The following is a 230,010-nucleotide window of genomic DNA, read 5'->3' as shown; positions in this document are numbered from 1 at the left end:
GGTGCGCTGCGTGTTCGCCCAGGCCCAGGCGATGCTCGCCTCCGCCGCCTCGCGTGCGATCCCCTGCCCCCAATGCGCCTCGCCGATCCGCCAGCCGATTTCGAGCACATCGGGCACCGGCGTTCCCGGATAGCCGCTGCACCGCACCCCGCACACGCCGGCCACCTCGCCGCCCTGCGTCTCGACCGCCCACATGCAATGGCCGTCGCGCGCCTGGTTTGCGATTTCGCGGTCGATGATCGCATCGATCTTCGCGCGCGGCTGGACGCCGCCGAAATGCGCCATCATCGCCGGGGTGTTGATGATCGCGGCAAAGCCCGGCTTGTCGGCCTCGCGCCAGGGCCGCAGGCGCAGCCGTTCGGTCTCGATCACGCGCCCAGCAGGCGCGCCGCCAGCGGCGCGTGATAGCTCAGCACCCCCGAACACCCTGCGCGCTTGAACGCCATCAGCGTCTCGAGCACCAAAGTGTCGCGATCCCCCGCGCCGGCTGCGGCCGCGGCCTCGATCATCGCGTATTCGCCCGATACTTGATAAGCGAATACCGGCACTTCGAAGTGTTCCTTCACCCGGCGCACGATGTCGAGATACGGCAGGCCGGGCTTGACCATCACGCTGTCGGCGCCTTCGTCGAGATCGGCGGCGACCTCGCGCAGCGCTTCCTCGGCATTGGCGGGGTCCATCTGGTACGTCTTCTTGTCGCCCTTCAGCCGCCCGCGCGATCCCACCGCGTCGCGGAACGGGCCGTAGAAGCCGCTCGCATATTTGGCGGCATAGGCCATGATCTGGACATTATGGTGCCCGCCTTGCTCGAGCGCCATGCGGATCAGCCCGACGCGCCCGTCCATCATGTCGCTCGGCGCAACGATGTCGGCGCCGGCATCGGCCTGCGCCACCGCCTGGCGCGCCAGCACCTCGGCGGTCGCGTCGTTGAGGACGTAGCCGGTGTCGTCGGTCAGCCCGTCATGCCCGTGGCTGGTATAGGGATCGAGCGCGACATCGGTCAGCACCCCGATCTCGGGCACCGCATCCTTGATCGCGCGGATCGCGCTGCACATCAAATTGCCCGGATTGAACGCCTCGGCGCCGTCGTCGGTGCGCAGATGCTCGGGCGTATTGGGGAACAACGCGATCGCCGGAATGCCGAGATTGCGGGCCTCCCGCGCACGCTCGACAATCTGCGTGATCGACCATCGCGAAACGCCAGGCAGGCTGCCGATCCGCTCCTCGGCATCGCCCGCGGTGACGAACAACGGCCAGATAAGGTCGGCGGGGGTGAGCACCGTCTCGGCATGCAGCGCGCGGCTCCACGCGGCGATGCGGGGACGACGAAGGCGAAGCGCTGGGTAGGACGACATGGGGCAGGTGTAGGGCGAAGGCAGCGGCACATGCAATCCTTGCCCGGCAGAGCGAGCCCTCGATCCTCCCCCGGCGGGGGGGGGCGCCGCGTGGCGGTGATGGAGGGGGCGGGCACGGCCGGCTTGTTGGTGATCCTCCCCCTCCGTCAGCCCTTCGGGCTGCCACCGCCCCCTGGCGGGGGAGGATTGACGCTGCTCTGATCGCGCCAGTGCCCCAGCCGCTCAGCCCTGGCGGTATTCTTGGTATGATCGGTCCGCGCCAAGGTCTGCGCGAGGCTCCGACAAGCTGGCGATCCTCCCCCCAGGGGGAGGGGACCGCCGCGTAGCGGTGGTGGAGGGGGCGGGCACGAACGGCCCGTGGGTAATCCTCCCCCTCCGTCAGCCCTGCGGGCTGCCACCTCCCCCTGGCGGGGGAGGATATTCTCGGGTTACCTCAGGCGCGCCAGCGCCGCGCCCAGGCGCTCGGCTTCGGCGGCCTTTTCGGCATGATCCGCCCGCGCCTTTTCGACCGCTTCGGGCTTGGCGCGCTCGACGAAGCTGGCATTCGACAGCCGCCCGGCCAGCGCATCGCGCTCCTTGCCCGCCGCCGCGATCGCCTTGGTCAAGCGCGCGCGCTCGGCGTCGAGGTCGATCACGCCTTCGAGCGGCAGCACATAGGTCGCGGTATCGACCACCACCTGCAGCGCGCCGCCCGCGGCCTCACCCTCGCCCAGGTCGACCCGCGCCAGCCGCGCGATCACCCCGCGCTGCCGATCGAGCCGCGCTATCGTCGCCGCATCGGCATCGCGCACGTACAGCGGCAACCGCGCGCCCGGCGGCACGTTCAGCTCGGTCCGTGCACCGCGCACTTCGCTCACCAGCCGGATCAGCCAGTCGATCTCGGCCCGCGCCGCCGGATCGAGCGCGCGCGCGTCGGGCATCGGCCATTTTGCGACGATCAGGTCATAGTCGCGCTCGCCCAGCGCATGCCACAGTTCCTCGGTCAGGAACGGCATGAACGGGTGGAGCATCACCAATATCTGGTCGAGCACCCAACCCGCGACCGCCTTCGATTCGTCATCGACCACGCCGCGCTCGTCGCCCACCATCGCGGGCTTGATCAGCTCGAGATACCAGTCGCAGAACCGACTCCACGCGAACTGGTACACGGTGTTGGCGGCGGCATCGAAGCGCAATTCGGCCAGCGCCAGATCGAGCGCCTGCACCGTCTCGACCGTCTCGGCGATGATCCAGCGATTGACCGCGAGATCGGCGGCGGGCGGCTCGATCGTCTTCGGCGCGCCGATGCCGTTCGCCATCGCGAAGCGCGTCGCGTTCCAAAGCTTGGTCGCGAAGTTGCGATAGCCCTCGACGCGCTTCTCATCCATCTTGATGTCGCGGCCCTGGCTTTCCATCGCCGCCATGAAGAAACGCAGCGCATCGGCGCCATATTTGTCGATCAGCCCCAGCGGATCGACGGTATTGCCCTTGGACTTCGACATCTTCGCGCCATCGGCCGCGCGGACAAGACCGTGCAGATACAAGGTCTTGAACGGCACTTCTTTCATGAAGTGCAAGCCCTGCATCATCATCCGAGCATCCCAGAAGAACAGGATATCGAAGCCCGAGATGAGAACGTCGTTAGGGTAGCGGCCTGCGAGTTGCGAACGGGGTTTGTCCGATCCGTCGGTCACGGATGCAACCGCCCCCTCGCCGTTCGTTTCGAGCGAAGTCGAAACGAGGCCAAGCACCGGCTTCTCGACTTCGCTCGAAGCGAACGGTTCAGTTTCCGGCCACCCCAAGGTAGCAAACGGCCACAAGGCACTGGAAAACCACGTATCCAGTACATCCTCGTCGCGGCGGAGCGTCACCCCCTCGCCGGCCTGCGCCTGCGCATCGGCTTCGGTCTCTGCGACGAACACCTGCCCGTCATCGGCATACCAAGCCGGAATCCGGTGCCCCCACCACAACTGCCGCGACACGCACCACGGCTGGATATTCTCCATCCAGTTGAAGTAGGTCTTCTCCCAGGTCTTGGGCACGATCCGAACCGCGCCCGATCGCACCGCCTCGATCGCCGGCTTGGCGAGCGTCGCGGCGTCGACATACCATTGGTCGGTCAGCCACGGCTCGATCACCGCGCCCGAACGATCGCCCAGCGGCGTCTGGATCGTCCGCGGTTCGGCATCGTGCTCGACCCCTTCCTTGTCGACATGCGGGATCAGGAAGCCTTCGTCCTTCAGCCGCGCGACCACGGCCTTGCGTGCCTCGGCGGTCGTCAGCCCCAGCAGCTCCTCAGGGATCAGCCCATCGGCGACCTGCACCACCCGCGCCTTGGCATCGAGCATGTTCAGCATCGCGCCCGCTGCGATCCCGGCACGCTTGCCGACCTCGAAATCGTTGAAGTCATGCCCCGGCGTGATCTTCACCGCGCCCGACCCAAGCGCCGGATCGGCATGGTCGTCGGTGATGATCGGTATCAGCCGCCCGGTGATCGGCAGCCGCACCTGCCTGCCCACCAGCGCGGTATAGCGTTCGTCGGCGGCGTTCACCGCCACCGCCATGTCGGCGAGCATCGTCTCGGGCCGCGTCGTCGCGACCTCGATAAAGCCCGATCCGTCGGCGAGCGGATAGCGCAGATGCCAGAAGCTGCCCTTGATCTCGCGCGTCTCGACCTCGAGATCGCTGATCGCCGTGCCAAGGCCCGGATCCCAGTTCACCAGCCTCTTGTCGCGATAGATCAGCCCTTCGCGGTGCAGATCGACGAACACCTTCAGGACGGCCTTCGAAAAGCCTTCGTCCATCGTGAAGCGTTCGTTTTCCCAGTCCATCGAACAGCCGAGCCGGCGGAGCTGCTGCGTGATCTCGCCGCCGCTTTCCTCCTTCCACGCCCACACCTTCGCGACGAAATCCTCGCGGCTGAAATCGGTGCGCTTCTGCTGCTTGAGCCCCATCTGGCGCTCGACCACCATCTGCGTCGCGATGCCGGCATGGTCGGTGCCCACCACCCAGCGCGCGTCCTTGCCCTGCAATCGCGCATGGCGGACGAGGATGTCCTGCAAGGTGTTGTCGAGCGCATGGCCGATGTGCAGCGATCCCGTCACGTTGGGCGGCGGGTTCACGATCGTCCAGGGCTCGGCGCCGGGCCGCTCGGGGCGAAACTGGCCCTTGGCTTCCCAATGGGCATACCAGCGCGCTTCGATGGCGGCGGGGTCGAAGGTCTTGGGCAATTCGGTCATGCCCTCGGCATTACCGACCGAAACAATTGGTGCAACCCGTCAGGTGACGCCGCTCGGCCCTTCGAGCAATTGATGGACGCGCTGCGACAGCTCCGCACGGCGATAGGGCTTGCGCACCAGATCGAAGGTGCGGCTCTCGGCATCGAGCGTGCGATCCGAATAGCCGGTGGTCAGCAGGATCGGCAGCGAGGGGAATTCGCGCCGTACCGCTTGCGCCAGCGCGACCCCGCTCATGCCGGGCATGACGATATCGGTGAACAGCAGATCGAAATGGCCATCGCTCTCGCGCAGCTGCTCGAGCGCCTGCTGCGCATTGTCGACATGGACGACTTCATAGCCCAGATCCTCGAGGATCGCCTTGCCGAGTTCGGCGACCTGCGGCTGGTCTTCGACCATCAGCACATGCTGGCCCTCCCCGCGCGAATGTGCCACCGGTTCGCGGGTGCGCTCGACCATGCCCTTCGATCGCGGGAAGAACAGCGCGAAGCGCGCGCCGCCGCCGTCGCGATTGCTCGCCGCGACGCCGCCGCCCGACTGGCGCATGAAGCCATAGACCATCGACAGCCCCAGCCCGGTGCCCTTGCCGACGCCCTTGGTCGAGAAGAACGGGTCGAAAATCTTGGGCAGGCTCGGCGGATCGATCCCCTCGCCGCTGTCGGTCACCGACAGGCTGACATATTCGCCCGCGGGCAGCGCCAGCGCCAGCGGCGCCTCGTCGGTCGACACGACATTCTCGGTAGCGATCGTCACCACCCCACTGCCGCCCATCGCGTCGCGCGCGTTCGATAGGAGGTTGAGCAACGCCATTTCGGCCTGCACCGGATCGATCCGCGCATTCCACAGATCGTCGGCCAGGTTGCGCCGGATCGTCACCTTGTCGCCGACATTCTTGTCGATGATCGGTTCGAAATCGGTGATCAGCGAGTTGAGGTTCAGCAGCCGGTCGCGCAGTTCCTGCTTGCGCGCAAAGGCGAGCAATTGCTGGGTCAGGGTCGCGCCGCGGTTCGCCGCCATGCCGATCGCGTCGATCGCGCGCCGCGCCGAACGATCGGCCGGATCGACCCGCGCTTCGAGCAGGTCGACATATCCGAGCACCACCTGGAGCAGATTGTTAAAGTCGTGCGCAATGCCGCCGGTCAACTGGCCGACCGCCTCCATCTTCTGCGCCTGGTGCAACGCCTCCTCGGCCTCGCGGCGCCGCGAAATGTCGAGCTGGCTGGCGAAGAAATATTTTAGCGCGCCCGAATCGTCATAGACCGGCGACACAAACAGCGCGTTCCAGAAGGTCGATCCGTTCTTGCGATAGTTCAAGATTTCGAGCGCCACCTCTTCGCGATTGCGGATCGCCTGGCGGATCTGGTCGATCGCCGCAGGGTCGGTTTCGTCGCCTTGCAGAAACCGGCAGTTCCTGCCCACGATCTCCTCACGCGAATATCCGGTCATCCGGATGAAGGCGGCGTTGCAGAAGATGATCGGATTGTCAGGCTCCGCTGGATCGGTGACGACCATCGGCATCCGCGTGGTTTCGACCGCAGCGAAGAAGATGTCGTGCTGTGCGTTGCTCGGGCTAGAACCGTCACGGATCGGGGGAGCGGGCGGAATATGCCCGCCCTGACCGTCGTCGAAATTCCTGCGCGGATTGTCGAAATTGTGCGTCATCGTAACGAAAACCGAAGACGCACCAAAAGGTTGCCGCCCGTTGCGGTCAGCAGTTACGCCCGGTGATCCGCGCGATTTCGCGTGCGACGATCGTCTCGACGATGCGCGGCAGGTTGGCATCGAGCCACGCGCTCATCATCGGCTTGAGCATTTCGCGCACCAGCCCCTCGAGCGAATCATTGCCCGCCGGGCCGGGTTTGACGATCAGCCGCGACAGCGCGTCGATCTGTCCGCGCGTCGCCTCGGCAGTCCGCGCCGAGAGGATCGCGTCGATCGCGGGGGCCTTTTCCTCGGGTGCGAGCTCGGGTGCCGATGCGCGTGGCGCCGGCGCTTCGATCCGCGGCGACGGCACCGGATGATCGAGTTCGAGGACGGTGTCGTCATCGTCATCGAGCGATGCGTCGTACACCGGCTCGGGCGGCGGCGGTGCCGGGCGGCCGATGCGGCGGCCTCGTGCCGGGGCGGTGCCGTCGCCTTCCTCGGCGATGATCCGTTTGATCGAGGACAGAATGTCCTCCATCGACGGCTCGTTGCTCAAATCCCCCATCGCCCGCTTCCCCATCTGCCGCCCCCTGCACTCGCTTCGTCAGCGAGGCGTATTGACGCCACCTGAGGGATTTGCCGGGTCGGTGTCAACGGGGCGCTGCAGATCGGGCTCGAGCGCCTTGTTCACAATCGGGGTTTGCGCCGGGACATCGACGGTCCGCGTGCCCACCGGCTGCGGCTTCGGATCCGAATCCCAATCGATCCAGCGCTTGTCGACCCGTTCGTAATTGGTGATCGGATCGTACAGCGCGCCGCCGTCGAGCCCCAGGTCGTTCGCCTCGGCGCGCCCCATCGACGCCAGCAGCGCGAAGCCCGCGACATAGGCATCGCGCCGCGCGGTGACGAGCTGCACCTGGCTGTTGAGCAATTCCTGTTCGGCGTTCAGGATTTCGATGATCGTGCGATTGCCGACGCTGTTCTCGGCGCGCACGCCTTCGAGCGACAGCCGGTTCGCGTCGACCGCGGCTTCGGAAGCCTCGATCACGCGCAAGGCCGATTGCCATGCGGCGAACGCGGTCCTTGCCTGCGCCACTACATTGCGTTCGGTCGCGGTTACCTGTTCGATCGCCACGCCTTGCCGCGCTTGCGCCTGCCGTACCTGCGCTGCCGGCCGACCGCCCTGATATAGCGGCACGGTGAAGCCCAAGCCCGCCTGTGCCGCGGTACCGGTCTGCGGCACCGAAGTGCCAATCTGCGATGAAGTCAAAGTGTTGAGATAATTAAAATAATTGCCCCCCGCGACCAGGTCGAGCTGCGGCAGCCGTGCGGCGCGCGCGGTGCTGACGTCGATTCGGGCCGCATCGCGGTTGCGTTCGGCGGCCTGCAGCGCCGGATTGTTGTTGAGCGCGGTGACGACCGCAACCTGCGGATCGCCCGGCAGATTGGGCAAAGGCGGCGGCGGCGCCAGCGTCGCCGGCGCGCTGCCGACGACCGCGATGTAATTTTCGCGGCTGCCGATCAACGTCGCCTCGGCCTGGCGCAGCTGTCCGCGCGCGACCGCCAGCCGCGCTTCGGACTGCGCGACGTCGGTGCGGGTCAGGTCGCCGACCTCGAACCGGTCGCTGGTGGCGTCTAGATTGACCTCGAGCCCGCGGACATTCTGCTGGTTCAGCTGGACGATCGCCTCGTCGCGGATGACGTCGTTATACACCGCGACGACATCGCTGAAGAGATTGGCCTCGGCACTCCGCAGATTGGCGCGCCCCGCGAGCACCCGCGTCTTGGCCGCCGCCACCGAGTTGCGCACCCGACCGCCCTGATAGATCGGGTAGCTGGCGTTGAGGTTCGCGGTCAGCGCGCGGTCGGGCTGCAGGAAGGCGTTCTGCCCCTGCACCACATTCTCGATGAAATTGCCCTGCACGCCCAAATTGGGCAGCGCATCGGCGCGCGCCAGCGGCACCCCCTCGTCGATCGCGCGCAGATTGGCGCGTTCGCCGGCGAGGTTCGGGTTCTCGTTATACGCCTCGACCATTGCCTCGCGCAGCGTCTGCCCGTGCGCCGCGCTCGCGAGCGCCATGCTGCCGACGCTCAACGCCAGCCCGATTTTCCACCCCCCGGCCATCGGTTAGAACCGAAAGCTTGTGGGCCGGGCGAAGCCCGGCAGCACCACGCAATCGATATCGGCGAAATCGAACAGCCCGAAGCCGCCCTGCGTCCGCTCGCCCGCCGCCAGCCGGGTCACGCCGCGATCGACCACCCCCGACACGATGCGCCCCCCCGGGCGCACCTGCTCGGCGATGGCCGCGGGCAGCTCCTCGACTGCGCCGTCGACGACGATCACGTCATAGGGCGCGCCTTCGGCCCAGCCGGCGTTGAGCGGCCCTTCGACCAGTTCGACATTGGCGATGCCGGCCAGTGCCGTGCGCGCGTCGGCGGCAAGCGCCGCATCGCTTTCCAGCGCGACCACCTGCCCCGCCAGTTTCGCCAGCACGGCCGCGGTATAGCCCCCGGTCGCGCCGATCAGCAGCACCCGGTCGCCGGCCATGATCCGCGCTTCGTTGAGCAAGCGGCCGGTCGCCAGCGGCAGGTTCTGGAAGCGATCGGTGCCGAGCGCGATCATCGTGTCGCGATAGGCGAGGCTACGCACCTCGGCGGGCAGGAACGCCTCGCGCGGCACCTCGGCCATCGCCGCGACGATCCGCGCGTCGCTGACCCCGCTGGTGCGCAACTGGCTCGCCACCATCGCCTCGCGTGCGATCTCGCTCGGCGCGGCAGCTATGTCGTCGGTCGCGCCCGGCGCGGTTCGGCTCATCAGGTTCGTCATCATACCCACTCTGTTCGCACAACTGTTTTAGTCACGCAATACACTTAATTGCCCGTCATCGCTTCTTATAACGCGCATCGATCCGCGCCAAGCGCTCGCTGGCAGGTGAACCAACCGCTTCGAAAGCGTCCGCCATTGACAAGCGGTTCGCATCGCCGCATTTGCGCCCGCTCCGGCCCGATGGCGGAGTGGTTACGTAGAGGACTGCAAATCCTCGCACGCCGGTTCGATTCCGGCTCGGGCCTCCATCACAATCTTTGTTCGAAACGGCGAGCAGCGCGCGCGAAACGCCAGCCGTTACCGGCTGCCCGCGTATGTGGCGGGTCGGTCGTGATTATTGTGGTCCGTAGGCTTGCGGTGCCGCAAGCGGCGGCTGGTTCAGCGCATCGCGATCTGCGATTTGCCCGCCCAGGCCGCCATCCGGTCGCCTGCTTGGGCACGAACGAAGCAATTGCCCCCCTCGGCGCGAACCGATCGGCAGACGCGATCGGCATCGGCGCGCGCGAAGCCGCCCACCGACAGCCGATAGAAATTCCGCGCGTGAACGTTGATGCTGGCGCCCTGCGGCGTCATCGCCCCTAGCGTATCGACCCGGCGCGCCATTCGGCTCCACGCTGCCTGCGCCACCTGCGCATCCGCGTACGCCCCCAGCTGGACAAAGAAATCACCGCGCAGGGGACCAGCCGCGGCGAGGCGCGCAGGAACTTGCGCCCGTGCGGCGGCGCGTGGCTGCGGCCGTACCGCCGCCATGCGTACCCGCGACGCATAGGCGGTGGGTATTGCCTGGACGATCTCCCGACGCTCGGCGAACACGATCCGTGCCGCGCTCGTCATGCGCCCGTCGCCGGGTGGCGTCGCGGGCACGGGCACATCGATGAATGCCACGGCCGACGGTTCGATCACGCTCGCGTCGGCTGGCTCGGTCACCACGGGCGGTTGCGGCACCGTCGCGAGGTGCTCGGCCGGGGCATTGAGCGCCAACCCGACAGGACGCCCTTGATCGGCGACGGGCACGATGCCCATCAACGCCGCGACCTGGTCCGACGCCGTCGTCGGCCGCGCGAACGCCGCCCATTGCATGATCCGCTCCTGCACCTGGCCCGCGGGCAGATCGATCTCGGCGATCGTCTTGGCCTCCATCCAGCGGCCCGACAGCGCGAGGCTGAGCGCCAGGTTCTGGCGGACCTTCGCGTCGGCATCGGGCAGCCGAGCCGCCTCGCCCAGCAGCTGTACCGCCCCGACCGGATCGCCCGCCAGCGCCAGCGCCAGCCCGCGATCGGCCGCGCCGATATAGGCGGCATGCGACGCCAGCGTCGCGCGCGCGCCTTCCCACTGCCCCATCGCGGTCTGCGCCAGCGCCAGGTTCAGCGCGGCGCGGCCATTCGTCGGGTCGAGGCTCAGCGCCTCTTCGAGCGCCTGCGCCGCCGAGAGGAACCGGCCGCCGCTGAGATAGCTCTGGCCGAGCAACGCACGATAACCCGCATCCTGCGGCACCATCGCCACCGCCTGCTCGGCATGGCCGATCGCCCGGGCAAAGGCGCGGCTGCCGAGCGCCTTTTGCGCCGCCCGCGCGTCCTTCTCGGCCTGCCGGGCCGCCGCGCTCGAATCGGTCTTGCCGGCAAAGGCTGCCGACAGATGCATCGAGGTGCCGCCGATCGCCGACACCGTCATCACGGTGGCGACGGCGCCCAGGCCGATCTTGGTTACGGTCTTCATCGCGCTTTCCTCAGCTTCATCGTTTGGCCGGCGGCAGCTGGCTTGCCAGCGCTTCGGCCTCGGGCACGGTCTTCAAAAAGGCGTCGAGCGCCTGCGTCATCAAAATCTGCGCCGACTGGTTGCGCACTGCCGAGGCTAGGCGCAGCCGCAGATGCCGGTCGGCATCGAGCCGCAGCGTGAACGCCGCCTTGGTCTTCTTGGCCTTGGTCTCGCGCGCCATCCGCGCGACGGTGTTGGCCGAAACGGGCCGCGAGACCGGCGCGGCATCCTGCACCCCGGCTTCGCGTGCGCGCAGTACCGGCGGCACCGGGGCGTCGACATCGGGCTCGGGCGCCGGCGCAGCCGGCTCGACCGGCGCGGGCGAGCCCATGTCGTTCCAGCCGAGATCCTCGGCCAGCGAATTAAACCCTACCAGCCCCTGCGGGCGCATCGCGGGCTTGGCCTGCCCCTTGCGGGCGAGCAGCCCCGACGACAGCGAGGCGATAGGCTTGGCATTGCCGAACATCGCCATGTCAGCCCACCACCCGGCGACCGAAACCGCCCGCCGGCCGCGCCGCGGCGAAGCCGTTGGTCATGGCGGGGGCGGCAAACACGGTGCGGCGGAAATTCTTCTCGAGCCGGTCGGAGACATAGCTCCACAGCGCAGTGACCTCGGCGGCCGACTTGCCCTTGGGATCGACCTCCATCACCGTGCGGCCATCGATCATCGATGCCGCGAAATCGGTGCGGTGATGCAGCGTGACCGGCGCGACGGTGCCGTGCTGCGACAGCGCGACCGCGGCTTCGGCGGTGATCCGCGCCTTGGGCGTCGCGGCGTTGACGACGAAGATCAGCGGCTTGGCGGCACGATCGCACAGATCGACCGTCGCGCCCACCGCGCGCAAGTCATGCGGGCTCGGCCGCGTCGGGATGACGATCAGCTCGGCAACCGCGATCACGCTCTGGATCGCCATCGTGATCGCCGGCGGGGTATCGATCACCGCGAGGCGGAAGCCCTGCTGCCGCAGCACTTCGAGATCGGCGGCGAGCCGGGCGACGGTGGTTTGCGCGAAGGCGGGCATCTCGGTCTGGCGCTCGTTCCACCAGTCCGACAGCGAACCCTGGGGATCGATATCGATCAGCACGACCGGGCCGGCACCGGCCAGCTGCGCCTGTACCGCCAGATGCCCCGACAAGGTCGTCTTGCCCGAACCGCCCTTCTGCGATGCCATCGCGAGTACGCGCATGTGATCCCCTGAAATGCCGCTATTCCAGCCTCGGGTTATCCACGACATCCCATAAGAAGCCGTTAATGTAGGTGCTGCCCGCGCCGTCGATGCGGTGCTATGGTTTAGGAAAGCTTTGCCAATCATCGATAATCCGCATTATCCTTGGGCCAGTTTATCGGGTGGGGTCGTCGTGATGAAGAATCGTCTATTGCTGGCAGCGGTCGCGGGACTGTCGCTGCTGGCGGCAGCGCCGATGCAGGCGGGCAATGTGAAGGCCGGGGTCGATGCCTGGGCGCGCGGCGATTACAAGAAGGCGGTCGACCAGTGGCGCGGCCCCGCGGTGAGCGGCGATGCCGATGCGCAGTTCAACCTGGGCCAGGCCTATAAGCTGGGACGCGGCGTGCCGGTCGATCTGGCGATGGCCGAGGAATGGTATCGCAAAGCGGCGCTGCAGAACCACCCGCAGGCCGAGGATAATTACGGCCTGGCGCTGTTCCAGAACGGCAAGCGCGCCGACGCGATCCGCTGGCTCGAGAAGTCGGCAGCGCGCGGCGAGGCGCGATCGCAATTCGTGCTGGGGACGATGCTGTTCAACGGCGATGCGATTCCCAAGGATTGGGTGCGCGCCTATGCGCTGATGGTGCGCGCCAACGCCGCGGGCCTGCCGCAAGGGTCGCAGACGCTGGCGCAGATGGACAAATATATCGGCCTGGCCGACCGGCAAAAGGGGCTGGTGCTCGCGCGGCAATATGAGAGCCAGATGACGCGCGCGCCGTCCTTGGCGGTGGCCGATGCGCCGACCGCGCCCGCCGCGATGGCCCGCGCCGACGTGCCGGCGTCGCGCCCGGCCCCGCCGCCTGCCGCGCCAAAGCCTGCACCCGTACCGGCACGCCCGACGGTCGCCAGCGCGCCAGCCGCACCCAAACCCGCCGCACCCGCTCCCGCCGCGCCCCGCACCAGCGGCGACTGGCGGATTCAGCTCGGCGCCTTCCGCGACGAGGGCAATGCGCGATCCTTGTGGGGCAAGGTATCGGGCATCAGCGGCCTGGCGGGCACCAAGCCCTATTACGTCAAGTCAGGCTCCGTAACGCGCGTGCTGGTCGGCCCGTTCGGCAGCAGCGCCGAAGCGACGCGCGCCTGCGCCGCGGTAAAGCGGACGGGCCAGGCCTGCCTGCCGACCAAGGGCTAACCCGTCGTTCGTCCTGAGCTTGTCGAAGGACCGTCCTTCTTTTGCCCCGCACGCGAAGAAAAGAACGGTGCTTCGACAGGCTCAGCACGAACCGAATTGAGGGTGCCCTACCCCGTCACCCAGTCCGACCGGCCGATCCCTTGCGCGTACAACAACGCGGTGAGATCGCCATGCTCCACCCGCGCTGCGGCAGCCGCTGCGACGATCGGCTTGGCGCGATAGGCGACGCCCAGCCCCGCCGCGCGGATCATCGGCAGGTCGTTGGCGCCGTCGCCTACCGCCATCGTCGCTTCTGCCGCTAGTCCCAGATCGGCGATCGCCGAGCGCAACGTCGCTAGCTTGGTGCCCGAATCGACGATCGGCTGCTCGACCGCGCCGGTCAGCGCACCGTCGGCGATCACCAGCCGGTTGGCGATCACCCGGTCGAAGCCGATCTCGGCCCCCACTGGATCGGCGAAGCGCGTGAAGCCGCCCGAGACCAGGATCGTCGCCGCCCCGCGCGCGCGCATCGTCCGCACCAGCGTCTTGGCGCCCGGCATCAGCGTCACGCGTTCGGCTAGGCAGCGGTCGATCGCCGATTCCTCGAGCCCGCGCAGCAACGCCACCCGCGCGTCGAGCGCCGCGGCGAAATCGAGCTCGCCGCGCATCGCCCGCTCGGTGATCTCGGCGATCTGCGGCTTCACCCCGGCATAGTCGGCGAGTTCGTCGATGCATTCGACGGTGATCATCGTCGAATCCATGTCGGCGATCAGCAGCGCCTTCGCCCTGCCCTCGCTCGGCTGGACGATGACGTCGATCCCTGCGATCACCCCCTCGAGCGCGTCGCGCGCGAGGGTCGGTTCGCCGTCAAACTGCAGGTCGGCGGCGATCCCTTCGTCGATCCATTCCCAGTCGCCGGGCAACGCCAGTGCATCACGTGCCGCGGAAATATCCCCCGCGCTAAGGGATTCGGATGCTATCAGCGTCGCTGTGAACAAGGCGTCTTCCTCTGGCCGGCCAATCGTGGCGCTCATTGCAGGGCCGACCGCCAGCGGCAAGTCCGCGCTCGCGTTGACGCTGGCCGAGCGCCATCGCGGCACGATCATCAACGCCGATTCGGCGCAGGTGTATCGCGAGCTGCGGGTGCTGTCGGCGCGCCCCTCGATCGAGGAAGAAGCGTGGGCACCGCATCGGCTCTTCGGCCATGTCGACGGCACCCAAGGCTATTCGGCGGCGCGCTGGGCCGCCGAAGCCAGTGCCGCGATCGGCGACGCGCACGCCGCGGGCCGCCTGCCGATCCTGGTCGGCGGCACCGGCATGTATATCCGCACCCTGCTCGACGGCATCGCCCCGGTGCCCGAGATCGACCCCGCGGTCCGCGAAGCAGTCCGCGCGCTGCCGGTCGCGCAGGCGCACGAAGCGCTCGCCGCGCTCGACCCGCCCGCCGCCGCCCGCCTTGCCGCCGCCGACACCACCCGCGTCGCGCGTGCGCTCGAAGTCGTCCGCTCGACCGGCAAGCCGCTTGCGGCATGGCAGGCCGAACGTAGCGGCGGCATCGCCGACGCGATCGATCTGCGCCCGCTGATCCTGCTGCCCGACCGCGCCTGGCTGCTCGATCGCTGCGACCGCAGGCTCGACACGATGTTCGAAGAAGGCGCGGTCGACGAGGTCGAAGCCCTGGTCGCGTGCCGCGACATCCCCGCATTGGCGCCGGTCCGCCAGGCGATCGGCGTGCGCGAGATCGCGGCGTGGCTGGCGGGCGACACCGACCGCGAAACCGCGCTCACCCTCGCCAAAGCGGCGACGCGCCAGTATGCCAAGCGCCAGTTCACCTGGTTCCGCAACCAGCCCCCGCCAGAATGGCCGAGGGCAGCCGAGATAGAAAAGAACGATATCGATCGTCTTTTCGGCATTTAATTACGCGATTACGGGTTGACCTGTAGTTTTCATGCCGGTAGCAGCGCCCCTCGCGGCCCTGTTGCGGCGCAATGAGGAGACGATCTGTGACGCAGAAAAGTGGAGCCGATATCCTGGTCGAGGCGCTGTGCGATCTCGGCGTGGAAATCGTGTTCGGCTATCCCGGCGGCGCGGTGCTTCCGATTTACGACGCGCTGTTCCGCTCGAAGCGGATCCGCCACATCCTCGTGCGCCACGAACAGGCGGCGACGCATGCCGCCGAAGGCTATGCCCGATCGACTGGCAAGCCCGGCGTCGTCCTCGTCACCTCGGGCCCCGGCGCGACCAATGCGGTGACCGGGATCACCGACGCGCTGCTCGATTCGATCCCGATGGTGGTCATCACCGGCCAGGTGCCAACCAGCCTGATCGGCACCGATGCGTTTCAGGAAGCCGATACCGTCGGCATCACCCGCCACTGCACCAAGCATAATTATCTGGTGAAAGACCCGGCCAAGCTGGGCGCGGTGATTCACGAGGCATTCCATATCGCCACCTCGGGACGCCCGGGGCCGGTGGTGATCGACATCCCCAAGGACGTCCAGGTCGCGACCGCGCGCTACACCAAGCCCGGCCCGATCCAGCACAAGACCTATCGCCCGCAGGTGAAGGCCGATCGCGGATCGATCGAAGCTGCGGTCGACATGCTCGCGGCGGCCGAGCGCCCGATCCTCTACACCGGCGGCGGCGTGATCAACGCCGGCCCCGGCGCCTCGCAGCTGCTGCGCGAACTGGCGCGGATCACCGGCGCGCCGGTGACGTCGACGCTGATGGGGCTCGGCGCCCTCCCCGCCTCGAGCCCGCAATGGCTCGGCATGCTGGGGATGCACGGCACCTACGAAGCCAATATGGCGATGAACAAGGCCGATTTGATCGTGTCGGTCGGCGCGCGCTTCGACGATCGGGTGACCGGCCGGCTCGACGCCTTCAGCCCGCTCAGCCGCAAGATCCACATCGATATCGACCGGTCGAGCGTGAACAAGAATGTCCGCGTCGACCTGCCGGTGATCGGCGATGCCGGGCGCGTGCTCGAAGACATGATCCATGTCTGGAAGAGCCGGCATTATCCCAAGCCCGATCTCGCCGAATGGTGGAACCCCATCAACGGCTGGCGCGCCGCCAAATGCCTCGACTTCACCGACACCGACGATGCGATCATGCCGCAGCGTGCGATCCGGCAGCTGTACGAAGCGACCAAGCACCGCGCGCCGATCGTTTCGACCGAAGTCGGCCAGCATCAGATGTGGGCGGCGCAGCATTTCGGCTTCGAAGCGCCGAACAAATGGCTGACCTCGGGTGGGCTCGGCACGATGGGCTATGGCCTGCCCGCCGCGATCGGCGCGCAGCTCGGCAATCCGGGTGCGCTGTGCATCGACATCGCTGGCGAAGCATCGATCCAGATGAACATTCAGGAGCTGGCGACGGCGACGCAATATCGGCTGCCGGTGAAGGTCTTCATCCTCAACAACGAATATATGGGGATGGTCCGCCAGTGGCAGGAGCTGACCTATTCGAGCCGCTATTCGGAAAGCTATTCGGACTCGCTGCCCGATTTCGTGAAGCTCGCCGAAGCCTATGGCTGGAAGGGAATCCGCATCGAAACCCGCGACCAGCTCGACAGCGGAATCGCCGACATGCTCGCGCATGACGGGCCGGTGATGGTCGATTGCATGGTGTCGAAGCTCGCCAACTGCTTCCCGATGATCCCCTCGGGCGCGGCGCATACCGAGATGATGCTCCAGGCCAATGAAGTCACCGGCGAAATGGACGACGAGGCCAAGGCGCTGGTGTAGTCCCCCTCCCGCTTGCGGGAGGGGTCAGGGGAGGGCCTGTCCTCACCCGCCCCGCAACGCCCGCCGGCTGACATCCCCTCCCCCGACCCCTCCCGCCAAGCGGGAGGGGGGAGATTTAAAATGAAGATCCACCAGGAAATACAGGAACGCCACACCCTTGCGGTGCTGGTCGACAACGAACCGGGCATCCTCGCGCGCATCGCCGGACTGTTCTCGGGTCGCGGCTATAATATTGAAAGCCTGACCGTCACCGACGTGTCGGAGGACGAGAGCGTCAGCCGGATCACCATCGTCACCAGCGCATCGGCGCATGTGATGGAACAGATTATCGCCCAGCTCGACCGCTTGGTGCCCGTCCACAAGGTGACCGACCTCACCGCACTCGGCCCGCATGTCGAACGCGAGCTCGCGCTGCTCAAGGTCGTCGGCGTGGGCGATCACCGGATCGAGGCGCTGCGCCTGGCCGATGTCTATCGCGCGCGCGTCGTCGATGCGACCACCAGCAGCTTCGTGTTCGAAGTGACCGGCGGCAGCGAGAAGATCGACAAGTTCGTCGAATTGATGCGCGAAGTCGGCCTGATCGAGGTCGCGCGCACCGGGGTTGTGGCGATCTCACGCGGGAAAGAAGCCGCCTGAACCAGATTACAACCAAACCGTCACCCCAGCGAACGCTGGGGTCTCCCTCCGCAAGCGCGCGCTTGGGGGACAAGATCCCAGCTTTCGCTGGGATGACGACAATGAAAAAGGGACTGAACAACATGCGTGTCTATTATGATTCCGACGCCGACCTGAACCTGCTGACCGGCAAGAAGATCGCCATCCTCGGCTATGGTTCGCAGGGCCATGCGCATGCCCAGAACCTGCGCGATTCGGGCGTTACCGACGTCGCGATAGCGCTGCGCGAAGGCTCGGCGACCCGCGCCAAGGCCGAGGCCGTCGGCTTCAAGGTGCTGTCGAACCGCGAGGCCGCCGAATGGGCCGACCTCATCATGATGGTCGCCCCCGACGAGCATCAGGCGGCGATCTGGGACGCTGACCTCAAGGGCCATATGAAGCCCGGCGCGGCGATCGCCTTTGCGCATGGCCTCAACGTCCATTTCGGCCTGATCGAGCCGCCCAAGGACATCGACGTCATCATGATCGCGCCCAAGGGACCCGGCCACACCGTGCGCAGCGAATATGTCCGTGGCGGCGGCGTGCCCTGCCTGATCGCGGTCCACCAGGACGCGACCGGCAACGCGCACGACATCGCGCTTGCCTATGCCAGCGGCGTCGGCGGCGGGCGTTCGGGGATCATCGAGACCAATTTCCGCGAAGAATGCGAGACCGACCTGTTCGGCGAGCAGGCAGTGTTGTGCGGCGGCATCACCCATTTGATCCAGGCGGGGTTCGAAACGCTCACCGAAGCGGGCTATGCCCCCGAAATGGCCTATTTCGAGTGCCTGCATGAGACCAAGCTGATCGTCGACCTGCTGTATGAGGGCGGCATCGCCAATATGCGCTATTCGATCAGCAACACCGCCGAATATGGCGACATCACCACCGGCCCGCGGATCATCACCGACGAAACCAAGAAGGAGATGAAGCGCGTGCTCGACGACATCCAGTCGGGCCGCTTCGTCAAGAACTTCGTCCTCGACAACCGCGCCGGCCAGCCCGAGCTGAAGGCCGCACGCAAGCGTGCCGAGGCGCACCCGATCGAAAAGGTCGGCAGCGAATTGCGCGCGATGATGCCGTGGATCGGTGCGAACAAGCTGGTGGACAAGGAAAAGAACTGACCGGGTAAATACAGGCCCTCACCCTATCGGCGCTGCGCGCCTCTTCCCTCTCCCGCCTGCGGGAGAGGGAGGGAGCGGCGTAGCCGCGGAAGGGTGAGGGCCTGTCCGCACTTGAGCACCAACCCGGAAACGCTGCGTTCGCAACCCGGCGTTTGACTCCGCCGCGCGCAAACCCGACCTTCCCGTTCGCCATCAACGAACAGGGAACCCCTATCATGCGCACCAGCCTGACCGTCCTCGCCTTGCTTGCCGCGACCCCGCTGCTCGCCCAGTCGACCCCCGGCCTGCCCGGCCAGCAGGACGCCAGCCGCGTCACCGCGGGCACCTACACCGCCGATGCCGGCCATTCGCTGATCGGCTGGGAAGTCGACCATTTCGGCTTCAATCCGTATTTCGGGATCTTCGGTGACGTCGCGGGCACGCTGACGATCGACCCCAAGAACCTTTCGGCCGCCAAGGTCGACGTCACCATCCCGGTGTCGAAGGTCGTGACCGCCAGCGCCGGCCTGACCGCGCATCTGACGCGTGCGGGCAAGGACGGCGGCAAGCCCGACTTCTTCGGCCCCGGCGCAACCGACGCGCGCTTCGTCTCGACCTCGGTGATGGCCAAGGGCAACGAGGCGCAGATCATGGGCAATCTGACGCTCAACGGCATCACCAAGCCGGTGACGATCGACGCCGAATTCGTCGGTGCGGGCGCGAACCCGATGAACAAGAAGCTGACCGTCGGTTTCGAGGGCGACACCACGATCAAGCGCAGCGACTTCGGCATCATGGGCGCGCTGCCCGTCGTATCCGACGAAGTCGAACTCGACATCACGATCGCGTTCGAAAAGAACTGATGCCGTCGCCGCGTCGCCGCTCAGGCGACGCGGCGAAGCTCGACGAAGCTTTCGAAGGTCGCGCGGACATTGGGCGAAGCGTGCTGCGTCAGCAGCTGCACCCGCCGGACGAAGCTGTTCGCATCGGCGCCGGTCGATCGGTGCGCCATCTCCCAATCACCGAACTCGCGCGCCTCGATCTCGCGCCGCGATAGGACCACAATCGCCCAATGCCGGGGATCGGCCTTGATGCGCTCGAACGCCGCCTCGACGCAATCGGCCGGCCCCTCGATCGCCTGCAGGAACCGAAGCCCGTCCGAATAGAGCAGCCCGGTAATGCCGTCGCGCGCGTTGTTGCGCTGCGACGCCAGCAGGATGTCACGGAGCGCCGCCGCCGGATCGGTGCCGCGCGCGCTGCTGATATAGACAAGCTGTAGCATTTGAATTCGCCCCGGCGGGTTGACGGCAAAGGGTTAGCTTAGAATGGGTTAACGAAAAGCCTCAGCGATCGTTCGCAAACCCGCTGGACGCAGCCGCGCCGGCGGGGCATAGCGGTCGTCATGACCCGGGCACCGATCGCATCGCTTCGACTTACGCGCCCTTAAGGCGCGACGCGACGATCCTGCGCGCCCCTTAAGGGTGACTTTCGAACCATCGACCTTCCCGCCGGGCGCTCGCGAAGCCCCGAGCATGAGCGTTCAGAAAGGCCAGCGATGCTGCGCGATCCATCGACCAAATACCGCCCCTTCCCCGCCATCGACCTGCCCGACCGGCAATGGCCGTCGCGCAGCATCACCCAGCCGCCGCGCTGGCTGTCGACCGACATGCGCGACGGCAACCAGGCGCTCATCGATCCGATGGATGCCGAAAAGAAGAACCGCTTCTTCGACCTGCTGGTGTCGGTAGGCCTGAAGGAGATCGAGGTCGGCTTCCCGAGCGCCGGCGCGACCGAGTTCGACTTCATCTCGGGACTGGTGCGCTCGGGCCGCGTGCCCGACGACGTGACGGTGCAGGTGCTGACGCAATCGCGCCGCGACCTGATCGAGAAGAGCTTCGAAAGCCTCGAGGGCGCGCACCGCGCCATCGTCCATCTCTACAACGCGGTGTCACCGGCATGGCGGCGGATCGTGTTCGGTATGGGCCGCGACGAAGTGCGCGACATTGCGGTGACCGGCGCCAAGATCCTGCGCGACGAGGCCGCCAAGCGCCCCGCCACCGACTGGCATTTCGAATATAGCCCCGAGACCTTCTCGACCGCCGAGCTCGATTTCTCGCTCGAGGTATGCACCGCGGTGATGGAGGTGCTGCGCCCCACCCCCGATCACCCGCTGATCCTCAACCTGCCCGCGACGGTCGAGGCGTCGAGCCCCAATATCTATGCCGACCAGATCGAATATTTCTGCCGCAACGTGCCCAACCGCGACAGCGTGGTCATCAGCCTGCACCCGCATAACGACCGCGGCACCGGCGTCGCCGCGGCCGAGCTCGGGCTGATGGCGGGCGCCGACCGGATCGAGGGCTGCCTGTTCGGCAATGGCGAGCGCACCGGCAATGTCGACCTCGTCACGCTGGCACTAAATATGTACACGCAAGGGATCGACCCCAGGCTCGACTTTTCGGATATCGACCGGGTGATCGGCACCGTCGAATATTGCAACGCGCTGCCGGTGCATCCGCGCCACCCTTATGCCGGCGAACTGGTGTTCACCGCCTTTTCGGGCAGCCACCAGGACGCGATCAAGAAGGGCTTCGCCGCGCAGGAAGCGCGCAACGACGAGATCTGGGAGGTCCCCTATCTGCCGATCGACCCCGCCGATCTGGGCCGCAGCTACGAAGCCGTCATCCGGGTGAATTCGCAGAGCGGCAAGGGCGGCGTCGCCTGGGTGCTCGAACAGGACAAGGGGCTCAAGCTGCCCAAGCGGCTCCAGGCCGATTTCAGCCGCCACGTCCAGGCGATGGCCGACGAAACCAGCCGCGAGCTCAACGCCGGCGACATCTGGCACACCTTCAACCGGGTATATCGCCTCGACCCCGCGCAATATTTCACGCTCGAAGCCTATGAGGAAACCCGCGCCCCCAATGGCGACCGGATCTTCGCGGGCCATGTCGGGATCGGCGGCGTGACCCGATCGGTGAGCGGGCGCGGCAATGGCTTGATCTCGAGCGTGCTGGCGGCGCTGCGCGACGGCTGCGGGATCACGCTCGACGTCGCCGACTATAGCGAACACGCGATCGGCCACGGATCCGACGCGCGCGCGGCGGCCTATGTCGAATGCGTCGACGCCGATGGGCGGACCTTGTGGGGGGTAGGCATCGACGAGGACGTCGCCACCGCGAGCGTGCGCGCGGTGCTGTCGGCAGCGAACGCGGCCCGCGGCAAGGCGTAACCCATCTTCTTCTCTGAAGCCCTCTCCCGCCTGCGGGAGAGGGTTGGGTGAGGGCCTTCTACTTCTTCAACCGATCGCGAGGAAGAACAACCCTCACCGACTACGACCAGGCCGCGCAAGTGCGCGACCAAGTCTGCGTTGCCCCTCCGCAAGCGGGAGAGGGCAAAACCATCACATTCCCATCAGCGACAACACTTCCTTGCGGCTGCGTTCGTCGTCGCGGAACACCCCCATCATCCGGCTGGTGACCATCGACACCCCCGGCGTCCGCACCCCGCGCGCGGTCATGCACGCGTGGCTCGCCTCGATCACCACCGCGACGCCGCGCGGCTTGAGGTGCGTCCAGATGCAATCGGCCACCTCGGCGGTCAGCCGCTCCTGCACCTGCAGCCGCCGCGCAAAGGCGTGGAGCACGCGCGCGAGCTTGGAAATGCCCACGACATGGTTTTGCGGCAGATAGGCGATGTGCGCCTTGCCGATGATCGGCGCCATGTGATGCTCGCAATGCGACTGGAACGGCACGTCGCGCAGCAGCACGATCTCGTCATAGCCGCCGACTTCCTCAAAAATCCGCGACAGATGATGCCCCGGATCATCGCCATAGCCGCTGCAATATTCCTTCCACGCGCGCGCGACGCGCTTGGGGGTGTCGCGCAGCCCTTCGCGCGTGGGATCGTCGCCGGTCCAGCGGATCAGCGTGCGGATCGCCTCGGCCACGTCCTCGGGCACATCCAGCTTGGGCGGGGAAGCAACCAGGTCGCCATTGCCCTTGGTGGCTTCGTCTTCGATAGTCATCATCCCTCCCCATAAGCCCGGCCGCACCGCACCAGCAACCCGGCGACCCGGCGACCCGGCAACATTGCCTGCGCCCGTCGCGCCGGCCATTACGCTTCCGTCTGGCGCGAGAAGTGGCATCGTCGATCGGCGATACAAGCACATATGGCGTGACCTAGCCCAAAGCCCATTGGTGCCCGCCCCCCACCCCGCGGCGCGCCGGACACGGTTCGACGCAAGATTTGCGCTGTGGCTGTTTCGTCACACGCCATGTTCTTGCAACCACGCGCGATCGCGCTACGCTATTTGTTGCTTGATCTTCGGCCGTAAGGCTAGGAGACACTGAATGTTGAAGCATGGCGCGCTGTTGCGTGATGCCGGTACTGGGGGGCGTATGGCCAAGGAAACGACTGCAAAGACTGCTGCCAAGGGCGGCCTCGCCAAGCCGGTGACGCCGTCGCCCGAACTCGCCGAGATCGTCGGCAAGGCGGATCTGCCGCGCAGCGAAGTCGTCAGCAAGATGTGGGAATACATCAAGAAGCACGACTTGCAGAATCCCAACGACAAGCGCGAAATCCTCGCCGATGAAAAGATCGAGAAGATCTTCGGCAAGAAGCAGGCGAGCATGTTCGAGATGAACAAGCTGCTGAGCGCGCATCTGAAGTAAGCATATCCGGCGGCCGGGGCACCATGTTCCGGCCGCTGGCATAGCTGGTTTTTCCAGACCCTCGTTCCCAGGCGGCAGCGGGAAGCGTATCGCGAGCGCCATGACCCGCCTGACCGTCAACAACCAGCCCGTGCAATATCGGCTCGACCCGGCAACGCCGTTGCTGTTCGCCTTGCGCGACGCGTCGAACCTGACCGGCACCAAATTCGGCTGTGGCACCGGCGAATGCGGCGCCTGCACCGTCGATATCGATGGCCAGGCGGTGCGATCCTGCCGCATCACCCTCGCCGCGGTCGAGGGCACCTTCGTCACCACGATCGAGGGGCTGTCGCGCGATCGCGGGCATCCGGTGCAACAGGCGTTCCTCGCCTCGAACCTCTCGCAATGCGGCTTTTGCATCCCCGGCATGGTGATGACCGCCGCCGCGCTGATCCGCGCCAATCGCGACCCGTCCGACGACGATATCCGCGCCGCGATGACCAATTTATGCCGCTGCGGGGTGTACCCCAGGCTGCTCGAGGCGGTGCGCCGCGCCGCGCGGATCGCGCGCGGCGACGAAAATGTGGTGCCCCCGGCCTCGCCCGACATCGATGCCGTCGACGCCGCGCGCGCGGTGCCGGCGCTCGCGCCCCCCGCCCCGCCCCAAAGCTGACAGACTCCTTTCATCTCAATTCAGCCACCGCTCATCCGCCGAATGGCAGAAGCAACTTGTCGAGCCAGCCGGTTGGGCGCGCGCCGACGGAGGATTGCGTGATGATGAACAAGTGGATGGGTGCATTGCTCGCAGCGACCGCGCTGATCCCGGCAACCGCGATGGCGCAGGACGGCACTCGCCGCGAAGCACGCCAGCAGCAGCGCGCCGAGCGGCAGGCGATGCGCGCGCAGCCGCAGCGCGAGGCAGCGGCCGCACCGGCGCGCGCGCAGCGCCAGGGCGGCGGCGATCGCCAGGCGGTTCGCGCAGAACGCCAGGCGCAGCGGCTGGCGAACCCCCAGCAGCGCGAGCAATTCGTTCGCCAGCGGCAGGCGATCCAGGAACAGCGCCAGGTCGTGCGCCCCAATCGCACCGTCAACGGCCAGCCGATGCGCCCAGAACTGCGCCCCCAGGGCCAGGTCGCACCGCGCCAGGCGTTCCGCGCCGAACGCCGCGATGATCGCGGCGATTTCCGCAACGAACGCCGCCAGGATCGCAACGCGCTGCAATCGGGCGCGGTGAACCAGCGCCAGTTTCGCGCCGACCGCCGCGACGACCGGCAGGATTTCCGCCGCGATCGTGCCGATGACCGGCGCGACTTCCGGCAGGATCAGGGTCGGTTCGACAATCGGCTGAACCAGCAGCGCCAGTTCCTCGGCAACAACCGCGGCAATGGCTGGGCCGGCGACAATTGGCGCGGCAATAACTGGAACGGCAACCGCAGCTTCCTGGGCAACAACGGCGGCTGGAACCGCGGCTGGCGCAACGACAATCGCTATGACTGGCGCGGTTATCGCCAGATCAACCGCAACGCCTTCCGCCTGCCTCGCTATTACGCGCCGCAAGGCTATGGCTTCGGCTATCAGCGGTTCGGCATCGGCGCGACGATCGGCTCGATCCTGTTCGCGCAGGATTATTGGATCAACGATCCCTGGTCGTACCGCCTGCCGCCGATCGACGGACCGTTTCGCTGGGTGCGCTATTACAACGACGCGCTGCTGGTCGATCTCGAGACCGGCCAAGTGGTCGATATGGAATATGACATCTTCTGGTGAACCTTCACCGAGGAATGCGAGCGGGGGGCTCGGTGCATCGGCACCGGGTCCCCTTGCTTTTCGAGCGCCGCGCGGCGACTTGGGAGCCATGGCAACGCAAGTGAAGAAGCCCGGCACGCCCTCGGCGGTCCGGCAGGCGATCGGATCCGCCACCGCGGCGACGCTCGAGGCGAACCCCGCAATCAAGCGGCTCGCGACCGACGCGGCGCAGGTCTATTTCCACCGCGATTTCCTCACCAACGCCGAATGCGCGACGCTGATCGCGATGATCGACGAAGGCCGCCGCCCCTCGACCTTGCTATCGCGCACCGAGGACCGCAATTTCCGCACCAGCGACAGCTGCGACATGGATCGCTATTCGCCGATCATCCAACCGATCGACGAGCGCGTCGCCGCCTTGCTCGGCATCCAGCCCGAACATGGCGAGACGATGCAGGGCCAGCGCTACGCCCCCGGCCAGCAATTCCGCGCGCACCATGACTATTTCCACGAGGGCGAGCATTATTGGCCCAAGATGCAGCAGGCGGGCGGCCAGCGCACCTGGACCGCGATGTGCTATCTCAACGAGGTCGAGGAAGGCGGCGCGACCTGGTTCCCGCAGGCCGGCATCCGCGTGCCGCCGCGCAAGCGCATGCTGCTGATCTGGAACAACATGAACCCCGACGGCAGCCCCAATGAACATACGCTCCACGAGGGCATGGCGGTGGTGCGCGGCACCAAGTACATCTTCACCAAATGGTTTCGCGAGCAGCCCTGGCTGCAGGGCTGACCGGGCGATGCAGCCACAGCCGTTCGTTCTGAGTAGGGACTGAGCGAAGGCGAAGGCCCGTATCGAAGGAGCTCGCCGCAACGAGACCTTCCCAGCCCGCCGCCAAGCCCGCTTTCCGCTGGCCCCCTCCCCCGCCGCTTGGTACCCCGCGCTCCATGTCACCGGTCTGTAACGTCACCGCCTCGATCCTCGGCCAACCCTGGCGCTGGCGGGGGCTGGCCAGCGATACTTTGGGCGGCGGCTTCGTGCCCGACGATCTGGTGACCGGGCTGTTGCTGTCGCGCGGCTGCCCGCGCGAGGCGCTCGAACTGCACCGCAACCCGTCGATCCGCGGCTTCATGCCCGATCCCTCGATCTTCCGCGACATGGACCGCGCCGCCGATCGCCTTGCCGATGCGGTGCAGGCGGGCGAGCAGGTCGCGATCTTCGGCGATTACGATGTCGATGGCGCCACTTCGGCGGCGCTGATGGTGCTGGTGCTGCGCGAGCTGGGCATCGAGGCGCGGCCCTATATCCCCGATCGGCTGATGGAGGGCTATGGCCCCTCGGGCGCGGCGTTGGTGCGGCTGGCGCGCGAGGGCGCGTCGCTGATCGTCACCGTCGATTGCGGCGCGCAGGCGTTCGAGGCGCTCGACATGGCGCGCGACGCCGGGGTCGAGGTGATCGTGGTCGATCATCACAAATGCTCGACCGCCTTGCCCTTCGCACACGCGCTGGTGAACCCCAACCGGATGGACGAGGACGAAGGCGCGGCGCACGGCCATCTGGCGGCGGTGGGGGTCGCATTCCTGCTCGGCGCGGCGCTGATCCGCACCTTGCGCGCGCGCGGCTTCTTCGCCGGGCGCGACGAGCCCAAATTGCTTGAGCTGCTCGACATCGTCGCGCTCGGCACCGTCGCCGACGTCGCGGCGCTGCGCGGCCTCAACCGCGCCTTCGTCGCGCAAGGGCTCAAGGTGATGGCCAAGCGCCGCAACATCGGCCTTGCCGCGCTGATCGAAGCGTCGCGGCTCACGCGCGACCCGACCTGCACCGATCTCGGCTTCGCGCTCGGGCCGCGGATCAACGCCGGCGGGCGCGTCGGCCGTGCCGATCTGGGCGTCCGCCTGCTCACCACCCGCGACCCCGCCGAAGCGCGCGCGATCGCCGAGGAACTCGACCGGCTGAACGAAGAACGCCGGATGATCGAGGCGGCGGTCCAGGAAGGCGCCGAACTGCTCGCCGAACGCCAGGCCAATCGCGCGGTGATCGTCGTCGCCGCCCCCGGCTGGCACGCCGGGGTGATCGGCATCGTTGCCGGACGGCTCAAGGAATCGCTCGGCCGCCCCGCGATCGTCATCGCGCTCGACGAACACGGCGTCGGCAAGGGTTCGGGCCGCTCGATCCCAGGCGTCGACCTCGGCGGTGCGGTGCTCGCAGCCAAGGAAGCCGGGCTGCTCGCGGCGGGCGGTGGCCATGCGATGGCGGCCGGGCTGACGGTGGCCGAGGGCGATATCGACGCCTTCTCCGCCTTCCTCGACGAACGGCTGTCGGCCGCGGTCACCCGCTCGATCGCCGATCGCGCTTTGCTGGTCGATGCCGTGCTCGCGCCCGGCGGCATCCATCCCGGTCTGGTCGACGCGCTCGAAGCCGGCGGCCCCTATGGCATGGGCTGGCCGAGCCCGCGAATCGCCGCCGGCCCGGTGCGCGTGATCAAGGCCGATCGGGTCGGCAACGGCCATGTTCGCGCAATCGTCGCGGGCGACGACGGTCGCAGCCTCAAGGCGGTCGCCTTCCGCCAGGCCGACACCGCGCTCGGCGCCGCGTTGCTCGGCTGCCCGCCGCATCGCCGGCTGTGGCTGGCCGGCCGCGCCAAGCGCGACGACTGGGGCGCAAGGCCCGCCGCCGAGCTGCATATCGACGACGCCGCCTGGGTAGAATGAAATACCGCCAAACAGCCCCTTGACCACCACCCCCACCATCGCCTAGTCCGCCCCCTCGCTGACGGCCCCTTCGTCTAGCGGTTAGGACGCGGCCCTTTCACGGCTGAAGCACGGGTTCGATTCCCGTAGGGGTCACCAAAACACTATCCCAGAACTACCGACAACGTTCCATAATCGGCTGTTTTCTGCGGTTTTTTGTGGTATAACCATCCCAGTCGGATCGGCGGAATACCACTCCATACCAGTAATCTGATGGTATCCTTGATGGCACTGAGCCGGTCGCTTGGGTGGAGATACCATCATGGCGTTGTCGGTTGTGGCAATCAAAGCAGCCAAGGGTCGCCAGAAGGCGTACAAGCTTAGCGATAGCGACGGACTTTACCTGCTCGTAGCACCGTCCGGCGCTCGCTGCTGGCGGATGAATTATCGGCATTCAGGCAAGCAGAAGACCCTGGCCTTCGGCGTGTGGCCAGATACCGGGCTAGCCGAGGCTCGCGCAGCGCGCGACGCGGCGCGCAAGGTGTTAGCTCAAGGCGATGATCCATCTGAACGAATCAAGCTCGATCGGATCGCCGCCACCGTAGCGGCGTCCAGCAGCTTCAAAGCCGTGGCCGACGAATGGCTGCTCAAAGTCGAGAAAGAGGGCCGCTCGCCGGTCACGATGAAAAAGCTGCGCTGGCTGCTGAGTTTCATCATCGCAACCATTGGGCAGCGCCCTGTCGCCTCGATCTCGGCGCACGCGTTGCTCATCATGCTGCGCAAGATGGAGGCAAAAGGCCGGTACGAAACGGCAAAGCGCCTCCGCAGCACCTGTTCGCAAATTTTCCGCTATGCCATCGCTACGGCGCGGGCCGAGCGCGATGTCGCGGCCGACCTTCGGGGCGCGTTGATCGTACCCAAACACGTCCATCGCCCCGCGATCGCCGTCCGAAGCAGGCGCGTTGCTCCGTGCCATTGAAGCGCTGGAAGACCATCCGACGACCGGCGTCGCGCTTCGCTTCCTGCCGCACGTGTTTGTTCGGCTTGGAGAGCTTCGTTCTGCCGAATGGGCGGATCTCGATTTTGACAAGGCGGTTTGGACGATCCCGTCACACAAAACCAAGATGCGGCGAGCACACTCAGTCCCGCTCTCTCGTCAGGCACTTCAAATCCTCGAATCGATCAAGCACGACGCCGAGCACAGCTCGTATCTTTTCCCGTCGCTACGATCGGTGGAACGGCCGATGTCAGAGAACACCATCAACGCGGCGCTTCGTAGAATGGGCTATGCGCAGGACCAAATGACCGGCCATGGTTTCCGCGCCCTGGCAGCGACGCTGCCGAATGAGATGGGGCTGTGGCATGCGGACGCGATCGAGCGCCAACTTGCCCATCGCGACAACAATGCCATGCGCCGAGCCCATAGCCGCGGAGAATATTGGGAAGAGCGTGTGCGCATGATGCAGCATTGGTCAGATCATCTCGAATTTCTGCGCGACGGAGCCAAGGTCCTCGATGGAAAGTTCGGGAAGGCGAAGAGCCGATAGCACCGGCCAAAAATGGCCGCTTGCTGCGGGATCGCTTTCCCGCCCAGCAACGGCCAGTCAGCTTTCAAGAGCGTCGCGACGATTACCCGCGCCCGAACGGCGGTAGGTGGTGGGAAGATGACTGTCCGCTATTGAACCGCTACACCACATAAATGGACATGCCATCAGCCTCCGACGCGTCGACGTTAGAGTTCTATCAGACGAACGCGCCTTCATATATTGGTGCCCGCCCCGACGAGGTTTCGCCTGACCTTCTGGCCTTCCTCCCTCACGTTCCTGCGGGCGCTAGGATTTTGGAGCTTGGTTGCGGGGGCGGTAGCGATGCTTTGGCAATGGAACGGCTTGGCTATCGTGTTGACGCGACCGATGGTGTTGCGGCCATGGCGGCCATTGCCAACGAACGTTTGTCACACGGGGCGCGAACGATGCGTTTCGATCAACTCAATGCCACGGCCGAGTACGACGCGGTCGTCGCGTGTGCATCACTGCTGCATGTCCCGGCGAAGGAATTGCCAGTTGTCCTTCGCCGAATTCACGAGGCGCTTACGGCTGAAGGCTGGCATTTTGCTAGCTTCAAAACCGGTGGTTCGCCTGGATGGGATCAGCATGGGCGCTACTATAATTATCCGGACGAAGACGATATGGAAGCGGCGTATCGATCCGCGGGACATTGGGCCAGGCTGGCTTTCGAAACCTATGACGGGGTCGGATACTTCAGTGAGCCGGCTCGATGGCTGACCGTGACCGCACAAAAGTCGGGGTAACGAACGACAACTTCCGTCGTTTGTTACGGTCCTGTGGGACGACCGCAACTGGGCGAAAACCGCTTGGCCGCTTCCAGGCCGAAAGGACCCATTTGCGGTCACTAAAGCTCGGTTGGCCACGCCCCGAAACCGGTCATTCGTTCATATGCTTTCCAGCTGGAATTGGGCCGCCAGCTGACCTGCAGCTTTTGGCTGAAGTTTGCTCGACGCTGCCGCCTTGACGCCCCCCGGGGCTCCAGCCCACGCCTCCGACTGATCGAAGAGCCGAATGATGTAAAGGAAACTTGTGTAAAGCCTCCTTGTCATCAACGGCGACTTGGTCTATGGAAAAGAGGCTTTCCATAAGCGGGATACTGAAATGCACGCTGAGCTTCGTCGCGAAATCGTCCGCGCATTGCTGATCCAGCTCGGCTGGACGACGGCCTTCGTCATCACGCTGAGCCTCTCGATCGGTATCGTTTTCAACATGCCGCGACTCGGCGGGTGGCGCACCGCGATCATCCTGCTGCCGTTGTTCCCCGCGCTGGGAATCCTTCGCTTCGCGCTCCGCCAGTTTCGCAAGAGCGACGAGATGCAGCGCCGCAGCCAGATGGAAGCGGTGGTCTGGGCGTTCGGTGCGTCGCTGGTCCTGATGATCGGCTATACATTGCTCGAAGTCATCGGCTGGCCGCGGCTGCCGATGTGGGTGCCGCTGGTGGTCACGCAGTCGGCTTGGATCGCTGCGATCTGGGTACAACTGCTGAGGTTTCGGTGAGGAATCTGCTCAAGGAATTGCGCGCCGAGCGCGGCTGGTCGCAGGTTGACCTCGCCGAGCGTCTCAAAGTCTCGCGCCAGACGGTGAACGCGATCGAAAACGGCCGGTACGACCCCAGCCTACCGCTCGCTTTCGACATCGCCGAACTCTTCGGAAGGCCGATCGAGGCATTGTTCTTCAAGGATTGAGCAACTCTCAAGGGGACGAATGATGGCATATGCAAAGCGCCACCTGGCGCTGACGGTGACGCTCGCTCTGGTGACCCCGGGCTTCGCTGCACCCCAGTCCGCCGATCCCGAGCGGCTGGCGATCGAAGCGCGCGAAGCAGCGGTGTTCCCCACCGCGACGCGAACAATAGGAGGCGGTAAAGGGGTGGTCTCCGGCAGCGCATCGCCGATCGCGGTTGAGGCAGGCGCGAACGTTCTGCGCGAGGGCGGGACCGCCGCCGATGCTGCGGTCACCACGGCATTCGCGCAGGTCACGGCGATGCTCGGCGCCAATGTCTCGTTCGCGGGGGTCGCCCAGCTAGTCTATTACGAAGCGCGCAACGGGCGGGTCTATGCGATGGACGCGGGCTGGGGCAGCTGGCGCGGCGAGACGTCGCGGGCGACCATCCCGGATGCCGATTTGAGCCTGGTGACCGGCATGGCGCCGCCCGCCAACGCCTCCGGGGCGCTCGGACGAAAGATGCTGGTGCCGGGCTTCATGGGCGGCATGGAGGCGATGCACCGCCGCTTCGGCAAGCTGCGGTTCGCGCGGCTGCTAGCACCTTCGATCTGGTATGCCGAGAATGGCGTGCCGGTCACGCCGCTGCTTGCTGGCTATTTCAGCATCGCCACCGCGCCGCTCCGGAAGACCGAGTCCGGCCGAGCCTTCGCGCTACCCGGCGGCGCCAGCCCCATAGTCGGCAGTCGCTTCGTCCAGCCCGAGCTTGCGGCCCTGCTGAAGTCGCTCGCGAAGGACGGTGCCCGTTACATGTACAGCGGCGCCTGGGCGCAGCGTTATGTCGAGACGGTGCGCGGCGCAGGCGGCGCGGCGACCCTGGCCGAGATGCGCGCCTACGCTCCAAGCTGGGGCGAGCCCCTCCTTTACAGTTCGGCGGGCGCCACCCTCGCCGGACCAGCGGCGACCAACACCAGCGGCTGCGCCGTGCTGGAAGCGCTCAACCTGATCGACCATTCCGGAAGCGCGAGGGAGGGCGGCGAGGCGTTCCGCACGACTGCGCTGGCGCTGCGCACTGCGATCTACGGACATCATGGCCCCGCCGCCGCGGCGTTCGAAAAGCGTGTAGGCGTAGGCGGGACCTGCGCCGCCCGCGTGACCCCGGAATATGGCGCCGCTGCCGCGCTCGCGATGGAGGAGATGCTCGGTGCCGACGTGCCGACCGACCCCGGCCACCACAGCGCATCGGTAGTCGCGGTCGATCGCTGGGGCAATGTCGCGGCGCTGGTCCATTCGAGCAACACCGCCGTCTGGGGTGATTCGGGGCTGGTGCTCGGCGGCGTGCCGCTGCCGGTCCCCGCGAGCATCTATCGCCACCTGCTCACCGCCATCGCGCCCGGCGCGCGCCTGCCAAGCGACATGACACCGATGATCCTTCTCGAACGCGGGAAGCCGGTCGCCGCAGTTGCTGCTATCGGATCTTCGGTTGTGCCCGAGACGCTGCGGCTCGTGAGCGGTCTGCGCCGCGCGGATGCCGACCTGCCTGCGCTCGCCGCTGCTCCGCCGCTGCTCCTCAACTACGAACAGCTCGGCGTGCCGCTGCTCGCCCGCGACGAGCTGGTCCCGGCTGGGCGTTACCCCGTCGACATGCTCGAGGCGCTGCGCAAGCGCGGGTTACCGATTCGCGAGGTTGATGCCCAGCGCGTGCTGTACGTCCGCGGAACCGCCGCCTTCGTGGCCCTTCGCGGTAGCACAGCCAGCGCCGAAGTGCCGGGCGTTCTCGTTTTCGCCGCCGCAGAATGAATCAATGGTTTCGTCGGCCTTCGGGCCGCTTATCGCCGTCATTCTGACCGGATTGGTGGCAGGCCACAACAGGTCGCGCAGCTTAAGTATGCGGCAGCATGAAGCTAAGGGAGCGTCTGCTGTGGGGTATGCCCTAGGGGCGCCAATATGGCTGGATATTGGGGCGCAAATCCGAACGGCGGCTACTCGGCATCATGACCCAGTTCCCGACATTGGCACAGCCAAGCGGTATGCCCGACACCGGACGCTTGTTCAGGTGCTGCAATCGGGATTGTCCGTGGGATCACTTCCAGCTCCGCCAAGGTGAGCGACGACCGGTACGCTCATGAAGTCCCATGCGCTTACCGGTCGTCGCCGTCCGCGCGTGCCTCAGGCGACCGCGGCCGCCTTAGGTGCCACCGCCGCCTCATGCTCAGCCGCGAGTGTTGCATCGAGCGCGTCGATTTTCCGCACCGCGGCTCGTGCGCCAATTCGATCCGCATAGGCGGCGAACACTGGCCGCGGCGGCACGATCCCGAACATCATCGTCCAGCGCAGCGACCCGCCCCACAGAATGTCGGCGGCGGTGAACGCGTCCCCGAGCAGGTATGGGCCCTCAGCGAGCTGCGCCTCCAAAATGTCCAGCATCGTGTCGAAGTCGCGGTAGATCGACTGGCCGGCAGGTGGCGTGTGCTGCAGAAATCTATCCACCACCGCAGGCTCGAAGCACCCGGCGTAGAAGGCGAGCCAACGAAGATAGGCACCCCGCCGTGGATCGCCGAGCGCGGGTGCGAGCCCGGCCTCGGGAAAGCGGTCGGCGAGGTGGATGACAATGGCGACCTGCTCGGTCACCAGTACCCCGCAGTCGAGAATTGCGGGCACTTTGCCCATAGGATTGATAGCAAGATAGTCAGGCCGACGCTGGTCGCCCGCCTTCATGTTGAGGACCTTTAGCTCGTAGGGTGCCCCCAGCTCCTCTAGCAACGCGAGCGTCGCGGACGAGCGAGTCTGCGGGGAATGAAATAAGGTGATGGTGCGGTCTTCGGTCATGAACAGCTCTCCTGATCGATCTTCCCGCAGCGTGAGTCGCAACGGGTGAAGCCGCTATGCGCGCCCTTACCTGTCATCTTGTGTCAGGTTGCCTTATGCTAATGCGATGCGAGCAAGCCGACTCCTCTCGATCCTGACCACCCTGCAGGCGAAGGGCCGCGTCACGGCGCAGGCGCTGGCCGACGAGTGTGAGGTGTCGCTGCGCACCATTTACCGCGACGTCGACGCGCTGAGTGCGGCGGGCATTCCGGTCTATAGCGAACGCGGGAACACCGGCGGCTACCGCCTGCTCGACGGTTATCGCACGCGGCTGAACGGCCTGTCGTCGGCCGAGGCCGAGGCTTTGTTCCTCGCCGGCCTGACGCGGCAGACCGCCGATCTCGGGCTGAGCGGTGTGGCAGCGACAGCGCGGACCAAATTGCTGGCGGCGATGCCCGCCGAGGTGCGCGCCGGCGCGGATCGGATGCGCTCGCGCTTCCACCTCGACGCCCCGGCCTGGTTTGGCGAGGGCGAGAGCCTCGACCACCTGCCCACCGTCGCCGATGCGGTCTGGCGCGAACGCCCGCTGCGCATCCGCTACCGTAGCTGGACGGGGGAGCGGGACCGCCGCGTCGAACCACTCGGCATCGTGCTCAAGGGCGGGGCTTGGTATCTCGTCGGCCAAGTCGAGGCGAGCGTGCGCACCTACCGCATCTCGCGCATTCTCAGCCTTGAGGTACTCGACGAGCGGTTTGCGCGGCCCGACCCGTTCGACCTTGAAGTCCACTGGACCGAGAGCGTCCAACGGCTCGATGCCGAACTGCACCCGCACAAGGCCACGGTCCGCCTCTCCCCGCGCGGCATTCGGATGATGGACTCGATCCTGCCCGCCTATGTGAGAGCCAGGGCGGTGATAGATGCGCCCGACGCGGACGGCTGGCGGACCGCGACGATGCCCGCCGCGACGCCAGAGCACGCCGTTGTCGAGCTTCTGCGCTTCGGCACCGAGATCGAGATCCTCGGGCCACTGGAGTTGCGCGTCCACATGGTCGCGACGGTCGGTCGGCTCGCGGAGACATATCGCGAGCTGGAAGGTCGGCCCGTCTCAACCCCGCTGACCTCGTGAACGCACCGGCTGCCCACGAACGTCATCGAAGAACGTGACCACGCCTTAGATTACTTTTTCAACCCTTAGCGAGATGCTAGGCGGCGTGGACAAATTTGAGCCAGTATCTGGCGGCGGCGATGTGGACCATGCTGAGGAAGCTTTCGGAGAGTTGGTCATATCGGGTTGCGATGGCGCGGTTGGTTTTCAGGCGACCGAAGAAGCGCTCGATGTGGTTTCGCTCTCTGTAGAGCCCCCGGTCATGGTCGATCTTGATACGGCGGTTCGAACGGCCCGGGATGACCGCCTGGATGTTGCGGCGTGCAAGGTCAGCGCGGATGGCGTCGGCGTCATACCCTTTGTCGGCTAGCAGCGCCTTGGGCACCTGCTCGGGCAGGGCGATCAGCGTATCATAGGCCTTGCAATCGGCCGCTTCGCCAACCGTCAGGTGGAAGGCGAGCGGTCTTCCTCGGGCATCTGCCAGACAGTGAAGTTTACTGGTAAACCCGCCCCGCGAGCGGCCAAGAGCGCGTCGATGAGCCCCCCTTTTCCGCCCGCTGCCGAGACGTGAGCGCGAACAGTGGTGCTGTCGATGCTATAGTGGCCGCTGTCGGCCATCATCTCCGCCAGCGTGACCGATACGGCCTCCCACACCCCGGCCTCGCTCCAGCGCCGAAACCGCCGGTAAATCGTGTTCCAGTTGCCATATTTGGGCGGCACATCGCGCCAAGGCGTGCCGCACCGTAGCCGCCAGAGGATGCCGTTAATGATCGAACGGTTCTCTTCGGGCGGCCGCCCAGGCCCCCGGTTTGCCGCATCAATCGGCAGCAAACCCTTCAAAACACGCCACTCAGCTTCGCTCAGATCGCCCCGGCTCAACCCCGCCTCCAAAAGGAAGCCTTGAATCAACCACCAAGTTTCGCGTCAAACAATTTGTCCACGCCGCCTAGCCGATCGAGCTCGGCGTCGAGGCCTGCGCGATCGAGCGCGAGCGCGTGCCGCAGGATATGTTCGCGAGCCATCGCGGGTCGGCATCGATCGCGCTTTCGGCGGGAACGAAGGGCCGCAACACGCCGCGCGCGGGCGCCGGGCATAGTTCGAGGTCGCGCTGCACGCGATCGAGATCTGGGCCTATGCGGTGCTACGCCGCGGCGGGCGCTGTGGGGCCGGTCGAGGGGGCAATGTAGTTCGGATACGGCGGCGGCTGGCGGCGGGAGCAGGCGGCAGGGTCGATACCCCAGCCCTGGTCACGCATCATTTCCGGCTCGACGATATCAAGACCGCCGACGACCTGTTTGCGCACCAGCGCGAGGGGTGCGCAAGGTGGCGATCCGCCCCTGACGTGCTTAGCGCCGCGTCGCGGGCAATGTCACTTTCACCCCGTCGGCCACCTTGTCGCCGGGGTGAAGGACCACCCGATCCCCCGGCGCGAGCCCGCCCAACACCTGCGCTACCTCGGCATTCATCCGCCCGATCGTGACCGGCACCGCGCGCGCGACTCCCTGGCTGATCCGAAACACCTGCCATGCGTCGCCGCTGCGGAACAGCGCGCCGATCGGCAGCAGCACCGCGTCGCGCGCTTGCCAGGTCGCGATCCGCACCGTTGCCCGAAAGCCATGGCCAAGGCTTGCCCATGCGGTCCGCGGCTCGACGAAGTCGATGACCACGTTGACCCGCTGCTCCTCGACGCCGAGCGCCGAAATCTTGAGGAAGCCATAGGGTTCGACCAGCCGGACGCGCCCCTTCAACCGCCGCTCACCGCCCCAATCCTCGATCGACACTGCCGCACCGGGTTTGACCTGCACCGCGTCGGCCGACAGCAGATCGGTCACCATTTCGAGCCGCGCCGGGTCGCCCACCGCGACCAGCGGAGTCCCCGCGAGCACCACCCGCACGCTTTCCTGCGGGACCGTCAGCACCGTGCCCGATACCGGCGAGCGGATATCAACGACGCCGCGCGCGATCGCCCCGGTGCCCGGCGCGATCAGCCCCGCACGCGCCGCATTGACGCTCTCGCGTGCCGCGGTCGCTGCCCGCCGCGCCGCCTGCACCGCCGCACCGGCACGGTCGCGCGCCGCGCGCGCGGCATCGAGCGCAGCGGGAGCGGCGAACCCGCGCGCACGTAAAATGGTGGTGCGCGCAAGCTGGCGCTCCGCAAGGTCCTGCGCCGCCGATGCGTCCTCGACCTGCGCGCGCGCCGCCGCGGCCTGCGCCTCAAGCGCGCGGACATTGGCAGCGATCTGCGCCAGTGCCCGCGCGTCGAGTGCGCCGGGCTCGGCGGGGCGGAGTTGTGCGAGCACCGTTTGGCCCGCGATCACCTGCGCGCCGGGCTTGAGCGGCACGCGCAGCAGCTCGCCCCCGATCGGCGCCGAGACGGTGTAGAGATCACGCACGCGGGTCTCGGCCAGATCGTCGATCGTGACGGTGATCGGGCCGCGCGTGATGCGTGCCGCCTCGATCTCGACCGCGGGGGTGCGCGTCGCGACGAACAGCGCGGCGCCGAGCACCAGCGCGATCAGCACGATGACGATCCTCGGGCCAGTCACGATCTTGCGGTGCATGGTCATTCCCTGGTCTTGAGCGCGCGGATCAGGTCGAGCCGATCGACGCGGTAGCGGATGAGGAACGCGGTGCCCGTCGCCGCTGCGGCGACCACCAGCACGCCGCGCGCGGGAATGCGCGGATCGATGAAGAAGGGGATGGTGAACAGCTCGGTACTGAATTCGCCGATCAGATAGTGCCAGAGCTCGATCCCGGCCCAAATACCTAGCGGCAGCGCGAGCATCACCAGCAGCGCCTGTTCGCCCAGCAGGATGAACGCGACCTCGCGCCGGCGGAAGCCGAGCACGCGCAGCGACGCGAGATCGCGCGCGCGTTCGGACAGGCTGATCCGCGCGCTGTTATAGACCACCCCGACCACCACCAGCATCGCCAGCCCAACATAGAAATAGGTCTGGATCGCAAAATTCTGCTCGACCGTTTCGGTCATCGTGCGCAGCAAGGCGCTACGGGTAGTGACCCCGGCGACCATCGGACTGGCATTGAGGCGCGCATAGACCCCCGCCAGCGCCGCGGTATCGATCCTGAGATACGCCCCCGACAGCGTGTCGCCTTCGCGCATCAGCCGGTTGAGCTGCGCGCGATCGAGGCTGGCGGCGCTGCCGAACGGGCTGTCGAGCACCGCGGCGACCGACAGCCGCAGCGCGGGACGCTCACCCTCGGTCACCGCGGCCTCGATCGTGTCGCCCACCCCGACCCCCAGCTGGCGCGCGATCCGCCCCTCGAGCAGCGCGCCGGCGGGCGGCGGCGCCGAGGCCTGCCCCTCGATATCGATCACCCGCGACAGGTCGCCCGCAGGCTCGATCCCCGACAGCGCCTCCCGCACCTCATGGTGCCCCGAGCGAAGCCGCGCGCCCACGGTGCGGAACGGCTGCACCTGGAGGACGCCGGGTATCCGCTCGAGCTCGTACAGCGCGCGCGAATCGCGCGGCTCGGCAAAGGTGACGACCAGATCCGAGCGATCGGCAGCACCGAACCCCAGATCGATCATCCGCCCGATGCTGGCGGTCGGGCTGGCAGTGGCGACATAGAGCATCGTCGCTGCGGCCAGCCCCAGCACGGTGAGTATCGAGCGCAGCGGTCGGCGCAGCAGGCCGCGCGCGACGATTCGGCTGGGCTCATCGGGGCCGAGCGCGCCGGCCAGCCAGCTCACCAAGCGGCTCGAATAATCGGGCGGTGCCTCGGGACGCATCGCATCGGCGGGCGAGAGCCGCGCCGAGCGCCACACCGCGGTCGTCGCCCCCAGCATCACCGGGATTAACGTCGCAGCGACCGCCAGCAGATAGGCTTCGGGGCCGATGCGGAATTCGAGGAACGGGAAGGTGAAAAAGCGCTGGTAGATCCCCGCCATCCCGCGCCCCAGCCATGCCCCCAGCCCGATCCCCAGCGCCAGCCCGCCAAGCGACAACAGGATCGCCAGCTGGACATAATGCAGCATGATCGCGCGTACTGGGAAGCCGAAGGCCTTGAGCAGGCCGATCACTTCGCGTTCGGTGTCGACCAGCCGCGCGAGCACGATGTTAAGGAGGAAGGCCGCGACGAGCAGGAAGATAGGCGGCAGCAAGGCCGCCATCGTCGTCAGCTGGTCGATCTCGCTGGCGACGAACCGGTCGGACACCTGCTGCTCGCGCGAATAGGCGCCGCTGCCGCCATAAGGGGCGAGCAACAGATCGAGCCGGCGCTCGACCTCGGCCACCCCCTCGCCCGGCGCGAGGCGAACGAGGACGTCGTTGAAGGCCTGATTGAGGTCGAGCGTGGCGGCGAGCGGCTCGCGCCCGAGCCACAAGATCGCCGAGCGGCGATTGTCAGGGAATATCTGGCCCGGGGTCAACGCATAGACATATTCGGGCGAAAGCACCGAACCGACCAGCCGGAGCTCGACCTGCTTGCCGTGGAGCACCGCGATGATCGGGTCGCCGAGTACCAGCCCCGCGGCCTGCACGAAGGCTTCGTTGGCGACGACCTCCTGCGATCGGCGCGGATCGGGCAACCGCCCGTCGCGCAGCACCAGCCGATTGAGCGCCGAGGCGCGCGCTGGCGGCAGCGAATGCACGCGCGCCGTCACCGGTTCGACCACCTGCGCAACCTTGAGCGTCGCGCGGGTACTGATCCGGCTGTCGGCGGCAGCGACGCCGGGGAGCAGGCGAACCCTGGCCATCAGCGTTTCGGGCCCGCGCACCAGCGGCGCGAAGACATTGGCGAAACGATAGCGATCATAATAGGCATCGCGCGTCGCCTCGAGCGAGCCGATCAGTCCGACCGCCATCACCATCGTGCCGACCCCCGCCGCGATCACCAGCGCGATCGCCACCGCCTGCCCGCGCAGCCGCCAAAGATCGCGCAGCAGCTTGACGTTCAGCGTCGATCCAGCGCCGGTCACCAGATCAGCCCCATCGGTGAGGCGCGCACCGCATTGTGCCGGCGGCCGGTGATCCGGCCATCGCCGAACAACAGCACCTCGTCGGCGATATCGGCGATCACCGCATTATGGGTGATGACAAAAACGGTGGTTCCGAGCTCACGATTGACCTGGTCGAGCGCGGCGAGGACGCGGGTGCCGGTCTGGCTGTCGAGCGCGCCGGTGGGTTCGTCGCACAACAATACTTCGGGGCGCTTGGCGATCGCGCGCGCGATCGCGACTCGCTGTTGCTCGCCGCCCGACAATTGCGCGGGAAAATGATCGAGCCGCGCCTCGAGCCCGACCATCGCGAGCGCCGCGGCCGGGTCCATCGGATTGTCCGATATTTCGGTGATCAGCGACACATTTTCGCGCGCGGTGAGCGACGCCACCAGATTATAGAATTGGAAAACGAAGCCGACGCTGCGCCGGCGATATTCGGTCAGCGCGTCGTCATCGAACTGGGTGACGTCGCGGCCGTGGAACCAGGCATGGCCCGCGCTCGCATGATCGAGTCCACCCAGGATATTGAGCAGGGTCGACTTGCCCGATCCAGAGGGCCCAAGCAGCACGATCATCGCGCCTGCGGCGGCATCGAGATCGACGCCGCGCAGCGCATAGACCGCATTCGAACCCTCGCCATAGGTCTTGGTCAGCGCTTCGACGCGATACACCAGCGGGCGCTCGGGAGCTGGATCGTCTGGCGGCGCTTTCGGTGCCACGCTTGCTTCCCTTGTTCGCCCTTGCCCCGGTGGCATCAACTTAGCGGGGTCGTAGCGGGCGCGGGATTGGTAGCTTTCCCTATGCGCGCAGGGGGTCGCGGCGACCTGGGTGAAATCGGTAAAGCCCGTCACGATCCGCGCCGGTAGCATTGGCCATGTCGATCAGACCGCCCCGCCCGGCCCACCGGTTCGCGCTGGCGAGCGAGGTGATCGCGATCGAGTTCGGCACGCTCGAATATGCGGTGCGCGGGGAAGGGCCGCCGATCTTGATGGTGCATGGCACCGGCGGCGGGTTCGACCAGGGGCTGAGCTTCGGCGCTGGCTTGCGGCGGCACGGGTACCAAATCATCGCGCCTTCGCGCTTCGGCTATCTGCGCAGCGATTATCCCGCCGCGCCGTCTTCGGCGAACCAGGCCGATGCATTCGTCGCCTTGCTCGACCATCTCGGGATCGATCGGCTGCCGGTGGTGGGAGGATCGGCGGGGGCATTGTCGGCGGTGGCGTTCGCGCTGCGCCATCCCGAGCGCTGTTCGCTGCTGATCCTGCTGGTGCCCGCCGCCAATGTCAGCGGCCGCGATCCGGTCGAGATGACCGCGCTGCAAAAGCTACTGGTCGAGCGCGTGCTCGGCTCGGACTTTGCCTATTGGAGCGCGCGCACGGTCGCCCCCAAGCGGCTGATCGGCACGCTGCTGGCGACCGATCCCGCGTTGCTCGACCGCGTCGAACCCGGCGAACGCGCCTGCGCGTATCGAATCCTCGACGAAATGCTGCCGGTCAGCGCGCGCGTGCGCGGGGTCCGCAACGATGCGCGGCTTGCGAGCGCGCCGGGCGCGCTCGCCTATCGCGATATCGCGGTGCCGACCTTGATCGTGTCGGTCGAGGACGACCGGTTCGGCACCGCCGCAACCGCACGATACCTGGCAGCGACGATCCGCGATGCCAGGCTGGTGATACTCCCCCGCGGCGGGCACATCTGGCTGGGTGCCGACGACGCGGTGGCCGAGCATATCGCGCGCTTCATCAGCGAGCCGGGCGCGGACGCTCCCCCGCGTTCACCGCAGCGAGCGCGGCAGCGATAACGGTTTGCGCCGGACCGCCGGCAGCGATTCGCCGCCAAGTCCCGAGCGATCCGATCGCGCGGCGCGACTGGATCCGCGCCACCCGCGCATCGGCATCGGAGGCATCGCCGCGGCGCGCGGTGACCCGCTCGACGCGGACCGCCTCGCCCGCCTCGAGCCATAGCCCGACGAATGCCGCCCCGGCGTGCGTTGCGACCGCCCCGATCGCCTGCCGCTCGGCGGGCTGCAGGAACGCGGCGTCGGCGATCACGCTCGCTCCTTCGGCGAGCAGCGCCTGCGCCTGGATGCCGAGCGCGCGATAGACCGCGGCGGCGCTGTCGGAGGTGTAGTGATCGGCGGGCAGCGGGGTTTCGGGCGCGACCCCGGCGATCCGCTTGCGCAGCACGTCCGAGCGCAGAATCCGCGCGCCGGGCGGCGCGCCGATGCTGCCGCCGAGCCCGCGCGCGACGGTCGACTTTCCGGTGCCCGATCGCCCGCCGATCGCCACCAGCCGCGGTGCCGCAGGCTCGAGAAAGCTGGCCGCGAGCCGCAGATACGCGCACGCCAGCGCGCGATCGTCTTGGCTCGCCGATCGCTCGCTGCGCGCTGCGGCGACGTGCGCGCGGATCGTCGCGCGAAGCGACAGGAACAGCGGCATCGCGGCAATCCCGTCCGCGTCATCACCCGACAGGTCGCAATAGCGGTTGTAGAAGGCGTTGGCCGCATCGGCCTGGCCGCGATGCCACAGGTCCATCAGCAGGAACGCCAGATCGTACAGCGTGTCGATCGTCGCCAGTTCGGGATCGAATTCGAGACAGTCGAAGGGCGTCGGCTCGCCATCGATCATCGCGACATTGGCGAGATGCAGGTCGCCATGCCCGTGGCGCACCCGGCCGCGGCGCGCGCGCGCATCAAGCCGGTCGGTAACCGCCAACAAGGCGCTGCGCTGGGTCGACAGCAGGGTGGCGACCTCGGCTCGATCGAACGCGCTGGGATAGCGTTCGAGCGCCGCTGCATTGCCCGCAATCACGCGTTCGATCCGCGCCGCGCCGGCGGTGTCGGTACTGATCGCGGCGGCAGCGTGGAAGGCGTCGATGTGCTCGGCCAGTCGCGCCATCAGCCCGAGGTCGATCGGCCCCAGGCGTGCGCGGTCATCGAGCAACGAATCATCGTCGAACCGGCGCATTTCGAGCAGCCAATCGACCGCCTCGCCCGCGCCGTCGATCGCGAGCCCACCGTCCCCCTCACGCGTGATCGGATGCACCGCGAGGTACAGATCGGGGGCGAGCCGGCGATTGAGGCGAAGTTCGGCCTCGAGCGCCGCTTTGCGCAACGGCGCGGTCGAGAAATCGAGATAGTCGAACCGCACCGGCTGCTTCAGCTTCCAAGCGCGGTCGGGGGTCAGGAAGACGCTGGCGGCATGGGTATCGATCCGGCGAACGGCGGTGCCTTTACCGAACGCACGGGTTTCCAGGAACGTGGCAATCTCTGCGATATGCGCTGGCGATGTCGGCGGCTGACCGTGGCGCACCCGTGACAAGCTCAGGCGAACAAGGCGCGTTCGGCGTCGCGCTCAAGGGGATCGGGGACGCGAAGCTGGTGGTCGAGCCCATCAGGCCAGCGATAGGGGAAGGCAAGCAGGCCGGGTGCCATCGCCATCGTCCACCAATGCGTCGCCAGCATGAACTGCAGGCGCTGCACCGTCGCGGCCGCCTGGAGCATCTGGCCGGGCCAATTTTCGAGGCGCAATGGATCGGAGTCGTCGGGCATCGAAGCCTCGCTGGATGGCGGTGGAGACATGGCGCGGCTCATGCGGCACCCGCCGACGCGGGACCCGTCGAACGCTGCATCAGCCGCTGCGCGTAATGCTGGTGCCGCGCCTGGAGCAGCAGCGCGCACATCGCGCGCGTCTTTTCGCGGACCACCGCGAGCGCTTCATTGGCCGCGCGCGGATCGAGCCCGTCGACGATCGAATCGAAATGGACGTGATCGCTTCGCACCATGCCGAAGATCGTCGCGAGATAGGTATCGAACGCGCGGCGCAGCGCGAGCCACTGGCCCTGCTCCTCGAGCCAGCAGCGGGTCGAGGCCGAAGTGCTGAACATCATCAGCCTTTTGCCGTGGAGCGCCGAATTAACCGTGCCCTCCTTGATGCTGCGCGCGACGAAGCCGGCGCCGAAGACACGATCGACATAGCCCTTGATGATCGCCGGCGGCATGCCGAACCAGATCGGGTAGATCAACGTGACGATCACGCTGTCGGTGAGATAGCCGAGCTCCTGCTTGACGTCACCCGGAAGCCGGGTGCGCCCCGCACCCCGCCGTTCGGGCAGGTTCAGCAGCGGATCGAAGCCGATCGCGTACAGGTCGCGAAGCTCGGCCTGCTGGCCGCATTGCCGCACCGTCTCGCAATAGGCCTGCGCGACCGCATGGTTGAAGCTTCCCGCGGTCGGGTGGCCGAGCACCACCAGATGCCGGATCGGCGCCGACACGCCAGAATCGGGGGGCGGCTGGATCACCACAGTTCCCCTGCCAGCGCTGCCAAAACTGCAATCATTGTATATCGCATGAGTCGCTCCTTCCGCGTCTCGGAAGGCCAGCGTATCGCGTGGGTGCCGCGAGGCTATCCGGTTCAATACTAATGGCGGCGACGCGGCATAAGGCGTCGAGTGGGACCAAGCGCTTGGCAACCATGCCGGTGACGCAGGAACCGCCAAGATGACCATTCGCAACCTTGGACCGCTCTTCCAGCCGCGCAGCGTGGCGGTCATCGGCGGGTCGAGCCGCGCCGGATCGCTGGGCGAGCGGATCCTGACCAACATCCTCGACGGCGGCTATGGCGACACCGTCTATGCGGTGAACCCCAACCGCGTCGATCGCGACGATGCGCGCTGGGTGCGCTCGGTCGATGCGCTGCCCGAGACGGTGGACCTGGCGGTGATCGTCACCCCCGCGGCGACGGTGCCGGGTATTATCGCCGAGCTGGGCGCGCAGGGCACCAAGGCGGCGGTGGTCGTGTCGGCGGGGCTCGCCGACGCTGAATCGCGGGCGGCGTTGCTCGATGCCGCGCGGCCGCATCTGATGCGGATCGTCGGGCCGAACTGCCTGGGCGTGCTGCTGCCCTATGCCAAGCTCAACGCATCGTTCGCGCCGCGCTTCGCCGCGCCGGGGCGGCTGGGCTTTCTCTCGCAAAGCGGCGCGCTGATCACCGCAATGCTCGATTGGGCCGCCGATCGGCATATCGGCTTTTCGAGCGTCGTGTCGGTCGGCGACATGGCCGATGTCGATTTCGGCGACCTGATCGACATGCTCGCCGCCGATCCGCACACCGATGCGATCCTGCTGTATGTCGAGGGCATCACCAACCCCGCCAAGTTCATGTCCGCCGCGCGCGCCGCGTCGCGGATCAAGCCGGTGATCGCGATCAAGGCGGGGCGAACCCAGGCCGCAAGCGCCGCGGCGCGATCGCACACCGGGGCGCTGGTCGGGTCGTACGACGTCCACGCCGCGGCGTTCGAGCGCGCCGGGATCGTGCTGGTCGACAACCTGACCGAGCTGTTCGATGCCGCGCAGATGCTGTGCTGCTATCCCACGGCCAAGGGCGGCCGGCTGGGGATCGTCACCAATGGCGGCGGCGCGGGCGTGCTCGCCGCCGACGCGCTGACGACGGTCGGCGGCGCGCTCGCGGTGCTGGCGCCCGACACCGTCGCTGCGCTCGACCCCGCGATGCCCGATCAATGGTCGCGCGCCAATCCGATCGACATCATTGGCGATGCGTCGCCCGCGCGCTTTGCCGACGCGACGCGCGCGGCGCTGGCCGATCCGGGGATCGATGTGCTGCTGGTGATCCACTGCCCGACCGCGGCGGCGACCGGGGCAGAGGTCGCGCAGGCGGTGCTCTCGGTGCTCGCCGAGGCACCCAAGGGACGCAAGAAGCCCGTCATCGCCTGCTGGATGGGCCCCGCCAACAGCGCGTCGGTGCGCTTTGCCTTTGCAGCGGCAGGGGTGCCGTTGTTCGACACGATCGACGATGCGGTGAGCGGCTTCGGCTATTTGCTGCAGGCGGGGGTCGCACGCAGCGCGCTGCTGCAGGCACCGGCACGGGTGATGCGCCCCGAAGGCGATCGCGCCTGTGCGCGCGCGCTGATCGTCGGCGCGCAGGCCGAAGCGCGCACGATCCTCACCGCGACCGAGACCAAGACGCTGCTTGCGGCCTATGGCGTCCGAACGATCGCGTCGCGGCTCGCGCGCACTCCCGAAGCGGTCGCCGCGGCGTGCGCGGCGACGACCGGCCCCTGGGCGCTGAAGCTGGTGTCGCCCGACATCAGCCATAAATCCGAGGCAGGCTGCGTCGTGCTCGGGCTGGCGACCGCGACCGCAGCGACCGCGGCGGCGATCCAGATGGCGGCGTCGGTGGCACGATCGAACCCGCACGCCAAGGTGATCGGCTTCGAGATCGAACCGATGCTCGACCTGCGGGGCGCGCAGGAATTGCTGGTGGGGATCGCCGAGGATCCGACCTTCGGCCCGGTGCTGGCGTTCGGTGCGGGGGGAAAGGCGGTCGAGCTGCTGCGCGATCGCGCGCTGGGGCTGCCGCCGCTCGACGACCGGCTGGCGCGCGACATGATCGCGCGGACGCGGATTGCGCGGCTGCTGGCGGGCTATCGCGATGTCGCCGCGGTCGATATCGACGCGATAGTCCGCACGCTCGATGCGCTGTCGGCAATCGCGGTCGATTTTCCCGACATCGTCGAGCTCGATATCAACCCGCTGGTGGCGACCGCTGGCGGCGTCGTCGCGCTCGATGCGCGCGCGCGCATCACGCCCGCGCCGCGCGCATCGCGGCTGGTGATCCGCCCGGTGCCGGTCGAATGGTCGGCCGACCTGGTGACGCGCGGCGGGCTCAAGCTGCATGTCCGCCCGGTGCGACCCGACGACGAAGCGCGGCTGACGACCCTGTTCGACAATGTCGCGCCCGACGACCTGCGCTTCCGCTTCCTCACCGGCATCCGCCATGCCGGGCACGACCGGATCGTCGCGATGACGCAGATCGACTATGCACGCACGATGCATTTCCTGGCGTTCGCGGGCGACGTGCTGGTCGCCAGCGCGATGCTGGCGAGCGATCCCGATCGCGTGCGCGGCGAGCTCGCGATCGCCACCCATGCCGGATACAAGAATCGCGGCGTCAGCTGGACATTGGTCGAGCATGTCATGGCCTATGCCGCCGCCGAGGGATTGCATGTCATCGAATCGGTCGAGAGCCGCGAAAACCAGGCGGCGCTGGCGCTCGAACGCGAGGCGGGGTTCGCGATCGTCCCCGGATCGGAAAGCGCGGGCGAAGTGACGGTGCGCAGGTCGATCGGCGGCTAACCCGCGCGCGCGTTCAGCCGTGGGTCTTCCCAAGGCCAGCGGCGAAGGCGATCCGCAGCGCGTCGGACAGGCTGCGCGCGCCGAGCTTGGCCATGACGTTGGCGCGGTGCACCTCGACGGTGCGCGCCGATATGCCAAGGTCATAGGCGATCGTCTTGTTGGGATAGCCCTGCGCCAGGCCGTCGAGCACCTCGCGCTCGCGCGCGGTGAGCGCGCCCAGCGCGACATCGGCTTCGGCGGCGCGCACCAGCACATTCGCTGCGGTGTCGATGCGGTCGAAGGCGCGCGCGATCGCGCCGAGCAGCACGTCGCTGTCGAAGGGCTTTTCGATGAAATCGACGGCGCCCGCCTTCATCGCGCGCACCGCGATCGTGACGTCGCCATGGCCGGTCAGCACGATCACCGGCATCGCGATACCGCGATCCTTGAGCGCCTGCTGGACTTCGAGCCCGTCCATCTCGGGCATCCGGATGTCGAGCAGGATGCAACCCGGCTCGGCGTGGCGTGCTTCCTTGAGGAACGCGACCCCCGATTCCCAGGTGCGCGTGGCGAATCCCGACGTCTTGAGCATGAAGCTCGCCGACCGCCGAACGCCATCCTCGTCATCAATCACATGCACCAGCCGCCGATCGCTCATTCCACCGCTTCCTTTTCGAACTGCACCACCGTGAAGTGGAACGCGGTGCCGCCGCCTTCGCGCTGCTCCATCCAGATCCGGCCGCCATTTGCCTCGACGATCGTCCGGCAGATCGAAAGGCCGAGCCCCATCCCCCCCGCCTTGGTGCTGTTGAACGCGCGGAACAAGCTTTCTGCAACCGCGGGCGCGATGCCGGAGCCGGTATCGGCCACCGTCAGGCGGACGAACCCCGGCGCATCGACATGCGTCGAAACCGCCAATTGGCGGACCGGCGCGTCGGACATCGCCTCGATCGCGTTGCGCATCAGGTTGATGAGTACCTGCTGGATCTGCACCTTGTCGACCAGCACGCAAGTCGCGCGCGGGTCATGCGCGAACGTCGCGGTCACACCCCTTTCGCGCGCGCCGATCAGCGCCAGGTTCGAAGCCTCCTCGATCAGCCGCGGCAATTCCTCGACGCTCTTTTCGACCTCACCGCGCGCGACGAATTCGCGCAGCCGACGGACGATGTCGCCCGCGCGCAGCGCCTCGCGCGAGGCGTCCTCGATCGCATCCTCGATCATCTGGCGGTCATCGGGATCGCCCTCGCGCGTCAGGTTGCGGATGCCGCGCATGTAATTGACCACCGCGGTGATCGGCTGGTTGAGCTCGTGCGCCAGCGTCGAGGCCATCGTGCCCATCGCGCTGACGCGCGCGGCATGGACCAGGCTCGATCGCAATTCCTCGACACGTTCCTCCATCTGCTGCTTTTCGGTCAGGTCGCGGATGAAGCCGGTAAAGACGCGCTCGCCATCGGTCACCGCCTCGCCCACCGCCAATTCCATCGGGAAGGTGGTGCCGTCGCGCCGCAGCCCGATCACCGTGCGCCCGGTGCCGATGATCCGACGCTCGCCGGTGCGCATATAGCGTTCGAGATAGCCGTCATGGCGCTCGCGATCGGGGGTGGGCATCAGCAGCTTGATATTCGTGCCCGCCACCTCGCTTTCGGCATAACCGAACAGCCGCTCGGCGGCGGCGCTGAACGACAGGATATCGCCCGCTCGATTGATGACGATCATCGCATCGGGCACGGTCGACAGGATCGAGCGCAGATGGTTGGCGCTGGCGCTCGCCTGGTGCTCGCCCGCGCGCTGTTCGGTCACGTCGCGGATCACGGTGCCATAGCCGCGCAGTCGATTGGCCTTGTCGTACAGCGGGGTGAGGAGCACGTGCGCCAGGAATTCTGAGCCGTCCTGACGGACCCGCCAATCCTCCTCGTCGACCTTGCCCATCGTCCGCGCGCGTTCGAGGTCGGCCTGCGGCTTGCCCGCCGCCGCGGCCTGCGCCGAATAGAAAATCGAACAATGCCGTCCAACGACCTCGCTCGCCTGCCAGCCCTTGAGCCTGCGCGCGCCTTCGTTCCAGATCGACACCCGCCCAGCCGGATCGAGCATATACATCGCATAGCCGCTCGCACCCTCGATCATCAGATTGAGTTCGTCGGCAAGTTCGTCGGCCTGGATCGTCCGGCGCGCGATTCGCTGCGAAATCCAGATGACCCCCGCAGCGGCGAGCAGGAAGGGGATGACCCCCGCCACGCCCGCGCCACCCGGATCCCAGCCGACCGCCATCGCCACCACCACGCTGAGCGCGGTCGCCAGCAATGCGGGCGCGACGCCGCTGAATACGCCGGTGAACAGCACCGCGACGATACACGGCAGATAGGGGGAGGCGCCCGGCACCCAACGGATCGCGACAAAATGCACCAGCACCGCCACGCCGATCGCCCCGACGGCGACGGCATAGCCCGACAGGCGCGGTTGCAGGGCAGCTATACGAATGCGCTCCATCCCGCTTTAGAGGACTTGTGTCGGCTCACGCCCCGAGCGCCGGATTGCCACGGTGACGGTAGCGCAGCTATGTTATTATCAGAAAGCGATCTTTTAAGCGAGATCGGCGCCTGGCCATTCGACCCGACCGTGGCTGCTTCGCCCTGGGGGACCGGTCGTCGAAGCCTGCGAGCTAGAATCGCTTCGCCAGCGCGCTGAGGAGGTCGAGGCGGCCGACCGGCTTGGCGAGCACCGCGGCGAACCCTGCGCTGTCCGCCGACTCGGCAAGCGCGGTGCGTGGCGATCCGGCGACCAATATCGCCCTGCCCTGCCATTGCGACTCGCGCAGCACCGACAATAGCGCGCGGCCGCCGATGTCGAAGACGCCCTCGGCAAGCAGCAGGACGTGCGCGTCGCGCGCATAGGCGTTGGCAAGCGCGACGCCGCCGAACGAACGCACCGCAAAGCGCAGTCCCTGCAGCATGAGCTGCAGGCTGCGCCGAACGCTGTCTTCGGGCTCGACGATCACCGCGCGGGGGGCGCCGGTCGCCGTCGCGCTCCAGCCGGCGGGATTTGCCGATACCGGGGGTTTCAATGCGCCAGGAAGATCGGCACCGGCGATTCCTTGAGCATCCGCCGGGTCACCCCGCCAAAGGTCGCCTCGATAAAGCGGCTATGCCCGAAGCCGCCCATGACGACATAGGCGACGCCGAGCTCGGCCGCGGTGGCCAGGATCAGCGTGCTCGGCAGATCGATCAGCGACGAATGGCGGCGGATCATCGATTTGATGTCGTGCCGCGACAAATAGGTCGCCGCCTCCATCGCCGGCAGCTTGAGCGAGCCGTCGTCGATCTCGAGGATCGTCACCATGCGGCTATGCTGGAGCAGCGGGATCGCCGCACGCAGCGCCGCCTCCGATTGCGGCGAACCGTCCCAGGCGAGCAGGGCGCTGCCGAACGCATCGAAGCGCTTGGCGGTCGCGGGCACCGCCAGGATCGGCTTGCCGGTCTTGATCAGCACCTCGCCCACCAGTTCGAGCATGTCGGGGTAGAGGATATCGTCGAGTTCGCGGTTGAGCACGATCAGGTCGGTCATCACCGCGGCGTCGCGCACGCACTGGCCGAGGAACCCGCGCGCATCGCGCCAGGTATAGGGGACGTCCTCGACGCGCAGCCGCGCCTCCATCCGCGTCCGGTTGGCGCTTTCGCGCTGCTGTTCGTCGGCCATCAGCAACGCGGTGCCGCCCATATCGGCATAGTCGCCGACGAAGATCGGGGCGACCGCGACATCGATGCAGGTCAGATGCCCGTCCAACGCGCGGGCGACGTCGAGCGCGGTCTGGAACCGCGCCTCCTGGCCGGGATCGTCATGCAAGAGCACCAGCACGTTCTTCATGGTCGCCTCCTCAATCGAATGATCGCGAGGCTATCGGCAGGCGGACGGCTTCGACATTGTGGATGTTACGGAGGCGCACGGGCGATTGAACACCGGGTCGGGCGTCGGCAACTCGCGGCTTTGGCCCTTGGGACAGCTACGTATTTTGGCGGCCGCCTGGGGCTGGCACAATCGTGCGATGAGCAAGAACATCCTGATCATCGATGGCCATCCCGATGCCGATCGCGGCCGCTATGTCCATGCGCTGGCCGATGCCTATGCCGCGGGCGCAAGCGACAGCGGGCACAAGATAGAGCGGCTCGAACTCGCGACCATCGACATCCCGTTCCTGCGCTCGCGCGCCGAGTGGACCGACGGCACCCCGCCCCCCGACATCGCCGCGGCGCAGGAAGCGATCCGCCGCGCCGAGCACCTCGTCATCCTCTATCCGCTGTGGCTGGGCGATGTGCCCGCCCTGCTCAAGGCATTTCTGGAGCAGGTGGCCCGCCCGGGATTTGCGCTGGCGGAAGGGACGATACCGCGCCCGCTGCTGACGGGACGATCGGCGCGGCTGGTGGTGACGATGGGGATGCCGGCGTTCTTCTATCGCTTCTACTATGCCGCGCACAGCGTGAAGAGCTTCGAGCGCAACATCCTCAAGCTGGTGGGGATCGACCCGGTCGAGCACACGCTGATCGGCAATGTCGAAGGCGAAGCCGAAACCCGCAGGGAATGGCTCGACCGGCTGTTCAACCTGGGCACCGCGGGCGCCTGAACCGCCCCGCGAACGAAGCAGCACGGACCGCCGACGGCGCTGGGGTTCCTGCCCAACACGATCGACGGCGATCATCGCTCGCTGCTGCTGATCGGCGAAACCGCCGCGGCATCGATCGTCCCCGGACACAAAAAACCGCGCCACGGGGCGCGGTTCCTTGCGATCGGCGGACGTCGACTGGCGGCCGATCACCCGATCGACCGGCTTACATCTTGAAGCGCATCCCCAGGCGGAAGGTGCGGCCAAGCATGTCATACAGCGCAGGGTTCGAGAAGAACGGCGACAGCGCCGGATCGCGGTTGAGCAGATTGTCGACCTTGAAATAGGCGGTGACGTCCTCGGTCACGTTCAGCGTGCCGCCGATGTCGAGATAGAAGGCGCCGGGGACGAAATTTTGATCGATCGTCGGGGCGTTCGAGGTCGATACCGGGCACGAGCCCGCTTCGCACACGACATAGTTCGCACCGATCTTGCCGTCGCTGAACCAGCGTTCCTGCACCAGCAGCGAGAAATTGTCGTTCTCGTAGCTTTGCGTCGCCAACCACTTCCAATCGGGGGTGTTGCCCAGGTTCACGCCTGCGCTGTCGGCAGGCACGGTGTTGGGCAGACCGGTATCGGTGATGAACTCGCGCACATGGGTTGCCAGCGCGCGAACCGAGAAGCTGCCCGGCAAGCCGAGCGGCTGCACCCAGCGGTAGCCGGCCTCGATATCGAAGCCGCTGGTTTCGATCGACGCCAGGTTGAACGCCTGGACGTTGATGAAGTTCGGGCCGTTGGTGTTATTCAGGTTGAATGCGCTGCACGTCTCGGGAACCAGCCCCTGGAAGCACAGATCGACGATCTGGCCGGCGCCGATGCTCGAAATGACGTCGTCGATCTTGATCGAATAATAATCGACCGAGACGCTGAACCCCGGCAGCCAGGAGGCGCCCGACAGCGCGATGCCCAAATTGGTATTGCGTGCGATTTCGGGCCGCAGCTCGGTGTTCCCGATCGAGTTCTGCAGCGCCAGGATATTGCGGTTCTGGAACGGATCGAAGAAATTGGGCAGCGTCGTCGTGACCGGCGCCGCGAACAGCTCGGACAGATTGGGCGCGCGCACGTCGCGCGAGGTCACGCCGCGGATGCGCAGCCCGTCGATCGGCAGATCCCAGGTGCCGCCGATCTTCCACGTCCACACCGTACCCGAGGTCGAGTAATCGGTAATGCGCGCCGCGCCGTTGATGTTCGCACGCCCCATCGCTTCCGAATTGATGACGGGAAGGTCGAGCTCGAGATAGGCTTCCTTGACGCCATAGGCGCCGTTGCCGTTCTTGTAGTTGCCCGCATACCAGTTGTTACCGTCGGCGATCAGCACCGGATCGAAGGGATAGTCGGCATTGTTGGGCGTATTGGTGATGCCCGCGCCATAGGGATCGGCTTCGACGCGGTAGAATTCGTGGCGGAACTCGGCACCGAACGCGACCGACAACGGCCCTGCCCAAAGATCGACCGGCGAGCCCGAGAAGTTCACCCCGATCACGTCCTGCGACAGTCGCGTCCGCTGATAGGGCCCCTGTTCGGGCTGGACATAGCGCAGCGCCGCTTCGGACGGATTGCCGCCGATGATGTTGAGCGGCTGGCACCCGCTCGCGCGCGCTGCGGCGCTGCGGCACACGATCGCGCCGTTCAGCATCACCGCGTCGATCGCCTGGTTGAAGCGGTTCGACAGCAGGATGTTGTCGACATCGATATCGGCATAGGTCGTGCCGTGCTGGTAATAGATGTCGTAATTCCAGTCGCTGCCGCCCACCGGCAGCGCACCCTTGATACCGACCACGCCGCGATACTGGCGGCGGTCGGTCGATACCTGGGTGTTGCCGAGTGCCGCGTTGCTGGTGCCATAGCGGAAGCTGGTGATTCCCGCGGTCGCGCATTGTGCGCTGACCGACGCGGGCACGAACGGGTTCGCGCACTGGATTGTAAGGTTGGGGCGGTTCTGGCCGTTGATCGGCTGGTTGTTGGTCTTCACCTGGCTGACGCTGAGCGACAGATAGACCTCGTTGTTGGGCAGGAAATCGAAGCCCAGCCGGCCATAGCTGTTCATCCGCTCGATGCCCGACTTGAGCGAACGCCCAGCATCGACGTTGCCCGAAAGATCGCCGCCTTCGCAGAAGCCGGCGAAGCATCCGATGACGGTGCCCGCGGCGTTGCCCGAGGGCACGCCGTTCGATCCGTAATCGAACTCGAACGGGCTGCCCGATTGATCGAAGGCGATGCCTTGCAGCGGGCCGGCGGTGATCAAACCATATTTGGTGAAGCCGATCGACTGCGCAAAATCGCGGATCACATATTGCGGCGAGCCGTCGTTGAGCACGCCGCGATTGACCAACGTGCGCTGGGTGTACCAGTCGCGACCATTGGCGAGGTCGATCCCGAACTCGCCCGGCCCGACGCCTGCCTCGTCGGCATATTCGGTGCTGACGACCAAATGGAGGCGATCCTCCATGAAGCTGGTGCCCGCCGCGAGCTGGACCAGGACCGATTCGTCATCGCCATAATCGGTGATGCTGCCCTGGACGTTGCCCTTGACGCCCTTGAAGCGGGTATCGGTGATGAAGTTGACCACCCCGCCGACCGCATCGGATCCGTAGGAAGCCGACGCACCGCCGTTGACGATGTCGACGCGCTTGATCAGCAGCTGCGGGAACAGGCTGACGTCGGGCGAACCGGTGACGTTGGCACCGACGACGCGCTGGCCGTCTAGCAGCGTCAGCGTACGGATCGCGCCGACGCCGCGAAGCGAGAACGAACTGAGCCCCTGCGCGCCGCTCGAAGTGCTGAAGGTGTTGACCTGCGTACCGCTCGATCCCTGAAGCGAGGGAAGCTGCGACACGGTGGTGAAGATGTTGGGCTGGGCGTTGGCCTCGATCTGTGCGTCGCCGATCACTGTCGTAGGAGTTGGGGCGTTGAACCCGCTCGAGACGATGCGCGAACCGGTGACGACGACATCCTGCACCGGTGCGGCGCTGTCGGCTTCGGCCTGCGCGGGAAGTGCCGGCTCGTCCGGAACGGCGGGCGCGGCCTCTTGCGCCAACGCCGGTGTCGCGAGGCAGCACGCGATCGCCAGAACGCTCGCGAACCGAATTCGCGCGGTCGCGCAGCCGGACCCATTAACGCCATTTCGCATCACATCATCTCCCGGATTGATATCGACTTTTATCGTGCTCGCGACGGGCATGCCCCTCTTCGAGGTGGGCAGACCGCCGCTTGCCGTAAGCGAATTTCTATCCGCATTGGATTAGATGGCTCAGAAAAGATTTCAAGCTCTTTTCAACAAATCGTATCTGATCTGATTTGTTTATGATTACATACTATAGCATATGGTTTTTATTTGGACTTTTGAGTAGAATTGCCAATAGAGCTTCGTTGCAAGCGCCATCGTGATATGACTCTGACTATCGGCGGACTATCGACCGCGGTATTTTAACGAACGTTTCACGCATATGATTTGCCGCTCGCACAGAAACCCTCGCAGAGGTTTGGGCGCTGTGCCCCGCATCTGCCATTCTCCCTCCGCATATTGTCCGACAACATACGGGTCCTCCTCGCTAATCACCTGCCAAGCGACCACCTGTCCGGATCACGCCTGGCCGCGACCGACGATTCGATGGATTTTGCAAGATGGTCAAAAGAGCGTGCCCTAACGGGGCACAGCGCAGCCCACGCCCCTTTCGCACTGCAATAATATCCTATAGGTAACGTATAGATAGTTGATACGAAGCGAAACGATGATGCGGCAGACCTATAACGACCCCAACGCGCTGGTTGACGGCGCCGCGCCGCGCCCGCGGGGCGCCCGGCCCTCGGCGGGCCCGACGATGGTCATGCAGGCCTATGACCATCTGCTCACCGCGCTGATGACGCTGCAGATCGCGCCCGGCGAGCGGATCGCGATCGATCAGGTGGCGCGCCGGCTGAATATCTCGCAGACCCCGATCCGCGAAGCGCTCAGCCAGCTCGAAGCCGAGAAGATGGTCTGCAAGGTGCCCAATATCGGCTATCGCGCCAGCCCGCAGATGACCCGCGACGAGGTCCGCGACCTCTATACGCTGCGCCAGCTGATCGAGCCCTATGCCGCCGCCCGCGCCGCCGAAGCGATCACCGAAGAGGCGATCGACGTGCTGCGAACGATCGACCGCGACATGTCGAGCGTCGTCGACGGCGATTCGAGTGCCTATCCGCGCTTCGCCGAGGCCGACGACCGGCTGCACCGGCTGATCGCGACGCTCAGCGGCAACCGGCTGATCGCCGAGACCGTCGAGCGGCTTCACGCGCATCTCAATATCTTCCGCGTGCTGTATCGCACCAACGCCCCCACCGAGGCGGCGGCCGAGCATCGAATCATCATCGACGCGCTGGTCGCCGGCGACTCGGGCGCCGCCGAACGCGCGGTGCTCGAGCATCTCGAACGCTCGCAGCAGCGGATGGACAGCGTGCTTGCCGAGAACGAGGAAGCCGAACCGGCGTAACCGCCGATGATCGCTTGACACACCCCGCCTACCCCCATAGTTCAAATCGTATAGGATACGAAAACAGGGAGAGGGCGATGCGGCGACCACAGCTGCGGCCTGTTGGCATGATAGCCGTCGCGGTCACGCTTTGCATGGCGCAAGCCGCTGCGCGTGCCGAAACGGTCGTTCTCGAACATTTCACCTTGATCGACGGTAAAGGCTCGGCGCCGCAGCGCGACCGATCGCTGGTCATGGTCGACGGGCGGATCACGCAAGTCGGCCCCGCCAGCCGGATCCGTGCCCCGCGCGGCGCCAAGCGCGAAAATCTGCGTGGCGCCTTCTTGATGCCCGGGCTGATCGACGCGCATGTTCATCTCGGGCTGGTCGACGGGATCGACCAGAACTTCACCAAATATTACGACCGCGACAATATCGAGCAGCAATTGAAGCTGTACGCTGCCTATGGCGTGACCTCGGTCTACACGCTCGGCACCGATGGCGACGACATCCACCGCGTCATCGCCGATCAGCGCCGCATCGGCCGGATCGACAGCGCGCGCGCCTTCACCTCTGGCCGCGGCGTCGTGTTCAAGGGAAGCTATGGCGGCGTCCCCGGGCTCGAACAGTCGGTGGCCACCCCTGCCGAGGCGCAGGCGATGGTGCAGCGCGAAGTCGCCAAGGGCGATGATTTCGTCAAATTATGGGTCGATGACGAGTTCGGCGACTTGGCCGACCGGATGCCCAATTCGATCAGCAAGCCGACGATCGATACCGCGCACCAGCTCGGCAAGAAGGCGGTGGCGCACATCTTCTACCACGACAACGCTACCGCGCTGGTCGGCCAGGATGTCGATGGCTTCATGCATCAGGTTCGCGATCGCGCGGTCGACCCTGCGCTTCCCGCCGCGATGAAGGCGAAGGATGCGTGGCAGGTCGCCTCGACGCTCAGCCGCGAGGCGTCGTTCACCTACAAGCTGCTGCCCTTTGTCGACGAGCCCTTCTTCTCGCGCGGCGTCGCCCCCGCGACGATCGCCGCGCTCAAAAGCCCCGAGCGCCAGCAGCGGCTGGCAACGGGCAAGCATTTCGCCAAATACCCCGCAGCACTGCGCAACGCCTCGGCCAATTTCGGGGCGATGGCCAAGGCCGGCGTTACCTATGGCATGGGTACCGATAGCGGTCCGACGGCACGCTTTCCCGGCTATTTCGCGCATTGGGAATTGGAGCTGATGGTCAAGGCCGGGGTGACCCCGCTGCAGGCGCTGACCGCCGCGACGGGCACCAATGCACGCTTCCTGGACGCACGCGACATCGGCACCGTCGAAAAGGGCAAATGGGCCGACCTGCTGGTACTCGACCGCGACCCGACCGCCGATATCCGCAACACCCGCGCGATCCGCACCGTCTATGTCGCGGGGCGCAAATTGCCGACGATCTGGCAGACCTGCGTCGGCCGCCCCGCCAATGCCTGCGGCGAGGCGCCCAAATGAGCGCCCCCCTCACCGCCGACGAAACGCTCGCCACCGAACCCACCCAGCGCCCGACGCGCACACGGCATGTCGTCCTGTGGATGACGGTGCTCGCCTATCTGATCACCTATATGGACCGGGTCGTCATCTCGACCGCGGCGCCCTCGATCCAGGAGGAGTTCGGCTTTTCGCTGGTCACGATGGGGTGGATCTTCGCCTCGTTCCAGATCGCCTATGCGCTGTTCCAGATCCCCGGCGGTTGGCTTGGCGATCGCTTCGGTCCGCGCCGCGCGCTGACCGGGGTCGTGCTGTGGTGGTCGATGTTCACCGCGGCGACCGCGCTGACCTGGTCGGCGGGATCGATGATGGTTTCGCGATTCCTGTTCGGCATGGGTGAGGCTGGCGCCTTCCCGATCGCCACGCGTTCGCTGTCGCGCTGGACCCTGCCCGGCGAGCGCGGCTGGGCGCAGGGGCTGACGCATGCCGGCGCGCGACTGGGCGGCGCGATCACCCCGGTGTTCGTCGCGCTGCTGATCGTCAGCTTCGGCTGGCGGATGCCCTTCGTGGCGTTTGCGTTGATCGGCGTCGCCTGGGCGGGGCTGTGGTTCTGGTTCTATCGCGACACCCCGCGCGAGCATCGCTCGGTCAACGCCGCCGAACTCGCGCTGATCGAGGGCGAACTCGGCCAGGGCAAGCCGCGCAGCAGCGTTCCCTGGCGCAAGCTGCTTGCGCAGCCGCAGCTGTGGACGCTGTCGGCGATGTATTTCTGCTACGCCTATTGCATCAACATCTTCCTCACCTGGTTCCCCAAATATCTCCACGACGCGCGCGGCTATGACCTGGCGATGATGGGGCTGTTCGCCAGCATGCCGCTGATGGCGGGGGTGGTCGGCGACTTGGCCGGCGGCTGGAGCTCGGACCGGTTGGTCAAGCGCGGCGCGGGGCTCAAGATGGCGCGGCGCGTCGTCGCGATTGTCGGCTTCCTGATCGCCGCGGCGATGATCCCGCTCGCTGCTTCGATCGAGGCACCGATCGCGAGCATCCTGTGCTTCTGCGTCGCGCTGTTCGGGCTCGAGCTGACCGTCGGCGTCTCGTGGGCGGTCACGCTCGACATCGGCGGCGAATATGCCGGCTCGGTCTCGGCGGTGATGAACACGCTCGGCAATATCGGTGCGGCGATCGCGGCGGCGGTTACCGGCTATATCGTCAGCGCCAGCGGGTGGTTCGCGGCGTTCGCGGTGCTCGCGGTGCTGTGCCTGATCGCCGCTGCGCTGTTCCTGCGGATCGACGCATCGCGCCCGCTCTATGTCGAAGGACACCCTGCGCCATGACCGACCACAAGCTCACCGACCGTCGGACGCTGCTGAAGTTCGCAGGGCTGGGCATGGGCGCCGCAGCGGTGCCGGGTACGCTCGGCGCCCAGCAGACCGACCCCGTCGCGCAGACCGGTGCCAATCCGGCCCCGCCACCCGGCGGCCATGCCGGCCACGCCATGGCGGGGCACACCCCTGCCCCGGCCACCGATTCGGCACCCGCAGGCTATATGTTCTTCGACACCGAAGAGGCGGCGTTCGTCGAAGCCTTTGTCGACACGCTGATCCCCGCCGACGAACTGTCCGCCAAGGGCAGCGAACTCGGCGTCGCGACCTTCATCGATCGCCAATTATATTCGGCCTGGGGCCAGGGCCGGACGATGTACCTGCAAGGACCCTTCGTCGAGGGCACCCCCGAGCAGGGGTACCAGTCGGCGCTGACGCCTGCCGATATCGTGCGGCTCGGCATCGCCGAGGCGAATGCGGTGGTGCGCAAGACCTATGCCGACAACAGCTTCGATACCGTCACCGATGCCGAGCGCGTGGCGATCGTCACCGCGCTCGAGGCCGACAAGATCGCGCTCGAGGTGGTGCCGACCCCGGTATTCTTCCGGATGCTCTTCCAGCTCGCGATGGACGGCTTCTTCGCCGACCCGCTGTATGGCGGGAACAAGGGCAAGGCGTCGTGGAAGCTGCTTGGCTATCCGGGTGTCGGCGAAATGTATTCGGACAAGATCGCCGAATGGCGCAACAAGCCGTTCCGCGTCGAGGAACCCATGTCGATCCAGGATTTCGGTTGATGGCAGTCAAGCTTCCCCCCGTCGATGTGGTGATCGTAGGATCGGGCTGGACCGGCGGCATCGTCGCCAAGGAACTGGCGCCGACCGGCCTGAAGGTCGTGATGCTCGAGCGCGGTCGGTTCCAGGACACCAGCCCCGATTTCGCGGCGCCGCAATCGCACGACGCGCTCAAATATTCGCGCCGGCTCGAACTCGCGCAGGATCTGTCGAAGGAAACGGTGACCTTCCGCAACGACGCCAGCCAGACCGCGCTGCCGATGCGGCAATATGGCTTCTTCATCCCCGGCACCAATGTCGGCGGATCGGGCGCGCATTGGTCGGGGCTCACCTGGCGCTGGTCCGAATGGGAACATCGGATGCTGTCGGGCACGGTCGAGAAATATGGCCGGTCGATCATCCCGTCGGACATGCACCTGCAGGACTGGCCGATCGCCTATAAGGACATCGAACCCTATTACGACCGGTTCGAGAAGGTCTGCGGCATCTCGGGCAAGGCAGGCAATTTGCGCGGCAAGATCCAGCCCGGCGGCAACCCGTTCGAGGCGCCGCGCCGCAACGAATATCCGCTGCCGCCGATGACCGCGGCGCAGAGCATGGTGATGTTCGAGGCGGCGACCAAGAATTTGGGCTACAACCCCTTCCCCATCCCCACCGCCAATTGTTCGGGCGATTATGTGAACCCCGATGGCGTGGCGCTGGGCCAGTGCCATTATTGCGGCCACTGCACCAATTACGGGTGCGAGGCGAACGCCAAGGCGAGCCCGCATTTCACGATGATCCCGCTGGCGCGCAAGAACCGCAATTTCGAGCTGCGCACCAATTCGATGGTGATGAAGGTCAACCTCGACAGCGAGGGCAAGCGCGCGACCGGCGTCACCTATGTCGACGCGCGCGGGCGCGAATATGAACAGCCCGCCGACCTGGTGGTGCTCGGCGCCTTCGTCACCGGCAACGTCCAGCTGATGCTGCATTCGGGGATCGGCAAACCCTATGACGCGCAGAGCAATACCGGTGTCGTCGGCCGCAACTACGCCTTCCAGAGCCTGGGCGGCGCGCGCGTCGAGGTCCCGCGCGACACCTTCATCAATCCGTTCATGGGATCGGGCGCGCTCGGCACCTGGATCGACGATTGGAACGGCGACAATTTCGACTTCGGCAAGGCGGGCTATATCGCCGGCGGCGGCATCAGCGCGGGGCAGAACAGCGGCGATCCGCTGAACTATCACCCGACGGGTCCTGGCCAACCGCGCTGGGGCGCGGGATGGAAGAAGGCGATGGCCGATGGCTATCAGCATTCGACCGGGGTGGGTTTCCAGGGGGCGGTGATGTCGTACCGGCAGAACTTCCTCGATCTCGATCCCACCTATCGCGATGCCTGGGGCCGCCCGCTGCTGCGCGTCACCTTCGACTGGCAGGCCAACGAACAGAAGATCATCGCCGCCAATACCGCGATCTGCCAGCAGATCGCCGCCGAGATGAGCGGCAAAAAGGCTTCGGCCACGCCGGCGCCCGGACGGCTGATCCCCGGTCGGCGATTCTCGTCGGTGCCGTACCAGACGTCGCACAATACCGGCGGCGCGGTGTTCGGCGACGATCCGCGCACTAGTGCGGTGAACAAATATTGCCAGTCGTGGGACGTGCCCAACGTGTTCGTGCTGGGCGCGAGCGCGCTGCCGCAGAATGCCGGGCGCAACCCGACCGGCCCGGTCGGCGCGCTCGCCTTCTGGGCGGCCGATGCCATCGCCAACCGATATCTGAAGCGCCCCGGGCGCCTAGTATAGCGAGTACAGAATATGATGATCCGTATATCGATTGCCGGTGCCGCGATGGCCGTCGCGACGCTGGGCGCTGCCGCGGCGACCGCGCTGCCGCTGGCGCCGCCGGGCGATGCCGCCAAGGGCAAGACCGTCTTCGCGCGCTGCGCCGCGTGCCATTCGGTGGTGCCGGGCAAGAAGGGGATCGGCCCCAGCCTGGCGGGGGTCGTCGGGCGTCCTGCCGCGGCGATGCCGGGCTATAGTTATTCGGCCGCGTTCAAGAATTCGAAACTGGTGTGGAACGATGCGACGATCGCGCGCTTTGTCGCGGGGCCATCGAAGCTGGTGCCGGGCACCAAGATGATGGCGCCGCCCGTGACCAAACCCGAAGATCAGGCGAACCTCGTCGCCTATCTCAAAACCGTGGGAAGCAAGTGACCCAGCCCCTATCGCTTTTCGGTGCGGCACGGCTGCCGCGGACGATCCTGTTCGGGCGCGGCCAGCGCGGGGCGCTCGGCTCGACCAGCGCGCGGCTGGGGCGGCGCGCCCTCGTGGTCACCGACGCCCGCCAGGCGGCGCAACCGGTGTTCGCCGAAATCCTAGCCGATCTGGCGGCGCACGGCGTCACCACCCAGGTGTTCGACGGCGTCATTCCTGACCTGCCGGTCGAATCGATCGAGACCTGCATCGATGCGGCACGCGATTTCGCACCCGACCTGGTGATCGCGATCGGTGGCGGCAGCGCGATGGACCATGCCAAGATCGTCGCGGTGCTGCTGGCGCATGGCGGCAAGGTGAGCGACTATTATGGCGAGTTCGCGGTGCCCGGCCCCGTCCTGCCGCTGATCGCGGTGCCGACCACGGCGGGGACCGGTTCGGAGGCGACGCCGGTCGCGGTGGTCGCCGATACCGGGCGCGGCACCAAGGTCGGGGTGGCGAGCCCGTATCTGATCCCCGAGGTTGCGATCTGCGATCCCGACCTGACCGTGTCGTGCCCGCCGTCGCTCACCGCGATCTCGGGCGCCGATGCGCTGACGCATGCGATCGAATCCTTCACCACCGCGCCGCGCACCGGCGATGCGATGCTGACAGAGCAGCATGTGTTCGTCGGCAAGAATGCGCTGTCGGACCATTTCGCCAAGCTGGCGATCGCCAACCTGTTCAAGTTCCTCGAGCGCGCGTGGCGCGACGGCAACGACATCGAAGCGCGCGAGGGTGTGATGCTCGCCTCGCTCACCGCGGGCTGCGCGTTCGGCACCGCGGGGACTGCGGCGGCGCATGCGCTGCAATATCCGATCGGCAACTTGACCCACACCGCGCACGGCGCGGGGGTCGCGGCGCTGATGCCCTTCGTGATGCAATATAACCGCCCCGCCTGCGCCGAAGCCTTCGCCGAGCTCGCCACGCTGGTCGGGCTGCCCGACGGCAGTGTCGAACAACGATCGCAGGCGTTCATCGAAGCCGTCGCGGCGTTGCTCGCGTCGATCGGCATTCCCAGATCGCTCGCCGAGCTGGGCTTGCGCGAGGACCAGCAGGAATTCGTCGCCGAACATTCGCTCGACGCCGCACGGCTCATCAAGAACAACCCGCGCCCGCTCGACCTGACCGCGATGCGCACGATCACCCAGGCAGCCTATGCCGGCGAGCGCCACCGCCTTGTCGCCATCTGACGGAACCCGATCATGACCGCTAACAGCTTCGCCCCCACCGGACAGACCGGCCCCTTCGCGATCCCCACCGACCTGTTGATCGGCGAGCATTGGGCGCCCGCCGCCTCGGGCAAGCGGATCGATGTCGTCAATCCGTCGAGCGGCGAGGTGCTGACCTCGATCGCCGATGGCGGGGTCGACGAGGCGATCGCCACCGTCGATGCCGCCGATGCGGCGGCCGCGGGCTGGGCCGCGACGCCGCCGCGCAAGCGCGCCGAGATCCTGCTTGCCTGCTTCCACGCGATGATGGCGCAGCAGGAATGGCTGGCGCAGATCATCTCGCTCGAGAACGGCAAGGCGCTGACCGACGCGCGCGGCGAGGTCGCCTATGCCGCCGAATTCTTCCGCTGGTATGCCGAGGAGGCGGTGCGCATCAACGGCGAGCTGACGATGGCGCCGTCGGGCGCCAACCGGATCATGGTGCAATATCAGCCGATCGGCATCGCGCTGCTGATCACGCCGTGGAATTTCCCCGCGGCGATGGCGACGCGCAAGATCGCGCCCGCGCTGGCGGCGGGCTGCACCTGCATCCTCAAGCCCGCCGAGGAAACCCCGCTGACCGCGCTCGCGGTGGCCGAGATCATGCGCCGCGCCGGCGTTCCCGCGGGCGTGGTCAACGTCTTCAACACCAGCGATCCCGGCCCCGCGTGCAGCGCGATGCTGCACGATCCGCGGGTGCGCAAATTGTCGTTCACCGGATCGACCGAGGTCGGCCGCATCCTGCTGCGCGAGGCCGCCGACCAGGTCATCAGCTCGTCGATGGAGCTGGGCGGCAACGCGCCGTTCCTGGTGCTCGACGACGCCGATCTCGATGAAGCGATCGAGGGCGCGATGGTCGCCAAGATGCGCAACGCGGGCGAAGCCTGCACCGCGGCGAACCGCTTCTACGTCCAGCGCGGTATCCACGACGCGTTCGTGGCCAAGCTGTGCGAACGGATGGGGGCGCTGACGGTCGGCGCGGGGACCGATGCCGCCACCCAGTGCGGCGCGATGATCAACCAGGAATCGATCGACAAGATCGAGCGGCTGGTCGCCGACGCAGTCGATCGCGGCGCCGAGATACGGCTGGGCGGCAAGACGCTCGACCGCCCGGGCTTCTTCTACCCGCCATCGGTGATCGCCAATGTCCAGCCGGGCTCGGAGATTCTGGGCACCGAGGTGTTCGGCCCGGTCGCGGCGGTGATCGCGTTCGACGATGTCGACGAAGCCGTCGCGCTCGCCAACGCCACCGAATATGGCCTGGCGGCCTATGTCTATACCGGCGATCTCAAGCGCGGGCTGCAGCTGGCCGAGCGGATCGAATGCGGGATGGTCGCGGTCAATCGCGGGCTGGTGTCCGATGCCGCCGCGCCGTTCGGCGGGATGAAGCAGAGCGGCCTCGGCCGCGAAGGCGCGCACCACGGCATGCTCGAATATTGCGAGGCGAAGTATATCGCGGTGAGTTGGTAACGGGGGTCGTCGGGCAATAGTCGTCACCCCGGACTTGGTCCGGGGTCCACCGCCCAACAACCACTGCCGCCGCGAGGGGCAAGCTGGACCCCGGATCAAGTCCGGGGTGACGATGGAGGTGGTTAGCGCCCTTCCCAATCGGGCACGCGCTTGGTCTTCGCCAGGAAATCCGCCACCCCGCGGCGGAAATCGGCGCTGCCATAGACTTCGCCGATCAGCGCTTCGATCGCGGGCAGGTCGCCGAAGGTCATCCGGCGGATCGTTTCCTTGGTCGTCCGCGTCGTCAGCGGTGCGTTCTCCGCCGCGCGCGCGCATAATGCCGTCAATTCGCCGTCGATCGCGTCGCGCTCGACCAGCTTGAGCAGGAAGCCGCTCGCGAGCAGTTGCTCGGCGGTCAGCATCTCGCCCAGCAGCACCATCCTTTTGGCGAACTGCACCCCGACCGCGCCGCCGACCCGCGCGACGCTCGCCGCCGACAGGCAATTGCCGATCGTCCGCCCGATCGGCGAGCCGAACTTGGCGTCGGGGGTGGCGATGCGGAAGTCGCAGGCGCTGGCGATGTTGATGCCGCCGCCGACCGCCCAGCCCTCGACCGCGGCGATCGTCGTGCAGGGGATCGCGTCGATCGCGCCCATGCACTCGTCGATGCCGCGTTCATAGGCGATGCCTTGTTCGCCGGTGGTGAAGTCCGCGAATTTGGAGATGTCGGTGCCCGAGATGAACGCCTTGCCGCCGACGCCGCGGAAGGTGACGACACGGACCGATGGATCGGCTGCGACCCCGAGCGCGACGTCGCGCAAATCGAGCCACATCTCCCCGGTCAGCGCGTTGTGCGCCGCGGGGTTGTCGAAGCGGACGTGCAGCACGGCCCCATCGCGGGCGGTGGTGATTTGACCCGCGATCATTCGGCTGCCTCGCTCGGTGCGGCGAGCAGCCCGCGATCGACCAGTTCCTGGCGGATCGCGGCCGAATGTTCGTTGAGCAAGGGCGGCGGCAGCCGCACTTCCTGCGGGGTGCCGCGCATCTTCACCGGGAAGCCCAGCGCCTTGAACTCGCCCTCGACCGGATGCGGGATCATCTGCACCATGCCGCGCGCGACCGCCTGCTCGCTTTCAACCGCCTCGCCATAATCGAGGATCGGCGCGGCGGGGACGCCCGCCGCCAGCATCGCATCGATCCATTGCTGCTTGGTGCGCGTCAGGAAGGTGGGCGCAAGATCGTCGATGAGGATTTGGCGGTTCTGCACCCGCGCGGCATTGGTCGAATAGCGCGGGTCCTCCTGCAGTTCGGGGCGACCGATCACCCCCAGGAAGGTCAGCCACAGCCCCTGGTTCGCCGCGCCGATGACGAACCAGCCGTCGGATGCTTGCACCGCCTGATACGGCGCCGACATGCGGTTGGCCGAACCGATCGGGGTCGGCGCCTTGCCGGTGCCCCAGAGTTCGGTCGTCTCCCAGATCGACAGCCCCATCGCCGCTTCGAGCAGCGACGCGTCGATATATTGCCCCTTGCCGCTTGCCTGCCGGCCGATGATCGCGCTCAGGATCGCGTAGGCGCTGAACAGCCCGGCGCCGAGATCGGCGACCGCGATGGAGTTCTTCGCAGGCTCCATGTCGGGGAAGCCATTCGAGCTGAGGATGCCCGACATCGCCTGCGCGATCAGGTCGAAGCCCGGGCGCTGCGCCCAGGGGCCGGTCTGGCCGAAGCCCGAGATGCTGGCATAGACCAGCCGCGGGTTGATCGCCGCCAGCGTATCGTAATCGATCCCCAGCCGCGCCGCGACGCCAGGGCGCGCATTCTCGACCAGAATGTCGGCGGTCTTGACCAGCGCGTAGAGTACTTCGCGGTCGGCATCGTCCTTCAGGTTCAGCGTGATGCTGCGCTTGTTGCGGTTGAGCGCCAGGAAGCCCGGGCTATCCTCGCCCTTCAGTCGGAACCCCATCGAATGCCGCGTCGAATCGCCGGTCTTGGGCGGTTCGATCTTGATGACGTCGGCGCCCATGTCGCCCAACATCATGCAGCAGAACGGCCCCGCCATCACCTGCGATATGTCGAGCACGCGCAGGCCCGAAAGTGGCAAAGTGGACATCGACAAACCTCTCCTCATCGCAGCTTAAAACTGCCGTAGATCATATTGTATATGATTTATAGCCGGTCTATCGATGGGCGCAACGCGATTTGCCGCCCGGCCTTGAACCGGAAAAGCAGACGAAGTGGAGAGATGCCTTGCCCCAGCCAATGCCCATGCTGCGACCTTCCCGCGCCCTGTTGACCGGTGCGTCCCTTGCCCTGGCCTTGGCCGCACTTCCCGCGCTAGCACAACAGAAAGGCGACTGGACCAGCTATGGCCGCGACGAGGGTCATGCCCGCCACTCGCCGCTGACCGCGATCAAGCCCGCCAATGTCAGCAAGCTCAAGAAGCTGTGGTCGTATCACATGCGCCCCGCCGGGGTGACCGCCGATTCGATTCCGATGCCCGACGGTGTGCCCGAGCGTTTCAAGACCGGCTTCTCGGCGTCCGAAGCGACCCCTTTGGTGGTCGACGGCACCATGTATCTGTCGACCCCCTATCGCCGCGTCGTCGCGCTCGATGCCGCGACGGGCAAGGAACGCTGGGTGTTCAATTTCCCCGGCAACGACCAAGCATCGACGCGCGGCGTCGCCTACTGGCCGGGCGACGGCAAGACCGGGCCGCGGATCGTCTTCGGGACGCGGACGGGCAAGCTCTATGCGCTCGACGCCAAGACCGGCCAGCCGGCCGCCGGCTTCGGCGAGGCGGGCGCGGTCAACATGAAGACCCCCGAGGTCATGAACGGCACGCGCGCCCCGCTGGGGATGAGCAGCCCGCCGGCGATCTACAAGAACCTGATCATCACCGGATCGCGCGTCCAGGAAATGCCGGCCAAGGGCGCGGCGGGCGACGTCCGCGCCTGGGACGCGGTGACGGGCAAGCTCGCCTGGACCTTCCACACGATTCCGCAGCCGGGCGAGGCCAATTTCGGCACCTGGGAGGGCGATAGCTGGAAGGGGCGATCGGGCAACAATGTGTGGACCTTTGTCGTCGTCGACGACCAGCGCGGCATCGCCTATCTGCCGGTGGGCGCGCCGACCTTCGATCGCTGGGGTGGCGATCGCAAAGGCATGAACCTGTATGGCAATTCGATCGTCGCGGTCGAAGCAGCGACCGGCAAATATCTCTGGCATTTCCAGACGATGCACCACGACATCTGGGACGTCGATCTGCCCGCAGCAACGCTGATCGACGTCAAGCGCGACGGCAGGACGATCCCCGCGATCGCGGTGATGAACAAGACCGCGATCATGTTCATCCTCGATCGCGTGACCGGCAAGCCGCTGTACGACGTCAAGGAAGTACCCGTCCCAACCGACACCGACGTGCCCGGCGAGCAGCCGTGGCCGACCCAGCCGATGCCCGCCAAGCCCGCGCCGCTCAGTCGCCTCACGTTCAGCATGGACGAGATGGTGCAGGCGCCCGCATCGCTTCGCGCGACCTGCGACAAGATCGTCGCCGACATGGGTGTGGTCGCGAGTAAGGCATTCCAGCCGCTGCGCGCCGATTCGGCGGTGGCGTTCTTCCCAGGCAGCTTCGGCGGAATCGATTGGGGCGGCGGGTCGTTCGATCCCGCGACCGGGCTGTACGTGGTCAACATCAACAACCTCGCCAGTCCGCAGCAGATGATACAGCAGCCCGATGGGAGCTGGGGACTGAAGGGTGGCTATGCCTATTTCCTCGATCCCGAGACGGGCAATCCGTGCAGCAAGCCGCCTTGGGGCGAGCTCGTCGCGGTCAACGTCAACAGCGGCGACATTGTGTGGCGCAGCGTACTCGGCGCGAACGAGGACCCCGCGCTCAAGGATGCGGGCGGGATCAGCGCGGGCGGGCCGATCACCACCGCGAGCGGGCTGACCTTCATCGGCGCGACGCGTGATTCGATGATCCGCGCGTTCGAGACGCGGACGGGCAAGTTGCTGTGGTCCGACAAGCTGCCCGCGTCGAACTACGGCACGCCGATGACCTTCGCGATGAAGGACGGCCGGCAGGCGGTCGGCGTGGTCGCAACCGGCGGCTTCGCGTTCCAGCCGGCGACTGCCGACGAAGTCGTCGTCTATACCCTGCCATGAGGTATCCCATGCTTATCCCCAAGATTGCCTTGCCGCTGCTCGCGCTCGCCATCGGCGGCCTCGGCACCGCGCTGGCCGGGCAGCAAAGCACCCCCGCCCCGCCCCCGCCCGGCCCCGGGCTCGAGCTGATCAACGAGCGTTGCGGCTATTGCCATTCGACCGCACAGGTTACCGATGTCCGCAAGACGCCCGCGGCCTGGGCAGCGACGGTGCAATCGATGATAGACCGCGGCGCCGAACTCGAGCCCGAGGAGCAGAAGATCATGGTCGACTATCTCGCCGCGCATCGCGCCGCGCCGGTGGACGCCGCGGCGGCAGCGCGCTGATGCCGCGCTACGCGATCGACGGGACCGCGCCGCAAGTGCCCGACGACAGCTGGGTCGCGCCATCGGCCGACGTGATCGGCGATGTCCGGCTGGGGCATGAAGTGGGAATCTGGTTCGGCGCGGTGATCCGCGCCGACAACACCCCGATCGTGCTGGGCGACCGTACCAATGTGCAGGAGGGGTGCATGCTCCACTCCGATCCTGGGGTGCCGCTCAGCGTCGGCGAGGATTGCACGATCGGCCATCACGCGATCCTGCACGGCTGCACGATCGGGAACCGCGTACTGGTCGGCATGGGCGCGACGGTGCTCAACAACGCGGTGATCGGCGATGACTGCCTGATCGGCGCGGGCGCGCTGGTGACCGAGGGGAAAAGCTTCCCCCCCGGCAGCCTGATCATCGGATCGCCCGCCAAGGTGGCGCGCGAACTGTCACCCGAGGCGATCGCCGCGCTGCGGCTGTCGGCAGCGGGCTATGCCGCGCGCCAGGCGCATTTCAAACGCAACCTGACGCGCGTCGACTGAGCCGGTCGAGGGCGGCATCGCTGCCGCCCTCGCGGCTTAGCGCCTAATGACTTTACCTCGATCCGTTCACCCTGCGCTTGTCCAAGGGTTGTCCTTCTTCGTGCCGCAGTCGCTATGGCGCGAAGAAGAACGGTGCTTCGACAAGCTCAGCACGAACGGGGAGAGGGCAGGTCCAGCGGCCATCATCCCGCTCTAGCGCGCGAACATCGGCAGCGCGCCGACGCCCTTGATCGGTACACGATAGATGCTCGTCGACGCGGTGATCCACAGCGCGTCGCCCTGCTCGCCGAACGCAAGGTTCGCCGCGGTTTCGGGCATGTGGATCCGTCCGAGCGTCTTGCCCGCGGGCGAGAAGATCCAGATCCCTCCCGGCCCCGTCGCCCAGACATTGCCGCGCAGGTCAACCTTGAGCCCGTCCGCCCCGCCGCCCGGCCCCTTGGGAAAGGTGAAAAAGCTGCGCCGGTCGGAAACCGCGCCGTCGCGTGCGACCTTGTAGGCGAAAATCGTCGCCTGCCCGTAATCGGCGATGTAGAGCGTGTCACCCTTGGGCGAGAGGCCGATGCCGTTGGGCAGCTTCAGATCGGTGATGACCGCGTCGAGCTTGCCACCGGCGTAGCGGAACACCGGATTATTCGGCAGTTCCTTCTTGGGATCCTTGTCCATGCCGTTGAACAGCCCGAAGGGCGGATCGGTGAACCAGAGGGCGCCGTCGGGGGCGTAGACGAGGTCGTTGGGGCTGTTGAGCCGCTTGCCCTGATAGGCCGACAGGAAGGGCGTGACCTTGCCCGCGGCATCGACGCGGACGATTTGCCGCGCGCCCATCTGCGCCATCAGCACGCTGCCGTCGCGATCGGGGATGAGCCCGTTCGAGCCGATGCTCGCGCCCGCGGGCGGGTTGGCCAGCCCGCCCGAATTGGCGAGCAATTCGGTCACCTTGCCCGCGCGATCGACGGTGCGCAACTTGTCGCCGACCACGTCGGAGAACCATAATTTCCCGTCATGCCACAGCGGGCCTTCGGTGAAGCCGAAGCCGGTGGCGACGCGCTCGATCGGCGCGTCGGCGGCGATCAGCGTGTCGAGCGCGGGATCGATCCGCTCGATCCGCGCGGTGCGGGCGGGCTCCTGCGCAGCGGCTGGGGCGAACACTGCGAAGGCTGCAACGACGGCGGTGGCGATGGGATGCATCAGCAGGCTCCTCAAACAGCGTCGGTGAGCAGGACCAGATAGTCCCGGTTGAGCACGGTATTCTCGATCAGCGGCCAGACCTGCTGGTGGAGATCGGACCCCGCCCACACCTGGCGCTGCTCCTCGCTCTCATAGGTCAGCTGGAAGCGATAATTGATGCCCGGCGCGGGCGCGGGGCCGCCCTGGATGACGTTGCGCAGCTTGAGCATCTTGAGGTCGAGGAAGCCGCGCCCGCGATAGCTTTCGGCGGCGGGGCGGAAGCGCCGGTGGAAATGATCGAGCATCTCGGCTTCGCGCGCCGGGTCGATCGCGAGGTCGCAATAGAGCACGATCGGTTTGCGCGCGGCGGGCTTCGCCGCGCCCTGGGGCATCGCGGCGGTGGCGGCTCCGGTGCCGGCGCCGATGCCGGCAAGCGCGAGCAGTTTCAGTAGATTTCGTCGTTGCATGGCATTCCTTTCCTCAGCGCGGCCGTTGCTGGCGCGCGACATAGTCGGCCTTGGTGGCCAGATCCTGCGCGATGCCGATCACCATCAGCTCGAGCGGCGCGGCGCCGGTGGCGCGGATCGCGCGCGCCTCGCCGATGTCGATCGGCACCGCGTCGCCTGCCGCGATCGGCGCGGTCTCGCCCGCCACCGTCACTTCGCCCGCGCCCGATACGACGTAGAGGACTTCGCTCATTCCCGGGGTCGACGCGCTGCCGACGCTGGCGCCGGGCGGCACGAGCAGGTGATCGACGAAGCTCCAGGCGGTCGAAAAGACCGCCGGCCCCAGCGCGCGGCGATAGCGCACCGTGCCGGCGCCGCCGTCCATCGCCGCGACGGGCTTGAGCAGCGCGCGGTCGAGCCGCAGCGAGACGAACTGCGGGATCCGATCGAGCGTAGCGTTGTCGAGCGGGTCGTTCAGGTCGAACTTGTCGTACGCCTTGGCCAGGCCGACATTGATGTTGAGCCATTGCAGCGGCTTGTCGGTGGCGTTGTAGATGCCGTGCGCATGCCCCAACAGGTCGGGCACCGCAGCCGGCCCGGCGAGCGTCGCGGTACGCCCGTCGATCGTGAACTGCGCCTCGCCATCGAGGATGACGAACATCTCCTCGCCCTGATGGTGATAATGCTGGCCAATGCCGCTCTTGGGCAGGATGACGCCGCGATGGACGAAAACCAGATTGCTGCGCACCGCGTCGGTGCCGAGCAAGGGCTGGAACTGCATCTTCCCAGCGCCGCCATGGACCGCGGGAAGCTCGCGCATCTCGGCGGGGTCGGTGCGGCCGATCCGCTGCGCCAGTGTCTGTGCGGCGGCGGGGGCCGCAGCCTGCGCGATCGCAAGCGTCGCCAGTGCGAGTGTCGAACCCAGAGTCGAACGCCGCATCCACCCCTCCCCTATTTGTGCCTGTCCGGCCTTTACGCGCCAGTATAACCAGCATAGAAACGAATCATATAGGATATTTCGCGGATCAACGCGGGGACTGGGGAGGTAGATCATGGTGGCGGGCAAACGCTCCCGGGTACGCGTGCAGCTGGTATTCCTGCTGTTCCTGATCAGCGCGGTCGCCTTCCTCGATCGCACCAACATCTCGGTCGCGGGCGTCCAGATGCGCCAGGAATATGGCATCGACCAGACCCGGCTAGGCTGGGTCTTCAGCGCGTTCCTGCTGGGCTATGCCGCGTTCCAGGTCCCCGCCGGATGGCTCGCCGCGCGCTACGGCCCGCGCAAGCTGCTGACCTGGGCACTGGTATGGTGGGGGCTGTTCAGCGTCGCCACCGCGCTGGTGCCACCCGACGGCCAGAACGCGATCCTGATGCTGGTGATCGTCCGCTTCGCGCTCGGCATCGGCGAGGCGGCGGTCTATCCCTCGAGCAGCCAATTCATCTCGCGCTGGGTGCCCGTCCAGGAGCGCGGCAAGGCCAATGGGCTGATCTTCGCCGGCGTCGGCGCCGGATCGGGGCTGACCCCGCCGCTGATCACCGCGGTGATCCTGTTCGCCGGCTGGCGCGCGTCCTTCTATGTCTGCGCTGCGATCGGCCTGATCGCCGCCGCGATCTGGTACGCGATGGCACGCGACCGGCCCGAGGAACATGACCGCGTCGATGCCGCCGAGCTGGCGCATATCCAGGCGGGCCTGCCCGCGGCCTCACTGGGCGCGCAGGTGGCGATCCCGTGGAAGGCGATCCTGTCGAGCCGCAACGTCTGGGGGCTGTTCCTCAGCTACTTCGCCTTCGGCTATGTCATCTGGATCTTCTTCAGCTGGTTCTTCATCTACCTCGCCGAAGCGCGCGGGCTCGACCTCAAGTCGAGCGCGATCTTCGGCATGGCGCCCTTCCTGGCGATGACCGCGGGGTGCCTGCTCGGCGGCGTGCTCAACGATGCTATCTCGAAGCGGCGCGGGCTATATGCCGGGCGATCGGGGCTGGCGATGGTGGCGTTCGTGCTGACCGGCATCTTCCTGCTGATCGGCTCGCGCGTCGACAATGCGCCGCTGGCGGTGCTGGTGCTCGCGATGGGCGGCGGCGCGATCTACCTGTCGCAGAGCAGCTTCTGGTCGGCGGCGGCGGACATTGCCGGGCAGCATACCGGGGTGGTGTCGGGGCTGATGAACGTCGGCTGCCAATTGGGCGGGGCGATCACCTCTTCGCTCACGCCGTGGATCGCGGCGCAATATGGCTGGGTCGCGGCGTTCGGCACCGGCGCGGGAATCGTGCTGGTCGGCACGATCGCCTGGGCCATCGTCGATCCGCGCCGCGCGATCGAGCCCGCATCGGCTGCGCCCGATCCCGAAATCACCCTGGCCCCGGCTTGACCGTGGCTTCCCCCCAGAGACCATGAAATGGTCCGCCGTTTAGGAGAAACTTGTGCCGTTCAATAAAATCCATCTGATCGTCGGCGCGATGCTGCTGCCGACCGCCGTCGCGGTGTCAGCGCAGACCACCCCCGCACAGCCGCAGGCCGCGCGCCCCGCCCCGCCGCCGCCGCCGCCGCTCGCCGCCTGGGTACCGAAGAAGACGCCGTACACCCCCTGGCAAGCCCCCAATCGCCCACGCTGGCAGCTCGCCGACGCCAAGGCGATGCACCGCGGCAAGGCCAGCTGGACCCAGCCGATCATCCGCAACAAGGACCTGGTCGCCGACTGGCACCAGCTCGCGCCCGGCCAGAAGACGCCGTCGCTCGCTTATTCGGACAACCGTACCGCGATCATCGTCTGGGAAGGCGAAGTGCGCGTCAGCCTCGACGGCCAGCCGCCCTTCACCGCGCGCAAGGGGTTCGAGATCGACATCCCCTTCCGCGTCCCCTTCACGATCGAGACGCTCGGCAGCCAGCCCGCGCTGTATTTCCAGATCAACGCCGCGAGCGACATGCCGCTCTATCCGCTCGACACGACGAACGCAGCGCCCAAGGCGGCGGGCTGGGCCTATGACCGCCGCATCGTCACCGGCGGCCCCGGCCCGATCGGCGAGCGCGGGAAACCCTTCCTCGATTATTATGGCGACGTCGTCGAAGGCGGCGCGCGCGCCAGCGCCTTCATCGCCGACCAGCATCTGTTCGTGAACAACATCCGCGGTCGCGCCACCCCCACTCCGCCCGCGTCGAACCTGGGACATTTCCATGTCGGCTATGACGAATTCTGGTTCGTGATGGAGGGCAATGTGACGCTGCAGGTCGAAGGCCAGCCGGTGTTCACCGCGGCAGCCGGCGACGTCATCTCGGCACCGCAGGGCCATTGGCATCGCGCGAGCTTCGGCGGGCCCGAAGGGCAGATGGGCACGCGCGTCGCGGTCAATCCCTACCCCTCGGGCGGCCATGCCTACACGATGGAATCGCAGGGCCGGCAGTAGGCGCTGCGCCGGATTTCCTTGCTTAACTCGGACAATTTGGCTTTCTTGCGCGCGACGGTGCCCCGGCGGGAGCGCATCGCGACCGAATTGGGGAGGGCAATTTGCCGAAGCTGAACTCGAAGGCCAACCGCACGTGACGCGCGCCGGCGACCAGCCGACGCGGCGTGCGCTGCTCAAAGGATCGGTCGGCGCGTCGGCGGTGCTCGCGCTGCCCGAGGCGCTTGCCCAGTCGGCGCAACCGACACCGCGCACCGATCGGCTCTGGTACGAAGCCGCCGCGACCGAATGGACGCAGGCGCTTCCGATCGGCAACGGCCGGTTGGGGGCGATGGTGTTCGGCGGAGTCGCGAACGAGCGGCTGCAGCTCAACGAGGATACCCTGTGGGCGGGTGGGCCCTATGACCCGGTCAATCCCGATGCCAAGGCGGCGCTGCCCGAGGTGCGCGCGCTGATCGCGGCGGGGCGCCATGCCGAGGCGCAGGCGCTGGCCAACCAGCGGGTGATGGCCAAGCCGCTCAAGCAGATGCCCTACCAGACGGTGGGCGACCTCGAGCTGCGGATGCCGCTGGGCGAAGCCTCGGCCTATCACCGCGAGCTCGACCTCGATGCGGCTATGGCGACGACCAGCTTCACCGCGGGTGGGGTCGGTTATGTCCGCCGGGTGATCGCCTCGCCGACGAGGCAGGTGATCGCGGTGCAGCTAACGGCGGATCGGCGCGGCGCGATCGACCTCGAAATCGCGCTGACCACGCCGCACGCCGCCACCGTGGCGGCGCAGGGCGATCGACTGGTGCTGACGGGCGTTAACGGCACCGCCGAGGGGATACCCGGAGCGCTGCGCTTCGCGGCGCAGGTTCGCGTCGTGCCGGGTGGCGGCGAGTTGACGCGCGAGGGCGCCACGCTGCGCGTGCGCGGCGCCGATACCGTCACCATCCTGGTCGCGATCGCCACCAGCTTTCGCCGCTTCGACGATGTCGGCGGCGATCCGCAGGCGATCGTCGCCGCGCAGATCGCCGATGCTTCGACTCGCCCCTTCGAGCGTCTAGCCGACGAGACCGCGGTCGAACACCGCAGGCTCTATCGCCGGGTCGCGCTCGATCTGGGGGACAGCCCCGGCGCCGCCTTGCCCACCGACAAGCGCATCGTCGCCGCGCAGCAGCGCGACGATCCCGCGCTGGCGGCGCTCTACTTCGCCTATGCCCGCTATCTGCTGATCTGTTCGTCGCGACCGGGCACCCAGCCCGCGAACTTGCAGGGCATCTGGAACGACAGCAACAAGCCCGCCTGGGAATCCAAATACACGATCAACATCAATACCGAGATGAACTATTGGCCCGCCGAGCCGCTGGCGCTGCCCGAATGCGTCGAGCCGCTGGTGGCGATGGTGCGCGATCTCGCGGTGACTGGCGCGAAAACCGCGCGCGACATGTACGGCGCGCGCGGCTGGGTGACGCATCACAATACCGATCTGTGGCGCGCGACCGCGCCCATCGACGGCGCGCAATGGGGGCTGTGGCCGACCGGCGGCGCGTGGCTGTGCACGCATCTGTGGGACCATTACGACTATAACCGCGACCCGGCGTTCCTCGCCTCGATCTATCCGCTGCTGCAGGGCGCCTGCATGTTCTTCCTCGACACGCTGGTGACCGATCCGGCGAGCGGGCGACTGATGACCAGCCCCTCGATCTCGCCCGAGAACGAGCATCACAAGGGCGTCGCGGTCTGCGCCGGGCCGGCGATGGACCAGCAGATCCTGCGCGACCTGTTCGACCAGACCGCGCGCGCCGCCGCGATCCTGGGCCGTGACGCCGATTTCGCGCGTGAGCTCGCGGCGGCACGCACGCGGCTCGCCCCCGACCGGATCGGCGCGCAGGGCCAGTTGCAGGAGTGGCAGGAAGATTGGGACGCGGGGGCGCCCGAACCGCTGCATCGCCACGTCTCGCATTTGTACGGCCTGTTCCCCAGCGCGCAGATCGACCTCGATCGAACGCCTGCGCTCGCCGCGGCAGCGCGTCGCACGCTCGAACAGCGCGGCGACGAGGCTACCGGATGGGCGACCGCGTGGCGGATCAATCTGTGGGCGCGGCTGCGCGACGGCGAGCATGCGCACAGCATCCTTCGCTTCCTGCTCGGCCCCGAGCGCACCTATCCCAACATGTTCGACGCGCACCCGCCCTTCCAGATCGACGGCAATTTCGGCGGCGCGCGCGCGATCGCCGAGATGCTGATGCAGAGCGAGGGCGAGGTGATCCATGTGCTTCCCGCGCTCCCTGCCGCGTGGCCGCAGGGCAGCGTTACCGGGCTTCGCGCGCGCGGCCGCTGCCGCGTCGATCTGGCGTGGCGGGCGGGCAAGCTCGATCGGCTGACGCTGGTCGCCGACCGGCCGGGGACACGGACCGTGCGGCTGGGAAGCGAGCGGCGCGTCATCGAACTGGCGGTGAAGGAGCGGGTCACGCTGACCGGCGCGCGGCTGATACGGCAATGAAGCAACGAGGGGGACGGACGATGCGATCGACGACGAGGACCGGATTGGCGATGAGCGCGGCGCTGCTCGGGCTGTGCCTGACGGCACCGGCACAGGCGCAGGTGGATACCAAGAAGCTCGCCGCGGTGCCCGGCGCCCGCGCGGTGACGGTCGATCGGATCAAGGTCCGCTCGGCGGCGATCGCGGGCAATCTCGCGGGCGAAAGCGTCGATCGCGACGTCCTGGTGGTGCTGCCCCCCGGCTATGCCGCCAATCCCGCGCGCCGCTACCGTGTGCTCTACGCGCTGCACGGCTATTCGATCGGCGCCGAGCAATGGACCAAGGAAATCCAGGTGCCGCAGGCGATCGAGGGCGCCTTCGCCAAGGGCGCGGGCGAGATGATCGTCGTCTTCCCCGACAGCAAGACCGTCCACAACGGATCGATGTATTCGAGCTCGCTCACGACGGGCGATTTCGAGGCGTTCATCGCGCGCGACCTGGTCGCCTATGTCGACGCCAACTATCGCACGATCGCCGACCGCCGCAGCCGCGGGTTGGCGGGGCATTCGATGGGCGGATACGGCACCACGCGGATCGGCTTCAAGCATCCCGACGTCTTCGGCGCGCTCTACATGATGAGCCCGTGCTGCCTGTCGCCGCGCAATGCCGCGACGATCGACCCGGCGGCGATGGCGGCGCTCGAGAACGTCAAGACGCCCGCGGACTCGGCGAAGCTGCCCTTCATGTTGCGGGCGCAACTGGCGAGCGCGGCGGCGTGGTCGCCCAATCCGACGCGCGCGCCGCTCTATCTCGACCTGCCGGTCAAGGACGGCAAGGTGCAGCCCGACGTGCTCGCGCGCTGGGCCGCCAACGCGCCGCTGGCGATGCTCGACCAATATGTCGGCAATCTGCGCCGCTATGCCGCGATCGCGATCGATGTCGGCGATCGCGACGGGCTGAAGGACGATGCCGCCAAGCTCCACGCCGCGCTCGATCGCTATGGCATCGCCAACAGCTTCCAGATCTATTCGGGCGACCATGTCAGCCATGTCGCCGAACGCTTCCAGGATCATGTGATGCCCTTCTTTTCGAAGCATCTGACGGAGACCCAGCCGTGACCATCAAGACCAACCGCCTGTGGCTTATCGCGGTATTGCCGGTGATGCTGGCGGCGGCGCCCGATGCGCCGCGCGCACCGGTTGCCCCTACCCCCGCAGCCGCCGCCGATCCGCTGGCCCCCAGCGGTCGCTGGTCGGCGAATACCGACGGGCAGGCACCGGTGCCGCCGATGGGGTGGAACAGCTGGAACGCCTTCAACAGCGACATCGACGAAGAGAAGATCCTCGCATCGGCGCGCGTGCTGGTCGATACCGGGCTGTCGCGGCTTGGCTATCGCTACGTCAACATCGACGATGGCTGGTGGCTCAAGCGGCGGCAGACCGATGGCCGGCTGGTGATCCGCTCGGACAAATTCCCCTCGGCGGGCAAGCCCGGCAGCACCGACACCAGCTTTCGCCCCTTTACCGACAAGATCCATGCGATGGGGCTGAAGGCGGGAATCTATTCGGATATCGGCCGCAACAGCTGCGGCCAGATCTACACCCCCGATTTCAAAAACCAGCCCGAAGGCAGCGTGCAGGAGCGCGAAGTGGGGCTGTACGGCCATGTCGACCAGGACATCGGCCTGTTCTTCCGCGAATGGGGGTTCGATTTCATCAAGGTCGACGGCTGCGGGGTGCGAGGGCTGCCCGCCGATGCCGAACGCGTGCGCAGCGGGATGTACCGCGCGCTGCCGCCGATCATCGACATGCAATCGCTCGGCCGCACCGATGTCGGCGCGGTCAAGGCGCTGTACCAGTCGGTCGGCACCGCGCTCCAGCGCCACCGGCCCGGCGGCGACTATGTCTTTTCGCTGTGCCTGTGGGGATCGGCCGACGTCCGCGCTTGGGGCAAGGATCTGGGCAACAGCTCGCGCACCAGCGACGACATCTCGCCGCATTGGGGGCGGATGCTCACCAACCTCGATACCGCGATCACCCGCCCGCTCTACGCGCAACCGGGATCGTGGAACGACGCCGACATGCTCTATGTCGGCACCGGCGATTTCGATGCCGACCATCTGACCGAGGCGCGGTCGCATTTCTCGCTTTGGGCGATGATCAATTCGCCGCTCATCATCGGCTATGACCTGCGCAAGCTGACCGCGGCGCAGCGCACGATCTTCGGCAACGCGCAGATCGTCGCGCTCAACCAGGATCCGGCGGGCAACCAGGCGGTGATCGCCTACCAGTCCGAGGATGTGCAGTTCCTGGTCAAGACGCTCGCCGATGGCGGCAAGGCGGTGGCGTTGTTCAACCGCAGCGCCGAGCCGGCAGAAGTGCATCTGACCGCCGCACAGCTCAAATATCGCGAGGACGCCCCGGTCGCGCTGACCGACCTGTGGAGCGGCAAGCGCAGCAGCTTCACCGGCGAACAGGGCTTCAAGCTGGCGCCGCACGAAACCCTGGTGTTCCGCACCAGCGGCACCCGGCGGCTGCCGAACGGGCTGTTCCTTTCGGAGCAGCCGGGCAACGTCAATCCGGCGGTCGACGGCGTCGTCGCACCGCGCGTCGATCCGACGATCCATCAGTCCGTCACGCATTGGCGCGGCACGCGCGGGCCCGGCGAGCATGCGCAATATTCGGGCTGGGGCGGCGCGCAGGCCGATCGCGCGGTCTATGGCCAGGTGCTCCGCGTCGCGGCGCGCAACTACGATACCGGGCTCGGCGTGCTGACGGGATCACGGATGGAGGTGCGCAACAACGGCTTCGCGCGCTTCACCGCGTCGGTAGGCGTCGACGATTCGAGCGATGCCGCGACGGCGGGCGTCCGCTTCGAAGTCTATGGCGACGGCAAGCTGCTCGCACGGTCGCGACCGATGCGCTTCGGCGAGGCGGCGCAGCCGCTCAGCGCCGATGTGAAGGGCGTGCGGATCGTCGAACTGGTCGCGCGCGGCGCCGGCGGCGATACGCGCAACCCCGCCGCGGTCGTGTGGGCCGATGCGGCGATGGTGCGCTGATGCGCCGCACACTCAAGGCCGCGTCCGCCGCGCTCGCGCTGGTCGCCGCCACCGCCGGCCCTGCGCAGGAACGACGCACCCCGCCCCCTGCCCCGGCGCAAGCAGCGGCGATCCCGGTATCGATCGCGGTCGACGCTGGTAGCCCCGGCGCGCCGGTCGATCCGGTGTGGCGCTTCTTCGGCGCCGACGAGCCCAATTACGCGACGATGAAGGACGGGCGAACGACGCTGGCGACGCTCGGCGGGCTGGCGCCCGACCGCGTCTATTTTCGCACGCACAATCTGCTGACGACGGGCGACGGCACTGCGGCGCTCAAATGGGGGTCGACCAACGCCTATACCGAGGATGCGCAGGGACGTCCGCGTTACGACTGGACGATCGTCGACCGCATCTTCGACACCTATCGCGAACGCGGGGTGAAGCCCTATGTCGAGATCGGCTTCATGCCCGAGGCGCTGTCGTCGAAGCCCAAGCCCTATCAGCATGACTGGCGCCCGGGCAGCGGCAGCCTGCGCACCGGCTGGGCCTATCCGCCGACCGACTATGCCAAATGGGAAGAACTGATCTTCCAATGGGTGTTGCATTGCGTCGAGCGCTATGGCCGCGCCGAAGTCGCGAGCTGGTATTTCCAGACCTGGAACGAGCCCAATCTGCCGCAATATTATTGGGGCGGCACCCAGGCCGAATTCTTCCGGCTGCACGATTCGGCGATCCGCGGTGTGCGCCGCGCGCTGCCCGAAGCGCGCGTCGGCGGGCCCGACATCGCCGGCACGGGCGACCAATATCTCACCGCCTTCATGCAGCATGTGCAGCAGGCGGGTACCCCGACCGACTTCGTGTCGTTCCACGCAAAGGGCAATCCCGAACTGGTGGGCGAAGGCGCAGGGCAATATGTCCGCATGGGGCTGTCGACCCAGCTCAAGGCCGCCGAGAACGAATATGCGCAGATCGCCGCCGACCCAGTGTTCCGGAAGAAGCCGATCATCATCGGCGAGGCCGACCCCGAGGGCTGCGCGGCGTGCCAGGGGCCAGCGAATGCCTATCGCAACGGCACGATGTATTCGAGCTACACCGTCGCCTCGTTCGTGCGGCTGCAGCAATTGGCGCAGCGGCGCGGGCTGAACCTTGAGGGCATCCTCACCTGGGCGTTCGAGTTCGAGGACCAGGCGCCGTTCGCGGGGTTCCGCCAGCTTACCTCGGGCGGCATAGACCTGCCGGTGATGAACGTCTTCAAGATGTTCGCGATGCTGAAAGGGCGCGTGGTGCCCGCGGTCTCGGATCAGCAACGCGCGCTCGACGACGTGCTCGCCAATGGCGTCCGCGGCGCGCCCGATATCGGCAGCATCGCCGCGATCGACGGCAATCGGCTGGCGATGCTGGTCTGGCATTATCATGACGACGATCGCCCCGGCCCCGACGCCGCGGTCCGCCTCGCGGTCGCCAACCTGCCCGTAGCGCTGCGCCGCAACCCGCGCGTGACGCAATATCGCGTCGATCGCACGCATTCGAACAGCTATGCCGCGTGGCTAAAGATGGGGTCGCCGCTGGCGCCGACCAATCCGCAGCGCGCCGAATTGCTCAAGGCGGGCGAGCTGGCGAGCATCGCCGGCCCGTCGATCACGATGCAGCGAAACGGCGCGACGCTCGACCTTACGCTGCCGCGTACCGGCGTGTCGCTGGTCGTGCTGGAACCGGGAAAATAATCGCAAGCACCGGGGCGCGTCGATCGCGCCCCGGAAGCCTGTCGCAGCTCAGTCGCCGGTCAGGATGCGATCGACCAGCTGCTTGACGCTGGGAACGAAGCCGTTCGAATAGAACGGGTCCTTCTTGAAGTTATAAGCGTTGTGGCCGGCGAACATCAGGTTCTGCTCGACGGGGCCGTCATGCGCGATGTCCTGCAGCGTCTTCTGGATGCAGAAGCTGCGCGGGTCGGCGAGCCGGCCGGTCGAATTCGTCTCGGTGTCCTTCCACGACGAGAAGGCGCAGTGGCTGAGGCAGCCCATGCAATCGGCCTGGTCCTTGCGGATCACGCCCTTTTCCTCGGGCGTCACGAACACCAGGGTATTGTCGGGCGTCTTGAGCGCATCGGTGAAGCCGAGGCCGAACCATTCGCGCGCGCGTAGCAGGTCGTTGCGGGTGACCCAGAAATTCTTGCCCTTCACGCCGACGTCGAGCTGGAACACATGGTCGCCGGCTTCCTGCGTCGAAAAGGCGATCTGCCGCTCCGAGCGCATCTCCAGGTTGCGCAGGAACGGATTGCGCACCGCCGAGGAATAAAAGCCGGTGGGCGAGAAGCGGTGGAGCAGCACGTCGCCGGGCTCGAGCCCCATCAGCCGCGCCTTCCACCCCTCGGGGATCGGGCTTTCCTGCGTCAGCAGCGGGCGGGTGCCGTATTGGAAGGCGATCGCGCCGAGTTCGTCATTGTCGATCCAGTCGCTCCAGTCGCGCAGATACCAGACGCCGCCCGCCATCACGATCGGCGTGCTGTCGGGAATACCACCTTCGCGCATGACGTCGCGCAGCGCCTTCACGCGCGGATAGGGGTCCTGTGGCTTCAGCGGGTCTTCGGCGTTCGACAGGCCGTTATGCCCGCCGGCGAGCCAGGGATCCTCGTACACCACCGCGGCCAGCCATTCGGCTGCCTTCGAATAAGCACGCTTCCATAGCGCGTTGAACGCGCGGCCCGAGCTGACGATCGGCAGATAATGGACGTTGTACGACGCCGCGATCTCGCTGAGCTTGTAGGGCATCCCCGCGCCGCAGGTGACGCCCGCCACCTTGCCGCGGGTACGATCGAGCACGCCGTGCAGGATGCGCTGCGCGCCGCCCATTTCCCACAACACGTTGATGTTGATCGCGCCCTTGCCATCGGCGATCTCATAGGCACGCTCGACCTGCTGGACCGCGCCTTCGATCGCATATTCGATCAGCTCTTCGTGGCGCTCGCGGCGCGTTAGTGCGCGATAGACCTGTGGAATGATCTTGCCGTCGGGGTCGTAGCTGTCGGCATTGACCGCGCTCACGGTGCCGATGCCACCGGCAGCGGCCCAGGCGCCCGCCGATGCATGGTTGGTAGCAGCTACCCCTTTTCCACCCTCGACCAGAGGCCAAACCTCGCGGCCATTATACACGATCGGCGACAGGCCTTTGAACAAAACTTCCTCCAGGCGATATATCTGCGCGCAAAATACCGGGCGCGCGTTAGCGGGACCAGCCGAGGCTGGCGAGTTAAAGTTACGGTCCTAACACACCCGGGCGACGCATCGCCGCGCTATATAATTCGCGATACGCGGCGATCATCGCCTGTTCGTCGAACAATTGCGCGGCCTTGATCCGGTTGGCGTTGCCGATCCGCGCGCGAAGCTCGGGGTTCTGCACCAGGATCGCCAGCCGATCGCGCAGATGCACCTCGTGCCTATCGGGACTGATATAGGGCAGGTTCTCCTCCGAGACCATGTGGCGGATGTCGCCGACATCGGGCGCGACCACCGGCAAGCCGGTCGCCATCGCCTCGATCACCGAGATCGGCTGCTGCTCGCTTTGCGACGACAGCGCGAAGACGTCGAACAGCCCCATATATTTGTGCGGATCGCGCAGGAAGCCGGGCAGGTGGACACGGTCTTCCATGAACATCGCCTCGGCCGCATCGACGATCGTCTGGCGCTCGGGGCCTTCGCCGACGATCACCAATTCGGTGTCGAGCGGGATGCCGCCGACCGCGCGGACCAGCAGCGGCAGGTCCTTGACCGGGCGAAGCCCCGCGAGCGTGCCGACCACCGGGCGACGGCCCTTGGGGCGGAAGCCGGGAATCGCATTGCGCTTGGGCTCGGCGTAATAATTGGCGAGCGCGATGCCGTTGGGGATGCGGTGCACCCGATCGCGCGGCTGTTTCCAAATCTTAAGCGCGATGTCCTCGAGCCGGTGCGAGGGCACCACCATCGCATGCGCCACCCCCATCGCCATCCGGCGATAGGCGTTGCGCATCCGGTTGAGACCCTTGGCCTCGTCGCTGTTGAAGCCGTCTTCGTGATGGACGACCGGCGGCGCGCCCTTGGGAAAGACCCGCTTGGCCATCACCCCGTCGATCGCGCCCCAATTATAGGTCAGCACCAGATCGAAGCGGCGCATGAAGCCGGCGATCGCCTCGTAGCGCGCGACCGAGGGCTTGCCGGTGAGCGGCGGCGGGTCTTGCGCGATCTCGTACGCGATGCCCGGTGCGATGGCTGCACGCGCGCCGAATTCGCCCGGCATGCCCGACACGATCGTGTGCCGCGCGGCGGGGCCGAACGCGTTCATCAACCGCACCGCGCGTGCCTCCTTGCCGCCGAGCGCGAACGACGAATGGAGGTGGAGGATATGGACGGGGGCGGTCAAAGCAGGAGGTCGGGGCGTTCTTCCCCCCTCCCGCTTGCGGGAGGGGTCGGGGGAGGGACTGTCTCCGAAGCGGCTGGTTCGACAGGCCCTCCCCTAGCCCCTCCCGCAACCGGGAGGGGGATTCTCGCCAGCAGCCGGTCGATCGCCGCCACCGCCTCGGGCTCGTCCAGCGTCGGCGCATGCCCCGTCGCCGGTACCGTCACCAGCTCGCCCTGCGGCAATTCGGCGAGCATCCGCTCGGCCACCCCCGCCGCCAATATGTCCGACGCCTCGCCGCGCACCAGCAGCGTCGGCACCTGCTTCAGCTGGCGGAAGGCGCCCCACATGTCGGGGCCCGCCTCGTTGCCCGGCAGGCGGAAGGGCTCGGCGATCTTCATGTCGTAATCGGGGACGATCCGCCCGCCCGAGGTGAGCTTGTACAGCCGCTTGGCCATCACCAGCCATTGTTCGATGCCATATTCGGGATAGACGTCGGCATTATGCTCGGCGATCGTCCGCGCGGCGTGCATCCAGGTCGGATATTGCGACGATTTGCCGACATAGCCGCGGATCCGCGCCAGCCCGCGCGGGTCGAGCTCCGGCCCGACATCGTTGAGCAGCGCGCCCGCCAGCTTCGGCCGCCCCGCCGCCGCAAGCAGCATCGTCAGGATGCCGCCGAGCGAGGTGCCGAACGCGATCACGCTGTCGAGCGCGAGTTCGTCGACCAGCCGGCCGATGTCCTGCAGATAGGTCAGCGGCACATAGGTCATCGGATCGCGCGCATAGGCGCTTTCGCCGCGCCCGCGCAGATCGACCGCGATCACCCGCCAGTCGCCCGCGAGCCGTTCGGCGACGCCCTCGAAATCACGCGCGTTGCGCGTGAGGCCGGGGATGCACAGGATCGCGGGCCGGTCGGCGGGACCGGCATAGTCGCGATAATGCAGGCGGAGCCCGTCATTCGACCACCAATAGGCATCGGTGTAGCGGGCAAGGTTGCGCGAAGCGGCCATCGCCACCCATATCGCCGGATGGCCGATGACACGCAAGCACGACCCGAACGCGCGATCCTCGAACTGGGCGACGCGTTCTACGATCCGGTGCAGGGCGCCGACTTTCCGCAGACGATATTGCGCTTCCGCAACGATCGTGCTGCCGTCGGCATAGGGCTGGATCATTGGAGCGATGCCGACTGGATCGCGCATCTAGGACGGTTCGCACCGTTGCCGGGCAGCCTCGATACCCCGCTGGCGCTGCGCTATCACGGGCACCAGTTCCGGCAGTATAATCCCGATATCGGCGACGGGCGCGGGTTCCTCTACGCGCAGCTGCGCGACGATGCCGGGCGGCTGATGGACCTCGGCACCAAGGGATCGGGGCAGACCCCTTGGAGCCGCTTTGGCGACGGGCGGCTGACGCTGAAGGGCGCGGTGCGCGAAATCCTCGCGACCGAGATGCTCGAGGCGCTCGGCGTCGAAACCTCGCGCACCTTGTCGGTGATCGAGACCGGCGAGGCGCTCGAACGCGGCGACGAGCCCTCGCCCACCCGCTCGGCGGTGCTCGTGCGCCTCAGCCACGGGCATATCCGCATCGGCACCTTCCAACGGCTCGCCTATCTGCGCGACGCCGAACATATGGAAGCGCTGGTCGCTTATGTGCTGCGTCATTATTATCGCGAGGATACGGGCAAGGACGCCGCGGCACGGCTGCTCGGTCATGTCGTCGATCGCACCGCGCGGCTGGCGGCGAGCTACCTGGCGGCAGGGTTCGTCCATGGCGTGCTCAACACCGACAACATCAACGTCACCGGCGAGAGCTTCGATTACGGGCCGTGGCGTTTCGCGCAAAGCTGGGACCCGAGCTTCACCGCCGCCTATTTCGACCATGCCGGGCTCTACGCCTTCGGGCGTCAGCCCGAGGCGATTCACTGGAACTGCATGCAGCTCGCGGTCGCGCTGCGCACCGTCAGCGAAGCGCCGCCGCTGATTGCCGAGCTCGACCGCTTCGCCGAGCGCTACCGGATCGAGATCGTGGGCGCGATGCTGTGGCGGCTGGGCGTGGCGCCGCTCGACGATGCCAGCGATGCGGCACTGGTTGAAGCGCTCGAACAGGCGCTGGTCGCGTGCGGCACCGCGATCGATCCGTTCTTCCACGACAGCTTCGGCGGAACGGTGCCCGACCAGTATGGCGAAGGCTTTGCCGGGGTCCGCGAATTGCTGGCGCGCTACACCCCGCGCAAGCCGCGCGATCATGCGCATTGGGCCGGCCCCGCCTGCGGAATGCCGATCGAGGAGGTCGAGGCGTTGTGGGCGGCGATCGACGAGCGCGACGATTGGGCGCCGCTCCACGCCAAGGTCGCCGCGATCCGGGCGATGGGCGAAGCGCTGGCGTAAGCCGCGAACCACTGCGCTGGAAACGCGCCGCGATTTGCGGCACAAGCCGCTCAGAAGCAGCGATTGCCAGATAAAGAAGGCGTGCGAGTGGCCGGACAGGACCTTTTTTCGACCGAGCCGGCGACCGGCGCAGTGCTGTGGCAGGGGGTGGCGGGCGATGCCGATGCCGAGGTTGCAGCCGCGCGCGCGGGCTGGTCCGAATGGGCCGCGCGCCCGCTCGCCTTCCGCATCGAGACGCTGCGCCGCTTCGCCAATGTCGTGCGCAGCAAGCACGAGACCTTTGCCGATCTGATCGCGCGCGAGACCGGCAAGCCGCTGTGGGAAGCGCGCACCGAGGTCGATACCGTCGTCGCCAAGGTCGATATTTCGGTTACCGCCTTTTCCGAGCGTACCGGGCAGCGGCGGCTCGAAGCGCAGATGGGAGCGCGGCTCGCGCTGCGGCACAAGCCGCACGGCGTGCTCGCGGTGCTTGGCCCGTATAATTTCCCCGCGCACCTGCCCAACGGCCACATCGTCCCCGCGCTGCTCGCGGGCAATGCGGTGGTGTTCAAGCCGTCGGAAAAGACTCCCGCGGTCGGCGCGTTCCTGATCGATTGCTATCGCGCCGCGGGCGTGCCCGAAAACACCGTGCGGCTGCTGCTCGGCGGCCCCGAGGAGGGCAAGGCGCTGGCGGGCCATCCCGATATCGACGGGCTTTTGTTCACCGGATCGGCGCGCACCGGCCTCGCGCTCAACCGCGCCTTTGCCGACAAGCCCGAGAAGATTCTCGCGCTCGAAATGGGCGGCAACAACCCGATCGTGGTGTGGTCGACCCCCGATCTCTACGCCGCCGCGGTGGTGGTGGTGCAATCGGCCTTCACCAGCGCGGGGCAGCGCTGCACCGCCGCGCGGCGGCTGATCGTCGATGCCAAATTATACGATCCGCTGGTCGAGGAAGTGAACAAGCTGGTCGGGCGGCTGATCATCGGCGAACCGCATGCCGATCCGCAGCCGTTCATGGGCCCGGTGATCGACAACGACACCGCCGATCTGCTCACCGAAAGCTTCCTGGCGCTGTCGACCAGCGGCGGCCGGCCGATCCGCTATCTTCAGCGCTCGATCGAGGGCCGCCCGTTCCTCACCCCCGGCCTCATCGACATGACCGGCGCGAGCGAACGGCCCGATATCGAGCTGTTCGGGCCGATCCTGCAGGTGATCCGCACCGATACGTTCGAGGCGGCAATCGCCGAGGCGAACAACACCCGCTACGGGCTGTCGGCGAGCCTGGTGAGCCAGGACCCCAAATTATACGACCAGTTCTGGGCGAATATCCGCGCCGGCATCGTCAACTGGAACCGCCCGACCAACGGCGCGTCGTCGGCGGCACCCTTTGGCGGGGTCGGCTGGTCGGGCAACCACCGCCCCAGCGCTTATTATGCGGCGGATTATTGCGCCTTTCCGGTGGTGTCTAGCGAGGCCGAACAGGCGCGCGGCAGCATCGGCATCGGCATGCGCGACAGCTAAAGGACCATGATGACCGACGAGGAATATGCGCTCGATTCGATCCGCAAATGGGCGTGGTCGGGCTTCTACACGATCGACGAGGCGCGCGAGTTGCTCGAGGAAATCGTCGAGCCAGACGACGATGTCGAGGCGCTGCGTGCCGCGATCGATGCGAGTTTCGCCGAGAAGCTGGCGGCCGAAGCGAGTTGGCCCGCGCAAACCGATTGCGACCGGCTCGATGCGGTGTTCGAAGCGCTGCACGACGACGGCATCTGCGCGTTGCAGCACGCCGGCTACACGATCGCCGACGGGCATGACGATGTGCGCGAAGTCGTCGCCGAGGAGCCCGAGGGCACCTATCACGGCTATTGCTTCTTCCACGGCCAGGACGTCGAAGGCGCGATCGACGGCGACGGGCTGGCGATTGCCTTCGGTGCGCTGGGCGACGATCCGGCCGAGGGTCTGGCGGTCGGCCAGGCGGTGAGCGCCGCTTTGCGCACGGCGGGGTTCGCGGTCGAATGGGACGGCAGCGCGGGGCAACGCATCGCCCTGCCCGCGATCGTCTGGCAGCGCCGCATCCCGACCGAGGAAGACGACGCGGAATAAGCGAGGGAAAGAATCCCTTCCCCCGCCCCAAAGCAACATCGGTTGCCCGTATCCCGCCGAGCGACCATTTACCCTTCATGGCAAGTCTCCTCGATCCTACCGCGCGCGGACGCGTCATCCTGGTCGGCGCCGGCCCCGGCGATCCCGGGCTGCTCACCGTTCGCGCGGTCGAAGCGTTGCGAATGGCCGATATCGTCATTCATGACGGCCTGGTCGATCCGCGCGTGCTCGATCTCGCGCCCGCCGGGGCACAGCGCATCTCGGTCGCCAAGAAGCGCGCGCGCCACACCGTGCCGCAGGACGGCATCAACGCGCTGATCGTCGCGCACGTGAAGACTGGCGCGATCGTCGTACGGCTCAAGGGCGGCGACCCCTTCATCTTCGGCCGGGGCGGCGAAGAGGTCGAGGCGGTGCGCGCCGAGGGGCTTCGCGTCGAGGTCATCCCCGGGGTTTCGGCGGCGCTGGGCTGCGCGGCGGAAGCGATGCTGCCGCTGACTCACCGCGATCATTCGAGCGCGGTCAGCTTCGTCGCGGGCCAGTGCAAGGGGCTCGCCGATCAGGACTGGTCGGGGCTCGCGGGCCAGGGCCGCACGCTGGTGATCTACATGGGCGTCGCCACCGCGAGCGACATTGCGGAAAAGCTGATGGGCGAAGGCGTCGCGCCCGACATGCCGGTGGCGGTGCTCGAACGCGGCACCTGCGAAGGCAGCCGCGCGCTCAAGACCTTGCTTGCCGATCTCGGCGCGATGGTCGATCGCGAGCAGGTGGCCAGCCCCGCGATCATCGTGGTGGGCGAAGTGGTCGAACTGTCGGACGCGCAGGACAAATTGGCGCGCTGGGCCAAAGTGGCGGAGAATATTGCGTGAAGATACTGACCGGCAATGATCTGAAGACCGGCGACGTGGTGTGGTGGACCGGCTCGGGCTGGTCGCGGCACGTGGAAGACTCGGCCGATGTCGGCGAGGCGGGCGAAGCACTGGCGCGCCAGGAAGAGGCCGCGCGGCGCGTCAACGTGCCCTATGTGATCGACGCGACCGCTACCCCCGAGGGCCCCCGCCCCGCGCATATCAAGGACCGCGTCCGCGCGCTCGGCCCAACGATACGCCCCGATCTGACGTTGAAACCCGCCGATCCGTCGGCGGGCAACTGGGTAATCTGAAATGTACCAATATGACCAATACGACCAGAATTTGGTCGACACCCGCGTCGCCGAGTTTCGCGACCAGGTCGAACGCCGCCTGTCGGGCGAGCTGAGCGAGGACCAGTTCAAGCCGCTGCGGCTGATGAACGGCCTGTATCTGCAGCTCCACGCCTATATGCTGCGCGTCGCGATCCCCTATGGCACGCTCGACAGCCGCCAGATGCGGATGCTGGGGCATATCGCGCGCAAATACGACCGCGGCTATGGCCATTTCACCACGCGGCAAAACCTGCAGTTCAACTGGATCAAGCTTGAAGATACGCCCGACATCCTCGCCGAGCTGGCGACGGTCGAGATGCATGCGATCCAGACCTCGGGCAATTGCATCCGCAATATCTCGTCCGACCAGTTCGCCGGCGCCGCCGCCGACGAGATTACCGATCCGCGCCCCTGGGCCGAGTTGCTGCGCCAGTGGAGCAGCTTCCACCCCGAATTCAGCTATCTGCCGCGCAAGTTCAAGATTGCGGTGATCGCCGCCAAGGAAGACCGCGCCGCGATGCGGCTGCACGATATCGGCATCGAGATTGTCGAGCGCGATGGCGCGCATGGCGCGCGCGTGTTCGTCGGCGGCGGCATGGGCCGCACCCCGATGATCGCGACCGAAATCGCCGAGTTCGTGCCGCTGTCGGGCCTGCTGAGCTATCTCGAAGCGTGCCTGCGCGTCTACAATCGCTACGGCCGCCGCGACAATATGTACAAGGCCCGGATCAAGATCCTGGTCCACGAGATCGGCGCTGACGAATATCGCCGCCAGGTCGAGGAAGAGTTCGTCGCGGTCAAGGCGCTGGGGATCGACCCGCCCGTCGCCGAGTTCGAGCGGATCAAGGCGTTCTTCGCGCCGCCGGCATTCGCCGCCGACGCACCCGACACGCTCGATCGCAGCGATCCCGATTTCGCGGTGTGGCTCGACCAGAACGTGAAGCAGCACAAGCAGCCGGGCTATGCGATCGCGACGATCAGCCTGAAGCCCGCGGGCGGTATTCCGGGCGATGCCAGCGCCGACCAGATCGACCTGATGGCCGACCTTGCGCAGCGCTACAGCTTCGACGAGCTGCGCGTCACCCACGCGCAGAACATCGTGCTGCCGCATGTCCGCAAGGCCGATCTCTATGCGGTATGGCAGGCGTTGCACGAGGCGGGACTGGCCGAGGCCAATCTCGACCTGATCAGCGACATCATCGCCTGCCCCGGCCTCGATTATTGCAGCCTCGCCAATGCGCGCTCGATCCCGGTCGCGCAGAAGATCGCCGAGCGCTTCGCCGATCTCGATCGCCAGCGCGAGCTTGGCGAACTGAAGCTCAAGATTTCGGGCTGCATCAACGCCTGCGGCCACCATCATGCCGGGCATATCGGCATCCTGGGCGTCGACAAGAAAGGCCTCGAAAACTACCAGCTGTCGTTCGGCGGTTCGGGGGCCGAGGACGTCAGCCTCGCCAAGATCACCGGCCCGGGCTTTTCGGAGGACGGCGTCGTCGACGCGGTCGAAAAGGCCACCGACGTCTATCTCGCGCACCGCGAACAGGGCGAGCGCTTCGTCGACACCTATCGCCGCATCGGCATGGAACCCTTCAAGGAGGCGATTTATGGCCCTGCATGACATCGCCAACGAGGCGGGCACCGACGAGACGCTGCTGCGCTTCCGCGACGACGAGCCGCATGACGAGCCTGCGGTGACGCTGGAATCGTTCCTCGGCCAATCGAACGCCACCGCGGTGCGGATCGAAGCCGGCGAGGATGCGCGCGCGTTGCTCGTCCATCTCGACCGGATCGCGCTGATCGAGATCGGCTTTCCGACCTTCCGCGACGGGCGCGGCTATTCGGCGGCGCGGGTGCTGCGCGAGGCGGGCTATACCGGCGAACTGCGTGCCGAGGGCGACGTGCTGGTCGATCAGCTGCCGTTGATGCGCCGCTGCGGCTTCGACAGCTTCGCGCCAGCTGCCGCGATCGATGCCGCGGTGCTCGACCGCGCGCTGACGCGCTACCAGAATGTCTACCAATCGGCGGCCGATGGGCGGGCGCCGGTGTGGAAGCTACGGCATGGCTAATGCCCTGCTCCGCCCGGTCGATCGGATCGATACCGGTCCGCGCTTTACCGCGGCCGACGCGCACCGGCTGAACGAGCTGTTCCGCGGGCGCGATACCGTGGAAATGCTGCGCGCGGTGCTGGGCGAGGCGATGCTCGGCGATGCCGCGATCGTTTCGTCGTTCGGCGCCGATTCGGCGGCGTTGCTGCATCTGGTGGCGAGCGTCGATCGCAGCGTGCCCGTGCTGTTCCTCGACACCGAGAAGCATTTTCCCGAGACGCTGCTGTACCGCGACCAATTGGTCGAGCGGCTGGGGCTTACCGACCTTCGCATCCTCCGCCCCGACCCCGAGACGCTGGCCAAGCGCGACGAGACCGGGCTGCGCTGGTCATACGATCCTGATGGCTGCTGCGAGATCCGCAAGGTCGTGCGGCTGGCGCGTGCGCTGGCGGGATTCGACGCGACGGTGACCGGGCGCAAGGCATTCCAGGCTTCGACGCGAAGCGCCTTGCCGCGCTTCGAGCTCGACGCGTCGGACGATTTCGGGCGGCTCAAGCTCAACCCGCTGGCGACCTGGACCCAGGCCGACCTGACCGACTATTTCGTCGCGCATGATCTGCCGGTGCATCCGCTGGTCGCGAAGGGCTTCCCCTCGATCGGCTGCGCACCGTGCACCAGCAAGGTCGCCCCCGGCGAAGACCCGCGCTCGGGCCGCTGGAAAGGGTGGGACAAGGTGGAATGTGGCATCCACGCGCCGGTTGGCGACGGCGACCCCGACCAGCCCTCCTTTTAGGCCGACGCGCGCGATCGACCGCGCTATAGCAGGGCCGAACGCGCATCGGCGCAAGCTCGTGCCAAAGCCCTTTTATCGTCGTGGTTCGACCGGCCGGGGGCGCCAGCGCAACCCCGCGGCGATCGATTAGGAGATTGACCCTGCAGAACATCCTCGCCTGTATCGATGCCTCGAGCTACGCCAATGCGGTCTGCGACCTCGCCGCCTGGGCCGCCAAGCGGCTCGAAATGCCGGTCGAACTGCTCCACGTCGTCCAGCGCAAGGATGCCGCAAGCAACGCGCTGGCGGGTGCGATCGGACCGGGTGCCAAGACCGATCTGGTCGCCGAGCTGGCGCAACTCGATGCCGCCGATGCGCGCTTCCAGGGCGAACGGAGCGAGATTTTGCTCCAGGCGGGCGAGGCCCGGCTGCGCGAGAGCGGCGTCGCCGACGTGCGGACGCTCCACCGCCAGGGCGGCATCGTCGAGACGATCCTCGAGCAGGAAGCCGATGCGCGGATCGTCGTGATCGGCAAGCGCGGCGCCAGCCACGAATTCGCGATCGACCATGTCGGATCGAAGATCGAACGCGTCGTGCGCGCGAGCAACAAGCCGATCCTGATCGCCAGCCGCACCGCCGGACCGCCCGAGCGGATCGTGTTCGCCTATGACGCCAGCCCCGCCGCCGATCGCGCGCTCGAACGGCTGGTCAATTCACCGCTGCTGGCCGGGCTGCCGGTGCATATCGTGATGGCCGACAGCGAGCATGACGGGCATCGCCTCGCGCTCAAGGCCGCCACCGCGCAGCTCAGCGTCGGGCACGAGATGACCACGACGCTGCGAAAAGGAAAACCCGAACAGGTCATCTCCGATATCGTCGCGGCGACGCCCGGCGCGATGCTGATGATGGGCGCCTATGGCCATTCGCGGCTGCGCTCGCTGATCGTCGGCAGCACGACGACGACGATGATCCGCACCGTCCGCACCCCGGTGTTGCTGATCCGCTAGGAAGCGGGGTTCCAAAGCCGCGCGCATTCGGAGCGCATGTGCAGATAGCTGCCGTCGAAATCGCCGCGCCGGACCAGCCCCGCCCAATCGACGATCCGGACCGCGCGCTGCTTGCGTTCGATCAGCGCCTCGTCGGACAATATCCGCAACATCCGATTCACGTGCACCGGTGTCAGCCCCAGGCAGTCGCCAAGCTCTTCCTGCGTCATCGGCAATTCATATTCATGGTGGCTGCCCAGCCCGGCGACTTCGAGCCGAAGACCGAACTCGCACAGCAGGTGCGCGATGCGGGTGGCGCCGTCGCGGCGGCCAATGCCGACGATCCGTTCGCGGAACAGCGACCCGTCGACCAGCGTGTCGAACCACAAGGCCTCGCCGATCGTGCGATGCTTGAACGCCAGGTCGAGCACCGCCTCGCGCGGAATGAAGGCGACCTCAGCAGGGGTGAGCGCCAGCACCCCGTGATCGGCGATCCGCAGCAGCGAGTTCTGCAGATCGACCATGTCGCCCGCCATGTGCACCGCCAGGATCTGCCGCGCCCCGGTACGGACGATCTTCTGCCGATAGGCAAAGCCCGATCGCAGCAGGCACGAATGCGTCGCGCGATCGCCTTCGTTGATGATCGCCTGGTTAGGGGCAAGCGACTGCAGCACATAGGGCAAGGCCAACAACGCCTCGCGCTCGACGTCGGTGAAATTGGCCCATAGTTCGAGCTTGCGCACCATCGGCGCGAGCGGACTTTGATTCATCAGCATGGACGTCTTTCGCTCGGGTCGTACAGATCGCGTTAAACTGGGTGGCATATCGGCCGGACGGCAGCAACCAACCCCGTCCTAACCGATTAAGTATCGAAGTTACGACATTTTTTGCGCCGCAATGAACAGGGGTTTCACGCGATGGCCGATCGGTTCAACCTCGAGCGCTTCGTGCTGGCGCAGCAGGACACCTATGCCGCGGCGCTGGCCGAGATCGGCGCGGGGCGAAAGCGTAGCCACTGGATGTGGTTCATCTTCCCGCAGATCGCCGGCCTCGGCCGCAGCGAGATCGCGCAGCATTTTGCGATCGCATCGCGCGACGAAGCCATCGCCTATCTGGCGCACCCACTGCTCGGACCGCGACTGATTGCGTGCACTTCGGCGCTGCAGGCCCTTCCGGACACCGCCGACGCTGCGGCCGTGTTCGGGCCTGTCGACGCGCTCAAGCTTCGCTCGTCGCTGACACTGTTCGCCGCGACGGGCGGCCCGCCGATCTTCGGCGAGGCGATCGGGCGATGGTTCGCGGGGCAAGCCGATGTCGCCACGCTCGAACGGCTTGCTGCGGCAAAGTAGCGAAGCAGTCCATTTATCGGCTTGGGACAGACAGCTCCAGAAGCTGCTACCATACTGTTAATACGGCCAAAACACAGTGGTACCGATGGCGGTGGAAAGCTAATCGTCATGATCGAAATCAAGAATTGATGTCGTCGGCGAAACGATAGGAACATCGCCGTTGGCGACCCGTTCTGCCGGAACCTCCTGACAGAACTGGAACCTGCCGATGTTCATGCACAACAAACGGCTGCAATATACTGTTCGCGTTGCCGAACCTAACCCAGTGTTGGCGTCGCTGATGCTCGAGCAGTTTGGCGGCGCCGATGGCGAGCTTGCTGCAGCGATGCGTTACTTCACCCAGGGGCTAGGCGAACTCGATCCGGGCCGTAAGGATCTGCTGATCGACATCGCGACCGAGGAACTCAGCCATCTCGAAGTGATCGGTTCGATCGTCGCGATGCTCAATAAGGGTGCCAAGGCGCAGCTCGCCGAAGCGTCGATGGAAGAGGCAGAGCTGTATCTGTCGATGACCAAGGGCGGCAACAGCCACACCCAGTCGCTGCTATACGGTGGTGGCCCCTCGCTGACCAACTCGTCGGGCGTGCCATGGACCGCCGCCTATATCGACAGCCGCGGCGATCCGACGTGCGACCTGCGCTCGAACATCGCCGCCGAGAGCCGAGCCAAGATCGTTTACGAGCGGTTGATCAACATCACCGACGATCCCGGCATCAAGGACGCGCTGGGCTTCCTGATGACGCGCGAGATCGCGCATCAGAAGTCGTTCGAGAAGGCGCTCTACGCGATCGAGGACAATTTCCCGTCGGGCAAGCTGCCGGGAATCGAGAAATACGCCAATGTCTACGTCAACACGTCGCAGGGCGAAGGCGACATGGACGGCCCGTGGAATTCGGGCGAGCAGTGGGAGCGGATCGACGACCTCGAACAGACGATGCCGTTCGATGACGGCGACGGCTCGGCCTCGGTCGTGCTCGACAAGACCGACGCCAAGACCGCCGAAAAGCTCGCCGTGCGCACCGCATCGGTGCCGACCGGCGATCCGACCACCGGCGTCGATCTCGGCGCGGGCGCAGGCGCAGGCCGGATCACCGGCGACGACAAGGGCGCTGCCGCCGATGTCGACGACGCGGTGAAGATGGCCGACGCGATGTAATGCCCTGGCCCGCCGATCGCGTATCGGCGGGCCATTTTTTCGTGTCGCTGCTGGATCGGTTCGCCGACACGCACTGGTAATATTCCGCACCATGCCGTCTATCGCCTGGCTCGCCGCATGATTGCGGTCAGTCTAGGAAGATACCGATGTCGCTCCCAACGATCGCCCCGCTGGCCGACAGCGTCACGCCGCCGGCGCGCAAGCCCTGGTACCGCCACCTCTATGCCCAGGTGCTGCTGGCGATCGTCGCGGGCGTCGCGGTCGGGCATTTCTACCCGGCGACGGGCGAGGCGCTCAAGCCGCTGGGCGATGCCTTCATCAAGCTGGTCAAGATGATCATCGCACCGGTCATCTTCCTGACGATCGTCACCGGCATCGCCGGGATGCGCGATCTCGCCTCGGTCGGGCGGGTGGCGGGCAAGGCGTTCACCTATTTCCTTTTCTTCTCCACCTTCGCGCTGGTGATCGGGATGGTCGTCGGCAATCTCGTCCAGCCGGGCGCGGGGCTGAGCATCGATCCCGCGACGCTCGATGCCGGCGCGGTCGCCGACTATGCCTCGAAGGCGCAGCAATCGACGCTGACCGGCTTCCTGCTCGACATCATTCCCGCCACCTTCACCGGCGCGCTGACGCAGAGCAACATCCTGCAGGTGCTGTTCGTCGCGATCCTGTTCGGCGTCGCGCTGGCGCTGGTCGGCGACAAGGGCGAGCGCGTGCTCGGCCTGCTCGAGGATGTCTCGACGGTCTTCTTCAAGCTCGTCTCGATCGTGATGCGTGCGGCGCCGGTGGGGGCGTTCGGCGCGATTGCGTTCACGATCGGCGCTTATGGGCTGGGGACGCTCGCCAACCTCGCCGCGCTGGTTGCTACCTTCTACCTCACCGCCTTGCTGTTCGTGATCGTCGTGCTGGGCAGCGTCGCCCGCCTTTGCGGCTTTTCGATCTTCAAGCTGATCGGCTATCTCAAGGCCGAATTGCTGCTGGTGCTCGGCACCTCGTCGTCCGAGAGCGCGCTGCCGTCGCTGATCGAGAAGATGGAGCGCGCGGGCTGCCCCAAATCGATCGTCGGCCTGGTGGTCCCCACCGGCTACAGCTTCAACCTTGACGGCACCAACATCTACATGACGATGGCGGCGTTGTTTATCGCCCAGGCAACCAATGTCGACCTGACGATCGGCGAGCAATTGCTGCTGCTGAGCGTCGCGATGCTGTCATCAAAGGGCGCGGCGGGGGTCACCGGGGCGGGGTTCATCACGCTGGCGGCGACGCTGTCGATCGTGCCGTCGGTGCCGGTCGCGGGGATGGCGCTGATCCTGGGGGTGGATCGCTTCATGTCCGAATGCCGCAGCCTGACGAACTTCATCGGCAACGCCGTGGCAACGGTGGTGGTGTCGCGCTGGGAGAATGCGCTCGACAAGCCGCAGTTCGACGCGGCGATGCGCGGCGAGCTGCCCCCGGTCGAGGAACTGCCGCGCGGCATGGTCGAGCCTTGAGCGCTACAGCTCGCGCAGCGCGCGCGCCGGGCGGGCGTTAAGGACGGGCAACGCCCCCAGCACGCCGATGACGGTGGTGACCACTACCCCCGCCGCCAGCGTCGCGCCGACCGCGCCATAATCGGGTAGCCATTCGAAGCTGAACAACTGCGTCACGACATACCATGCGCCGCCCAGGCCGAGCGCGAGCGCGAGCGCCGCGAGGATCGCGCTAAGCAGCAGATATTCGATCGCCTGCACCCACAACACCTGCCCGCGCGTCGCGCCCAGCGTCTTGAGGATCACGCTGTCGTAAGTCCGCGCCTCGCGCGTCGCGGCGATCGCGCCGACCAGCACCGCGAGCCCCGCCAGGATCGCGACCGACGCCGCCGCTGCGATCGCGGTCGCCATCGCGCCGACGATGTCACGCACCTGCGCAAGCACCCCGCCGACCTCGATCACCGAGATCGAGGGGAAGCGCGGGACCAGCGCGTTCAGCACCGCGCGCTCGCGCCCCTTGGGCAGCTCGATCGTCGCCGCCAGATTATGCGGCGCGTCGGCGATGGCATTGGGACTGAACACCAGCACATAGTTGAAGCCCAATGTGTCCCAATTGATCTTGCGGAAGGACGCCACGCGAGCGGTACGCTCGACGCCCAGCAGGCTGACGCTGATCGGATCGCCGAGCTTCAGGTCGATCGCTTCGGCGAGGCGTTCATCGACCGACACCAAGGGCGGGCCGGCATAGTCGCGCGGCCACCAGCGCCCGGCGACGAGTTCGCTGCCTTCGGGCAGCGTCGCGGCATAGGTCAGCCCGCGTTCGCCGCGCAGCGCCCAGGCGCCTTCGGGTAGTTCCTCGAGATCGACGACGCGGACGTCGCGATAGCCGGTGACGGTGCCGCGCATCGCGGGCACGGTCGCCACCACCGCGCGCGGCTCGATCGCTGCGATCGTCGCGCGGAAATCGCCCTCGCGCGGCGGCGGGACGTCGAGCGCGAACAAGGCGGGCGCGCGCTGCGGCACCGAGCTTGCGATATTGCCATCGATGCTGGTGCGGATCGCCGCCAGCAGGACGAAGAGCGTGAGGCCGAGGCCGAGCGCGACGACCAGCGCGCCGGTGCGCGATCCGGGGCGGTGCAGCGCGGCGATGCCGAGGCGCAGCAGCGGGCGGCGCGACCTTGGCAGCCGCGCGGCGGTGCGCCGCACCAGCACGCCGACGCCAGCCAGCAGCAGCAGGACAGCAGTGACGGCGGCGAGGAAGCCCGCGCTTAGCAGCGGCTGCTCGGCAGTCACCAGCGCCAGCACAAGGATCGCCGCACCGGCACCGCCCACCCAGGGCAACGAATGCCGCCAGGGCACCGGACGCTCACCGATCACCCCGCGCAGAAGGCCCGCAGCGGGGACACGCCCAGCGGCGATCAGCGGGCGCGCAGTGAACGCCAGCGCGATCAGCAGCCCATAGGCAGCCGCCAGCACCAACGGCAGCAACTGCACCTGGAATTCGGGCGCGACCGGCAGCACGTCGCCCGCCGCCCACACGATCAGCGGCACCGCGACCACGCCCGCAATCAGCCCGGCGGCGATCCCTGCCACGGCGACCACACCGATCTGCAACAGATACACCCGCGCGATCACGCCCGACGTCGCGCCGAGCACCTTGAGCGCCGCGATGCTGCCGCGCCGCGCCGCAAGATACGAGGTCACCCCGTTGCCCACGCCAATCCCCGCGATCACCAGCGCCGACAGCCCGACCAGCAACAGGAACTGCCCCATCCGGTCGATAAAACGCGCGGCGCTGGGCGATGCACGTTCGCGCGTCTTGGTTTCCCAGCCGGCGACCGGGAACGCCTTGTTCCACGCTTCCTCGACGGTCTTGGGATCGCGCGAGGCTGGCATCTGGATACGATAGCGCGTGGCGTACAGGCTGCCCGGCTGGACCAGCGCAGTGCGGGCGATGCCGCCCAGCGATACCATCGCGACCGGCCCCAGGGTGAAGCCCTCTCCCAATCGGTCGGGCTCCTCGGCGATGATCCCGCCGACGGTGAAGCTCGCCGATCCGATGCGGAAGCGATCGCCCTGCCCCACGCGCAGCCGATCGGCGAGCGCGGGTGCGATCCACACCGTTCCGGCATCGGGCGCGCCGACGCTGCGACCGTCGCGCAGCGTCAGCCGGCCATAGAGCGGATATTCGCCATCGACGCCCTTCAGGTCGATCGGCACGATGCGCGGGCTGCCCGGATCGCCGCCGACCGCCGTCGCCTGCATCCGAACGCTTTGCGAAACGGTGCCCAGCCGCGCCATCGCCGCGCGTTCGGCATCATTGGCCTCGCGCTGCGAAATCTCGAACTCGACATCGCCGCCCAGGATCGTCTGGCCGCGTGCGGCCAGCTCGCCGCCGATCGCCTGCGTAAGGCTGCCGATCGCCGCCAGCGCGCCGACGCCCAGGAACAGGCAGGCGAGCAACAGCCGAAGCCCGCGAAACCGCAGGCTCAATTCGCGCCGCGCCAGCCGCCAGGCGATTGCCCAATCGCTCACGCCGCGCGATCCTCGACGATCAGGCCGTCGCCCAGCGTCACCACCCGGTCGCAGCGCACCGCAAGCGCCGGATCATGCGTGATGATGACGAGCGTCGCCCCCGCCGCCGCCTGCCGCTCGAACAGCAAATCCATGATCGCAGCCCCCGTGGCGGTGTCCAGATTGCCGGTGGGTTCGTCGGCGAACACCAGATCGGGACGCGGCCCCAGCGCGCGCGCAATCGCAACCCGCTGCTGCTCGCCGCCCGACAATTGGCTCGGATAATGGCCGATGCGGTGGCCCAAGCCCACCGCCGCCAGCTCGGCATCGGCGCGCTCGAAGGCGTCGGCCACCCCCGCCAACTCCATCGGCACCGCGACGTTCTCGCGCGCGGTCATCGTCGGGAGCAAGTGGAAGGCCTGAAGCACGATGCCGATCCGCCCGCGCCTTGCGCGCGCCAGCGAATCTTCGTCGAGCGTGCCGAAATCGAGCCCCGCCACCGCGACGCTGCCGCCGGTCGCGCGCTCGAGCCCCGATAATATCGCCATCAGCGACGACTTGCCCGACCCCGACGGCCCCAACAGCGCGATACTCTGACCGCGCGGCACCGCCAGGTCGATGCCGCGCAAAATCTGCGTCGCCGCATCGCCGCTGCCGAGCGTCAGCGTGACATCGCGCGCATCGATGACCATATCGCGCAGCTGTGGGGAATGCATGGAGTGGGCTGGACCTTGGTTAGTTTGAACAAGCGATATGTGACGGCGGCGGCCATTCTCCAAGCGGCATGCCTTGCCGGGTGCGGCGATGACGCACTGCCGGTGGCCGGAAACACCGCGACTACGGTCGAAAAGACCGCCACGGCGGCGCGCCCGGCGGGCGAGGAACGGCTGGTGCTGGCGTTCGGCGACAGCCTGTACGCGGGCTATCAGCTGGGGCGCGGGCAGAGCCTGCCTGATGCGGTGCAGAACCGGCTTCGCGCCGCCGGCATCAACGCGACGCTCGTCAATGCGGGCGTATCGGGCGACACCAGCGCGGCAGGCCGTCAGCGCCTGGCCTTCGCGCTCGATAATCTGCCGCGCAAGCCCGACCTCGTCCTGCTGGGGCTCGGCGGCAACGACGTGCTGCGCCAGATCCCCGCCGCCGAGACGCGCGCCAACCTAGTGGCCATGCTCGACGAATTGCGCCGGCACGAAGTGCCGGTGGTGCTGACCGGCATGGTCGCCCCGCCCAATCTCGGCCCCGAATATGTCGCCGCGTTCAACGCGATCTATACCGATCTCGCCAGGGAATATGGCGTCGCGCTGTACCCGTTCATCCTCGACGGCGTGATCGGCGATCCCGCGCTGATGCTCCCCGATCGGATCCATCCCAACGCCAAGGGCGTCGAGCGCGTCGCCGATCGGGTAACCCCGCTGGTGGCGCAGCGGCTAGCCGACTGACGGCAGCGCCGCGACGAAGGCGCGCGCGCGCTCGCCGACTTCGGCCGCGGTCATGCCAGGCGCGTAGAGCGCCGACCCCAGCCCGAACCCGGCCGCGCCTGCCTCGCGCCAAGGCCCCATCGCCTCGGGCGTGATGCCGCCCACCGGCAGCATCCGAACATCCTTGGGAAGCACCGCGCGCATTGCCTTCAATACCTTGGGGCTCGCGGCTTCGGCGGGGAACAGCTTGAGCGCCGCCGCCCCCGCCGCCAGCGCGGCAAAGGCTTCGGTGGGGGTCGCGATCCCCGGCATCGCCACCAGCCCGCGCTCGGCCGCCGCCGAGATCACCGCAGGATTGGCGTTGGGCGCGATGATCAGCGTGCCGCCGGTCGCCTCGACGCGCAGTACGTCCTCGACCGTCAGCACCGTCCCCGCGCCGACCACCGCGCGATCGCCGAAGCGGCGGGCGAGCAATTCGATGCTGGCGAACGGATCGGGCGAATTGAGCGGCACTTCGATCAGCGTGAACCCCGCCTCGACCAGTGCGTCGCCGATCGCCTCGATCTCGTCGGGCCGAACCCCGCGCAGGATCGCCACCAATGGGCAGGCGGCAAAGGCGGCGTCGAAACGGTGGAGATTAGTCATCGGGCAAGCTCCCAGAGATGTGTGACGCCGGCAAGAAACGCGGCTTCGCTGTCGATCGCGACCGATTGGCCGCCCAGCGTCGAAATGGCGGCGGCATACAGCGCGCCCAGATTGGCATCGGCGAGCAGATACACCGTCGCACCCGCCCCAATCCGCGCGGCGACATCGGCGCCGATCAGCAGCCCGCTGGCATAGCTCGCGGCATCGGCATCGTCGCGCAGTCCCAGCACGCTGGCGGCGCGAACACCGAACAGGCCGGCGGCAAGGTCGCGCTTGGCCCCTTCGCGGACGCCCTCGACAAAGGCATCGCCGGGCGTGACGTCGCCCATGAGCTGCCCCTTCAACACGCTATGCGTCCGCAGCAGCCCGAAAAGCTCGCCGGTCATCGCGGTCGTGAAGCTCGCAATCCGCCCCGCCGCCACCGTCGCCCATTTGCAATGCGTACCCGGCTGACACACCAGCGCATCGCCCGGTACGATGCCCGCCGCCACCGCGCCGAGGATCTGCAATTCCTCGCCGCGCATGACGTCGCCCTGCCCGCCGTCCACGATCGAAACCCCGGGCACGATCCCAGTGCGATCGTCGATCCACTCGACCGCCGCGACCAGATCAGCGAGGCCCGCCGGCGCGCTGGCATAAGCAACGCTGCGCCATCCGATCGTCGATCCGACCATGCCGCCCAGCAACATCGGCAGATCGCCCAGCCGCTCGCGCAAGCCCGTCACTTCGCCAGGATACGCCTCGGCGGGCGTCGCCGCAGCCCCCGGCCCGCCGCGCTCGCTCGCCGCGACGATGCCGCCCTCGATCCGATAGGCGCGGCGATTGGTGGTGCCCCAATCGACCGCGATGAATGCGTCGGTCATCGGCTCACCACATCGATGCATAGAGTGCGATCACGACACCGACGATCGCGAACGCCGCGACGTTGAAGCTCGGCGTGGTGCGGAAGCTCACCCCCTCGGCGGTGATCCGGTCGCTGCCCGCAGCCCCCGGCTTCACCAGCGACAGGACGATGGCGAGCACCAGCGCGATCACGAACACCAGCCCCATGCGGTTGATGAAGGGTATGTCGGGCATCCCCACCTTGAACAAATAGGACAGCACCACCGATGCGACTGCGGCGGCGATCGCGCCCCATTCGCTCGCGCGCTTCCAAAACAGCCCCAGCAGGAAGATCACCGTGATCCCCGGCGTGAAGAAGCCCGAAAACTCCTGGATGAACTGGAACGCCTGGTCCGATCCGCCGAGCAACGGCCGCGCGGTGAACAACGCGATCACCGTCGCCACCGCTGCCGACGAACGACCGATCAGCACCAGATGCTTTTCGCGGCCCGTCCGCGCAGCGCCGTCTTCGGCGACGGTCGGGATGTCACGGAACTTCGCGTACAGATCGAGCGTGAAGATCGTCGCGATCGAATTGATCTTCGACGCGGTCGAGGCGACCACCGCCGCCATCAGCGCGGCGAAAACCAGCCCCAGCAGCCCCGAGGGCAGATAGCGCATCATCGTCGGATAGGCTTCATCGGCAGGGTTGAGCCCCGGCGCGAGGATCACCGCCGCCAGCCCCGGCACCACCACAACCAGCGGCATCAGCAGCTTGAGGCCCGCGGCAAACACGATGCCCTTCTGCGCCTCGGCCAGATTCTTGGCCGCCAGCGCGCGCTGGATGATATATTGGTTGAACCCCCAATAGCTCAGATTGGCGATCCACATGCCACCCACCAGCACTGCGATGCCGGGCAGTTCCTGATAGCCGACTTCGCCGGGCTCTAGGATCATGTTGAACTTTTCGGGCGCGCGATCGAGCAGCACCCCGAAACCGGCCAGCACCCCCTGCCCGCCGCCGACTTCGTTGAGCGTCAACGCCGAGATCGTCAGGCCACCGAACACCAGCAACGTCACCTGAACGATGTCGGTCAACGCCACCGCCTTCAGCCCGCCGTAAAGCTGGTACAGCAACGCGAACAGCCCGAGCCCGAACAGCGCGACCATCTGGTCGACGCCCGCCACCTTGTTCACCGCGATCGAGCCGAGCCACAGGATCGCCGTCAGGTTAACGAACACGTACAGCGCCAGCCAAAAGATCGCCATCAGCGTCCGGATCGAGCTGCCGTACCGCTGTTCGAGAAACTGCGGCATCGTGTAGATTTCGTTTTTCAGGAAGATCGGCAGGAAGAATTTGCCGACGATCAGGAGCGTGATCGCCGCCATCCATTCATAGGAGGCGATCGCCAGCCCCATGACATAGCCCGATCCCGACATGCCGACGATCTGTTCGGCCGAGATATTGGCCGCGATCAGCGATGCGCCGATCGCCCACCAGGGCAGCGACTTCGACGCCAGGAAATAATCGCTGGTGTCCTTCTCCTTGCCGCCCTTTTCGCGCGACACGAACTGCGCCAGGCCGAAGATGAAGATCGCATATACGATCACCACGACCAGATCGATCGTCGAAAGCCCCATAGCCGCGTCCTCGTCCTGCGTTGTCGACCGTCCAGCGCATTTATACGATAAAATGCTAGTGTCGAGCGCCGAAGCGGGTGACAAAGCCACGCAGCTGTATCAAACAGCCCGTCGATGGGGATAGGGATGATCGAAGAGGATAGCGTTTTCGTGCGGCCCGAGCTTGGCCGCAACCTGACGCACGGCATGCTCGAAGTGCTCGGCCGCGCGATCGTGACCGGGGTCTATGCCGACCGCCCCTTCCCCACCGAAGCCGAAATCGCCAAGGTCCACGGCGTCAGCCGATCGGTGACGCGCGAGGCGGTGAAGATGCTGACCGCCAAGGGGCTGGTGAGCGCGCGCCCGCGGCAGGGCACGATCGTCCAGCCCGCGCAGGCGTGGAATCTGTTCGACCCCGACGTGCTGCGCTGGCTGCTCGAGCGCAAATTCTCGGTCGAATTGCTCCGCCAGTTCAACCAGCTGCGGATCGGCATCGAGCCCGCGGCGGCATCGCTCGCCGCGCGCTTCCACGATGCCGCCGACCTGCGCGCGATCCGCGGCGGATTGGACGCGATGACCGCCGCCGAACGCGGCGACGGCGATGCGCTCGACGCCGACATCGCCTTCCATCTGGCGATCCTGCGCGCGTCGAAGAACCCGTTCTACGAACAATTCCAAATGCTGGTCTCGACCGCACTGCGTACCTCGATCCGCTTCACCAACAAGATCAAGGGGCGCTCGGCGAACATCGTCGACCATGCCGCGGTGGCCGACGCGATCGAGCGCCGCGACGTCGAAGGCGCGCATCGCGCGATGACGGTGATCATCGGCGACGTGCTCGATCTGATCGCCGAACGGGATTGATAACGCTGGCTCTCTCTCCCCGTTCGTCCTGAGCTTGTCGAAGGACCGTTCTTCTTTCTACGTGCCGGTCGCAAAGAAAAGGACGGTGCTTCGACAAGCTCAGCACGAACGGGGCGCGGTTGGAGCGCTGAAACGGTGGCGGAGCTAAAGCGCCACGCTGCGTCCCTCGCTCGCCGACCGCCGCGCCGCCTCGAGCACGCGCATGACGTCAATCGCCTGCGCAACCGGCACCGGGTTCGCCCCCTCCCCGCCGATCGCCGCCGCGACACCCGCATAGAAGGCGCGGTAGTCGCCTGCGTCGCAGGCAACGCGGCAGGTCTCGACCGCGCCATCGGCGCCGACCAGCGAAAGCTCCGCCGCGACCGGATCGATCCCCCAGCCAGCCGCCCCCGGCAACGCCCCCGCCCGAAGCGCCGCCTCCTGCGGGTCGAGCCCATGCTTCACCCAGCTCCCGCGCATACCATGCACCGCGAAGCGCAGCCCCGCCGCGGGCATCGTCATGCTCGCATGCAGGACCACGCGAAGCGCCGGATAAGCGAGCGTCACATGCGCATAATCGGGCGCCTTGCCCCCCGCGCGCTGGATCGCGAGATCGGCGGTCACGCGCTCGGGCACGCCGAACAGCACCAAAGCCTGGTCGATCAGATGTGGCCCCAGGTCGTTCCACACCCCGGCGCCGGCATGTTCGCGCCAGCGATCGGCGACCTGCGGGCGGAAGCGGTCGAAATGGCTTTCGACCTGCATCACCTCGCCCAGCACGCCTTCGCCGATCAGCCGGCGGAGCGTGACGAAATCGGCGTCCCAGCGGCGATTGTGGAACACCGAAACCATCCGCCCGGCACGATCGGCGGCGTCGGCGACCGCCTGCGCATCGGCCAATGTCAGCGCGAACGGCTTGTCGACCACGACATGCCGCCCCGCCCCGAGCGCAGCGATCGCCTGCTCGGCGTGCAGCGCGTCCGGGGTCGCGATCACCACCAGGTCGATCGAAGGGTCGCGCAGCATCGCCGCCAGATCGGGCACCACGCGCATCCCCGGCAGGTCCGCATGGACCTTGCCGGCATTGCTCGACACCACCGATCGCAGCGCCAGCCCGGGTACCGAGCCGATCAGCGGCGCGTGGAAAACCTTGGCGGCAAGGCCGTAGCCAACCAGCCCGACTCCAATTGTCATATCCACCCCCTACACGCCAGATTTGCTGCCCCATGCCATCCCGGCTTCGGCGGGCAATGCAACCACGGATGTTGATCCGCCACGGAAATCCGAGCTTTTGAACGCCAGTGTTCAATTATTCTCGTTCAGGCTATTGCAATGTTGCGGTTGCGAACGCACTTCCCGTTCGCCGACGAAAAAGCGTTGAATGCAAGGGGTGAACGGCAATGCAGCAGGTAACGACGAACCATAAGAACCCGCTGCGGATTGCCGCCGCGCTGCCGCTGATGTCGGCATTGATGCTGGCGGCGTGCTCGGGCGACGCTGCGCCCCCGGCCCCGCCCCCCATGCAGGTTTCGGTCGCCAACCCGATCGAGCGCCAGATTCGCGACTGGGACGAATATGTCGGCCGCTTCGAAGCGGTGCAGGATGCCGAAATCCGTCCGCGCGCGACCGGCACGATCACCAGCGTGTTGTTCACCGATGGCCAGCAGGTGCAGAAGGGCCAGCCGCTGTTCGTGATCGATCCGCGTCCCTATCGCGCCGCGCTGGCGCAGGCACAGGCGCAGGGCCAGCGCGCCCAGGCGACGCTCGCCAACGCGCGCAGCGAATTGCAGCGCGCCGAGAAGCTGCTCGCCGCGCAGGCGGTCAGCCGCGAGGAATTCGAAACCAACCAGGCAACGCTCCGCACCGCGCAGGCCGATGTCGCCGCTGCGCGCGCGCAGACCGAAACCGCCGAGCTGAACCTTTCCTTCACCACCGTCCGCGCGCCGATTTCGGGGCGCATCTCGAACCGGCGCGTAAGCACCGGCAATTTCGTGAGCGACGGCGAGACGGTGCTGACGCGGATCGTCTCGACCAACCCGATCTGGTTCGTCTTCGACGGCGCCGAGGCCTTCTACCTCAAATATCGCCGCCAGGATCAAAGCGGCGAGCGCGGCTCGTCGCGCGACACCGGCAACCCGATCGAGGTGCAGCTCGCCGATGAGAGCGGCTGGAACTGGCGCGGGCGGATGGATTTCGTCGACAACGCGATCGATCCGAATTCGGGCACGATCCGCGCGCACGCGGTGATCCAGAACCCCGATGGCTTCCTGACCCCGGGCATGTTCGGCCGCGCGCGGCTGCTCGGCTCGGGCACGTATCGCGCGATGCTGATCCCCGACGAGGCGATCGTCACCGACCAGACCCGTCGCTTCGTCTATGTCGTCGGCGCCGACGGCAAGACCGCGCAGCGCCCGGTCGTCACCGGGCCGCCCGCCGATGGGTTGCGGGTGGTGCGCGAGGGGCTGAAGCTGAACGATCGCGTCGTCGTCGCCGGCCTCACCGCGCTCCAGCCGGGGATGCCGGTACAGGCCAAGCTGACCAGGATCCAGTTGAAGCAGGGCAGCGGTTCGCCGGCGTCGATGCCGGTGACGACGCCGCCAGCGTCCGACGCAACCGCGGCGAACTGACATGAAATTCCCCCATTTCTTCATCGATCGCCCGATCTTCGCGGCGGTCCTGTCGATCCTCATCCTGGTGTTCGGCCTGGTGGCGCTACCCGCGCTGCCGGTGACGCAATATCCCGAGATCGCCCCGCCGACGGTGGTCATCACCGCGCAATTCCCCGGCGCGAGCGCCGAAACGCTCGCCGAAACGGTCGCCGCCCCGATCGAGGAAGCGGTCAACGGGGTCGAGAACATGATCTACATGTCCTCGTCGAACACCGGCGATGGCCAGACGCAGATCACCGTCACCTTCGCCCAAGGCACCGACGCCGATCAGGCGCAGGTGCTGGTGCAGAACCGGGTGGCCTCGGCCGAGCCGCGGCTGCCCGAACAGACTCGCCAGATCGGCGTGACGGTGCTCAAGAACTCGCCCGACTTCCTGATGGTGGCGATGTTCTCGTCGCCCGACGGTTCGCTCAGCCAGGAATATGTCTCGAACTATGTCGGGACGCAGGTGATCGACCGGATCTCACGCGTGCCCGGCGTCGGCAATGCGCAGAGCTTCGGCAGCCGCGACTATAACATGCGCGTCTGGATCGATCCCGACCAGGCCGCCGCGCGCAACCTGACGGTCGACGAAATCACCGCGGCGGTTCGCGCGCAAAACGCGCAGGCAGCGGTCGGCTCGGTCGGCTCGCCGCCGTTCAACACCGGCAAGAATGCCTTCCAGCTCGGCATCCAGGCCGAAGGTCGCCTCACCACCCCCGAGCAGTTCGGCGAGATCATCGTCAAGCGCGGCGACGGCGGTGCGCTGACGCGGCTGCGCGACGTCGCGCGCATCGAACTCGGTGCCGAAACCTATTCGATCAACGCCTTCCTGAACGGCAAGCCGGTCACCGCGGTCGCGGTGTCGCAGCTGCCCGGATCGAACGCGCTGACCACCGCCGATGCGGTGATCGCCGAGCTCGAAGCGGTGTCGACGGGCTTCCCGCCGGGAATGAAGTACGAAATCCCGTACAACCCCACCGAATATATCTCGGCATCGATCGACGCGGTCTATTCGACGCTGATCGAGGCGATCATCCTGGTCAGCCTGGTCGTGCTGATCTTCCTGCAGAGCTGGCGCGCGGCGCTGATCCCGATCATCGCGATCCCGGTATCGCTCATCGGCAGCCTCGCGGTACTGCTCGCCTTCGGCTTCTCGCTCAACAATCTGTCGCTGTTCGGGCTGGTGCTCGCGATCGGCATCGTCGTCGACGACGCGATCGTCGTGGTCGAGAATGTCGAGCGGCTGATGGAGGAAAAGGGGCTTACCCCGCTCCAGGCGGCGCACGAGACGATGGACGAAGTGTCGGGCGCGCTGATCGCGATCGCGCTGGTGCTGTGCGGGGTGTTCATCCCGACCAGCTTCATCCCGGGCATTTCGGGCACCTTCTACCAGCAGTTCGCGCTGACGATCGTGTCGGCCACCGCGATCTCGGCCTTCGTGTCGCTGACGCTGTCGCCCGCGCTCGCCGCGCTGATCCTCAAGCCCAAGCAGCATCACGACGTCGAACCGCGTCGCGGTGTCCGCGGCTGGCCGACGCGGTTCGCACGCGGCTTCAACCGCGGGTTCGATTGGCTGGCCGATCGCTATGGCCGGCTCACCGCGCGCGCGATCCGCATGCTCGGCATCGTCGCGGTCGCCTATGTGCTGTTGATCGCGGCCGCGGGCTGGCAATTCTACGCCACCCCGACGGGCTTCATCCCGCCGCAGGACCAGGGCTATGTCATCGTCGCGGCGCAATTGCCGCCGGGCGCGTCGCTCGAGCGCACGACCGAGATGATGCTGCGTGCGCAGAAGCTGGCGGCGCAGAATGATTATGTGAAGGACACCGTCGCGTTCGTCGGCCTCGACGGCGCGAGCTTCTCGGCGGCGCCCAATACCGCGGCGATGTTCGTGACGATGAAGGGGCACAAGGAACGCCCCTCGGCCGACGAAGTCGCCAACATGCTGCGCGGCGCCTTCAGCCAGCTCACCCAGGGCATGCTGCTCGTCATCCCGCCGCCCCCCGTTCAGGGGATCGGCACCGGCGGCGGCTGGAAGATGATGATCGAGGATCGCCAGAACCGCGGCTATGGTGCGCTCGAAGCGGCGGCGTTCCAGATGATGATGAAGGCGAACACCGCCCCCGGGATCGCCGGCGGCTTCACGCTCTTCAACACCAAGACGCCGCGGCTGTTCGCCGACATCGATCGCGAACGCGCCGAACAGCTCGGCGTGCCGGTGGCGAGCATCTTCTCGACGCTCGGCACGTATCTAGGGTCGTCGTACATCAACGACTTCAACTTCCTCGGCCGGACGTTCCGAGTCACCGCGCAGGCCGATGCGCCCTATCGCGACGAGACCTCGGACGTGGGCCGTTTGCGCACGCGCTCGACCTCGGGGCAGATGGTACCGCTCGATGCGGTGATGACGCTGCGCAACGACAGCGGGCCGTATCGCGTGGTGCGCTACAACCTCTACCCCTCGGCCGAATTACAGGGCGATACCGTGCCCGGCTTCTCGACCGGCCAGAGCCTGGCGACGATGGAACGCATCGCCGCCGAGACGCTGCCCGAGGGGATGAGCTACGAATGGACCGAGCTTGCCTTCCAGCAGAAGCAGGCAGGCAACACCGCGATCGTCGCCTTCGGCCTGGCGGTGCTGTTCGTCTTCCTGCTGCTGGCAGCGAATTACGAGAGCCTCACGCTGCCGTTCGCGGTGATCCTGATCGTGCCGATGTGCCTGTTGGCGGCGTTGCTCGGGGTCAATTTCATGGGGCTCGACAACAACATCCTCACCCAGATCGGGCTGGTGGTGCTGATCGGCCTGGCGGCGAAGAACGCGATCCTGATCGTCGAATTCGCCAAGGCCAATGAGGATCGCGGCGATGAAATGTACGAAGCCGCGCGGCATGCCGCCGCGCAGCGCCTGCGGCCGATCCTGATGACCTCGATCGCCTTCATCCTCGGCGTGCTGCCGCTGGTGATCGGATCGGGTCCGGGTGCCGAGCTTCGCGCAGCCTTGGGCGTTGCGGTGTTCTTCGGGATGATCGGCGTGACGCTGTTCGGCCTGATGTTCACCCCGGCTTTTTACATCATCAGCCGCCGCATGGGCGACCGCGCCGCGCGCTGGCGCGACCGTCGCAAGCCGCGTCAACCGGTCCAGCCGGTCCAACCTACCCCAAGCGTCGGAGAGCCCGCATGAAGAAGCTGGCAGCGATCACCGCCGCGCTGATGGTTTCGGCCTGCGCGGTCGGCCCCAATTACGAAAAGCCCGCGACGCCGGGCGGCATCACCAGCGAAGCCGCCTTCGTCGAGGGCCAGCGGCTGAGCGCGGTGTCGGCGCAGGCGCTGCCCGAAAAATGGTGGCAGCTATACGACGATCCGAACATCGATCGGCTGGTCACCGAGGCGCTGGCGCATAACACCGACATCCGCCAGGCTGCGGCGAACCTGCGGCGCGCGCGCGCGGTGCTGGGCGAAGCGCGTGGCCGGCGGCTGCCGACCACCGATCTCGGCGCGCAATATACCCGCCAGCGGACCGGTGCGAACAGCTTCGGTGCGCAGTTCGGCGAGGGGCAGCAGATTCCGTCGTTCGAAACCGACCTGTACACCGCCGGGCTCGACATGGGCTATGAGATCGACCTGTTCGGCGGCGTGAGCCGTGCGATCGAGGCGGCGCGCGGCGATGTCGAGGCGGCGGCGGCGCAGGTCGATGCGTCGCGGGTGTCGGTGGCAGCCGAAACCGCGCGCGCCTATGCGACGGCATGCAGCAACGCACGCCAGATCGCGGTCGCGCGCGAGACGGTGAAGCTCCAGCAGCAGACGCTCGATCTGACGCAGCGGCTGTTCGACGCGGGGCGCGGCCAGCGCCGCGATCTCGAACGCGCCGATACGCTGCTCGCGCAGACGCAGGCGCAGGTCCCCGGGCTCGAGGCCGAACGCCGCGCGTCGCTCTATGCGCTCGCAACGCTCACCGGGCGCCCACCCGCCGAGATCGATGCCGCGGCGAGCGCCTGCACCACGCCGCCGCGTACCGCGCAGATCATCCCGATCGGCGACGGCGCCTCGCTGCTCAGCCGGCGGCCCGACGTGCGCCAGGCCGAGCGCGTGCTCGCCGCCGACACCGCGCGGGTCGGGGTGGCGACCGCGTCGCTCTATCCCTCGATCCAGTTGCTCGGATCGGTCAGCCTCGCCTCGACCGCGATCGACACGCTGGTCGACGACGACAGCTTCAACTTCTCGCTGGGGCCGCTCATTTCGTGGAGCTTCCCCAACCAGACCGCGGCGCGCAGCCGGCTGCGCCAGGCCGAAGCGACCGCCGATGGCAGCCTCGCGGCGTTCGACGGTGTCGTGCTGACCGCGCTTCGCGAGGTCGAGCAGGCGCTGGCACGCTATGCCGGCGAACTCGATCGCAACCGCGCATTGCAGCGCGCGACGCGCTCGGCGGGCGAGGCGGCGCGGCTGTCGCGGCTGCGCTTCGATTACGGTGCCGAGAGCTTCCTGCAGCTGATCGAATCCGAACGCGAACGCGCCGATGCGCGCGCGGCGCTGGCGAACTCGGACGCGGCCTTGGCCGATGCGCAGGTCAATCTGTTCAAGGCGCTGGGCGGTGGTTGGGAGAATGCACCTGAGGTAACCCGGCGGGTGGCGGTAGCGGCGCAGTAGGCCGACAGGACGGCCCTCGCACACCCGTCGCCCCGGCCTTGTGCCGGGGCCCACCGCTCCCCAAACACCATCCGCAGTCGAGGATCGTTGGACCCCGGCACAGGGCCGGGGTGACGGGTTAGGTCCCCCCCGCCCCCTCGCTTCAGGGGGCGGCTCAGCCACGCTCACTCGCCGACCTTGGCATCCCCCATCAGCGCCTGCGTGAAGCGCTTGCGCCACCACACCACATCCTGGTTCACGACATTGTCCATCATCGTGCGCCAGCGGGTGATCCGCTCCTCGCGCGGCATCTTCAATGCCTGGACGATCGCGTCGCTGATCTCCTCGGCGCTGTAGGGATTGATCAGGATCGCCCCCCCCTTCAGCTGCTCGGCGGCGCCGGCGAAGCGCGACAGGATCAGCACGCCGGGATCCTCGGGGTCCTGCGCGGCGACATATTCCTTGGCGACCAGGTTCATCCCGTCGCGCAGCGGCGTCACCAGCCCGATCCGCGCGGCGCGATAGATTCCCGCCAGCTGGTCGCGGGGATAACCCTGGTTCACATAGCGGATCGGCACCCAATCGACGTCGGCAAAGGCGCCGTTGATCCGTCCCGACATTCCCTCGAGCGCGGCACGGATCTTCTGATAGCTCTCGACCGCGCCGCGCGAGGGGGGCGCGATCTGGAGCAGGAACACTTCCTTGCGCTCCTCGGGATAGGTTTTGAGGAAGCGTTCATAACCGAGAAAGCGCTCCTCGAGCCCCTTCGAATAATCGAGCCGGTCGACCCCGACGATCATGTCGCGCCCCACTGCGCTGTCGCGCATCCGCCGGAACGCGAGGCGCGCAGTGGGGCTGTGCGACGCTTCGATGAACTCGGTCGCATCGATGCCGATCGGATCGGCCATCACGTGCAACACGCGATCGCCTAGCGTCAGCATATGCCCGTCGAGCGTCGCGCCGAGCTCGACGATTGCATAGTCGCAGAAGCTTTCGAGCCATTCCTCGGTGTGGAAACCGATGACGTCATAGTCGAACAAATGCCGCACCAGCTCGGCCGCCTCGGGCAATACGCCGAGCAAGCGCCGCGGTGGCCAGGGGATGTGGAGGAAGAAGCCGATCCGGTTCTTGCACCCGCGCGCGCGCAGCGAACTGCCCAGCGGAAACATGTGATAATCCTGGATCCAGACGACGTCGTCGGCCTCGATCAGCGGCCGGACGGTATCGGCGAAGCGATCGTTGACGCGCTGATAGCCGCCGGCGAAGTCGCGCTCATATTCGGCCAGGTCGATCCGATAGTGGAACAACGGCCACAGGGTCCGGTTGGCATAGCCGTTATAATATTCCTCGATATCCTGCTCTTCGAGGTCGACGGTGGCGGTGGTAACCCCCTGCGCGCGCTGGAAGTTGATATGGCCGGTAAAGTGATCGGTGGTCTCGCCCGACCAGCCGAACCACATCCCCTTATATTCTCGCAACGCCGCCGCCAACGCCACCGCCAACCCACCTTGCGCCCCCGAATTCGAGTCAGTCGGCGCGGATACGCGATTGGAGATGATGATGAGGCGGCTCAACGAATGGCACTCCATGGTTTGCTCAGCAGGACGGCACAATTGATCATGCCGACCAGCGAATAGGTCTGGGGATAGTTGCCCCATAATTCCCCGGTGGCGGGGTCGATATCCTCCGACAACAGGCCGGCGGCGGTGCGCCGCGACAGCATCTCGTCGAACAGCGCGCGCGCATCGGCGTCACGCCCCGTGAAATGCAACGCCTCGATCAGCCAAAAGGTGCACACATTGAACGCAGTTTCGGGCAGGCCGAAATCGTCTTCGGTGTCGTAGCGCAGCATATGGCTGCCGCGCCGCAGCCCTTCCTCGACCGCCTTGAGCGTCCCGCGGAAGCGCGGGTCGTCGGGCGAAAGGAAGCGCAGATCGAGCAACTGGATCAAGCTGGCGTCGAGATCGTCGCCCGAAAAGGTCGCCGACAAGCGCTGGGTATCCTCGCGCCATGCCGATTGCTCGATCGTCGCGCGCATCGTGTTGGCGCGCTCGTTCCAGAACTTCTCGCGATCGGGCAGGCCGATCCGCCCCGCCGCATTGGCGAGGCGATCGCACGCCGCCCAGCACATCGCCGCCGAATAGGTATGCACCGATTGGCGGGTACGCAGCTCCCACAGCCCGGCATCGGGCTTGTCGTACAGCTCCCATGCGCGCTCACCCACCCGTTCGAGCGCTTCGAAATCCTCGATCCCCGCCATGCGGAACAATCGCTGATCGAAGAACGCCTGAACGTTCGACAGCACGATCTGGCCATAGGCGTCATGCTGGATCTGCTCATAGGCCTGGTTGCCGACGCGCACCGGCCCCATCCCGCGATAGCCTGACAATCGCTCGGCCTCGCGCTCGGTCAGCTCGGCTTCGCCCAGCAGACCGTACAGCGGCTGGATATCGCCGCCCTTTGCGCCATCGACGATGTTGCGCAGATAGCCGAGATATCCCTCGAGCACGTCGAGCGCGCCGACCCGGTTGAGCGCCTGGACGGTGTAATAGGCGTCGCGGATCCAGCAATAGCGATAATCCCAGTTGCGCTGCGACCCGGCATGCTCGGGGATCGAGGTGGTCAGCGCCGCGACGATTGCGCCGGTTTCCTCATATTGGCACAGCTTGAGCGTGATCGCCGATCGGATCACCACGTCTTGCCATTCGAACGGCGTCGCCAGCCCGCGCACCCAATGCTGCCAATGCTGGGTGGTATAGGTCAGCATCTCCTCGACCGTGGTCGAAAGATCGCCCGCGAAGCTTTCATCGGGGCCGAGGAAGAAGTGGAGCGGCCGCTCGACGCGGAAGACGCGCTCCTCTTCGAGCATTCCCACCGGCGCGTTGGTCGACAGCCGAAGCTGGATACCGTCGAGCAGGAAGCGGATATGGTTCGACCCGCTGGTCCGCCCGACCGAGGAATCACCCCAATTGCGCGTCGGGCGAAGCCGCACGCGGATGCGCGGGCTGCCCGCGATCGGCTTGACGCAGCGCACGAAGGCGACCGGGCGATAGGTGCGCCCCAGCCGTTCGAAGCGCGGGCAGAAATCGGTCACCTCGATCACCCCGCCCTGCGAATCGGTCATCCGGCTGACCAGGATCGGGGTGTTCTGGCGATAATATTGGTCGATCGAGACGCAGTCCTCGAGGTCGATCGCCCATAGCCCCACCGCATCGTCCGATTCGGGATCGCGCCCGTCGATCAGCGAGGAGAAGGTCGGATCGCCGTCGACGCGGGGGACACAGCCCCACACGAAACGCGCGCCGCGATCGACCAGCGCGCTGACCTGGCAATTGCCGATCGGCCAGAGATCGAGCGTCGGGGTCATGCGGTCACCTGCGCGGCGTCCTGCAGCCAGGCGCGAACCTGCGCCACGTCGGCGAGGCGATAGCCCGCCGCGGTCGGGCGCGCATCGCCCACCAATATCCCCACCCCGCCGAGCGCCGCCACCGCGTGGAAGCCATCCTCGTCGGTCACGTCGTCGCCCAGGAACACCGGACGCGTACCCGCGAAGGGCGCATCCTCCATCAGCCGCGTGATCGCAGTCCCCTTGTCGCCAGTGGCGCCGCGCAATTCGATCATCATCTTCCCCGGTTGCAGATGCAGCGCATGTTCGTCGGCCAGCCGCTCGGCGAGCACGCGCGCGTCGTCCTCATGCTGCGGCGCCATGCGGTAATGCAGCCCGACGCCAAACGGCTTGGTCTCGACCAGCACATGCTCGCGCGAGGCGGCAAAGGCGTGGACCTCGGCGCGCGCCGCGTCGAGCGTCGGCGGCAGGCTCGGCTGCAGGTCGCGCCCGTCGGGCCAGCGGAACTCGACGCCGTGGCTGCCCGCCACCGCGAAGGGCAGTCCATCGAACATCACCTCGATATGCTCGATCGCACGCCCGGTAACGATGGCCAACCGGCCATCGAGCACCGCGCCGAGCCGCGCAATCAAGTCGCGCAAGCTGATGTCGGCGGTGACCGCATCGGGGCGGTCCTGCAGCTCGACCAGCGTGCCGTCGAAATCGAGGAACAGGCTGGCGTCGCGCAGCAGCCCCCCCGGCGGCGGCAACAGCGCCTGGGGATCGTCATTCATGTCAGTCTGCAAATCGGCCTCCCGGCACATGAAAATTCCGCCTGCGAACCGGTTTCGCACCGCGGCAAAAGCTTCGAAGGATCACGCAGCGCGCTTCTGCCGCAGCGGGTTCGAAAACACCATGTCGTCGTCGATCGAGCCGAAGCGCAGCGCCACCAGGTCACGCGCATAGCTCTGGTGCAATTTCCACGGCGCGCGTGCGCCCTGTTTGGGAAATCGATCGAGCGCGCGCTGGACATAGCCCGAGGAGAAGTCGAGGAACGGATGCGCCGCGGCGTCGGTGTCGCCGGGTACCGGCGTCGCCTGGCGAAGCCCGCGCTTGGTCATCGCGTTGAGCAGCCGGCAGACATAGGCCGCGGTCAGGTCGGCCTTCAGCGTCCACGACGCGTTGGTATAGCCGAACGAATAAGCGAGGTTGGGCACGCCGCTGAACATCATCCCCTTGTAGTTCAGCGTCTGGCTGAAATCGATCGCGGTGCCGTCGACGGTCACCGGCATGTCGGCCATCAGCTGCAATTCGAGCCCGGTCGCGGTGACGATGATGTCGGCGGGCACTTCCTCGCCATTGGTCAGCCGGATGCCGGTCGGCGTGAAGCGATCGATATGCCCGGTGACGACGCTCGCCTCGCCGCGCTTGATCGTCTCGAACAGATCGGCATCGGGCACCAGGCAGAGTCGCTGGTCCCAGGGATTATAGCTCGGGGTGAAATGGGTATCGACGTCATAGTCGGGGCCGAGATGCCCGCGCACCCAGCCGAGCAGCCGCTTCTTGGTCCGTTCGGGATATTTGCGCGTCTGCCCGTAGAAGAACTGCCCCAGCAGCACGTTGCGCCAGCGGACCATCCCATAGGCCAGTTTAGACGGCGCCACCGTCCGCAGCCAGTTGGCGAAGCGATCGTGCGACGGGCGCGCGACGACATAGCTCGGCGAGCGCTGGAGCATCGTGACATGCGCGGCGGTCCTTGCGAGTTCGGGCACCAGGGTCACCGCGGTCGCGCCACTGCCGATCACCACCACGCGCTTGCCCGCATAATCGAGGTCGGCGGGCCAGAATTGCGGATGGACTATCGTGCCGGCGAAATCGTCACGACCGGCAAAATCGGGGGTGTAGCCCTTGGCATAATCGTAATAGCCGGTGCACATGTGCAGGAAGTTGCAGCTGTAGGTCCGCCGCCCTGCCCCCTGTGCCTCCACCGTCAGCGTCCAGCACGCATCGGCGCTCGACCAGTCGGCCGCCACCACGCGCTGGCGATAGCGAATCCGCGAATCGAGATCGTCCTCGTGCGCGGTTTCCTCGATATAGCGCAGGATCGACGGGCCATCGGCGATCGCCTTGGCCTCAGTCCACGGCTTGAACGCGTAGCCGAGCGTATGCATGTCCGAATCCGATCGGATCCCCGGATAGCGGAACAGGTCCCAGGTGCCCCCCATCCGCGCGCGACCTTCGAGGATGACGAAGCTGCGATCGGGGCAGCGCTCGCGCAGATAATGCCCCGCGCCGATTCCCGACAGGCCGGCGCCCACCACCACCACGTCGAAATGCTCAACGGTCATCGCGTTTCTCCCGCGGCCTTCGCTAGGCGATCTTGCGCAGCGACGGAAGGCGGGACATCGCCCGCCTTCCGTTCTTCAGGCATCAATAGTCGCGCGAGTAGCGGAAATTGACGCTCGACCCGCCGAACGATCCGGTCTGCGACAATACGCTCAGCGTCTTGGTCAGCGCGACCTCGAGCTGGGTCGCGGTGAAGCCGCGCGCGTCGGTGATGATCTCGACATAGATGTCATCGGTCAGATACTGCCCCGCCGACAATGCCGTCCCGCGCCCGGTCGCCTCGTCGCCGCCGACGATCCGCAGCCGGTCGATCCCACCCGCCTGGCGAAGCTCGCCCAGCGGATTGAGCCCGCCGCCCGATCCGCGCAGCGAATTGAGCGCCGAGGCGAGCTGGATCGCCTGGATCGCCGACAGGTTCGTCACCGAGCTGCCGAACAACACTCGCGAGAGCACTTCGTCCTGCGCCAGTGCGGGGGTCGAGGTGAACGCCACCTGCGGCCGCTGCGCGGTGCCGGTAACGTTGATGATCGCCGTCACCCCCTCGGTCGTCGTGCTCGCCGATATCGCGATATTAGGGTTGGTGAGATTGTTGCCCTCATAGCTGATCACGCCGCGCGTCAGGTCGAAGCGCTTGCCCGAGAAGGAATAGGTACCGCGCACGACTTCGATCGTCCCGGTGATCCGCGGCGCGGCCGACGTGCCGCCGACGCGAAGATCGGCCTCCCATTCGGATTCTAGCCCCATGCCCGAGACATACAGCCGGTTGTCCGCGCGCACGTTGATCGCCAGCCGGAACAGCCCCGGTGGCCCCGATGGCGTGTCGTCGCCATCGTCGGCCGCCCGCACGACCTCGCCGCGGCGGCGGACGCCGGTGAGCACCGCAACCTCGGCGGCACCCTGGCGGATCACCTGATAGCGCGCCTCGGGGATCAGGATATCACCCTCGATCAACCCGCCATTGGCGCCGTTGGTCAGGTGGATATTTCCCGTCGCAGTCGCGCCCAGCGCATCGCTACGCGCCAGCCGCGCATTGTCGAGCTTGGCCCGGATATCGATCGGGAAGCCGCTATTGGCGGCAAGCCCGACATAGCCCTGCGCGGTGACACTGCCCTCGCCCGCCGTCGCGCGGACTTCGGTCAGTTCGAAGCGATCATTGTTGAACCGACCGTTGACCCGCATCGCGGTCAGCCGCGTGCCATAGGTTTCGTTTTCATACGTCAGGTTGTTCGCGCGAACGACGCCGGCGATCCGCGGCGCGCCGACAGTGCCCGAGAAGTCGGCAGCGATCCCCACCGGTCCCGACACTTGCTGATCGGCGATGCCCGACAGCGAGAACAGCACGTCCGACGGGCCGTTATAGCGGATGCCACCGGTCAACGGCGCCTGCGCATAGCCGCCGCTGCCCGGGGTGAAGCCTGCCACGACGCGGCCGATCGTCGCGCCGCCGCGCTGGACGATCGCGCGCAGGTCGCTGCGCCCCGATCCGAGCGTGCCGATCGCCTGGATATCGACCGGGGCCGAAACCGTGGCGAGACTCGATCGCGTGAAATTGTCGATCTCGATGCGCGCAGTGCCGGTCGGGAACGCCGCACCCGCCGCCTGGTTCGCCTCGAAACTGCCGGTAGCCGATCCGCCGAGCCCGAGCCCTGGCACGAACGCATTGGCGACCGCCAGGTCGAGCTTGTCGAGCCGTGCCTGCACCGACATGCCGTTGCCATAGGTGCCCGCCACTCGCGCCGAGCCATTGTCGAAATCGAGCCGTGTCGGGAACAGGCGATAGCCGCCATTGACGGGGACGATCCGCGCGGGCTGCGCGGTGCGAAAATCGATGCCGTTGCCGGTGCCCTTGAGCGCCACAAGATACTGGTTCGGGCTCAATCGCGCATTGGCCGCGATCTCGAACGGCACGCCCGACGAGCCCCGCGCGAGCGCGGTCACGGTGCCGTTGCCGCCGCGATAATTGCCGCGTGCGCGCGCCTGGGTCACGACGAACTCGCCCTGGCGGAAATTGGCGACCTGCGCGTCGAACACCACCGCGGGCGCATCGTCGTACAGCACCACCGAACCATCGATGATCGCGCGCCCGATCGTCAGCCCGGCATCGCCTGGAATCCGCGCGTTATAGGCGCGCGCGCTGACATTGGCGCTCTGGTACCGCCCGACCGCACCCAAGCGTGCGATGCCGTTGACGCCCGAGCCCGAGAAGTTCAGCGCACCGGTGAACGGACCCGCATCGGTTGCCGCGACGCGACCATTGATGTTGATGCCAGCGAACACGGTATCGCGGATATCGGCGGTGAGGCGCGGCGCGGTCCGCAGCAGGACATTGGCGTTGAACGGGCCATAATCGGTGCCGCCCGTCGCCTTGATCGCATAGCCTTCGCCCTGCCCGCGAATGTTCGCGACCAGATTGGTCAGGCCGACGCCGACCCCCGGGCGCGGCGCGCGAACGAGCACCACCGGCGCGGCGACGCTGCCGCTCACCCGCGCCGAAATCGGACCATATTGCGTCGACACCGCATCGGCATTGACCAGCAGCGGTCCGGCAAAGTCATATTGCCCCGATCCGCGCGTAATGCGGAATTGCGGCGCATTCAGTCGCAGATTGTCGAAGCGGACGATCCCGTCGGGCCCCATGGACACGTTCGCCGCGGTGGTGGCGTTGCCGCCCAGGAAATTGCGGATGCCATCGTTGAACAGCCGCTTGGTCTGCGCCACGACGCGGCCGCGAATGCCATAGCCGTCGGCGGTCGCGACGACATCGGCGTCGGTGCTGAGGTCGAGGATGCCGATCGAGGCGAGCTCGTAATCGTTGACCCGGCCCTTTAGCGCGCCGGTATAGCGCCCGCTGCCCAAGTCGGCGACGATGATCGCGGTGGCGTCGATCCGGTCCGATCGGATGCGCAGATTGTCCGACAGGATCTGGTCGCCCGAATAGGCGAGGTCGCCGTTGATCGTGACATTGGTGACGAGGCCGCCCACCGCGGCGTTGAGCCCCGAGACGCGCGCCGCGCGCGCGCTGACCGGTACCAGGATGCGATCGGCATTCACCGTCGCGCGGCCTTCGGCGTAAAGTTGTTCGACCACGGTTTCGCCGAAGCCGATCGCCGCCGCCTGCAGCTTATAGTCGACCGTCGGCGTCGCGAACGCGCCGTCGAGCGCAACCTGCGCGCGCACCGCGTTGCCGTTGAGGTTTTCGAGGATCGCGCCGGGGGTCAGCAGCAACGCTTCGGCGCGGAAGCCTTCGAACCGGCTACGCCCCAGATCGAGCAACCCTTGCGTCGATACCGCCAGCGCGTCCGACCGCAGCCGAAGCTGGGTGTCGAGGCGGCGGTTCTCGAGCAACCGCGCATCGAGCGCGACCTGCAACGCGGGCGACGTCAGCCGCTCGACCGGACCTTCGAGATAGACGCCGGGCTGCGCGCGGCCGCGTACCTGGAAGAAGCCGTCGCGCGCGGTGATGCCGATATTGGCAAGGCTCTGGCCGCCGAGCGTTCCCGCCAGCCGGCCCGTCCAGCGCGCCCATGTCCCTTGCCCGTCGATCGTGACGAACAACGGCGCCTTGAGCGACGCCATGCTGCCGATCATCCCGCCAGCCGGGGCATTGAGCTTCAGATCGACGTCGAAGCGATCGTCATCGGGCACCGCGTCGAGCGCCAAAGTCAGCCGGTCGCCGCCGGCAACCCCTGCCGCGGCGATCGTCGCTGCGTTGGCGGTGAGCTGCGCGCGACGATCGGCGATATGCACCTCGCTGTCGATCCGCGCGATATAGCGCTGGCCGGCCACCGCGGGCGCGAGCTCGATCCGCTCGATCGCCAGGCGATTCACGTCGATGTCGAGATCGGGCAGCAACGGCGCGTCGGGATCGCTCGGCGTCTCCTTCAATTCGGGCAGCCGCGCGACGCGCACCAGCGGGCTGGTCAGCGACCGGATGTCGACATGGTTCGATGCAAAGGCGAACGGCCGCCAATCGACCGCAAGGCTGGGCGAGGTCGCGAACACCCCGCGCTGGTCGCGAATGCGCACATCGCGCAGCACCATCGACCCGTACAACGACCCTTCGATCCGCCCGACCTGGATATTGAGGCCCGAGGCGAGCGTATAGCCGTTGATCTGGTCGGCGACGAAGCGCCGGCCCGGCGCGGTGTTCATCACCGCGACGATGACCAGCAGCAACAACGCGATGACGCCGATCGCGATCCCGACCCATTTCAGGATACGCTGCCACAGCGGCGCACGAACGACGATATGCTCGTCGTGCGGCGCGTCGGGCTGGTCGTGCACCATAGTGTCGGTCATCAAAACGCCTGCCCGATCGAGATATAGACCGCGATCAGCGATTCGCCCTCGCGGCGCGCGATCGGGGTTGCGACATCGAGCCGCATCGGGCCGAAATTGGTATAGAAACGCCCGCCGATCCCCGCGCCGAAGCGCAGGTCCGATCCCTTGGGCAGCGTGCTGTCATACACCTGGCCGGCATCGATGAAGGGGACGATGCCGAAATTGCCGAAGCGATAGCGCGCCTCGATCGCGAACTCGTTCAGGCTGCGGCCGCCGATCGGGCGAAACACCGTGGGCGAGCTGTCTTCATCCTCGGGATCGAAATCGGGATTGGGCTCGGTCGTGCGCGGACCGAGTTCCTGGAATCCGAAGCCGCGCACCGATCCGCCGCCGCCCGAATAATAACGCCGCGAGGGCGCCAGATCGTCGCGCGAAATTCCCGCGATTGCGCCGGCGCGTGCGCGGCCGGCCAGCACGATGCTGTCGCCGATCGGGTAGTACGCCGTACCCTCGACCATGAACCGGCCATAGGGGCGCGCACTGCCCTGCACCGCTGCTTCTGGGCTGACGTTGAGCTTGAGCCGGAAGCCCTTGGTCGGATTGAGCAAATCATCCGAGGTATCGAAGCCGATGAACAGCGGCGCCGCGGCGATGCCATAGGTTCGGCGGACGCGATCGTTCAGGTCGAAGTCGAACACGTCCTCGTTGGTGCCGATCAGCTCGAGCCCGTAATAATAGGTGATCCGCTTCTGCCAGATCGGCGTCGAATCATAGCTGATCCGTCCCGACAAGGTGCCGGTGAACGCCTCGAACGCTTCGTAGTTGGAGCGGTTGGCGCTGGCCGTCAGCGACACGGTGCGATCGCGCCTTCCGGCGTTCGAACGCCGGAAGGTGACCCCCAGCCCCTGTTCCTGCGTGCCCGCGACGACGTTGGCGATCAGCGCGCCTTCGGGGGGAAACAGGTTGCGATGCGTCCAGGCGCCCTCGACGCGAAGGCCTTGGCCGGTGCCATAGCCCGCCTCGGCGGTCAGCGAGCGCGCTGGCCCCTTGTTCTGGCGGACCAGCAGGTTCACCTGTTCCGTGCCGTCAGGGCCTGGGGTGCCGGTGCGCTGCGGCTCGACCGACACCGTCGAAAACAGGCTGGTGGCGATCAGCGCATCGCGCAGATCATCGACCTTGCGGCTGTCATAGAGTTCACCCGCGTCGAAGCGGGTCAGCACCTGCAGATGATCGACCTCGAACACCGGATCGCCCTCGGTGGTGATTGTCCCGAACGACGATCGCGGTCCGGTCGTCACCGGCAGCGTGTAGGCGCCGGTAAAGACGCGTTCGTCGAGCAGGATGTCGCGCTGCCCGACTTCGGCGAAGGGATAGCCTTGTTGCGGCAGCTTGAGCGAGACATTCGCCTCGGCGCCCTGGACGCGCGCAGCATCGATATTCTCGCCAACCTTCAGCGGCAGCTCGCGCAGGATCATGCCGGCAGGAACGGTCTCGTCGGCCTTCACTTCGATCGAACCGAAGCGGTACATCGGGCCCGGCGTCGCGGTGAGCACTGCGCGCAAATTGCCCGAATTGGCGGGGTTCTGCTCGACCGCCGACACCACGGTCGCGTCGTAATGGCCGATCGAACGCAGCAGCCGCAGCGCCAACTCCTCGTCCTCGCGCGCGCGCGCCGCGACCTGGGTCGCGTTGGCGGCTTCGCCATCGCCTTCCTCGAGCGCCGAGAGCGCTTCGAACTCGTCGTCGAGGCCTGCCTGTTCGAGCCCTTCGACCACGGTGGTATAGCGGATCTCGACCGGCTTGGTGTCGGTGCCCGCCGCCACCTCGCTCGGCGGATTGACCTCGAAGGTCGCAAGCGGCGGCAGCGGCTCGGCAAGGGTCGCCTCGGCCGATAGCGGTTGCGGCGCGATGGCGTTGGGATCGGTCACCCCGGGGGCGACCACCTGAGCCGCGGGCGCGGTATCGGCGGTCGTCGGCGGGGCGGCCGGGGTCTCGAAATCCTGCATCGGTTCGAGCGGCGCGTTGATGTCGCCCGAAAGCGAGGGCAGCGCGGCTTCGAACTCGGCCTCGGGGATGATCGGACCTTCGACCTGCGGCGCGGGAGCCGACTGCTCCGGGGCGGGCTCGGGCGCAATTTGCGCAACCGCGGCGTGGGGGACCAACACCAGCGTGGACACCAGCGCCAGCGTCGAGACACCCAGGCCCGCGCGACGGCCCGATAAAAGATTGCTCAGAACTCTACCCGTTCCCACTGATGGCCCCGCTGTGCGTGCGGGGTGCTGGCGAACGCGGCGCGTTCTTCCCCTCAAACCCCGCAAACGACCGGCGAGGCTTTATGCTCCCCGCCCCCATGCAGTTTTTTGGCTGCAATGTCAGGTGCAAAGCGTGTCCGCTGCCGGGCGCCATGCATCCTCACGGCGTTGTCGGCGTTAGGGAGGCAGTCAGATGGGGGAATAGATGACCGACGCGGCGACCAGTACCGACCAGCCCGACGCCGCGAATGCCAGCATTCCGGGGTTCGATTCGCGGCGCCCCTGGCACCATCCCTGGCCCGCGTGGCGATCGATCCTGTTCCGCGTCTACACGATGATGGGGTATCACAACCTGTCGCTGATGGCGGCGGGGGTCGCCTTCTACGCGTTCCTGTCGTTCGTCCCGCTGCTCGGCGCGGTGGTGATGACCTATGGCCTCGTCGCCGATCCGGTGACGGTGACCGGGCATATGCAGACCTTGTTCGAACTGATGCCCGCCGAGGCCGCCAAGCTTATCTCGGACCAGCTGATCTCGGTCGTCACTACCGCCGCCGACACCGCGGGGCTCGCGCTGGCGGTGGCGCTGACGCTGTCGATCTATGGCGCGATGCGCGCGTCGAGCGCGATCATCCAAGCGCTCAACGTGGTGTATGAAGAGGAAGAGGGGCGCAATTTCTTCAAGACGACCTTGCTGTCGGCGTTGCTGACGATCGGGGCGGTCATCGCCGCGATCGTCGGGCTGCTGTCGGCGGGCGCGCTCGGCTATCTGCGCGTCTTCACCGACCTGCTCGGCCCCGCCGGCGTCGTCCTCATCCAGGCGCTGACCTGGCTGGTCGCGACGCTGATCGCCACCACCGCCTTTGCCTGCGTCTATCGCTACGGCCCCGATCGCGCGCGCGCGCGCTGGCAGTGGCTGTCGGTCGGGTCGCTCGCCGCCACCGTGCTGTGGCTGGCGGCGACCTTCGGCTTCGGGATCTATGCCGCCAATTTCGCCAACTACAACGCCACCTATGGCGCGCTCGGTGCGGTGGTGGTGCTGCTCATGTGGCTGTTCGTGTCGAGCTATGCGGTGCTGATCGGTGCCGAGATCAATGCCGAGGCCGAGCGCCAGACCGGGGTCGATTCGACCACCGGCCATGCGCGGCCGCAGGGCGAGCGCGGTGCGCGGATGGCCGACACGCTGCCTAGCAAGCGCCAGGTAAAGCCGCGCCGCGACAAATATTGATCAGCGCGCCTTCGCCTGCTGGCGGAAGCGATGGAGCAGCGGCTCGGTATAGCCATTGGGCTGCGCCGCGCCCTCGAACACCAGCGCGCATGCCGCCCGATAGGCGAGCGACTCGTCCTCGCGTCCGGCCATCGGCTGGTAGTGCGGATCATCGGCGTTCTGCGCATCGACTTTCGCCGCCATCCGCTTCAGCGCGGCATCGACCTCGGTCTCAGACGCGATGCCGTGCGCCAGCCAGTTGGCGAGCAATTGCGAACTGATCCGCAGCGTCGCGCGGTCCTCCATCAGCCCGACATCGTCGATATCGGGCACCTTCGAACACCCGACCCCCTGGTCGACCCAGCGCACGACATAGCCAAGGATGCCCTGCGCATTGTTGTCGAGCTCGCGCGCGACTTCCTGCGGCGTCCAGTTGCGGCCCAGCGCCAGCGGGATCGTCAACAAATCGGCAAGCGCCGGGATCGGCTCGGCGGCGCGCGCGGCGCGCCGAGCCGCCACGTCGACCTGGTGGTAATGCAGCGCGTGGAGCGTCGCGGCGGTGGGCGACGGCACCCAGGCGGTGTTCGCGCCGGTCATCGGGTGCGCGATCTTCTGTTCGAGCATGTCGGCCATCCGATCGGGCGCCGCCCACATCCCCTTGCCGATCTGCGCGCGCCCCGCGAACCCGGCCGCCAACCCGATCAGCACGTTGCGATCCTCATACGCCTTGATCCAGCCGCTGCCCTTCATCTCGCCCTTGGGCACCATCGGCCCGGCGCGCATCGCGGTGTGGATCTCGTCGCCGGTGCGATCGAGAAAGCCGGTGTTGATGAACACGATCCGGTCGCGCACCGCTTCGATGCAGGCGGCGAGATTGGCCGAGGTGCGGCGCTCCTCGTCCATCACCCCCACCTTGATCGTGTGGCGATTGAGCTCGAGCAAATCCTCGACCGCGTCGAACAGATCGTTGGTGAAGGCGCATTCGGCGGGGCCATGCATCTTGGGTTTGACGATATAGACCGATCCGGTGCGGCTGTTGCGATAGCGGCCGAGCCCGCGCAGGTCGTACAGCGCGATCGTAGCGGTCAGGATCGCGTCGAGAATCCCCTCAGGCGCTTCGTCGCCGCCGGGTAGCAGCACCGCGGGCGTCGTCATCAGGTGACCGACATTGCGCACGAACAGCACCGCCCTGCCCGGCAGCACCAGCTCGCGGCCATCGGCGATCGCGTAGCTGCGGTCGGGGTTAAGCGTCCGTGTCAGCGTCTCGCCCTGCTTGGCGAAGGTCTCGGCCAGGTCGCCGCGCATCAGCCCCAGCCAATTGGCATAGGCCGCAACCTTGTCGTCGGCATCGACCGCGGCGATCGAATCCTCCAGATCGACGATCGTCGTCAGCGCAGACTCCATCAGGACATCGGCGATCCCCGCCGGGTCGGTAGCGCCGATCGGGTGATCGCGGTCGAACACGACTTCGATATGCAGGCCGTGATGCACGAACAGCAGGTTCGCACCGTTGTGCCCGACGAACTGGCTCGGGTCGGCAAGATCGAGCAATCCGGTGGTGAAATCAGCCCAGCTACCGCTGGCGAGCCGCACCGCCTGATCGAGGAACGCGCGCGCGCGGGCGATCACCTGCGCGCCGCGCTCGGCGTCATAGCCTGCCGCACTCGGGCTGCCCGGCAGCGCATCGGTGCCGTAGAGCGCATCGTACAGGCTGCCCCAGCGTGCATTGGCGGCGTTGAGGACGAAGCGGGCATTGAGCACCGGCACCACCAATTGCGGCCCGGCGAGCAAAGCGATCTCGGGATCGACCTTGGTCGTGCCGATCGTGAAGGGCGCAGGCTCGTCGACCAGATAGCCGATCTCGCGCAGGAACGCCTGATAGGCGGCAGGGTCGATCGGGCCGCCGCGATTCGCGTCGTGCCAGGCGTCGATCTTCGCCTGCAATGCGTCGCGCACCGCCAGCAGCGCGTGGTTGCGCGGGGCGAAGCGCGCGAAGATCGCCGCGACGCCCTGCCAATAGCCCTGCGCATCGATGCCGAGCCCGGGCAACACCGATTGCTCGACGAACGCCGCAAGCTGGGGGGCGACGGTCAATCCGGCGCGATCGGTGGGGAACATGGCAGACTCCTCGTTGTGGCAATGCTCGGCAAATACCCGGGGAGGTGCACCCCGTTCAGCACGCCCCGCGCCCACGATCAACCCCGTTCGGTCTCCAGTGCCGCCGCCGCCGCTTCGAGCCGTTCGAGCATCGCGCGCAGCTGCCGGCGCTCGGCGGCGTCGAAGCCCTCGAACAACCGCGCTTCCATCTCGATCGCCTTGGGCGCCACCTGTTCGTACAGCGCGCGCCCCGCCGCCGACAGCGACAGGATATGCGATCGCTGGTCGCCCGGATTGGGCAGCCGATCGACCAGCCCCCGTTCGGCCAAAGCGATTGCCGCGCGGCTGACGGTGACCTTGTCCATCCGCGTCGCCACCCCCAGCGCCTGTTGCGTCGCGCCTTCGCCCTCGGCGAGCACCGCGACCAGCCGCCATTCGGGGATGCGGAGCCCGAACATCGCCTGGTAGGTGATCGCGACCACGCCCGACACGCGGTTCGACGCGATCGAAAGGCGATAGGGAAGGAAACTGTCGAGGTGGAGGCTGCTCATACCGGCACGCTAGCGCGGGCTTGCGGCGACGTCACGCCGCGCTGCGAAACGCCCTGCCCTCGGCCAATCGGGAACAGCGGGCCGCGTCATTCGTACTGTTGGTCCCATTCGTTACAGGCGCGGCGCGAAGCTAATTTATGTTCTATTGGAAGCACGAAGCGCAGGACGCGCTAGAGAAAATGCTCTTCGCGCATGTCGAGGATCGTGCCTTCCCGTGCGTCGGCGCCAAGGCGGCGATGGCGAAGGGAACGCTCGAGGTGCTCGCCTGCAACACGATCGACAGCGCCTGGGACGATGTCCGCATCCATGACGGGCTGCTACGCTTCGCCGCTGCCTATCGCGGCAATCCGGGGCTGTATCGCAGCTTCGCGGTGGTCTTCGACGGCCCCGGCGACCTCGACGAACCTGCGTTCGAGGCTGCCCTGTGGCGCCGGGTCCAGTCGCTGTCGGACAAGGACGTCTGGCGCGGGCAGGAATATGATCAGCGCGTCAGCCACGACCCCTCGAACCCGCATTTCTCGCTGAGCTTCGGCGGCGAGGCGTTCTTCATCGTCGGGCTCCACCCGCAGGCCAGTCGCCCGGCGCGGCGCTTCGGGCGGCCGACGATGGTGTTCAACCTGCACGACCAGTTCGAGAAGCTGCGCGCCGACGGGCAATATGAGAATATGCGCGAAAAGATCATGGTGCGCGATGAGGCGTTGGCGGGCAGCCGCAACCCGATGCTGTCGCGCCATGGCGAGGTGAGCGAGGCGCGGCAATATTCGGGCCGGATCGTCGATGACGAATGGGCACCGCCATTCGAATATCGCGGGGATGCCGCCAAGTGAGCGACACGATCGAAATCCCCGAACGCAGCGGCACCGCGTTCAAACTCGCCAAGGGCGATGTGCTGGTGGTAATCGACCCAAAAGGGCAGCAAGTGTCCGACCTGCTGGCGTTCAACGCCCACGATCTGGGCGAAGTCATCTCGTCGGGGCGCACCTTCGACTATGCCGAGCGCATCTATCTGACCACCGGCGATCGGCTGTTTTCAAATCGATCGAACGTGATGCTGACGATCGTCGACGACAGCGTCGGGCGGCACGATTTCCTGCTGACCCCGTGCTCCTTCGATACCTTCCGGCTATGCTATGAGAACGAGCCGCCGCACCGCGGCTGCTTCGGCAACCTGGCCGCCGCGCTCGAACCTTACGGCATCGAACCCGACCAGATTCCCAGCGCGTTCAACTGCTTCATGAACGTTCCCGTCGATGGCGAAACGGGCAAGCTGCAGGTGCTCCCGCCGCTCAGCAAGGCAGGCGACCGCATCGCGTTTCGCGCCGAGATCGACCTCATCGTCGGACTGACGGCCTGCTCGGCCAAGGATTCGAACGGCGGCAGCTTCAAGCCGATCCATTATCGGATCGATCGTCCGTAACGCAGGTCGTCGCGGTTGCCGCGCGGCGCGATCACCAGGCGATTGCGACCTGCCCGCTTGCCGGCATAGAGCGCGGCGTCGGCAGCCACGAACAGCGCTTCGCCGCTTTGCGGCGCGTCGATCGTCGGCGACGCCAACCCGGCCGATCCGGTCAGCGACAATATTTCGCCGCCGCAAAGGATCGGCAAAGCCAGCTCGCCCAGCGCTTGTCTGGCGCGAAGCGCTACGGCTTCGGGGGTACCGCGGGCGACCACCGCGAACTCGTCGCCGCCGATCCGCGCCACCATCGCGGCACCCGCGAATACCGCACGCAGCCGCTGCGCGACCGCGATCAGGCAGGCATCGCCCGCGGCATGCCCGAAGCGGTCGTTGATCGGCTTGAAGCCATCGATGTCGAACAACACCAGCGTACCGGGGACCGCCGAGACATCGAGAAAGTCGCGCTGGAAAGTCCCGCGGCTGGCAAGGCCGGTGAGCGAATCATAATCGGCGCGCTGCCGCAAGGCTTCCCAGCGCGCACGATCTGCAGTGATATCCTGCTTCAAGCCATAAAGTTCGCCGGCCTTGCCGGCGATAGCCCCATATTTCGCGCTGATCCGGATCCAGCGGATCTCGGCATCGGGGCGCACGATCTTCGCTTCAATCGTGAAACCGTCACGGCGGGCAATTGCGTCGGTGCGGACGCGCTCCAATTGGTCGCGCGACGCCTCTTCATACAGCGTGATGATGTCGCGCCGGTCGATCGGTGCATCGCGATCGACGCCGAACAGGCCATAGACGCCCTCGGTCCACGCGATCCGGTCCTCGTCCAGGTCGCAGCGCCATGCACCGATGCCCGCCATACGCGTCGCACGCGCCAGCAGCTCCGTTTCGTCGGGGGCCAGGTCGACGGTCATCCCCGGTTCGATCAGCATCGCGCTAATTGCCTGTTTGCCTTCGATGCGCGGCTGGTTTCATATTGCATACGGCGTCCTTAAGATCGCAAACGTTACGACTGCGTTGCGATTTTGCAAAGACTGCGGCGGTATTAAAGACCGTATTGCGCCTTATCTCTGCAACTTAAGCGAACCAAGAACCCGCAGAAACCCTACGATTCTGTCCCCCCTCCGTCAATCGGGGAAACCGGGGGTTCCCTATTCGGGGGTTGGGTCGGGGGTTAGAAGGCTTCCCAAGGTTGGCCACGGGGTTAAGCTCAAAAATCGACATTTCGCCGCTCAAGCTCCCGAGCGAGCGCTTCCACCCACTGAAGCGCGTCCGAGTCTTGATCCTCGATCGGGTCGCCGCCGATGCCATCGGTCTTCAGATATTCCTCGACCAACTGCTTGTCGGTCATGGCCGCGATGCGGTCTTGGACATCGGTCATCTTGCTAAATACCACATGAAAAATATCCTTCGCCTGCTGACTAACACAGCCACACGCCGCGTCGTATCGTTCGCGATTACCGGCCTACTCGCCGCCACGATCGGCATTACGCTCGATGCCGAATCCGTTGCAGCCGGACTCCTAATCATATCATCCTTGGGCTTAATCGCTGCGGGCGATAACGCCGGGGCGACGGACGCGCTGGATCAGTTCGAGGGCAAGTAATGCCCGCCTCAACCACCTCCATGCATCTGCCACAAGATATGCGCGATTTGCTCGTTCGCCTTGATACCAAAGTGGACAATATCACGACGCAACTTGAGCGGCTCAACCAGCGCGCCGATGGCCATGAGGCACGGATCGCAACGCTGGAAATTACAAGCGCCGCCCGCGAAACGCTTGTGCAGGCGCATCATGATACCATCAAGCGGGTAGTCGATCTGGAGCGATGGAAGACCGAAACGGTCTCCGAACTCAGAGGCGCGAAGACCGTGGGAAGCATGGTCAAAGGTATCGCCTTCGCAATCGTGGCGTTTTTGACCTATGTTGGGTATGAGATCGCGGTCGCTCCGGCTGAAGTCCGAGCCCCCGCCGTGACCGTGCACCAGACACGCTAAGTGGTTCTTTGGACCGTCTTTATCCTTACTTTGATATCAATGATTGATACCCGCGTAATTCTTGGACGATGACGAATGTCGGTTCCACACGCCGCACAAGCCGCGCTAAAACCAGTTTGACGATCCGCGCCGGGATGATAGCCTAAAAATCAGCGATCGGGTCGGTAGCTTGGCGAGCGACAACTCCTTGTGAAAGGGAGCGTCGATGGACCTAGCAAAAGCTACCAACCCGATCGTGCATCGCCTCTTTTGGTGAGAGGGCAATGGTAGCAACATCAATCGCCCATCGGTTGGGCCGTATCCCCGTTGCTACCACTATAGATTGTGCCCAAAATTCCGGAGCCACAAGCCGGTAAATCGGCAGACAAGGCAGAATCGCGCCTCTTAGTCCCCCATCGATGCAATGAGTTGTGGCGCAAAGCGAGGACCAAGCTGGGTCACGGCGAAGTCAATAGGGCGGCGTGCGCGGGGCATTTTATTTCACGGATTTGCAGGTCCACTTGGGCGCACCCCTGTATCGCATCCGCGATTCGCAAAGCTAGCTCATGCGCGGCACTGGCCCGCACCCGCTCATGATCCATGGTAATGCCGATCTGCGCCCATGCTGGCGCATCCAATATGGCGGCTTCGATTCGCTGAGTGTCCATGCCGTCATAGTAGGACAAAACGAGAACAGATCAATAGAGGGGTTGTTCGCCCAAACCCTCATCGACCATCTGCTGTGCGGTAGCTCCGGCATAATCCGGCCCCATCGGGGCCACCTCTTCAACGGGATCGGGAGCGACTCCACCGAACGGGTTTGGAGCCGCTGGATCGACCGTCAGATCATCGTCATCAAAGATGCTGCCACCCTGCGGAACGGCTTCCCCATCGGTAGCCGGAGCGTTCGATTGCGGGGGTTGGACGATGACCCTTGGGTCACCGTTATGCCCAACGATCGCATCGCGAACCGTCGTTAGCTCTTGCTGCCATGCCGGGTTATCGCGGGTCCGCTGCAAAAGCGTATTGATGGTGCGCTCAAGCGGGGCGGTTTTGCCCGTGCGACCCCAATTGACCAAGCCGCGAACGATGCCGCGATTGCCCAACAGTAGGCCGGTGCCGAACACGCCTAGCGCCCCGGCGACCCCGTAGCCGTTGAGGCCACCATCGCCGGTTGCCAACTGATATCCCGCATACCCTGCCCCCAACGCCTGCGCGGACCAAGCCGCACCCGCCGCACCGGTAAAGCTATTGGAGCTATTGCCGGGGATCGATTTAGAGGCGGTCGCGAGGGTGGCGAGATCGTCGAGATCGCGCACCGTCTGCTGATCGAACAAGGCCGATTTCGCGCGGGGCGTCATTTTTGCCCAGCTAGTGCCGAACGACTGGATCGAGAAGGTCGGAACATCGCCTTGCTTCGATGGGTTGGCCATCCCAAGCTGACGAATCAGATTGCCGCGAACATCTTCCGCTTCCTGTCGCGGCAACTGGCGCAACACCTTTTGCAGATCGTCCGACCCGATGCGCCCCATCTGCTCAAGATTGCGGGCAACGACTTCAGCCGAGTTGAATGGTGCGCCGCGCGACCCGCCGATGATGCGATCGACGATGCGGTTGGTTTCCGTGCGACGGGCATAATAGCGATCGGCCTGACGGTAGGCGCGAGCGGCATCGGCCTTCCCCGCCTGCTGGAGACCGTCCGTGATATCGCGCGAAAGCTGCGACCACATTGCGGACGAATCCAAGCGGGTTACGCCATCGGTCGAGTTCAGGCGGCGACCGTATGCAGTGCGAAGATCGCGAAGACCCTGCACCGTCCACTGCTGCGACGCCAGTTCATCACGAAGCGCCTGAAGGGTGGTGCGAGATTCTTGCGTGCCCGCCGTGCGCGATAGTCGCGTGATTGTGTCATCCAATGCCGCAACGGTTCGTGTCGGTGCGACCATCGTCCCGCCGCCAAGCGAATCGGCCTGCGCATACATCCCGTTGGAGATTTTGCGGCTAACATCGCGATAGCCCGCGATCGTCCCCGGACGCGCCTCAAGCTGGCGTGCGCCGGTGTATGCCATGTCTTCAGATAGAGCGCCGGTGCGCTGTGCAAGCCGCTCAACGCCGGTTTCAATATCATCGCCGAACTTCGTTAGCGTGCGATCGAGCGGCAAGCCCAAAGGCGTCGCGCGAACACCTAGCGCCAAACGCCCCCGAAGCGATTCGCCCGCACCGTTTCCAGCGCGTCCTAGATGCGCCAACGAAGGGGCGATCTGAGTCTGAAGGCTCTCATTGACCCGTCGTGCAGCATCGACAACGCGGCCTGCACGGTCTGATCTGAACGATCGCTCGATACCCGCGCCAACTCCACCAACCAATCCGCCAGTCAGAGCGCCGAAGGTGCCGCCAATGAGCGCGCCTTCGCCATGGTCGCGGAGATCGCCTTCAGCGGTGCCAACACCGTAAAGGCCACCCGAAACGGCACCGCCACGCAACCCGGCGGCGATGCGCGAGCCGCGAAGGCCAGCACCAGCAAGGCCGGTTACCGGTGCGGTAATGAGACCGCCACCTAGCTGGCCAGCGAGGAAGGCTCCCGGCTGGTGGTATTGAGCGGAACGGATTTCTGCGCGGCGAGCTTCGCGCGATTGCGTATAGGCATCGCTGAAGCTGTTGGCGGGTCCGCCCATTTCGGGACCGACGCCAACCGCATATTTGATGGCATCGCCAGCCGCACCCATCTCATCGCTGAAACCAAAGCTGAAGCCATCCTTGGCCCCAACTGCACCAGCATCCCATGCGCCAATCTCGGGCGGGGGTGCGGCTTCTGGAATCTTCTCGCCTGTCAGTTCGGCATAGACCGGAATCTGCGCATTCGGATTGGATCGACGATACGCGAGCGCCTCATCCAAGCCGGTTAGCCCGATACCGTTCTGTTCGATGTAGGCGCGGATTTCTGCATCCGGAACGCCATCGCGGATCATACGGCCAAGCGCATCCTGAACTTCGGAAGCACGGCGCACCTGATCCGATGAGAGCGCCTTCATCGTGCCGTCGCCACTTCCGCGAACACCACCGATGGGAGGCATATCGCCAGCAACTATCCCCTGCTGCTGCGGAGCGTCCTGCATCGGCATTTCAGCGGCAAAGTTCTGCGCCGGAGCCTGCATCGGAGCCTCCATCGGAGCCTGCATTGGAGCGGCCTGAAACGCTGGATCGTTGTCGATCTGCGCGACTTCCTCCGGCGATAGACCGAAAGGGTTGGGCTCCGCTTCGGGTTGCGTAGCGGGACGGCCAAGCTGCTCGGGCTGCGCCAATCCGCCCAGCGTTTCCCGACCGTAGGCATAAGGCTCTACGGGGGCGTTGGCATATGGAGTCGTGTTAAAGTTGAAGCCGCGATTAGCCCCCATTCGGTCGAAGAAGTTCATATTATAGACCCTCCGACAATGCGGCGATGGCGGCGGGCGAATAGCCTTGAGCGAGTAGGAAGTTGCGCTGACGCTTCAATACAGCCTGCACAACCGAACGGCGGCGGCGAAGGTTAGTCAAAATCTGCTGATCATCCATCGCAGGACTAATGGTCGTATTTGTCCAAGCCTGCTTTTCGGTCGAGGTTAGTGCCGCACCGAAGATCGCATGACGCTCGACATTATCGTTAGCGTAATGCGCCGCCCACCAGTCGCGCTGGCCTTGAGTTCCTACCCGATCGCCGAGAATGCCCTGTGCGGTGTTTTCGAGACCGCCCACAAGATTGCCGCCATAACCCGGCTTGAAGCTGTTGATCGAAGCATCGAACCCGCGATAAGTGCCCGCCGCTTGGGAGAACATATCTGCATAGTTCTTCGGCAACGGCTTCCCGCCGTCCTGCGCAACTCCACCGCGAGTAGGTCGAGCAACCCCCTGTTGGATCATGCGCGGATTGCGGGTCGTTTGCTGCTGTCCCTGCACCTGAGATTGGCGGGTCGTGCGCGTGACCTTCTGCACATAATCACGGGTCTCCGCCGGGAGATACTGCCCCCAAGCATCTGGATTGCCCGCACGGGTCGCCCGCGCCATCGCGCGGTTAACCCCGCCGGGGCCTGCATTATAGGCCGCTACAGCCTTGGTTCGATCGCCGCCGAACTGCTGGAGCATCTTGGTGTAATAGCGGTAGCCAAGCGCCGAGTTGTATTTGGGATCAGTCCGATAACGCTGTTCGTCGAACTGGATGCCCATCTCTTGCGCCATCTCTCTGGCGGTTCCCGGCATAACCTGCGCAATCCCCATCGCACCGGCGCTTGAGGTTAGCGGGCGACCCTGACGATCGGTCTGGCGATAGTTTGATTCCGCCCCAACCATGGCGCTGAAAGTCGGATCGTTTGAACCAGCGAGACCGGACATTTGACCCGTGCCACCAGTCGATGAGGTGGTCGTGGTCGTATATCCGTCCGAGGTCGTGCCGGGGATTTCGTAGACATTTTGATCCATCCCGAACCCCTTCATATCGGGCGAACGGAACAGTTCCTTGCCATCGCGAGTCACGAGACTCTGGCCGACAACCTGCGGATTCTCCGCGACCATGCGGTTCGTGTCTGCGGTCTGGCGTCCGGTATTGGCTTCGAACACCGAGACATCGTTAGCATCGCGATCCTTCAGCGTGTAATCGACGCCAGCAACCGCCGCGAGATTCTCATCGGTTGGATCGAATGCCGAGATTTCTTCAGCGCTACGGCCCATGCTGGTAAGCATCGGGGCTGCGCTCATAATGGCGGCACGGCGCTGCTCATATGGCAGGCGAGCGACGCCCGCGACGATGTTCGCCATCGTGGTATTAGTCCCCTGCGCGCGGGTAAACTGTTCCTGTCGAACCTTACCGATGCCGGTTCCGGTTTTCTCGTCGCCATACTGATATGCAAGCATCGCCGCGCGATCCGGATCATTGGCCGTCATCGCTTCGGCTAGCTTGGTATGATAGGTGCGCTGGCGATCCATTTCATAAGCGACCTGCTCACGCTTAAGCTGATCGGCTTGATCGACCCGTCGCTGCTGAACACCTTCGCGGAAAGGGTCGGAGTTGATGCCAGCCAAAAGGGTATTCCCGCCATCGCGGAATATGTTGAAATCACTCATTACTTGCCCCCAAAGCTGGAGCCAAAGGCTTTGGTTACGCCATCCAAAGTGTTGTTGAAGTTGTTTGCTTTGAACATTGCGAAGTTTCTGTTGCTGTCGGCTGCTCCCTGCGCGATCTTATTATCGGTGTTCGCCCAATTCGTAGACACCCCAGCGAGCGAGGACTTAGCAGCAACACCACGGTTCGCGATCTGGCCTGTCTGATCGAAATAGGTGTTAAAAGTTTGATCAGCGAGACCCATCGAGCGGTCTTGAAGCTGCTTCATCGCAGCCCCGCTGGTTCCCATCCCGTTGGCATAAGCCCCCGCTTGCTGCCCTCGCAACATCTCACCAAATCGGAACTCATATCCGGGAGTAGCGCGAAGGACTTCGGTAGGGTTCGACCCGTCGCCACCAGCCAATCCAAGCAGCGCGGCTTGGCGCGCGGAAGCGGCATCCCCTAGCTGGATATCTCCGCGAAAGTTATTCGCGTTCTGATTATATACTCTCTCTTGGAGAGCGCGCTGTTGTGCGGCAGATTGCGCTTGAATCTGTGCTGCTTTCTTCGCGCCTTTACCGGATGAGACTCCTTTGGCGACACTTGTTGCTGCGCCGATACCGGCGGCGATGATTGGAACTGGCATACTGTATTTAGTCAGACTGACACTATGGATGCCGCTCCAACCATTCGTCCTTCAAGCCCATGAAGACTTCGCTCAACCCGAACAAAGGTTGCTCGCGAAAACCGACCGACTTTGCGCCACACCATCGGTTGAATATCCGTGCCGCGCGAAGATTGACCGGTGTTTGTCCCCAGATCAGACACGCGCCATGCTCCACGAACATTTCGCGGATCATCGCCTTACCATCCTTGAGGGCTCGCTTGCCCCTACAGCTAGGAAGCGCGAGTGTGTGCATCTGCCAAGTAAATGGCGCACTCCATTCGAACGCCATCGCCATATCGCATTCTTCGTTGTGCAAGAGCGCGAAGTCGTCCGGATACTTGGCCATCTCGGCAAACGAGATTTGCATCTCCCCCACCTCGCACCCGAACGCGCTGGCGATCTCGGGATGATGCACAATCGCGTCATGCACCGTCGAATCAAAGGTGCGCATCATGGTTCGTTCCCTTCGGGAACGACTTTCGGCCCCCAGAGACCGGTGCCCGGTGGGCGAATGCCATCACCATCCGTGGGCGGCGCATTTGCATCGGCGGGGGTTATGATCTCCCCGATGACATGCCGGTCGCCCGATTGCGCTGCCTCCAGATAGTTCGAAGTCGCGACATAGGAGACCGTGCCGCCCGCGCGTGTTGGGTCGAGATAATACACCCAATATCGGGTCGCATATTGGGTCACGGTGAGGGTGGCTCCCCCAACCGCTACCCGCGTGCCGTCCCCGTAAACGCGCTCGTGCGGCGAGACCGTTAGCGTTAGGTCCGAGCATTGCAGGACGGTGCCGGGATCGACATAGCTATTGGTGAGGTTCTGATCGCGGACACCGGCCTGCGCTGCATCCCGAGCCTCTTCCGCCGTCAAAATAGCGATCCCGGCTTTCTCCAGCGCCAGTTCGATCATGGCGAGCAATTCGGTATTCGCGTTGGTTTGCTTCCCGATCTCTTGGATGATCGAGTTTAGCTGTCGAAGATATTCGATCGTGGGGTGGCCATTCTCCGGATTGACGATCGCGCGACCGGCCAAAAAGGTGCCGATATGGAGCTTGCTCATATCGTCCACCCCTCATTGGCGAACGCGCCGCTGACGCGCATCAGAACCGGATCGAGGCAAGACAACTCGTAATGGCGATAAGCCCCGCGAGAGACGCCAAGGCGATAGAAATCGACGATCTCGCTACCTTCGCGGACGGTCTGAGATCGCGGCTTCGACCAATCCGATCGAGCGTCGATCCATCGCAAGCGGATCGTCGCGGGTCCGCTCAAGCCTATGTGCGTGCTGAACGATTGGTTGGCGATCGGGCGCGCGCCTGTGGCGATTGTCCCGCTGACTAGCTTGAGGATGGGTGCGCCATCGTCGGTGGTGGCGTTGCGATCGAACCGGTAGACATTGCCCGCGAGATCGCCGCAAACCGACCCAAGCGCGGAATCGAAACCATGGCGACCGATGAACACGACGCTATCGTGGCTGGCGAACTCGCTCCAGATTTCGGTCGAGGCGTCATAGGCGTAGGTGCCCACGCCGGGGATCGTCAGAACATAGAAAAGATGGCCCTCGCTGGTGAAGCTGAAGGCCGAGCATAGGTCGCTACGCTCTGCGATCCGTTCTTCAATACCGTTGTTGCTGATCCGCTTGGGCACATCGGAAAGCCGATAAACCAGCCCATCGTCGCCGACGAACACCACGCTATTATCGAACGCGACAACGGTCTCACGGGCTTGAACTCCGCGATCGATCAGGCGACCGGGGGCGCGCTGATAAAGGCTGTTGGCGTCGCCGGTAGATTGCCAAACTTCGATCGATTGCGATCCGAAAAGGAAGACATCATCGCGAATGCGGCGAGCGGCGCGAAGCCCATCGGGGAGCGCTTCAGCGGTCGCAAAATCGAGCGCGTCGAAGGTCGAAGCTCCGGGGGCAAGCCAATAGAACTGGCCCGGAGCGGTAATGCAGACAAAGTATGAGTTGATGACATCGACGTCGATTACCGCCCGATTATCAGGGAGTTCGATCCGGGCGAGCGTTGTCCCGTCATAGAGCCAAAACTGGCCAGCGGTGCAGATACCGATCCGCTCGAAAGTGGCTGCGATCCGGACGGTATCGAGATCGTCGGGGAGCGTCCCCTTGTCCTCTAGGTTGGCCCCATCGGAGAGATAGAGCGTCCCGCCCGCAACGATCACCAACCGGTTAGAAAGCACCCCATCACTTTGATAGAGGCCGCGAATGGGTTTGCCCTCAATGGCGTGCAGCTTGACCAAGCCGGGACGCTGAAGACGCATCGCTTGATCCGGCGACGCGCCGCTTTTGTCTTCTTCGATGTAGAGATTTACCAGTCTGGTTTCGGGCTGGGTCGAGCGCTTACGCTCGTATGACTGTATGCCCAGCGGCACCGCAGGCATTAGAAGTATGGCACCGGGCTAGCGTCGCCACGGCTGAAGTTGTGGGTAATGCCAGTGCGAAACGCCATCGCGTTGCGGAGGATCGTCTCGGTGACCTCTTGTGCGTATTCGTCCGCTAGCTCAATCGCGAGATAGCAAGCCAAGCCGATGGGATCGCGGTAGGCGAGCGGTGCGAAATCGGTCGCCTGAAGGTGGTCGATCTGCCGCCAGTCGTGCGAGCTACTGTCATAGATATAGGTTGCGGTCTGGCGGGTCGTCCGATGGACAACCACGATCACCGAACCGTCATAGGGGACCGTCTCGCGACCGCAGTCGCGGATCGTTTCGGGCAAAATAACGGTGGCGGGATCGAGCGCGACGATGCGCGTCATCGGGCGCGCTACATGCTCGACATTCTCAAAAGTGAGAACATCCGACAGTCGCCCGAAAGTGCCGTCATTGATCCACCGAAGATATAGATGCTTCAGGGTTTCGAGATGGTCTTCGATCTGTTGCGGATCGGGTAGTTCACCAGCGGCCAAAATGCCAAGTCGGCGAAGCGCATTCGTGATGATTTGAGAGCAGTTCATCCAGTATTTAGCTGGATGACAAAGAACGGGAGTCGCCCCAGATCGGGGCGACTCCCTAGTTTCGGTTAACGGCTGGGTCGTGCGCCGCTCCGGTAATCCCTCAACTAAACAATTGCTTATATCGTTCAAGCCAACAAAAAGGGGACAGAGCCTAAGCTCCGTCCCCCATTTGAGCACTCCCTTGGGAGATTATGCAGCGTAGTAGATCGACACCATACCGGTCTGCGTTCCCGCAGCCGACATCTTGGACGATCCGCGAACTTCCGTGATTCCGACGCCGATCTTGTGATCGTAGTCCTTCTTCTCGGTGCGGAAAGTTGGCTTGCGAGCGAAGGCGATACCCAAGGTGTTCGCACCGCAAAGAGCGGCGAAACCGATAGGTGCCCCGGCTGCGCCCAGATCGCCTACCTGCTTGATCTCAGGGATTTTCTTGACGATCACGCCATCCCAAACCAGATCACCACCGTTGAACAGCGGGTTGGTTTCCACCTCGCGCGGACGCGCGTCGCGGTTGGCCGCTTCGATGCGCGGGTCTTTGCGAAGCTGGCGGAAGCCCTCAACTCCGACGAACATCACATACCACTTCTGACCATCCTTGGTCATGTAAGGGGTAATGCGGAAGTTGGTCGTGGTTTCGGCCATTTCCTTCGCGAGCGAGACGGTATCAGCCGTAAGGATCGCGCCTGCCGCAACAGCAGCGAGCGAAGTGGAGAAGACCGCCGTGGTTGGCTTCGCGGTGCCCATGATGATGCGATCCGCGTTGGCAAGCATGTAGTTGGTCCGCTCCGTAGCCGTCGAAGCCGCGAAGGTCTTGTAGGTGTCTTCAACCGGGGTGCCGTCGCTATCGACGCCGCCTGCGATCACAACATTCTGCATCTTTTCGATGAGTTCGTTGCGAAGGTCTTCAGCGGACCAATCCTTGAGACCGCCCTTTGCGATGTTTGCGACATCGAGTTCGGTGCGGAAGCTTTCGTGTTCTGCCAGCATAACGGCATTACGACGATGACGGACCTTAATCCCGGTCGAGTAGTTGAGAAGAGCTTCCTCATTACCCTCTAGGGTTGCACCACCAGAAACGCCAGCGCCCTTAAGCGAAGCGAAGTAAGGGATGTGCACGAGATCGCCATTGTTGGCGAGATCGGTGTTAACGCGGAAGATTGCGTTGCTGGCGCTCGACATGAACGGCAGGAGGCCACTTAGAGCCACATATTCGGTGGCATACTTAGTGGACCAAACTTCCTTGGCATTTGCATTTGCTAGCTTAAAATCAGCCATGTTCGACTTTCCTTTTTATTTGTCGAACAAAGACTGGAACTCGTCCTTTCCTGACTTGCTTGCCGTGGGTTGACGCGAACTTGCGTGAACTAATGACTTAGGTCCGGGGGACGCTTTCCGCGCCTCTGTTATCATCGTTGTATTATTGTGTGCCGCTACCTGTGGGGTCGCGGTTAGCCCCAACTCTATCGCCCGCTGACGCACAAAGGCATCGGGATCGGTCTCAAATAGTTGACGCTGCTCGGAGCGTTTGCGTTCTGCGAGAGTCCATTCAACCGGATCGGGAGCACTCATTGCGCGGAACTCAAATGTCGGGTCTTGTGCCGCCATTGATTCCGCCCATTCGGCAACTTCATCGAGCGTTTCTTGACCGTATTTTTCACGGCCACGAATGACGCTATCTTGAAGTTTCGTGATTCTAAGCTCTTCTTGAACTTGGAATCGCATTGCCTCTAACTGCTCTTGACGAAAGCGTTCTGGATCATCGTAGGGATCGGCAGGTTGAACTTGCTTGGCTGCGCTAGCGGCCATCTGCTGGCGGAGTGCGACTAGTTCCTGTTCCGCTGCCTTCGCGCGTGCGCGTTGGGCCAGCATTACAGATACCGGAACTGTCTCGGGAGCCTCTTTAGCAGGCTCTTCTACAGTTGAGGTCTCGCTCTCTATCTCGGCTTCGGCAGTCTCATCGACTGGTTCGGCTTCGTCTTCGGCGGTTTCCTCTACGGTCTCATCAACCGTCTCGGCAACTTCGTCTTCGGTATCCTCCACGATCTCGTTGATCTCTTCGGCTACCTCGTCTGAAAACAGATTTTCAAAATCGTCCATTCAATCCTTTTTCGACAACTGCGCGTGTCGTTTCGCGAAACGCCCGGTTAAATGGCGGCGACCCATCCAAAGTGTTGCGCACACTGGAAAGCGAAGCACCCGTTTATGGCCGGATGGTCCACCATCGAACCGTAGCTATCGGTTCAATAGAGTTATTTATTCAAAACCCTGAAAGTATTGTCCGCCAAAGCCGGGAGGCATTGGGGGAGTAATCACGGGGATTACCCCACGACTAATCTCTTGCTCGATCTTTTGGGCGTCCATTGCGGCCTTCCGCGCGAGTGCCTGATCCTTTTGCGCCTTTGCTTCCTTGCCGGAGATTTCAGCACCCTTTTCGGCCTGCGCCATCTGCATTGCGGCTTGCTCTGCCTCTGCACTCTGCTCGCTGGCTTTCTGCGCAAGGCGCTGGATACGCTCGATCGTGGCGCGCTTATCGCTGAGCGGAGCCATTTCGAGGTATGCGAGAAACTCCGGTGCGAACGGACTCACGCCCGTCGAACCAGCGAGATTCATTAGCTGCTCGAATACTTCGGCCTGCTGTGTCGTCTGGTCAGGGACCGTCGTAAGGATGATATCCATGTCAAGCTCGGCGAGACGGTTGCGCGTATCGACCTGCACCTGCTGGGGCTGCATGACGGGCTGGCCCGTATATGGATCAATCAATGGCTGGCCCGTCGCCGGGTCCATTACCGGAACCATCTGCTCCGCCATGACGGGCTCGTTGATCTGGAGGAACTCCGGAGCGCGGGGGTCATCAACGATCCGGATCAAGGTCGGAGCGTCAAGATACTGGCGTGCGGCCCACCACATGCGGCGATAAATCGCCATTTCGAAAGCTTCGAAGCGTCCGAATGCTCTCGCAAGCTCAGTATATCCGGCCTGTTGCAGCATCTGGCGCGCTCGCCCGCTTTCGCTGGACGATGCGACCCGTCCGAGAACGCTAGGGGTCGGCGCGAGACGGTCGAGATCGATCGACGACTGTTGCATGATCTGCATCTGGCCTTGAGCCAAATCCTGCGAATGGACGACCTCATAGCCCGCCGGGATCACGCCATCGGCTTTCGCGGCCTCTTTCGCGGCTTCCGACGCCTTGGTTACGGCAACGCGCGGATCAGAAACGCGGACCTGACGATGGTTGACCAAATGGAGCAAGCGCGACCGGCGCGCATTCACTTCGTCCTGAAGCGGGATCATGTTCCGGATCGCGCCGTAGCGCGAGTTATCCTGCTTGATCTCAAAGCTGGTTCCGGCGATCGGGCAGATCGAACCGCCCTCATCGTCTACATATTCACATGGTCCCGCCCATAGCTCTCCCGCTTCGCAGAAGATCATGCGGTGCCATTCGGTGCCGACTAGGTAATAGAGATCGACGACACGAAGCTGCTTTCGATCGCCTGATCTCCACCAGTTTGTCTGTGTCGATGTCTGCAAATAGTCAAACGCTTCGCCTTCAGGCTTACCAAGTGAATCGTATGTCTCGGGGAACATAGCCGCGACATCTTTTACATCCATCAGCTTCGCGATTCCTAGATACTTGGCATCGCTGAAATCGTGCTCGCGGCTGAGCGGGTCATAAACAAGGTCTTCCCACCGGATACGCGAGACGGTAATCTTTGAGCCGTCCCATTCGGTAATCGCGGCGCATGTTCCGTGAATGAAGTAGTTGTCAGAGGTTTGTTTGCGGACCGTCTTATATTGCGTTCGATCAGCGATGTAGCGCAGCGTCTTAGTCGCGGTATCAGCGGAATCCTGCGAACGGATCGTGCGTGCGTGGCATTCCGGGTCGCTCTCTCCGGCATCGATGATGCCAAGAATACCCGACATTGCAGGGCCAATCTTATTGGTGAAGATTTGGGGCTGTCCGCGCTTCTTCAATTCGGCTTTAACATGATCGGAGATTTGATCGCCATCATAGTAGTCGCGATCACGCATAACCCATTCGTTGTTTTCGTGCGTAGAGGTGCGAAAGTCTTCTACATATCGCTTAAGCTCTAGGTGGCCCATTGGGGCTTCGTAGGGCGCGTCTGATTCTTGCTGCATCCACTATTTAGACTGTTAACCCCAACAGTCGTCCGATGAGCTATAGTCTTGTTCGTCCTCCCACATGCTGCGCTTACGCACCGGCTCCACGGTTGGAATCCAAGCCGGGATCAACTCCGCTGAAGCTCGGGCGATGGCGGAATCAGCGTCCACCTGATCGTCTCGACGCCCCGCCGGGAACATCGCGTATTCCTCAAGCGCGATGTCTCCGATGGGTCCAACCGGAAGGTGGACTTGGCCCATCGCGGCCATCGCCTGATAGGCTACTGCTTTGCCGATTTTGTCGCCGGAGCCCTTTGTGGGTAGGGGCTGAATATTCACAAAGCTGCGCGTCTCCAGCATGGCAGATTCCACCATCCCTTTGATCGCCGCCCATGTGCCGTCGTTCTCCGGGAACCAGCCCGCCGGTTTGTATTTTTGGATCAATGCGAACGCGCCGGTGGGTGCGATTGCAATCTTGCCCGAACTGTCGCGGCTAAGGCCAAGGGCCTCATCCATCAAACATTGCCGCCTAAAGCTATCAACGAGCCAAAGAGCGCGGTTATGATCGATCGCCCAAATGCGGAACACATTGTAGTCGTTGTTGCCGCTCGGGGCATGATCGCTTGTCATGTAATAGCGGACATGCTGCGGTAGCTCTTCAGGCTTGTATCGTTTGAACCAGTCTCGGATGAAGAACCCGTCCGTGTCCGGAGCCGGTTGTTGCTGATACTGTCCCGCGAACTGAAGCGGCCCCATGCTCGCTTTGATCGCGTCGAGATGCTTCATCGGGAATTTGGTCGGGAACATCAGTTCCCCCGCCTTCCGATGATCAACCCAACCGATAGTCGTAGGGATACGATCAGCGGGATCGTCCGCGATCATGGGAATGCATAGATGGGTATAGCCGAGAGCGGGCCGCTGAAGGATCGCGCCGCTCACATCGTCCTCGTGGAGACGCTGCATCACGACGATGATGCATGATTTCTCCAGATCGTTGACGCGGTTGGGGATCGCCGAGAGGAAGGTCGAGACCGCCGAGTTCCGGCGTGCAGCCGACTTGGCGTCATCCACGCTATGCGGATCGTCGATGATCAGGCAATCGGCGCGACCGCCGGTCAATGACTCAAAGGGGCGAGCTTCCCGGCGACCCATATGCGAGTTTTCGAACTTCGATTTGGCATTTTGGTCGCCCATGATCTGGAGTGGCCAAAGCCGCTGAAACCATTGGGATTCGATCAGGCGCTTGGTGCGCAACGCATCGTGCAGCGCGTTCTTCTCCGAGTAGCTCGCGGAGAGGATCGAGAGCGACGGATTGCGCACCCATAGCCACGCGGAGAACAACACAAGGATTGTGGATTTCGCGGTGCCGGGAGAGATATTGATCAGGAGGCGGTTGATCCGGCCTTCGGCGCAAGCCTGAAGGTGGTCCGCGAGGGTCTCCACATGCCAGTTATGGACATACGGGGCCGGATCAATATGCTGCCAAGCAAGTCGAATAAAATCGACGAAGTTGCGCTCGCAAAGGTCTTTCTCATAACTGAGCCGCTGCGATATAAGCAGCTTCTTTTCGGTCACGAGTCCTTTTTGGTCGGCGCGTAAACAACCTTGCGGAGCGTCTCATCGTCCAACCCGGAGAGATCAACTTCGTCGAGTTCGTTATCAGATTTGCGGACGATCGTGGTTTGCGACGGTCGGCCAAGCCAACGATCGCCGAATTCCTTGATTGCGGCAACGCGCGGACCACCGGCGGTATCTGGATCGAGAATGATCTTGATCAGCATCTGCGCGACCTTGATCGCGTTGGAGTCGAGAATATCCTCGACGGTTGCTTTCTGTGAAGGCTTGCCAGCGAGCTTGCGCCCATTGACACCTTTTGCAAACTGGCCGTTTGGCTTGCGTAGTTCTGTGTTTGGAGTTTCGTCAGTCATCCCATATTTATTCAGGAAGCATTCCCGCCTGCACCAACGAGATACGGATTGCTTCGATAGCAGCACGAGCCTCTGTATCGATCGTTGTTCCACCCATTACTTCGGGAACGGAGTTGAAGCCGTATCTAAAGCCAACGCTGAGACCGGTATAATCAGAGGGTGCGACGATCACCCCGTAGGCTCTGTTGAACTTCTCTGACAGGCGGGTGACCGTCCCACTCATTCTCAGCCCCCAAAATGCAGTCGGCGGGCTCTGAGTATCAATCGTATGGTTGTTCTCAATCGTTAGGTCATGGAAGATAGCGGAGCCGCCACTTACCAAGATGCCCGAACCATTGCTCAATACTCCCGCACCGTTTGAATCGAATGCGGTATTATTGCGGATCATTACAGTTCCGATTTCGCCAGCGTCATAAGTGAATAGGGCAACGCAATAGCTGCACCCATAAGAGGTGTTGCCTTCGATCAATCCCTTGTCGTGCTTCTGCCCTTCGAGCCCGCCAATCACTAGAACGCCCGCGTTAGCCGTCGTCATACCCTCTGCGATGCGGAAGGTATTGTTGGTGACTTCCCACTCCTCTTGACCATAAGGCGAGGCAATCGTGACGCCGCCTTTAACATCGACGCCGGGGTAAGGGATGTTGCTGAACTCAAACTGGTTATTGCTGATCTTCGTCGAGCGGGCAGGCTTGAGGTAATCCTGTTCGCCTTGACCGAAGAAGCAGATACCGAATGCGAGAATATCCAGAAAGGTATTGCTATCAATGATGAGGTTGCGAGATTCCCGCGTGGTATTCTCGCTGACCCATACGGCTTGATATGCACCACCCCGGAAGGTGTTGTTGATCAATCGTTGGTTTGCGCCATGTAGCTCTACCGAACAGGCATTCCCATTACCGACTTCTGGAATGTATGGCGGAGAGTCGAATAGGCATTCGGAGATAACGACATCCTCAGCCCATGCGAAGATGGACGAATGATCGACCGTGTCGGTGCCGTTGTTGATGAACTTGCAGCGGGCGATATTCCAGCCGCTACCGAGCGGGATGTTGACGCCTTCGGGTGGGGGTCCACACTGCCCCATGACAATGCAGGATACCCCTGCGGTATTGATGAACTCGCAGTCATGGATATCGACATTATCGATATAGGCGGCATTGCCCGAGACATGCAGATGCGCATGGTTGCTTAGCGAATGCGCGTGCTTGTTGTTCGCGCCGTTCATGTCGAAACGGAGATTCCGGATCGAGATGTTTTCGAGCGCGGTGTTGGTGAACATCAGCGCCATGCCGATCGGTGCGGCATCGCTCGAAAGATCGGGGGCCATCATGATGGTGGTCCCGCGCTGGCCTACTAGCTCCAACCCGCTGCGCAGGAATAGAGCGACCTTCATATCGTTGCCGCCTGCCCATGGGTGCAGGCCGGTGGCGCTTACCTTGTAGGTGCCAGTTGGGAATAGGACGCTGGCAACACCGTCTTGGCTGGCGTCGATCGCTGCTTGGATCGCAGCGGTATCATCGGCGATGCCGTTGCCGACTGCCCCGAAATCCTTGACCGAGACCGTCTCCGCGAGCTTCCGAGCTACGGTGCGTCCCTGATACCCCACTAGCGTTGCGCCAGTAGGAGACATGACGCTGGAGAGCCCCTCCCCTTGGGTGCCCTGTGGCCCTTGAGGACCGGGCTCAGCTAGACCGATCTTGATCCACCGTCCCGCCGCCAGCGCCTTATCGGGCGTCAAGACGGTATCGGCATCGTCTTCAGCGGTGGAGATAGCGTCCCAATAGTAGAGACCCCCGAGACCGTCTCCACGAACCAAGCCGCCACTCACGATGGCGGAACACCCCGGTTGGATTTTGTTGGCCGGGATCGAACGAAGCTCAGCGAATGTATCGGCGTTAGCGTAGATGTTGCCGTAGCGCGGCGTATTGATGCTCTTCATCGTATATTTAGCTGAGGGGGCGAACCCTGCGGCTAAATGGTTTACGGCGTTGTCAGAGTTGGGATTCTAATGTTTCCCAGACTGAACAGGTTGGCATTGCCCGCCGCCCCGTCATTGGCGACCCATACTGCTTTCTCGTTGCTCAAGCTGATTGCTACGGGAGTTGTGGCAAAACGCGTTGGCTGCACGCCCATTACAGAAGGGAGGCGCGGAACGATGCTAGCAGGGATATCGAATATGTCCGAAGTAGTCGAAGCCGCTTCGTTTAAAACAATGCCACGGAACTCTAAGACGCCATCCTTGACGCGATATGCGGGCGCGATGCTACCGAACTGCGTAAAGCCGGTTTTTAGCGTCAGGGAGCGCCAACCAGCGTCTTTGAAGAACCGGAGGCCGTTCAGGACGAACGCGCCCGAAGTTGCCCCTAGCGAGACCGTATGCCACCCCTTGCCGGTAACGATCAGCGGCGACGCATTCGATGCCTCGCTGGTAAACTGCATCGGGCCGGTAGTCTGGATTGTCTGATCGCCTACGAAGTCGTCGCGAACCGTAATTGCCTTAGTTTCGTCAAGGGTAAGCCGAAGCGCCGGGGTTGCGGTTCCGAAGTCGGCGTTATAGATCATAACGGTATTTGGATTGGCGCTGCCAATCGGGATGACCGCTTTTTCGTCTTCGTCCAAGCGAAACGAATAGAAGATGCGCCCGGACTCAGGGAGAATTACAACATCCAATGCTTCGCTGTTGCTAAATGGGCGACCCCGCGAACTCGTGTTCAGGGTATTGTTGATTTCATTTGTTGCGGTTCCGCCGGTTCCGCCGATCGATTCCGTAAGGATGCTAGCGGTGATAGAACGCTCCCCCGAAACGACTTCCGGATATTTCCAACCGCGCCCGATCAGCGGAGCAAGCAAACGCGCCGCCATTATATTAGCGCCGATAGGATTGGGATGGATACCATCTAGGGTAACTTCGGAGACGGGATATTGTCCCAGAATATCTGCGCCGTCGATTACGAGCGTTCCGACTTCTTCCCCTAATGCATGAAGGGCGTTGTTGTAGTATGCGAGCATCTTTGCAGATGCGCGGTCAGTTCCGTCATATCCTACGAGGCTGGTATGCGGTGCCGGGGTCAAGATGATGGGAACGGAACCGCGAAGGATTTCGCGATAGATATACTTGCGGTATGCATCGACGAACCGACGAAAGGCATAGCTGCCCTGATACCCATCATCGGTTCGGAACAGTCCGGTCTGATCGGTTCCGTTGGCGGTCGCAAATAGCTGGTCATTCGTTCCGAGTGCGATGTAGGTAATCGTCTGGCCAAGCGGGAAGCGAGAGCGTCGATACGAAGTCCCGACCTTATCGCCCGAATACCCACGATTTAGAACCGCAACTTTGTTCACGCCGAATACTTGGTCCGCGAACGACTTCATCGTTTCAGGCCAAGGGCCGGGGATTTGATGGAAGTTATGAACCGACCCGTCGCCATAGCCGGTGGGCTGGCCAGTCAGTGGGTTTGCGCCGGGGTAGTTGGGATCGCCGGTCTGGCCATAGGTGATCGAGTCCCCGTAGCATACGACGGTAGCCGCAGTAGGGAGGGACGAAGCTTGGCGAAGCCGTGCGAATACCTGCGCATATTGCTTTGTCTGTAGCTGCTGGACATACCCCGCGACCGACCCTAGCTCTAGTTCGGCCATGCCGGTGCTGCCGTCAGTCAGATTAACGACTAGGTGCAGTTCATCATCATAGTTTACGACGCTGGAATCGCTCCCCGGCGGGGTAAGCGACCCAAAGAAATCCGGCTGTAGCTCCACCTTTTTGACGATCGACCAAACCGATCCGCCATAGATCGCGGTCGAGACGGTATCCCCAACGGTGTAGGTTCGCGCCTTCAGCGCAGCGATATCAGGGATCAGCTTGGCGTCGCCAGCCGGGCCGGTAGCTCCGGTTGCCCCTTGAGGGCCTTGCGGACCTTGCGGACCGGCGGGGCCAGCGGGGCCGACCCGCCCAACCGCGATCTTGACCCACCGTCCCGCGCTGGTGGTCTCAACGGGAGAAATGACCGTCTCGCCATCATCATCGTCGGTAGCGTAATCGTTCCACGAATAGAGACCGCCCAGACCATCGGCGGGAGCTTCCGCCCCACCGACAAGCGCCCAATAGCCATCACGAAGTTGTCGAGCCGGGATCGAGCGGAGATCGTCGAAGGTATCGGCGGTTGCGAAGATTTTGCCGAAGTCCGGCGTGTTGATAGTCAGCATCCAATATTTAGCTGGATCGCTGAAAGTCCTGCGGGTTAGAAAGTCGGCGCGACTTTGGTTTTGAAGGTCGAAAGGGGTGGGTCGGGTCGCGACTTAACAGTTCTAAAAATCGTGTTTGTATGTGGTGGGGGAATTTTGCCCCGGTCCTTTCACCAGAGGGGCACGGGTGGGGGTGGGGTCGCGGATCGTCTCCCACCGCTCCCCCGACGATCAGCCCGACGATCACCCCCATTCTCCCGCACGATAGGCATACAGACCCTCGCGCACCCTTCGCCGGGGGATATCCTGCGCGTGCCTGAACGATCGCCTACGCGCTCGCCTGACGATTCTAGCCTAGATTGGCCGATCATTGGCCGATCATCCACCGATCCTTCCCCAGCTTATCCACCGATCCTTCCCCAGATCGCCGCCCGATCGTCGAGCTACGGTCTCGGACGATCACCCCCGCGTTAACCCCCGAATGATCCGACACGCTCAAGAAACGGCGGATTTCTGCGGGTTCCATACGGTTTGCCTAACCGTAGGCACCGTTGCGAGACCGTTGGCCGATGATCTGGAGACGGTCGCGAGACTGTCGGCGCGAGCGTCCGGGCGATGGTCGGCGATCGGTTGCACTCTGCTACTGATCGTGCGGCGAGATAGGTCCGATCCGGCCCTAATGGCACTCTGAGACTGGTTGAAACTTGGCCGCGCTTGGACGTCATTTATTTGTCTGACAAATAGACTTTGGGAAATGTTCGCTCGCCTCACTATTTCCGCTTGACAGTATTGGCGACCCTCGACATTAATAAAGCGGTCAACGGGGCAAGGCCCCACCGATGGAGCACTTCCCCCCATGATCGATCGCACTGAAGTAAACCGCGCACTGGCCAAGGCCATCGCGTATAAGAATTGCGGTAAGAATGCCGCCGCGAATGAATGGGCGCGCAAGCTTGTTGAACTGCTGGAATGCGCCGACATCCTTAACTGACTGTCAAACGGGGCAAGGCCCCACGATGGAGACCTACATTGACGAACTCCTATGCCGACATGGCAATCCGCCTAGAGAATGCCTTTCTACGCCTCACCGATAGTTTGATGGTTGCTGGCGATATCTCGCCTGTGGATGCCGCCAAGGTCGCCCGCGTCTATATCCATTGCGGTCTCGCTCGCTTAGATGCTGTCGATGGCCAGCACTACATTCGCCATGGCCAGTTCATGGAGCGCGACATGATCCAGCGCGCGGCTGGCGAAGCTGGCGACAAGCTACTGGCGAGCAAGCCCACCCCATGGCGCTACCGCCGCTAACCCACTGTCAAACGGGGCAAGGCCCCACACTCTGGAGACCTACAATGAAGCGCGATATCTATTCGACCGTCACCGCACAAATCATCGCCGATCTGGAGAACGGGACCGCGCCTTGGGCTCGCCCTTGGAAGGGTGGCGCGTCGCCGATGACAATGCCGCGCAACCATGTTTCGGGTCGCGTCTATAGCGGGGTCAACATCCTGCTATTGTGGTCGGCGATGTCGAAGGGCGACTACGCGGTCAACCGTTGGCTTACCTATAAGCAAGCTACCGATCTCGGCGGGCATGTCCGCAAAGGCGAGCGCGGCACCACGATTGTCTATGCGGGATCGTTCGTGCCTGAAGCTGAAAAGGCAAAGGCGGCACAAACCGGTAAGGATGCCGCCAGCGTCTTTTTCTTAAAGAGCATGACCGTGTTCAATCTGGCGCAATGCGAAAACATCGGCACCTTTGAAGCTCCATTCGCGGCTAATGACGAGCGCGACCGCTTAGAACTCGCCGACAACCTTTTCGCCGCTACCGGCGTTAAAGTGCAGCATGGTGGCGATAAGGCTTATTATTCGCCCGGATCGGATTTTGTGCAAATGCCGCACTCGGCGGCTTTCGGCGATCTGCTCGACTATTACCGCACGCTCGCGCATGAACTGGTTCATTCAACCGGACACAAGTCGCGCCTTGATCGCAACATCCTCAACAAGTTTGGTTCGGTCGATTACGCGCGCGAAGAACTCGTGGCTGAGATCGGATCGGCTTATGTCTGTGCCGGTATTGGCATCGAATATACAACCCGTCATGCCGATTATGTTGCGAATTGGTTGACCGTCCTGCGCGAAGATGACCGCGCTATCTTCAAAGCCGCCAGCATGGCGAGCAAGGCCGCGCAATGGATTGAGGCGTGCGCGCCCGTCGAGGATGTCGAGGAACTCGCGGCTTGATCCTTGGGGCGGTTAGCGCCGCCCTCACTCAACGGGGCATGGCCCCACAATGGAGAACTATCATGCCAACCGCTCGCGTCGCATATTACCGCCACGGCGATCATACGCTATCTTATGAGGCATTGCCCCTCGCTGAAGCCGTCGAGCTGGTCCGCTCGCTCAAGATGCCCGGCAACAACATGGGATGGGCTCCCGAATTGCTCGGCGAAGGGTGGCGAGCCCATCTAGGGGAGGATAAGCGCACTGGTCGCCCGCGCTGGTCGATGAGATTCCAAGCCGATGGTTGTTTTCGGTCGCGCGAATGCTCAATCGCTGAAGGGTGCGGGGTTCGCTACGCCTCCCATCGTGCAGGATATCAGGCCAGCGAACGGGCCTTCGCCAAGTTCATCGCTCGCATGGTTGCCTGATGCCCATACGGGGCGATACAGCACTAGGAGAAACATGGAGGGGCATCGTGCCCCTTCGTGCGTGTCGGGCTCCTACGGGCTCGTATGGGGACATATGACGCTAACGGGAACCCACCTAAAGGAAATGCGGCTCGCGCTAGGTTGGACCGTTGATGACCTATGCGACGCCGTAGGGATGAAGGATCGGCGCACTATGCGGCGATGGTTCCATTCAGAGAATCCCCTACGCGGTAGGGCTCTGCTAGCGGTATCTCACTATCTGGATAATGGCCGCGATGAACGCGCCGCCCTAGAAGCCGTTGAGATTTGGCGGACTACAGATATTTCAGCTTAAACTCGATTAAGTCGTCATCGCTCGCGAATGATAGGGTGGCGGTCGGGAACCAGAATCCGCGCTTTGGGGCTGCTTCAGGATGTAGCGACATCGATTTAACCAGATCGGTCGCACAGTTTAGACGCACCATCATTGCGCCCTCGAAAAACTCTAGCGGATGATCTCGATGAACGAACTCGGCTGAAAAGCTTTCGGTTGCGACATATCCGATGTTCCATTCCGGAAACGCCTTGTGGAGATCGTGAATAGATACCTTAAGCTCCGACATCATCGGGCCAGCATCCGCACAAAGCTCTTCAGACTTCCCCCAATGCTCACGAATGATCTCGCAAGCTCTACAGCGTCATAATCTGCGGGATCGCGTCCAGAGCGCTTGAGCGCGTCATATAGACGATTTGCTTGACGCTTTGCGATACGGTCGGGGGATGCTTTGCTCATACCGTATTTATCGGGGACGGTAGATCGACGGTTGGCTACCGTCCCCATATGCGTCGAGCCTTAGCTCTTAAGTCGAGTATAGCGGGAAGTAATGCGGCGCGCTATATTCCGGTGGGGATAATGCGGACCAGCAAGAGGCATGAGATCAGAAATAGCGGGCAAATAGAAAAGTAGGACTACAGAACACTTTCCTAAGTATATTATAAGGAAAGTCATCTGTAGTCATGCTTTTTGCCCTATTTCTATTGATCTATGTTAAGCTTGCCTCCTTTTCAGACTCGGTTCGTCGCATATATTTCAGTTTTATTACACTGAAAACCTGCCTCCGCGACCCTCCACTTTAATAATGCGACCACCGAATCGACCCGCTATAATAAATACTCAGTCGGCGGTCGTTTAGGGGTCATGTCCTAATAGAGATCATCGGGTTTTGTTGTCCTTTACCGGAAGTCATACCGCCGACTATTACACTCAGGACAACATATAAGGACACTATGCTTGAACACTATAAGAATGCACTATCGCCGCGCGCCTTTAATCAGGTTGCGAAGGCTATCACGGACCCGAACGCGGTTCTATTCAACCAGCGGTTCCTCCTACCGCACCTCATCGGCACTAATAGCGGCAACGGCAACGCCACTACCATCGCGCTCGCTGATCAAAAGCGATCGGTTCGTCTGTCGAACAATGCGCGCAGCGTTCTAGCCGGTCGCACCACGCTTGCCGATTATTGCTTTTTCACCAACCCGTTGTTGGATGTTGATTTTGATGACGCATTGCGCGCGGATATCAATGTTCGCGTAGAGGTGGCACCGTTCGTGACGCTCACCCTAGAGTTTGACGAAGGCACGCTAGAGTTCTTTGAAGAGCAACTCGGATGGGCGCGGGGCGTGCGGGCTCAAAAGCCGCTAGATCGTTTCGTGAAGCATTTACGCGATCAGTTCTATGATCTTCGTGGATTGACCGCCAACCTCTCCGGCAACAAATCCATCCATTATCACTTCACCTTCTCGACTGATCAGTTGACGGTGCGAGATTGGCCGATCGACGGGTATAAGCGGGCATGGAGCCGCCTTGAGGCGGCGTTCGTCGGATTCTTCGGCCTTAGCTTCAAATCCGACCCTGCGCTGAAGAACGCGGGGCATTTCCGACGCATCCCCGGCGGCACTCGCAACCTAGACAAGCCCAACATTTTCGGGATGCCAGCGGGAACAGCGGTGCCGCAAGCCGTCATCTACGACGAGGTTTTTGACCGTGCCGCGAAGGGCTCTACCCTGCCCTTCCTGCGCGATCAGGATTTTGCCGAACCGCTCGCTGAGTATGCCGAACCATCGGGGCCACGCACCACCAAATCCACTCTTACGGTGCCGCTAGCCGCTGCTACGGCTGAAGACGCATACATTCATGCCAAGATGCTTCAGACCTACCCGGCGGGCTCCTATCCGTCCTTTGAGGGCTTCGTGGAGAAGAACGGACTGCGCGCCGTATTCCTCAATAGCCCGTCCGATACCAACCCCGAAAGCTACATGGATGAGTTCCATAACGGCATCAACATCGCAGGGAACGATCCGCTAAACCTTTACCGCAATCATCCCCGTCTGCCTGATAAACTTGGGGTCATGATCGAGCGATGGAAAGCCGAGTATCGGCTCTCAACCGGTAAACTGGTTATGACGCATCTCCCCGCTCTCCCCTTTGGTCGCGAGCGCACTCAGATCGAAACTGATTTTGCATGGGCGGCGACCGATTACGACAAGGCGACCGAGGCCCTGACCACAATGATCAAGAAAGAGGCGGTCACCTTTGACGCGAGCCGTTGCACCCTGATCAACGCCCCCGAGGGTATCAGTAAGACGCGGAGCCTTATCGAGCATACCCGGTGGGTAATGGCACCGGCAAAGGTCGCTGATCGCGGTTCCATGAACGCCCCGATCGTCATGTTCGCGTTCTCGTCATACGAGGCCGCTGAAGAGAAGATGGAAGAATTCGCCGCCACTGAAGCGCGGGTTGAGAATCTGGCCTTTGCGCTCGTGCCCGTGCTGATCAAGAGCTTCTCGCGTCTCTATGCGGAGTTCCTGTCTGAGTATCAGGCCAAGGCGCTGACACACGAACACGCTGAAGCCCGAGGATATAACTCGTTGGCCGAATGCATCCGTGCCGAGCAGCCCGAGGCCCTTTCATTCATGCGGGCCTTCTATGAGGGGCAGTGGGCAGAGATCGAGCGCCACCGTCGAGCCAACCGTCGCAAGAAAGCCTTTCCGGTGTTCTTCACCGTCCATGGCGTTGCGCATGATTGGGAGCATACCACCCCAACCCGCATGATGTTCAGCCGCGCCTATTGGGCTGGCGATGTCCACACGGCTCGCGAGGAGACCCGGATCAGTCTGCTGATCCATGATGAGTTGAGCGCCCACGATCTGGTTCAGATGGTGCCGCGCGAGGTCATCGATTATGTCGCGGCGATGGTGGAGGTTCATGGCTGGCAGGCCAAGGGCGGCGACATTGCCAACTATACCAACTTCCGCCTCTGGTCGAAGTCCCATCCGGTGCCGTTCATCGGCATGAACCCGCTCACCTTCCACGACGCGAACCGGATCGCAAAAACTAAGTTTGAGGGGTTCATCACGATCGCGAACAGCGGTGAATATCCCGCCCCCAAAGAGACAACCGCCGAGCGCCCCGATATCTATGGCGATCGGGTCGGTAGCGAATGGGGGTATGCGAAGGCCGAGTGGACGCAACGCCAGCGCACCTTGCTGCTAACCACTGAGACGGTCACCACGGCGGTAGCTCGTTGGTGCGGCGACATCGACATCATCGAACTGGATACCCCGCGTATCCCCCGCCATCCTGTGTGGACGAAGGCGACCCGGTTGGTATCGGACAAGCTGGCCGACGCGGTTGAAGAATTCCGCGAAGCCCATGGCGAGCTATCGGCGGTATCGAACAAGGTCGCCCACCTCGACGACACAAAAACCCACCATGCCGCCAAGGGATCGAACGCCTACATGGGTCGCCCGATGCTGCAAACGATGGTGATGATGTCGCCGCATCAGTGGGAGCAATACGAAGCATACAACGCCCTTACGGGGCGGGATAATCTCGTGCGGCTACGGCATATTGATGAATACAACCAGACAGCCGGTAGAAACCTTGGCTTCAGGTTCCGCAGTGGTGCCGAGCATCATTTGATTATCAATCTGACGCTCTATCGATTGCTGAAGGGTGAAGCCCTAGACACCGCACGATATGAAATGATCGAGCGATCAACGGCACGCCAGCGCTATAAGAAGGGGGCGAAGTGATGATCAGCAAAGACTTCCGGTATCATATACTGAGCTTGTCCAAGACTCGCCAAGATGCATTGATTCAGCAGTTGCCTGCCGATTTCGAGGTCAATATTGCTTCGGATGATGACTCTCAAACGGTATGCATAGGAATACCCAATGATATTGATGGCAGAGTGTATCTAAGGTTTTTGGTTTATGGTGAGGGCATTGATGGTGCCATTAACACCTTTCAGCAACTTCATGAAGGAGAGGTGTTTTTGATAAAAAACGCCCCCAAGGGTTGCGCGGCCTATGTCCACCATACCTACAGCCAATATCTCGAATGGAAAGAATACCAAAGAAATCCGTCCCCCGGCGAGGAAGATGGCTACCCTGAGGGTGTCGTTTCGGACTTGACGAAGGATATCAAGGACCAATTGAGCGAATACGATGAGGATATCGCATTCTACTTTATGATGAAATACATGTAAGTTTGAAAGGACAACACGATGAAGATCAAAGCAAAGCTAAAAAGCCTGACGCCAAATACTGAGATATGCGCATTCGTTTCGAACGATAATGAATTGCTGGTTATCAATGTAAGCGTTTTGAAGCTGAAACTGAAAAACAAAAGCGCACTCGGCATTCTGCCTGTCGTGGCTGACACCGCAAAATATTATATCAGTTCGGGTATTGTGGATATGGAGGCCATCCCGCTGCAAAAGGTGGATCGAATCTTCGAACCGGTCATTGCGATCCACGAGCCTAACGGGAGCACCCTGATCGACGGCAAGCATCGCTACTGCGCTGCCGCCCTTTACGCCGAGCATATGGGGATAGCGGCGACATTACAGGCGCACGCCCTTTCAGTAGATGATGCGCGGAAGTTCGATGTTAAGGCTGCGATGAAGTCGAAGCTCAAGCTCGACGAAGATGGCTTACGGGGCTTTCTAACCTACTCCGGATACCTTTCCAGCGGTGAAGCATGAACCACTATAACCAAACTCCTATGATGGAGGGTGCCATGTGAGAAACCACCGCTACGACCCTTGGGAAGATATCTACGAAGAAATATCGCGCCAACAGTCCGAACCCGCTAGGATCATGCATGTGATTACAGTCCATCTTGAACCGCAGCAGCCCGTCGAAGAGATTACGCAATGGCTTGGCGCAAACTGCGCGAGCGAGGCCAACATCCTTTATGTGAATAAGCTCCACTATTGGAAGACCAACCGGGATGTCTGCCTTACAGCTAGCGTAGAGTTCGCCGATGAGGGCGAGGCCATGCTGTTTAAGATGCGCTGGACTCAGAACCCATCATTTGAGTGATGCTGATAAATAACATACCGACCGAGGCTAACTCCTTTGGGTAGGTGGAGCAAACCGGTGCAGGCGCGGACTTACGACGCGCCTGCACTGTTCGATTGCGCCTCCCCCTATAATCCCCCATCGCTGGGCTATGGATGCACACGAACGCTACCTAATCCGGAAAGCCCGCATAGTCGGCTGTTTAGGCGCGGTGATAGTTGGCCTACCGCTATTTTTCATGCTCATTGGCGTGTCGTTTATGATCTACTGCCATCATGGCCCCTGTCATCCTGTGAAAATGTGGGTGGTGGCCACAGCCCCGACACTGATTGTAGCTTCGCTAGCAGGGCTCAGCATTTATAAATTCATTCGGTTGTGGCATCGCCGCTGACATGGATACCGAAGAACAAGATCGCAAAGCCCGATCCGCCGGGTGCCTAAGAGGCCGTGTCAGAACGGTGGCGTAACAGTGGACGATCGAGCTTCGATGTGATTCCGGGCGGTTGCGAGACCAGACCTGGAAGGCATCATGTGGAACCCGACCGCCCGTGCGCTGCATAGCCGCACGGGCCTGCGCTATGGAAGCGATCTGACCGATGCGGAGTGGGCGATTGTCGCGCCGCTTCTGCCCAAGCCTTGCGATCGAGGGCGACGTCGCCGCTGGCACTGGCGCGAAGTGCTCGACGCGATCTTCTACGTGCTGAGGACGGGCTGCCCATGGCGCTTTCTGCCTGATGGCTTCCCGCCCTGGCGCACCGTCTATCGCTGGTTCGGCGAGCTACGCGATAGTGGCGGGTTCGAGGGGTTGAACCACCATCTCGTCCAGATGGATCGTGCCCGTGTCGGGCGCGAGCCGATGCCATCAGCGGCCGTGATCGACAGCCAGAGCGTGAAGACGACCGAGGCCGGTGGCCCATGCGGCTACGATGCCGGCAAGAAGATCAAAGGTCGAAAGCGCCATGCCATGGTGGATAGCGACGGGCGGACGCTCGAACTGCTGGTTCACCCTGCCGACGTGCAGGACCGCGACGGCGCCGTGCCTCTGCTCAAGATGTCCCGCGAGCGGCACCCGTTCGTGAAGCTCGTTTACGCCGACAGTGCCTATACCAGCGCGCGTGTCGCAACGGCGACGTCGATCGGCATCCAGATCGTGCGTAAGTTCGCCGACCAGACCGGCTTCGTCGTCCATCCGCGCCGCTGGGTCGTCGAACGAACCTTTGCCTGGCTCAACCGCAACAGACGCCTCGCCAAAGATTTCGAGCAAAGCATCCGATCCGCCACTGCCTTCCTATACGCCGCGTCCGCCATGTTGCTTATCCGGCGGCTCGCTCGTTACGCATGAGATTCGAGACGGGCTCTAAGTGCGGTGGCTATAGGCATCCCCCTGTGGTTGCTCTTGGCGCTTGCAACCTCGATGGGTAGCTGCTCCCCCGGCCCTTGCGAAATTCGTAGCCTCTGGTTGGTTGCTACCGCCCCGACAGCGGTTGTGTCGTTGATAGTTGGGTTCGGCTCTTACTGGATCGTTCGGTGGTGGCACCGCCGCTGAAACACCACCGCACCATAAATACCTTATGCGCACCCCCACCCACCGCGAAGCCATGGCGATCGTCGCCGCGACCGATCTCGACGCATCGACCAAGGCCCTATTGACGGTCTACATACAAGCAAACCAAGTTTGCGAAGGGTGGGATTTGAAGACCGTCGCTAGGGTCGCCGACACGGCAGATCGCGCCGCCCATCGTGCAGAGGCGCTTATCGAGACGCTCCGCACCGAGGCGCAAAATGAGATCACGGCCAAAATCATTTTGCAGCGTCGGGTGGAGCGTCTTGAGTCGATTATTGAAGGGTTGGCGCGGGATTAACATCATACTGGCGAGCTTCATCGACACCGCCGTGTATGGCGGCATCACGAACCCAAACTCTCCTACCGTTCGCCAGCGTTCGCCAGTGTCCCCGCCGATTATGCGCCGAAACCGACCCCCCGCCACCTAAACCCGAAGCGTGCGCTCGCGCCTTCTGTTCAGACGCGACCACCAGCCGCAACGGCACGGCGCTGTTGAACTTCGCTCGCGCTGCGTTGATCGCCTTCATACGCGGATCGGCCGAATCGAAGGTTTCCCCACGCTGCTGGAGAAAGGCATTCGCCACCATCATTTCGCTAGTAAGGTTTCTGGTGTTCTGCGTTTCTAGCTCTGCGCCGGGGTATTCGCCAATAGTAATCAACTCGACTTCCGCGCCGAAAACCATTTCATAACTATAGGGCAGACGGCACCAACGCCCTTTTAGCGAAGGTAGATCGGGACTGTATTGATAGACGCGGCCCGTTACCCGCTCTTCGTCTTGCTTCAAAATATGCATCATCGCGGATCGCGGCATTATTTCAGTTTCGTGATAGCGTATTAAAAATCCGCATTTCGGATACGGCAAACGAAATGTTGAGTCCGCCATCTGATTGATGGACTCGCGCCAAAGTTCATCAGTTAGCGATTCTGTAAAGCTCGCACCCAAATACGCGGGATCAGTTTCATCCGCGATATAGCCGAAGTCAAAGATGCCCTGTAGATCAACCCGCAGTTTCCCGATTGGGGCAATATGCTGATCCGATATTGATTTCAACATGGTGCCCGCGTTTGCCTGCTCGAAGAACTTAGGCACTGCGTTTAATATTGGTTGCCTGTTCATCAAAGATGCACCCCGTTCCGGCGTTTTTCATTAAAGTGTTCGTGTAGTTTATTGATGGTCATTGCCCTGCCTTCTCAGTCTTCCGCTCTAGCCGGTCGCGCACCGTCGTCCAATCCTGCAACGGTGGTCCTGCCCTAACCTTACGATCTGGATCGATCAAAACCTTTAACGCCTCATGCTTATGGCTTAAACCGGGCCGATGGTTCAGATGCATGATCCTGATCGCTTCCAATAGCGTGACCTCTGATACCTCTCGAAGCATCCACAGGTTCTCCCTGAACCAGTCTATAGCCCAATACCGCGTATTCCATGAGGTTAGCCCCAACCGTCCAAGGTTGCTCCCTAGACCAGTCTTAAGCGCTTTTCGAACAACGAAGCGATATTCCAGTTCCCGGTCCTCTTCTCGAAAGTGGATGCGGGTCTTAGTCACCCTTAGCTTAGCGTATAGCTTTTCGAGCTTGTCGTTAAACTCGTTAACCTGCTTGGAAAGCTTAGCATTTTTTTCGCGTTCACGCTCCCACAGACTATACATCCCACTAGCGCCATCCATGCGGCTGAGACGGACATCCTCAAGCTTCATCTTCCCCTGTGCAACCCATTTGTCGATCATCGCTTTAGCGGCAACATCGGTGGGGTCACGCAGTAGCCGATATACGGTCTTCTCTTGTGTGTTCATGTCGATCATTAGCGTAAAACCATTTTATGGTGGGGAGGCGGTCAACCTCCCCGAGTTGGTATTCGCTGCACCGTGCGGGTAGCAGCACCGAGGTAGCAGATGATCAGCAGGGGGCTTGGACTTCGCCTTAGCGTCTCACCAACAACTTTGCCGCCGTGTCCTTAAGCTGCATCGCTGTCCCGCCCCATCTACGGTTCTCATAGGCCAGTCGCAACAAAAGATGTTCCTATTGACAACAATAGTTTGTGTGGAACACCAAATGCGGCCTTGAACCCTTAGTGTTTCCTCCGTTTTTGGCGTGCCATGAACAATAGTTTTGTCAAATCTCTATATCATCAATGACACGCCAATCCGGTTAGCCTATATGGGTGCATCAGCAACGCGGATGACGGAACGGAAAATGATTTTAGACGAAGAGAACATGGAGATCGATTCCACAAAGGAACATCTGGCCCGCATCAATGAGCTAGAACGTGATCTTGTTCGCTTCTCCACACGGTGCCTCAAACTTGAAAAAGAAGTTTCCGAGAGCCTCCCTGAGACGATGAAGCGGCTTCGTCGCATCAAGGAACTGGAAGGGGAGGTTCTAGCGGCGAACCGTCGATTCTTCGATCTCGAAAAGGTGGTCGGAAGACAAGCCAAAGAGATCGCACGGCTGAAGGCTAAGATTGAGAAGGGTGTAAAATGATTGATCGACTGGAATATGAAATTGCCCACATCAACCATTTTGGCACTATGACCGCCGCCGTTCGCGACAGGCTAGCCGTCACCGGCCTCTATCCGGGTCATTTCGATGAGGCAGAAAAATTGATTTTGGATGACCCATCCGGCGTTGTGGTTCGTCTCGTCCTCTACACTGCGATTGCTCCCGACGAAGGGGATAAGCTTGGCTTCGAAGGTTGCCCGGTCATGATCGAAGTCCGCAACATCGTCTACGACACGGACGGTGAGACGGTCCCTGATCTCCCCACCACCGCGACCGTGTTTGTAGAGGAAGTCGATCCCGAAGAGATCGCGGATGCCCTTACCGGCGATTGGTTGATTAGCGGCTTTGACTATCGGGAGCCGGGTGGCGAGTGGGTCACCGACTAAAATTTATGTTGTCGGAGCGAACACGGTCAATCGGGTTCGTTCCGATACCGAAGACTAAGTTTATCGGATTGTATAGAAATGAATAAATTGAAGTCGGTTCTTGTCGTGGCCAAGGCAGAAGACTATATGACGAGCCCGAAGCACCCGGCAGGTGAAGACCATTGCTGCTCTCATTTTGAACATATCAGTTCCGAAGGAGTTGTGTATGCTTTCGCGACAATGGATGAAGCGGTAGCTTGGAAAATGGCTTGCCATATGGAAACCCGTATTGTTCAAGACTTTCGTATCGCCCACTTAATCAGCAAGCTCGCTGAGGTCGAAATGGAACGGCACTTTCTGACTATGGATATAAGGCTTTGGGTTGGCCATCGCTTTCCAGACTGGCAACAACAGCCCCTCACCGTTTAGCCTTAAGCCGCTCGATCAGAGCTAGGGCGCTTGCACGGGGCCATTCGGCCCGTCTCGCGTTGCGCGTCGTGAGGATGTCCAACAGGACATCGTAGTGGGGGCGTTTACTCACGAGAATCGATGGACGGTGTAGCTCTGTGCATCCGCCGTCGAGAGTAGCTGTAGCGTCCCCGTCGTGCGGTCGGTTGAGTAGCTCGCTCCCGCCGCGATCTGGAACGATCCTGCACCATTAGGAGTGGGCGCACCGGCCCAGCTTGCCCAAAGGATTGCACTAGAGGGGTTGTGCACTTCCTGCCGAGCGGTGTTGATAAACGGTATCGAGGCCGTTCCACCCGTTGTCGCGATGGTGCCGCTCAACGCTCCAGAGACGGTATTCTGGGGAGCGTGCGTCCAAGCGCCAGATGTGTCGCCGCGCACACGGTCCCAAGTCGTGCCGTTGAACGCCATTCCGAAGGAGCCTGTTGCCAATACGGGGGAGACCGTTCCGCCGATCCAGCCATCTACGGCGGGATAGTTGCTGGTAATCAAAGGCGTCGCGCCGGTGTTATCGACAAGCTTTGTGCTGGCGTTGGTCGGATTACCCGCCGAGTCTACCGAGTAGATAGGGACGGCATGGATTTCTTTGTTAAGATGGATGGGCATGTAAGATAAGTTCTCCGTTGGGGCTTTCTTGTATTTATCCCCATCGGGCCATCGGATGCCTCTTCATAAATAGTGGATGCAGACTTCAGACAATGGCATTGAACTCATCAAAGAGTTTGAGGGTTGCCGCCTCAAAGCTTACTACTGCCCCGCCGGTATTCTCACCATCGGATACGGATCGACCGGTCCCCATGTTAAACGCGATACTGTCTACACCGAAGCGCAGGCTGAAGCCCGACTTCGGATCGATCTCCTACGATTTGAGAAAGCGGTATCTAGGGCGATCGACGCGGACCAAGACCAGTTTGACGCGATGGTCTCGCTGGCCTTCAATGTCGGCACCGGCGCGTTCCTCAAATCGACGCTCCTACGGAAGCACAACGCTGGCGACCATGCCGGGGCCATGCGGGAGTTCGCTAGGTGGAATAAGGCCGGTGGGCGTGTCCTAGCGGGCCTTACGCGCCGTCGTGCAGCCGAGGCCAAGCTTTACGCTCGTGGGCTGTAGTGGCCCGCATATCGATCAAATCGGCCAAGGCGAAAGGGCGATCGGCCCAGCAGTGGGTGAGAGACGCCATCCTAGCGCGCTTCCCCATGCTGGAGGCGGGCGATGTCGTATCCACTCAGATGGGCGCTGGCGGTGTGGATATCGTCCTCTCACCAAAAGCCAAGCGGCTGATACCTGTATCGATCGAGGTCAAGGCTCGTGCCACGGGCTTTACACCGCTCTACGATTATCTTGAGCAGGCTGATCGCAAAGACGGTCTGGAGCCGGTCGCATTCGTCAAACAGGATCGTCGCAAGATGCTGGCGGTTATCGATGCCGTGGCGCTGATCGACCTGTTGGCGCGTGACGCCGAACGGAGCCTTCAGGGTAAATAATGGTGCCCCACTTACCGGAGATTACACCATGGCCGACTTCATTTTCCTACTATTCTGGGTCGCGATCGCGATCAATCAATGGACGCTGCCGCCGGTGCGCAAGGATGGATAAGCACCCGCTAGAGAAGTTCCGTCCGATGGCGGACCATCATATCGCGCTATATGACCGCATGTCCAAAATGTCGAAGTTGTTCGATGGTGGCTGCATCATCGGTCGCCCCGTTGACGCGATGCGCCTGATATACACGCTAGATCATCCCATCGAGTTTCAATGGGATGATCTGCATTTGCGCGTCATTCTTTCGGACGATGACGAAATCCATTTCAGGCTTCAGTGTCTTTGATCCGCCGCTCGACCTCTTCGATATAGTCGAAGCAGCCCTCTTGGAAGCTGTCCCCATTGTCGTCGCTGCAATCGAAGGCATCTAGGGATCGGTAATGCGCCGCCCATTCAAACCCTGCTTCATGACCCGAGCAATCGTCCGTGCAAGAGTAGTTGCGACCGTCCTCGAAACCATCAAGGCCAACATCGGTCTTGATGGTTTCGATACGGACAAGCTCGCTCTCTTCGCGATTGGCGCGAATGTTCTCGCTGAACAACCACATGCAACCGATCACAGCGGCGCACGCGCCAAGCCCTAAAAATTGATTTTGGACCTCATAGGCTACATCCTCCCGCAAGTGAGGTTTGGTAATGTATACGCGGGCAGAATCGATCAGCGACATGACACCCATCAGGACGAACAAGCCGACGATGCCGATCAGCATCAGCGTGCCCGCGAAAGAGATCAACTCACCCATATCGCTGCCCCTTCCACAATTCTACCGGCGCAAAACCGAACCGTAGCCTCAATAAGAAACGGTCGTCGGGGTTGGCTTCGATAACCCACCCTATCATTCCAGCATCGCCCCAGACAGGTTGCCAATCCTGCGCGATGCCACAGCCTTCGCACCAATCCTCGATAGTTTCGAGATCGTGCACCCTAGCATCTATAACCGTTCGCATAGCCCCACCCCTATGCGAGCAGCTTGAGAACATCGGTCTTACGATAACGGACATTGCGGCTTAGCTCACCCGTCGCGGCGTTAAGCAGCCGCTTCTTCTCGACGCGATTCTTTTTGCAATGCATTGCCAAATGCGTGTCGGTAATCGACAGCAGCGCGCACGCTTCTTTAGCAGTAATCCAGCAGTCTTCGCTCATGTTCATAACAAACCCTCGTATCTAGTCGTTTCCGATGACGACTAGATACGAAGGTTGACCAAGACTGTCTACAAAAAAGAGCGCACGAACAGTATATCCAAATGGACACTTGTCAAGCTAAACACGATTAGGCGGCGATGCGTTCTTCATTTGCTGCGACTTCTGCCACTATCCGCGCTTCCCATGCTGACAACAACTTAAGTTTCGCCGGGTTGTAGGTGTTATGGTCGTAGCGGTTGACGATACCGGTGGTGGCGTGGTTCAGTATCCTTTCGGCAATCGGGATATTGGATGGATCGCCCGCGACGATTTCGGTGCGAACGGCGTGCCGAATGCAATGCAAATCCCACGGCTCGACGGTCTCGCCTTCGAGCTTAGCCATCCGATCGAGATCGTTGCGCAGCGATGACAGCATAGGGTGGGCCATCGTGCGATACGGTCGCGAACGGAAGCAATGGCTCCAGCCCCTCTTCATCGCCCGTTCGCGAGCCCCCCCAAAAATTGATTTTGCGAGTGGCGCGAGCGGCAGTTCGCATACCACCTTCGTCTTCGCCCTCTCTCGTGGGAGGGTCCAAATGCCGTTCCGGATTTCGGCTAACGCGGCACCGTGCGATTCCATGACGCGACAACCGGTTAGGATAAGCAGCCGAATGGGATCGGCTTGATCCGCGTCATAGCTATCGAGAGCCCGCCACAGCCATACGAGTTCGTGCATCTTGAGAGCGCGCCGAGGGTTCCCGCCACCGGTTTTCAGGATGCTCGCCGCGACATTATGCTCTACATGATCCTCCGCCGCCGCCCACCGAAGAAATGCTTGCAGCTCGGCCAGCATATTGTTGGCAGCACCGGCGGCCCCACGGTCGCGCATGACCTGAACGCAAGCGCGCGCATCGCTCTTCGTAAAATCGTCAATGGGCCGGTCGCCATGCTGGGGGAACACATTGCGCTCCATAAGGCGGATTTTCTCATCGATCGTCCGGAGCCCCTCAAGCTTCTTGTGGGCGATATACAGCCCATGGACTGTGCGGAGCGTGTTGTCGGTCTTGCGCGCCTCTTCCGCCTCCGCTTCCGCCTTGGCGATACGCGGATCGATACCCCTGCCCCGTAGGCGGTTTAGCTGATCTGCCCACTCGCGAGCTTCGGCGAGCGTATAGGCCGGGTAAGTCCCCAGCGACATTTTGATGCGACGGCTGCTGGTGTTGCAAATATTCGCCGCATCGTAAGTCCACCTTTTCAGACCCGTGGGTCGAATAAGCAGAAATAGATTGCTCACCGTTTCATCGCCGATTTGGTAATCTTTGTCGCGTGTTTCCAAGTCCGCGATAAAACGGGCTGTTGGTCGTGCTGGGATTTTCTTTGCCATTTGTTGCCTCCAAGTTTGTCCATCATCGAAAACTCCGGTTAACCCCACCGTATGCGGGGGTTAGCTCGGGGGTTCGAACGCTTGCCAAAGATGGTGCACCGTCCCGACACTTTACAAGCTAAGTGCCTGTAATAACGGGATAGTTTGCCAACCTTGGCCAACCTTGGGAATCTTGGAAACGCCCATTTTGCAGTATTAAAGACCGTATTGCACGGGTTCGACTTGCGGCTTGCCACGGGGGTGGTAAACATAGGATGGCAGCGTCCCGCCACGGCAGCAGATCGTAACTGACGGGTTGTATTGCACCGATGTAGAGTACCGTTAAGCGTACCGTTTAAACAGGTTAGGAGCAGGCGAATGAACTTTGGATCGATGAAGCGCACGGGATGGCTTTCATTGGGCGTAGCGACCACCGCGCTGACGCTCGCCGCCTGCTCGGGTGGAGAATCAGAAGAAAAGGCAGCGGCCCCCGCCACCAACACCGCGACGACCGCGGCGGCACCCGCTGCTGCACCGGCGGCGACCGCGCCCGCGCCCGACGATACCACGACGGTAACCGGCGCGACCTTCGCCAGCTTCACCGGCGACGCCGCCAGCGGCAAGACGGTGTTCCTCCAGTGCCAGACTTGCCATGCAGTCGAGGCCGGAGTGAACAAGATCGGCCCCTCGCTCGCGGGCATCGTTGGCCGCGCCGCAGGTACGGTTGCGGGCTACAACTACACCCCCGCCAACAAGAACAGCGGCATCACCTGGACACCGGAAAAGCTGTTCCAGTATCTCGAAAACCCGCAGCGCGTGGTGCCCGGCACCAAGATGGCGTTCGCCGGCATCCCCGACGAACAGAAGCGCGCCGACGTGATCGCGTATCTCGCCGCCCCGCAATAAGACGGGCTGGAATGCCAAAAGCCGCTCCGGGCGACCGGGGCGGCTTTTTATTGGTGGCGCGTGCTGAAGCTGTGAGCGACCGCCTTATCGCCTGCGCAGGTCGAGCAGATGCACCGGGAACGACGCCAGCAGCGGCAGCGCGATCCAGGGCCATGCCGCGCCGGTCAACGCGCCGCGCGTCGCCAGCAGCATCAGCGCTCCGGGTAGCAATCGAAACGCGGCGTCCGACGCGCGCCAACCGCCGCGCGTGACCAGCCACGCGAACTCCGCGGCAAGCACCACCAGCACCAGATCGACCGCATGGCCGCTGGCGAAAAAGGCGTTCAGACGAACGGCCCGTTGAGCCGGACGATTTCCCAGTTGAGCGCGCCTGCGAGCAACACCCAGCCGAGATAGGGCAGCAACAGCATCGCCCCCATCCGCGAATATCGCGCGGCGAACAGCGTCAGCCCGAGCACCGATATGCCGAGCACGATCACCTCGATCGCCGCCAAATCGGGGCGCTGGAGCCGGAAGAACAACAGGCTCCACAGGATGTTGAGGAAGCCGTTGAAGGCGAACAGCCCGATCAGCCAGTCGGCGGCGGCGCGGCTGCCCATCGCGCGCCAGGCGGTGACGCTGCCGAGCGCGGTGGTCGCGAACACCAGGGTCCATGCGACGCCGTACAGCGCGTCGGGGGGCGCCCAATCGGGCTTGGCGAGCGCGCGATACCAGGGGCCGAGATCGGTCATCGTCGCACCGACGATCGCGACGAAGGTCGCGGCGACCGCGGCGATCGCAACCGGGAATATCCCCGCGCGGCCGAGCGTCGTCATGTCGCCGACTCCAGCAAGTGGCGCATGTCCTTGAAGAAGATTCGCACGTGCGCCATCGGATCGGCGCGCACCAGCCGCTTGTGCATATAGGCCTGCCAGGTCAGCTTCTGGACATCGGGATCCTCGCACATCTTGACGAAGCGCTCGCGGCGCTTGTCGTTGCGGTACCAGAAATATTGCATGATCCCGAGGATCCAGAACACCCGGCCATGTTCGCGCATGAAGCGCTTGCGCGCCTGTTTGAGCGCGCGTGCGTCGCCGGTGGTGAGGAACGCATCGACCGATTCGGCCGCGAACCGCCCGCATGCCATCGCATAGTAAATGCCCTCGCCCGATGCCGGCGCGACCACCCCCGCGGCGTCGCCCGCGACGATCACGTCGCGGCCATTGTCCCAGCGCTTGAGCGGTTTGAGCGGGATCGGCGCGCCTTCGCAGCGGATCGTCTCGCAATCGGTCAAGCCGCTATCGGCGCGCAGCCGGGCGACCGCGTCGCGCAACGGGAAGCCCTTGTTGGCGCTGCCCACCCCGATGCTCGCAGTGTCGCCGTGCGGGAAGACCCAGGCGTAGAAATCGGGCGACAAATGCCCCTGATAGATCACGTTGCAGCGGCTGCGGTCGAAGCTCGGGTCGTTGGCGGGCGATCGGATGATCTCGTGATAGGCGAAGACGCACGGGGTGCGCTCGCCCTTGAGCGTCGCCTGCGCCACGCCCGATCGCGCGCCGTCGGCGCCGATGACGCTGGCGGCGCGCACCCGTTGCGGCTCGGCGTGGCGGCTTTCGCGGAAGACGACGATCGCGGCGCCGTCGCCGTCGCGTTCGACGGTTTCGAAGGTGCCGGTGCGGCGTTCGGCGCCGGCGAGCGCGGCGCGCGCGCGCAGCCATTCGTCGAAGGTCTCGCGGTCGACCAGGCCGACAAAGCCGTCGCCTACCGGCATATCGACGGTCTTGCCCGAAGGCGCGACCATCCGCGCGGTGCGCGCCTTGCCCACCAGCAAATGATCGGGGATCGCGAAATCCTCGATCGCGCGCGGCGGGATCGCGCCGCCGCACGGCTTGATCCGCCCGCCGCGATCGAGCAGCAGCACCCGCCGGCCCAGCCGCGCCAGATCGGTCGCGGCGGTCGCGCCCGACGGGCCACCACCGACCACCACCACGTCGTAATCATACGTCGTTCTTGCTGCGGTATTCATCGTGCCAGCTCCGCCAGTTCGAGATGTCCCATGGGTGCGCGCCGGGTGGCCGCACCGATCGCGAGCGCGGCGGCAAATACGAACAGCGCCGCCTCGCCGCCAAAGACCAGGGCGAAGGCCGCGGAGTCGTCGCCGGTGACCGCGCGCCCCCAGTCGACCCCGACCGCACCGATCAGCCCGCCGAGCCCGAACGCAATCGCCTGCGACGCGCCCCATACGCCCATCCGCATTCCCGCGCGGCCATCGCCCGCAGCGCCCGCGAGCGCCATCATCGTGCCGATCGCGGCGACCGCGAACACGCCGTTGGCAAACCCCAGCAGCGCGACGTTGAGCGCTAGCGGCCAGCCCGGACCCGCCTGCGCTGCCATCGCCAGCCCCGCCAGCGCGACCGCCGAACCGACGCACCCGCCGACGATCCAGCGCCGCAGCCCTATCGCGCTGCGCCCGCCGAATGCGCTGCCGCCGACGCCGACCGCGATCATCCCCGCCAGGACACCCATATGCTGGATGCCCGCAAGGCTGGTCGACTCGCCGGGCGAATAGGCGAAAACCAGGCCCGCAAAGGGTTCGAGGATCATGTCCTGCATCGAATAAGCAAGCATCGAGGCGAAGACGAAGGCGGTGAAGCGCCGCGCATCGCGATCGGCGAGCATCGCCGCGATCGCGTCGCCGAAGCGCTCGCGCGCGATCGGCGCTGCCGCCGACTGCATCCGGTCACCGCTCGATTCGATGCCCTGGACCGCCAAGAGCGCGACGAGAAACGCGACCAGCGCGATCGCGCTCACGATCATCGCGAGCCGCGGCAGCGAATAGGGATCGAGCAACGCCCCCGCGACGCCCGCGCTGGCGATGATCCCCGCCACCATCATGATCCAGGTGATCGCCGCAGCCGCTGGCCGGCGATCGGGCGCGACACGGGTCGCCAGCAGCGCGAGCAGCGAGGTGCCCGCCGCCCCTACCCCGCCGCCGATCATCGCGAAGGCAAGGATCGCCATCGCATAGCCCGCCACCGATCCGATCGCGAGCAACGCCAGCGAATCGACCGCGAGCACGACGCCGAGCGCCAGCACCGCCATCCCGCCGACGATCCACGGCGTGCGCCGATGGCCGCGATCCGATCCATGTCCCCACAGCGGCCGCGAGAGCTGCACCGCATAATGGAACGCCACCAATCCTGCGGGCAACGCTGCGGGTAGCGCATATTCGACTACCATCACCCGGTTGAGCAGCGAGGTCGCGAGCATCACCATCGCGCCGATCGCGCTCTGCACCAGCCCCAGGCGGACGATGCCGCCCCAGCCGAGCGGGGCGGTCACAATCCCCACACGCCCCCCAGCCCGAACGCCGATGCCAGCATGCCCAGCACGTACATCGACACCCCGGTCGCGGCATACCAGGGCGTCATTGCGCGCGGATCGCGCAGCAGCCGCACCATCGCCGCGAGCTGGCCGATCACGAGCAAGGCGACGACGCCGGCGACGATCAGATGATCCCAGCGTAGCAGCAAGGCGACCACCACCAGTTGCGGCAGCAGCATCGTCAGGCAGGCGACCCGCGCCGCGCGATCGATGCCGAGCATCGCGGGCAGCGAACGCACCCCGGTCGCGAGATCGCCCTCTACCGCCTTGAAATCGTTGAGCGTCATGATGCCGTGCGCGCCAACGCTGTAGAGCAGCAGGATCACCAGCACCGGCGCGCCGGGCAAGGTGCCCGCCATCACCGCGGCACCGGTGAACCAGGTCAGCCCTTCGTAGCTCAGCGCCACCGCGCCCGGCCCGAGGATCGCGTTGATCTTCAGCCGAAGCGGCGGCGCGCTATACGCCCAGGCGAGCGCGAGCCCTACCAGCGTCGCGACGAACACCCATGGCCCGGTGACCCAGGCGACCAATGCCGACAGCACGCTGCCGATCACCGCGATCGCCAGCCCCCATTGGCCGCCGATCCGGCCCGAGGGGATCGGCCGCTCGGGCTGGTTGATCGCATCGACATGCCGGTCGAACCAGTCGTTCACCGCCTGGCTGGTGCCGCACACTAGGGGGCCGGTCAGCAGGATGCCCGCAATCAGGAACGGCCAGCGGTCGCCCAGCGGCACGCCCGACGAGACAACCCCGCACAGGAACGCCCACATCGGTGGAAACCAGGTGATCGGTTTGAGCAGCTCGAGCACGTCGCGCGCCGCGGGGACCCGGGTGATCGGCGGATGAGTCGAGGTCTCGGCCATGGCGGCAGGCTATGCCCACCCGCCAAGAGCGTCAAACAAAATTGACAGTTCTGAGTGTAAAACTCACCGTCGCGGCAACGAGCCCGCTATTCAGGCTCGCTCGTGAGGCTCCCAAGCCCGTGACGGTGGAGCTTGGAATAGAGGCTCTGCCGGCTCACCCCCAGGATTTCGGCCGCCGAAGCGCGATTGTCCGACGTGTGCGCCAGCGCCGCCTCGATGCACAATCGCTCGATCAGATCGGTGCTCTCGCGGACGATCTCCTTGAGCGACATCCGCCCGACCAGCTCGGTCAGCTGCTCGACCGACCGCGGCACTTCGCGTCCGGGCTGCGCGGTATCGACCATGCGACGCGCGAGCGTGCGGATCGTGAAGCCATAATGCATCGACCCGTCGGTGCCCGGCACCGCGACCCCCGAAAGCTCGACCTCTTCCTCGCCGCCCGCACTGCCGCGAACGATCGTCGCGACGTTGCGTACCGTGCCGTGTTCGCGCAGCTGGGTTTCGATCACCTCGAGGTCAATCCCCGGGCGCCCCAGCCATTGGCCGAGCGAGCCGCCGGTCATCCGCTCGAGCACCGGCAGTTCGGCAAGTTCGAGGAACGAGGCGTTGGCGGTCAAGACGCGCATCTCCGAATCGGCGAGCACGAAGGCATCGGGCAGCGCATCGACGACATCGCGCAGCTGCACCGTCTCGCCCGGATCGGGGGTCACCACCGCCGCCGGTTCGATCCGCACCAGCAGCAGCGACGCGCGCTCCTGGCGGAAAAGGGTCGCGACGAATCGGCCCTCGCCGATGCCCTTGCGCAGCGCCATCGCCTCGGTCGGCGGGGTCGCCGACACCGCGGCGGCGCCAAGATAGGCCACCATGCGCTCGCGCTCGGCGGCTTCGACCAGGATCGTCGCGGGCTGATCGACCAGCGCACCGGGCTTGGCATCGACCAGCCGATGCGCGGCGACATTGGCCTCGCGGATCCGCCGAGTCGCGGCGTCGACAACCAGCACCGCCTCGCGCCCCATGTCGAACAGCAGCCGATAGCGTGCCTCGACCTGCCGCAAGCGGATATAGTCGCGCTCGAGCGATTGCTGTGCCTGGATCAACCGCTGCTGGGTCGCCGCCTGCGCGCGCATGTCGCGGCCGATCGCGATGACACGCCCGTCGTTACCGAGCGCCATCGCGAGATAGCGTACCGGCACTTCGCCATCGTCAGTCGTCTGGTTCACCTGGCGCCAGCGCGCGGGTGCCCCGGCTACGGCGTCGGCGAGCATTTCGTCGATCTTCGCCCGGCTGTCCTTGGTGACGGTCTCGCGCCAGTCGCGATTCGCCCAATTGCCGAACCCGAGCGCGACCATATCGCGCTCGGCAATGGCGATATCGAGGATCGTGCCGGCGCTGTCGAGCACCAGCGACACATCGCCCGCGGCCGCAAGCATCTGGGCGGCCGCATTCGAATCGAGCGGACCAGGATAGCGGTCAGGCTGCGAAAAGCCACTAGGGCCAGCGGGGGCGGGATGCCTGGTCATCGACGATCCGCAACGCTCCGCATGTAAGAGGAAGCCTACCGTCAGCCCCCGGTTTGAAAAGCGACGTCCTGTACCATGGCATCGGCAAGTGCCAATGCCGCACGCGCGTCGGGTGCAGTGCCGTCGGCACCTACATCGTCAACGAGCGCCGGATTTTCAAGGAAGGCAGGTCCGCCCACCAGCACGCGAAGATGCGGGTTGCGCGAGACGCTGCGCATCGCAAGGATCACCGATGGCAGCGCGCCGATATGGCACTCGCTGCCGCCGGTCAATCCAGCAATGTCGAACCAACTCCCCGACAATCGCTCGCACAATAACGCCGCCGTGCTTTCGCCCAGCCGATCGGTGTCCCAGCCGGCGCGCGAGAAAACCTGCTCGATCACCATCGGTCCGAAGCTGTGCTGGTCGCCCGGCACCACCGCGAACAAGGCTCGGCGCACGTCATTGGCGCGACCGCCCGCCAATGGCACGCGGGCCGCGAGTTCGTGCACGACCTCCTGCAACCGCCACAGCCCCATCGTCACATCGACGAAATCGCAGCGATCGTCCTTCCAATATTCACCCAGCGTCCGCGCCGCGGGGGCGAGCAGGTCGAGCAGCAGGGCCTCGGCAGTCACACCGCGCGCAAGCATCGCTTCGACCAGTGCCAGCAGCTCGTCGGCCTCGACCTGCAGCGTCAATGGGGTGAAGGCTTCGACCTCCGCCGGCGAGATGACGGGCATCTCGACCGGCACTGCCTGGCCGCCGCTGCGATGCCGCGCACCCATCAGCCGCGGGATCACTTCGCATTCGATCAGCGTCGATAGCGCGACCGGGTCGGCGCGCTGGAATTGCGGCGAGCGGCGCATTGGATGCGACGGTCGCGCACCACTGCGCTCGCGCGAAACCATGGCGGGGGATATTTTTCCGGACGGGTAGGTCGATGCCATTCGTGCGGTCTCCAGCCACTATCGAAGCATACGCGATACTGTCGGCGCTCCACCTTTGGCTCCATCGACTCGGGCGATGCTATGCCTGTTACGGATGCATCACAACCCGCGAAACGCGCTGCACCGCACCACATGTAAAAATAATTGGACGTCAATTCTATTTGACACTTGTTGGCGTCAAGCTCATCATCCGGGCAACGAACGATGAGGTGAGGCAGCAATGGTTAGAGGCGGCGGCTCGGTCGGAAAGGAACGGCAACATCGGCCGCTCTACACGCCCGAACAGCGCGCCCGCCGCGACGCCAGCCGCTGGACGCTGGTTCAGGGATTGCTCGCCCCCGTCCAGTTCCTGATCTTCCTGGTGAGCCTGGCACTGGTGGTCCGCTACCTCGTGACCGGCGAGGGCGCGGGCGCCGCGACCGCCTCGATCGTCGCCAAGACGATCGCGCTCTACACGATCATGGTCACCGGCTCGATCTGGGAAAAGGTCGTGTTCGACAAATGGTTGTTCGCCGAAGGCTTCTGGTGGGAAGACCTGTTCAGCATGGTCGTGCTGGCGCTGCACACCGCCTATCTCGCGATGCTGTTCGCCGGAATCGGCACGATCGAGCAGCAGATGGCGGTCGCGCTGGCGGGGTACCTGGCGTATGTCGTCAACGCCGGCCAGTTCCTGTGGAAGCTTCGCGTCGCACGGCTTGAACAACCGCGGATGGTGCCGGCATGAGCCCCGCCTTCCCGCTCCCCGCGACCTCGGCGGTCGATTGCCCCCCGGTGCTGCGCGAGCGCGGCCAGCGCGAGGTATTCTGCGGCCTGACCGGCATCGTCTGGCTGCATCGCAAGGTGCAGGACGCCTTCTTCCTGGTCGTCGGATCGCGCACCTGCGCGCATCTGCTGCAATCGGCGGCGGGGGTGATGATCTTCGCCGAGCCGCGCTTCGGCACCGCGATCATCGAGGAGCGCGACCTGGCCGGACTCGCCGACGCCAATGAGGAGCTCGACCGGGTCGTCGATCGCCTGTTGGTGCGGCGTCCCGACATCAAGATGCTGTTCCTGGTCGGCTCGTGCCCCAGCGAGGTCATCAAGCTCGACCTGTCGCGCGCGGCGCAGCGGCTGTCGGCCAAGCACACCCCCAATGTCCGGATCCTCAGCTATTCGGGCAGCGGGATCGAGACGACCTTCACCGAGGGCGAGGATGCGTGCCTTGCCGCGCTGGTCCCCGAACTCGCAGCCGAACCCGCAAATGCGCCTCCCGCGCTGATGATCGTCGGGGCGTTGCCCGACATCGTCGAGGATCAGTTCCTGCGGCTGTTCGCCGAACTCGGCATCGGCCCGGTCCATTGCCTGCCCGCGCGCAAGGCCAATGCGATGCCGCCGGTCGGGCCGAACACCCGCTTCCTGCTGGCGCAACCGTTTCTCGGCGCGACCGCACTGGCGCTCGAGGAGCGCGGCGCGACGCGGATCGAATCGATTTTTCCCTTCGGTGCCGAGGGCACCACCGCCTGGGTCCACGCCGCGGCGCTGGCGTTCGGGATCGACGAAATGCACTTCCGCCGCGTGATCGCGCCGGGCCGCGAGCGTGCCAAGCGCGCGATCGAACATTGCCGCGAAAAGCTCGAAGGCAAGCGCATCTTCTTCCTGCCCGATTCGCAGCTCGAAGTGCCGCTCGCGCGCTTCCTGTCGAACGAGCTGGGGATGATCCCGGTCGAGGTCGGCACCCCCTATCTCCACCGCGCGCATCTCGCGGGCGAACTCGCGCTGTTGCCGCCGGGCACGTTGGTCAGCGAAGGCCAGGACGTCGATCGCCAGCTCGATCGTGTGCGTGCCGAGCGCCCCGACCTCACCGTCTGCGGTCTCGGGCTCGCCAATCCGCTCGAAGCCGAAGGGCTGACGACGAAATGGGCGATCGAGCTCGTCTTCTCGCCGATCCACGGCTTCGACCAGGCGGGCGACCTCGCCGAATTGTTCGCGCGCCCGCTGCGGCGGCGCGACGTGTTGCGGGTGTAGGGCGATGCAGCTGACCGTCTGGACCTATGAAGGCCCACCGCATGTCGGCGCGATGCGCGTCGCGACCGCGATGGAGGGCGTGCATTACGTCCTGCATGCGCCGCAGGGCGACACCTATGCCGACCTGCTGTTCACGATGATCGAGCGGCGCGCCAAGCGCCCGCCCGTCACCTACACCACCTTCCAGGCGCGCGACCTCGGCAAGGACACCGCCGAACTCTTCCAGACCGCGGCGCGCGAGGCGTTCGAACGCTATCGCCCGCAGGCGATGATCGTCGGTGCGTCTTGCACCGCCGAGCTGATCCAGGACGACCCCTCGGGACTGATGCAGGCGATGCAGCTGCCGATCCCGGTGATCCCGCTCGAACTGCCAAGCTATAGCCGCAAGGAAAGCTGGGGGGCGTCGGAGACCTTCTACCAGATCGTCCGCACGCTCGCCGATCGCGACGTCCGCCCCGCGCCGCGCGAGGGCCGTCGTCCGCGCGTCAACCTGCTCGGGCCGACGGCGCTCGGCTTTCGCCACCGCGACGACGTGATCGAAATCACCCGGCTGCTCGATACGATGGGCATCGATGTTCACTGCGTTGCGCCGCTGGGCGCTAGCCCCGCCGATATCGCGACGCTGGGCGCCGCCGATTTCACCATCTCGCTCTATCCCGAGACCGCCGACACCGCCGCGCGCTGGCTCGAGAAGACCTTCGGCCAGCCGGTCGTGCGCACCGTGCCGATCGGCCATGGCGCCACCCGCGAGTTCATCGCCGAGGTCGCCGCGGCGGCTGGCGTCGATCCCGCCGCCGCGCTCGACACCTCGCATCTTCCCTGGTGGAGCCGCTCGGTCGATTCGACCTATCTCACCGCCAAGCGCGTCTTCATTTTCGGCGACGCCACCCACGCCATCGCCGCCGCACGCGTCGCGCGCGACGAGCTCGGCTTCGCGGTGGTCGGGCTTGGCTGCTACAATCGCGAATTCGCGCGCGATCTTCGCGCCGCCGCCGCCGAGCACGGCGTCGAACCGCTGATCACCGACGATTATCTCGAGGTCGAGTCCGCGATCGCCGAGCTGCAGCCCGAACTCGTGCTCGGCACGCAGATGGAGCGCCACATCGCCAAGCGGCTGGGCATCCCCTGCGCGGTCATCTCCTCGCCGGTGCATGTCCAGGATTTCCCCGCGCGCTACAGCCCGCAAATGGGGTTCGAGGGCGCGAACGTGCTCTTCGATACCTGGGTCCATCCGCTGGTGATGGGACTCGAGGAACATCTGCTGACGATGTTCCGCGACGATTTCGAATTCGCCGACGGCGCAGGGGCGAGCCATCTTGGGCACGGCAAGGTCGCAGGGCAAACCCCGGCGGCAGTAGAGCCCGCCGCCGAGCAAATTCTCGTAGAGGCCGAAGCGCCAGCAACCGGCTGGACCCCCGAGGCCGAACGCGAGCTTCGCAAGATCCCGTTCTTCGTGCGCGGCAAGGCCCGCCGCAACACCGAAGCCTACGCCGCCGACCATGGCCTGCCGACCATCGGCCTCGACACCCTCTATGACGCGAAGGCGCATTATGCCCGATAGCGCACCGATCCATGTGGTCATCATCACGCTCGACAATCATCTGTCGGGTGCCGTCGAACGCGCCGCGGCGCGCTTTGCCAAGGATGGCAGCGGCATCACCATCGGCTTCCACGCCGCCGCCGATTGGGAGGCCTCCCCGCACGCGCTCGACACCACGCTCGCCGATATCGGGCGCGCCGACATCGTGCTCGCGACGATGCTGTTCCTCGACGATCATATCCGCGCGGTGATGCCCGCGATCACCGCGCGCCGCGACCATACCCAGGCGACGATCGGCATGATGTCGGGCGCCGAGATCGTGAAGCTCACCAAGATGGGCTCGTACCGGATGGACGCCCCCGCCAAGGGGCCGCTCGCCTTGCTCAAGAAGCTGCGCGGCTCGTCCAAGCCCGGCGCGTCGGCGGGCGCCAAGCAGATGAAGATGCTGCGCCGGCTGCCCAAGATGCTGCGCTTCATCCCCGGCACCGCGCAGGACGTGCGCGCCTATTTCCTGACGCTGCAATATTGGCTCGCGGGCAGCGACGACAATGTCGTCAACATGATCCGCGCGCTGGTCGATCGCTACGCCACCGGCGAGCGCGGTGGCGAGCGCGCACAGGCGCCGCGCGACTATCCCGAAGTCGGAGTCTACCACCCCGACCTCGCCGATCGCATGTCCGACCGGATCGAGGCGCTGGCGCCGGCCGAGGGCGCGATCGGCACCGTCGGCGTGCTGATGCTGCGCTCGTACATCCTGGCGCGCGACGCGGCGCATTATGACGGCGTGATCCGTGCGCTCGAGGCCAAGGGGCTGCGCGTCATCCCCGCCTTTGCCGGCGGGCTCGATTCGCGCCCGGCGATCGAGAAATTCTTCGTCCGCGACGGCGCGCCGATCGTCGATGCAGTGGTGTCGCTCACCGGCTTCTCGCTGGTCGGCGGCCCCGCATATAATGATTCGGACGCCGCCGAGGCGACGCTGACCAAGCTCGACGTGCCCTATGTCGCGGCGCACCCGGTCGAGTTCCAGTCGCTCGAACAATGGGGCGCCGCCCGCCAGGGGCTGTTGCCGCTCGAAGCGACGATGATGGTCGCGATCCCCGAGCTCGACGGTGCGACCGCGCCCTCGATCTTCGGCGGCCGGTCGGACGGCGCGGGCGTCGCCTGCACCGGTTGCCACCATGGCTGTACCTTTCCCACCGCGGGGCTGGTCCGCACGATGCATTCGTGCCCCGAACGTGCCGACGCACTCGCAGCCAAGGTCGCGCGCACGATCGTGCTCCGCCGCACCCCCCGCGCCGAGCGCCGGATCGCGACGGTGTTGTTCAACTTCCCCCCCAACGCCGGCGCGACCGGCACCGCGGCGCACCTGGCGGTATGGGAATCGCTCCACGCCACGCTGCTGCGGATGCGCGACGAGGGCTATACCGTCGACGTCCCCGCCGATGTCGACACGCTGCGCGACGCGGTGCTCAAGGGCAATGCCGAGCGCTTCGGCACCGACGCCAATGTCCACGCGCGGATCAGCGCCGACGATCATGTCCGCCGCGAACGCTGGCTGAGCGAGATCGAGGGCAATTGGGGTCCCGCCCCCGGCAAGGTCCAGTCCGACGGCCGCAACATCCAGGTGCTAGGTGCGCAATTCGGCAATGTCTTTGTCGGGGTCCAGCCGACCTTCGGTTGGGAGGGCGATCCGATGCGGATCTTGTTCGAGGGCCGCTTCACCCCCACCCACGCCTTCAGCGCCTTTTATCGCTGGCTGCGCGAGGATTTCGCAGCGCATGCGGTGCTGCATTTCGGCACCCATGGCGCGCTCGAATTCATGCCGGGCAAGCAAGCAGGAATGTCGGGCGCGTGCTGGCCCGAGCGGCTAATCGGCGACCTGCCCAATTTGTATATCTACGCCGCCAACAACCCCTCCGAGGGGCTGCTCGCCAAGCGCCGCTCGGGTGCGACGCTGATCAGCTATCTCACCCCGCCGCTGGCGCAGGCCGGGCTCTACAAGGGCTTGAACGAACTCAAGGCGCTGATCGAGCGCTGGCGGTCCTCGCCCGAGGGCGCCGAGCGGCTGGGGCTCGAACCGATGATCCGCGACTGCGCGGTCGCGCTCGACCTCGCGCCCACGCCATCGACGGTGGTGGCGATCGACCCGCGGCTTCGCGCCGAAGACGATGGCTGCGGCGCGACCGATGCGCTCGACATCGCGGCGCTGTCGGCGCGGCTGTACGAACTAGAATGCGAGCTGATCCCGCACGGGCTGCATGTCATCGGCAAGAAGCTCGACCCCGCCGAACGCCGCGCCTGGGCGAACCAGATCGCGGCGGGCAACGCCGACAGCGACGCGACCGAGATCGACCGGCTGCTCGAAGCCAATGATGAGCTCGGCGGCGTCATCCACGCGCTCGACGGCGGCTTCATCGCACCCGCCCCCGGCGGCGACCTGATCCGCAACCCGCAGGTGCTGCCGACCGGGCGTAACCTCCATGGCTTCGACCCCTTCCGCATCCCCGGTGCCTATGCCTGTGTCGAAGGCGTCCGCGCCGCCGAAGGGGTGATCGCGCGGCACATGGCCGATGGCGCGCCCTTCCCTGAAACGCTGGCGATGGTGTTGTGGGGCACCGACAATCTCAAGAGCGAAGGCCAGCAGGTCGCGCAGGCGCTCGCGCTGCTCGGCGCGCGTCCGCGCTTCGACGGCTATGGCCGGCTGAGCGGTTCGGAGCTGATCCCGCTCGCCGAACTCGGCCGTCCGCGGATCGACGTCGTCGTCACGCTGTCGGGGATCTTCCGCGACCTGCTCCCGCTGCAGACGCGGATGATCGCCGAGGCGGCATGGCTGGCGGCGAGCGCCGACGAGCCGCTCGAGCAGAATTTCGTCCGCAAGCACACGCTGGCGCATCAGGAAAAACATGGCTGCGACCTCGAAACTGCGGCGCTGCGCGTCTTCTCGAACGCCGAGGGGGCCTATGGCGCCAACGTCAATCAGATGATCGACGCCGGTGGCTGGAGCGACCCCGACGAACTCGCCGAGATGTTCGAGCGCAACAAGGGCTTCGCCTATGGCCGCAAGGGTGCGCCCGAGCGCCGCGCCGAATTGTTCAAATCGGCGCTGGCAGGGGTCGATGCGACCTACCAGAATCTCGACTCGGTCGAACTCGGCGTCACCGACATCGACCAATATGTCGATGCGCTGGGCGGCATGAGCCGGTCGATCGCGCGCGCCAAGGGCAAGGCCGCCCCGGTCTATATCGTCGATGCGACGCAAGGGACGGCGAAGGTGCGGACGCTCGGCGAGCAGGTCGATCTCGAAACCCGCACGCGGATGCTCAACCCGGTCTGGTACGAAGGGATGCTCAAGCACGGCTTCGAGGGCGTCCGCCAGATCGAGGGGCATGTGACCACGACGATGGGCTGGTCAGCCACCACCGGCCAGGTAGCCCCCTGGGTCTATCAGAAGATTTCCGAGACCTACATGCTCGACGACGCGATGCGCCAGCGCCTCGCGACGCTCAATCCCAAGGCATCGGCGCGTGTCGCCAGCCGGCTGATCGAGGCGAGCGAACGCGATTTCTGGCAACCCGATGCCGAAACCCTGGCTGCCCTCCATGCTGCGAGCGACGAGATTGAAGACATGCTCGAAGGCGTGGCGGCGGCGGCCTGAAAGGAACCAACATGGCACTCCACGACCCAATCCGCCCAGATGGCGACGGCAGCGTTCAGGTCCGGCTCGACCCGGTCGACCGCATCGGCAATGCCAAGGTTTTTGCGGTCTATGGCAAGGGCGGGATCGGCAAGTCGACCACCTCGTCGAATCTGTCGGCGGCCCTTTCGCTGCTCGGCAAGCGCGTGCTGCAGATCGGCTGCGACCCCAAGCATGACAGCACCTTTACGCTGACCAAAAAGCTGATGCCCACCGTCATCGACGTGCTCGAAACGGTGAACTTCCATCACGAGGAATTGCGGCCCGAGGACTATATGTTCGAAGGTTTCAACGGCGTGATGTGCGTCGAAGCAGGCGGCCCGCCCGCCGGCACCGGCTGTGGCGGCTATGTCGTCGGCCAGACAGTGAAGTTGCTCAAGCAGCATCATCTGCTCGAGGATACCGATGTCGTGCTGTTCGACGTGTTGGGCGATGTCGTGTGCGGCGGCTTTGCCGCGCCGCTCCAGCATGCCGAGCGCGCGGTGGTGGTCGCCGCCAATGATTTCGACAGCATCTTCGCGATGAACCGGATCGTCGCGGCGATCCAGGCGAAGTCGAAGAATTACGATGTGCGGATGGCCGGCGTGATCGCCAACCGTTCGGCGGCGACCGACGAGATCGACCGTTTCAACGAGGCCACCGGGCTCAAGCGCCTGGCGCATTTTCCCGATCTCGACGCGATCCGTCGCAGCCGGCTCAAGAAATGCACCCTGTTCGAGATGGAACAGACCCCCGAGGTCGCCGCCGCGTGCGACGAATATAAGCGCCTCGCCGCGCATCTTTGGGCGGGCACCGACGCGCTCGATGCCAAGGCGATGAAGGACCGCGACATCTTCGAATTCCTGGGGTTCGAGTGATGACCGCCACTTACGCCCGCTACCGCAGCCAGCTCGAAACCTATTTCGACCGCACCGCGTCGAAGACGTGGGAGCAACTGACCTCCGACGCGCCGGTCAGCCGGATCCGCGCGACGGTGCGGGCGGGGCGTGACCGGATGCGCGAGACGTTGCTCTCGTGGCTGCCCGCCGACATGACCGGGCTGCGGCTGCTCGATGCAGGATGCGGCACCGGATCGCTCGCGGTCGAGGCCGCCCAGCGCGGCGCTGATGTCGTCGCGATCGATATCGCGGGCAGCCTTGTCCATGTCGCGCGCGATCGGGCGCCGGCGGGGCTGTCGATCGACTGGCGCGTCGGCGACATGCTCGACCCCGCGCTCGGGCGCTTCGATCACGTGGTCGCGATGGATTCGCTGATCCATTATCCCGCGTTCGACATTGTCGACGTGCTGCGCAGCCTGTCCGAGCGCACTAGCGGATCGATCCTCTTCACCTTCGCCCCCGCCACCCCGATGCTCAACGTCATGCACGCGACGGGGAAGCTCTTCCCGCGCAGCGACCGCGCACCTGCGATCATCCCCGCGCGCGACCGGCTGCTGCGGACCTTGGTCGCCGGCGCGATCCCCGCCGCGCGCGTCGGCCGCACCCAGCGTATCTCGAGCGGCTTCTACACCAGCCAGGCGATGGAGATCGCGCGGGTATGATCGCAGGCGCCGCCCTTTGGAGCCGGATCGGCACGCAGTTCCTGCCGTTCGCCGACGCCGCGACCCCCGAATTGCCACTCGGGCGGCTGCTGCGGCTGTCGCTGTTCCAGGTATCGGTCGGCATGGCGGCGGTGTTGCTGACGGGCACGCTCAACCGCGTGATGATCGTCGAGCTCGGGATGAGCGTGTCGCTGGTCGCGGCGATGGTCGCGATCCCGCTGCTGTTCGCGCCCTTCCGCGCGCTCATCGGCCACCGGTCCGATCATCACCGCTCTGTGCTGGGGTGGAAGCGCGTTCCCTATATCTGGTTCGGCAGCCTGCTTCAGTTCGGCGGCTTCGCGATCCTGCCCTTCGGCATGCTGGTGATGGCGGGCGGCGGGCTCGGGCCGGGCGCCGATTGGGCGGGGCATATCGGCAGCGCGCTCGGCTTCCTGATGGTCGGCGCGGGCATGCACATGACGCAGACCGCGGGCCTTGCGCTCGCGACCGACCTTGCGCCGCTTGAATCGCGCCCGCGCGTCGTCGCCTTGCTCTACGTCATGCTGCTGGTCGGCATGCTGGTGAGCGCGATCGTGATCGGCCAGTCGCTGCGCGATTTTTCGCCCACCAAGCTGGTCCAGGTGATCTCGGGGGTCGCGGTCGCGACGATGGTGCTCAACATCATCGCGCTCTGGAAGCAGGAGGTCCGCAACCGCGCCGCCACCAGCGCCGAGCTGCCGCGCCCCGCCTTCTCGGCGCTCTGGGCCGAATTCATCGCCCGCCCCCGCGCCGCGCGGCTGCTGGTCGCGGTCGGGCTGGGCGCCGCGGCGTTCAGCATGCAGGACGTGCTGCTCGAACCCTATGGCGGATCGATCCTCAGCCTTTCGGTTTCGGCGACCACCTCGCTCACCGCCTTGTGGGCGGCGGGGATGCTCGGCGGCTTCACGATCGCCGCGCGCGCGATGAATGGCGGCGCCGATCCGGTGCGGCTCGCGGGGTTCGGCGGCGTGGTCGGGATCGGCGCCTTTCTTTGCGTGCTGTTCGCTGCGCCGCTCAACTCGGTGGCGTTGCTCGGCTTCGGTGCGGCGATGATCGGGCTTGGCGGCGGACTCTTCTCGGTCGGCACGATGGTCGAGGCGATGGGCATGGCCGAAGATGGCCGCTCTGGCTTGGCGCTCGGCGCTTGGGGCTCGGTGCAGGCGACCTGCGCGGGGGCCGCGATCGCGATCGGCGGGATCGCGCGCGACCTGATCTCGACCGCCGCAGTCGCCGATGGCTTCGGCGCGACGCTGGCCAATCCCGCGACCGGCTATGGTGTCGTTTATTGCGTAGAAATTCTGTTGCTCCTCGGCACGCTCGTCGCGCTCGGGCCGCTGGTCAGGGGGCGTATCGACGCCCCCCGCCCCGCCCCCGGCCGCTTCGGGCTCGGCCAGTTTCCGATCTGAAGGGAGAAGGCATGTGAACGTCCTCATCACTCCATATTTCGACGTGGCATTGCTCAGCCTGTACGCGTTCTTCCTCTTCTTCCTGGGGCTGATCGTCTATCTGCGCCGCGAGGATCGCCGCGAGGGCTATCCGATGGAAGACGAATTGACCGGACGGCTCGACACGCCGGGCGGCTTCTTCAGCGCCGATCCAAAATATTTCAAGCTGCCCTTCGGCCACGGCATCGTCTCGACCCCAACGCAGGGGCGCGAGCCGGTCGACATCGCCGCCTATCGCACCGATCGCTTCGCCGGCGCGCCCTATGCGCCGAGCGGCGACCCGCTGGTCGACGGCGTCGGCCCCGCCGCCTGGGTCGAGCGCGCCCGGCGCCCCGATCTCGATTATGAAGGCCATCCGCGGATCGTGCCGTTGGGCGGCAACAGCGACTTCTGGATCGTCAAGGGTGACCCCGATCCGCGCGGCTTCGATGTCGTTGCCGCCGATGGCGTCAGCGTAGGCAAGATCAGCGAGATCTGGATCGACAAGGCCGACCGGCTGATCCGCTACCTCACCGTCGACCTGTCGACCGTGCCCGGAAAATCGGTGCTCGCGCCAATGTTCATGTCGACGATCGAGGGCCGGCGCGGGCGCGTGGTGATCGACGCGATCAACGCCGCGCAATTCGCCAACGTGCCGCTCGCGGGTGCCGACGGCACGCTCACGCTGTACGACGAAGAACGTATCCAGGCCTATTATGGCGGCGGCTATCTCTATGCCAGCCGCGACCGTCAGGAGCCGATCCTGTGATCACCGAATATGAAATCGAGCCGGTTCCCGGCCTCCCCGCTCCGCTGCCACGCGGCGAACGCATCGTCTGGCAGGGCAAGCCCGAATGGCGGACGCTCGCGCGCACCGCGTTCCACACCCGGATGGTCGCGGGCTATTTCACGCTGCTGACGATCGTCGCGGCGATCGGATCGGGGGGCAATGTGTTCGGCATCGCGATGACCGCGCTGTCGGGCGTCGCCTGTGTCGCGCTGCTGTCGCTGATCGCCTGGGGCACCGCGCGCGGCGCGGTCTATACGCTCACCGACAAACGGCTCGTGCTGCGCATCGGCATCGCGCTGCCCAAGTGCATCAACCTGCCGCTGACGCTGGTCGGATCGGTCGATCTGGTCACCCGCGCCGATGGCACCGGCGATGTTGCATTGAACGTCACAGGGGCGCAGAACCTTGGTTATGTTGCGCTGTGGCCCCATGCCCGTCCGTGGAAGCTGTCGAAGCCGCAGCCGATGCTGCGCAGCATTCCCGAAGCCGAGCAGGTCGGCGCATTGATCGCGCGGCTATGCCTGGCGGCCAGTCCGCAGAGGCAGGCCAGCCCGGCGATACCGCAGCCTTCGGTGCATAGCTATGGCGAGGCGGTCGCGGCATGAGCGCGCACAGCCACGAGAACACCGTTCCGCGCGGCGCCTTGATGATGGTCGCGGTGCTGGTGGGGCTTGCGCTGGCGATGACCGCGGCGTTCCGCCTCGCGCAGATGCCGCCGACCGCGTCGCCGGTGCTCGAACGCGCCGCCGCTGGCGTCGCGGCGATCGACAGCCGCAGCCTGCGTTTCTTCGACCAGGCCGATGGCGGTGTGCTGATCGAGCGGATCGGCGAGACCCCCGCAGTGATCGAACCCGGCCAGCAGACGGGGTTCGTGCGCGGGGTGATGCGCGGCATGGCACGCGACCGGCGGATGCGCGGCATCGGCAACGAACCGCCCTTCACCCTCACCGCCTGGGCCGATGGCGGGCTGTCGCTCAGCGACCCCTCGACCGGACGGATCGTCGAGCTCAACGGCTTCGGCAACGACAACCGCGCGGCCTTTGCGGCCCTCCTCCAGCGGGGACCCGCGAAATGATCGGCCGCAAGCGCTTCGAGACCCCCTGCCGCATCGAGGTCGAGCATAGCGATGAGTTCCTCTGCGCGCATGTCCACTTGGCGGGCGGGGTCGCGCTCGAGCCTGGCGACAGCGTCCGCGTCCATGGCGCGCCGATCCACGTCGATTTCGGCGAGCGCCGCAGCTTCGACCGGATCGCCACCGTCGAACGCGCGAGCGTGGTCGAGCGGCTGTGGACCAAGTTCGCCGGTCATTTCGAAATGACCGAACTCTACGAAGTCAGCTTCAGCCCACGGAGCCTCACATGAACGCGATCACCGCCACCGTCGCCGCCGACACGCTGGTCCACGCCCCGCACGTGCCCGATACCATGGCGATCGCCGCCCAGGACACCGCGCTGTCGCCGCGCTTCTACACCACCGATTTCGACGCGCTCGACGCGATCGACGTGTCGAGCGTGCGCGCCGAATGGGACGTGCTGATCGCCGAGATGGCGGCCGATCCGCGCAAGGCGCATTTCAAGCGCACCCGCGCATTCGAAGGCGTGATCGAAGGCCTGCCTGACGGGCTTCGCGAAGAGTTCATCGACTTTCTGGTAAGCTCGCTCACCGCCGAATTCTCAGGCTGCATCCTCTATGCCGAGATCGCCAAGCGAACCAATAATCCCGATGTGAAGCAACTGTTCCGGCTGATGAGCCGCGACGAAAGCCGGCATGCGGGCTTCATCAACGATACGCTGAAGGACGCCGGGATCGGCATCGATCTGGGCTTCCTCACGCGCGCCAAGAAATACACTTATTTCCGGCCCAAATTCATCTTCTACGCGACGTATCTTTCCGAAAAGATCGGCTATGCGCGCTACATCACGATCTTCCGCCATCTGGCGCGCAACCCCGATCACCGCTTCCACCCGATCTTCAATTGGTTCGAGGAATGGTGCAACGACGAGTTCAGCCATGGCGAGGCGTTCGCGCTGCTGATGCGCGCCGATCCCAAGCTGCTGGCTGGCACCAACAAGTTGTGGATCCGCTTCTTCCTGGTAGCGGTCTACGCCACAATGTACGTGCGCGATCACAACCGGCCTGAATTCCACAAGGGGCTGGGGATCGACCCGACCGAATATGACTTGCAGGTCTATCGCGTCTGCTCGGCGATCACCCGGCAGGTGTTCCCGGTGGTACTCGACACCGACAGCGACGGCTTCCGCGCCGGGCTCGAGTCGATCCGCCGCGCGGCCTTGCGGATCGAGGCGGGCAAGCAGCAGGGCGGGATCGTCGGCGGCTTCCGGCGCGTAATTGGGATGGCTGCGGCGGGCATCGCCTTCGTCCGGCTCTATTGCCATCGTGCCGAGCGCAACCAGGCGCCGGCCAGCGTTCGGATGGTGCCCGCCTGGTGACCTTTCCGCCGCTTCTATTCGCACTGCTCATGTGGTTCGTCGGCACCGCCGCAGTGGTCTGGCTCGACAGCCGACCGCGCGCGACCTTCCGCACCAGCTTTCGGCTGGCGGGCGTCGCGGCGCTGGCGGCGACGGGTGCGATCTGGTGGGTGGCGCGCGATGCCAGCGCGAGCGGCGCCTATATCGGTTTTGCCGCGGCGATCGTGATCTGGGGCTGGCACGAGATGGGGTTCCTCATGGGCTTCGTCGCGGGGCCGCGCCGCACCCCCTGCCCCGCCGGCGCCACCGGCATGGCACGCTTCCGCGCCGCGACCGAGACGGTGATCCACCACGAGGTCGCGCTAGCCGCCACCGCGATCGCACTCTTCGTGCTGTGCTGGGGCCAGCCCAACCAGGCCGCGCCGCTTACCTTTGCATTGCTGTTCGCGCTGCGGCTGTCGGCCAAGATCAACCTGTTCCTGGGCGTCGCGAACCTGTCCGACGAGATCTTCCCGGCGCATCTGGCCTATCTCAAGACTTATTTCGGCACGCGGCCGATCAACGCCTGGTATCCCGTCTCGCTGGCGCTCGGCGTCGCGCAGGTGATCTGGGCGTGGAACTTCGCGCAGGGCTCGGGCGGGGGCGCGGCGATCACCGCGATGCTGCTGGTCGGCCTGGGTGCGCTCGGCGTGGTCGAGCATCTGTTTCTGGTCCTGCCGCTGCGCGACGGGAAAATGTGGGTCTGGGCCTCGGCCGCAAAGCCCAAAAACAAGGCGGTTCGAACCGCCACACTGGATTGATTGGGGAGGTATCGCATGGACTATGAAGCGTTTTTCCAGACCGAACTGGATGTCCTGCGCGAAGACGGCCGGTATCGCGTATTCGCCGAACTAGAACGCAAGGCAGGTGCTTTCCCGCACGCCACCTGCTTCAACCATGAAGGCGTCGACAAGGTCACCGTGTGGTGCTCGAACGACTATCTCGGCATGGGCCAGCATCCGGCGGTGCTGAGCGCGATGCACGAAACGCTCGACCGCTGCGGTGCGGGCGCCGGCGGCACGCGCAATATTTCGGGCACAACGCATGCGCATGTCGAGCTCGAGCGCGAGCTGGCCGATCTGCACGGCAAGGAATCGGCATTGTTGTTCACCAGCGGCTATGTCTCGAACTGGGCGGCACTCTCGACGCTCGCCGCGCGCATCCCCGGCTGCATCGTGCTCTCGGACGCGCTCAACCATGCCAGCATGATCGAGGGCATCCGCCACAGCCGCGCCGAATGCCATCGCTTCGCGCATAACGACCCCGAGGATCTCGACCGCCGCCTGTCGGCAATGGACCCCGACCGGCCCAAATTGGTGGTGTTCGAAAGCGTCTATTCGATGGACGGCGACATCGCGCCGATCGAGGAAATCCTCGACGTGTGCGAACGTCATGGCGCGATGAGCTATATCGACGAAGTCCATGGCGTCGGGCTGTACGGCCCGCGCGGCGGCGGCGTCGCCGAAGCGCGCGGTTTGATGGACCGGATCACCGTCATCGAAGGAACGCTGGGCAAGGCGTTCGGGGTGATGGGCGGCTATATCGCGGGATCGGCGGCGGTGTGCGATTTCGTTCGCAGCTTCGCCAGCGGCTTCATCTTCACGACGGCCTTGCCCCCGGCGCTGGCTGCGGGCGCCGCCGCCAGCATCCGCCACCTCAAAACCAGCCAGGTCGAGCGCGAGCGCCACCAGGAACGCGTCGCCTATGTCCGCCGCCGGCTCGACGCGATCGGTATCCCGACGATCGAGAACCCCAGCCACATCATCCCGGTGATGGTGGGCGACGCCAAAAAGTGCAAACGCATCAGCGATTGGCTGATGGAGCATCACGGCATCTATGTGCAGCCGATCAACTACCCCACCGTCCCGGTCGGCACCGAGCGGCTGCGGCTGACCCCATCGCCGGTCCATTCGGACGACGATATCGACCGGCTGGTGCGCGGATTGAGCGAAATCTGGTCGATGTGCGAACTCGCGCGGCGCGAGATGGCGGCCTAGCGGCTGGAGGGCAACACGACCCCGTTGCCCCCGCTATTTGTTATCCGCAGGCCAGAAGGCAAACTTGATAAGCGGCTTTGGCGCGCTTCGCGCAACTCCTGCTGCCTGAAATCGAGCATGCCAGTCGTGCGAGTTCGTAGGCAACCGTGCACGCCGCTTCGCAATCGGAGGCGCCAGCCATCGGTTCGACATCAGTGTCGGTCAAGCTCGTTGCGGCTTCATCGGCCACGAACCGGTCGCCTTCCTTCATCAACCCACATTTGACGAAGAACTCTCGGGTCGCCTCCAACGACGTCTCATCGTCGGCCATAACACTGGGGTGCAAGGGAACGTCGGTCATCATGATCTCCGGATGATGTGCAGGGTCGTCGCGGTTCGCGACCAGTCGAGCATATCATCGGCTTATTTCGAATTACGGGTCAACCATGTCCGTTATGGACATTGCAAACAGCAGTATTCGAAAACAAAGCAACCAAGCGCAATTTTATAGCCTAGGCGGCACAGTCGTCGCAACCTAGCCGCTACCCGCGGCGAGCAACGCCAGGATCGCGGGATCGCGCGTCGCCTGCGGGTTGGCGCGGATCCCCGCCTCTTCGCGGCCGATCGCACGGAAGATGCTGCGGCTGGCGAGCGCCGAGGCGCTGCGTGCGAGGCCAGCATAATTCGGGCCGCCGCCCGCCCCCGCGATCGCGCCGAGGATTTCGACGACATCGCCCGACAGCCCCAGCGAGAATTCGGGGAACATCGCTTCGATCAGCCTGTCGCCCACCTGCGCCTCGAGCAGGTCGGTCGCCGCGGTCGGGCCGCCACGCGCGATCGCCAGCGCATCGGCGAACGACATCCGGCGGATCGTATCGATGACGATCGGCGCGGCGCGATCGGCGGCTTCGACCGCGATCTCGTTCATCGCCATCGCGAGCTGGCGGCGTACCGCGTTGGTGCGCAACACCGCGCTCAGCACGCCGTCACCGCCGCTGGCGGGGGGCACGATCCGGGTGAGCTGATCGTCGTAGAACCCGCCGGGCATCGTCAACCGGGCAAAGGCGCGCTGGCTCGACAGGCTGAGCAGCCGGTACACGCCCTCTTCGAGCGACAAGGCGCCGATCGGCCCCGCGCACCCCGCGGCAAGCGCGATGGGCGACAGCAGCGCGGTGCGCAGCAACGAACGGCGATCGATTTCCATGCACCTCCTATCGCGAGCAATGGCTGAACCGGCGATGAGCCGCTATTCGGCGAAGCCCTTGCGCAGCCGCCGCGCCATCCACCACACCGCCAGCATCACCACCGGCACCGCACCGGCGACGATATAGGGCTTGGCCTCGGCGCCCGCGGGATAGGCGAGATAGCCGATCAGCGAGACGAGATAATAGCTGATCGCGACCACCGACAGCCCCTCGACCGCCTGTTGCAGCCGCAGCTGCAATTGGGTGCGGCGGTCCATCGATTCGAGCAGGTCGCGGTTCTGCTTGGCGAGCGCAATGTCGATCCGGGTGCGCAGCAGCGAGCTGGTCCAGGCGGTGCGCTGCGACAGGTCCTCGAGCCGGTTCGAAAAGCTAGCGCAGGTCCGCACCGCGGGCACCAGCCGCCGTTCGGTAAAGTCGGCCAGCGTCTGGAAGCCGCGCACCGGGCCGATCCCCAGACTGCGCAGCCGCTCCATGCTGAGCTCGGCATAGGCGCGCGTCGCGCTCATCCGGTAGCGCGTGGCGGCCACCAGCCGCGCCAGCTCGGCTGCGACCGAGGTGAGTTCGTCGAGCAGCGCGTCATCGTCGGTGCTGCGTTCGGACACTTCGTGCGTCAGCGCCGACAGCCGCGCCTCGATCGCGGTGACTTCCGGGGTCAGCCGCTGCGCCATTGGCAGCCCAAGCAGCGCCATGTTGCGGTAATTGCCGAGTTCCTGCAGGCGGACGACCAATTGCGCTGCCTCATCGCCCTCCAGCGATACATCGTCGATGAGCAGCCGTCCGAAACCGTCGGAATGCAGCATGAAGTCCGACGCGATCCGCGCCTTGCCCTCGGCGACCTCGCACACGACGATCGCCGATGGATCGAACCAAGTCGCCAATGTCTCACGCGGCGGCATGCCATCGGCCTGCCTGAGCACCGCAATCTGTGTCGCGCGGATGACCTGGCCCGGCAGGCCGATCAGGATCGACGCCGCTTCGCCATCGAACACCCCGGTGTCGAACGGATCGGCGAACGCGCCTTCCAGGATCAGCGTGAAGCTCGCGAATTCGGTATGCCCTTCCCACACCAAAGTGAACGGTCCGATCGGCAGCACCGCATAGCGCGACGCCGGCGCGATCGTCTGGCCATGCGCGGTGGCGATATCCTCGATATAGGCGCGGCTCTCGCGCGCCGCGGCGTCGCCGAGCAGCGTCACGATCTGAAGCAAGCGACACGGGCTGCCAAAGCGCGGTAGCCGGCGGACATGCATCTCGGCCGAAAGGCTGGCGCGCAGCGGATGGCTGCGGTTGCTCAGGTCATGCATTGGACCTCCGGCGAGTTCATCCTCTCGCGCTTGCGGGAGCGGAGCGAGACTTGGCAGCTTGCTGCCTAGTCGCAGCGGTGAGGGTTGTTGACCTGGTCACGCATGGGGAGAAGGGGAAGAAGGCCCTCACCCAACCCTCTCCCGCAAGCGGGAGAGGGCTAGAAGCACGCCGAAGCTCCCCTACTTCGCCACCGGCGCGCTCGGCCGATCGGCGGGTGCCGCCGCCGGGCTAGTATTCACCGCTTCGGGCGCGTCGAACGCCTGCTCGGTCGCGACCCGGCCCGCCGCGCCGCCGACATCCTCAGCCACCGCAACCTGGCCCACCGGGCCGCGCAACGTCGGCGATCGCGCCAGCATGCTGACCCCGCCGAGCGGCTTTTGCAGCCCCTGATGGCAGGTCATGCAATTCACCTTGTACGGATCGCCCTGCGGCCCCTTGCGGTTGGCGGGGAAGATCGGAGTGAGCGGGGTGATATGCGTGTCGTTGATGTCGCCAACCATGCGGATGCCGTAATAGGCGGTGGCGCGCTGCGGCCGGCTCAGGTTCCAGGCGCCGAGCGACTGGGTATTATGACAGAAGGTGCAATTGACCCCGAGCGAGGTCGACAGGTGCATCATGAAGCCATAGCTCGCCTCGGCTTCCTTGGTCGATTTGCCCTGCCCCTCGCCATAGGCCGGGTAAATCGTCTTGCCCGCGACGCGCGAGTTCGCCTTGCCGGTCAGATACAGCGCAAAGGGATCATAGGGCAGCGAGGCATAGCCGACATTGGGATTGGGGGTATTCTGCCCGCGCTTGTTGCCCAGCACCGAATTGGGGTTGGGCGTGCCCTGCTGCACCGCCCAGACATATTGCGGCACCGCGTTGCCGCGATGGCAGGTGTAGCAGGTGACCCCGGTCTGCTTGACGTGGCTCGACCAGGTCGAGTTCACCTGCTGCGTCATCAGCAGCATCTGCCGCGCGACCAGCTTGGTATAGACTTCGTCCGACGCCATGTTCGCCGGGTTGTGGCAGTAATTGCAGCCCTGTTCGGGCGGCGCGATCCACTGGGTGATCTGCGCCATCAGATGGTTGAACCGCTCGGCCGAGACGTCGCCCAGCACCTGGACGTTCTGGTACACTTCGCTCGCGCGCGGCCCGGTGTCGGGGGGCAGCGCATAGGGATCGTCGGGGATCGCCGCCTGTTCCTTGACGTTGTTCAGGTCGGTGACCTGCGCCATGGCGGTGCCGCGAAACCCCGTCTGGACGACCTGCTTGGGCCCCAGGTCGCATCCCGACAGCGCAAGCGCCGCGCCGGTCACGCCGACCAGCAAGCCCGTGGATCGATGGCGCATACTCATTGCGGTGCTCCCGGAAGCGAGGGATCGACCACGCCGGTGCCGGGATAGGCAGGCGCATAGCCATGCTGGATGGCCCAAAGGTACCAATTGTCGACCACGGTGCCGGTGAGCAGGATGCCGATCCCGCCGGTCAGCGTCGTCAGCACCGCGAACCACCACGCCCAGCGATGGATCGATTCCATCGTGGCGTTGAAGCCCATCGTCCAGCGCCAGAACAGCCCGGCGCGCTCGGCGGCGGTACCACGATCGGTGATCTGCTCGATCTCGCGCTCGCCGCCGTAGCGGCCGACAGCGAGGATCGTCGCGCCGTGCATCGCGAACAGCAGCGTCGACCCGTAGAGGAAGACGATCGAGAGGCAGTGGAACGGGTTGTAGAAGAGGTTGCCGTAGCGGATCGAGAAGGCCGCGGTCCAATCGAGATGCGGGAAGATGCCAAACGGCACCGCCTCGGCCCAGCTGCCCATCAGCAGCGGACGGATGAAGCCCAGCACCAGCATCAACCAGATCGCGCTGAGGAACGCCCAGGTGACATGCGTGCCCATGCCGAGCGCCTTGGCGCGGCGATAGGTCCGCGCGCACCACAGCAGCACGCTGGCGGTCATGAACATCCCCGCCATGATCCACCAGCCGCCCTCGGCCAACGGGACGAAGGGGGTGAAGCCCCATTCGGGTCCCGGCGGCTCGAGCGCGAGCCAGAAGAGCTGGCGCACGAACTGCACCGGATCCCAATTGACCGACGCCCACATATTGAGCCCGATGATCTCGAACGCGAGGAACCCGCAGATCAGCGAGGCCATGCCCAGCGGCCCGAGATAGATCGGCCCCAATTGCGCGTTGCCGAGCTTGCCCAGCCAATAGGAATAGCTCCCGCGGCCGGTGCGATCGAAGGTGGCGCCGTGCATCGGCGGACCCATTTCGGGGGCGGCGCGAAGCTGCACCTGGGTGAAGAGATTCTGATAGCGTGCCATGACGTTTCCCCTCAGCTCCAGATCGGCAGGTCGAGCCACCACGTCCACCATTCGGGCCAGCCGCGTGTCCATAGCGGCCCCGAGATGATGATGCAGACCGCGCTCCAGAAGCCGGCCGACAATGCCAGGAACAGCCCGACGCGGTGGATCCCCAGCGTACCGACCGAATAGCCGATCGTATCGCGGAAGAAGCTGTCCTCATATTCGGGCGTCTTGACCTCGCCCAACGACCCGTCGCGATTGCGCGCCGGGTTCACCGCCGACAGCACCAACGCGCCGTGCAGCGACAGCGCCAGCGTCGTGGTGAAGAAGAAGCTCACCGCGAGCATGTGCGCCGGATTGTAGTGGAAATGGAGATACTGGTAGCCGGTGTTCGACACCCAATCGAGATGGCTGAAGATGCCGTACGGGAAGCCATGTCCCCAGGCGCCGAGCCAGATCGGGCGGATCACCACCAGGCTGATATAGGCGAAGATCGCGACCCCGAACGCAACGGGGATGTGATAGCCGATGCCGAGCTTGCGGCAGATTTCGACCTCGCGCAGCGCCCATGAGACGAACGCGCCGATCGCGCAGATCGTGATGATCTGCCAAAACCCGCCCTCGCGTAGCGGCGCCAGCGCCAACCCGTAACTCAGGTCGGGCGGCTCGATCGAGATCAGCCACGGGTTCCACGTCGGCCCGAGCGATGCATCGTACAGGATCAACGCGGTGCCGAGCGCCGCGAAGAACGCGGTCGTCACCCCGAAGAAGCCGACATAAAATGGCCCGACCCAGAAGTCGAACAGGTCGCCGCCCAGCAACGTCCCCCCGCGCACGCGGTATTTCCGCTCGAAACTAAGCAGCGCCATGAGCCATCCCTCCCGCGCGCGGGCGAGGTGCCCGGCGTCGTTGCGGTTGCAGTAAATCGGTGGGTGGCAAGGCCGCGGCCCCGATGGTCGCGCCCTCGCCTGCCCTGTCCCGCGCGCCGATCGGCACGCGGGTTCTTCGGCTTCAGGTGCCCGGGGGCGCCGTCGCCGCCGGCGCCGTCATCGACGCCGGTGTCGTCTTGGGGCCGTCAAGCCAGTTGAACCGGTCGGTGCTGAGCAAGATGAAGTGAATCAAGATTGCGAGCACGAACAGGAAGATGAACAACGCGACGAGCGTGCGCCGCGGATCGAAGATCAGCCAGGTTCTCCACATGGTGGCTGCTCCTTATGCCAAGAGGGCGGAAAACGTGGCTTGCGCCACTGCGACGCCGTCGTTCAGCGCGGCATAGCCCTCGGGACCAGGCAGCCATGGCCGCCAGCTCCACACCAGGAAATGCGCGATGATCGCAACGATGGTGAAGCCGATGAAGCTGGCCATGAAGAGTTTGTGGAACTCCTTTGCCTCTTCGGGGGTCAGGTAGGTTCCTGGCCCCATCCTTTCGTCTCTGATGTCACTCATGTCTGTCGTCTCCATGTTTCCCGACAAGGACGGGAGCCCGGAACTAGCTCCCAGGCGGTATCGCGGTCGGGAACGCCCGGCTGCGATTGCGTTGCCGCGTGGATCCCCATCGGGGAGGCGCGGAAATCGGTGATAGCGGTCATGGGCGCTGCCCCTGCGTCAGCGCGTCGGCCAGCCGGTGTTCGGTGACGCGGCTTTCGCCCGCGCGGCGCGCGGCGCGCTCGGCGGCGTCGCGGATGCGCTTGGCGGCGGAGATGCGCACCAGCACCGGCTCGCGCTCGACCGCGGCGTCGAGCCCGGCCTTGGCGGCGTCGTCCCAGCCGATCTCGCCCTGGTCGCGCGCGGGAGTCGGCTCGACCGCGTCGAGCTGACCGGCGAGCGGCAGGATGTGGAAGAGCGCGTCGAAAAGCGCGTTGCATACTTCCTGGACGAGATAGGTCGCCCCGGCATAGCCCATGAAGGGCGTGCCGGTGTGGCGGCGGATCACCGCGCCGGGGAAGCTGGCAGGAACATACATCGCGCGCGACCCCGCCTCGGCCATGTACATCCGCTCGTTGAAGCTGCCGAACAGGATCAGCGGTGGGTTGTCGCGGATCGAATCCTTGATCGCATGATTGTCGGGCTTCACCCCGGCGCCGCGCGAGTAAGCGAAGGTGCAGGGCAGCCCCATGTCACCTTCCAGGAAATTCCGGATCCCTCGCGCGTAAGTGTCGGTTGCGACGATGCCGAAGCTGGCGGTGCCGAAGAAATCCTGAGTCACCGACCGCCACAAATCCCAAAGCGGCTTGATCGTCGTATGCTTTTCGCGCTCGATGAACGGTTCGGGGTCTAGCCCCAGCAACTCGCCCAGCTTGCGCAGGAACAAGGTGGTGCTTTCCAGCCCGATCGGCGCTTGCAGGAACGGGCGTTCGAGCGTCTCGCACAGCCCGCGACCGAATTCGCGGTACATGCAGACATTTACTTCGGCCTCGGCCAGCCGGCGGACATCGGCAAGATGGCTGCCCAGCGGAAACGCCATGCCGACATCGGCCCCGATCCCTTCGATCAGTCGCCGGATTTCGGCGAGGTCAGAGGGCATGTTGAATGTGCCGTACATCGGCCCGATGATGTTGACCTTGGGCCGTGCGCCCTCTTTACGGCGGGCGGGCGGCACTTTTTTCGGGCCGAACTGGGTCCACAGCCAGGTCAGCGCACGATCGGCGGCCTGCCATTGATCCTCGTCGATGGTGCGCGGCAAGAAACGGACGATGTTGGTGCCCTCAGGCGTCACCCCACCGCCGATCATCTCGGCGATCGACCCGGTCACCACCACGGCCGGCAGATCGGGATCGAGCGTCTTCCACGCCCGCCGCATCGCGCCTTCGGTGCCGTCGCGGCCTAGTTCCTGTTCGGACAGGCCGGTGACGGTGATCGGCAATTCATGCGGCGGCAGCGCGTCGGTATAATGCAATACCGAGGTAACCGGCAGATTCTCGCAGCCTACGGGGCCGTCGATGATGACCTGCAGCCCCTTGATCGCGGTAAAGGCATAGACCGCGCCCCAATAACCGCCCGCGCGATCATGATCGATGATGAGCGTCACGGGTGCGCCTCGACAATTATCGTCACCCCAGCGAAAGCTGGGGTCTCGCGCCGCAAGCCGTTCGCTGGCGTTCGCGAGGGACCCCAGCCTTCGCTGGGGTGACGGCTGATGGCGGTGTGGGCGACGGAGATGCTCATACGCCCACCGCCTCGGCAGCCTTCGCCGCCGCGATCCTGCGCGCGGCGAACTTTGCCTTGAAGTCGGGGCGATCGACCGGCGTGGTCTCCCACACCCCCGCGCTCGACCCCTCGCCGACGCCTTCGAAGAAAGCGGTCATCCGTTCGAACCGGTCGCGATTGGCGATCGCGGCGTTGACCACCAGCGCTAGGCTCCCCGCCCCCGCCGGCCCCATCAGCGGCCGCGCCGAGATGAGGTTGGTGAAATACAGCGACGGGATCGACAGCGACTTGGCGTGCTGGACCACAGGAGTCGTACCGATCGCCAGATCGGGGCCGAATTCATGCACCGCCGCAATGTCCTGCTCCAGGCTCGCGCGGAACTGGATTCGGACGCCCTTGGCTTCGAGCCATTCGCGATCGGGATCGGACCAGCGCGTGCGCGGGCAGGCGGTGCCGACATAGGGCACATCCGCGCCGCTTTCGATCAGCAGCCGCGCAACCAGCAACTCGGAGCCTTCATAGCCCGAAACCGTGATCCGGCCTTTAATGGGTCGGGCGGCGAGCGCGGCGCGGATGGCGGGGACGAAGCGGTTCTTTGCCTCATCCACCCTGGTTTGCGCGATACCGCAGGCCTGCCCGATCGCGTCGAGCCACGCCGCCGTCCCTTCGGCGCCCACCGGGGCCGAACCGACTACCTGCCGCCCGGCAGCTTCGAACTCGCGAACGCTGGCGGTGTAGAAGGGATGGATCGCCGCGACCGCCGCGCAATCGAGCGCCGAATAGAGCTCGCGCCATTCGCGCGTCGGCACCACCGGCCCGGCGGCAAGCCCCAACGGCTCGAGCATCTGGCCAATCCCCGGCGGGTCGGCGGGAAACATTTCGCCCAGCAACGTGATCGTCGGCTTGGCGGCGCGGTCGCGCGGCGCCGCGACGGGGCCGGCCTCGGCCTCCTTGCGCGCATAATTGAGCATCGCACCGGCGAGCACGTCCTTGGCCTCGGCATGCGTCGGTACGCCGAACCCCGGCACGTCGATGCCGATCACCCGGACGCCGTTGATGGCATCGGGCAGCAATTGCAGCGGCACGCCGCTGGCGGTGGGCACGCACAAATTGGTGACGACAATCGTGTCGTACAGCGCCGGATCGGCGAGCTGGTGCACCGCGTCGCGAATATCCTCGAACAGCTTGCCGGTGACGAGCGTTTCGGAACTGAACGGCACATAGCCGACGCTGCGCTTTGCCCCATAGAAATGGCTGGTGAAGGTCAGGCCATAGACGCAGCACGCAGAGCCCGACAGGATCGTCGCGGTACGCCGCATCCGAAGCCCAACGCGAAGCGAGCCAAAGGCCGGGCACATCGACTGCGGCTGGTCGTGCGGGCCGGCGCTGCGATCGACCGGATAATCGGCGGCATAGCGATCGAGAATGTCGGACTTGCCCGCACCGATCGCAGCCGCCCGAAGCGTTTCGCCCGAAGCGCAGCCGCCCTCGGCAACCACGATACGGTCGCGGCTTCTGGCGTCGCCTCCCGCAACGGGAGTGACCGGGGGAAGGGCCACGTCAGACCGCATCGTACACGACCTCAAGGCTCGGCTTGGTCACGAACGGCTTGCCCCGCATATCGGCCTGCGTCGCGGGCCTCAGCGTATAGTTGCCCCCGGTATCCTCGGGCTTGAACAGCCCCAGCAGCCCGTCCTGGTCGAGCGGGCGCGGCTGGACCGGCGGGGCGCTTGCGACGTTGGCGGCGAGATCGGCGAACAGCGAACCCCATTCGCTCTCGGGCGTGCCGATGATCTGATAATTCGCCGATTTGCGGCGAATGTCCTCGTTCGCGGGGATCGAGCACAGCGTGGGGATACCGATCGCCTCGGCGAACGCCTGCGCCTCGCCGGTGCCGTCATCCTTGTTGATGATCATGCCCGCGACGCCGACATTGCCGCCCATCTTGCGGAAATATTCGACTGCCTTGCAGACGTTGTTGGCGACATAGAGCGACTGCAGGTCGTTCGACGCGACGACGATCACCTTTTGGCACATGTCGCGCGCGATCGGCAGGCCAAAGCCCCCGCACACCACGTCACCCAGGAAATCGAGCAGGACGTAATCAAAGCCCCATTCATGGAAGCCCAGCTTCTCGAGCGTTTCGAACCCGTGGATGATCCCGCGCCCGCCGCAACCGCGCCCGACCTCGGGGCCGCCCAATTCCATCGCGAACACGCCGTCGCGCTGGAAACAGACATCCTCGATGCCGATTTCCTCGCCCGCCAGCTTCTTGGCGCTCGACGTCTCGATGATCGTCGGGGTCGATTTGCCGCCGAACAACAGGCTTGTCGTGTCCGATTTGGGATCGCAGCCGATCAGCAGCACGCGCTTGCCCTGCTGCGCCATCATATAGCTTAGGTTGGCCAATGCGAACGACTTGCCCGATCCGCCCTTGCCATAGATCGCGATGATCTGCGTTTCCTTGGTCACCGGCCCCGTTGGAACGGGATCGGGCTCATGGCTTGCTTCTTCGCGCAACACGCCAACATCGAACATGGTCATAACGCACTCCAGTCGAGCACCATCTTGCGGCACGCGGGATCGGTGAAAGCGATTGGATAGGCTTCGGCGGCGCGCGCGGCCGGCTCGACATGGCTGATCAGCCCGTCGAGCGAGAGCAGCCCCGCCTCGATCAATTCGGTGACCGCGGTAACGTCGGCGGGCTTGAACTCGGCCGAGATCCGCAGCCGTGCTTCGCGCATAAAGGCGCTGGGGAAAGCAAAGGACAGCCGGTCGTAGAAGCCCGCCAGCACGATCTCACCGCCGCGGCCTAGCCGGCCGATCAGCGAATCGAGCAGTTCGCCCTCGCCACTAGCGTCGCAAATCACGCGATAGTCGCGGCGCTCGTCGGCGGCGGGATCGATCACCTTATAGTCATCGGCATCGCGGCGATCGGGATTGACCTCCCACACCGTGGGAGCATCGGCAGCGAGCGCGATGGCAATCCGCGCGATCAGTCGACCGAGCACGCCGTGCCCGACGATCAGGTCGGGGGCGTTGCCGCCGACGACGACATGATGCGCGGTGGCGGCGAGCGCCAGCAAGGTGCCGTTGCGACCGAGCGATTCGGCGACGGGCATCGCGCGCGCCGAGGGAAGGATGACCCGCCGCGCGCTGCCGCCGAACAGGCCGCGCGCATCGGCATAGCAAGTCGCGCCGGGGACGAAGACCCATTCGCCGATCCGGCCGCGAACGTCGCGCCCGGCATCGATCACCCGGCCGACCGACTCATAGCCCGGCACCAAGGGGTAACCGAGACCCGGGAAAGGCGGCATCCGCCCCGTCCACAGCAATTTCTCGGTACCGGTGCTGACCCCGCTCCAGGCGATTTCGACGGTGAGGTCGCCATGCCCCATCGGCAACAGCGAAACCGGGCGCAATGAGAGGCTTTCGGGCGCCTCCAATATCACTGCCAGCGCCTTCATCGCGCGCTCCCCTTTGCTTCGCCGGGACCCCGGTGGGATCCTCACTGCATAAGGGTCACTCTATCTGGACACTGATTAATGTCAATTCTTCTTGACGCTTTTCGTGTCAGCGCCGCGCGACAACCATGCCCGTGGTCAGCGGCAGCGCGGTCGAAACTGATCGCGCGGCCAAGAATCCCGCGGTTTTTGCCATAGATATGATCTCCGCCGCGGTCCGCGGGCGCCCCGACCCCATCGCCAGCAGATACCAGCCGAAATAGGCATCCCCCATCCGCTTGGCGCCCGGCGCATCGGCCATCGGTTCGCCGATCACCAGCACCCCGCCAGGGGGAAGCGCTGCGTGAATGTTGCGCAGCAATTGCAGCGCTGGCGCGTCGTCATGGTCGTGCAGGATGCGAATCAGGGTGATGCAGTCATGCCCGTTCGGCAGCGGCCCGGCGATGAAGTCGCCGCCATGCGCCGCGATCCGATCGGCCACGCCCGCCGCCTCGAAGCGGGCGGTGGCGCGCGCCGCCACCGCAGGCAGGTCGAACATCGCCAGCGCCGGCCCCGCCACCCGCCGCGCCAACTGGAGCGCGAACGCCCCCTCGCCGCCACCGACATCGAGGATGCGGCGGTGCTCCGCGAATCGGTAGGAATCGATCACTTGATCGGCGACCAGCGGCTGCGACGCTGCCATCAGCGCCGAATAGCCCGCAACCTCGGCAGCATCCCCCTCGCCCGAAGCGCCGGCATAATGCCAGTAGCCGCCGAGCGCCCCGCCGCCGCCCTTGCGCAGCAGCGCCAGCGGGTCGGCGAGATCGGCATAGAGCAGCCGATGATGCGCAACCATTTCGACGATCCCGCGATTCCCGAGCAACGCCGCTCCCGCGCCGCCTAATACCCATCGATCGCCCGCCAGCGGCTCGACCAGATCGAGCGTCGCGGCGGCGCGGAGCAGGCGCGCAGTGGCCTCGGCCGGCAGGTCAGCGCGCGCCGCCAATGCGTCGAGCGATACCGGTCCCGCCGCTAGGCGATCGAGCATCCCGGCCTCGAGAAACGCCGACAGAGTCTGCGAATAGACGAACCCTGCGACCAGATCGAACAAGGCGCTCGCCTTGCCGCGCGCGACCCGTCGGGTGAGCCAGGATCGCGCCGCGAAGCGCTGGAATCGTGGGCTCGCCAGCACGCGGTTGCGCCGGGCGATAAAGCCCTCGCGCCAACCGTCTTTCATTTCGGACAATCCATATGTCCATTGTTCTGGACAGCTGTTAGGGTGGCGTCAACAGCCAGGGAGAGGCGGACGACATGCCCCGCGATCACATGGTCATCATCGGTGCCGGCATCGGTGGCTTGGTCGCCGCCGCCTTGCTCGGCGCGCGGGGCCATGCGGTGACGGTGGTCGAGGCGCAGCCGGGTCCCGGGGGCAAGCTGCGCGCGATCGACGTCGCGGGTGACGCGATCGATGCGGGCCCGACGGTCTTCACACTGCGCGAGGTCTTCGCCGATATCTTCGCGGCGTGCGGCAGCGCGATCGAGGATCACCTGACCTTGCGCCCCGCGACGGTGCTCGCGCGCCACGCCTGGGGCGACGACCGGCTCGATCTGTTCGCCGACCCCGCGCGCAGCGAAGCCGGGATCGGCGACTTCGCAGGTGCCACGGCGGCGCGCGGCTATCGCGCCTTCCGCACCGAATCGGCGCGGATCTTCGATGCGCTCGACCCCGCCTTCATGCGCCGCACGCGATCGGACCCGCTGACGCTCACCGCGCGGCTCGCGATGCGCCGCCCCGCCGACGCCTTTGCGCTGCGCCCCTATGAATCGCTCTGGAGCGCGCTAGGGGGGCATTTCGCCGATCCGCGGCTGCGCCAATTGTTCGGCCGCTATGCCACCTATTGCGGATCGTCGCCCTTCGCCTGCCCCGCCACGCTGATGCTGGTCGCGCATGTCGAGGCACGCGGGGTGTGGATGATCGAGGGCGGGATGCACCGGCTCGCGCTGGCGCTCGAAGCGCTAGCCAAGGCCAATGGCGCGCGCTTCCGCTATGGCGCGCCGGTATCCGACATCACGATCGAACGCGGTCGGGCGTCGGGGGTCACGCTGGCATCGGGCGAGCATATCGCCGCAGCTTCGGTGCTGTGCAACGCCGACCCCGCCGCGATCGCCGAGGGGCGCTTCGGCGAGGACGCGCGCCGCGCAGTCGCCGCCTATCCGCCCAAGCATCGCTCGCTCGGCGCGATGGTGTGGCTGGCGAAGGCCAAGCCATCGGGCTTTCCGCTCGCACGCCACAACGTCCTCTTCTCGCCCGATTACCCCGCTGAGTTCCGATCGCTCGCCGCCAGTCGGCTCGCCGCCGATCCCAGTGTCTACGTCTGCGCGCAGGATCGCAACGACGCCGGCCACGCCCCCGCCGGGCCCGAACGCTTCCAGATCATCGTCAACGCTCCGCCCACCGGCGACACCCACCCGCTTACCCCCCAGGAGATCGAAACATGCACCCAGGCGATGCATCGGCGACTGTCGCAAGCCGGGCTTTCGCTCGATTCGGCAGCTGGGGAGACCCGGTTGCTGACCCCGACCGACTTCGAAGCGCTGTGCCCGTCGACGGGTGGAGCCCTTTATGGACGGGCCTCGCACGGGTGGGCGGCGTCCTTCCTGCGCCAGGGCAGCCGGACGCGGATCCCTGGGCTCTATTGCGCGGGCGGGAGCTGCCATCCGGGCGCGGGCCTGCCGATGGCCGCCTTGTCCGCCAGCCTTGCCGTCGATTGCCTGGCAGCGGACCGCGCTTCGACGTCGTGGTTTCGCCGCAGGGCTATGCCTGGTGGTATATCGACGCGACCAGCGATGACGGCAGGCACGGGCTGACGATCATCGCCTTCATCGGCAGCGTATTTTCTCCCTATTACAAGCTCATGGGGCGCAAGCGGCCCGACAATCACTGCGCGATCAACGTCGCGCTTTGCGGCCCCCGCGCGAATGCCTGGGCGATGACCGAGCGCGGCGCGAAGCATGTGGCGCGCGACCGCGACCATTTCGCGGTCGGCCCCAGCGGCATCGCCTGGGACGGCGATTGCCTGACGATCGAGATCAACGAGATTTCGGCACCGATCCCCTACCCGGTGCGCGGGCGGGTGAAGCTCTATCCCGAACTCATCGCCAACACCGCCTTCGCGCTCGACCCCGCCGCGCGCCATCGCTGGCACCCGATCGCGCCGCGCGCGCGGATCGAGGTCGAAATGGACCGCCCCGGCATCAGCTGGACCGGCAATGGCTATTTCGATTCGAACTTCGGCGACGAGCCGCTCGAAACCGGCTTTCGCGACTGGCACTGGTCGCGCGCGCATCTCGGGCGCGACGTCGCGGTGCTGTACGAGGGCATCCGCCGCGACGGTCGCCCCTTCGACCTGGCGTTGCTGTGCGACCGGCAGGGGCGCTGGCGCGATGTCGAGGCGCCACCGGTGCAGCGGCTGCCGCGCTCGGGCTGGCTGGTCGATCGGCGTACCCGCGTCGATGTCGGCCATGCGGCAAAGGTGCGAAAGACCTGGATCGACGCGCCCTTCTATGCGCGATCGGGACTCCAGACGCGGCTGTTCGGCGAGGATGCGTTCGCGGTGCACGAAAGCCTGTCGCTCGACCGATTCGCGTCGACGGTGGTGCAGACGATGCTCCCCTACCGCATGCCGCGCGCGCTATTCTGAGTTGTCGCGCGTTCGCTTGGCTGCCTTGTCGCGGTCGATCTCGCGGCTGACCGACACCCATTGCCAGATCGCGAAGCCCAGCACCGGGATCGCGACGATCGCGGCATCGATCAGCCCGTAGATATTCGAGTTCATCGCACCCCCTCGACTTGGCGCGCGAACGCCAGGATCCGCGCGGCGATGTCGGCGGGTCGTTCCTCATGCGCCAGATGCCCGACCCCCGCGACGATTTCGACCGCCGCGCCCGGTACCCGCGCCGCGGCATCGGTTGCTGCCTTCGCCGGGATCGCCGCATCGCGATCGCCGTGGATCAGCAGCAGTGGCACGCGAAGCTCAGGCAACCGCGCGGCGAAGCTGTCGAGGTCCCATTCGGCCATCATCGCGATCGCGCCGCCGATATGCCCCGGATCGCGGAACAGCCGGGCATAATATTCGACCCCGGCGGCATCGATCGTCGATCCGGTGCTGCGCGCCAGAAAGCGCCCGACCTCACCCGATCCGCGCGCGATCTGCGCGAAGATATGCGGCGCGAACGGATTGACGAACAACAGCTTGGCGAGCGTCGGGAACAGCTTGGCTGCCAGCCCTGGAAACGGCAGCAACGCAGGGTTGAGCCCGACGATCGCGCGCGGCGCCACCCGATCGTCAAGCGTCATCCGCACCCCGATCGCCGCGCCTGCCGAATGGCCGACGACGATATCGGGCCGCTCGCCCATCGCGTCGAGCAGGTCGCCCACCGCCCCCGCCATCGCGGGCATCGCCAGCCCGCCGATCGGGCGACCGCTGGTGAAACCATGCCCCGGCAGATCGGGCGCGATCACGGTGAAGTCGGTCGCGAGCAGTGGCGCGACATCGCGCCAGCTATGCGTCGCCGCGCCGGTGCCGTGAAGCAGCAGCAGCGCCGGGCCCTGCCCCATCACCTGGACATGCCAGCGGATTCGCCCGACCGCGACGAACCGGCTCGCCGCGCGATTGGGCCAGTCGCGGCCCTCGACCTCGAAACGCAGCGTCATTTGGGTGCCACCGCGCGAACCGCGACGTGCATCGTGCCGGCATCGGCGCGCGGCAAGGCGAGGTAGCGCGCCCCCATCGCCGCCGCCAGCCGCTCGCCCTCGGCCCGGGGACGCTGCGAGATGTCGACGAACGCGCCTGCGATCCCCGATTCGCCGATCGCCTTGGCCGCGGCTTCGGCATCGCCTGCCGCCGCCGCGCGGCCGGTGCCGCCGTCGAGCGCGATATTGGCGCGGCCGTCGCTGAGCACCACCACGAACGGCGTCCGCCCCTTGGCCGCCGCTGCGATCGCGAGGTCGTGCGCCGCCGCCAGCCCCGCCGCGATCGGTGTGCCGCCACCACCGGGCAGCTCGGCGAGCGCGCGCTTGGCCCGCGCAAGGCTGCGCGTCGGCGGCAGCAGTATCTCGGCCCCCTCGCCGCGAAACGCCACCAGGGCGACCTGCGCGCGCTTCACATAGGCCTCGGCAAGCAGCAGCTCGACCGCACCCTTCGCCTCGGCCAGCCGCGCCACCGCCGACGAGCCCGAGGCATCGACCGCGAAGATCGTCGTCGCTTCGGCGCGCGTCTCGAACCGGCGGATACGCAGGTCGTCGCGCCGCACCCGAATCCGCGAATCGTCGCGCCCACGCAGCCGCTGCCACGGTGCCGCCGCGCGCAGCGTATCGATCAGGCTCAACCGCAGCCCGCCGCGCGGCAGCCCCGCGCGCACCCCGATCGCCCGCCCGCGCGTCGGCGATTTGCGCTTGGCCCCCTTGCCGCGCGCGCGGCTGATCGGCCCTCGCCCAGGCCCCGCCGCGATCGCCGCCAGCACGTCGCGCGGCAGGCTCGCCAGCGCCGCCTCGAGCACCATGTCGTCGAGCCGGCGAACTTCGCCATTGCCCCGGTCACCGGGATTGTCTTCGGGCGGCGGCGGCGGTTCGCTGTCGGGCGGCGCTTCGCTTTCGGGAGCCGGCATCCGCGTCGCGCGCGGCCCCAGTACCAGCCGCGCGGCGGTGGCGATGTCGAGATCGGACACCGCGTCCCACCCACCCAGCGCCGCGATCGCCTTCGCCGCGCGCAGCGTCAGCAGCGCCGCGCGCGCCGATTCAACCCCCAGCGCAGAAGCAGTCACCGCGATCGCGTGGAGTTGCTCGTCGTCAACCGCAACCTCGCCGTGCGGGGGGACGTCGGGGATCCGAAACGCGTGCGGCGCGATCCCAGAAAGATCGAACCGAAACGCCAGCCGTTCGGTCAGTCCGGTGGCGATCCGCTCGTCCTCGATCCCGTCGTCGAGCGCGACCACCGCGAACCGCGCAGCGTCGCGCAGCGCGACGCCGTCGCGCTCGACCACCACCATTCCGCCATCGATCGCCGCGCAAAGCTGGCTCACCACCATATCATCGGCGCGCTCGGCCCCGGGCATTACCAGCACCCCGCCATTGGCTTCGGCAAGCAGCCCGCGCTGCGCGATCGGCCGCCCCGCCGCGAGCGTCGCCCCCAGATCGAGCCCGCCCACCAGCCGATCGAGATCGACATTGCGCGGCACCCGCCGCACCGCCGTGCCTTCGCAGAGCGCCGCGACCACCGCGTCCCGCGCTGCGCCGTCGCCGCGCAGGACTATCCCACCCAGCCCCGGATCAATACGCAACAGCCGCACCGCGAGCATCGCATCGGCAAAAACGTCGGGCGCTTTCTGGCCCGACCCGGTCATGCCGCGAGCTCGGCCAATGCGCGCTCGATCCGCGCGTTCGATCCGCTATCGTCGAGCGGGTTGCGCCGCAGACGGTGCCGAAGTGCCATAGGCGCGACGCGATCGAGATGCGTGGCCTCGACGGTCCTGTGCCCCTCGAGCGCCGCCAGCGCGCGCGCGGCGCGCATCAGCGTCAGCTCGCCGCGCAGGCCATCGGCGCCGACGGTGCCGCACAGCAAGGCGGCGCGCGTCAGCACCGGCTCGGGCACCTCGATCGCCCCGACCAGATCGCGGCCCTTGGCGATTCGCTTGAGCGTCTTCTTCTCCGACACCCCCCAATGTTCGGCGAACCCGCCCGGATCGCGCTCGAACGCGTCGCAGCGCTTGAGGATCTCGACGCGTTCGGGAATGCCCTTGGGGGTCCGCACCTCGACCGACAGCCCGAACCGGTCGAGCAATTGCGGCCGCAATTCCCCCTCCTCGGGGTTGCCGCTGCCGATCAGCACGAAGCGCGCGGCGTGGCGAACGCTCAACCCCTCGCGCTCGACCAGATTTTCGCCCGATGCCGCGACGTCGAGCAGCAGGTCGACGATGTGATCCTCGAGCAGGTTGATCTCGTCGATATACAGGAACCCGCCATTGGCGCGCGCCAGCAGGCCGGGCTCAAAGCGCTTCTCGCCGCGTCCTAGCGCCGCTTCGAGATCGAGCGCGCCGACGACGCGATCTTCGGTCGCGCCCAGCGGCAGGTCGACAAAGGGCACCGGCACCTTGCCCTTGGGCGGCGGCGCGTCGGCGATCTGGAAGCCCGCGCGCGCCGCGGAGATCGGCGGCAGCAGCGCCGCCAGTGCGCGGACCGCGGTCGATTTGCCCGTGCCGCGGTCGCCGAAGACCATCACCCCGCCCACGCGAGGGTCGACCGCCGCGATCAGCAGCGCCAGTTTCATTTCGTCCTGGCCGACGATTGCCGAAAAAGGAAAGGGTGTACGCATCGCGAAGGTGTACCATGCGTTGGACACTCCACAAGATGGACACTCGATTATGATGACGGGCAGTTGGGCACCGATCTGGATCGCCGGCGGCGGGGCGTTGCTGCTGGGCATCGCTGGCGGCGCCACCACGCCGATCGGCAGCTGGTATCGCGAATTGGCCAAGCCGGCCTGGCAGCCGCCCAATTGGGCGTTCGGCCCGGCATGGACGCTGATCCTAGCCTGCGCCGCCACCGCGGCGGTGATGGCGTGGAACGCCGCCCCCGGGGCGGCCGCACGCCGCGACATCCTGATCCTGTTCGGGGTGAACGCCGTGTTCTTCCTGGCGTGGAGCCCGTTGTTCTTTATGGCCAAGCGGCCCGACTGGGCGCTGGTCGAGGTCGTGTTCCTGTGGGGTTCGGTGCTGGCGCTGCTGATCGGGCTGTGGCCGATCTCGCGCACCGCCGCGCTGTTCATCCTGCCCTATCTCGGCTGGGTCAGCTTCGCCTCGGCGCTCAACCGCGCGATCGTGGTTCGCAACCTGCCCTTCTGATCTTTGCCAAGCCGTTCGCCACGACCTAGCATGTCCAACCTACCGAACACCCCAAGAAGGAAGTCGACCTAGCTGAAGCAACCAAAAGGAAGTCGCCATGGCCGTCACGATCCAGTCCGAACCCGTTTCCTCCGCCAGCGAAATCGCCGAAGTCCGGCGGATCGGCAAGGCGGATATCGATTGGGCCTTGGCGGAGGGGTGGCGAGACTTCACCGCAAAGCGCGGCGACCTGCTGTTCATCGGGCTGATCTACCCCGTGATCTGCGTGCTGGCGGCGTTCGTGACCTTCAACGATTCGCTGTTTCCGTTGTTCTTCCCGCTGGTCGCCGGGCTGTCGATCGCCGGTCCCGCAGTCGCTTCGGGCTTCTACGAACTGGCGCGCCGGCGCGAGGAAGGTGTCGATTCGAACTGGTGGCATTTCCTCGATCCGCTGAAAGGCCGAAGCCGGACCCCGATCGCGATGCTATCGCTGATGCTGGCGGGGCTCTTCATCGGCTGGTTGATCGCAGCCTATGCGATCTACACCCTCACCTTCGGCGCCGACGGGCCGATGCGCGCCAGCGAGTTCAGACGCATCTTCACCACCGATTCGGGCTGGGCGATGATCGTCATCGGCAACCTGGTCGGCCTTGGCTTCGCAGCGGTGGCGATAACCCTGTCGTTCGTCGCGTTCCCGATGGTCGTCGACAAGCCGGTGTCGGCGGCGAGCGCGGTCGCGACCTCGGTCGCTGCCGCGCGGCGCAATCCGAGCGAGACGATCGGCTGGGGGCTGCGCGTCGCGGCGCTGCTCGCACTGGGAACGATCCCGTTCGGGGTCGGGCTTGCGATCGTGTTACCGTGGCTCGGCTACGCCACCTGGCATCTGTATACGCGGCTGATCGTTCGCTGAGCGGCGCCGCCCGCGTGCGTCAGCGCGGGGCTGGCGGCTGCGTGGGGGCGCCCTGCATCATCGCGCGGAAGCGATCGACCACCGCGAGCCGTTCGACAATGTCGCCGCGATAAGGGGCGTTGGCGGGGGTGAGCGCGAGCGCCTGCGCCCAGGCGGTGCGCGCAGGATCGATCTCGCCCGCGTTGAGCAGCGAGATGCCGAGGAAAAAGGGCGGTCCCGGCGCCTTGGGATCGAGCCGCACCGCCTGGGCAAAAGCGAAGCGCGCTGCGGGCGACAATTGCTGCCCGTCATGCACCGTCAGCATCGTGCCGAGCGCAGTCCAGGCGCCGGGATCCTCGGGCGCACGGCGCACCACGTCGATCAGGATCCGCACCGCTTCGCCCTTGTCGCCGCGCGCCATCGCGCCATCAGCAAGACTCATCGCCCCACGATGCCGCTCGCCCAGGATCGCCGCGCGGAAATCGATCAGCCCAGGATCGACGCGCAGCCCCTGGTCGCCGGTCGCGACCGGCGCGGCGGGCTGCATCGGCTTGCCCTGCAATGCATAGCCGGTCGCGCCCAATACCAGCGCCGCCGCCATCAGCGTCGCCAGCATCCGCGGCGCGCCGAGCCACCACAATGCCCCCCCTGCGCCGAGGCCGAGCAACACGAGGGCTAGCCAGCCCATCAGCGCGGCCCCATCATCGTGAACGCCGCCGAAAGCTACGCGCGGCAATCCCCGCGCCCAGGATCAGCAACACGATCGGCGCGATCCACAGCGGCACCGACGCGCCGCTGACCGGCGGGTCGTAGCTCACATAATCGCCATAGCGCTCGATCAGCCAGGCGCGGACGTCGGCGGCGCTTTCGCCCTGCCCCACCCGCTCGCGCACCAACGCGCGCATGTCACCCGCCATGTCGGCATCGCTGTCGGCGATCGATTGCCCCTGGCAGACCAGGCAGCGCAATTCCTCCATCAACTCGCGCGCCTCGGCCTCCTTGGCGGGGTCGGGTAGCTGCTTCCAGGCGAGCTCGGCCTGCGGGACGGCGGATTGCTGTGCGGCGAGCGGAGCGGCGGTGAGAAAGAGAGCAGCGAGCGCGGTGACAAACAGCGGCAGCCGCCCCCCGTCGTCACCCCGGCCTTGTGCCGGCGCCCACCGTGCCGCAGGCGCTACCGCACGAACGTCGGGCGCCCCCGCTCGCCGCGAGGTAAACCCCGGCTCAAGGCCGGGGTGACGGTTGTGGTTCCGCCACCTCACCGCGCCGCCTCCAACGCCGCCAAAATCCGCGGCACGTCGCCCTCGGTGATCGCGCCGATATGCTGCATCGCGATCCGCCCCTGCGCGTCGATCACGAAGGTTTCGGGCACCCCCGACGAGCCCAGCGCAAGCTGCACCGCGCTTCGCGGATCGTCGCCGATCCGGCGATAGGGGTCGCCATGTTCGGCCAGGAACCGCGCGATCGCCGGCCCGGTATCGCGAATCGCGATCGCATCGATCGCGACGCCCGCCTGCTTGAGCCGCATCAGCTGCGGCGCCTCCGCAATGCAGGGCACGCACCAGCTCGCGAACACATTGACCAGCCGCGGCGCACCGCCGGGATTCTCGCCCAGTGCCAGCCCGGGCTTGCCCGGCAACATCGGTTCGAGCGTCAGCGCGGGCAGCGGCTTGCCCACCAGCGCCGAGCGGATCGTCGGGTCATTGGGCCGGTACAGCCCATGCACCGCCAGCGCGACCAGCCCCGCGAACACCAGCAACGGCACCCACAGCAGCAGCTTCTTCATGCCGCAGCCATCCGAATGGGAATCCGCCGCTCACGCACCACGCGGCCGATCAACGACAACAACCCACCCAGCCCGATCAGCATCCCGCCGAGCCAGATCAGCGTCACGAACGGTTTCCACCACAAACGAAGCTGCCACCGGCCCTCGCCATCGGGCTGGCCCAGCACGGTATAAAGCTGGCCATCGAACACCGTCTCGATCGCAGCTTCGCTCGTCACCGTCGGCGGCGCCGAGAAGAAGCGGCTCTGCGGTCGCATGGTGAACGGCGTAGCTTCGCCGCGCTGCACGCGCAGCCGGCCTTCGAGCGCCGACCAGTTCGGCCCGATCGCAGGCCTGATGCCTTCGAGCACCACCGAATAGGGGCCGACCTCAGTCACCTGCCCCACCCGCACCGCGACCAGTTTCTCCTGCGTGAACGCAGCCTCGCTCGCCATCCCCGCGACGCTCACCGCGACACCGAGATGCGCGACGACCATGCCATAGGTGAACAGCGGCGTGCGACGCAGATTGCGCTTCCAAAGCGGCGCGACGCTCGCCACCGCCAGCCCGAACGCGAAGCCCAGCCCCAGCAGCGGCAGGATCGCGGTATCGGGTGCGATCACGAACACCGCGACCAGCCCCGCCAGCGCCACCCCGATCGGCGCGGTCATCCGCCCGATCAGTTCCTTGCCCTCGTCGCGCCGCCAGCGGATCATCGGCCCCACCGCCATGCCGAGCATCAGCAACAGCGCAATCGGTGCAGTGGTCTTGTTGAAGAACGGCGGACCGACCGACAATTGCGTCCCCATTGCCTGCGCGACGATCGGATACAGCGTGCCGATCAGCACGATCCCCAGGATCACCGACAGCAACAAATTGTTGAAGATCAGCCCGCCCTCGCGGCTGACCAGTTCGAAGGTCGAGCCCTGCTTTACGCTGCCGATCCGCCAGCCGAACAGCACGAGTGCACCGCCGATATACAGGATTAACAGCGCCAGGATGAAGCTGCCGCGGCTCGGATCGACGGCAAAGGCGTGGACGCTGGTCAGGATTCCCGATCGCACCAGGAAGGTGCCGATCATCGACATGCTGAACGCAACCACCGCGAGCATGATCGTCCACGACCGCAGGCCGTCGCGCGTCGCCAGCACCGTCACCGAATGGAGCAAAGCGGTCGCCGCGAGCCAGGGCATCAGCGAGGCGTTCTCGACCGGGTCCCAGAACCACCAGCCACCCCAGCCGAGCTCGTAATAGGCCCAATAGCTGCCCGCGGTGATACCGATCGTGAGGAATATCCAGGCACCGAGCACCCAGGGGCGCATCGCGCGCGCGAATGCCGGCCCGACATCGCGCATCACCAGCGCACCGACCGCGAAGCTGAACGCCACCGACAGCCCGACATAGCCGAAGTACAAAGTCGGCGGATGGAAGGCCAAGCCGGGGTCCTGCAGCAGCGGGTTGAGCCCCGCGCCTTCGGGGGCGGCGGGATTGAGCCGCGCAAACGGATTCGATGCGATCAGCAGGAAGGCGTAGAAGCCGAGCGCGATCGCGGCCTGCGCCGCCATCGTCGCGACCAAAGTCGCCTCGTTCAGCCGCCGCTCGATGATGGCGATCGCGCCGCCGGCGATCGCCAGCACCGTGACCCACAGCAGCATCGACCCTTCGTGATTCCCCCAGGCGCCGGCTATCTTGTACATCAGCGGCTTGGCCGAATGGCTGTTCTGCGCGACCAGCACGACCGACATGTCCGATCGGATGAAGAGCAGGATCAGCAGCACGAACGACAGCGCGGCGAGCAGCCCCTGGACGATCGCGACCGGGCGGACGCCGGCGATGAGCTGCGCGGCGGTTGCTGCCTTTTCTTCGGTCAGAGCAGAACCGCCCCCTCCCGTTCGTGCTGAGCTTGTCGAAGCACCGTTCTTCTGCTCGACCGAAGAAGAAAAGGACGATCCTTCGACAAGCTCAGGACGAACGGATGTTCTGGACATCCACAACCCCAGCCCCGCCAGCACCAGCTGCAACAGCGCCAGCGCCGCGGCAAGCCACAGCGCCGCAAGTCCGGCTTCGGCGATCATGGCGTTCCGATCACGGTTCTAGCGTCTCGGCCGCAGCCATCTTGCCCGCCATTTCAGGCGGCATGTAGCGCTCGTCATGCTTGGCGAGCAGGTTCGTCGCGGTGAAGCTGCCATCGGGCTGGAACATGCCCTCGGCGACTACCCCCGAATCTTCCTTGAACAGATCGGGCGCGATTCCGCTGAAGCGCACCGGCACGGTCGCCTTGCCGTCGGTCACCACGAAGTTGATCGACACGCCATCGGGCTGCGGCTTGATCGATCCCGCCGCGACCATCCCGCCCAACCGCACCGCGCGCCCCACCGGCGGCGGCTTGCCCGCGACATCGGCGGGGGCATAGAAGAACGCGGCTTCGTCCTGCAGCGCCGACAGCGCCAAGCCGCTCGCGCCCATCACCGCGACCAGACCGAGCCCGGCCAGCAGCAACCGCTGATGCTTCGCCTTCATCGCCTGCGCACCTTGTCGGCGGCGTTTTCGGCGCGGCGCATCGCCAGGAAGCTCTCGATCAGGATCGCCCCCGTCCCCAGCACCGCGACGCCGTAAGCCGCGATCACGAAAAACCATTGGTTCATGCTGCTGCCATCCGGCGCATCCGCGCCTCTACCTTCGAGGAAGCCAGGATCGCGCGCATCCGCATCAGGACGATGCCTGCGAACAGCAGGGTAAAGCCCGAAAGCGTGAACGCCAGCGGCCAGAGGATGGCATTGTCGATCGTCGATTTGGTCAAGCTGAGGCTCTGTCCCTGGTGCAGCGTGTTCCACCAGACCACCGAATAGCGGATGATCGGCAGCAGGACGGTGCCCGCGACCCCGAACAACGCCGGAATGCGCGCATCGCCGCCGCGCGCCGCATCGGCACGCGATAGCGCTATATAGGCGAGGTATACGAAGAATAGCAGCAGCATCGACGTCAGCCGACCGTCCCATTGCCACCACGTTCCCCAGGTCGGGCGCCCCCAGATCGATCCGGTCGCAAGACAGATCGCGGCGAACAGCGCGCCGGGCACCGCGCAGGCGCGTGCCGAGACGGCGGCGAGCGGATGCCGCCATACCAGATAGGCGATGCTCGAAATCGCGATTCCGCTCCATCCGCCCATCCCCAGCCAGGCGGCGGGAACGTGAAGGTACAGGATTCGCACCGTCTCGCCCTGCAGATAATCGGGGGGCGTCTGCGTCAGCCCCGCCCAAGCGCCGAACAGCAGCAAGGCGAGCCCGCCCCACACCAGCACCGGGGTCAACGGCTTCGCGATCTTGAGGAAGCGAACAGGATTGGCGAGCGCGTGGATCACGATGGACCGACCATAAGCGAAACGGGCGGCGAATCCACCGGGCTGTTGGGCGGTGATGCGACAAATCGTGGCTGCAGTGCAGCAACGCACCCGTCACCCCAGCGAAAGCTGGGGTCCAGGGCCACGAGCGCGACGGTACCAGCGTGGACTAGACCCCAGCTTCCGCTGGAGCGACGCCGGTCTCGCAACCCACCCGCACAGTTGCCCCGCCGCCCCCGCCCGGCTACCTCCAGCACATGCTAAAGCTTATACTGGGCAACAAGGCCTATTCGTCATGGTCGCTTCGCGGCTGGCTCGCGGTCAAGCATGCGGGGCTGGCCTTCGAGGAGGTCGTCGTGCCGCTGTACGACCAGGCCTGGGAACAGCGCCGCGAGGGCGATGAATTTGCGCCGTCGTCAGGCAAGGTGCCGATCCTGTGGGATGGCGACGTGGTGATCTGGGACAGCCTGGCAATCATCGAATATCTCAACGAAAAGACCGGCGACGACCGCTTCTGGCCTGCCGATCCCGCGGCCCGCGCGATGGCGCGGTCGATGGCGGCCGAAATGCATTCGAGCTACGCTGCGCTGCGACGCAAGCATCCGATGAACATTCGGCAGGTATATGAGGCAGGGGAACCCGACGCCGACGTATTGGCCGATCTCGGCCGGATCATGGAATTATGGGCGCAGGCACGCGCGCGCTTCGGTGGCGACGGTGAATTCCTGTTCGGCAAATGGGGCGCGGTCGACATCATGTTCGCGCCGGTCGTGACGCGGATCATCACCTATTCGCTGCCCTTCGCGCGCTTCGCCGGCCCGTACATGAACGCCGTCATCGCGCATCCCTGCATGCAGGACTGGATCGCCTGCGCGCAGGAAGAGGAATGGGTGCTCGAACAATATGAGCAGGCACCGGCTGCCTGACGCGAGCTTCGCTGCCGGGTACGGGCTTTAGTCACCGGGCGCGCTTTTCGGGCCATTATGGCTGCTGTTACTGATCCATGATAAGTAGTTAGGCCGACGGTCTATACCTATTCTTTAGTTTAAGCCGGGCATTGTCGATCGATGGCCGATCGATATGAAGCAGCGCGGCTCGACGCGCTACATCGCCTGAACCTGCTCGACACCTCGCCGAGCGAGGCGTTCGATCGGATCACACGTCTTGCGAGCCAGATTTTCGGGCTACCGGTAGCGGCGGTGTCGCTGACCGATCATGATCGCCAATGGTTCAAGTCGCGCGTCGGCGTTGAGCATCAATCGATCCCGCGCGACAAAGCTCCCTGCGCGGCGGTTGCCGAGAGCAGTGCCCCGCTGGTCGTGCCCGATCTGCTGTCCGACAGCCACTATGCGACCAGCATCCTGGCGGGCCAGGGTGTGCGCTTCTACGCCGGCGCGCCGCTGACGACGCGCGACGGCTTTGGCCTGGGCGCGCTTTGCGTGCTCGGCCCCGAACCGCGCAGCGCGACCGATGCCGAGATGGCATCGCTCAACGATCTCGCTCAGATGGTGATGACACAGATCGAGCTGACGCATGCGATGGGGCGAATCGATCCGCTCAGCGGCCTGCCCAACCGCACCCAGTTTCTCGAAGATCTCGAAGACCTGGCGCGCGATACGCCCGGCACGCGCCGGCTTGCGGTGCTGGTCGATCTTGCCCGCGCCGACCAGCTCGATAATGGCGCGCGCGCGCTCGGCTCGGCCTATATCGACACGCTGGTCCAGGAGGGCGCGCGCGTGCTTCGCGCCAAGCTCGGCCCCAAGCGCACCGCCTATCACGTCGCCCTGACCAAATTCGTGTTCCTGGCGCCGCGCAACGTCGACGACATCGAATATCGCGCGCCGCTCGAATCGCTGTTGCGCCGGCTGAGCAAGGGGCCAGACACCAAGTTCGGGCTCAACGGCATGATTGGGGTCGCACCGTTCATCGTCGGCGAATCGGCGCCGAACGATGTGTTGCGGCTGGCGTACAGCGCATCGTTGGACGCATGTAATCACGAGCCCGCGATCAGCTTCTATTCGTCGGCCGAAGATACCGCGCACCGCCGCCGATTTACGCTACTCGAGGATTTCGGTGTGGCGCTCGAAGCCCCCGCGCAACTCCGCCTCGTCTATCAGCCGCGGATCGACCTCGCCTCGCGCCGGTGCCTGGGTGCCGAGGCGCTGCTGCGCTGGGACCATCCGACGCTCGGCGAGGTATCGCCCGCCGAGTTTATCCCGATCGTCGAGCAGACGTCGCTGGCGCGGCCGACCACCGCCAAGGTGCTCGATGCCGGGCTGGCGCAGCTCGCCGCGTGGCTGGGGTCGGGCATTGCGATTCGGCTGTCGATCAACGTGTCGGCAGCCAATCTCGACGAAGCCGATTTCGCGCAGCGGCTGCAGCTCTATCTGCTCAAGCATCAGGTGCCCCCCGAAACATTCGAGATCGAGCTGACCGAGAGCGCGGTGATGGAAAATAAGGCGCGCTCGCTCGCTCAGTTGGCGGCAATCGAAGCAGCGGGCATCGCAATCGCGATCGACGATTTCGGCACCGGCCACAGCAGCCTCGCCTATCTCCAGCAGCTCCCCGCCAAGGTGGTGAAGATCGACCAGTCCTTCGTCCGGCGCCTTACCGAGGGCGAGCGCGAACGAACCTTGGTGCGATCGATGATCTCGCTGTCGCACGATCTAGGTTACCGCGTGGTTGCCGAAGGCGTCGAAACCGCCGAGGCGGCCGATGTGTTGTTCGACACGGGCTGCGACGAGGCGCAGGGCTATTTTTTCGCGCGACCGATGGAAGTCGGCGAGTTCGAACGCTGGTACGCCCGCCAGGACGCCGCCCGCGCCGCCGCCTGATGCAACGCGGGATTGCCTAGCCGTCAAGCTTGCGCGATGCCGGCAAGCATGACCCACGATCCGATCGCCCTCACCACCGCGCTCCTTTCCGCCGACAGCGTCACCCCGGCGCGTGGCCAGGTGTTCGACATCCTCGAAGCGATGCTCGTCCCGCTCGGCTTCGCGGTCGATCGATTCGTCGCGGGTGAGGCGCCCGACGGCCCGGTCGAAAACCTGCTCGCCACCCGCGGAGAAGGTGGCACCCACCTCGCCTTCGCCGGGCATCTCGACGTCGTCCCCCCTGGCACCGGCTGGACCAGCGCGCCGTTCGCGCCCGAAATCCGCGGTGATCATCTATATGGCCGCGGCGCGGTCGACATGAAGGGCGCGATCGGCGCGTTCGTCGCCGCCTGCGCCGATCCGCAACCGCGCGGCACGCTCAGCCTGATCATCACCGGCGACGAAGAAGGCCCCGCGACCTTCGGCACCCCGGCGCTGATCGACCGCATGGCGGCGCGGGGAATCGCGCCCGATCTCTGCATCGTCGGCGAACCCACCAGCGTCGATCGCCTGGGAGACATGATGAAGATCGGCCGCCGCGGATCGGTGAACATCTGGATCACCGTCCCCGGCCGCCAGGGCCACGTCGCCTACCCGCATCTCGCGGACAATCCGATCCCGCGGCTGGTCGCGATCCTGGCGGAGATCGATTCGATCGCGCTCGATCACGGCACCGACTGGTTCCAGCCCTCGAACATCGAAGTGACCGACATCACCGTCGGCAATCCCGCGACCAACGTCATCCCGGCACAGGCCTCGGCGCGGATCAGCATCCGCTTCAACGATCTGCATCGCGGCGCCGAGCTGGGCGCGCTGATTAAGGGGCTGGTCCACCGCCACGCCCCCGAGGCGAGCGTCGTTGCGCGGGTTTCGGGCGAGGCGTTCCTCACCCAGCCGGGCCGGCTTTCGACGATCGTCGCCGATTCGGTCGAAGCGCATACCGGCGTCCGCCCCGCGCTATCGACCAGCGGGGGAACCTCGGATGCGCGGTTCCTCGCCAAGCTCTGCCCGGTGGTCGAATTCGGGCTGTGCAACGCGACGATGCACAAGCTCGACGAGGCAGTGGCGGTCGCCGACCTCGTCACGTTGCGCGCGATCTACGCCGACATCATCCGGCGAACGCTCGGCTGAGCAGCGGCATCCGCGGCGTCTGCGCCCAGGCAAGGAAGATATCCTCGGGCATCGGCCGCGCCACCGCATAGCCCTGCAGCACATCGCAGCCGATGATTCGCAGCACCTGCGCCTGCGCCGCCGATTCGATCCCCTCGGCCACCGCTTCGCAATTCAGCCCATGGATCAGGCTGATCACCGCCTGCGCGATGATCCGCGCCTCGTGGTGGGTCGCGACATTCTCGATCAAACTGCGGTCGAGCTTCACGCGATCGACCGGCAGCGCGCGCAGCCGCGCAAGGTTCGAATAGCCCGTACCGAAATCGTCGATCGCGATTGTCGCACCGTCGGCGCGAAGCGCTTCGATCGCGGCGATCACCTCGTCGCTGCAGGTCATCGCCAGCGTCTCGCTGATCTCCAGCTCGAGCAGCGTCGCCGGCGCCTGCGCATTGTGCATCGCCGCGCGCAACCGGCGGAAGAAATGCGCATGGTCGATCTGCCGCGGGCTGATGTTCACCGCCATCCGCTTCTCGATGCCCAGCTGCGCCCAGCGGGCGATCGTCGCGGCGACCGATTCGACCACCCATTCGCCGATCTCGACGATCAGCCCGGTTTCCTCGGCGCGCTGGATGAACGCGGCGGGCAGCTTCTCGCCTTCGGGATGCTGCCAGCGCAGCAACGCCTCGGCGCCGACGATGTGGCCGTCCTGCGCGCTGACCTGGGGTTGGAACACCAGGCTGAACTGCCGCTTTGCCATCGCCTCGCGCAGGTCGCTTTCGAGCCGCGCACGGGTCGCGATCTCGGCCGCCAGGGTCTCGGTGAAATATTCGGCGCGGCCGCGACCGGTGGCCTTGGCGTGGTACATCGCTGCGTCGGCGGCGCGCATCAGATCGTCGAGGGCGGCGCCGTGCTGCGGCCGAATCGCGATCCCGATCGACGCGCCGATCCGCACTTCCTGGTCGGACAATGCGAAGGGCTGGCTCAGCGCGTGCTGGATCGCGCGGCCGATCCGCTCGCTTTCCTCGGCATCGGTAAGCGCGGGGAAGAACATCGTGAATTCGTCCCCGGCAAGGCGACCGATCAACGGCTGCGCCTTGGCGGGCTTGGCGGCGTGACGATCGGCGATCCCGCGGATACGATCGGCGACCATCCCGAGCAGCAGGTCGCCGTTCGCGTGGCCGAGCGTATCGTTGACCGCCTTGAAACGGTCGAGATCGATAAAGAACAACGCCGAGATGTCGCCGGGGCGTCCGGCGGCCAGCATCGCCTCGCACGAGCGCTGGAAGCTGATCCGGTTGGGCAGCGCGGTCACCGGATCGTACATCGCCAGCCGGTGGACATGCTCGAAATTGCCGTGAAGCTGGCGGAACAGCCCGTCCATCGCGCCGGCAAGCGCAGGCGCGGTACGCCCGACCTCGGGGGGAATCGCGCTCAGCAAATCACCATTGGTCGCGCGCGCCAGCCGCTGGATCGCGGCATCGAGCGAATCGGCATAGGAAGCGAACACTTGGCGCCCCGCGGCCCAGCACAGCATCGCGCAGCCACTCGCGGCGGCAAGCGCGCCGACCAGATTCGCGCCTGCCGCCAGCGACACGGCGAACACCGCCGCACCAGCACAGATCGCGAATAGGGTCGCCCTGCTCGTGAGCGAGAAGCCATGCATCGTCGGCGGTGAATCCCCTGGCCCGCCGCTGTTACAAACGGCTTCCTGCGACTCGCAACATCGCCCAAATAGATTAACAAAACAGCGGTGTTAGTCTTGAAGTTGCGTCAGCCGGTCCGCGCGCGGCGCAGGACGATGTACAGCGCCCCCGCCCCGCCGTGCCGCGGATGCGCGCCGCGTACCGCCGCGATCCGTTCGGCATGGCGCGAGCCCGCGAGCCAATCGCCGATCGCCGCTCGAATCGCCCCCCGGCCATAGGGCCGCTCGGCATCGGCGCGCGGCGGCTTGCCGGTGACGAGCAGCAGCACCCGGTCACCGCGGGTGATCGCGTCGGCAAGCCCGGCATCGAGCACGCGATGCGCGGTCGACAGCGTATGGCCGTGCAGGTCGATCGAGCTTTCGGGTGATACCAATCCGCGCGCCAGTCGCTTATCCCAGCCGCCATCGAGCGTCGCCTTGGCCGCGGGCTTGGGCGACACCGGCGGTCGCGCGGCGACCAATGCAGCCGGAACCGGCGCAGGCCTGATCTTCACGAATTTCGGCGGGGGCGATTTCACCGGCGCGGTCTTGGGCGGCGCTGCCACCGGCGCCGCGACCGGCGCTGCAGGCTTCGCCCTCCCCTCGATCGGACGCACCGATGCCATCACCCGCGCCCATAGCGCGGTTTCCTCGGGGCTAAGGCGTCGGCTGACCACCGCGCAACCGTGCGAGGGTGCCGCGCGGCACCAGAAGGAAGGCGGTGCCGCGCGCCGACATGCCGCCCGCGGTAGCGCGTGCCTCGTCGCCCGCGCCCCAGAACGTATCGAAGCGGTTGGCGCCCTTGATCGCGCCGCCGGTATCCTGCGCCACCCAGATGCCATTGGCGTCGGGACGATCCATCGACAGGAACACCGGCGCGCCGAGCGGCACGAAGCGCGGATCGGCGGCAACGGTCGCGCGCGGGGTCACCGGCAGCCCCATCGCCCCCAGCGGCCCTGGCCCGGTCAGTTCGCGAAAGAACACATAGCTCTTGTTCTCGCGCATGATCGCCTGGCCCTCGGCGGGGTTGGCGCGCAGATACGCCATGATCCCCTGCATCGACGCCTGTCCCGGCTGGAGCAGCCCGCGATCGCGCATCAGCTTGCCGATGCCGGTATAGGGCTGGCCGTTCTGGCTGGCGTAGCCGATCCGCATGACCGATCCGTCGGGCAGCCGCAGCCGCCCCGACCCTTGCACCTGCAGAAAGAACAATTCGATCGGATCGGCGGCCCAGGCGAGTTCGAGCCCCTTGCCCGCAAGCACGCCTTCCTCGATCCGGGTTCGGTCGTGATACGGCACGAACGCGCCGTCCTCCACCCGCCCGCGGAACTTGCGGCCGGCAAGGTCCGACGCGAACAGCCCCATGTCGACGTCGACCAGGTCGGCGGGCTTGGCATAGACCGGGGTTTCATAGCCGCGCTGGCGGGTGCGCGCGCCGCGGATCTCGGGCTCGTAATAGCCAGTCGCGAAGGCGCGCCCGTCGGCGATCTGTACGGCTTCGAAGCTGGTCACGAAGAAGGTCCGGGCGTCGGTAGCGCGCTGCGCATCGGCGCAGGGTTTGGCCCAGTCGCTGCCACGCGTCAGCCCGGTGACATCGTTGCGCTTCTGGAGCGAAGGGCAGCTCGTGCGAAAAGCAGCGAGCGCGCGCGTCGCTGCGGCGCTGTCGACGGGCAACGAGGCGATCGCCGGCCCGGCAATGACCCCTGCCGTAGCGGCGCTAACGGCAGTGGCGGGCGCGGCAGGCGCGGTGATCGGATCGAGCGGCTTGGCGGCACTGGGCCAACGCGCCGCATCGGCGGTGGTCTCCGGCCCGCGTGCAGGCGCGGGCGCGCCCGGCTCGATTCCACCAGGAACGATCGCGTTGCTGCACGACGCCAGCAGCAAGGCCAGCGCGACTCCCCCCCGGGTCCGCATGTTCCTCAAACCCCCGTCATCGCGCTCAGACTTCGTCGGTCTCGGCGAGCTTCCAATTGGGATCGTCGCTGCGAAGCCGGCGAGTGAAGGTCCACGCATCGTGCGTCTCGACCGCGTCGCTGAGCGAACCCGCAACGACATTGCCCTCTGCACCGCGCGTGATCGCTGCGATATCGGCGTCGAACCGCACCGTGACACGCGCGAGCGAGCCATCGACCGCGGCATCGGACACGACCGCACGCTCGATCGAAACCAGCCGATTCTCGAGGGTTTCGCCGGCGGCGGCGCGCGCGTCGATCGCGCTTTCGAACGCCGCCTTCACGTCGGGCTCCACCAGCCACTCGAGCGTCTCGCGATCGCCCTTCCAATAGGCCTCGAGGATCATCCGATACGCCGATTTCGCGCCCTCGACGAACTGCGTCAGGTCGAACGACGGATCGGCGGCGACCAGCGCGCGGATCCCGCCTTCGGCCTTGGGCTCGATCAACCGGTTGACGGTGTCGCGCGTTTCGGCGGGCAGGTCGATCGAGCGCGGTACCGGCAGCGTGGCGACGCGATCCTCCGCCGGCTTGGGCAGGGGCTGTTCATGGCCCGTGCGCTTGCCGAGGACCGAATAGAGCCGCAGCGCCAGAAAGCCCGCGACCATTGCAAGAAGAATAACGTAGAGCACCGTGCCTCCGACGAGTTCGATCCACAACATAGGCGCAAGGGCGACCGGATTCAAATAGCGCCGCCGATGTCATTTTGGCGAGGGCCGGGCCGTTGAACTGGCGCGGCCTCCCTGCTAGTCGCCGCGCTTTCCAATATTCGGTGCGCCGGGCGTGCCCGCCACCACATGAAAGGGCCTATCCGATGGACGAGCAGGGGAACGTCGAGGGCTTCGGGCAGCCAGCCGCCAATGGCGAAGATTCGGCGCCGATGGCCAATGTCCTGTCGCAATATGTGAAGGACCTGTCGTTCGAAAACCCCAATGCGCCCGCGATCTACCAGGTGCAGGGCGCGCCCAAGCTCGACGTGCAGTTCAACATCGGCGCGGCGCAGGTGGGCGAGGACGTCCATGAGGTCGTGCTGAAGATCGAAGCGCGCGGCGAGATCGAGGGCCAGGTGATGTATCTGTGCGAGCTGTCGTTCGCCGGGCTGTTCGGGCTGCGCAACATTCCGAACGAGCATCTCCAGCCCTTCCTGCTCGGCGAAGCGCCGCGCATCCTGTTCCCCTTCGCGCGCCGCGTGCTCGCCGACGCCGTGCGCGACGGCGGCTTCCCGCCGCTGCTGCTCGAGCCGATCGACTTCGGCGCGCTGTATTTCCAGCAGCAGGCGCAGGCCGCAGCCGCCGAAACCGGCGAGATCGCAGGCGAAGGCATCGGCCACGCTTGAGCGGCTTCTCCCCTCCCTGGCCGGGAGGGGTCGGGGGTGGGTCGGGTCCGGGCGGCACCGATCCGTCAGCGCTTCGGGCGCGGTATCGCGAGCACGCCACCCACCCCAACCCCTCCCTTGAAGGGAGGGGCTTCGTTCGAAGGCTCCCATGAACCTCACCCGCGCGCTCGGATCGGTCGGCGGCCTGACGCTCGTCAGCCGGGTGCTCGCGCTGGTGCGCGATTCGCTCCAGGCGACCTTTGTCGGCGCAGGCTTTGCCTCCGACGCCTTTCTGGTCGCGTTCAAGCTGCCGAACATGTTCCGCGCGCTGTTTGCCGAGGGAGCGTTCAACGCCGCATTCATACCGCTGTTCAACCGCAAGGTGGGGGCCGACCGCGATTATACCGCTGCGTATGATTTCGCCGGGCGCACGTTGGCGCTACTGCTGCCGATCCTGATCGGCTTCACCGTCTTACTGATGCTCGCCGCCGATCCGCTGACATGGGCGCTGTCGGGCGGATTTGACGATCCAACGCCCGACGAGTTCGCCTTCGCGGTCACGCTGTCGCGGATCACCATCCCCTATCTCGCGCTGATCTCGATCGTCTCGTTGCTCGGCGGCGTCCTCACCTCGCTCGGCAAGTTCGCCGCCAACGCCGCCGCGCCGATCCTGCTCAACATCGCGATGATTGCGGCGCTGTGGTTTTTCCACGGCGACAACGGCTATGAAACCGCGCGCGCGCAGGCGATCGCGGTTACCGTCGGCGGCGCGTTGCAACTGCTCTGGCTGATCCTCGCCTGCCGCCGCGCGGGCATCAGCCTTCGTTTGCGACTGCCACGGATCGACAACGATGTTCGCGAGCTGCTGCGGCTGATCCTGCCCGCCGCGATCGGCGCCGGCGCGATGCAGATCAACCTGGCGGTCTCGACCGCGCTGGCAGGCGGGCTGCTCGAAGCGGGGTCGATCTCGTATCTCTATTATGCCGACCGGCTGAACCAGCTGCCGCTGGGGCTGATCGGCATCGGCCTTGGCACGATCCTGCTGCCGACGCTGTCGCGAATGCTGGCGTCGGGCGACGACAAGGCCGCGATGGAGACGCAGAATCGCGGCATCGAGCTCGCATTGTTCCTCACCCTCCCCGCCACCGTCGCCTTCCTGGTCGCCGCCGAGCCGATCGTCCGCGGCATCTTCCAGCACGGTGCCTTCACCGCCGAGGACACCCGCGCGGCCGCCCTGGCGCTGTCAGCCTTCTCAATCGGCCTGCCGGCGTATGTGATGATCAAGGTGCTGACCCCAGGCTTCTACGCGCGCGGCGACACCAGGACGCCGGTGCGCTTCGCAATGATCGCGGTAGCGGTGAATCTCGTCGGCAACCTCATCTTGATCCCGACGATCGGCTTCATGGGGCCACCCCTGGCGACCGCAGTGTCGGCGCTGGTCAACATGGCGCTACTCTACTGGATGCTGCGCCGGCGCGGCCATTTCGTCGCCGATTCGCAGCTCAAGCGCCGCCTGCCCCGGCTGGCGATTGCCGCGCTAGTGATGGGCGGCGTGCTCTACATGCTCGACGGGCTGATCGACCCCTACACCACCGGTAGCCTGCTGATACGCATCGCCGGGCTCGGCGCGCTGGTGGCGGGCGGCGGGCTGGTCTATGTCGCGGCCTGTTTCGCGACGGGTGCCTATCGCCCGTCGGACCTCAAGGCGCTTCGCCGCCGCCCCGCTTGAACCAGAAGAAGAATCCATGCGCATCGTCTCGGGAATCCAGACCACCGGCAACCTCCATCTCGGCAATTATCTCGGCGCGATCCGCCAATGGGTGGCGATGCAGGATGCGCTGCAGCCGGGTGACGATTGCCTGTTCTTTCTGGCCGATCTCCACGCGCTGACGGTGACGCAGGATCCCAACGAGCTGGCGCGCACCACCGTCGAGATGGCGGCGACGCTGATCGCGGCTGGGATCGACACCGACCGCGCGATCCTGTTCAACCAGGCGCGCGTGCCCGAACATAGCGAGCTCGCCTGGCTGCTCGGCGGCACTGCGCGGATGGGCTGGCTCAACCGCATGACGCAGTGGAAGGACAAGGCGGGCAAGAACCGCGAAGGGGCCAGCGTCGGGCTGTTCACCTATCCGGTACTCCAGGCCGCCGACGTGCTGCTGTACCGTGCGACGCACGTGCCGGTGGGCGAGGACCAGAAGCAGCATCTCGAACTCGCGCGCGACGTCGCGACCAAGTTCAACACCGATTTCGGCGTCGAGCTGTTCCCGCTGCCCGAACCGCTGATTTCGGCCGCCGCCCCCCGCATCATGTCGCTGCGCGACGGCAGTGCCAAGATGTCGAAGTCCGACCCGTCGGACATGAGCCGGATCAACCTGATCGACGACGACGACACGATCGTCGCCAAGCTTCGCAAGGCCAAGAGCGACGCCGATGTGCTGCCCGAGACGATGGCGGGACTCGCCGAGCGTCCCGAGGCACGCAATCTGGTGACGATCTACGCCGCGCTGGCCGGACGCGGGACCGACGACGTGGTTGCGGAATTTGCAGGACAAGGCTTTGGCGCGTTCAAGCCAGCGCTGGCCGACCTGACGGTGGCAACGCTGGGCCCGATCCGCGATCGGCTGACCCAGTTGCTGGCGAACCGCGACGAAGTGGCTGCCGAGCTACGCAAGGGCGCTGACAAGGCGCGGACGCTGGCGGCGCCGACACTGCGCGCGGCGCAAGAAGCGCTGGGGCTTCAGGTAGCGTAATCTGCGCCCCTCGCTGCCGAGGGGGGGTACCCCAACACACCGTTTGGTGAGGATCAATCCGTAGCGCCTGCGGCGAGCCGCCGGAGCGGGTACTCTTCCGCCAACACAACGGACTTCTCTTCGTCATTCCCGCGAAGGCGGGAATCCATATTCGGTGCAGGAATTATGGATTCCCGCCTTCGCGGGAATGACGGACGAGAGGGGAAAGTATCACGCCGTCACGCTATCAAACTATGGTCGTTCAGCTTTCCAGCTGCCGCATCAAGCTGCGTACCGCACCGTCGATCTCGCGGTCTTTGCCGCGCAGATCCTCGATCCGCTTGACCGCGTGGATCACCGTCGAATGGTCGCGGTTGCCGAATTTGCGGCCGATCTCGGGCAGGCTGCGTGTCGTCAGCCGCTTGGCGAGGTACATCGCGATCTGGCGCGGGCGTGCCACCGCCACTGCGCGGCGATCGGAGATCAGATCGAGCTGCTTCATCTCGAAATGCGCCGACACCGCCTTTTGGATGTCGTCGATCGTCACGCGGCGCTGTGCCCCGCGCAGCACTTCGCCCAAGGTCTGAAGCGCGAAATCCATCGTCACGGTCTCACCGATCAACTGGGCATAGGCGACCAGCCGGTTGAGCGCGCCCTCCAGCTCGCGGATGTTGGTGTTGATCCGCATCGCCAGCAATTCGAGCACTTCGTCGGGCACCGCAACTTGCGGCATCTCGCGCAGCTTGGCGTCGAGGATCGCGCGGCGCAGGCCGAATTCCGGCGGCTTGATGTCGGTGACCAGCCCCGCGCCCAGCCGGCTGACCAGCCGCGGCTCGACCCCATCGAGGTGCTGGGGCGAGCGATCGGCGGCGATCACCAGCCTTTTGCCCATCGTCATGAATTCGTTGACGGTGTGGAAGCATTCCTCCTGCGTCGAATCCTTGCCTGCGATGAACTGCAGGTCGTCGATCATCAGCAGGTCGACGCCGCGCAGCCGCTCCTTGAAGCTGAAGGTGTCGCGCGCGCGCACCGCCTTGACGAATTCGAACATGAACCGCTCGGCGGGCATGTAGATCGCGGTCGCACCGGGATTGGCCTCCTGAAAGGCATGGCCGATCGCGTGGCACAGATGCGTCTTGCCCTGCCCCGTCGCGCTATGGATGTAGAGCGGGCTGAACTGCGGCGGGTTACGATCGGCAAGCGCCTTGGCGGCGTTGAGCGCCACCCGGTTCGAGGTATCGGCAACGAAGCGATCGAAGGTAAAGCGCGGATCAAAGGCGAATCGCTCGGCAACGGGTACCACCTGCGCAACGGGCGCGGCGACGGGCGCGGCCTCGCTCAGCACCCGACGCGGTGCTGGCGCGGCGCTCAGCGTCTCGACCGACACCGCGCGGACCCCGGGTAGCATCGTGCGGAACTCGAGCAGCAGCCGCTCGGCATAATGGCCCTTCACATAGTTGGTCATGAACGGCGAGGGCAGCGCGATACGGATGCAGTCGAGGTCCGAGCTATCGGCCAGCGTCGCGGGCTTGAGCCACTGGTCGAACACCTTCGCACCCGATTGGGCACGAAGGTTCCGGCGCACCTGTTCCCAGGCGGTTGCCAGTGTCGCCGATCGGCCAGCCTCGTCTTGCTCGTTCACGCGGACAGACCCCTCCTGTGCCGGGAAGCACGTGCTTCCGGCGACGCATCATCAACAGTCAAAAACCCCCTCAGCCGGAAAACAATATTCCGTCTGGTTGCGAAGATTCGCTGAACCC

Annotated in this window: 209 protein-coding genes, 2 tRNA genes and 2 pseudogenes (1 of these 213 only partly in view); 103 read left to right on the top strand and 110 right to left on the bottom strand. The window is 65.4% G+C overall.

The features are described 5' to 3' along the window. The 7 genes from OKW76_RS01060 to OKW76_RS01030 form a co-directional block, all read right to left on the bottom strand. A protein-coding gene (locus tag OKW76_RS01060; RefSeq protein WP_265550377.1) for a GNAT family N-acetyltransferase crosses the window boundary here: on the bottom strand, positions 1-372 show its 5' portion. 159 nt of this gene lie to the left of the window's left edge; only the first 372 of its 531 coding nucleotides appear in the window; its start codon is at positions 370-372; its stop codon lies beyond the left edge, outside the window. Beyond that, positions 369-1,355, bottom strand: a complete 987-nt coding sequence (hemB, locus tag OKW76_RS01055) for a porphobilinogen synthase (RefSeq protein WP_265550375.1) — start codon at positions 1,353-1,355, stop codon at positions 369-371. The genes OKW76_RS01060 and hemB overlap by 4 nt, the downstream gene beginning before the upstream one ends. A 428-nt stretch (positions 1,356-1,783) precedes the next feature. Further along, positions 1,784-4,573, bottom strand: a complete 2,790-nt coding sequence (locus tag OKW76_RS01050) for a valine--tRNA ligase (protein WP_265550374.1) — start codon at positions 4,571-4,573, stop codon at positions 1,784-1,786. Positions 4,574-4,612: 39 nt separating this feature from the next. Next, the gene (locus OKW76_RS01045) at positions 4,613-6,232 is read right to left on the bottom strand and encodes a histidine kinase famiy protein (protein ID WP_265550372.1); all 1,620 of its coding nucleotides are present in this window, start codon (positions 6,230-6,232) and stop codon (positions 4,613-4,615) included. Between the two features lie 46 nt (positions 6,233-6,278). Next, a complete protein-coding gene (locus tag OKW76_RS01040; RefSeq protein WP_265550370.1) occupies positions 6,279-6,779 on the bottom strand; it encodes a DUF2497 domain-containing protein in 501 nt (166 codons plus the stop codon). Between the two features lie 39 nt (positions 6,780-6,818). Then, positions 6,819-8,339: a TolC family outer membrane protein gene (locus OKW76_RS01035; RefSeq protein WP_265550368.1), complete on the bottom strand. Its 1,521-nt coding sequence runs from the start codon at positions 8,337-8,339 to the stop codon at positions 6,819-6,821. A 3-nt stretch (positions 8,340-8,342) separates the two neighbouring features. After that, complete coding sequence (locus OKW76_RS01030; protein WP_265553071.1) at positions 8,343-9,029, bottom strand: protein-L-isoaspartate O-methyltransferase family protein; 687 nt, start codon at positions 9,027-9,029, stop codon at positions 8,343-8,345. 186 nt (positions 9,030-9,215) lie between these two features. Here OKW76_RS01030 and OKW76_RS01025 point away from each other — a divergent pair. Beyond that, positions 9,216-9,289: transfer RNA gene (locus OKW76_RS01025), tRNA-Cys, on the top strand. Between the two features lie 130 nt (positions 9,290-9,419). On the opposite strand, the gene OKW76_RS01020 is transcribed toward OKW76_RS01025, so the two are convergent. From OKW76_RS01020 to OKW76_RS01010, 3 genes are read right to left on the bottom strand one after another with little or no spacing between them, the layout of a single operon-like run. Next, a complete protein-coding gene (locus tag OKW76_RS01020) occupies positions 9,420-10,757 on the bottom strand; it encodes an SPOR domain-containing protein (protein ID WP_265550365.1) in 1,338 nt (445 codons plus the stop codon). A 16-nt stretch (positions 10,758-10,773) separates the two neighbouring features. Then, positions 10,774-11,268 carry a hypothetical protein gene (locus tag OKW76_RS01015; protein ID WP_265550363.1) on the bottom strand — a complete coding sequence of 165 codons (495 nt, stop codon included), beginning with the start codon at positions 11,266-11,268 and terminating at the stop codon, positions 10,774-10,776. A gap of 1 nt (position 11,269) precedes the next feature. Next, on the bottom strand, positions 11,270-11,983 hold the full coding sequence (locus OKW76_RS01010) for a ParA family protein (protein WP_265550360.1): 714 nt from the start codon (positions 11,981-11,983) through the stop codon (positions 11,270-11,272). 175 nt (positions 11,984-12,158) lie between these two features. Between OKW76_RS01010 and OKW76_RS01005 the strand changes: the two genes are divergently transcribed. Next, positions 12,159-13,154, top strand: a complete 996-nt coding sequence (locus tag OKW76_RS01005; RefSeq protein ID WP_265550358.1) for an SPOR domain-containing protein — start codon at positions 12,159-12,161, stop codon at positions 13,152-13,154. 107 nt (positions 13,155-13,261) lie between these two features. Here OKW76_RS01005 and serB read toward each other — a convergent pair whose 3' ends face one another. Continuing rightward, complete coding sequence (gene serB / locus OKW76_RS01000) at positions 13,262-14,131, bottom strand: phosphoserine phosphatase SerB (RefSeq protein WP_265553070.1); 870 nt, start codon at positions 14,129-14,131, stop codon at positions 13,262-13,264. Between the two features lie 25 nt (positions 14,132-14,156). Here serB and miaA point away from each other — a divergent pair, with 25 nt between their 5' ends. The 5 genes from miaA to OKW76_RS00975 all read left to right on the top strand — a co-directional run bounded on the left by miaA (position 14,157) and on the right by OKW76_RS00975 (position 19,502). Continuing rightward, positions 14,157-15,050, top strand: a complete 894-nt coding sequence (gene miaA / locus OKW76_RS00995) for a tRNA (adenosine(37)-N6)-dimethylallyltransferase MiaA (protein WP_265550356.1) — start codon at positions 14,157-14,159, stop codon at positions 15,048-15,050. 86 nt (positions 15,051-15,136) lie between these two features. After that, complete coding sequence (locus OKW76_RS00990; protein WP_265550353.1) at positions 15,137-16,882, top strand: acetolactate synthase 3 large subunit; 1,746 nt, start codon at positions 15,137-15,139, stop codon at positions 16,880-16,882. Positions 16,883-17,002: 120 nt separating this feature from the next. Next, positions 17,003-17,518 carry an acetolactate synthase small subunit gene (gene ilvN / locus OKW76_RS00985; protein ID WP_265550351.1) on the top strand — a complete coding sequence of 172 codons (516 nt, stop codon included), beginning with the start codon at positions 17,003-17,005 and terminating at the stop codon, positions 17,516-17,518. Between the two features lie 122 nt (positions 17,519-17,640). Then, positions 17,641-18,660: a ketol-acid reductoisomerase gene (gene ilvC, locus OKW76_RS00980; RefSeq protein ID WP_265553068.1), complete on the top strand. Its 1,020-nt coding sequence runs from the start codon at positions 17,641-17,643 to the stop codon at positions 18,658-18,660. A gap of 215 nt (positions 18,661-18,875) precedes the next feature. Next, on the top strand, positions 18,876-19,502 hold the full coding sequence (locus tag OKW76_RS00975; RefSeq protein WP_265550349.1) for a YceI family protein: 627 nt from the start codon (positions 18,876-18,878) through the stop codon (positions 19,500-19,502). Between the two features lie 20 nt (positions 19,503-19,522). Here OKW76_RS00975 and OKW76_RS00970 read toward each other — a convergent pair whose 3' ends face one another. Beyond that, entirely contained in the window at positions 19,523-19,921 is a 399-nt protein-coding gene (locus tag OKW76_RS00970; protein WP_265550347.1) for a BLUF domain-containing protein, read from the bottom strand. A 273-nt stretch (positions 19,922-20,194) separates the two neighbouring features. On the opposite strand from OKW76_RS00970, the gene leuA reads away from it, so the two are divergent. Next, positions 20,195-21,868 (top strand): 2-isopropylmalate synthase, encoded by a 1,674-nt coding sequence (gene leuA / locus OKW76_RS00965; protein WP_265550345.1) that lies wholly within the window; start codon positions 20,195-20,197, stop codon positions 21,866-21,868. 171 nt (positions 21,869-22,039) lie between these two features. On the opposite strand, the gene folE is transcribed toward leuA, so the two are convergent. Further along, the gene (gene folE / locus OKW76_RS00960) at positions 22,040-22,663 is read right to left on the bottom strand and encodes a GTP cyclohydrolase I FolE (protein ID WP_265553066.1); all 624 of its coding nucleotides are present in this window, start codon (positions 22,661-22,663) and stop codon (positions 22,040-22,042) included. Positions 22,664-22,988: 325 nt separating this feature from the next. On the opposite strand from folE, the gene OKW76_RS00955 reads away from it, so the two are divergent. The 11 genes and pseudogenes from OKW76_RS00955 (at position 22,989) to OKW76_RS00905 (ending at position 32,752) form a co-directional block, all read left to right on the top strand. Continuing rightward, complete coding sequence (locus OKW76_RS00955) at positions 22,989-23,309, top strand: SWIB/MDM2 domain-containing protein (protein WP_416221831.1); 321 nt, start codon at positions 22,989-22,991, stop codon at positions 23,307-23,309. A gap of 100 nt (positions 23,310-23,409) precedes the next feature. Beyond that, the gene (locus tag OKW76_RS00950; protein ID WP_265550343.1) at positions 23,410-23,961 is read left to right on the top strand and encodes a (2Fe-2S)-binding protein; all 552 of its coding nucleotides are present in this window, start codon (positions 23,410-23,412) and stop codon (positions 23,959-23,961) included. Positions 23,962-24,062: 101 nt separating this feature from the next. Beyond that, a complete protein-coding gene (locus OKW76_RS00945) occupies positions 24,063-25,055 on the top strand; it encodes an RcnB family protein (protein WP_265553063.1) in 993 nt (330 codons plus the stop codon). Positions 25,056-25,143: 88 nt separating this feature from the next. Next, positions 25,144-25,824, top strand: coding sequence for a prolyl hydroxylase family protein (locus OKW76_RS00940; protein WP_265550341.1), 681 nt, complete (start codon positions 25,144-25,146; stop codon positions 25,822-25,824). Between the two features lie 155 nt (positions 25,825-25,979). Further along, entirely contained in the window at positions 25,980-27,743 is a 1,764-nt protein-coding gene (gene recJ / locus OKW76_RS00935) for a single-stranded-DNA-specific exonuclease RecJ (protein ID WP_265550339.1), read from the top strand. 63 nt (positions 27,744-27,806) lie between these two features. After that, positions 27,807-27,881 (top strand) — tRNA-Glu (locus OKW76_RS00930). Positions 27,882-28,044: 163 nt separating this feature from the next. After that, positions 28,045-29,269 (top strand): annotated as a pseudogene (locus tag OKW76_RS00925) (tyrosine-type recombinase/integrase). Positions 29,270-29,421: 152 nt separating this feature from the next. Continuing rightward, a complete protein-coding gene (locus OKW76_RS00920) occupies positions 29,422-30,033 on the top strand; it encodes a class I SAM-dependent methyltransferase (protein ID WP_265550337.1) in 612 nt (203 codons plus the stop codon). Between the two features lie 358 nt (positions 30,034-30,391). Beyond that, positions 30,392-30,787, top strand: coding sequence for a hypothetical protein (locus OKW76_RS00915; RefSeq protein ID WP_265550335.1), 396 nt, complete (start codon positions 30,392-30,394; stop codon positions 30,785-30,787). Continuing rightward, a complete protein-coding gene (locus OKW76_RS00910) occupies positions 30,784-30,975 on the top strand; it encodes a helix-turn-helix transcriptional regulator (protein WP_265550333.1) in 192 nt (63 codons plus the stop codon). The genes OKW76_RS00915 and OKW76_RS00910 overlap by 4 nt, the downstream gene beginning before the upstream one ends. Before the next feature lie 19 nt (positions 30,976-30,994). Next, positions 30,995-32,752, top strand: a complete 1,758-nt coding sequence (locus OKW76_RS00905; protein ID WP_265550331.1) for a gamma-glutamyltransferase — start codon at positions 30,995-30,997, stop codon at positions 32,750-32,752. A gap of 369 nt (positions 32,753-33,121) precedes the next feature. Here the strand turns inward: OKW76_RS00905 and OKW76_RS00900 are convergent, their stop codons facing one another. Further along, positions 33,122-33,781 carry a glutathione S-transferase family protein gene (locus OKW76_RS00900; protein ID WP_265550329.1) on the bottom strand — a complete coding sequence of 220 codons (660 nt, stop codon included), beginning with the start codon at positions 33,779-33,781 and terminating at the stop codon, positions 33,122-33,124. Positions 33,782-33,887: 106 nt separating this feature from the next. Between OKW76_RS00900 and OKW76_RS00895 the strand changes: the two genes are divergently transcribed. Beyond that, on the top strand, positions 33,888-34,886 hold the full coding sequence (locus tag OKW76_RS00895) for a helix-turn-helix transcriptional regulator (protein WP_265550327.1): 999 nt from the start codon (positions 33,888-33,890) through the stop codon (positions 34,884-34,886). Between the two features lie 76 nt (positions 34,887-34,962). Here the strand turns inward: OKW76_RS00895 and OKW76_RS00890 are convergent. From OKW76_RS00890 to OKW76_RS00875, 4 genes and pseudogenes are all read right to left on the bottom strand, one after another. Beyond that, positions 34,963-35,696 (bottom strand): annotated as a pseudogene (locus tag OKW76_RS00890) (IS5 family transposase). A 515-nt stretch (positions 35,697-36,211) separates the two neighbouring features. Beyond that, positions 36,212-37,426: an efflux RND transporter periplasmic adaptor subunit gene (locus OKW76_RS00885; RefSeq protein ID WP_265550325.1), complete on the bottom strand. Its 1,215-nt coding sequence runs from the start codon at positions 37,424-37,426 to the stop codon at positions 36,212-36,214. Positions 37,427-37,428: 2 nt separating this feature from the next. Continuing rightward, complete coding sequence (locus tag OKW76_RS00880; protein WP_265550323.1) at positions 37,429-39,804, bottom strand: ABC transporter permease; 2,376 nt, start codon at positions 39,802-39,804, stop codon at positions 37,429-37,431. Then, positions 39,801-40,544, bottom strand: a complete 744-nt coding sequence (locus tag OKW76_RS00875) for an ABC transporter ATP-binding protein (RefSeq protein WP_265550321.1) — start codon at positions 40,542-40,544, stop codon at positions 39,801-39,803. Before OKW76_RS00875 ends, OKW76_RS00880 begins: the two co-directional genes overlap by 4 nt. 155 nt (positions 40,545-40,699) lie before the next feature. On the opposite strand from OKW76_RS00875, the gene OKW76_RS00870 reads away from it, so the two are divergent. Beyond that, positions 40,700-41,623 carry an alpha/beta fold hydrolase gene (locus tag OKW76_RS00870; protein ID WP_265550319.1) on the top strand — a complete coding sequence of 308 codons (924 nt, stop codon included), beginning with the start codon at positions 40,700-40,702 and terminating at the stop codon, positions 41,621-41,623. Here the strand turns inward: OKW76_RS00870 and OKW76_RS00865 are convergent. The 3 genes from OKW76_RS00865 to OKW76_RS00855 are packed head-to-tail and all read right to left on the bottom strand — an operon-like array spanning position 41,565 to position 44,121. Then, positions 41,565-43,133, bottom strand: a complete 1,569-nt coding sequence (locus OKW76_RS00865) for an AAA family ATPase (protein WP_265550317.1) — start codon at positions 43,131-43,133, stop codon at positions 41,565-41,567. The two genes, OKW76_RS00870 and OKW76_RS00865, sit on opposite strands and share 59 nt — an antisense overlap. An 11-nt stretch (positions 43,134-43,144) precedes the next feature. Next, positions 43,145-43,372: a hypothetical protein gene (locus OKW76_RS00860; protein WP_265550314.1), complete on the bottom strand. Its 228-nt coding sequence runs from the start codon at positions 43,370-43,372 to the stop codon at positions 43,145-43,147. 38 nt (positions 43,373-43,410) lie between these two features. Continuing rightward, a complete protein-coding gene (locus OKW76_RS00855; RefSeq protein ID WP_265550312.1) occupies positions 43,411-44,121 on the bottom strand; it encodes an NAD(P)H-dependent oxidoreductase in 711 nt (236 codons plus the stop codon). A 199-nt stretch (positions 44,122-44,320) separates the two neighbouring features. On the opposite strand from OKW76_RS00855, the gene OKW76_RS00850 reads away from it, so the two are divergent. Further along, the gene (locus tag OKW76_RS00850) at positions 44,321-46,975 is read left to right on the top strand and encodes a bifunctional acetate--CoA ligase family protein/GNAT family N-acetyltransferase (RefSeq protein ID WP_265550310.1); all 2,655 of its coding nucleotides are present in this window, start codon (positions 44,321-44,323) and stop codon (positions 46,973-46,975) included. Positions 46,976-46,988: 13 nt separating this feature from the next. Here OKW76_RS00850 and OKW76_RS00845 read toward each other — a convergent pair whose 3' ends face one another. The 4 genes from OKW76_RS00845 to OKW76_RS00830 all read right to left on the bottom strand — a co-directional run bounded on the left by OKW76_RS00845 (position 46,989) and on the right by OKW76_RS00830 (position 50,815). Then, on the bottom strand, positions 46,989-47,612 hold the full coding sequence (locus OKW76_RS00845; protein WP_265550308.1) for a response regulator transcription factor: 624 nt from the start codon (positions 47,610-47,612) through the stop codon (positions 46,989-46,991). Continuing rightward, the gene (locus tag OKW76_RS00840) at positions 47,609-49,441 is read right to left on the bottom strand and encodes a PAS domain S-box protein (RefSeq protein ID WP_265550306.1); all 1,833 of its coding nucleotides are present in this window, start codon (positions 49,439-49,441) and stop codon (positions 47,609-47,611) included. Before OKW76_RS00840 ends, OKW76_RS00845 begins: the two co-directional genes overlap by 4 nt. Positions 49,442-49,613: 172 nt before the next feature. Next, positions 49,614-50,015, bottom strand: a complete 402-nt coding sequence (locus tag OKW76_RS00835; RefSeq protein WP_265550304.1) for a response regulator — start codon at positions 50,013-50,015, stop codon at positions 49,614-49,616. Continuing rightward, positions 50,012-50,815 carry a universal stress protein gene (locus OKW76_RS00830; RefSeq protein ID WP_265550301.1) on the bottom strand — a complete coding sequence of 268 codons (804 nt, stop codon included), beginning with the start codon at positions 50,813-50,815 and terminating at the stop codon, positions 50,012-50,014. Before OKW76_RS00830 ends, OKW76_RS00835 begins: the two co-directional genes overlap by 4 nt. A gap of 178 nt (positions 50,816-50,993) precedes the next feature. Here OKW76_RS00830 and OKW76_RS00825 point away from each other — a divergent pair, with 178 nt between their 5' ends. Next, positions 50,994-51,569: an NAD(P)H-dependent oxidoreductase gene (locus OKW76_RS00825; RefSeq protein ID WP_265550299.1), complete on the top strand. Its 576-nt coding sequence runs from the start codon at positions 50,994-50,996 to the stop codon at positions 51,567-51,569. A 205-nt stretch (positions 51,570-51,774) separates the two neighbouring features. Here OKW76_RS00825 and OKW76_RS00820 read toward each other — a convergent pair whose 3' ends face one another. Beyond that, on the bottom strand, positions 51,775-54,738 hold the full coding sequence (locus OKW76_RS00820) for a TonB-dependent receptor plug domain-containing protein (RefSeq protein ID WP_265550297.1): 2,964 nt from the start codon (positions 54,736-54,738) through the stop codon (positions 51,775-51,777). A 601-nt stretch (positions 54,739-55,339) separates the two neighbouring features. On the opposite strand from OKW76_RS00820, the gene OKW76_RS00815 reads away from it, so the two are divergent. From OKW76_RS00815 to OKW76_RS00780, 8 genes are all read left to right on the top strand, one after another. Then, positions 55,340-56,080 carry a GntR family transcriptional regulator gene (locus OKW76_RS00815; protein ID WP_265550295.1) on the top strand — a complete coding sequence of 247 codons (741 nt, stop codon included), beginning with the start codon at positions 55,340-55,342 and terminating at the stop codon, positions 56,078-56,080. 77 nt (positions 56,081-56,157) lie between these two features. Then, positions 56,158-57,549: an amidohydrolase family protein gene (locus tag OKW76_RS00810; RefSeq protein WP_265550292.1), complete on the top strand. Its 1,392-nt coding sequence runs from the start codon at positions 56,158-56,160 to the stop codon at positions 57,547-57,549. Further along, positions 57,546-58,859: an MFS transporter gene (locus OKW76_RS00805; RefSeq protein WP_265550289.1), complete on the top strand. Its 1,314-nt coding sequence runs from the start codon at positions 57,546-57,548 to the stop codon at positions 58,857-58,859. Before OKW76_RS00810 ends, OKW76_RS00805 begins: the two co-directional genes overlap by 4 nt. Then, on the top strand, positions 58,856-59,641 hold the full coding sequence (locus OKW76_RS00800) for a gluconate 2-dehydrogenase subunit 3 family protein (protein ID WP_265550288.1): 786 nt from the start codon (positions 58,856-58,858) through the stop codon (positions 59,639-59,641). The genes OKW76_RS00805 and OKW76_RS00800 overlap by 4 nt, the downstream gene beginning before the upstream one ends. Continuing rightward, positions 59,641-61,422, top strand: coding sequence for a GMC family oxidoreductase (locus OKW76_RS00795; RefSeq protein ID WP_265550286.1), 1,782 nt, complete (start codon positions 59,641-59,643; stop codon positions 61,420-61,422). The genes OKW76_RS00800 and OKW76_RS00795 overlap by 1 nt, the downstream gene beginning before the upstream one ends. Positions 61,423-61,434: 12 nt before the next feature. Continuing rightward, positions 61,435-61,833, top strand: a complete 399-nt coding sequence (locus tag OKW76_RS00790) for a c-type cytochrome (protein WP_265550285.1) — start codon at positions 61,435-61,437, stop codon at positions 61,831-61,833. After that, positions 61,830-63,065, top strand: coding sequence for an iron-containing alcohol dehydrogenase (locus tag OKW76_RS00785; protein ID WP_265550284.1), 1,236 nt, complete (start codon positions 61,830-61,832; stop codon positions 63,063-63,065). The genes OKW76_RS00790 and OKW76_RS00785 overlap by 4 nt, the downstream gene beginning before the upstream one ends. A gap of 12 nt (positions 63,066-63,077) precedes the next feature. Further along, positions 63,078-64,553, top strand: a complete 1,476-nt coding sequence (locus OKW76_RS00780; RefSeq protein ID WP_265550282.1) for an NAD-dependent succinate-semialdehyde dehydrogenase — start codon at positions 63,078-63,080, stop codon at positions 64,551-64,553. 122 nt (positions 64,554-64,675) lie between these two features. Here OKW76_RS00780 and OKW76_RS00775 read toward each other — a convergent pair whose 3' ends face one another. Further along, a complete protein-coding gene (locus tag OKW76_RS00775; RefSeq protein WP_265550280.1) occupies positions 64,676-65,458 on the bottom strand; it encodes an enoyl-CoA hydratase in 783 nt (260 codons plus the stop codon). Next, positions 65,455-66,642, bottom strand: a complete 1,188-nt coding sequence (locus tag OKW76_RS00770) for a CaiB/BaiF CoA transferase family protein (RefSeq protein ID WP_265550278.1) — start codon at positions 66,640-66,642, stop codon at positions 65,455-65,457. Before OKW76_RS00770 ends, OKW76_RS00775 begins: the two co-directional genes overlap by 4 nt. A gap of 206 nt (positions 66,643-66,848) precedes the next feature. Here OKW76_RS00770 and OKW76_RS00765 point away from each other — a divergent pair, with 206 nt between their 5' ends. From OKW76_RS00765 to OKW76_RS00755, 3 genes are read left to right on the top strand one after another with little or no spacing between them, the layout of a single operon-like run. Further along, positions 66,849-68,696: a PQQ-binding-like beta-propeller repeat protein gene (locus tag OKW76_RS00765; protein WP_265550276.1), complete on the top strand. Its 1,848-nt coding sequence runs from the start codon at positions 66,849-66,851 to the stop codon at positions 68,694-68,696. An 8-nt stretch (positions 68,697-68,704) separates the two neighbouring features. Continuing rightward, on the top strand, positions 68,705-69,022 hold the full coding sequence (locus OKW76_RS00760) for a hypothetical protein (RefSeq protein WP_265550274.1): 318 nt from the start codon (positions 68,705-68,707) through the stop codon (positions 69,020-69,022). Continuing rightward, the gene (locus OKW76_RS00755; RefSeq protein ID WP_265550272.1) at positions 69,022-69,546 is read left to right on the top strand and encodes a gamma carbonic anhydrase family protein; all 525 of its coding nucleotides are present in this window, start codon (positions 69,022-69,024) and stop codon (positions 69,544-69,546) included. Before OKW76_RS00760 ends, OKW76_RS00755 begins: the two co-directional genes overlap by 1 nt. A 192-nt stretch (positions 69,547-69,738) precedes the next feature. Here the strand turns inward: OKW76_RS00755 and OKW76_RS00750 are convergent, their stop codons facing one another. From OKW76_RS00750 to OKW76_RS00740, 3 genes are read right to left on the bottom strand one after another with little or no spacing between them, the layout of a single operon-like run. Then, positions 69,739-70,731, bottom strand: a complete 993-nt coding sequence (locus OKW76_RS00750; protein WP_265550270.1) for an SMP-30/gluconolactonase/LRE family protein — start codon at positions 70,729-70,731, stop codon at positions 69,739-69,741. A gap of 11 nt (positions 70,732-70,742) precedes the next feature. Further along, complete coding sequence (locus tag OKW76_RS00745; RefSeq protein WP_265550268.1) at positions 70,743-71,177, bottom strand: hypothetical protein; 435 nt, start codon at positions 71,175-71,177, stop codon at positions 70,743-70,745. 13 nt (positions 71,178-71,190) lie between these two features. Next, complete coding sequence (locus OKW76_RS00740) at positions 71,191-72,096, bottom strand: cupin domain-containing protein (protein ID WP_265550266.1); 906 nt, start codon at positions 72,094-72,096, stop codon at positions 71,191-71,193. 142 nt (positions 72,097-72,238) lie between these two features. On the opposite strand from OKW76_RS00740, the gene OKW76_RS00735 reads away from it, so the two are divergent. From OKW76_RS00735 to OKW76_RS00710, 6 genes are all read left to right on the top strand, one after another. Continuing rightward, positions 72,239-73,525 carry an MFS transporter gene (locus OKW76_RS00735; protein WP_265550264.1) on the top strand — a complete coding sequence of 429 codons (1,287 nt, stop codon included), beginning with the start codon at positions 72,239-72,241 and terminating at the stop codon, positions 73,523-73,525. 52 nt (positions 73,526-73,577) lie between these two features. Then, complete coding sequence (locus tag OKW76_RS00730) at positions 73,578-74,558, top strand: cupin domain-containing protein (protein WP_265550262.1); 981 nt, start codon at positions 73,578-73,580, stop codon at positions 74,556-74,558. 133 nt (positions 74,559-74,691) lie between these two features. Beyond that, positions 74,692-77,043: a glycoside hydrolase family 95 protein gene (locus tag OKW76_RS00725; RefSeq protein WP_265550260.1), complete on the top strand. Its 2,352-nt coding sequence runs from the start codon at positions 74,692-74,694 to the stop codon at positions 77,041-77,043. 20 nt (positions 77,044-77,063) lie between these two features. Then, the gene (locus OKW76_RS00720) at positions 77,064-78,140 is read left to right on the top strand and encodes an alpha/beta hydrolase (protein ID WP_265550258.1); all 1,077 of its coding nucleotides are present in this window, start codon (positions 77,064-77,066) and stop codon (positions 78,138-78,140) included. A gap of 44 nt (positions 78,141-78,184) precedes the next feature. Further along, positions 78,185-80,080, top strand: coding sequence for an NPCBM/NEW2 domain-containing protein (locus OKW76_RS00715; RefSeq protein WP_265553061.1), 1,896 nt, complete (start codon positions 78,185-78,187; stop codon positions 80,078-80,080). Beyond that, entirely contained in the window at positions 80,080-81,783 is a 1,704-nt protein-coding gene (locus tag OKW76_RS00710; protein WP_265550256.1) for a GH39 family glycosyl hydrolase, read from the top strand. Before OKW76_RS00715 ends, OKW76_RS00710 begins: the two co-directional genes overlap by 1 nt. Before the next feature lie 48 nt (positions 81,784-81,831). On the opposite strand, the gene OKW76_RS00705 is transcribed toward OKW76_RS00710, so the two are convergent. The 3 genes from OKW76_RS00705 to OKW76_RS00695 all read right to left on the bottom strand — a co-directional run bounded on the left by OKW76_RS00705 (position 81,832) and on the right by OKW76_RS00695 (position 85,443). Continuing rightward, positions 81,832-83,235 carry an NAD(P)H-dependent flavin oxidoreductase gene (locus OKW76_RS00705; RefSeq protein WP_256506965.1) on the bottom strand — a complete coding sequence of 468 codons (1,404 nt, stop codon included), beginning with the start codon at positions 83,233-83,235 and terminating at the stop codon, positions 81,832-81,834. A 79-nt stretch (positions 83,236-83,314) separates the two neighbouring features. Then, positions 83,315-84,454, bottom strand: a complete 1,140-nt coding sequence (locus tag OKW76_RS00700; RefSeq protein ID WP_265550254.1) for a glycosyltransferase family 4 protein — start codon at positions 84,452-84,454, stop codon at positions 83,315-83,317. After that, positions 84,451-85,443: an alpha/beta fold hydrolase gene (locus tag OKW76_RS00695; RefSeq protein ID WP_265550252.1), complete on the bottom strand. Its 993-nt coding sequence runs from the start codon at positions 85,441-85,443 to the stop codon at positions 84,451-84,453. Before OKW76_RS00695 ends, OKW76_RS00700 begins: the two co-directional genes overlap by 4 nt. 18 nt (positions 85,444-85,461) lie before the next feature. On the opposite strand from OKW76_RS00695, the gene OKW76_RS00690 reads away from it, so the two are divergent. The 9 genes from OKW76_RS00690 to OKW76_RS00650 all read left to right on the top strand — a co-directional run bounded on the left by OKW76_RS00690 (position 85,462) and on the right by OKW76_RS00650 (position 93,915). Next, on the top strand, positions 85,462-86,823 hold the full coding sequence (locus tag OKW76_RS00690; protein WP_265550250.1) for a protein adenylyltransferase SelO family protein: 1,362 nt from the start codon (positions 85,462-85,464) through the stop codon (positions 86,821-86,823). An 87-nt stretch (positions 86,824-86,910) separates the two neighbouring features. Next, the gene (astD, locus tag OKW76_RS00685) at positions 86,911-88,326 is read left to right on the top strand and encodes a succinylglutamate-semialdehyde dehydrogenase (RefSeq protein WP_265550248.1); all 1,416 of its coding nucleotides are present in this window, start codon (positions 86,911-86,913) and stop codon (positions 88,324-88,326) included. 6 nt (positions 88,327-88,332) lie between these two features. Beyond that, the gene (locus OKW76_RS00680) at positions 88,333-88,911 is read left to right on the top strand and encodes a DUF6891 domain-containing protein (protein WP_265550246.1); all 579 of its coding nucleotides are present in this window, start codon (positions 88,333-88,335) and stop codon (positions 88,909-88,911) included. 77 nt (positions 88,912-88,988) lie between these two features. Continuing rightward, a complete protein-coding gene (gene cobA, locus OKW76_RS00675) occupies positions 88,989-89,777 on the top strand; it encodes a uroporphyrinogen-III C-methyltransferase (RefSeq protein ID WP_265550244.1) in 789 nt (262 codons plus the stop codon). Beyond that, entirely contained in the window at positions 89,774-90,070 is a 297-nt protein-coding gene (locus OKW76_RS00670) for a DUF2849 domain-containing protein (protein ID WP_256506958.1), read from the top strand. The genes cobA and OKW76_RS00670 overlap by 4 nt, the downstream gene beginning before the upstream one ends. 1 nt (position 90,071) lies before the next feature. Next, entirely contained in the window at positions 90,072-91,709 is a 1,638-nt protein-coding gene (locus OKW76_RS00665; RefSeq protein WP_265550241.1) for a nitrite/sulfite reductase, read from the top strand. Next, a complete protein-coding gene (locus OKW76_RS00660) occupies positions 91,696-92,157 on the top strand; it encodes a DUF934 domain-containing protein (protein ID WP_265550239.1) in 462 nt (153 codons plus the stop codon). Before OKW76_RS00665 ends, OKW76_RS00660 begins: the two co-directional genes overlap by 14 nt. After that, positions 92,150-92,929, top strand: coding sequence for a phosphoadenylyl-sulfate reductase (locus OKW76_RS00655; RefSeq protein ID WP_265550238.1), 780 nt, complete (start codon positions 92,150-92,152; stop codon positions 92,927-92,929). The genes OKW76_RS00660 and OKW76_RS00655 overlap by 8 nt, the downstream gene beginning before the upstream one ends. Positions 92,930-93,063: 134 nt before the next feature. Further along, positions 93,064-93,915: a universal stress protein gene (locus OKW76_RS00650; RefSeq protein ID WP_265550237.1), complete on the top strand. Its 852-nt coding sequence runs from the start codon at positions 93,064-93,066 to the stop codon at positions 93,913-93,915. On the opposite strand, the gene OKW76_RS00645 is transcribed toward OKW76_RS00650, so the two are convergent. Next, positions 93,912-94,664, bottom strand: a complete 753-nt coding sequence (locus OKW76_RS00645) for a Crp/Fnr family transcriptional regulator (RefSeq protein WP_265550236.1) — start codon at positions 94,662-94,664, stop codon at positions 93,912-93,914. The genes OKW76_RS00650 and OKW76_RS00645 overlap by 4 nt on opposite strands. Positions 94,665-94,811: 147 nt before the next feature. On the opposite strand from OKW76_RS00645, the gene OKW76_RS00640 reads away from it, so the two are divergent. From OKW76_RS00640 to OKW76_RS00630, 3 genes are all read left to right on the top strand, one after another. After that, positions 94,812-95,243, top strand: a complete 432-nt coding sequence (locus tag OKW76_RS00640; protein ID WP_265550234.1) for a DUF1810 domain-containing protein — start codon at positions 94,812-94,814, stop codon at positions 95,241-95,243. Positions 95,244-95,451: 208 nt separating this feature from the next. Then, a complete protein-coding gene (locus OKW76_RS00635; protein WP_265550232.1) occupies positions 95,452-96,399 on the top strand; it encodes a manganese catalase family protein in 948 nt (315 codons plus the stop codon). Positions 96,400-96,545: 146 nt separating this feature from the next. Next, a complete protein-coding gene (locus OKW76_RS00630) occupies positions 96,546-97,889 on the top strand; it encodes a dicarboxylate/amino acid:cation symporter (protein WP_265550230.1) in 1,344 nt (447 codons plus the stop codon). A gap of 3 nt (positions 97,890-97,892) precedes the next feature. Here the strand turns inward: OKW76_RS00630 and OKW76_RS00625 are convergent, their stop codons facing one another. Beyond that, complete coding sequence (locus tag OKW76_RS00625; protein ID WP_265550227.1) at positions 97,893-100,403, bottom strand: ABC transporter permease; 2,511 nt, start codon at positions 100,401-100,403, stop codon at positions 97,893-97,895. Continuing rightward, on the bottom strand, positions 100,400-101,098 hold the full coding sequence (locus OKW76_RS00620) for an ABC transporter ATP-binding protein (protein ID WP_265550225.1): 699 nt from the start codon (positions 101,096-101,098) through the stop codon (positions 100,400-100,402). The genes OKW76_RS00625 and OKW76_RS00620 overlap by 4 nt, the downstream gene beginning before the upstream one ends. On the opposite strand from OKW76_RS00620, the gene OKW76_RS00615 reads away from it, so the two are divergent. Next, positions 101,093-101,821 carry an arylesterase gene (locus OKW76_RS00615; protein ID WP_416221830.1) on the top strand — a complete coding sequence of 243 codons (729 nt, stop codon included), beginning with the start codon at positions 101,093-101,095 and terminating at the stop codon, positions 101,819-101,821. The genes OKW76_RS00620 and OKW76_RS00615 overlap by 6 nt on opposite strands. Here OKW76_RS00615 and OKW76_RS00610 read toward each other — a convergent pair. Genes OKW76_RS00610 through OKW76_RS00600 form a run of 3 tightly spaced genes read right to left on the bottom strand, consistent with a single transcriptional unit; the run spans position 101,810 to position 104,908 of the window. Beyond that, positions 101,810-102,445: a 2-dehydro-3-deoxy-6-phosphogalactonate aldolase gene (locus tag OKW76_RS00610; protein WP_265550222.1), complete on the bottom strand. Its 636-nt coding sequence runs from the start codon at positions 102,443-102,445 to the stop codon at positions 101,810-101,812. The genes OKW76_RS00615 and OKW76_RS00610 overlap by 12 nt on opposite strands. Then, on the bottom strand, positions 102,442-103,308 hold the full coding sequence (locus OKW76_RS00605; RefSeq protein WP_265550220.1) for a 2-dehydro-3-deoxygalactonokinase: 867 nt from the start codon (positions 103,306-103,308) through the stop codon (positions 102,442-102,444). The genes OKW76_RS00610 and OKW76_RS00605 overlap by 4 nt, the downstream gene beginning before the upstream one ends. Positions 103,309-103,312: 4 nt before the next feature. Next, complete coding sequence (locus OKW76_RS00600; protein WP_265550218.1) at positions 103,313-104,908, bottom strand: sodium/sugar symporter; 1,596 nt, start codon at positions 104,906-104,908, stop codon at positions 103,313-103,315. A gap of 126 nt (positions 104,909-105,034) precedes the next feature. On the opposite strand from OKW76_RS00600, the gene OKW76_RS00595 reads away from it, so the two are divergent. Next, the gene (locus tag OKW76_RS00595) at positions 105,035-105,751 is read left to right on the top strand and encodes a FadR/GntR family transcriptional regulator (RefSeq protein ID WP_256506944.1); all 717 of its coding nucleotides are present in this window, start codon (positions 105,035-105,037) and stop codon (positions 105,749-105,751) included. Between the two features lie 144 nt (positions 105,752-105,895). Here the strand turns inward: OKW76_RS00595 and OKW76_RS00590 are convergent, their stop codons facing one another. After that, positions 105,896-106,924 (bottom strand): oxidoreductase, encoded by a 1,029-nt coding sequence (locus OKW76_RS00590; RefSeq protein WP_265550217.1) that lies wholly within the window; start codon positions 106,922-106,924, stop codon positions 105,896-105,898. A 206-nt stretch (positions 106,925-107,130) separates the two neighbouring features. On the opposite strand from OKW76_RS00590, the gene OKW76_RS00585 reads away from it, so the two are divergent. The 3 genes from OKW76_RS00585 to OKW76_RS00575 are packed head-to-tail and all read left to right on the top strand — an operon-like array spanning position 107,131 to position 113,025. After that, positions 107,131-108,357, top strand: a complete 1,227-nt coding sequence (locus OKW76_RS00585; protein ID WP_265550216.1) for an efflux RND transporter periplasmic adaptor subunit — start codon at positions 107,131-107,133, stop codon at positions 108,355-108,357. A gap of 1 nt (position 108,358) precedes the next feature. After that, positions 108,359-111,562: an efflux RND transporter permease subunit gene (locus tag OKW76_RS00580; RefSeq protein WP_265550214.1), complete on the top strand. Its 3,204-nt coding sequence runs from the start codon at positions 108,359-108,361 to the stop codon at positions 111,560-111,562. Continuing rightward, on the top strand, positions 111,559-113,025 hold the full coding sequence (locus OKW76_RS00575) for an efflux transporter outer membrane subunit (protein ID WP_265550212.1): 1,467 nt from the start codon (positions 111,559-111,561) through the stop codon (positions 113,023-113,025). Before OKW76_RS00580 ends, OKW76_RS00575 begins: the two co-directional genes overlap by 4 nt. Before the next feature lie 164 nt (positions 113,026-113,189). On the opposite strand, the gene OKW76_RS00570 is transcribed toward OKW76_RS00575, so the two are convergent. The 6 genes from OKW76_RS00570 to OKW76_RS00545 all read right to left on the bottom strand — a co-directional run bounded on the left by OKW76_RS00570 (position 113,190) and on the right by OKW76_RS00545 (position 125,142). Next, positions 113,190-114,578 (bottom strand): alpha,alpha-trehalose-phosphate synthase (UDP-forming), encoded by a 1,389-nt coding sequence (locus tag OKW76_RS00570; RefSeq protein ID WP_416221829.1) that lies wholly within the window; start codon positions 114,576-114,578, stop codon positions 113,190-113,192. Further along, positions 114,575-116,371 (bottom strand): glycoside hydrolase family 15 protein, encoded by a 1,797-nt coding sequence (locus OKW76_RS00565; RefSeq protein ID WP_265550208.1) that lies wholly within the window; start codon positions 116,369-116,371, stop codon positions 114,575-114,577. The genes OKW76_RS00570 and OKW76_RS00565 overlap by 4 nt, the downstream gene beginning before the upstream one ends. Continuing rightward, positions 116,368-117,123 carry a trehalose-phosphatase gene (gene otsB / locus OKW76_RS00560; RefSeq protein WP_256506937.1) on the bottom strand — a complete coding sequence of 252 codons (756 nt, stop codon included), beginning with the start codon at positions 117,121-117,123 and terminating at the stop codon, positions 116,368-116,370. Before otsB ends, OKW76_RS00565 begins: the two co-directional genes overlap by 4 nt. Before the next feature lie 81 nt (positions 117,124-117,204). Further along, complete coding sequence (locus OKW76_RS00555; protein WP_265550205.1) at positions 117,205-118,677, bottom strand: flavin-containing monooxygenase; 1,473 nt, start codon at positions 118,675-118,677, stop codon at positions 117,205-117,207. An 82-nt stretch (positions 118,678-118,759) separates the two neighbouring features. Beyond that, a complete protein-coding gene (locus OKW76_RS00550; protein ID WP_265550203.1) occupies positions 118,760-122,974 on the bottom strand; it encodes a translocation/assembly module TamB domain-containing protein in 4,215 nt (1,404 codons plus the stop codon). Then, positions 122,974-125,142, bottom strand: coding sequence for a BamA/TamA family outer membrane protein (locus OKW76_RS00545; protein WP_416221871.1), 2,169 nt, complete (start codon positions 125,140-125,142; stop codon positions 122,974-122,976). The genes OKW76_RS00550 and OKW76_RS00545 overlap by 1 nt, the downstream gene beginning before the upstream one ends. A 271-nt stretch (positions 125,143-125,413) precedes the next feature. Here OKW76_RS00545 and OKW76_RS00540 point away from each other — a divergent pair, with 271 nt between their 5' ends. Then, complete coding sequence (locus OKW76_RS00540; RefSeq protein ID WP_265550201.1) at positions 125,414-126,433, top strand: YihY/virulence factor BrkB family protein; 1,020 nt, start codon at positions 125,414-125,416, stop codon at positions 126,431-126,433. Here the strand turns inward: OKW76_RS00540 and OKW76_RS00535 are convergent, their stop codons facing one another. Both OKW76_RS00535 and OKW76_RS00530 read right to left on the bottom strand, forming a co-directional pair. After that, positions 126,434-128,530 (bottom strand): malate synthase G, encoded by a 2,097-nt coding sequence (locus tag OKW76_RS00535; RefSeq protein WP_265550200.1) that lies wholly within the window; start codon positions 128,528-128,530, stop codon positions 126,434-126,436. Positions 128,531-128,607: 77 nt separating this feature from the next. Then, positions 128,608-129,060 (bottom strand): MarR family winged helix-turn-helix transcriptional regulator, encoded by a 453-nt coding sequence (locus OKW76_RS00530; RefSeq protein WP_265550199.1) that lies wholly within the window; start codon positions 129,058-129,060, stop codon positions 128,608-128,610. A gap of 137 nt (positions 129,061-129,197) precedes the next feature. Here OKW76_RS00530 and gntA point away from each other — a divergent pair, with 137 nt between their 5' ends. Both gntA and OKW76_RS00520 read left to right on the top strand, forming a co-directional pair. Then, positions 129,198-129,887, top strand: a complete 690-nt coding sequence (gntA, locus tag OKW76_RS00525) for a guanitoxin biosynthesis heme-dependent pre-guanitoxin N-hydroxylase GntA (protein WP_265550197.1) — start codon at positions 129,198-129,200, stop codon at positions 129,885-129,887. Next, a complete protein-coding gene (locus OKW76_RS00520; protein ID WP_265550196.1) occupies positions 129,884-130,477 on the top strand; it encodes an urea carboxylase-associated family protein in 594 nt (197 codons plus the stop codon). The genes gntA and OKW76_RS00520 overlap by 4 nt, the downstream gene beginning before the upstream one ends. Here the strand turns inward: OKW76_RS00520 and OKW76_RS00515 are convergent. Together OKW76_RS00515 and OKW76_RS00510 are read right to left on the bottom strand one after the other, a co-directional pair. After that, positions 130,456-131,391, bottom strand: a complete 936-nt coding sequence (locus OKW76_RS00515; RefSeq protein ID WP_265550194.1) for a GGDEF domain-containing protein — start codon at positions 131,389-131,391, stop codon at positions 130,456-130,458. The two genes, OKW76_RS00520 and OKW76_RS00515, sit on opposite strands and share 22 nt — an antisense overlap. Before the next feature lie 278 nt (positions 131,392-131,669). Then, positions 131,670-131,840 (bottom strand): hypothetical protein, encoded by a 171-nt coding sequence (locus tag OKW76_RS00510; RefSeq protein ID WP_265550193.1) that lies wholly within the window; start codon positions 131,838-131,840, stop codon positions 131,670-131,672. Between the two features lie 15 nt (positions 131,841-131,855). On the opposite strand from OKW76_RS00510, the gene OKW76_RS00505 reads away from it, so the two are divergent. Both OKW76_RS00505 and OKW76_RS00500 read left to right on the top strand, forming a co-directional pair. Next, positions 131,856-132,065 (top strand): hypothetical protein, encoded by a 210-nt coding sequence (locus tag OKW76_RS00505; protein WP_265550190.1) that lies wholly within the window; start codon positions 131,856-131,858, stop codon positions 132,063-132,065. Positions 132,066-132,103: 38 nt separating this feature from the next. Further along, the gene (locus OKW76_RS00500; protein WP_265550188.1) at positions 132,104-132,457 is read left to right on the top strand and encodes a hypothetical protein; all 354 of its coding nucleotides are present in this window, start codon (positions 132,104-132,106) and stop codon (positions 132,455-132,457) included. 437 nt (positions 132,458-132,894) lie between these two features. Here the strand turns inward: OKW76_RS00500 and OKW76_RS16155 are convergent, their stop codons facing one another. The 15 genes from OKW76_RS16155 to OKW76_RS00430 all read right to left on the bottom strand — a co-directional run bounded on the left by OKW76_RS16155 (position 132,895) and on the right by OKW76_RS00430 (position 151,395). Beyond that, positions 132,895-133,104, bottom strand: coding sequence for a DUF6771 family protein (locus tag OKW76_RS16155; RefSeq protein WP_322740129.1), 210 nt, complete (start codon positions 133,102-133,104; stop codon positions 132,895-132,897). Positions 133,105-133,134: 30 nt separating this feature from the next. Beyond that, on the bottom strand, positions 133,135-135,849 hold the full coding sequence (locus OKW76_RS00495; RefSeq protein ID WP_265550186.1) for a hypothetical protein: 2,715 nt from the start codon (positions 135,847-135,849) through the stop codon (positions 133,135-133,137). 1 nt (position 135,850) lies between these two features. Beyond that, positions 135,851-137,530 carry a transglycosylase SLT domain-containing protein gene (locus tag OKW76_RS00490; RefSeq protein WP_265550184.1) on the bottom strand — a complete coding sequence of 560 codons (1,680 nt, stop codon included), beginning with the start codon at positions 137,528-137,530 and terminating at the stop codon, positions 135,851-135,853. Further along, positions 137,530-138,153 carry a hypothetical protein gene (locus OKW76_RS00485; RefSeq protein WP_265550182.1) on the bottom strand — a complete coding sequence of 208 codons (624 nt, stop codon included), beginning with the start codon at positions 138,151-138,153 and terminating at the stop codon, positions 137,530-137,532. The genes OKW76_RS00490 and OKW76_RS00485 overlap by 1 nt, the downstream gene beginning before the upstream one ends. A 22-nt stretch (positions 138,154-138,175) precedes the next feature. After that, positions 138,176-138,628, bottom strand: a complete 453-nt coding sequence (locus tag OKW76_RS00480; protein WP_265550180.1) for a hypothetical protein — start codon at positions 138,626-138,628, stop codon at positions 138,176-138,178. Next, complete coding sequence (locus OKW76_RS00475) at positions 138,625-139,236, bottom strand: hypothetical protein (RefSeq protein WP_265550179.1); 612 nt, start codon at positions 139,234-139,236, stop codon at positions 138,625-138,627. Before OKW76_RS00475 ends, OKW76_RS00480 begins: the two co-directional genes overlap by 4 nt. Continuing rightward, positions 139,233-140,579, bottom strand: coding sequence for a hypothetical protein (locus OKW76_RS00470; protein ID WP_265550177.1), 1,347 nt, complete (start codon positions 140,577-140,579; stop codon positions 139,233-139,235). The genes OKW76_RS00475 and OKW76_RS00470 overlap by 4 nt, the downstream gene beginning before the upstream one ends. Then, positions 140,579-141,148: a hypothetical protein gene (locus tag OKW76_RS00465; protein WP_265550176.1), complete on the bottom strand. Its 570-nt coding sequence runs from the start codon at positions 141,146-141,148 to the stop codon at positions 140,579-140,581. Before OKW76_RS00465 ends, OKW76_RS00470 begins: the two co-directional genes overlap by 1 nt. Before the next feature lie 189 nt (positions 141,149-141,337). After that, positions 141,338-142,423, bottom strand: coding sequence for a DUF4043 family protein (locus OKW76_RS00460; protein WP_265550174.1), 1,086 nt, complete (start codon positions 142,421-142,423; stop codon positions 141,338-141,340). Positions 142,424-142,438: 15 nt separating this feature from the next. Then, positions 142,439-143,245, bottom strand: a complete 807-nt coding sequence (locus OKW76_RS00455) for a hypothetical protein (protein WP_265550172.1) — start codon at positions 143,243-143,245, stop codon at positions 142,439-142,441. A gap of 156 nt (positions 143,246-143,401) precedes the next feature. Beyond that, positions 143,402-145,177: a hypothetical protein gene (locus tag OKW76_RS00450; RefSeq protein ID WP_265550170.1), complete on the bottom strand. Its 1,776-nt coding sequence runs from the start codon at positions 145,175-145,177 to the stop codon at positions 143,402-143,404. Between the two features lie 123 nt (positions 145,178-145,300). Next, positions 145,301-146,842, bottom strand: a complete 1,542-nt coding sequence (locus OKW76_RS00445) for a hypothetical protein (RefSeq protein WP_265550168.1) — start codon at positions 146,840-146,842, stop codon at positions 145,301-145,303. Continuing rightward, positions 146,839-147,195, bottom strand: coding sequence for a hypothetical protein (locus OKW76_RS00440; RefSeq protein WP_265550166.1), 357 nt, complete (start codon positions 147,193-147,195; stop codon positions 146,839-146,841). The genes OKW76_RS00445 and OKW76_RS00440 overlap by 4 nt, the downstream gene beginning before the upstream one ends. A gap of 7 nt (positions 147,196-147,202) precedes the next feature. Continuing rightward, complete coding sequence (locus OKW76_RS00435; protein WP_265550165.1) at positions 147,203-149,134, bottom strand: glycosyl hydrolase family 28-related protein; 1,932 nt, start codon at positions 149,132-149,134, stop codon at positions 147,203-147,205. A 41-nt stretch (positions 149,135-149,175) separates the two neighbouring features. Beyond that, positions 149,176-151,395, bottom strand: coding sequence for an SGNH/GDSL hydrolase family protein (locus OKW76_RS00430; protein ID WP_265550163.1), 2,220 nt, complete (start codon positions 151,393-151,395; stop codon positions 149,176-149,178). Between the two features lie 835 nt (positions 151,396-152,230). Here OKW76_RS00430 and OKW76_RS00425 point away from each other — a divergent pair. The 4 genes from OKW76_RS00425 (at position 152,231) to OKW76_RS00410 (ending at position 154,024) form a co-directional block, all read left to right on the top strand. Next, positions 152,231-152,365 carry a hypothetical protein gene (locus tag OKW76_RS00425; protein ID WP_265550162.1) on the top strand — a complete coding sequence of 45 codons (135 nt, stop codon included), beginning with the start codon at positions 152,231-152,233 and terminating at the stop codon, positions 152,363-152,365. Between the two features lie 38 nt (positions 152,366-152,403). Further along, on the top strand, positions 152,404-152,682 hold the full coding sequence (locus OKW76_RS00420; protein WP_265550160.1) for a hypothetical protein: 279 nt from the start codon (positions 152,404-152,406) through the stop codon (positions 152,680-152,682). 44 nt (positions 152,683-152,726) lie between these two features. Further along, positions 152,727-153,617 (top strand): ArdC family protein, encoded by an 891-nt coding sequence (locus OKW76_RS00415; protein ID WP_265550158.1) that lies wholly within the window; start codon positions 152,727-152,729, stop codon positions 153,615-153,617. A gap of 62 nt (positions 153,618-153,679) precedes the next feature. Continuing rightward, positions 153,680-154,024, top strand: a complete 345-nt coding sequence (locus OKW76_RS00410) for a hypothetical protein (RefSeq protein WP_265550155.1) — start codon at positions 153,680-153,682, stop codon at positions 154,022-154,024. Positions 154,025-154,338: 314 nt separating this feature from the next. Here the strand turns inward: OKW76_RS00410 and OKW76_RS00405 are convergent, their stop codons facing one another. Beyond that, positions 154,339-154,629 (bottom strand): hypothetical protein, encoded by a 291-nt coding sequence (locus OKW76_RS00405; protein ID WP_265550153.1) that lies wholly within the window; start codon positions 154,627-154,629, stop codon positions 154,339-154,341. A gap of 661 nt (positions 154,630-155,290) precedes the next feature. Between OKW76_RS00405 and OKW76_RS00400 the strand changes: the two genes are divergently transcribed. The 6 genes from OKW76_RS00400 to OKW76_RS00375 all read left to right on the top strand — a co-directional run bounded on the left by OKW76_RS00400 (position 155,291) and on the right by OKW76_RS00375 (position 161,235). Further along, a complete protein-coding gene (locus tag OKW76_RS00400) occupies positions 155,291-158,101 on the top strand; it encodes a hypothetical protein (protein ID WP_265550151.1) in 2,811 nt (936 codons plus the stop codon). Then, a complete protein-coding gene (locus tag OKW76_RS00395; RefSeq protein ID WP_265550149.1) occupies positions 158,101-158,556 on the top strand; it encodes a hypothetical protein in 456 nt (151 codons plus the stop codon). The genes OKW76_RS00400 and OKW76_RS00395 overlap by 1 nt, the downstream gene beginning before the upstream one ends. 18 nt (positions 158,557-158,574) lie before the next feature. Beyond that, on the top strand, positions 158,575-159,054 hold the full coding sequence (locus OKW76_RS00390) for a hypothetical protein (RefSeq protein ID WP_265550147.1): 480 nt from the start codon (positions 158,575-158,577) through the stop codon (positions 159,052-159,054). Between the two features lie 37 nt (positions 159,055-159,091). Further along, positions 159,092-159,394 (top strand): hypothetical protein, encoded by a 303-nt coding sequence (locus tag OKW76_RS00385; protein WP_265550145.1) that lies wholly within the window; start codon positions 159,092-159,094, stop codon positions 159,392-159,394. A 508-nt stretch (positions 159,395-159,902) separates the two neighbouring features. Then, complete coding sequence (locus OKW76_RS00380) at positions 159,903-160,715, top strand: IS5 family transposase (RefSeq protein ID WP_265549176.1); 813 nt, start codon at positions 159,903-159,905, stop codon at positions 160,713-160,715. A gap of 229 nt (positions 160,716-160,944) precedes the next feature. Continuing rightward, the gene (locus OKW76_RS00375) at positions 160,945-161,235 is read left to right on the top strand and encodes a hypothetical protein (protein ID WP_265550143.1); all 291 of its coding nucleotides are present in this window, start codon (positions 160,945-160,947) and stop codon (positions 161,233-161,235) included. Here the strand turns inward: OKW76_RS00375 and OKW76_RS00370 are convergent. Continuing rightward, positions 161,210-162,028, bottom strand: a complete 819-nt coding sequence (locus OKW76_RS00370) for a hypothetical protein (protein ID WP_265550141.1) — start codon at positions 162,026-162,028, stop codon at positions 161,210-161,212. The genes OKW76_RS00375 and OKW76_RS00370 overlap by 26 nt on opposite strands. A gap of 85 nt (positions 162,029-162,113) precedes the next feature. Continuing rightward, positions 162,114-162,740, bottom strand: a complete 627-nt coding sequence (locus OKW76_RS00365; protein ID WP_265550139.1) for a hypothetical protein — start codon at positions 162,738-162,740, stop codon at positions 162,114-162,116. 391 nt (positions 162,741-163,131) lie between these two features. Between OKW76_RS00365 and OKW76_RS00360 the strand changes: the two genes are divergently transcribed. The 3 genes from OKW76_RS00360 (at position 163,132) to OKW76_RS00350 (ending at position 164,231) form a co-directional block, all read left to right on the top strand. Then, positions 163,132-163,419, top strand: a complete 288-nt coding sequence (locus OKW76_RS00360) for a hypothetical protein (RefSeq protein ID WP_265550137.1) — start codon at positions 163,132-163,134, stop codon at positions 163,417-163,419. Next, complete coding sequence (locus tag OKW76_RS00355) at positions 163,416-163,823, top strand: hypothetical protein (RefSeq protein ID WP_265550135.1); 408 nt, start codon at positions 163,416-163,418, stop codon at positions 163,821-163,823. The genes OKW76_RS00360 and OKW76_RS00355 overlap by 4 nt, the downstream gene beginning before the upstream one ends. Before the next feature lie 78 nt (positions 163,824-163,901). After that, entirely contained in the window at positions 163,902-164,231 is a 330-nt protein-coding gene (locus OKW76_RS00350; protein ID WP_265550133.1) for a hypothetical protein, read from the top strand. A 108-nt stretch (positions 164,232-164,339) separates the two neighbouring features. On the opposite strand, the gene OKW76_RS00345 is transcribed toward OKW76_RS00350, so the two are convergent. Continuing rightward, positions 164,340-164,873, bottom strand: coding sequence for a hypothetical protein (locus OKW76_RS00345; RefSeq protein ID WP_265550132.1), 534 nt, complete (start codon positions 164,871-164,873; stop codon positions 164,340-164,342). A 76-nt stretch (positions 164,874-164,949) separates the two neighbouring features. Here OKW76_RS00345 and OKW76_RS00340 point away from each other — a divergent pair, with 76 nt between their 5' ends. The 3 genes from OKW76_RS00340 (at position 164,950) to OKW76_RS00330 (ending at position 166,096) form a co-directional block, all read left to right on the top strand. Continuing rightward, positions 164,950-165,378 carry a lysozyme gene (locus OKW76_RS00340; RefSeq protein WP_265550130.1) on the top strand — a complete coding sequence of 143 codons (429 nt, stop codon included), beginning with the start codon at positions 164,950-164,952 and terminating at the stop codon, positions 165,376-165,378. Next, positions 165,378-165,752, top strand: a complete 375-nt coding sequence (locus OKW76_RS00335; protein ID WP_265550128.1) for a hypothetical protein — start codon at positions 165,378-165,380, stop codon at positions 165,750-165,752. Before OKW76_RS00340 ends, OKW76_RS00335 begins: the two co-directional genes overlap by 1 nt. A gap of 104 nt (positions 165,753-165,856) precedes the next feature. Further along, on the top strand, positions 165,857-166,096 hold the full coding sequence (locus OKW76_RS00330) for a hypothetical protein (RefSeq protein ID WP_265550126.1): 240 nt from the start codon (positions 165,857-165,859) through the stop codon (positions 166,094-166,096). Here OKW76_RS00330 and OKW76_RS00325 read toward each other — a convergent pair. From OKW76_RS00325 to OKW76_RS00310, 4 genes are all read right to left on the bottom strand, one after another. Next, the gene (locus OKW76_RS00325; RefSeq protein WP_265550124.1) at positions 166,077-166,553 is read right to left on the bottom strand and encodes a hypothetical protein; all 477 of its coding nucleotides are present in this window, start codon (positions 166,551-166,553) and stop codon (positions 166,077-166,079) included. The genes OKW76_RS00330 and OKW76_RS00325 overlap by 20 nt on opposite strands. After that, positions 166,546-166,734, bottom strand: coding sequence for a hypothetical protein (locus OKW76_RS00320; RefSeq protein WP_265550122.1), 189 nt, complete (start codon positions 166,732-166,734; stop codon positions 166,546-166,548). Before OKW76_RS00320 ends, OKW76_RS00325 begins: the two co-directional genes overlap by 8 nt. Before the next feature lie 34 nt (positions 166,735-166,768). After that, on the bottom strand, positions 166,769-166,960 hold the full coding sequence (locus tag OKW76_RS00315; protein ID WP_265550121.1) for a hypothetical protein: 192 nt from the start codon (positions 166,958-166,960) through the stop codon (positions 166,769-166,771). Positions 166,961-167,081: 121 nt separating this feature from the next. After that, complete coding sequence (locus tag OKW76_RS00310; RefSeq protein WP_265550119.1) at positions 167,082-168,317, bottom strand: tyrosine-type recombinase/integrase; 1,236 nt, start codon at positions 168,315-168,317, stop codon at positions 167,082-167,084. 357 nt (positions 168,318-168,674) lie between these two features. On the opposite strand from OKW76_RS00310, the gene OKW76_RS00305 reads away from it, so the two are divergent. After that, on the top strand, positions 168,675-169,202 hold the full coding sequence (locus OKW76_RS00305) for a c-type cytochrome (RefSeq protein ID WP_265550117.1): 528 nt from the start codon (positions 168,675-168,677) through the stop codon (positions 169,200-169,202). Positions 169,203-169,286: 84 nt separating this feature from the next. Here the strand turns inward: OKW76_RS00305 and OKW76_RS00300 are convergent, their stop codons facing one another. The 7 genes from OKW76_RS00300 to OKW76_RS00270 form a co-directional block, all read right to left on the bottom strand. After that, complete coding sequence (locus tag OKW76_RS00300; protein ID WP_265550115.1) at positions 169,287-169,484, bottom strand: hypothetical protein; 198 nt, start codon at positions 169,482-169,484, stop codon at positions 169,287-169,289. A gap of 41 nt (positions 169,485-169,525) precedes the next feature. Continuing rightward, complete coding sequence (locus OKW76_RS00295; RefSeq protein WP_265550113.1) at positions 169,526-170,017, bottom strand: TspO/MBR family protein; 492 nt, start codon at positions 170,015-170,017, stop codon at positions 169,526-169,528. Beyond that, entirely contained in the window at positions 170,014-171,207 is a 1,194-nt protein-coding gene (locus OKW76_RS00290; RefSeq protein ID WP_265550111.1) for a geranylgeranyl diphosphate reductase, read from the bottom strand. The genes OKW76_RS00295 and OKW76_RS00290 overlap by 4 nt, the downstream gene beginning before the upstream one ends. After that, complete coding sequence (locus OKW76_RS00285) at positions 171,204-172,526, bottom strand: BCD family MFS transporter (protein WP_265553057.1); 1,323 nt, start codon at positions 172,524-172,526, stop codon at positions 171,204-171,206. The genes OKW76_RS00290 and OKW76_RS00285 overlap by 4 nt, the downstream gene beginning before the upstream one ends. After that, on the bottom strand, positions 172,520-173,428 hold the full coding sequence (gene chlG / locus OKW76_RS00280) for a chlorophyll synthase ChlG (RefSeq protein WP_265550109.1): 909 nt from the start codon (positions 173,426-173,428) through the stop codon (positions 172,520-172,522). The genes OKW76_RS00285 and chlG overlap by 7 nt, the downstream gene beginning before the upstream one ends. A gap of 86 nt (positions 173,429-173,514) precedes the next feature. Continuing rightward, a complete protein-coding gene (gene ppsR, locus OKW76_RS00275) occupies positions 173,515-174,858 on the bottom strand; it encodes a transcriptional regulator PpsR (RefSeq protein ID WP_265550107.1) in 1,344 nt (447 codons plus the stop codon). 131 nt (positions 174,859-174,989) lie between these two features. After that, a complete protein-coding gene (locus tag OKW76_RS00270) occupies positions 174,990-175,796 on the bottom strand; it encodes a cobalamin B12-binding domain-containing protein (protein WP_265550105.1) in 807 nt (268 codons plus the stop codon). 301 nt (positions 175,797-176,097) lie between these two features. On the opposite strand from OKW76_RS00270, the gene bchF reads away from it, so the two are divergent. The 14 genes from bchF to hemA are packed head-to-tail and all read left to right on the top strand — an operon-like array spanning position 176,098 to position 191,352. Further along, a complete protein-coding gene (gene bchF / locus OKW76_RS00265) occupies positions 176,098-176,601 on the top strand; it encodes a 2-vinyl bacteriochlorophyllide hydratase (protein ID WP_265550103.1) in 504 nt (167 codons plus the stop codon). Then, complete coding sequence (locus tag OKW76_RS00260; RefSeq protein WP_265550101.1) at positions 176,598-177,881, top strand: ferredoxin:protochlorophyllide reductase (ATP-dependent) subunit N; 1,284 nt, start codon at positions 176,598-176,600, stop codon at positions 177,879-177,881. The genes bchF and OKW76_RS00260 overlap by 4 nt, the downstream gene beginning before the upstream one ends. Before the next feature lie 4 nt (positions 177,882-177,885). Next, positions 177,886-179,442 carry a ferredoxin:protochlorophyllide reductase (ATP-dependent) subunit B gene (bchB, locus tag OKW76_RS00255; protein ID WP_265550099.1) on the top strand — a complete coding sequence of 519 codons (1,557 nt, stop codon included), beginning with the start codon at positions 177,886-177,888 and terminating at the stop codon, positions 179,440-179,442. Further along, positions 179,432-183,076, top strand: coding sequence for a magnesium chelatase subunit H (locus OKW76_RS00250; protein ID WP_265550097.1), 3,645 nt, complete (start codon positions 179,432-179,434; stop codon positions 183,074-183,076). Before bchB ends, OKW76_RS00250 begins: the two co-directional genes overlap by 11 nt. 11 nt (positions 183,077-183,087) lie before the next feature. Beyond that, a complete protein-coding gene (gene bchL, locus OKW76_RS00245; protein ID WP_256506917.1) occupies positions 183,088-183,972 on the top strand; it encodes a ferredoxin:protochlorophyllide reductase (ATP-dependent) iron-sulfur ATP-binding protein in 885 nt (294 codons plus the stop codon). Further along, positions 183,969-184,655 carry a magnesium protoporphyrin IX methyltransferase gene (bchM, locus tag OKW76_RS00240; RefSeq protein ID WP_265550095.1) on the top strand — a complete coding sequence of 229 codons (687 nt, stop codon included), beginning with the start codon at positions 183,969-183,971 and terminating at the stop codon, positions 184,653-184,655. The genes bchL and bchM overlap by 4 nt, the downstream gene beginning before the upstream one ends. Next, complete coding sequence (locus OKW76_RS00235) at positions 184,652-186,079, top strand: BCD family MFS transporter (protein WP_265550093.1); 1,428 nt, start codon at positions 184,652-184,654, stop codon at positions 186,077-186,079. The genes bchM and OKW76_RS00235 overlap by 4 nt, the downstream gene beginning before the upstream one ends. A 13-nt stretch (positions 186,080-186,092) precedes the next feature. Further along, positions 186,093-186,866 carry a photosynthetic reaction center subunit H gene (gene puhA, locus OKW76_RS00230; protein WP_265550090.1) on the top strand — a complete coding sequence of 258 codons (774 nt, stop codon included), beginning with the start codon at positions 186,093-186,095 and terminating at the stop codon, positions 186,864-186,866. Then, a complete protein-coding gene (gene puhB / locus OKW76_RS00225) occupies positions 186,863-187,492 on the top strand; it encodes a photosynthetic complex putative assembly protein PuhB (RefSeq protein ID WP_265550089.1) in 630 nt (209 codons plus the stop codon). Before puhA ends, puhB begins: the two co-directional genes overlap by 4 nt. After that, on the top strand, positions 187,489-187,962 hold the full coding sequence (gene puhC / locus OKW76_RS00220) for a photosynthetic complex assembly protein PuhC (RefSeq protein WP_265550087.1): 474 nt from the start codon (positions 187,489-187,491) through the stop codon (positions 187,960-187,962). Before puhB ends, puhC begins: the two co-directional genes overlap by 4 nt. After that, on the top strand, positions 187,959-188,249 hold the full coding sequence (locus tag OKW76_RS00215) for a hypothetical protein (RefSeq protein WP_265550085.1): 291 nt from the start codon (positions 187,959-187,961) through the stop codon (positions 188,247-188,249). Before puhC ends, OKW76_RS00215 begins: the two co-directional genes overlap by 4 nt. Next, positions 188,246-189,337: a magnesium-protoporphyrin IX monomethyl ester (oxidative) cyclase gene (gene acsF, locus OKW76_RS00210; RefSeq protein ID WP_265550082.1), complete on the top strand. Its 1,092-nt coding sequence runs from the start codon at positions 188,246-188,248 to the stop codon at positions 189,335-189,337. Before OKW76_RS00215 ends, acsF begins: the two co-directional genes overlap by 4 nt. Then, positions 189,334-190,116, top strand: a complete 783-nt coding sequence (gene puhE / locus OKW76_RS00205; RefSeq protein WP_265550080.1) for a putative photosynthetic complex assembly protein PuhE — start codon at positions 189,334-189,336, stop codon at positions 190,114-190,116. Before acsF ends, puhE begins: the two co-directional genes overlap by 4 nt. Before the next feature lie 15 nt (positions 190,117-190,131). Continuing rightward, positions 190,132-191,352, top strand: a complete 1,221-nt coding sequence (gene hemA / locus OKW76_RS00200) for a 5-aminolevulinate synthase (protein ID WP_256506908.1) — start codon at positions 190,132-190,134, stop codon at positions 191,350-191,352. A 40-nt stretch (positions 191,353-191,392) separates the two neighbouring features. Here hemA and OKW76_RS00195 read toward each other — a convergent pair whose 3' ends face one another. From OKW76_RS00195 to OKW76_RS00135, 13 genes are all read right to left on the bottom strand, one after another. Beyond that, a complete protein-coding gene (locus tag OKW76_RS00195) occupies positions 191,393-191,695 on the bottom strand; it encodes a hypothetical protein (protein WP_265550078.1) in 303 nt (100 codons plus the stop codon). 171 nt (positions 191,696-191,866) lie between these two features. Beyond that, positions 191,867-192,535, bottom strand: a complete 669-nt coding sequence (locus tag OKW76_RS00190) for a DUF4197 family protein (protein WP_265550076.1) — start codon at positions 192,533-192,535, stop codon at positions 191,867-191,869. 42 nt (positions 192,536-192,577) lie between these two features. After that, positions 192,578-193,840: a DUF3422 family protein gene (locus tag OKW76_RS00185; RefSeq protein ID WP_265550074.1), complete on the bottom strand. Its 1,263-nt coding sequence runs from the start codon at positions 193,838-193,840 to the stop codon at positions 192,578-192,580. Between the two features lie 180 nt (positions 193,841-194,020). Next, a complete protein-coding gene (gene pufC, locus OKW76_RS00180) occupies positions 194,021-195,178 on the bottom strand; it encodes a photosynthetic reaction center cytochrome PufC (protein ID WP_265550072.1) in 1,158 nt (385 codons plus the stop codon). Beyond that, on the bottom strand, positions 195,175-196,146 hold the full coding sequence (gene pufM, locus OKW76_RS00175) for a photosynthetic reaction center subunit M (RefSeq protein ID WP_256506903.1): 972 nt from the start codon (positions 196,144-196,146) through the stop codon (positions 195,175-195,177). Before pufM ends, pufC begins: the two co-directional genes overlap by 4 nt. Positions 196,147-196,157: 11 nt before the next feature. Continuing rightward, positions 196,158-196,997, bottom strand: coding sequence for a photosynthetic reaction center subunit L (pufL, locus tag OKW76_RS00170; protein ID WP_265550068.1), 840 nt, complete (start codon positions 196,995-196,997; stop codon positions 196,158-196,160). Positions 196,998-197,139: 142 nt separating this feature from the next. Next, positions 197,140-197,328 (bottom strand): light-harvesting antenna LH1, alpha subunit, encoded by a 189-nt coding sequence (gene pufA, locus OKW76_RS00165; protein WP_256506901.1) that lies wholly within the window; start codon positions 197,326-197,328, stop codon positions 197,140-197,142. 12 nt (positions 197,329-197,340) lie between these two features. Then, complete coding sequence (gene pufB, locus OKW76_RS00160) at positions 197,341-197,574, bottom strand: light-harvesting antenna LH1, beta subunit (protein ID WP_256506900.1); 234 nt, start codon at positions 197,572-197,574, stop codon at positions 197,341-197,343. A 139-nt stretch (positions 197,575-197,713) separates the two neighbouring features. Further along, complete coding sequence (gene bchZ / locus OKW76_RS00155; RefSeq protein ID WP_265550065.1) at positions 197,714-199,156, bottom strand: chlorophyllide a reductase subunit Z; 1,443 nt, start codon at positions 199,154-199,156, stop codon at positions 197,714-197,716. Between the two features lie 133 nt (positions 199,157-199,289). Further along, positions 199,290-200,774, bottom strand: coding sequence for a chlorophyllide a reductase subunit Y (bchY, locus tag OKW76_RS00150; protein WP_265553055.1), 1,485 nt, complete (start codon positions 200,772-200,774; stop codon positions 199,290-199,292). Positions 200,775-200,835: 61 nt separating this feature from the next. Further along, positions 200,836-201,819, bottom strand: coding sequence for a chlorophyllide a reductase iron protein subunit X (locus OKW76_RS00145; RefSeq protein ID WP_256506897.1), 984 nt, complete (start codon positions 201,817-201,819; stop codon positions 200,836-200,838). Further along, positions 201,816-202,742, bottom strand: a complete 927-nt coding sequence (bchC, locus tag OKW76_RS00140) for a chlorophyll synthesis pathway protein BchC (RefSeq protein ID WP_265550063.1) — start codon at positions 202,740-202,742, stop codon at positions 201,816-201,818. Before bchC ends, OKW76_RS00145 begins: the two co-directional genes overlap by 4 nt. A 106-nt stretch (positions 202,743-202,848) precedes the next feature. Further along, on the bottom strand, positions 202,849-203,955 hold the full coding sequence (locus tag OKW76_RS00135) for a methyltransferase (RefSeq protein ID WP_265550062.1): 1,107 nt from the start codon (positions 203,953-203,955) through the stop codon (positions 202,849-202,851). A 74-nt stretch (positions 203,956-204,029) separates the two neighbouring features. Between OKW76_RS00135 and crtD the strand changes: the two genes are divergently transcribed. Next, positions 204,030-205,586 (top strand): 1-hydroxycarotenoid 3,4-desaturase CrtD, encoded by a 1,557-nt coding sequence (gene crtD / locus OKW76_RS00130; protein WP_265550061.1) that lies wholly within the window; start codon positions 204,030-204,032, stop codon positions 205,584-205,586. Beyond that, on the top strand, positions 205,517-206,419 hold the full coding sequence (locus OKW76_RS00125) for a hydratase (RefSeq protein WP_265550060.1): 903 nt from the start codon (positions 205,517-205,519) through the stop codon (positions 206,417-206,419). Before crtD ends, OKW76_RS00125 begins: the two co-directional genes overlap by 70 nt. On the opposite strand, the gene OKW76_RS00120 is transcribed toward OKW76_RS00125, so the two are convergent. The 4 genes from OKW76_RS00120 to OKW76_RS00105 are packed head-to-tail and all read right to left on the bottom strand — an operon-like array spanning position 206,411 to position 210,088. After that, entirely contained in the window at positions 206,411-206,554 is a 144-nt protein-coding gene (locus OKW76_RS00120) for a hypothetical protein (protein WP_265550058.1), read from the bottom strand. The two genes, OKW76_RS00125 and OKW76_RS00120, sit on opposite strands and share 9 nt — an antisense overlap. After that, entirely contained in the window at positions 206,551-207,432 is an 882-nt protein-coding gene (gene bchO / locus OKW76_RS00115; RefSeq protein WP_265550056.1) for an alpha/beta fold hydrolase BchO, read from the bottom strand. The genes OKW76_RS00120 and bchO overlap by 4 nt, the downstream gene beginning before the upstream one ends. Then, on the bottom strand, positions 207,429-209,120 hold the full coding sequence (locus OKW76_RS00110) for a magnesium chelatase subunit D (protein WP_265550054.1): 1,692 nt from the start codon (positions 209,118-209,120) through the stop codon (positions 207,429-207,431). The genes bchO and OKW76_RS00110 overlap by 4 nt, the downstream gene beginning before the upstream one ends. Next, on the bottom strand, positions 209,117-210,088 hold the full coding sequence (locus OKW76_RS00105) for an ATP-binding protein (protein WP_265550051.1): 972 nt from the start codon (positions 210,086-210,088) through the stop codon (positions 209,117-209,119). The genes OKW76_RS00110 and OKW76_RS00105 overlap by 4 nt, the downstream gene beginning before the upstream one ends. A 49-nt stretch (positions 210,089-210,137) precedes the next feature. Here OKW76_RS00105 and OKW76_RS00100 point away from each other — a divergent pair, with 49 nt between their 5' ends. Beyond that, entirely contained in the window at positions 210,138-210,617 is a 480-nt protein-coding gene (locus OKW76_RS00100; protein WP_322740101.1) for a TspO/MBR family protein, read from the top strand. A 97-nt stretch (positions 210,618-210,714) separates the two neighbouring features. Then, a complete protein-coding gene (locus OKW76_RS00095; RefSeq protein WP_265550049.1) occupies positions 210,715-211,506 on the top strand; it encodes a DUF2189 domain-containing protein in 792 nt (263 codons plus the stop codon). Positions 211,507-211,525: 19 nt separating this feature from the next. Here OKW76_RS00095 and OKW76_RS00090 read toward each other — a convergent pair whose 3' ends face one another. The 7 genes from OKW76_RS00090 to ccmC all read right to left on the bottom strand — a co-directional run bounded on the left by OKW76_RS00090 (position 211,526) and on the right by ccmC (position 216,608). Then, positions 211,526-212,173, bottom strand: a complete 648-nt coding sequence (locus OKW76_RS00090; protein WP_265550047.1) for a tetratricopeptide repeat protein — start codon at positions 212,171-212,173, stop codon at positions 211,526-211,528. 13 nt (positions 212,174-212,186) lie between these two features. Continuing rightward, the gene (locus OKW76_RS00085) at positions 212,187-212,597 is read right to left on the bottom strand and encodes a cytochrome c-type biogenesis protein (protein WP_265553052.1); all 411 of its coding nucleotides are present in this window, start codon (positions 212,595-212,597) and stop codon (positions 212,187-212,189) included. A 143-nt stretch (positions 212,598-212,740) separates the two neighbouring features. Then, on the bottom strand, positions 212,741-213,268 hold the full coding sequence (locus OKW76_RS00080) for a redoxin family protein (RefSeq protein ID WP_265550045.1): 528 nt from the start codon (positions 213,266-213,268) through the stop codon (positions 212,741-212,743). Beyond that, positions 213,265-215,322: a heme lyase CcmF/NrfE family subunit gene (locus OKW76_RS00075; protein WP_265550043.1), complete on the bottom strand. Its 2,058-nt coding sequence runs from the start codon at positions 215,320-215,322 to the stop codon at positions 213,265-213,267. The genes OKW76_RS00080 and OKW76_RS00075 overlap by 4 nt, the downstream gene beginning before the upstream one ends. A gap of 10 nt (positions 215,323-215,332) precedes the next feature. After that, positions 215,333-215,767, bottom strand: coding sequence for a cytochrome c maturation protein CcmE (gene ccmE / locus OKW76_RS00070; protein WP_256506883.1), 435 nt, complete (start codon positions 215,765-215,767; stop codon positions 215,333-215,335). Beyond that, positions 215,764-215,892, bottom strand: coding sequence for a hypothetical protein (locus OKW76_RS00065; protein ID WP_265550042.1), 129 nt, complete (start codon positions 215,890-215,892; stop codon positions 215,764-215,766). Before OKW76_RS00065 ends, ccmE begins: the two co-directional genes overlap by 4 nt. Next, positions 215,889-216,608: a heme ABC transporter permease CcmC gene (ccmC, locus tag OKW76_RS00060; RefSeq protein ID WP_265550040.1), complete on the bottom strand. Its 720-nt coding sequence runs from the start codon at positions 216,606-216,608 to the stop codon at positions 215,889-215,891. The genes OKW76_RS00065 and ccmC overlap by 4 nt, the downstream gene beginning before the upstream one ends. Positions 216,609-216,844: 236 nt before the next feature. On the opposite strand from ccmC, the gene OKW76_RS00055 reads away from it, so the two are divergent. The 3 genes from OKW76_RS00055 to dapE all read left to right on the top strand — a co-directional run bounded on the left by OKW76_RS00055 (position 216,845) and on the right by dapE (position 220,591). Next, a complete protein-coding gene (locus OKW76_RS00055) occupies positions 216,845-217,513 on the top strand; it encodes a glutathione S-transferase family protein (protein WP_265550038.1) in 669 nt (222 codons plus the stop codon). A gap of 141 nt (positions 217,514-217,654) precedes the next feature. Continuing rightward, entirely contained in the window at positions 217,655-219,421 is a 1,767-nt protein-coding gene (locus OKW76_RS00050) for a putative bifunctional diguanylate cyclase/phosphodiesterase (RefSeq protein ID WP_265550036.1), read from the top strand. 48 nt (positions 219,422-219,469) lie between these two features. Further along, the gene (gene dapE, locus OKW76_RS00045; RefSeq protein ID WP_265550034.1) at positions 219,470-220,591 is read left to right on the top strand and encodes a succinyl-diaminopimelate desuccinylase; all 1,122 of its coding nucleotides are present in this window, start codon (positions 219,470-219,472) and stop codon (positions 220,589-220,591) included. On the opposite strand, the gene OKW76_RS00040 is transcribed toward dapE, so the two are convergent. The 4 genes from OKW76_RS00040 to OKW76_RS00025 all read right to left on the bottom strand — a co-directional run bounded on the left by OKW76_RS00040 (position 220,569) and on the right by OKW76_RS00025 (position 224,811). Further along, the gene (locus tag OKW76_RS00040) at positions 220,569-222,233 is read right to left on the bottom strand and encodes a putative bifunctional diguanylate cyclase/phosphodiesterase (RefSeq protein WP_265550032.1); all 1,665 of its coding nucleotides are present in this window, start codon (positions 222,231-222,233) and stop codon (positions 220,569-220,571) included. The genes dapE and OKW76_RS00040 overlap by 23 nt on opposite strands. Before the next feature lie 107 nt (positions 222,234-222,340). Beyond that, a complete protein-coding gene (locus OKW76_RS00035) occupies positions 222,341-222,877 on the bottom strand; it encodes a Smr/MutS family protein (RefSeq protein ID WP_265550030.1) in 537 nt (178 codons plus the stop codon). Positions 222,878-222,908: 31 nt separating this feature from the next. Further along, the gene (locus tag OKW76_RS00030) at positions 222,909-224,165 is read right to left on the bottom strand and encodes a murein transglycosylase A (protein WP_265550028.1); all 1,257 of its coding nucleotides are present in this window, start codon (positions 224,163-224,165) and stop codon (positions 222,909-222,911) included. A 25-nt stretch (positions 224,166-224,190) separates the two neighbouring features. Further along, positions 224,191-224,811 (bottom strand): Tim44/TimA family putative adaptor protein, encoded by a 621-nt coding sequence (locus OKW76_RS00025; protein WP_416221828.1) that lies wholly within the window; start codon positions 224,809-224,811, stop codon positions 224,191-224,193. Positions 224,812-225,017: 206 nt separating this feature from the next. On the opposite strand from OKW76_RS00025, the gene secB reads away from it, so the two are divergent. From secB to trpS, 3 genes are all read left to right on the top strand, one after another. Beyond that, positions 225,018-225,539: a protein-export chaperone SecB gene (secB, locus tag OKW76_RS00020; protein WP_265550024.1), complete on the top strand. Its 522-nt coding sequence runs from the start codon at positions 225,018-225,020 to the stop codon at positions 225,537-225,539. 148 nt (positions 225,540-225,687) lie between these two features. Then, entirely contained in the window at positions 225,688-227,247 is a 1,560-nt protein-coding gene (murJ, locus tag OKW76_RS00015) for a murein biosynthesis integral membrane protein MurJ (RefSeq protein WP_265550022.1), read from the top strand. 16 nt (positions 227,248-227,263) lie between these two features. After that, a complete protein-coding gene (gene trpS / locus OKW76_RS00010; protein ID WP_265550020.1) occupies positions 227,264-228,271 on the top strand; it encodes a tryptophan--tRNA ligase in 1,008 nt (335 codons plus the stop codon). Between the two features lie 241 nt (positions 228,272-228,512). On the opposite strand, the gene dnaA is transcribed toward trpS, so the two are convergent. Beyond that, positions 228,513-229,892 (bottom strand): chromosomal replication initiator protein DnaA, encoded by a 1,380-nt coding sequence (dnaA, locus tag OKW76_RS00005; RefSeq protein WP_265550017.1) that lies wholly within the window; start codon positions 229,890-229,892, stop codon positions 228,513-228,515. Between the last annotated feature and the right edge of the window lie 118 nt (positions 229,893-230,010).

It is taken from the genome of Sphingomonas sp. S1-29 (assembly GCF_026167545.1).
Classification (GTDB): Bacteria; Pseudomonadota; Alphaproteobacteria; order Sphingomonadales; family Sphingomonadaceae; genus Sphingomonas.
The sequence above is the reverse complement of the archived record's forward strand: the minus strand, read 5'-3'. Positions and strand labels throughout refer to the sequence as shown.

Bases quoted from the DNA above. Each gene is read 5' to 3' on its own strand.
- OKW76_RS00295 (WP_265550113.1), bottom strand. From the start codon at position 170,017: ATGACGACGCTCGGCCGCGCGGGGATATTCCCGGTTGCGATCGCCGCG.
- OKW76_RS00750 (WP_265550270.1), bottom strand. From the start codon at position 70,731: ATGCATCCCATCGCCACCGCCGTCGTTGCAGCCTTCGCAGTGTTCGCC.
- OKW76_RS00435 (WP_265550165.1), bottom strand. From the start codon at position 149,134: ATGAAGAGCATCAATACGCCGCGCTACGGCAACATCTACGCTAACGCC.
- OKW76_RS00790 (WP_265550285.1), top strand. From the start codon at position 61,435: ATGATGATCCGTATATCGATTGCCGGTGCCGCGATGGCCGTCGCGACG.
- murJ (WP_265550022.1), top strand. From the start codon at position 225,688: ATGAACCTCACCCGCGCGCTCGGATCGGTCGGCGGCCTGACGCTCGTC.
- OKW76_RS00660 (WP_265550239.1), top strand. From the start codon at position 91,696: ATGGCCCTGCATGACATCGCCAACGAGGCGGGCACCGACGAGACGCTG.
- otsB (WP_256506937.1), bottom strand. From the start codon at position 117,123: ATGAATGACGATCCCCAGGCGCTGTTGCCGCCGCCGGGGGGGCTGCTG.
- OKW76_RS00500 (WP_265550188.1), top strand. From the start codon at position 132,104: ATGCGCGATTTGCTCGTTCGCCTTGATACCAAAGTGGACAATATCACG.
- OKW76_RS01045 (WP_265550372.1), bottom strand. From the start codon at position 6,232: ATGACGCACAATTTCGACAATCCGCGCAGGAATTTCGACGACGGTCAG.
- OKW76_RS00195 (WP_265550078.1), bottom strand. From the start codon at position 191,695: ATGATGACCGACGTTCCCTTGCACCCCAGTGTTATGGCCGACGATGAG.
- gntA (WP_265550197.1), top strand. From the start codon at position 129,198: ATGTTCTATTGGAAGCACGAAGCGCAGGACGCGCTAGAGAAAATGCTC.
- OKW76_RS00330 (WP_265550126.1), top strand. From the start codon at position 165,857: ATGGATAAGCACCCGCTAGAGAAGTTCCGTCCGATGGCGGACCATCAT.
- OKW76_RS00845 (WP_265550308.1), bottom strand. From the start codon at position 47,612: ATGAGCGATCGGCGGCTGGTGCATGTGATTGATGACGAGGATGGCGTT.
- OKW76_RS00080 (WP_265550045.1), bottom strand. From the start codon at position 213,268: ATGAAGAAGCTGCTGCTGTGGGTGCCGTTGCTGGTGTTCGCGGGGCTG.
- OKW76_RS00465 (WP_265550176.1), bottom strand. From the start codon at position 141,148: ATGAACTGCTCTCAAATCATCACGAATGCGCTTCGCCGACTTGGCATT.
- OKW76_RS00620 (WP_265550225.1), bottom strand. From the start codon at position 101,098: ATGCATTCCCCACAGCTGCGCGATATGGTCATCGATGCGCGCGATGTC.
- OKW76_RS00710 (WP_265550256.1), top strand. From the start codon at position 80,080: ATGCGCCGCACACTCAAGGCCGCGTCCGCCGCGCTCGCGCTGGTCGCC.
- pufL (WP_265550068.1), bottom strand. From the start codon at position 196,997: ATGGCGCTGCTTAGTTTCGAGCGGAAATACCGCGTGCGCGGGGGGACG.
- ccmE (WP_256506883.1), bottom strand. From the start codon at position 215,767: ATGAAGGCGAAGCATCAGCGGTTGCTGCTGGCCGGGCTCGGTCTGGTC.
- OKW76_RS01020 (WP_265550365.1), bottom strand. From the start codon at position 10,757: ATGAAGACCGTAACCAAGATCGGCCTGGGCGCCGTCGCCACCGTGATG.
- OKW76_RS00510 (WP_265550193.1), bottom strand. From the start codon at position 131,840: ATGACCGATGTCCAAGACCGCATCGCGGCCATGACCGACAAGCAGTTG.
- OKW76_RS00340 (WP_265550130.1), top strand. From the start codon at position 164,950: ATGCAGACTTCAGACAATGGCATTGAACTCATCAAAGAGTTTGAGGGT.
- OKW76_RS00830 (WP_265550301.1), bottom strand. From the start codon at position 50,815: ATGAAGAACGTGCTGGTGCTCTTGCATGACGATCCCGGCCAGGAGGCG.
- bchO (WP_265550056.1), bottom strand. From the start codon at position 207,432: ATGACGCTGCGTTTCGAGGTCGAGGGCCGCGACTGGCCCAATCGCGCG.
- OKW76_RS00715 (WP_265553061.1), top strand. From the start codon at position 78,185: ATGCTGGCGGCGGCGCCCGATGCGCCGCGCGCACCGGTTGCCCCTACC.
- acsF (WP_265550082.1), top strand. From the start codon at position 188,246: ATGAACGCGATCACCGCCACCGTCGCCGCCGACACGCTGGTCCACGCC.
- OKW76_RS00860 (WP_265550314.1), bottom strand. From the start codon at position 43,372: ATGCCCGACGACTCCGATCCATTGCGCCTCGAAAATTGGCCCGGCCAG.
- trpS (WP_265550020.1), top strand. From the start codon at position 227,264: ATGCGCATCGTCTCGGGAATCCAGACCACCGGCAACCTCCATCTCGGC.
- secB (WP_265550024.1), top strand. From the start codon at position 225,018: ATGGACGAGCAGGGGAACGTCGAGGGCTTCGGGCAGCCAGCCGCCAAT.
- OKW76_RS00050 (WP_265550036.1), top strand. From the start codon at position 217,655: ATGGCCGATCGATATGAAGCAGCGCGGCTCGACGCGCTACATCGCCTG.
- OKW76_RS00135 (WP_265550062.1), bottom strand. From the start codon at position 203,955: ATGAAAGACGGTTGGCGCGAGGGCTTTATCGCCCGGCGCAACCGCGTG.
- OKW76_RS00950 (WP_265550343.1), top strand. From the start codon at position 23,410: ATGACCCGCCTGACCGTCAACAACCAGCCCGTGCAATATCGGCTCGAC.
- OKW76_RS00325 (WP_265550124.1), bottom strand. From the start codon at position 166,553: ATGGGTGAGTTGATCTCTTTCGCGGGCACGCTGATGCTGATCGGCATC.
- OKW76_RS00850 (WP_265550310.1), top strand. From the start codon at position 44,321: ATGACCATTCGCAACCTTGGACCGCTCTTCCAGCCGCGCAGCGTGGCG.
- OKW76_RS00885 (WP_265550325.1), bottom strand. From the start codon at position 37,426: ATGCACCGCAAGATCGTGACTGGCCCGAGGATCGTCATCGTGCTGATC.
- OKW76_RS00065 (WP_265550042.1), bottom strand. From the start codon at position 215,892: ATGAACCAATGGTTTTTCGTGATCGCGGCTTACGGCGTCGCGGTGCTG.
- OKW76_RS00645 (WP_265550236.1), bottom strand. From the start codon at position 94,664: ATGAATCAAAGTCCGCTCGCGCCGATGGTGCGCAAGCTCGAACTATGG.
- OKW76_RS00430 (WP_265550163.1), bottom strand. From the start codon at position 151,395: ATGCTGACTATCAACACGCCGGACTTCGGCAAAATCTTCGCAACCGCC.
- OKW76_RS00405 (WP_265550153.1), bottom strand. From the start codon at position 154,629: ATGATGTCGGAGCTTAAGGTATCTATTCACGATCTCCACAAGGCGTTT.
- OKW76_RS00515 (WP_265550194.1), bottom strand. From the start codon at position 131,391: ATGCTGATCGAACCGGGGATGACCGTCGACCTGGCCCCCGACGAAACG.
- OKW76_RS00770 (WP_265550278.1), bottom strand. From the start codon at position 66,642: ATGTCCACTTTGCCACTTTCGGGCCTGCGCGTGCTCGACATATCGCAG.
- OKW76_RS00955 (WP_416221831.1), top strand. From the start codon at position 22,989: ATGTTGAAGCATGGCGCGCTGTTGCGTGATGCCGGTACTGGGGGGCGT.
- OKW76_RS00120 (WP_265550058.1), bottom strand. From the start codon at position 206,554: ATGAACTCGAATATCTACGGGCTGATCGATGCCGCGATCGTCGCGATC.
- OKW76_RS00915 (WP_265550335.1), top strand. From the start codon at position 30,392: ATGCACGCTGAGCTTCGTCGCGAAATCGTCCGCGCATTGCTGATCCAG.
- OKW76_RS00250 (WP_265550097.1), top strand. From the start codon at position 179,432: ATGCCCGATAGCGCACCGATCCATGTGGTCATCATCACGCTCGACAAT.
- OKW76_RS00345 (WP_265550132.1), bottom strand. From the start codon at position 164,873: ATGCCCATCCATCTTAACAAAGAAATCCATGCCGTCCCTATCTACTCG.
- OKW76_RS00565 (WP_265550208.1), bottom strand. From the start codon at position 116,371: ATGACCCCGACGCTCGATCTCTGGCCGATCGGCAATTGCCAGGTCAGC.
- OKW76_RS00490 (WP_265550184.1), bottom strand. From the start codon at position 137,530: ATGAGTGATTTCAACATATTCCGCGATGGCGGGAATACCCTTTTGGCT.
- OKW76_RS00580 (WP_265550214.1), top strand. From the start codon at position 108,359: ATGAAATTCCCCCATTTCTTCATCGATCGCCCGATCTTCGCGGCGGTC.
- OKW76_RS00905 (WP_265550331.1), top strand. From the start codon at position 30,995: ATGATGGCATATGCAAAGCGCCACCTGGCGCTGACGGTGACGCTCGCT.
- OKW76_RS00310 (WP_265550119.1), bottom strand. From the start codon at position 168,317: ATGGCAAAGAAAATCCCAGCACGACCAACAGCCCGTTTTATCGCGGAC.
- OKW76_RS00775 (WP_265550280.1), bottom strand. From the start codon at position 65,458: ATGATCGCGGGTCAAATCACCACCGCCCGCGATGGGGCCGTGCTGCAC.
- OKW76_RS00105 (WP_265550051.1), bottom strand. From the start codon at position 210,088: ATGCGTACACCCTTTCCTTTTTCGGCAATCGTCGGCCAGGACGAAATG.
- OKW76_RS00455 (WP_265550172.1), bottom strand. From the start codon at position 143,245: ATGGACGATTTTGAAAATCTGTTTTCAGACGAGGTAGCCGAAGAGATC.
- OKW76_RS00655 (WP_265550238.1), top strand. From the start codon at position 92,150: ATGGCTAATGCCCTGCTCCGCCCGGTCGATCGGATCGATACCGGTCCG.
- pufB (WP_256506900.1), bottom strand. From the start codon at position 197,574: ATGAGTGACATCAGAGACGAAAGGATGGGGCCAGGAACCTACCTGACC.
- OKW76_RS00355 (WP_265550135.1), top strand. From the start codon at position 163,416: ATGATTGATCGACTGGAATATGAAATTGCCCACATCAACCATTTTGGC.
- OKW76_RS01015 (WP_265550363.1), bottom strand. From the start codon at position 11,268: ATGGCGATGTTCGGCAATGCCAAGCCTATCGCCTCGCTGTCGTCGGGG.
- OKW76_RS00350 (WP_265550133.1), top strand. From the start codon at position 163,902: ATGAATAAATTGAAGTCGGTTCTTGTCGTGGCCAAGGCAGAAGACTAT.
- OKW76_RS00635 (WP_265550232.1), top strand. From the start codon at position 95,452: ATGTTCATGCACAACAAACGGCTGCAATATACTGTTCGCGTTGCCGAA.
- OKW76_RS00805 (WP_265550289.1), top strand. From the start codon at position 57,546: ATGAGCGCCCCCCTCACCGCCGACGAAACGCTCGCCACCGAACCCACC.
- OKW76_RS00460 (WP_265550174.1), bottom strand. From the start codon at position 142,423: ATGGCTGATTTTAAGCTAGCAAATGCAAATGCCAAGGAAGTTTGGTCC.
- bchB (WP_265550099.1), top strand. From the start codon at position 177,886: ATGCAGCTGACCGTCTGGACCTATGAAGGCCCACCGCATGTCGGCGCG.
- OKW76_RS00600 (WP_265550218.1), bottom strand. From the start codon at position 104,908: ATGGGGCTTTCGACGATCGATCTGGTCGTGGTGATCGTATATGCGATC.
- ppsR (WP_265550107.1), bottom strand. From the start codon at position 174,858: ATGCTTGCGGCCGCGGGCGATGTGTCGCTGGTGCTCGACAGCGCCGGC.
- folE (WP_265553066.1), bottom strand. From the start codon at position 22,663: ATGACTATCGAAGACGAAGCCACCAAGGGCAATGGCGACCTGGTTGCT.
- OKW76_RS00305 (WP_265550117.1), top strand. From the start codon at position 168,675: ATGAACTTTGGATCGATGAAGCGCACGGGATGGCTTTCATTGGGCGTA.
- chlG (WP_265550109.1), bottom strand. From the start codon at position 173,428: ATGGCCGAGACCTCGACTCATCCGCCGATCACCCGGGTCCCCGCGGCG.
- leuA (WP_265550345.1), top strand. From the start codon at position 20,195: ATGCTGCGCGATCCATCGACCAAATACCGCCCCTTCCCCGCCATCGAC.
- OKW76_RS00825 (WP_265550299.1), top strand. From the start codon at position 50,994: ATGAGCAAGAACATCCTGATCATCGATGGCCATCCCGATGCCGATCGC.
- OKW76_RS00530 (WP_265550199.1), bottom strand. From the start codon at position 129,060: ATGAGCAGCCTCCACCTCGACAGTTTCCTTCCCTATCGCCTTTCGATC.
- OKW76_RS00555 (WP_265550205.1), bottom strand. From the start codon at position 118,677: ATGACCGTTGAGCATTTCGACGTGGTGGTGGTGGGCGCCGGCCTGTCG.
- OKW76_RS00475 (WP_265550179.1), bottom strand. From the start codon at position 139,236: ATGAGCAAGCTCCATATCGGCACCTTTTTGGCCGGTCGCGCGATCGTC.
- OKW76_RS00270 (WP_265550105.1), bottom strand. From the start codon at position 175,796: ATGCGCCGCTCGCCGCAATTCCAGCGCGCCGACCCGGTCGCGCTATCG.
- OKW76_RS00815 (WP_265550295.1), top strand. From the start codon at position 55,340: ATGATGCGGCAGACCTATAACGACCCCAACGCGCTGGTTGACGGCGCC.
- OKW76_RS00380 (WP_265549176.1), top strand. From the start codon at position 159,903: ATGTGGAACCCGACCGCCCGTGCGCTGCATAGCCGCACGGGCCTGCGC.
- OKW76_RS00095 (WP_265550049.1), top strand. From the start codon at position 210,715: ATGGCCGTCACGATCCAGTCCGAACCCGTTTCCTCCGCCAGCGAAATC.
- OKW76_RS00075 (WP_265550043.1), bottom strand. From the start codon at position 215,322: ATGATCGCCGAAGCCGGACTTGCGGCGCTGTGGCTTGCCGCGGCGCTG.
- OKW76_RS00945 (WP_265553063.1), top strand. From the start codon at position 24,063: ATGATGAACAAGTGGATGGGTGCATTGCTCGCAGCGACCGCGCTGATC.
- OKW76_RS01030 (WP_265553071.1), bottom strand. From the start codon at position 9,029: ATGAGCCGAACCGCGCCGGGCGCGACCGACGACATAGCTGCCGCGCCG.
- OKW76_RS00740 (WP_265550266.1), bottom strand. From the start codon at position 72,096: ATGCGGCGTTCGACTCTGGGTTCGACACTCGCACTGGCGACGCTTGCG.
- OKW76_RS01035 (WP_265550368.1), bottom strand. From the start codon at position 8,339: ATGGCCGGGGGGTGGAAAATCGGGCTGGCGTTGAGCGTCGGCAGCATG.
- OKW76_RS00260 (WP_265550101.1), top strand. From the start codon at position 176,598: ATGAGCCCCGCCTTCCCGCTCCCCGCGACCTCGGCGGTCGATTGCCCC.
- OKW76_RS00540 (WP_265550201.1), top strand. From the start codon at position 125,414: ATGACCGACGCGGCGACCAGTACCGACCAGCCCGACGCCGCGAATGCC.
- OKW76_RS01005 (WP_265550358.1), top strand. From the start codon at position 12,159: ATGAAGAATCGTCTATTGCTGGCAGCGGTCGCGGGACTGTCGCTGCTG.
- OKW76_RS00415 (WP_265550158.1), top strand. From the start codon at position 152,727: ATGAAGCGCGATATCTATTCGACCGTCACCGCACAAATCATCGCCGAT.
- OKW76_RS00780 (WP_265550282.1), top strand. From the start codon at position 63,078: ATGACCGCTAACAGCTTCGCCCCCACCGGACAGACCGGCCCCTTCGCG.
- OKW76_RS00145 (WP_256506897.1), bottom strand. From the start codon at position 201,819: ATGACCATGTTCGATGTTGGCGTGTTGCGCGAAGAAGCAAGCCATGAG.
- OKW76_RS00690 (WP_265550250.1), top strand. From the start codon at position 85,462: ATGGCCGATGACACGCAAGCACGACCCGAACGCGCGATCCTCGAACTG.
- OKW76_RS00410 (WP_265550155.1), top strand. From the start codon at position 153,680: ATGCCAACCGCTCGCGTCGCATATTACCGCCACGGCGATCATACGCTA.
- dapE (WP_265550034.1), top strand. From the start codon at position 219,470: ATGACCCACGATCCGATCGCCCTCACCACCGCGCTCCTTTCCGCCGAC.
- OKW76_RS00900 (WP_265550329.1), bottom strand. From the start codon at position 33,781: ATGACCGAAGACCGCACCATCACCTTATTTCATTCCCCGCAGACTCGC.
- OKW76_RS00590 (WP_265550217.1), bottom strand. From the start codon at position 106,924: ATGACAATTGGAGTCGGGCTGGTTGGCTACGGCCTTGCCGCCAAGGTT.
- OKW76_RS00585 (WP_265550216.1), top strand. From the start codon at position 107,131: ATGCAGCAGGTAACGACGAACCATAAGAACCCGCTGCGGATTGCCGCC.
- OKW76_RS00425 (WP_265550162.1), top strand. From the start codon at position 152,231: ATGATCGATCGCACTGAAGTAAACCGCGCACTGGCCAAGGCCATCGCG.
- OKW76_RS00970 (WP_265550347.1), bottom strand. From the start codon at position 19,921: ATGCTACAGCTTGTCTATATCAGCAGCGCGCGCGGCACCGATCCGGCG.
- OKW76_RS00035 (WP_265550030.1), bottom strand. From the start codon at position 222,877: ATGGCATCGGTGCGTCCGATCGAGGGGAGGGCGAAGCCTGCAGCGCCG.
- OKW76_RS00290 (WP_265550111.1), bottom strand. From the start codon at position 171,207: ATGAATACCGCAGCAAGAACGACGTATGATTACGACGTGGTGGTGGTC.
- OKW76_RS00485 (WP_265550182.1), bottom strand. From the start codon at position 138,153: ATGCCAGTTCCAATCATCGCCGCCGGTATCGGCGCAGCAACAAGTGTC.
- OKW76_RS00450 (WP_265550170.1), bottom strand. From the start codon at position 145,177: ATGCGTGATCGCGACTACTATGATGGCGATCAAATCTCCGATCATGTT.
- OKW76_RS00090 (WP_265550047.1), bottom strand. From the start codon at position 212,173: ATGGGCTGGCTAGCCCTCGTGTTGCTCGGCCTCGGCGCAGGGGGGGCA.
- OKW76_RS00605 (WP_265550220.1), bottom strand. From the start codon at position 103,308: ATGACCGACGCATTCATCGCGGTCGATTGGGGCACCACCAATCGCCGC.
- OKW76_RS00100 (WP_322740101.1), top strand. From the start codon at position 210,138: ATGATGACGGGCAGTTGGGCACCGATCTGGATCGCCGGCGGCGGGGCG.
- OKW76_RS00550 (WP_265550203.1), bottom strand. From the start codon at position 122,974: ATGACCGACACTATGGTGCACGACCAGCCCGACGCGCCGCACGACGAG.
- pufM (WP_256506903.1), bottom strand. From the start codon at position 196,146: ATGGCACGCTATCAGAATCTCTTCACCCAGGTGCAGCTTCGCGCCGCC.
- OKW76_RS00235 (WP_265550093.1), top strand. From the start codon at position 184,652: ATGATCGCAGGCGCCGCCCTTTGGAGCCGGATCGGCACGCAGTTCCTG.
- OKW76_RS00820 (WP_265550297.1), bottom strand. From the start codon at position 54,738: ATGCGAAATGGCGTTAATGGGTCCGGCTGCGCGACCGCGCGAATTCGG.
- OKW76_RS00030 (WP_265550028.1), bottom strand. From the start codon at position 224,165: ATGCGGACCCGGGGGGGAGTCGCGCTGGCCTTGCTGCTGGCGTCGTGC.
- puhC (WP_265550087.1), top strand. From the start codon at position 187,489: ATGAGCGCGCACAGCCACGAGAACACCGTTCCGCGCGGCGCCTTGATG.
- OKW76_RS00575 (WP_265550212.1), top strand. From the start codon at position 111,559: ATGAAGAAGCTGGCAGCGATCACCGCCGCGCTGATGGTTTCGGCCTGC.
- bchF (WP_265550103.1), top strand. From the start codon at position 176,098: ATGGTTAGAGGCGGCGGCTCGGTCGGAAAGGAACGGCAACATCGGCCG.
- OKW76_RS01040 (WP_265550370.1), bottom strand. From the start codon at position 6,779: ATGGGGGATTTGAGCAACGAGCCGTCGATGGAGGACATTCTGTCCTCG.
- OKW76_RS01050 (WP_265550374.1), bottom strand. From the start codon at position 4,573: ATGACCGAATTGCCCAAGACCTTCGACCCCGCCGCCATCGAAGCGCGC.
- OKW76_RS00360 (WP_265550137.1), top strand. From the start codon at position 163,132: ATGATTTTAGACGAAGAGAACATGGAGATCGATTCCACAAAGGAACAT.
- OKW76_RS00505 (WP_265550190.1), top strand. From the start codon at position 131,856: ATGAAAAATATCCTTCGCCTGCTGACTAACACAGCCACACGCCGCGTC.
- OKW76_RS00800 (WP_265550288.1), top strand. From the start codon at position 58,856: ATGACCGACCACAAGCTCACCGACCGTCGGACGCTGCTGAAGTTCGCA.
- recJ (WP_265550339.1), top strand. From the start codon at position 25,980: ATGTCACCGGTCTGTAACGTCACCGCCTCGATCCTCGGCCAACCCTGG.
- OKW76_RS00495 (WP_265550186.1), bottom strand. From the start codon at position 135,849: ATGAACTTCTTCGACCGAATGGGGGCTAATCGCGGCTTCAACTTTAAC.
- crtD (WP_265550061.1), top strand. From the start codon at position 204,030: ATGCCCCGCGATCACATGGTCATCATCGGTGCCGGCATCGGTGGCTTG.
- OKW76_RS00940 (WP_265550341.1), top strand. From the start codon at position 25,144: ATGGCAACGCAAGTGAAGAAGCCCGGCACGCCCTCGGCGGTCCGGCAG.
- OKW76_RS00745 (WP_265550268.1), bottom strand. From the start codon at position 71,177: ATGCAACGACGAAATCTACTGAAACTGCTCGCGCTTGCCGGCATCGGC.
- OKW76_RS00040 (WP_265550032.1), bottom strand. From the start codon at position 222,233: ATGCATGGCTTCTCGCTCACGAGCAGGGCGACCCTATTCGCGATCTGT.
- OKW76_RS00315 (WP_265550121.1), bottom strand. From the start codon at position 166,960: ATGAACATGAGCGAAGACTGCTGGATTACTGCTAAAGAAGCGTGCGCG.
- OKW76_RS00190 (WP_265550076.1), bottom strand. From the start codon at position 192,535: ATGGAAATCGATCGCCGTTCGTTGCTGCGCACCGCGCTGCTGTCGCCC.
- pufA (WP_256506901.1), bottom strand. From the start codon at position 197,328: ATGTGGAGAACCTGGCTGATCTTCGATCCGCGGCGCACGCTCGTCGCG.
- OKW76_RS00640 (WP_265550234.1), top strand. From the start codon at position 94,812: ATGGCCGATCGGTTCAACCTCGAGCGCTTCGTGCTGGCGCAGCAGGAC.
- OKW76_RS00720 (WP_265550258.1), top strand. From the start codon at position 77,064: ATGCGATCGACGACGAGGACCGGATTGGCGATGAGCGCGGCGCTGCTC.
- OKW76_RS00470 (WP_265550177.1), bottom strand. From the start codon at position 140,579: ATGCCTGCGGTGCCGCTGGGCATACAGTCATACGAGCGTAAGCGCTCG.
- OKW76_RS00185 (WP_265550074.1), bottom strand. From the start codon at position 193,840: ATGCATGACCTGAGCAACCGCAGCCATCCGCTGCGCGCCAGCCTTTCG.
- OKW76_RS00025 (WP_416221828.1), bottom strand. From the start codon at position 224,811: ATGGTCGCGGGCTTTCTGGCGCTGCGGCTCTATTCGGTCCTCGGCAAG.
- OKW76_RS00695 (WP_265550252.1), bottom strand. From the start codon at position 85,443: ATGGCCGCTTCGCGCAACCTTGCCCGCTACACCGATGCCTATTGGTGG.
- ilvC (WP_265553068.1), top strand. From the start codon at position 17,641: ATGCGTGTCTATTATGATTCCGACGCCGACCTGAACCTGCTGACCGGC.
- OKW76_RS00595 (WP_256506944.1), top strand. From the start codon at position 105,035: ATGATCGAAGAGGATAGCGTTTTCGTGCGGCCCGAGCTTGGCCGCAAC.
- OKW76_RS00975 (WP_265550349.1), top strand. From the start codon at position 18,876: ATGCGCACCAGCCTGACCGTCCTCGCCTTGCTTGCCGCGACCCCGCTG.
- OKW76_RS00795 (WP_265550286.1), top strand. From the start codon at position 59,641: ATGGCAGTCAAGCTTCCCCCCGTCGATGTGGTGATCGTAGGATCGGGC.
- OKW76_RS00440 (WP_265550166.1), bottom strand. From the start codon at position 147,195: ATGACTGACGAAACTCCAAACACAGAACTACGCAAGCCAAACGGCCAG.
- bchL (WP_256506917.1), top strand. From the start codon at position 183,088: ATGGCACTCCACGACCCAATCCGCCCAGATGGCGACGGCAGCGTTCAG.
- OKW76_RS00895 (WP_265550327.1), top strand. From the start codon at position 33,888: ATGCGAGCAAGCCGACTCCTCTCGATCCTGACCACCCTGCAGGCGAAG.
- bchC (WP_265550063.1), bottom strand. From the start codon at position 202,742: ATGAAGGCGCTGGCAGTGATATTGGAGGCGCCCGAAAGCCTCTCATTG.
- OKW76_RS01010 (WP_265550360.1), bottom strand. From the start codon at position 11,983: ATGCGCGTACTCGCGATGGCATCGCAGAAGGGCGGTTCGGGCAAGACG.
- OKW76_RS00375 (WP_265550143.1), top strand. From the start codon at position 160,945: ATGCGCACCCCCACCCACCGCGAAGCCATGGCGATCGTCGCCGCGACC.
- cobA (WP_265550244.1), top strand. From the start codon at position 88,989: ATGGCAAGTCTCCTCGATCCTACCGCGCGCGGACGCGTCATCCTGGTC.
- OKW76_RS00365 (WP_265550139.1), bottom strand. From the start codon at position 162,740: ATGATCGACATGAACACACAAGAGAAGACCGTATATCGGCTACTGCGT.
- OKW76_RS00395 (WP_265550149.1), top strand. From the start codon at position 158,101: ATGATCAGCAAAGACTTCCGGTATCATATACTGAGCTTGTCCAAGACT.
- hemB (WP_265550375.1), bottom strand. From the start codon at position 1,355: ATGTCGTCCTACCCAGCGCTTCGCCTTCGTCGTCCCCGCATCGCCGCG.
- OKW76_RS00755 (WP_265550272.1), top strand. From the start codon at position 69,022: ATGCCGCGCTACGCGATCGACGGGACCGCGCCGCAAGTGCCCGACGAC.
- OKW76_RS00615 (WP_416221830.1), top strand. From the start codon at position 101,093: ATGCATGGAGTGGGCTGGACCTTGGTTAGTTTGAACAAGCGATATGTG.
- OKW76_RS00215 (WP_265550085.1), top strand. From the start codon at position 187,959: ATGATCGGCCGCAAGCGCTTCGAGACCCCCTGCCGCATCGAGGTCGAG.
- OKW76_RS00110 (WP_265550054.1), bottom strand. From the start codon at position 209,120: ATGACCGGGTCGGGCCAGAAAGCGCCCGACGTTTTTGCCGATGCGATG.
- ilvN (WP_265550351.1), top strand. From the start codon at position 17,003: ATGAAGATCCACCAGGAAATACAGGAACGCCACACCCTTGCGGTGCTG.
- OKW76_RS00630 (WP_265550230.1), top strand. From the start codon at position 96,546: ATGTCGCTCCCAACGATCGCCCCGCTGGCCGACAGCGTCACGCCGCCG.
- OKW76_RS00680 (WP_265550246.1), top strand. From the start codon at position 88,333: ATGATGACCGACGAGGAATATGCGCTCGATTCGATCCGCAAATGGGCG.
- pufC (WP_265550072.1), bottom strand. From the start codon at position 195,178: ATGAGTATGCGCCATCGATCCACGGGCTTGCTGGTCGGCGTGACCGGC.
- OKW76_RS00665 (WP_265550241.1), top strand. From the start codon at position 90,072: ATGTACCAATATGACCAATACGACCAGAATTTGGTCGACACCCGCGTC.
- OKW76_RS00810 (WP_265550292.1), top strand. From the start codon at position 56,158: ATGCGGCGACCACAGCTGCGGCCTGTTGGCATGATAGCCGTCGCGGTC.
- OKW76_RS00760 (WP_265550274.1), top strand. From the start codon at position 68,705: ATGCTTATCCCCAAGATTGCCTTGCCGCTGCTCGCGCTCGCCATCGGC.
- OKW76_RS00840 (WP_265550306.1), bottom strand. From the start codon at position 49,441: ATGGAGCGCATTCGTATAGCTGCCCTGCAACCGCGCCTGTCGGGCTAT.
- OKW76_RS00390 (WP_265550147.1), top strand. From the start codon at position 158,575: ATGAAGATCAAAGCAAAGCTAAAAAGCCTGACGCCAAATACTGAGATA.
- OKW76_RS00055 (WP_265550038.1), top strand. From the start codon at position 216,845: ATGCTAAAGCTTATACTGGGCAACAAGGCCTATTCGTCATGGTCGCTT.
- OKW76_RS00920 (WP_265550337.1), top strand. From the start codon at position 29,422: ATGGACATGCCATCAGCCTCCGACGCGTCGACGTTAGAGTTCTATCAG.
- OKW76_RS00400 (WP_265550151.1), top strand. From the start codon at position 155,291: ATGCTTGAACACTATAAGAATGCACTATCGCCGCGCGCCTTTAATCAG.
- OKW76_RS00870 (WP_265550319.1), top strand. From the start codon at position 40,700: ATGTCGATCAGACCGCCCCGCCCGGCCCACCGGTTCGCGCTGGCGAGC.
- OKW76_RS00610 (WP_265550222.1), bottom strand. From the start codon at position 102,445: ATGACTAATCTCCACCGTTTCGACGCCGCCTTTGCCGCCTGCCCATTG.
- OKW76_RS00480 (WP_265550180.1), bottom strand. From the start codon at position 138,628: ATGATGCGCACCTTTGATTCGACGGTGCATGACGCGATTGTGCATCAT.
- hemA (WP_256506908.1), top strand. From the start codon at position 190,132: ATGGACTATGAAGCGTTTTTCCAGACCGAACTGGATGTCCTGCGCGAA.
- OKW76_RS16155 (WP_322740129.1), bottom strand. From the start codon at position 133,104: ATGGACACTCAGCGAATCGAAGCCGCCATATTGGATGCGCCAGCATGG.
- OKW76_RS00535 (WP_265550200.1), bottom strand. From the start codon at position 128,530: ATGTTCCCCACCGATCGCGCCGGATTGACCGTCGCCCCCCAGCTTGCG.